The organism is Pantoea sp. F_5 (assembly GCF_008631595.1).
GTDB classification, from domain to species: domain Bacteria; phylum Pseudomonadota; class Gammaproteobacteria; order Enterobacterales; family Enterobacteriaceae; genus Pantoea; species Pantoea gossypiicola.
In genome coordinates, this window is sequence record NZ_VWUO01000003.1 from 1 (window position 1) to 230,686 (window position 230,686).

The 230,686-nt window shown below is 55.8% G+C and carries 212 protein-coding genes, 5 tRNA genes, 1 other RNA gene and 1 riboswitch (1 of these 219 cut by a window edge); of the genes, 129 read left to right on the forward strand and 89 right to left on the reverse strand.

What is annotated here, in order from left to right; genetic code table 11:
* A partial coding sequence (tnpA, locus tag F3I44_RS04675) for an IS200/IS605 family transposase (protein ID WP_150019317.1) occupies nt 1–236 on the forward strand: 236 nt, incomplete at its 5' end.
* A gap of 81 nt (nt 237–317) precedes the next feature.
* On the opposite strand, the gene mscM is transcribed toward tnpA, so the two are convergent.
* The 3 genes from mscM to rsgA form a co-directional block, all read right to left on the reverse strand.
* A complete protein-coding gene (gene mscM, locus F3I44_RS04680) occupies nt 318–3,647 on the reverse strand; it encodes a miniconductance mechanosensitive channel MscM (protein WP_150013625.1) in 3,330 nt (1,109 codons plus the stop codon).
* A gap of 14 nt (nt 3,648–3,661) precedes the next feature.
* Nucleotides 3,662–4,561 carry an archaetidylserine decarboxylase gene (gene asd, locus F3I44_RS04685; RefSeq protein ID WP_013359189.1) on the reverse strand — a complete coding sequence of 300 codons (900 nt, stop codon included), beginning with the start codon at nt 4,559–4,561 and terminating at the stop codon, nt 3,662–3,664.
* 170 nt (nt 4,562–4,731) lie between these two features.
* On the reverse strand, nt 4,732–5,781 hold the full coding sequence (gene rsgA / locus F3I44_RS04690; RefSeq protein ID WP_150013623.1) for a small ribosomal subunit biogenesis GTPase RsgA: 1,050 nt from the start codon (nt 5,779–5,781) through the stop codon (nt 4,732–4,734).
* A gap of 101 nt (nt 5,782–5,882) precedes the next feature.
* Between rsgA and orn the strand changes: the two genes are divergently transcribed.
* From orn to F3I44_RS04710, 4 genes are all read left to right on the forward strand, one after another.
* Nucleotides 5,883–6,431: an oligoribonuclease gene (orn, locus tag F3I44_RS04695; RefSeq protein WP_003855299.1), complete on the forward strand. Its 549-nt coding sequence runs from the start codon at nt 5,883–5,885 to the stop codon at nt 6,429–6,431.
* Nucleotides 6,432–6,585: 154 nt separating this feature from the next.
* A tRNA-Gly gene (locus tag F3I44_RS04700) sits at nt 6,586–6,661 on the forward strand.
* A gap of 28 nt (nt 6,662–6,689) precedes the next feature.
* A tRNA-Gly gene (locus F3I44_RS04705) sits at nt 6,690–6,765 on the forward strand.
* Nucleotides 6,766–6,790: 25 nt separating this feature from the next.
* Nucleotides 6,791–6,866: transfer RNA gene (locus F3I44_RS04710), tRNA-Gly, on the forward strand.
* Between the two features lie 348 nt (nt 6,867–7,214).
* Here F3I44_RS04710 and queG read toward each other — a convergent pair.
* Entirely contained in the window at nt 7,215–8,354 is a 1,140-nt protein-coding gene (queG, locus tag F3I44_RS04715) for a tRNA epoxyqueuosine(34) reductase QueG (RefSeq protein ID WP_150013621.1), read from the reverse strand.
* Here queG and nnr point away from each other — a divergent pair.
* The 15 genes from nnr to F3I44_RS04790 all read left to right on the forward strand — a co-directional run bounded on the left by nnr (nt 8,353) and on the right by F3I44_RS04790 (nt 26,668).
* Nucleotides 8,353–9,873: a bifunctional ADP-dependent NAD(P)H-hydrate dehydratase/NAD(P)H-hydrate epimerase gene (gene nnr / locus F3I44_RS04720; protein ID WP_150019318.1), complete on the forward strand. Its 1,521-nt coding sequence runs from the start codon at nt 8,353–8,355 to the stop codon at nt 9,871–9,873. The two genes, queG and nnr, sit on opposite strands and share 2 nt — an antisense overlap.
* On the forward strand, nt 9,870–10,346 hold the full coding sequence (gene tsaE / locus F3I44_RS04725; protein ID WP_150013617.1) for a tRNA (adenosine(37)-N6)-threonylcarbamoyltransferase complex ATPase subunit type 1 TsaE: 477 nt from the start codon (nt 9,870–9,872) through the stop codon (nt 10,344–10,346). The genes nnr and tsaE overlap by 4 nt, the downstream gene beginning before the upstream one ends.
* Nucleotides 10,343–12,013: an N-acetylmuramoyl-L-alanine amidase AmiB gene (amiB, locus tag F3I44_RS04730; protein ID WP_150013615.1), complete on the forward strand. Its 1,671-nt coding sequence runs from the start codon at nt 10,343–10,345 to the stop codon at nt 12,011–12,013. Before tsaE ends, amiB begins: the two co-directional genes overlap by 4 nt.
* A 46-nt stretch (nt 12,014–12,059) precedes the next feature.
* A complete protein-coding gene (mutL, locus tag F3I44_RS04735) occupies nt 12,060–13,919 on the forward strand; it encodes a DNA mismatch repair endonuclease MutL (RefSeq protein ID WP_150013613.1) in 1,860 nt (619 codons plus the stop codon).
* On the forward strand, nt 13,912–14,862 hold the full coding sequence (miaA, locus tag F3I44_RS04740) for a tRNA (adenosine(37)-N6)-dimethylallyltransferase MiaA (RefSeq protein WP_013359182.1): 951 nt from the start codon (nt 13,912–13,914) through the stop codon (nt 14,860–14,862). Before mutL ends, miaA begins: the two co-directional genes overlap by 8 nt.
* A 104-nt stretch (nt 14,863–14,966) precedes the next feature.
* Nucleotides 14,967–15,278 carry an RNA chaperone Hfq gene (gene hfq / locus F3I44_RS04745; RefSeq protein ID WP_009087468.1) on the forward strand — a complete coding sequence of 104 codons (312 nt, stop codon included), beginning with the start codon at nt 14,967–14,969 and terminating at the stop codon, nt 15,276–15,278.
* Nucleotides 15,279–15,350: 72 nt separating this feature from the next.
* Nucleotides 15,351–16,631, forward strand: coding sequence for a ribosome rescue GTPase HflX (hflX, locus tag F3I44_RS04750; RefSeq protein WP_150013611.1), 1,281 nt, complete (start codon nt 15,351–15,353; stop codon nt 16,629–16,631).
* 227 nt (nt 16,632–16,858) lie between these two features.
* The gene (gene hflK / locus F3I44_RS04755) at nt 16,859–18,097 is read left to right on the forward strand and encodes an FtsH protease activity modulator HflK (protein WP_150013609.1); all 1,239 of its coding nucleotides are present in this window, start codon (nt 16,859–16,861) and stop codon (nt 18,095–18,097) included.
* 3 nt (nt 18,098–18,100) lie between these two features.
* Nucleotides 18,101–19,105: a protease modulator HflC gene (hflC, locus tag F3I44_RS04760; protein ID WP_013359179.1), complete on the forward strand. Its 1,005-nt coding sequence runs from the start codon at nt 18,101–18,103 to the stop codon at nt 19,103–19,105.
* 59 nt (nt 19,106–19,164) lie between these two features.
* On the forward strand, nt 19,165–19,365 hold the full coding sequence (locus F3I44_RS04765; RefSeq protein ID WP_010256126.1) for a DUF2065 domain-containing protein: 201 nt from the start codon (nt 19,165–19,167) through the stop codon (nt 19,363–19,365).
* 165 nt (nt 19,366–19,530) lie between these two features.
* The gene (locus F3I44_RS04770) at nt 19,531–20,829 is read left to right on the forward strand and encodes an adenylosuccinate synthase (protein ID WP_031592738.1); all 1,299 of its coding nucleotides are present in this window, start codon (nt 19,531–19,533) and stop codon (nt 20,827–20,829) included.
* Between the two features lie 218 nt (nt 20,830–21,047).
* Complete coding sequence (nsrR, locus tag F3I44_RS04775; RefSeq protein WP_013359177.1) at nt 21,048–21,491, forward strand: nitric oxide-sensing transcriptional repressor NsrR; 444 nt, start codon at nt 21,048–21,050, stop codon at nt 21,489–21,491.
* Between the two features lie 16 nt (nt 21,492–21,507).
* Nucleotides 21,508–24,003, forward strand: a complete 2,496-nt coding sequence (gene rnr / locus F3I44_RS04780) for a ribonuclease R (RefSeq protein ID WP_150013607.1) — start codon at nt 21,508–21,510, stop codon at nt 24,001–24,003.
* An 81-nt stretch (nt 24,004–24,084) separates the two neighbouring features.
* A complete protein-coding gene (gene rlmB, locus F3I44_RS04785; protein ID WP_150013605.1) occupies nt 24,085–24,819 on the forward strand; it encodes a 23S rRNA (guanosine(2251)-2'-O)-methyltransferase RlmB in 735 nt (244 codons plus the stop codon).
* A 220-nt stretch (nt 24,820–25,039) separates the two neighbouring features.
* Nucleotides 25,040–26,668: an isovaleryl-CoA dehydrogenase gene (locus F3I44_RS04790; protein ID WP_150013603.1), complete on the forward strand. Its 1,629-nt coding sequence runs from the start codon at nt 25,040–25,042 to the stop codon at nt 26,666–26,668.
* Here F3I44_RS04790 and bsmA read toward each other — a convergent pair.
* Nucleotides 26,642–26,968 carry a biofilm peroxide resistance protein BsmA gene (gene bsmA / locus F3I44_RS04795; RefSeq protein WP_150013601.1) on the reverse strand — a complete coding sequence of 109 codons (327 nt, stop codon included), beginning with the start codon at nt 26,966–26,968 and terminating at the stop codon, nt 26,642–26,644. The genes F3I44_RS04790 and bsmA overlap by 27 nt on opposite strands.
* 56 nt (nt 26,969–27,024) lie before the next feature.
* Nucleotides 27,025–28,956: a methyl-accepting chemotaxis protein gene (locus F3I44_RS04800; RefSeq protein WP_150013599.1), complete on the reverse strand. Its 1,932-nt coding sequence runs from the start codon at nt 28,954–28,956 to the stop codon at nt 27,025–27,027.
* 159 nt (nt 28,957–29,115) lie between these two features.
* Here F3I44_RS04800 and yjfP point away from each other — a divergent pair, with 159 nt between their 5' ends.
* A complete protein-coding gene (gene yjfP, locus F3I44_RS04805) occupies nt 29,116–29,865 on the forward strand; it encodes an esterase (RefSeq protein ID WP_150019319.1) in 750 nt (249 codons plus the stop codon).
* A 49-nt stretch (nt 29,866–29,914) separates the two neighbouring features.
* Here yjfP and F3I44_RS04810 read toward each other — a convergent pair whose 3' ends face one another.
* Nucleotides 29,915–30,121, reverse strand: coding sequence for a hypothetical protein (locus F3I44_RS04810; protein ID WP_013359170.1), 207 nt, complete (start codon nt 30,119–30,121; stop codon nt 29,915–29,917).
* A 404-nt stretch (nt 30,122–30,525) separates the two neighbouring features.
* Between F3I44_RS04810 and rpsF the strand changes: the two genes are divergently transcribed.
* The 4 genes from rpsF to rplI are packed head-to-tail and all read left to right on the forward strand — an operon-like array spanning nt 30,526 to nt 31,966.
* The gene (rpsF, locus tag F3I44_RS04815) at nt 30,526–30,921 is read left to right on the forward strand and encodes a 30S ribosomal protein S6 (RefSeq protein WP_003855334.1); all 396 of its coding nucleotides are present in this window, start codon (nt 30,526–30,528) and stop codon (nt 30,919–30,921) included.
* A 6-nt stretch (nt 30,922–30,927) separates the two neighbouring features.
* Nucleotides 30,928–31,245 carry a primosomal replication protein N gene (gene priB, locus F3I44_RS04820; protein WP_013359169.1) on the forward strand — a complete coding sequence of 106 codons (318 nt, stop codon included), beginning with the start codon at nt 30,928–30,930 and terminating at the stop codon, nt 31,243–31,245.
* A 4-nt stretch (nt 31,246–31,249) separates the two neighbouring features.
* Complete coding sequence (gene rpsR / locus F3I44_RS04825) at nt 31,250–31,477, forward strand: 30S ribosomal protein S18 (RefSeq protein WP_002210155.1); 228 nt, start codon at nt 31,250–31,252, stop codon at nt 31,475–31,477.
* Between the two features lie 39 nt (nt 31,478–31,516).
* The gene (rplI, locus tag F3I44_RS04830) at nt 31,517–31,966 is read left to right on the forward strand and encodes a 50S ribosomal protein L9 (protein WP_150013595.1); all 450 of its coding nucleotides are present in this window, start codon (nt 31,517–31,519) and stop codon (nt 31,964–31,966) included.
* An 82-nt stretch (nt 31,967–32,048) separates the two neighbouring features.
* Here rplI and F3I44_RS04835 read toward each other — a convergent pair whose 3' ends face one another.
* Nucleotides 32,049–32,726 carry a LysM-like peptidoglycan-binding domain-containing protein gene (locus F3I44_RS04835; protein WP_150013593.1) on the reverse strand — a complete coding sequence of 226 codons (678 nt, stop codon included), beginning with the start codon at nt 32,724–32,726 and terminating at the stop codon, nt 32,049–32,051.
* A 220-nt stretch (nt 32,727–32,946) separates the two neighbouring features.
* On the opposite strand from F3I44_RS04835, the gene fklB reads away from it, so the two are divergent.
* Complete coding sequence (gene fklB, locus F3I44_RS04840) at nt 32,947–33,567, forward strand: FKBP-type peptidyl-prolyl cis-trans isomerase (RefSeq protein WP_010256433.1); 621 nt, start codon at nt 32,947–32,949, stop codon at nt 33,565–33,567.
* A 45-nt stretch (nt 33,568–33,612) separates the two neighbouring features.
* Here the strand turns inward: fklB and F3I44_RS04845 are convergent, their stop codons facing one another.
* Entirely contained in the window at nt 33,613–35,556 is a 1,944-nt protein-coding gene (locus tag F3I44_RS04845; protein WP_150013591.1) for a bifunctional 2',3'-cyclic-nucleotide 2'-phosphodiesterase/3'-nucleotidase, read from the reverse strand.
* Nucleotides 35,557–35,848: 292 nt separating this feature from the next.
* On the opposite strand from F3I44_RS04845, the gene cysQ reads away from it, so the two are divergent.
* Nucleotides 35,849–36,592 carry a 3'(2'),5'-bisphosphate nucleotidase CysQ gene (cysQ, locus tag F3I44_RS04850; RefSeq protein ID WP_150013589.1) on the forward strand — a complete coding sequence of 248 codons (744 nt, stop codon included), beginning with the start codon at nt 35,849–35,851 and terminating at the stop codon, nt 36,590–36,592.
* Between the two features lie 66 nt (nt 36,593–36,658).
* On the opposite strand, the gene F3I44_RS04855 is transcribed toward cysQ, so the two are convergent.
* Nucleotides 36,659–37,216, reverse strand: a complete 558-nt coding sequence (locus F3I44_RS04855) for a YtfJ family protein (protein ID WP_150013587.1) — start codon at nt 37,214–37,216, stop codon at nt 36,659–36,661.
* A gap of 315 nt (nt 37,217–37,531) precedes the next feature.
* Here F3I44_RS04855 and F3I44_RS04860 point away from each other — a divergent pair, with 315 nt between their 5' ends.
* Nucleotides 37,532–37,738: a DUF1107 domain-containing protein gene (locus tag F3I44_RS04860; RefSeq protein ID WP_003855513.1), complete on the forward strand. Its 207-nt coding sequence runs from the start codon at nt 37,532–37,534 to the stop codon at nt 37,736–37,738.
* Between the two features lie 82 nt (nt 37,739–37,820).
* Here the strand turns inward: F3I44_RS04860 and F3I44_RS04865 are convergent, their stop codons facing one another.
* Nucleotides 37,821–39,143: a hemolysin family protein gene (locus tag F3I44_RS04865; protein WP_013359164.1), complete on the reverse strand. Its 1,323-nt coding sequence runs from the start codon at nt 39,141–39,143 to the stop codon at nt 37,821–37,823.
* 516 nt (nt 39,144–39,659) lie between these two features.
* Between F3I44_RS04865 and F3I44_RS04870 the strand changes: the two genes are divergently transcribed.
* From F3I44_RS04870 to F3I44_RS04880, 3 genes are read left to right on the forward strand one after another with little or no spacing between them, the layout of a single operon-like run.
* A complete protein-coding gene (locus F3I44_RS04870; RefSeq protein ID WP_190285960.1) occupies nt 39,660–41,375 on the forward strand; it encodes an autotransporter assembly complex family protein in 1,716 nt (571 codons plus the stop codon).
* Nucleotides 41,372–45,139: a translocation/assembly module TamB domain-containing protein gene (locus tag F3I44_RS04875; RefSeq protein ID WP_150013583.1), complete on the forward strand. Its 3,768-nt coding sequence runs from the start codon at nt 41,372–41,374 to the stop codon at nt 45,137–45,139. Before F3I44_RS04870 ends, F3I44_RS04875 begins: the two co-directional genes overlap by 4 nt.
* Before the next feature lie 2 nt (nt 45,140–45,141).
* Nucleotides 45,142–45,495: a gamma-glutamylcyclotransferase gene (locus tag F3I44_RS04880; protein ID WP_150013581.1), complete on the forward strand. Its 354-nt coding sequence runs from the start codon at nt 45,142–45,144 to the stop codon at nt 45,493–45,495.
* A gap of 60 nt (nt 45,496–45,555) precedes the next feature.
* Here F3I44_RS04880 and ppa read toward each other — a convergent pair whose 3' ends face one another.
* From ppa to F3I44_RS04895, 3 genes are all read right to left on the reverse strand, one after another.
* Nucleotides 45,556–46,086: an inorganic diphosphatase gene (ppa, locus tag F3I44_RS04885; RefSeq protein ID WP_003855519.1), complete on the reverse strand. Its 531-nt coding sequence runs from the start codon at nt 46,084–46,086 to the stop codon at nt 45,556–45,558.
* 100 nt (nt 46,087–46,186) lie between these two features.
* Nucleotides 46,187–46,636: a DUF441 domain-containing protein gene (locus F3I44_RS04890; RefSeq protein ID WP_013359160.1), complete on the reverse strand. Its 450-nt coding sequence runs from the start codon at nt 46,634–46,636 to the stop codon at nt 46,187–46,189.
* A gap of 60 nt (nt 46,637–46,696) precedes the next feature.
* The gene (locus F3I44_RS04895) at nt 46,697–47,107 is read right to left on the reverse strand and encodes a lysozyme inhibitor LprI family protein (RefSeq protein ID WP_150013579.1); all 411 of its coding nucleotides are present in this window, start codon (nt 47,105–47,107) and stop codon (nt 46,697–46,699) included.
* A 169-nt stretch (nt 47,108–47,276) separates the two neighbouring features.
* On the opposite strand from F3I44_RS04895, the gene F3I44_RS04900 reads away from it, so the two are divergent.
* Nucleotides 47,277–48,836 carry a methyl-accepting chemotaxis protein gene (locus F3I44_RS04900; protein ID WP_150013577.1) on the forward strand — a complete coding sequence of 520 codons (1,560 nt, stop codon included), beginning with the start codon at nt 47,277–47,279 and terminating at the stop codon, nt 48,834–48,836.
* Nucleotides 48,837–48,897: 61 nt separating this feature from the next.
* Here the strand turns inward: F3I44_RS04900 and fbp are convergent, their stop codons facing one another.
* Entirely contained in the window at nt 48,898–49,905 is a 1,008-nt protein-coding gene (gene fbp / locus F3I44_RS04905) for a class 1 fructose-bisphosphatase (protein WP_150013575.1), read from the reverse strand.
* A 168-nt stretch (nt 49,906–50,073) separates the two neighbouring features.
* On the opposite strand from fbp, the gene mpl reads away from it, so the two are divergent.
* Entirely contained in the window at nt 50,074–51,426 is a 1,353-nt protein-coding gene (gene mpl, locus F3I44_RS04910) for a UDP-N-acetylmuramate:L-alanyl-gamma-D-glutamyl-meso-diaminopimelate ligase (protein ID WP_150013573.1), read from the forward strand.
* A gap of 346 nt (nt 51,427–51,772) precedes the next feature.
* A complete protein-coding gene (locus F3I44_RS04915) occupies nt 51,773–52,513 on the forward strand; it encodes an oligogalacturonate-specific porin KdgM family protein (RefSeq protein ID WP_150013571.1) in 741 nt (246 codons plus the stop codon).
* A gap of 38 nt (nt 52,514–52,551) precedes the next feature.
* Here F3I44_RS04915 and yjgA read toward each other — a convergent pair whose 3' ends face one another.
* On the reverse strand, nt 52,552–53,097 hold the full coding sequence (gene yjgA / locus F3I44_RS04920) for a ribosome biogenesis factor YjgA (protein WP_150013569.1): 546 nt from the start codon (nt 53,095–53,097) through the stop codon (nt 52,552–52,554).
* A 115-nt stretch (nt 53,098–53,212) separates the two neighbouring features.
* Between yjgA and pmbA the strand changes: the two genes are divergently transcribed.
* The 11 genes from pmbA to F3I44_RS04975 all read left to right on the forward strand — a co-directional run bounded on the left by pmbA (nt 53,213) and on the right by F3I44_RS04975 (nt 62,896).
* Nucleotides 53,213–54,553 (forward strand): metalloprotease PmbA, encoded by a 1,341-nt coding sequence (gene pmbA / locus F3I44_RS04925; RefSeq protein ID WP_150013567.1) that lies wholly within the window; start codon nt 53,213–53,215, stop codon nt 54,551–54,553.
* A gap of 63 nt (nt 54,554–54,616) precedes the next feature.
* Nucleotides 54,617–55,003 (forward strand): cytochrome b562, encoded by a 387-nt coding sequence (gene cybC, locus F3I44_RS04930; RefSeq protein WP_150013634.1) that lies wholly within the window; start codon nt 54,617–54,619, stop codon nt 55,001–55,003.
* 294 nt (nt 55,004–55,297) lie between these two features.
* Nucleotides 55,298–55,633: a glycine dehydrogenase gene (locus tag F3I44_RS04935; protein ID WP_150013565.1), complete on the forward strand. Its 336-nt coding sequence runs from the start codon at nt 55,298–55,300 to the stop codon at nt 55,631–55,633.
* Nucleotides 55,634–55,646: 13 nt separating this feature from the next.
* A complete protein-coding gene (locus F3I44_RS04940) occupies nt 55,647–56,003 on the forward strand; it encodes an SFCGS family glycine-rich protein (RefSeq protein ID WP_010256477.1) in 357 nt (118 codons plus the stop codon).
* Nucleotides 56,004–56,005: 2 nt separating this feature from the next.
* Complete coding sequence (locus F3I44_RS04945) at nt 56,006–56,305, forward strand: DUF4312 family protein (RefSeq protein WP_013359149.1); 300 nt, start codon at nt 56,006–56,008, stop codon at nt 56,303–56,305.
* Between the two features lie 127 nt (nt 56,306–56,432).
* Nucleotides 56,433–57,209, forward strand: coding sequence for a DUF4311 domain-containing protein (locus tag F3I44_RS04950; RefSeq protein WP_150013563.1), 777 nt, complete (start codon nt 56,433–56,435; stop codon nt 57,207–57,209).
* 11 nt (nt 57,210–57,220) lie between these two features.
* A complete protein-coding gene (locus F3I44_RS04955) occupies nt 57,221–57,862 on the forward strand; it encodes a DUF4310 family protein (protein WP_150013561.1) in 642 nt (213 codons plus the stop codon).
* Nucleotides 57,863–57,905: 43 nt separating this feature from the next.
* Nucleotides 57,906–59,036 (forward strand): amidohydrolase/deacetylase family metallohydrolase, encoded by a 1,131-nt coding sequence (locus F3I44_RS04960; protein WP_150013559.1) that lies wholly within the window; start codon nt 57,906–57,908, stop codon nt 59,034–59,036.
* Nucleotides 59,020–60,141, forward strand: a complete 1,122-nt coding sequence (locus F3I44_RS04965; protein WP_150013557.1) for a DgaE family pyridoxal phosphate-dependent ammonia lyase — start codon at nt 59,020–59,022, stop codon at nt 60,139–60,141. Before F3I44_RS04960 ends, F3I44_RS04965 begins: the two co-directional genes overlap by 17 nt.
* Nucleotides 60,138–60,878, forward strand: coding sequence for a KDGP aldolase family protein (locus tag F3I44_RS04970; protein ID WP_150013555.1), 741 nt, complete (start codon nt 60,138–60,140; stop codon nt 60,876–60,878). Before F3I44_RS04965 ends, F3I44_RS04970 begins: the two co-directional genes overlap by 4 nt.
* A gap of 107 nt (nt 60,879–60,985) precedes the next feature.
* Nucleotides 60,986–62,896: a transcription antiterminator gene (locus F3I44_RS04975; RefSeq protein ID WP_150013553.1), complete on the forward strand. Its 1,911-nt coding sequence runs from the start codon at nt 60,986–60,988 to the stop codon at nt 62,894–62,896.
* 22 nt (nt 62,897–62,918) lie between these two features.
* Here F3I44_RS04975 and F3I44_RS04980 read toward each other — a convergent pair whose 3' ends face one another.
* The gene (locus F3I44_RS04980; protein WP_013359142.1) at nt 62,919–63,818 is read right to left on the reverse strand and encodes a LysR family transcriptional regulator; all 900 of its coding nucleotides are present in this window, start codon (nt 63,816–63,818) and stop codon (nt 62,919–62,921) included.
* A gap of 129 nt (nt 63,819–63,947) precedes the next feature.
* Between F3I44_RS04980 and F3I44_RS04985 the strand changes: the two genes are divergently transcribed.
* Nucleotides 63,948–64,652, forward strand: coding sequence for a pirin family protein (locus tag F3I44_RS04985; protein ID WP_150013551.1), 705 nt, complete (start codon nt 63,948–63,950; stop codon nt 64,650–64,652).
* Between the two features lie 53 nt (nt 64,653–64,705).
* Here the strand turns inward: F3I44_RS04985 and dolP are convergent, their stop codons facing one another.
* The 4 genes from dolP to F3I44_RS05005 are packed head-to-tail and all read right to left on the reverse strand — an operon-like array spanning nt 64,706 to nt 68,278.
* Entirely contained in the window at nt 64,706–65,278 is a 573-nt protein-coding gene (gene dolP, locus F3I44_RS04990; RefSeq protein WP_150013549.1) for a division/outer membrane stress-associated lipid-binding lipoprotein, read from the reverse strand.
* Nucleotides 65,279–65,292: 14 nt separating this feature from the next.
* Nucleotides 65,293–65,880, reverse strand: coding sequence for a DnaA initiator-associating protein DiaA (gene diaA, locus F3I44_RS04995; RefSeq protein WP_003855538.1), 588 nt, complete (start codon nt 65,878–65,880; stop codon nt 65,293–65,295).
* A 14-nt stretch (nt 65,881–65,894) separates the two neighbouring features.
* On the reverse strand, nt 65,895–66,290 hold the full coding sequence (locus F3I44_RS05000; RefSeq protein WP_033784093.1) for a YraN family protein: 396 nt from the start codon (nt 66,288–66,290) through the stop codon (nt 65,895–65,897).
* Complete coding sequence (locus tag F3I44_RS05005) at nt 66,248–68,278, reverse strand: penicillin-binding protein activator (RefSeq protein ID WP_150013547.1); 2,031 nt, start codon at nt 68,276–68,278, stop codon at nt 66,248–66,250. Before F3I44_RS05005 ends, F3I44_RS05000 begins: the two co-directional genes overlap by 43 nt.
* 62 nt (nt 68,279–68,340) lie before the next feature.
* Between F3I44_RS05005 and rsmI the strand changes: the two genes are divergently transcribed.
* Both rsmI and rnpB read left to right on the forward strand, forming a co-directional pair.
* Nucleotides 68,341–69,207, forward strand: coding sequence for a 16S rRNA (cytidine(1402)-2'-O)-methyltransferase (gene rsmI, locus F3I44_RS05010; protein WP_150013545.1), 867 nt, complete (start codon nt 68,341–68,343; stop codon nt 69,205–69,207).
* 33 nt (nt 69,208–69,240) lie between these two features.
* An RNA gene (gene rnpB / locus F3I44_RS05015) (RNase P RNA component class A) lies at nt 69,241–69,619 on the forward strand.
* 295 nt (nt 69,620–69,914) lie between these two features.
* Here the strand turns inward: rnpB and F3I44_RS05020 are convergent.
* From F3I44_RS05020 to F3I44_RS05065, 10 genes are all read right to left on the reverse strand, one after another.
* Nucleotides 69,915–70,889 (reverse strand): glutathione S-transferase family protein, encoded by a 975-nt coding sequence (locus F3I44_RS05020; RefSeq protein ID WP_150013543.1) that lies wholly within the window; start codon nt 70,887–70,889, stop codon nt 69,915–69,917.
* A gap of 76 nt (nt 70,890–70,965) precedes the next feature.
* Entirely contained in the window at nt 70,966–71,379 is a 414-nt protein-coding gene (locus F3I44_RS05025) for a DoxX family protein (protein WP_150013632.1), read from the reverse strand.
* Nucleotides 71,380–71,581: 202 nt separating this feature from the next.
* Entirely contained in the window at nt 71,582–71,866 is a 285-nt protein-coding gene (locus F3I44_RS05030; protein WP_150013541.1) for a YqjK-like family protein, read from the reverse strand.
* A complete protein-coding gene (locus F3I44_RS05035; protein ID WP_150013539.1) occupies nt 71,866–72,261 on the reverse strand; it encodes a phage holin family protein in 396 nt (131 codons plus the stop codon). Before F3I44_RS05035 ends, F3I44_RS05030 begins: the two co-directional genes overlap by 1 nt.
* A 2-nt stretch (nt 72,262–72,263) precedes the next feature.
* On the reverse strand, nt 72,264–72,569 hold the full coding sequence (locus F3I44_RS05040) for a YqjD family protein (RefSeq protein ID WP_089414886.1): 306 nt from the start codon (nt 72,567–72,569) through the stop codon (nt 72,264–72,266).
* 35 nt (nt 72,570–72,604) lie between these two features.
* The gene (locus F3I44_RS05045) at nt 72,605–72,979 is read right to left on the reverse strand and encodes a DUF1090 domain-containing protein (RefSeq protein ID WP_150013537.1); all 375 of its coding nucleotides are present in this window, start codon (nt 72,977–72,979) and stop codon (nt 72,605–72,607) included.
* Between the two features lie 190 nt (nt 72,980–73,169).
* Nucleotides 73,170–73,517: an EnvZ/OmpR regulon moderator MzrA gene (gene mzrA, locus F3I44_RS05050; RefSeq protein WP_150013535.1), complete on the reverse strand. Its 348-nt coding sequence runs from the start codon at nt 73,515–73,517 to the stop codon at nt 73,170–73,172.
* Nucleotides 73,517–74,191 (reverse strand): DedA family protein, encoded by a 675-nt coding sequence (locus tag F3I44_RS05055; protein WP_098052313.1) that lies wholly within the window; start codon nt 74,189–74,191, stop codon nt 73,517–73,519. The genes mzrA and F3I44_RS05055 overlap by 1 nt, the downstream gene beginning before the upstream one ends.
* 322 nt (nt 74,192–74,513) lie before the next feature.
* Nucleotides 74,514–75,290 carry a transcriptional regulator ExuR gene (exuR, locus tag F3I44_RS05060; RefSeq protein WP_150013533.1) on the reverse strand — a complete coding sequence of 259 codons (777 nt, stop codon included), beginning with the start codon at nt 75,288–75,290 and terminating at the stop codon, nt 74,514–74,516.
* Nucleotides 75,291–75,376: 86 nt separating this feature from the next.
* On the reverse strand, nt 75,377–76,681 hold the full coding sequence (locus tag F3I44_RS05065; protein WP_150013531.1) for an MFS transporter: 1,305 nt from the start codon (nt 76,679–76,681) through the stop codon (nt 75,377–75,379).
* A gap of 399 nt (nt 76,682–77,080) precedes the next feature.
* On the opposite strand from F3I44_RS05065, the gene uxaC reads away from it, so the two are divergent.
* The 5 genes from uxaC (at nt 77,081) to F3I44_RS05090 (ending at nt 82,266) form a co-directional block, all read left to right on the forward strand.
* Nucleotides 77,081–78,496: a glucuronate isomerase gene (gene uxaC / locus F3I44_RS05070; protein WP_150013529.1), complete on the forward strand. Its 1,416-nt coding sequence runs from the start codon at nt 77,081–77,083 to the stop codon at nt 78,494–78,496.
* A 2-nt stretch (nt 78,497–78,498) separates the two neighbouring features.
* A complete protein-coding gene (locus tag F3I44_RS05075; protein ID WP_150013630.1) occupies nt 78,499–79,947 on the forward strand; it encodes a tagaturonate reductase in 1,449 nt (482 codons plus the stop codon).
* Nucleotides 79,948–79,951: 4 nt separating this feature from the next.
* Nucleotides 79,952–81,442, forward strand: coding sequence for a UxaA family hydrolase (locus F3I44_RS05080; RefSeq protein WP_150013527.1), 1,491 nt, complete (start codon nt 79,952–79,954; stop codon nt 81,440–81,442).
* Nucleotides 81,443–81,718: 276 nt separating this feature from the next.
* A complete protein-coding gene (locus tag F3I44_RS05085; protein ID WP_150013525.1) occupies nt 81,719–81,958 on the forward strand; it encodes a type II toxin-antitoxin system CcdA family antitoxin in 240 nt (79 codons plus the stop codon).
* A complete protein-coding gene (locus F3I44_RS05090) occupies nt 81,958–82,266 on the forward strand; it encodes a CcdB family protein (RefSeq protein WP_150013523.1) in 309 nt (102 codons plus the stop codon). Before F3I44_RS05085 ends, F3I44_RS05090 begins: the two co-directional genes overlap by 1 nt.
* Nucleotides 82,267–82,607: 341 nt before the next feature.
* Here F3I44_RS05090 and sstT read toward each other — a convergent pair whose 3' ends face one another.
* The 3 genes from sstT to F3I44_RS05105 all read right to left on the reverse strand — a co-directional run bounded on the left by sstT (nt 82,608) and on the right by F3I44_RS05105 (nt 86,287).
* A complete protein-coding gene (gene sstT, locus F3I44_RS05095; protein ID WP_033784084.1) occupies nt 82,608–83,840 on the reverse strand; it encodes a serine/threonine transporter SstT in 1,233 nt (410 codons plus the stop codon).
* Nucleotides 83,841–84,075: 235 nt separating this feature from the next.
* Nucleotides 84,076–85,044 (reverse strand): TerC family protein, encoded by a 969-nt coding sequence (locus tag F3I44_RS05100; RefSeq protein WP_150013521.1) that lies wholly within the window; start codon nt 85,042–85,044, stop codon nt 84,076–84,078.
* Nucleotides 85,045–85,300: 256 nt separating this feature from the next.
* Entirely contained in the window at nt 85,301–86,287 is a 987-nt protein-coding gene (locus tag F3I44_RS05105; RefSeq protein ID WP_150013519.1) for a Gfo/Idh/MocA family protein, read from the reverse strand.
* Between the two features lie 146 nt (nt 86,288–86,433).
* On the opposite strand from F3I44_RS05105, the gene F3I44_RS05110 reads away from it, so the two are divergent.
* Nucleotides 86,434–88,122 carry a chloride channel protein gene (locus tag F3I44_RS05110; protein WP_150013517.1) on the forward strand — a complete coding sequence of 563 codons (1,689 nt, stop codon included), beginning with the start codon at nt 86,434–86,436 and terminating at the stop codon, nt 88,120–88,122.
* On the opposite strand, the gene F3I44_RS05115 is transcribed toward F3I44_RS05110, so the two are convergent.
* Nucleotides 88,119–88,622, reverse strand: coding sequence for a M48 family metallopeptidase (locus tag F3I44_RS05115; RefSeq protein WP_013359120.1), 504 nt, complete (start codon nt 88,620–88,622; stop codon nt 88,119–88,121). The genes F3I44_RS05110 and F3I44_RS05115 overlap by 4 nt on opposite strands.
* Nucleotides 88,623–88,705: 83 nt before the next feature.
* Between F3I44_RS05115 and rlmG the strand changes: the two genes are divergently transcribed.
* Nucleotides 88,706–89,824 carry a 23S rRNA (guanine(1835)-N(2))-methyltransferase RlmG gene (gene rlmG, locus F3I44_RS05120; protein ID WP_150013515.1) on the forward strand — a complete coding sequence of 373 codons (1,119 nt, stop codon included), beginning with the start codon at nt 88,706–88,708 and terminating at the stop codon, nt 89,822–89,824.
* Here the strand turns inward: rlmG and F3I44_RS05125 are convergent, their stop codons facing one another.
* Together F3I44_RS05125 and F3I44_RS05130 are read right to left on the reverse strand one after the other, a co-directional pair.
* The gene (locus F3I44_RS05125; protein ID WP_150013513.1) at nt 89,825–91,843 is read right to left on the reverse strand and encodes an NADPH-dependent 2,4-dienoyl-CoA reductase; all 2,019 of its coding nucleotides are present in this window, start codon (nt 91,841–91,843) and stop codon (nt 89,825–89,827) included.
* A gap of 198 nt (nt 91,844–92,041) precedes the next feature.
* Complete coding sequence (locus F3I44_RS05130; protein ID WP_150013511.1) at nt 92,042–92,749, reverse strand: polyphenol oxidase family protein; 708 nt, start codon at nt 92,747–92,749, stop codon at nt 92,042–92,044.
* A gap of 106 nt (nt 92,750–92,855) precedes the next feature.
* Between F3I44_RS05130 and F3I44_RS05135 the strand changes: the two genes are divergently transcribed.
* From F3I44_RS05135 to F3I44_RS05150, 4 genes are all read left to right on the forward strand, one after another.
* Nucleotides 92,856–93,665, forward strand: a complete 810-nt coding sequence (locus F3I44_RS05135) for a 5'-nucleotidase, lipoprotein e(P4) family (protein ID WP_150013627.1) — start codon at nt 92,856–92,858, stop codon at nt 93,663–93,665.
* 579 nt (nt 93,666–94,244) lie between these two features.
* Nucleotides 94,245–94,880 carry a carbonic anhydrase gene (locus F3I44_RS05140; protein WP_150013509.1) on the forward strand — a complete coding sequence of 212 codons (636 nt, stop codon included), beginning with the start codon at nt 94,245–94,247 and terminating at the stop codon, nt 94,878–94,880.
* Entirely contained in the window at nt 94,877–96,352 is a 1,476-nt protein-coding gene (locus F3I44_RS05145; protein ID WP_150013507.1) for a SulP family inorganic anion transporter, read from the forward strand. Before F3I44_RS05140 ends, F3I44_RS05145 begins: the two co-directional genes overlap by 4 nt.
* A gap of 269 nt (nt 96,353–96,621) precedes the next feature.
* On the forward strand, nt 96,622–98,043 hold the full coding sequence (locus F3I44_RS05150) for a GGDEF domain-containing protein (protein ID WP_150013505.1): 1,422 nt from the start codon (nt 96,622–96,624) through the stop codon (nt 98,041–98,043).
* Nucleotides 98,044–98,063: 20 nt separating this feature from the next.
* Here F3I44_RS05150 and ddlA read toward each other — a convergent pair whose 3' ends face one another.
* The 8 genes from ddlA to F3I44_RS05190 all read right to left on the reverse strand — a co-directional run bounded on the left by ddlA (nt 98,064) and on the right by F3I44_RS05190 (nt 105,758).
* Entirely contained in the window at nt 98,064–99,161 is a 1,098-nt protein-coding gene (gene ddlA / locus F3I44_RS05155) for a D-alanine--D-alanine ligase (RefSeq protein WP_150013503.1), read from the reverse strand.
* Nucleotides 99,162–99,251: 90 nt separating this feature from the next.
* Nucleotides 99,252–99,803, reverse strand: a complete 552-nt coding sequence (locus F3I44_RS05160; RefSeq protein ID WP_150013501.1) for a hypothetical protein — start codon at nt 99,801–99,803, stop codon at nt 99,252–99,254.
* The gene (locus F3I44_RS05165; protein WP_150013499.1) at nt 99,800–102,163 is read right to left on the reverse strand and encodes a fimbria/pilus outer membrane usher protein; all 2,364 of its coding nucleotides are present in this window, start codon (nt 102,161–102,163) and stop codon (nt 99,800–99,802) included. The genes F3I44_RS05160 and F3I44_RS05165 overlap by 4 nt, the downstream gene beginning before the upstream one ends.
* 18 nt (nt 102,164–102,181) lie before the next feature.
* A complete protein-coding gene (locus F3I44_RS05170; protein WP_150013497.1) occupies nt 102,182–102,922 on the reverse strand; it encodes a fimbria/pilus chaperone family protein in 741 nt (246 codons plus the stop codon).
* A gap of 3 nt (nt 102,923–102,925) precedes the next feature.
* Nucleotides 102,926–103,612 (reverse strand): DUF1120 domain-containing protein, encoded by a 687-nt coding sequence (locus F3I44_RS05175; RefSeq protein ID WP_150013495.1) that lies wholly within the window; start codon nt 103,610–103,612, stop codon nt 102,926–102,928.
* Nucleotides 103,613–104,284: 672 nt separating this feature from the next.
* On the reverse strand, nt 104,285–104,611 hold the full coding sequence (locus F3I44_RS05180) for a hypothetical protein (protein ID WP_150013493.1): 327 nt from the start codon (nt 104,609–104,611) through the stop codon (nt 104,285–104,287).
* Between the two features lie 77 nt (nt 104,612–104,688).
* Nucleotides 104,689–104,764, reverse strand: a tRNA-Ile gene (locus tag F3I44_RS05185).
* 202 nt (nt 104,765–104,966) lie between these two features.
* Nucleotides 104,967–105,758 (reverse strand): SDR family oxidoreductase, encoded by a 792-nt coding sequence (locus tag F3I44_RS05190; RefSeq protein ID WP_150014804.1) that lies wholly within the window; start codon nt 105,756–105,758, stop codon nt 104,967–104,969.
* Nucleotides 105,759–105,896: 138 nt separating this feature from the next.
* On the opposite strand from F3I44_RS05190, the gene F3I44_RS05195 reads away from it, so the two are divergent.
* Together F3I44_RS05195 and mug are read left to right on the forward strand one after the other, a co-directional pair.
* Complete coding sequence (locus F3I44_RS05195; protein WP_150014802.1) at nt 105,897–106,481, forward strand: TetR/AcrR family transcriptional regulator; 585 nt, start codon at nt 105,897–105,899, stop codon at nt 106,479–106,481.
* Nucleotides 106,478–106,996, forward strand: coding sequence for a G/U mismatch-specific DNA glycosylase (gene mug, locus F3I44_RS05200; protein WP_150014800.1), 519 nt, complete (start codon nt 106,478–106,480; stop codon nt 106,994–106,996). The genes F3I44_RS05195 and mug overlap by 4 nt, the downstream gene beginning before the upstream one ends.
* Before the next feature lie 73 nt (nt 106,997–107,069).
* Here the strand turns inward: mug and rpoD are convergent, their stop codons facing one another.
* The 3 genes from rpoD to rpsU form a co-directional block, all read right to left on the reverse strand.
* Nucleotides 107,070–108,911, reverse strand: coding sequence for an RNA polymerase sigma factor RpoD (gene rpoD, locus F3I44_RS05205; protein WP_013359071.1), 1,842 nt, complete (start codon nt 108,909–108,911; stop codon nt 107,070–107,072).
* 485 nt (nt 108,912–109,396) lie between these two features.
* Nucleotides 109,397–111,142, reverse strand: coding sequence for a DNA primase (gene dnaG, locus F3I44_RS05210; protein ID WP_150014798.1), 1,746 nt, complete (start codon nt 111,140–111,142; stop codon nt 109,397–109,399).
* Nucleotides 111,143–111,260: 118 nt separating this feature from the next.
* Entirely contained in the window at nt 111,261–111,476 is a 216-nt protein-coding gene (gene rpsU / locus F3I44_RS05215; protein WP_001144069.1) for a 30S ribosomal protein S21, read from the reverse strand.
* A 277-nt stretch (nt 111,477–111,753) separates the two neighbouring features.
* On the opposite strand from rpsU, the gene tsaD reads away from it, so the two are divergent.
* Nucleotides 111,754–112,767, forward strand: a complete 1,014-nt coding sequence (gene tsaD / locus F3I44_RS05220) for a tRNA (adenosine(37)-N6)-threonylcarbamoyltransferase complex transferase subunit TsaD (protein ID WP_150014796.1) — start codon at nt 111,754–111,756, stop codon at nt 112,765–112,767.
* A gap of 35 nt (nt 112,768–112,802) precedes the next feature.
* On the opposite strand, the gene plsY is transcribed toward tsaD, so the two are convergent.
* Nucleotides 112,803–113,402: a glycerol-3-phosphate 1-O-acyltransferase PlsY gene (gene plsY / locus F3I44_RS05225; RefSeq protein WP_150014794.1), complete on the reverse strand. Its 600-nt coding sequence runs from the start codon at nt 113,400–113,402 to the stop codon at nt 112,803–112,805.
* A 108-nt stretch (nt 113,403–113,510) separates the two neighbouring features.
* Here plsY and folB point away from each other — a divergent pair, with 108 nt between their 5' ends.
* Both folB and bacA read left to right on the forward strand, forming a co-directional pair.
* Nucleotides 113,511–113,870 carry a bifunctional dihydroneopterin aldolase/7,8-dihydroneopterin epimerase gene (gene folB, locus F3I44_RS05230; RefSeq protein WP_150019320.1) on the forward strand — a complete coding sequence of 120 codons (360 nt, stop codon included), beginning with the start codon at nt 113,511–113,513 and terminating at the stop codon, nt 113,868–113,870.
* A 191-nt stretch (nt 113,871–114,061) separates the two neighbouring features.
* Nucleotides 114,062–114,880, forward strand: coding sequence for an undecaprenyl-diphosphate phosphatase (bacA, locus tag F3I44_RS05235; RefSeq protein ID WP_003848438.1), 819 nt, complete (start codon nt 114,062–114,064; stop codon nt 114,878–114,880).
* 15 nt (nt 114,881–114,895) lie between these two features.
* Here bacA and F3I44_RS05240 read toward each other — a convergent pair whose 3' ends face one another.
* Together F3I44_RS05240 and F3I44_RS05245 are read right to left on the reverse strand one after the other, a co-directional pair.
* On the reverse strand, nt 114,896–116,128 hold the full coding sequence (locus tag F3I44_RS05240; RefSeq protein ID WP_150014792.1) for a multifunctional CCA addition/repair protein: 1,233 nt from the start codon (nt 116,126–116,128) through the stop codon (nt 114,896–114,898).
* A gap of 158 nt (nt 116,129–116,286) precedes the next feature.
* Nucleotides 116,287–116,907 carry a TIGR04211 family SH3 domain-containing protein gene (locus F3I44_RS05245; protein ID WP_008925741.1) on the reverse strand — a complete coding sequence of 207 codons (621 nt, stop codon included), beginning with the start codon at nt 116,905–116,907 and terminating at the stop codon, nt 116,287–116,289.
* 271 nt (nt 116,908–117,178) lie between these two features.
* On the opposite strand from F3I44_RS05245, the gene F3I44_RS05250 reads away from it, so the two are divergent.
* From F3I44_RS05250 to hldE, 3 genes are all read left to right on the forward strand, one after another.
* Nucleotides 117,179–118,489 carry an inorganic triphosphatase gene (locus tag F3I44_RS05250; RefSeq protein ID WP_150014790.1) on the forward strand — a complete coding sequence of 437 codons (1,311 nt, stop codon included), beginning with the start codon at nt 117,179–117,181 and terminating at the stop codon, nt 118,487–118,489.
* Between the two features lie 33 nt (nt 118,490–118,522).
* Nucleotides 118,523–121,375: a bifunctional [glutamate--ammonia ligase]-adenylyl-L-tyrosine phosphorylase/[glutamate--ammonia-ligase] adenylyltransferase gene (gene glnE, locus F3I44_RS05255; protein WP_150014788.1), complete on the forward strand. Its 2,853-nt coding sequence runs from the start codon at nt 118,523–118,525 to the stop codon at nt 121,373–121,375.
* A gap of 70 nt (nt 121,376–121,445) precedes the next feature.
* Nucleotides 121,446–122,870: a bifunctional D-glycero-beta-D-manno-heptose-7-phosphate kinase/D-glycero-beta-D-manno-heptose 1-phosphate adenylyltransferase HldE gene (hldE, locus tag F3I44_RS05260; RefSeq protein WP_150014786.1), complete on the forward strand. Its 1,425-nt coding sequence runs from the start codon at nt 121,446–121,448 to the stop codon at nt 122,868–122,870.
* Nucleotides 122,871–122,907: 37 nt separating this feature from the next.
* Here hldE and F3I44_RS05265 read toward each other — a convergent pair whose 3' ends face one another.
* The gene (locus F3I44_RS05265) at nt 122,908–123,297 is read right to left on the reverse strand and encodes an accessory factor UbiK family protein (protein ID WP_150014784.1); all 390 of its coding nucleotides are present in this window, start codon (nt 123,295–123,297) and stop codon (nt 122,908–122,910) included.
* A gap of 171 nt (nt 123,298–123,468) precedes the next feature.
* A riboswitch (FMN riboswitch) is annotated at nt 123,469–123,626 on the forward strand.
* A gap of 110 nt (nt 123,627–123,736) precedes the next feature.
* Between F3I44_RS05265 and ribB the strand changes: the two genes are divergently transcribed.
* Nucleotides 123,737–124,393, forward strand: a complete 657-nt coding sequence (ribB, locus tag F3I44_RS05270) for a 3,4-dihydroxy-2-butanone-4-phosphate synthase (RefSeq protein WP_150014782.1) — start codon at nt 123,737–123,739, stop codon at nt 124,391–124,393.
* 234 nt (nt 124,394–124,627) lie between these two features.
* Nucleotides 124,628–125,413, forward strand: a complete 786-nt coding sequence (gene ygiD / locus F3I44_RS05275) for a 4,5-DOPA dioxygenase extradiol (RefSeq protein ID WP_150014780.1) — start codon at nt 124,628–124,630, stop codon at nt 125,411–125,413.
* A 52-nt stretch (nt 125,414–125,465) separates the two neighbouring features.
* Here ygiD and F3I44_RS05280 read toward each other — a convergent pair whose 3' ends face one another.
* The 3 genes from F3I44_RS05280 to tolC all read right to left on the reverse strand — a co-directional run bounded on the left by F3I44_RS05280 (nt 125,466) and on the right by tolC (nt 128,914).
* Nucleotides 125,466–126,626, reverse strand: coding sequence for a glutathionylspermidine synthase family protein (locus tag F3I44_RS05280; protein WP_150014778.1), 1,161 nt, complete (start codon nt 126,624–126,626; stop codon nt 125,466–125,468).
* A 7-nt stretch (nt 126,627–126,633) separates the two neighbouring features.
* Nucleotides 126,634–127,305 carry a DUF1190 family protein gene (locus F3I44_RS05285; protein ID WP_150014776.1) on the reverse strand — a complete coding sequence of 224 codons (672 nt, stop codon included), beginning with the start codon at nt 127,303–127,305 and terminating at the stop codon, nt 126,634–126,636.
* A gap of 142 nt (nt 127,306–127,447) precedes the next feature.
* A complete protein-coding gene (gene tolC, locus F3I44_RS05290) occupies nt 127,448–128,914 on the reverse strand; it encodes an outer membrane channel protein TolC (RefSeq protein ID WP_150014774.1) in 1,467 nt (488 codons plus the stop codon).
* A 213-nt stretch (nt 128,915–129,127) separates the two neighbouring features.
* Here tolC and nudF point away from each other — a divergent pair, with 213 nt between their 5' ends.
* From nudF to F3I44_RS05320, 6 genes are all read left to right on the forward strand, one after another.
* Nucleotides 129,128–129,763, forward strand: a complete 636-nt coding sequence (nudF, locus tag F3I44_RS05295; protein WP_033734725.1) for an ADP-ribose diphosphatase — start codon at nt 129,128–129,130, stop codon at nt 129,761–129,763.
* Entirely contained in the window at nt 129,760–130,185 is a 426-nt protein-coding gene (locus F3I44_RS05300; RefSeq protein WP_008925735.1) for a DUF1249 family protein, read from the forward strand. Before nudF ends, F3I44_RS05300 begins: the two co-directional genes overlap by 4 nt.
* A 42-nt stretch (nt 130,186–130,227) precedes the next feature.
* A complete protein-coding gene (gene cpdA, locus F3I44_RS05305) occupies nt 130,228–131,055 on the forward strand; it encodes a 3',5'-cyclic-AMP phosphodiesterase (RefSeq protein ID WP_150014772.1) in 828 nt (275 codons plus the stop codon).
* A 3-nt stretch (nt 131,056–131,058) separates the two neighbouring features.
* Nucleotides 131,059–131,640 (forward strand): esterase YqiA, encoded by a 582-nt coding sequence (gene yqiA, locus F3I44_RS05310; RefSeq protein ID WP_150014770.1) that lies wholly within the window; start codon nt 131,059–131,061, stop codon nt 131,638–131,640.
* Nucleotides 131,641–131,689: 49 nt separating this feature from the next.
* Complete coding sequence (gene parE, locus F3I44_RS05315) at nt 131,690–133,585, forward strand: DNA topoisomerase IV subunit B (RefSeq protein ID WP_033733909.1); 1,896 nt, start codon at nt 131,690–131,692, stop codon at nt 133,583–133,585.
* Between the two features lie 93 nt (nt 133,586–133,678).
* A complete protein-coding gene (locus tag F3I44_RS05320; RefSeq protein ID WP_150014768.1) occupies nt 133,679–134,578 on the forward strand; it encodes a LysR substrate-binding domain-containing protein in 900 nt (299 codons plus the stop codon).
* A gap of 379 nt (nt 134,579–134,957) precedes the next feature.
* Here the strand turns inward: F3I44_RS05320 and F3I44_RS05325 are convergent, their stop codons facing one another.
* Nucleotides 134,958–135,266 (reverse strand): putative quinol monooxygenase, encoded by a 309-nt coding sequence (locus F3I44_RS05325; protein WP_150014766.1) that lies wholly within the window; start codon nt 135,264–135,266, stop codon nt 134,958–134,960.
* 48 nt (nt 135,267–135,314) lie between these two features.
* Entirely contained in the window at nt 135,315–135,896 is a 582-nt protein-coding gene (locus F3I44_RS05330; RefSeq protein ID WP_150014764.1) for an NAD(P)H-dependent oxidoreductase, read from the reverse strand.
* A 166-nt stretch (nt 135,897–136,062) separates the two neighbouring features.
* On the opposite strand from F3I44_RS05330, the gene F3I44_RS05335 reads away from it, so the two are divergent.
* The 4 genes from F3I44_RS05335 to ftsP all read left to right on the forward strand — a co-directional run bounded on the left by F3I44_RS05335 (nt 136,063) and on the right by ftsP (nt 141,649).
* A complete protein-coding gene (locus F3I44_RS05335; RefSeq protein ID WP_150014762.1) occupies nt 136,063–136,827 on the forward strand; it encodes a transporter substrate-binding domain-containing protein in 765 nt (254 codons plus the stop codon).
* A 192-nt stretch (nt 136,828–137,019) separates the two neighbouring features.
* Entirely contained in the window at nt 137,020–139,293 is a 2,274-nt protein-coding gene (parC, locus tag F3I44_RS05340; RefSeq protein WP_150014760.1) for a DNA topoisomerase IV subunit A, read from the forward strand.
* Nucleotides 139,294–139,338: 45 nt separating this feature from the next.
* A complete protein-coding gene (locus tag F3I44_RS05345) occupies nt 139,339–140,076 on the forward strand; it encodes a 1-acylglycerol-3-phosphate O-acyltransferase (RefSeq protein ID WP_098052353.1) in 738 nt (245 codons plus the stop codon).
* 142 nt (nt 140,077–140,218) lie between these two features.
* Complete coding sequence (gene ftsP, locus F3I44_RS05350) at nt 140,219–141,649, forward strand: cell division protein FtsP (RefSeq protein WP_150014758.1); 1,431 nt, start codon at nt 140,219–140,221, stop codon at nt 141,647–141,649.
* Between the two features lie 94 nt (nt 141,650–141,743).
* Here ftsP and dkgA read toward each other — a convergent pair whose 3' ends face one another.
* A complete protein-coding gene (gene dkgA, locus F3I44_RS05355; protein WP_061063370.1) occupies nt 141,744–142,568 on the reverse strand; it encodes a 2,5-didehydrogluconate reductase DkgA in 825 nt (274 codons plus the stop codon).
* A 203-nt stretch (nt 142,569–142,771) separates the two neighbouring features.
* On the opposite strand from dkgA, the gene F3I44_RS05360 reads away from it, so the two are divergent.
* The gene (locus F3I44_RS05360) at nt 142,772–143,680 is read left to right on the forward strand and encodes an AraC family transcriptional regulator (RefSeq protein WP_150014756.1); all 909 of its coding nucleotides are present in this window, start codon (nt 142,772–142,774) and stop codon (nt 143,678–143,680) included.
* A gap of 30 nt (nt 143,681–143,710) precedes the next feature.
* Here the strand turns inward: F3I44_RS05360 and F3I44_RS05365 are convergent, their stop codons facing one another.
* The 5 genes from F3I44_RS05365 to F3I44_RS05385 form a co-directional block, all read right to left on the reverse strand.
* Nucleotides 143,711–144,373, reverse strand: coding sequence for a DedA family protein (locus tag F3I44_RS05365; RefSeq protein WP_033733897.1), 663 nt, complete (start codon nt 144,371–144,373; stop codon nt 143,711–143,713).
* Nucleotides 144,374–144,548: 175 nt separating this feature from the next.
* On the reverse strand, nt 144,549–145,739 hold the full coding sequence (gene metC, locus F3I44_RS05370) for a cystathionine beta-lyase (RefSeq protein ID WP_150014754.1): 1,191 nt from the start codon (nt 145,737–145,739) through the stop codon (nt 144,549–144,551).
* 420 nt (nt 145,740–146,159) lie between these two features.
* Nucleotides 146,160–147,446 carry a TRAP transporter large permease gene (locus F3I44_RS05375; RefSeq protein WP_150014752.1) on the reverse strand — a complete coding sequence of 429 codons (1,287 nt, stop codon included), beginning with the start codon at nt 147,444–147,446 and terminating at the stop codon, nt 146,160–146,162.
* Nucleotides 147,447–147,460: 14 nt separating this feature from the next.
* Nucleotides 147,461–147,967, reverse strand: a complete 507-nt coding sequence (locus F3I44_RS05380) for a TRAP transporter small permease (RefSeq protein WP_150014750.1) — start codon at nt 147,965–147,967, stop codon at nt 147,461–147,463.
* 49 nt (nt 147,968–148,016) lie between these two features.
* Nucleotides 148,017–148,988, reverse strand: a complete 972-nt coding sequence (locus tag F3I44_RS05385) for a TRAP transporter substrate-binding protein (RefSeq protein WP_150019321.1) — start codon at nt 148,986–148,988, stop codon at nt 148,017–148,019.
* Between the two features lie 349 nt (nt 148,989–149,337).
* On the opposite strand from F3I44_RS05385, the gene exbB reads away from it, so the two are divergent.
* From exbB to F3I44_RS05400, 3 genes are all read left to right on the forward strand, one after another.
* Nucleotides 149,338–150,060, forward strand: a complete 723-nt coding sequence (gene exbB, locus F3I44_RS05390) for a tol-pal system-associated acyl-CoA thioesterase (RefSeq protein ID WP_190285932.1) — start codon at nt 149,338–149,340, stop codon at nt 150,058–150,060.
* A 6-nt stretch (nt 150,061–150,066) separates the two neighbouring features.
* A complete protein-coding gene (gene exbD, locus F3I44_RS05395) occupies nt 150,067–150,489 on the forward strand; it encodes a TonB system transport protein ExbD (RefSeq protein ID WP_150014744.1) in 423 nt (140 codons plus the stop codon).
* A gap of 235 nt (nt 150,490–150,724) precedes the next feature.
* The gene (locus tag F3I44_RS05400) at nt 150,725–152,047 is read left to right on the forward strand and encodes an MFS transporter (RefSeq protein ID WP_150014742.1); all 1,323 of its coding nucleotides are present in this window, start codon (nt 150,725–150,727) and stop codon (nt 152,045–152,047) included.
* On the opposite strand, the gene F3I44_RS05405 is transcribed toward F3I44_RS05400, so the two are convergent.
* The 5 genes from F3I44_RS05405 to F3I44_RS05425 form a co-directional block, all read right to left on the reverse strand.
* A complete protein-coding gene (locus F3I44_RS05405) occupies nt 152,044–153,021 on the reverse strand; it encodes a spore coat U domain-containing protein (RefSeq protein WP_150014740.1) in 978 nt (325 codons plus the stop codon). The two genes, F3I44_RS05400 and F3I44_RS05405, sit on opposite strands and share 4 nt — an antisense overlap.
* Nucleotides 153,018–155,465, reverse strand: coding sequence for a fimbria/pilus outer membrane usher protein (locus tag F3I44_RS05410; RefSeq protein ID WP_150014738.1), 2,448 nt, complete (start codon nt 155,463–155,465; stop codon nt 153,018–153,020). The genes F3I44_RS05405 and F3I44_RS05410 overlap by 4 nt, the downstream gene beginning before the upstream one ends.
* Before the next feature lie 7 nt (nt 155,466–155,472).
* Nucleotides 155,473–156,171 (reverse strand): molecular chaperone, encoded by a 699-nt coding sequence (locus tag F3I44_RS05415; RefSeq protein ID WP_150014736.1) that lies wholly within the window; start codon nt 156,169–156,171, stop codon nt 155,473–155,475.
* A gap of 25 nt (nt 156,172–156,196) precedes the next feature.
* Nucleotides 156,197–156,664 carry a spore coat U domain-containing protein gene (locus F3I44_RS05420; protein ID WP_150014734.1) on the reverse strand — a complete coding sequence of 156 codons (468 nt, stop codon included), beginning with the start codon at nt 156,662–156,664 and terminating at the stop codon, nt 156,197–156,199.
* Nucleotides 156,665–156,734: 70 nt separating this feature from the next.
* Entirely contained in the window at nt 156,735–157,304 is a 570-nt protein-coding gene (locus F3I44_RS05425) for a spore coat protein U domain-containing protein (protein WP_150014732.1), read from the reverse strand.
* A gap of 544 nt (nt 157,305–157,848) precedes the next feature.
* Between F3I44_RS05425 and F3I44_RS05430 the strand changes: the two genes are divergently transcribed.
* The 3 genes from F3I44_RS05430 (at nt 157,849) to F3I44_RS05440 (ending at nt 163,747) form a co-directional block, all read left to right on the forward strand.
* Nucleotides 157,849–159,930 (forward strand): bifunctional diguanylate cyclase/phosphodiesterase, encoded by a 2,082-nt coding sequence (locus F3I44_RS05430; protein WP_150019322.1) that lies wholly within the window; start codon nt 157,849–157,851, stop codon nt 159,928–159,930.
* Nucleotides 159,931–160,072: 142 nt separating this feature from the next.
* Nucleotides 160,073–162,217, forward strand: a complete 2,145-nt coding sequence (locus tag F3I44_RS05435) for a bifunctional diguanylate cyclase/phosphodiesterase (RefSeq protein ID WP_150014728.1) — start codon at nt 160,073–160,075, stop codon at nt 162,215–162,217.
* A gap of 126 nt (nt 162,218–162,343) precedes the next feature.
* The gene (locus tag F3I44_RS05440; RefSeq protein ID WP_150014726.1) at nt 162,344–163,747 is read left to right on the forward strand and encodes a PLP-dependent aminotransferase family protein; all 1,404 of its coding nucleotides are present in this window, start codon (nt 162,344–162,346) and stop codon (nt 163,745–163,747) included.
* Here the strand turns inward: F3I44_RS05440 and F3I44_RS05445 are convergent.
* Nucleotides 163,744–164,226, reverse strand: coding sequence for a YlaC family protein (locus tag F3I44_RS05445; protein ID WP_013359026.1), 483 nt, complete (start codon nt 164,224–164,226; stop codon nt 163,744–163,746). The two genes, F3I44_RS05440 and F3I44_RS05445, sit on opposite strands and share 4 nt — an antisense overlap.
* Nucleotides 164,227–164,557: 331 nt before the next feature.
* On the opposite strand from F3I44_RS05445, the gene F3I44_RS05450 reads away from it, so the two are divergent.
* Both F3I44_RS05450 and F3I44_RS05455 read left to right on the forward strand, forming a co-directional pair.
* A complete protein-coding gene (locus tag F3I44_RS05450) occupies nt 164,558–165,169 on the forward strand; it encodes a cupin domain-containing protein (protein WP_150019323.1) in 612 nt (203 codons plus the stop codon).
* A gap of 272 nt (nt 165,170–165,441) precedes the next feature.
* Nucleotides 165,442–168,306, forward strand: coding sequence for a bifunctional diguanylate cyclase/phosphodiesterase (locus F3I44_RS05455; protein ID WP_150019324.1), 2,865 nt, complete (start codon nt 165,442–165,444; stop codon nt 168,304–168,306).
* Here F3I44_RS05455 and F3I44_RS05460 read toward each other — a convergent pair.
* A complete protein-coding gene (locus tag F3I44_RS05460) occupies nt 168,303–169,367 on the reverse strand; it encodes a LacI family DNA-binding transcriptional regulator (RefSeq protein WP_150019325.1) in 1,065 nt (354 codons plus the stop codon). The genes F3I44_RS05455 and F3I44_RS05460 overlap by 4 nt on opposite strands.
* Nucleotides 169,368–169,590: 223 nt before the next feature.
* Between F3I44_RS05460 and F3I44_RS05470 the strand changes: the two genes are divergently transcribed.
* Complete coding sequence (locus tag F3I44_RS05470; protein ID WP_150019326.1) at nt 169,591–170,901, forward strand: MFS transporter; 1,311 nt, start codon at nt 169,591–169,593, stop codon at nt 170,899–170,901.
* A gap of 10 nt (nt 170,902–170,911) precedes the next feature.
* Complete coding sequence (locus F3I44_RS05475; protein ID WP_150019327.1) at nt 170,912–173,275, forward strand: TIM-barrel domain-containing protein; 2,364 nt, start codon at nt 170,912–170,914, stop codon at nt 173,273–173,275.
* A 435-nt stretch (nt 173,276–173,710) separates the two neighbouring features.
* Here F3I44_RS05475 and ftnA read toward each other — a convergent pair whose 3' ends face one another.
* The gene (gene ftnA, locus F3I44_RS05485; protein WP_033733871.1) at nt 173,711–174,217 is read right to left on the reverse strand and encodes a non-heme ferritin; all 507 of its coding nucleotides are present in this window, start codon (nt 174,215–174,217) and stop codon (nt 173,711–173,713) included.
* Between the two features lie 491 nt (nt 174,218–174,708).
* On the opposite strand from ftnA, the gene F3I44_RS05490 reads away from it, so the two are divergent.
* From F3I44_RS05490 to mrdA, 13 genes are all read left to right on the forward strand, one after another.
* Entirely contained in the window at nt 174,709–175,377 is a 669-nt protein-coding gene (locus F3I44_RS05490) for a nucleoside recognition domain-containing protein (protein ID WP_150014714.1), read from the forward strand.
* Nucleotides 175,367–175,840, forward strand: a complete 474-nt coding sequence (locus F3I44_RS05495) for a YjiG family protein (protein ID WP_150014712.1) — start codon at nt 175,367–175,369, stop codon at nt 175,838–175,840. The genes F3I44_RS05490 and F3I44_RS05495 overlap by 11 nt, the downstream gene beginning before the upstream one ends.
* 4 nt (nt 175,841–175,844) lie before the next feature.
* Nucleotides 175,845–176,948: a M20 peptidase aminoacylase family protein gene (locus F3I44_RS05500; protein WP_150019329.1), complete on the forward strand. Its 1,104-nt coding sequence runs from the start codon at nt 175,845–175,847 to the stop codon at nt 176,946–176,948.
* 291 nt (nt 176,949–177,239) lie between these two features.
* A complete protein-coding gene (gene prfC / locus F3I44_RS05505; RefSeq protein WP_150014708.1) occupies nt 177,240–178,826 on the forward strand; it encodes a peptide chain release factor 3 in 1,587 nt (528 codons plus the stop codon).
* Nucleotides 178,827–179,083: 257 nt separating this feature from the next.
* Nucleotides 179,084–179,698 carry a molecular chaperone OsmY gene (gene osmY, locus F3I44_RS05510; RefSeq protein ID WP_150014706.1) on the forward strand — a complete coding sequence of 205 codons (615 nt, stop codon included), beginning with the start codon at nt 179,084–179,086 and terminating at the stop codon, nt 179,696–179,698.
* Nucleotides 179,699–179,794: 96 nt separating this feature from the next.
* Nucleotides 179,795–179,956 carry a DUF1328 domain-containing protein gene (locus F3I44_RS05515; protein ID WP_003848537.1) on the forward strand — a complete coding sequence of 54 codons (162 nt, stop codon included), beginning with the start codon at nt 179,795–179,797 and terminating at the stop codon, nt 179,954–179,956.
* A 221-nt stretch (nt 179,957–180,177) separates the two neighbouring features.
* On the forward strand, nt 180,178–181,230 hold the full coding sequence (locus tag F3I44_RS05520; protein ID WP_150014704.1) for a patatin family protein: 1,053 nt from the start codon (nt 180,178–180,180) through the stop codon (nt 181,228–181,230).
* Nucleotides 181,227–182,024, forward strand: a complete 798-nt coding sequence (locus F3I44_RS05525) for a TatD family hydrolase (protein ID WP_150019330.1) — start codon at nt 181,227–181,229, stop codon at nt 182,022–182,024. The genes F3I44_RS05520 and F3I44_RS05525 overlap by 4 nt, the downstream gene beginning before the upstream one ends.
* Nucleotides 182,025–182,258: 234 nt before the next feature.
* Nucleotides 182,259–183,038: a deoxyribose-phosphate aldolase gene (gene deoC, locus F3I44_RS05530; protein WP_150014700.1), complete on the forward strand. Its 780-nt coding sequence runs from the start codon at nt 182,259–182,261 to the stop codon at nt 183,036–183,038.
* 62 nt (nt 183,039–183,100) lie between these two features.
* Nucleotides 183,101–184,429: a thymidine phosphorylase gene (gene deoA / locus F3I44_RS05535; RefSeq protein ID WP_150019331.1), complete on the forward strand. Its 1,329-nt coding sequence runs from the start codon at nt 183,101–183,103 to the stop codon at nt 184,427–184,429.
* A 95-nt stretch (nt 184,430–184,524) separates the two neighbouring features.
* On the forward strand, nt 184,525–185,748 hold the full coding sequence (gene deoB / locus F3I44_RS05540) for a phosphopentomutase (RefSeq protein ID WP_033784036.1): 1,224 nt from the start codon (nt 184,525–184,527) through the stop codon (nt 185,746–185,748).
* Between the two features lie 26 nt (nt 185,749–185,774).
* Nucleotides 185,775–186,488 (forward strand): purine-nucleoside phosphorylase, encoded by a 714-nt coding sequence (deoD, locus tag F3I44_RS05545; RefSeq protein WP_150019332.1) that lies wholly within the window; start codon nt 185,775–185,777, stop codon nt 186,486–186,488.
* Between the two features lie 221 nt (nt 186,489–186,709).
* Nucleotides 186,710–188,581, forward strand: a complete 1,872-nt coding sequence (mrdA, locus tag F3I44_RS05550) for a penicillin-binding protein 2 (protein ID WP_150019333.1) — start codon at nt 186,710–186,712, stop codon at nt 188,579–188,581.
* A gap of 28 nt (nt 188,582–188,609) precedes the next feature.
* Here the strand turns inward: mrdA and F3I44_RS05555 are convergent, their stop codons facing one another.
* The gene (locus F3I44_RS05555; RefSeq protein WP_150019334.1) at nt 188,610–189,929 is read right to left on the reverse strand and encodes a PAS domain-containing methyl-accepting chemotaxis protein; all 1,320 of its coding nucleotides are present in this window, start codon (nt 189,927–189,929) and stop codon (nt 188,610–188,612) included.
* A 222-nt stretch (nt 189,930–190,151) separates the two neighbouring features.
* Between F3I44_RS05555 and F3I44_RS05560 the strand changes: the two genes are divergently transcribed.
* The 5 genes from F3I44_RS05560 to F3I44_RS05580 all read left to right on the forward strand — a co-directional run bounded on the left by F3I44_RS05560 (nt 190,152) and on the right by F3I44_RS05580 (nt 194,078).
* Nucleotides 190,152–190,227 (forward strand) — tRNA-Phe (locus F3I44_RS05560).
* Between the two features lie 471 nt (nt 190,228–190,698).
* Nucleotides 190,699–191,664 (forward strand): sensor domain-containing diguanylate cyclase, encoded by a 966-nt coding sequence (locus tag F3I44_RS05565; RefSeq protein ID WP_150019335.1) that lies wholly within the window; start codon nt 190,699–190,701, stop codon nt 191,662–191,664.
* A 745-nt stretch (nt 191,665–192,409) separates the two neighbouring features.
* Nucleotides 192,410–192,574, forward strand: coding sequence for a general stress protein (locus F3I44_RS05570; protein WP_004571242.1), 165 nt, complete (start codon nt 192,410–192,412; stop codon nt 192,572–192,574).
* A 504-nt stretch (nt 192,575–193,078) separates the two neighbouring features.
* Complete coding sequence (locus tag F3I44_RS05575; protein ID WP_150015696.1) at nt 193,079–193,561, forward strand: ferritin-like domain-containing protein; 483 nt, start codon at nt 193,079–193,081, stop codon at nt 193,559–193,561.
* Nucleotides 193,562–193,571: 10 nt separating this feature from the next.
* A complete protein-coding gene (locus tag F3I44_RS05580; RefSeq protein WP_150015695.1) occupies nt 193,572–194,078 on the forward strand; it encodes a ferritin-like domain-containing protein in 507 nt (168 codons plus the stop codon).
* A gap of 75 nt (nt 194,079–194,153) precedes the next feature.
* On the opposite strand, the gene treF is transcribed toward F3I44_RS05580, so the two are convergent.
* Nucleotides 194,154–195,812 (reverse strand): alpha,alpha-trehalase TreF, encoded by a 1,659-nt coding sequence (gene treF / locus F3I44_RS05585; RefSeq protein ID WP_150019336.1) that lies wholly within the window; start codon nt 195,810–195,812, stop codon nt 194,154–194,156.
* Between the two features lie 351 nt (nt 195,813–196,163).
* Entirely contained in the window at nt 196,164–197,021 is an 858-nt protein-coding gene (locus F3I44_RS05590; protein WP_150019337.1) for an SDR family oxidoreductase, read from the reverse strand.
* 98 nt (nt 197,022–197,119) lie between these two features.
* On the opposite strand from F3I44_RS05590, the gene F3I44_RS05595 reads away from it, so the two are divergent.
* From F3I44_RS05595 to F3I44_RS05630, 8 genes are all read left to right on the forward strand, one after another.
* The gene (locus F3I44_RS05595; RefSeq protein ID WP_033784031.1) at nt 197,120–197,500 is read left to right on the forward strand and encodes a helix-turn-helix domain-containing protein; all 381 of its coding nucleotides are present in this window, start codon (nt 197,120–197,122) and stop codon (nt 197,498–197,500) included.
* A gap of 779 nt (nt 197,501–198,279) precedes the next feature.
* Nucleotides 198,280–199,692 carry a cytochrome ubiquinol oxidase subunit I gene (locus F3I44_RS05600; protein WP_013359002.1) on the forward strand — a complete coding sequence of 471 codons (1,413 nt, stop codon included), beginning with the start codon at nt 198,280–198,282 and terminating at the stop codon, nt 199,690–199,692.
* Between the two features lies 1 nt (nt 199,693).
* Nucleotides 199,694–200,698: a cytochrome d ubiquinol oxidase subunit II gene (gene cydB, locus F3I44_RS05605; RefSeq protein WP_150019338.1), complete on the forward strand. Its 1,005-nt coding sequence runs from the start codon at nt 199,694–199,696 to the stop codon at nt 200,696–200,698.
* A 1-nt stretch (nt 200,699) separates the two neighbouring features.
* The gene (locus F3I44_RS05610; protein ID WP_150015691.1) at nt 200,700–200,873 is read left to right on the forward strand and encodes a DUF2474 domain-containing protein; all 174 of its coding nucleotides are present in this window, start codon (nt 200,700–200,702) and stop codon (nt 200,871–200,873) included.
* 408 nt (nt 200,874–201,281) lie between these two features.
* Nucleotides 201,282–202,151 carry a helix-turn-helix domain-containing protein gene (locus F3I44_RS05615; protein ID WP_150015690.1) on the forward strand — a complete coding sequence of 290 codons (870 nt, stop codon included), beginning with the start codon at nt 201,282–201,284 and terminating at the stop codon, nt 202,149–202,151.
* A gap of 230 nt (nt 202,152–202,381) precedes the next feature.
* Nucleotides 202,382–202,564, forward strand: coding sequence for a hypothetical protein (locus tag F3I44_RS05620; RefSeq protein WP_223811653.1), 183 nt, complete (start codon nt 202,382–202,384; stop codon nt 202,562–202,564).
* 340 nt (nt 202,565–202,904) lie between these two features.
* A complete protein-coding gene (locus F3I44_RS05625; RefSeq protein ID WP_370461291.1) occupies nt 202,905–203,732 on the forward strand; it encodes a siderophore-interacting protein in 828 nt (275 codons plus the stop codon).
* Nucleotides 203,733–203,803: 71 nt separating this feature from the next.
* A complete protein-coding gene (locus F3I44_RS05630; RefSeq protein WP_150019340.1) occupies nt 203,804–204,343 on the forward strand; it encodes a PadR family transcriptional regulator in 540 nt (179 codons plus the stop codon).
* Here F3I44_RS05630 and F3I44_RS05635 read toward each other — a convergent pair whose 3' ends face one another.
* A complete protein-coding gene (locus F3I44_RS05635) occupies nt 204,344–204,640 on the reverse strand; it encodes a SelT/SelW/SelH family protein (RefSeq protein WP_033733740.1) in 297 nt (98 codons plus the stop codon).
* A gap of 239 nt (nt 204,641–204,879) precedes the next feature.
* Here F3I44_RS05635 and F3I44_RS05640 point away from each other — a divergent pair, with 239 nt between their 5' ends.
* From F3I44_RS05640 to F3I44_RS05665, 6 genes are all read left to right on the forward strand, one after another.
* Nucleotides 204,880–207,252 (forward strand): TonB-dependent receptor domain-containing protein, encoded by a 2,373-nt coding sequence (locus F3I44_RS05640; protein WP_150015687.1) that lies wholly within the window; start codon nt 204,880–204,882, stop codon nt 207,250–207,252.
* Nucleotides 207,253–207,301: 49 nt separating this feature from the next.
* Nucleotides 207,302–208,333 carry a hemin-degrading factor gene (locus F3I44_RS05645; protein WP_150015686.1) on the forward strand — a complete coding sequence of 344 codons (1,032 nt, stop codon included), beginning with the start codon at nt 207,302–207,304 and terminating at the stop codon, nt 208,331–208,333.
* A complete protein-coding gene (locus tag F3I44_RS05650) occupies nt 208,330–209,151 on the forward strand; it encodes a hemin ABC transporter substrate-binding protein (RefSeq protein ID WP_150015685.1) in 822 nt (273 codons plus the stop codon). Before F3I44_RS05645 ends, F3I44_RS05650 begins: the two co-directional genes overlap by 4 nt.
* Nucleotides 209,144–210,142 carry an iron ABC transporter permease gene (locus F3I44_RS05655; RefSeq protein ID WP_150015684.1) on the forward strand — a complete coding sequence of 333 codons (999 nt, stop codon included), beginning with the start codon at nt 209,144–209,146 and terminating at the stop codon, nt 210,140–210,142. The genes F3I44_RS05650 and F3I44_RS05655 overlap by 8 nt, the downstream gene beginning before the upstream one ends.
* Complete coding sequence (locus F3I44_RS05660) at nt 210,142–210,918, forward strand: heme ABC transporter ATP-binding protein (protein ID WP_190285935.1); 777 nt, start codon at nt 210,142–210,144, stop codon at nt 210,916–210,918. Before F3I44_RS05655 ends, F3I44_RS05660 begins: the two co-directional genes overlap by 1 nt.
* A gap of 93 nt (nt 210,919–211,011) precedes the next feature.
* Nucleotides 211,012–211,509 (forward strand): CinA family protein, encoded by a 498-nt coding sequence (locus tag F3I44_RS05665; protein WP_150015682.1) that lies wholly within the window; start codon nt 211,012–211,014, stop codon nt 211,507–211,509.
* A gap of 30 nt (nt 211,510–211,539) precedes the next feature.
* Here the strand turns inward: F3I44_RS05665 and F3I44_RS05670 are convergent, their stop codons facing one another.
* On the reverse strand, nt 211,540–212,523 hold the full coding sequence (locus F3I44_RS05670) for an MDR family oxidoreductase (protein ID WP_150015681.1): 984 nt from the start codon (nt 212,521–212,523) through the stop codon (nt 211,540–211,542).
* Nucleotides 212,524–213,085: 562 nt separating this feature from the next.
* On the opposite strand from F3I44_RS05670, the gene F3I44_RS05675 reads away from it, so the two are divergent.
* Nucleotides 213,086–215,239 carry an ornithine decarboxylase gene (locus tag F3I44_RS05675; protein WP_150015680.1) on the forward strand — a complete coding sequence of 718 codons (2,154 nt, stop codon included), beginning with the start codon at nt 213,086–213,088 and terminating at the stop codon, nt 215,237–215,239.
* Nucleotides 215,240–216,136: 897 nt separating this feature from the next.
* Here F3I44_RS05675 and mltC read toward each other — a convergent pair.
* Genes mltC through mutY form a run of 3 tightly spaced genes read right to left on the reverse strand, consistent with a single transcriptional unit; the run spans nt 216,137 to nt 218,628 of the window.
* Nucleotides 216,137–217,216 carry a membrane-bound lytic murein transglycosylase MltC gene (gene mltC / locus F3I44_RS05680; RefSeq protein ID WP_150014226.1) on the reverse strand — a complete coding sequence of 360 codons (1,080 nt, stop codon included), beginning with the start codon at nt 217,214–217,216 and terminating at the stop codon, nt 216,137–216,139.
* A 54-nt stretch (nt 217,217–217,270) separates the two neighbouring features.
* Complete coding sequence (locus F3I44_RS05685; protein ID WP_003853409.1) at nt 217,271–217,543, reverse strand: oxidative damage protection protein; 273 nt, start codon at nt 217,541–217,543, stop codon at nt 217,271–217,273.
* Entirely contained in the window at nt 217,543–218,628 is a 1,086-nt protein-coding gene (gene mutY, locus F3I44_RS05690; RefSeq protein ID WP_150019341.1) for an A/G-specific adenine glycosylase, read from the reverse strand. The genes F3I44_RS05685 and mutY overlap by 1 nt, the downstream gene beginning before the upstream one ends.
* 154 nt (nt 218,629–218,782) lie before the next feature.
* Between mutY and trmB the strand changes: the two genes are divergently transcribed.
* From trmB to F3I44_RS05705, 3 genes are all read left to right on the forward strand, one after another.
* The gene (gene trmB, locus F3I44_RS05695) at nt 218,783–219,502 is read left to right on the forward strand and encodes a tRNA (guanosine(46)-N7)-methyltransferase TrmB (protein ID WP_150014222.1); all 720 of its coding nucleotides are present in this window, start codon (nt 218,783–218,785) and stop codon (nt 219,500–219,502) included.
* Complete coding sequence (locus F3I44_RS05700; RefSeq protein WP_150014220.1) at nt 219,502–219,828, forward strand: YggL family protein; 327 nt, start codon at nt 219,502–219,504, stop codon at nt 219,826–219,828. The genes trmB and F3I44_RS05700 overlap by 1 nt, the downstream gene beginning before the upstream one ends.
* 65 nt (nt 219,829–219,893) lie before the next feature.
* Entirely contained in the window at nt 219,894–220,610 is a 717-nt protein-coding gene (locus tag F3I44_RS05705) for a DUF2884 domain-containing protein (RefSeq protein ID WP_150014218.1), read from the forward strand.
* 36 nt (nt 220,611–220,646) lie between these two features.
* On the opposite strand, the gene hemW is transcribed toward F3I44_RS05705, so the two are convergent.
* From hemW to F3I44_RS05725, 4 genes are read right to left on the reverse strand one after another with little or no spacing between them, the layout of a single operon-like run.
* Entirely contained in the window at nt 220,647–221,786 is a 1,140-nt protein-coding gene (gene hemW / locus F3I44_RS05710; RefSeq protein WP_150014216.1) for a radical SAM family heme chaperone HemW, read from the reverse strand.
* Complete coding sequence (locus F3I44_RS05715) at nt 221,779–222,372, reverse strand: XTP/dITP diphosphatase (protein WP_150014214.1); 594 nt, start codon at nt 222,370–222,372, stop codon at nt 221,779–221,781. The genes hemW and F3I44_RS05715 overlap by 8 nt, the downstream gene beginning before the upstream one ends.
* A 21-nt stretch (nt 222,373–222,393) precedes the next feature.
* The gene (locus tag F3I44_RS05720) at nt 222,394–222,948 is read right to left on the reverse strand and encodes a YggT family protein (RefSeq protein WP_150014212.1); all 555 of its coding nucleotides are present in this window, start codon (nt 222,946–222,948) and stop codon (nt 222,394–222,396) included.
* Between the two features lie 12 nt (nt 222,949–222,960).
* Nucleotides 222,961–223,668, reverse strand: a complete 708-nt coding sequence (locus F3I44_RS05725) for a YggS family pyridoxal phosphate-dependent enzyme (protein WP_150014210.1) — start codon at nt 223,666–223,668, stop codon at nt 222,961–222,963.
* 14 nt (nt 223,669–223,682) lie between these two features.
* Here F3I44_RS05725 and F3I44_RS05730 point away from each other — a divergent pair, with 14 nt between their 5' ends.
* Nucleotides 223,683–224,678, forward strand: coding sequence for a type IV pilus twitching motility protein PilT (locus tag F3I44_RS05730; protein ID WP_150014208.1), 996 nt, complete (start codon nt 223,683–223,685; stop codon nt 224,676–224,678).
* Between the two features lie 5 nt (nt 224,679–224,683).
* On the opposite strand, the gene ruvX is transcribed toward F3I44_RS05730, so the two are convergent.
* The 6 genes from ruvX to F3I44_RS05760 all read right to left on the reverse strand — a co-directional run bounded on the left by ruvX (nt 224,684) and on the right by F3I44_RS05760 (nt 228,900).
* A complete protein-coding gene (gene ruvX / locus F3I44_RS05735) occupies nt 224,684–225,103 on the reverse strand; it encodes a Holliday junction resolvase RuvX (protein WP_150014206.1) in 420 nt (139 codons plus the stop codon).
* Nucleotides 225,103–225,666 carry a YqgE/AlgH family protein gene (locus F3I44_RS05740; protein WP_013358975.1) on the reverse strand — a complete coding sequence of 188 codons (564 nt, stop codon included), beginning with the start codon at nt 225,664–225,666 and terminating at the stop codon, nt 225,103–225,105. The genes ruvX and F3I44_RS05740 overlap by 1 nt, the downstream gene beginning before the upstream one ends.
* A gap of 87 nt (nt 225,667–225,753) precedes the next feature.
* On the reverse strand, nt 225,754–226,698 hold the full coding sequence (gshB, locus tag F3I44_RS05745; protein WP_150014204.1) for a glutathione synthase: 945 nt from the start codon (nt 226,696–226,698) through the stop codon (nt 225,754–225,756).
* A gap of 106 nt (nt 226,699–226,804) precedes the next feature.
* The gene (gene rsmE / locus F3I44_RS05750) at nt 226,805–227,536 is read right to left on the reverse strand and encodes a 16S rRNA (uracil(1498)-N(3))-methyltransferase (RefSeq protein ID WP_150014202.1); all 732 of its coding nucleotides are present in this window, start codon (nt 227,534–227,536) and stop codon (nt 226,805–226,807) included.
* 70 nt (nt 227,537–227,606) lie between these two features.
* Entirely contained in the window at nt 227,607–228,311 is a 705-nt protein-coding gene (gene endA, locus F3I44_RS05755) for a deoxyribonuclease I (RefSeq protein ID WP_150014200.1), read from the reverse strand.
* A gap of 76 nt (nt 228,312–228,387) precedes the next feature.
* Nucleotides 228,388–228,900: a SprT family zinc-dependent metalloprotease gene (locus tag F3I44_RS05760; RefSeq protein WP_150014234.1), complete on the reverse strand. Its 513-nt coding sequence runs from the start codon at nt 228,898–228,900 to the stop codon at nt 228,388–228,390.
* A 210-nt stretch (nt 228,901–229,110) separates the two neighbouring features.
* Between F3I44_RS05760 and F3I44_RS05765 the strand changes: the two genes are divergently transcribed.
* Nucleotides 229,111–230,256, forward strand: coding sequence for a glycosyltransferase (locus tag F3I44_RS05765; RefSeq protein WP_150014198.1), 1,146 nt, complete (start codon nt 229,111–229,113; stop codon nt 230,254–230,256).
* Nucleotides 230,246–230,686, forward strand: partial view of an O-antigen ligase gene (locus F3I44_RS05770; protein ID WP_223811654.1) — the beginning only. It continues 828 nt past the right edge of the window; only the first 441 of its 1,269 coding nucleotides appear in the window; it begins with the start codon at nt 230,246–230,248; its stop codon lies beyond the right edge, outside the window. Before F3I44_RS05765 ends, F3I44_RS05770 begins: the two co-directional genes overlap by 11 nt.

Sequence of the window (230,686 nt, forward strand, 5' to 3'; positions counted from 1 at the left end):
TCCCACCGAAGTTATCAGTGTCAGAAGTCATGGGCCATCTGAAAGGAAGAACAGCAATCAGGCTGTTCAACAAGTTCCCCTACCTGCGTAAGCACAAGTTATGGGGCAATCACTTTTGGGCCAAAGGGTACTGCGTGGATACAGTGGGCGTGAATGCTGAAATGATCCGTAAATATGTAAAATATCAAGAGAAGCATGAAGTTGAAGATAAACAACTGTCGCTTCATGAGGTGTAAAGAGAGGGCTCTAAGAGTCCGAACTTAGTACGCCCCCATGGGGCGGAAAACAAAGCCGCCTTCTATGAAGGCGGATTTTTACTACAGGCCGCCAGATTTATAGGCGCGGGCTGCGGGCGCACCGTTGCTGGCAGGCAGCTTCTTGCCCAGCGTTTCCATGCGCATCTGGAACGGCGGGAACGGCATCTCGATACCGTGTTGCTCAAATCCCAGCAGAATCAGCTGGTGCAGCTCATGACGCAGCGGCATACGGTGTCCCATCTCTGCGGCATGTACCCTGACCTCAAATAACTGAATCCCCTGCTGCAGATCGACGAGGAACGCCTCCGGCGGTGGCGTATCAAGCACATAACTGCAGCGCTCGGCCGCCTGTACCAGAATGGTGGTTACCTGTTCACTGCTGACTTTGGCCGGGGCCGGGATGGTGAGCACCACACGCGTTACGGAATCGGACAGCGACCAGTTAATAAACTGCTCGGTAATAAAGGCCTTGTTTGGCACGATGATCTCTTTGCGGTCCCAGTCGGTAATGGTGGTCGCACGGGTGTTAATCCGGGTAATACTGCCGGTCAGGTCGCGGATCGTCACGGTATCACCAATACGAATCGGCTTTTCGAACAGGATAATCAGGCCAGAGATAAAGTTGGCAAAAATCTCCTGCAAGCCAAATCCCAGTCCCACACCCAGCGCAGCAACCAGCCACTGCAGTTTCGACCATTCAATACCAATCATGGAGAAACCAATCAGCCCGCCAATCAGCAGCAGCAGATATTTGGTCAGTGTGGTTATGGCGTAACCGGTACCCGGCGTCAGATTAAGATGCTGCAACAGTGCCAGTTCAAGCAGCGCGGGCATATTGCGCACCAGCTGAGTGGTGATGATAAACACCAGAATAGCAATCAGTACTGAACCCAGGGTGATTGGCTGAATCGACTCCACGCCCTGTACGGACGTACTGACATCCCACAGCTGAATATTCTCCAGGAAGCCGAAGGCCGAGTGAATTTCTGACCACAGCACGATCACCGAGACCAGGGCAATCAGCGTCAGGATAGAACGTACCAGCCGCAGCGACTGCGCACTGATCGCATCCAGATCAATCACCGGCTCTTCGATTTCAATCGCGTCGGTATTCAGCGCGCTTTGCTCTTTCTCTTCTTCACTACGCGCCCGGTTAGCCAGCATATCGGCACGGCGCTGACGGGCGCGGTCAAAACCAAGACGGCGACGCTGAATCAGCATCCAGCGCCGGATAATGTGATAGATAACCAGCAGCAGGAACCAGATGGCGACTGAGGTTTCCAGTCGCGCCAGCAGCGCCTGCGCGGTCGCCAGATACCCCACGGCGGAGGCGAGGGCAGCCATCAGCGGCATGGCGATCATCAGGTTCCACAGCATCCGGTTCACCATATTCTCGCCATTCCCCTCTTTATCGAGATAGAGCGGAATACCGGAGCGTTTCAGGCTGACCGTAACAATGCTGATTGCTCCGCAGATCAGGATGAAACAGAGGCGACCCAGCGACGAGGAAAACTGCCGATCTTCCAGATTGCCAAAGGCGATCAGCAGCATAATCAGCGGCACAATCAGGCCGATGCTCAGTGAGTAGTAGCGCATGGCGCGCGCTACCCGGTTCTGCGGCCAGCGGAAATGCACAATGAACAGGCCATTCGGACGGGCAAAGGCGGCGCTGATCATAAATGCCCACAGCAGCGGCAGCGTGGCGGTAATGCCATCGCCAATCGCCACGGCGATAGGGTAGGGCCAGGCGTTCTGCAGGCCATAACCCAGCGCACCCCACAATACCGGCAGCGGCAGCGCTACCAGAATCGACCAGAACACGGTACGAATGGTCAGGCGGAAACGATCCTGGGTGACCTTGCCGACTTTGCTGGCGGAACGTTCAAGAAACGCATTGAAGTGGCGGCGCGAACTGATGCTGAAACCCACCAGCAGCAGGGCACCAATAATCGGCAGCACCGAATTGCGGCTGGTAAACATCATCGCCATCGCTTTGCCAAGCTGACCCAGCGTATCCAGCGATAGCAGACGGGAAAGATCTTTAGCCAGATCCAGCGGATAACTCAGACCGATCGGACTGACGTCAGCGGTCCAGAACAGATAGCGGTGCGTCGCGTCTTTGACTTCTGTCAGCGCATCCTGCAGCTGGGTGTTGCCGACTTTGAGCTTGGTGATCTCCAGAATCAGGGTGTCACAGCCGGAGATCAGGGAGTTGAGCAGTTCACGCTGGGTGCGTAGCTGCGCATCAAGAATACGCTTCTGTTCTGCGGTGAAGGGCTGGCCATCGGCCTGCCGTCCTTTACTCAGCGTCTCCTGACGCTCCAGCAGATCTTCATAATAGAGACGCTGTACGCGAAGCTGTGCCATCTCATTATCAATCTGCTGTGACTTAGGCATCTCTGGCAGACGTGCGACCTGCGCCCGAAGCGCTTCGCCCAGCAGATTAGACGCGCCCAGCCACTGCGACTGTTCTCTCAACGTAGAGAGCGCCTGACGGACCTGAATAATCTGGTTGGTGGCCAGCCGCTGCTGCGATGCCACCAGATCCATACGCTGCGCCTGCTGATTCAGCGCAACAGAGAGTTCGCGGTTAACCCGAAACTGATCGCTGATCGCCGGCGGCAGATCGCCGCTGTTTTCCGCCAGTTGCTCGGTGCGGGCGAGAGCGACTTCCGCTTCACGTTGCCGCTGATCATTGAGCTGGTTGCGCAGTGCCTGCAGATAGTTATCAAGCTGCGTCGCTTTACGCTGGTGAACTTCAGCCCGCATCCGCGCCAGTTCCTGACGGTTATTGGCGGAGAGCTGGGCCAGCTCAAGTTCATCAACGAGCGCTTTATTTGCGGCGCTTTCCGCCTGGCGAGCGGCCAGTTGCAGCTGGCCCTGTGGTGAACTGGTGCTGACGCCCTGCAGCCGGCGTTCACTCTCCGTCATCGCCCGGCGCGCTTCAGTCTGCTGCTGCGGCAGTTGCGACAACGAATCGCTGATTTCCCGCGCCCGATCCTGCTCCTGGCGAGCCTGACGACCCTCTTCCAGCAACTGGCTGCTGACCTGCAGAATCTCCTGATCCAGCTCGGCGCTGCTCATGTTGCTGCGTACGGTTTTTCCGCTGTCGCTTAGTGCGGCAATCTGCTGACGCAGTTCGCGCGCCAGACGCGGAAAGTCATCAATCACCTGCTGATATTGCGCCGCGCGCTCCAGCGAGTCATCGCGTTCAGAGAGGAAGTTTAAGGCAGCTTCAATCGTCTGGATCTGTTCCGCCTGGGATGGAGAACTTTTAGCCGATTTTATCTCTTCCAGCTGCTGTTTGAGCTGGCTGGCATCAGGAAGGCTGGCCGCGAAGGCCGGGCTGCTGAGCCACAGGCTCAGCAGCAGGAGGAGAATCGAACGCACAGAGGACACTCAATTTAGTCGACGATGACGTCGGAAATGTCTGTCGCTACCGGCAGCGCGATCGCCAGCGGTTGACCCAGACGGGTTTTGCTTTCTGCTTCCAGACTTTCAGCCAGTTTGACGCGACCAGGCGCAAACAGGTTGATAACCGTCGAACCGAGTTTAAAGCGTCCCATTTCCTGTCCTTTCAGCAGTACTACCGCCCCTTCATCATCCGCTGCCGGATAGTGCCAGCGTTTGATCACACCTTCACGCGGTGGGGTGATGGTGCCCGCCCAGACGGTTTCAATGCTGCCGACAATCGTCGCACCCACCAGAATCTGCACCATCGGTCCGATATCCGTTTCGAAATAGCAGATGACGCGCTCGTTACGGGCAAACAGGTTGGGAATATTACGCGCGGTCAGCGGGTTGACTGAATAGAGATCGCCAGGCACATAAATCATCTCACGCAGGATACCGTTGCATGGCATGTGGACGCGGTGATAATCGCGCGGTGCCAGATAGGTGGTGACGAACTCACCCTCCACAAATTGAGCGGCCATCCGCTCATCTCCCGCCAGCAGAGCATCGATGGTGTAATGATGACCTTTAGCCTGGAAAATCTGATCGCCATGAATATGGCCGAGCTGGCTGATAGCACCATCTGCGGGCAGGGCGATCAGGCTGGCATCAGCATCCACCGGACGCGCATCGTCTTTCAGCGGACGAACGAAAAAGTCATTAAACGTGCGATAACTGGCGGTATCGGGCTTGCGCGCCTCCGCCATGTCGACTTTGTAAAACCAGACAAAGATGTCAATGACCAGTTTGGTCAACCAACCACCGCGGCGACTGGCGCCCCAACCGGCAAGTTCAGTCAGCCATTTCTTCGGGAGAATATGATTCAAGCCGAGTTTTAAACGATCAAACACCTTAGCCTCCTGGCTATTTCAGGACATGGTAAAAAGGGGGCGGATTGTAGCAGTGCCCTGTTCAGATGGCGACTATACCTGATTTCCGGCACGCTGCACGGTCCGTACGCGTGATCGGAATCCACCTCGCAAAATGCAGCAGCTTATCCCTTCAGACGCGGTTATACCGATTAACTTTCACCATCAGGGAAATTTTTACGCGTTTTTACCTGCGCCATGCTCTCCAGGATACGGTGGTAGTTATCGAAACGGGAGATGTGGATTTTTCCCTGTTCGACCGCTTCACGAATCGCACAGCCGGGATCGCTGCCATGTTTACAGTCACGGAATTTGCAATAGCCCAGGAAGGGGCGGAATTCGACAAAGCCGCGCGTAACCTGTTCTGGTTCCAGATGCCACAAACCGAACTCACGCACACCGGGTGAATCAATCACATCACCGCCGTGCGGGAAGTGATACAGGCGGGATGCGGTAGTGGTGTGCTGGCCCAGGCCTGAACCGTCTGACACTTCGTTGGTCAGAATCGCGACCTGCTCATCTTTGTCAAAGCCGAGCAGGGCATTCAGCAGGCTCGATTTGCCGACGCCAGACTGACCAGCAAAGATACTCACGCGGTCGGTCAAGGCCGCTTTCAGATCGTCCAGACCGTTTTTCGCCCGGCTGGAGACCATCACCACGCGATAGCCAATATCGCGATAGATAGCCATCTGCTGATCAACAAAGACGCGCGCCTCGTCATCCAGCAGATCGGTCTTGTTCAGGACCAGTAAGGGTTCGATGTCCAGCGTTTCGCTGGCAACCAGATAGCGATCAATGATGTTTAGCGACAGTTCCGGCAGGATCGCAGAGACGATGATGATTTGATCGATATTCGCCGCCATCGGCTTCACGCCGTCGTAAAAATCGGGGCGGGTTAATACGCTGGTGCGTTCATGCACCGCTTCAACAATGCCTTTGCCGCCGCTGGTAGCCGGACGCCACAGCACACGGTCGCCCGTAACCAACGAACGAATAGTACGGCGGATGTTGCAACGGTGGGCGACGCCTGCGCTATCCTCAACATCAGCATGCATGCCAAAACGACTCACAACGACCCCGTCTGCAGCTTCACCAAACAGGTTATCATCCGCTTCCGGACGCTCTCTGCGCTGGTTGAGACGGCGATCGTGGTTAGCGCTTACGCGACGTTGTTGGCCCTTCGACAGTTTATTTTTACTCACTCACCCTCACAGCGTTAGCCAGATTTCGCCCGGCTGGGCAAAACGTCTATGATACACCTTATTCATCGTGAATGACGACTACAGCAACCGCAGGAAACAGCATGGCTACTGGAAATGAACAGAATCTGATCTGGATTGATCTTGAGATGACCGGACTTGATCCGACGCACGATCGTATTATTGAGATTGCAACCCTGGTGACTGACGCCAACCTGAACATTCTGGCGGAAGGGCCGGTCATGGCCGTCCATCAGTCCGATGCGCAGCTGGCGCTAATGGATGAATGGAATGTCCGCACCCACACCAACAGCGGTCTGGTTGCGCGAGTGAAGGAAAGTCAGATTGACGATCGCGCAGCCGAACTGGCGACCATTGAATTCCTGAAACAGTGGGTCCCGGCTAACACGTCGCCAATCTGTGGCAACAGCATCGGGCAGGATCGCCGCTTCCTGTTTAAGTATATGCCTGAGCTGGAAGCGTATTTCCACTATCGCTATCTGGATGTCAGTACCCTGAAAGAGCTGGCTCGCCGCTGGAAACCGGAAATCCTGCCTGGCTTTAAAAAAGGCGGTACGCACCAGGCGCTGGATGATATCCGCGAGTCGGTGGCGGAGCTGGCTTACTACCGCGAACACTTTTTGCAGCTTTAATCGACGACGGGTGCGCATGAAACCACCAGGTTGCTGATTTAATCAGCAAACGCGCTGAAAGCGAAAAATTTTGCTTTCAGACGCTTGCAGCAGCAACGATTTCTCGTATAATGCGCACCCCGTACCGGTGAAGAATTTAGTTTCGGTACAAGGCGCGGGAATAGCTCAGTTGGTAGAGCACGACCTTGCCAAGGTCGGGGTCGCGAGTTCGAGTCTCGTTTCCCGCTCCAGATTTAAAGTGTAAGCAGTAACCTCTTTGCGGGAATAGCTCAGTTGGTAGAGCACGACCTTGCCAAGGTCGGGGTCGCGAGTTCGAGTCTCGTTTCCCGCTCCAGTTTTATAAAGCAGTACCCTTCTATGCGGGAATAGCTCAGTTGGTAGAGCACGACCTTGCCAAGGTCGGGGTCGCGAGTTCGAGTCTCGTTTCCCGCTCCAGATTTTACATCACCCCCTGTTTCAGTTCGTTATACGGCTGTTTTTGGTCGGGTGATTTTAGTTGTCTTCTGAAGTTATCCACAGCACCACCCCCATCTTTCATGCCTGTCAGGGCGATCTGTAAATGTGTTCTGAACAGAGTTATCCACAGCCTTGTGATTTAACCGCAGCGGTAGTCTCATTATTAAATAAACACAAATTTTTTATAAGTTGTTGATATTTAAGTTTATGAAGATATTTCAATTTGTTATTCCACAGTGAAATCAGCGTTGTTGCAGTTGAATGACAACAGCTTTTTATTTTTATTCACAGCATGTGGAAAACGATATTCAGCGGCTCGCTGTTCAATCATGCATCACGCGGTAAACCCTTCTCAACTGCACGAACCAGCCGTTTCTGCTGAGCAGGCTGCACGTCCACGACGAGTTGCTGGCGTTTCTGCTGCTGACAGGCGACCGCCCACAGAATATGTTCATCCAGCAGTTCACTCTCTCCGAGCCGCTGTTCCAGTACTGGCACAATGTCCGCTGACCAGGGCGCATTACCCAGCGCCACGGCAATATTGCGGAGCCAGCGTAAATGGCCAATACGGCGAATTGCTGAGCCTTCCGTGATGCTTAAAAATTTCGCTTCATCCCACTGAAACAAATCGAGTAGCTCCGGTGCATGTAACGCCGCGCGCGGTGAAAAGTCGCTTTCGTCACTGAGTTGTCCATAGCGATTCCACGGACAGATCAGCTGGCAGTCATCGCAGCCATAAATCCGGTTGCCCATCAGGGGACGAAATTCTTCCGGGATAGCCCCTTCCAGCTCAATGGTGAGGTAGGAAATACAGCGCCGGGCATCCACGACGTAAGGCTCAACGATAGCGCTGGTGGGGCAGATGGTCATGCAGGCAACGCAGCGGCCACACTGCTCCGGCTGCGGGGTGTCCACGGGTAGCGGAATATCGATCAGCAGCTCGCCGAGGAAAAACCACGAGCCGGCTTCCCGATTCAGTATCAGCGAATGTTTGCCGGTCCAGCCGAGTCCGGCTTTGGCCGCCAGCGGGCGCTCAAGCAGCGGTGCCGAATCCACAAACGGCCGGAAATTCAGCTCGCCACAGTGCTGCTGGATCATTTCTCCAAGCTTTTTCAGTCGATTGCGCAATACTTTGTGGTAATCACGACCGAGTGCATAACGGCTGACATAGCCTAGTTGGGGATTTTTCAGCGTGCTGGCGAAGGCAGCTTTGGCCGGAAGGTAGTTCATACGAACGCTGATGACGCGCAGCGTGCCGGGCAGCAACTCATGAGGACGCGCCCGCATCATGCCGTGTCGCGCCATCCAGGCCATCTCACCATGATACTGCTTATCCAGCCATTCCTGCAGGCGCGGCTCTTCTGCACTGAGATCGGTATCGGTAATGCCGACCTGCTGAAAGCCGAGATCCAATCCCCACTGTTTAATCTGTTGTGCGAGTTCATGAAGATCGAGAGGGTATGACATGAGTGACCAGGATTCGAAGAAAAACAGCCGCAGTTTACCATATTCTGTCTGGCCTGCGCAGGCTGTGGCGCAGCTTGAGCAACAGGGAGCCGATGCGCTCGGGATTACTCTGTATGAGCTGATGCAGCGAGCCGGGCAGGCAGCTTACGAGCATCTGACAGCGCACTGGCCCGAAGCCAGCCACTGGCTTATCCTGTGCGGTCACGGCAATAACGGCGGTGATGGCTACGTGCTGGCGCGACTGGGCCAGGCGGCGGGGAAAACCATTACGGTGCTGGCGTGCGAAAGTGAAAAAGCGCTGCCGGAAGAGGCACAGCGCGCGCGGGACGCATGGCTGGATGCGGGCGGGGAAATCCATGCGGCCGATGCGACCTGGCCAGATCAGATTGATGTGATTGTCGATGCCCTGCTGGGAACCGGCAGCAATCGTGCGCCCGAAGAACCTTATGCCACGCTGATTCAGCGGGCAAACGCCCATGCGGCACCGATAGTCGCCATTGATATGCCTTCTGGCCTATCCGCGCGCAACGGCACCGCACCCGGCGAGGTGATGAATGCCAGTCATACGCTGAGTATGGTCGCACTGAAACCGGGCCAGATCACCGGCAAGGCGCGAGACTACATCGGAAAGCTCTGGTATGCCGATCTTGGTCTGGCTGCTTTTCTGGCCGGAGAAGAGGCACCCATCGCCCGTTATGATGCCAGCGCATTAACCCGCTGGCTTAAGCCACGTAAACCGACCTCGCACAAGGGTAGTCATGGCCGGCTGCTGGTCGTTGGAGGTGATGCGGGTACCGCTGGCGCAGTTCGAATGACGGCAGAAGCTGCGTTACGCAGCGGCAGTGGGTTGGTGCGAGTACTCACTCACAAAGATAATGTTATTCCGATTCTGACCGCACGGCCTGAAATTATGGTCGATGAACTTACGGATGAACGCCTGACGGAGGCGCTGGAGTGGGCTGATGTCATCGCGATTGGACCCGGTCTGGGTCAGCGCGAATGGGGAAAGCAGGCACTGAAGCGGGTAGCAGGCAGTGAAAAGCCGATGCTTTGGGACGCAGATGCACTTAACCTGCTGGCAATCAGTGCTGAGAAACGTCAGAATCGCATTATTACGCCGCATCCTGGCGAAGCGGCGCGTTTGCTGAATATCGAGACCAGTGAAATTGAGAGTGACCGCTTACATGCAGCCCAGACATTGGCGCAGCGTTATGGTGGCGTAGTGGTACTGAAAGGTGCTGGCACGCTGATTGCCAGCGAGCAGGGCGAAATGGCCTTTGCGGATGTGGGCAATGCTGGTATGGCGTCCGGCGGTATGGGCGATCTCCTCAGTGGAATTATCGCCTCGCTGGTGGGTCAGAAACTGACGCTGTTCGATGCAGCCTGCGCGGGCTGCGTTGCACATGGTGCAGCGGCCGATGCGGTTGCGGCAGAACGCGGTACGCGCGGTATGCTGGCCACTGATTTACTGGATCTGCTGTGGCAGTTTGTTAATCCTGAGATGAATAAAGAAGCATGAAGACCTGTGTTATTTCTTTGCCCGATGAGGCGGCTACGCTCAGTTTGGGCGCTCAGCTGGCGCGCGCCTGTGGCAGCGCGGCAGTGATTTATCTCTATGGCGATCTGGGGGCGGGTAAAACCACCTTCAGCCGCGGCTTTCTGCAGGCGCTGGGCCATCGGGGCAATGTCAAAAGTCCTACTTACACCCTCGTTGAACCTTACACGCTGGATGGCCGTACGCTCTACCACTTCGACCTCTATCGCCTTGCCGACCCCGAAGAGCTTGAGTTTATGGGCATCCGCGACTACTTCAGTGGTGATGCCATCTGTCTGGTGGAATGGCCGCAGCAGGGTGCCGGTTTTCTACCGCAGCCCGATCTCACCTTAACGCTGCGTTATGTGGGTGAGGCGCGTGAAGCGGAACTGACAGCACAATCCGCGTCCGGCCAGCAATGGCTTGAACACGTTGGTCAGGGCAGGGATCAGGCATGATGTCACGGATGAAAATAGCACTGGTATCACTGATGCTGCTGGTCTGTACGCCCCTGTTTGCCGCCACGCTGTCCGATATCAAAGTGGCCAATGGCGATAATCAGGCTACCATTACGCTGAACTTTGCCGGACAGCCGGTCTATGCCTTTTTCTCTCTGCACAACCCGAATCGTGTGGTACTGGATGTGCGCCAGAGTGGTGTAGTTCAGGGACTGCCGCTGAATTTCAGTGGCGAAAACATCGTAAAGCGAATTCGGACCAGCACCCCAAAAGACAAACAGAGCGTACGGCTGGTGTTTGAGCTGACGCAGGCGGGTAAAACCCGAGCAGTCACCCAACGCAATGGTAACAGCTACAGCGTGGTCTTCACGATTACCGGCAAGTCGCCCGCTGTCACGCGCAGTGTGCCTGCGCCCGTCACAGCACCGACGCGCGTACCTACGCAGAGTGCCGCAGCGGCTAACCCGTTCAATTCAAATCCGGTGACGTCCGTGACCAGCACCGCGAGTTCCGTACGTCCCGGCACTGCCGTCAGCCAGAATGACACGGTGATTGTGGCAATTGATGCCGGACATGGCGGCCAGGATCCCGGCGCAATCGGGCAGCGCGGACTGAAAGAGAAAAACGTCACTATCGCCATTGCCCGCAAACTGCGGGTGTTACTCAACAACGATCCGATGTTCAAAGGCGTCCTGACGCGCGATGGCGACTATTTTATCTCGGTCATGGGACGTTCCGACGTGGCGCGTAAAGCGAATGCCAACGTGCTGGTCTCTATTCACGCTGACGCCGCGCCAAGCCATGCGGCGACCGGTGCCTCGGTCTGGGTCCTGTCCAATCGTCGCGCCAACAACGAGATGGCAAACTGGCTGGAGCAGAAAGAAAAACAGTCTGAGCTGCTGGGCGGCGCGGGTGACCTGCTGGCTAACAGTCAGGCCGATCCCTACCTCAGTCAGGCAGTACTTGACCTGCAGTTCGGCCATTCGCAGCGCGTCGGTTATGACATCGCACAGAAAGTCTTGCAGCAGATGCGTAGCGTAACCTCACTGCATAAACGTCTGCCTGAGCATGCCAGTCTGGGCGTGCTGCGTTCACCCGATATTCCTTCTTTGCTGGTGGAAACCGGCTTTATCAGTAATTCCTCGGAGGAGCGACTGCTAGGCAGTAGCGCACACCAGGATAAGATTGCGCAGTCGATCTATAAGGGTCTGCGCACTTATTTCCTGGCGCACCCGCTGCAATCCATCCCAAAGGAGGAAAACCGGCCGCTGGGCTCGTCGCCAGCGGTTAGCGTCGCCAGCAACCCGGCGACCGGGGTGACGCAATATACCGGTGCAACGCAGCGCCATACGGTAACGCGCGGTGAGACGCTTTCCGGTATTGCCGCGAAGTATGGTGTCAGCATGGACACCCTGCGTGAGATGAACACCCTGAAGCGGGATGTGGTGTGGGTCGGACAGCGGCTGAAAGTGCCGGCCAGTGCAGTCGCCAGTCGCACCACGCGCGCTACGCCACGCGGCGTTGTGCGTCACAAAGTTGTGGTGGGCGATTCATTAACCGGCATTGCCGCACACTACGGCGTCAGTCCGAAAGCGATAATGCAGACCAATAATCTGAAGTCGACCAACGTCATGTTGGGGCAGAACCTGAAAATTCCTGCATCCTGATTGTTTGCCCGGCCAAGGTGCCGGGCTGCCAGCTAAAAGGAAAATCATGCCGATTCAAATTTTACCACCCCAGCTGGCTAACCAGATTGCGGCGGGTGAAGTGGTTGAGCGTCCTGCCTCCGTGGTTAAAGAGCTGGTGGAGAATAGCCTGGATGCCGGCGCGACGCGCATTGACGTTGATATTGAAAAGGGCGGCGCAAAGCTGATTCGCATTCGTGACAACGGCTGCGGAATCGTGAAAAGCGAGCTGTCGATGGCGCTCGCCCGACACGCTACCAGTAAAATAGCCTCACTGGATGACCTGGAAGCGATCATGAGCCTGGGTTTTCGCGGTGAAGCGCTGGCCAGTATCAGTTCTGTCTCCCGCCTGACACTCACCTCACGCACCGCCGATCAAACTGAAGCCTGGCAGGCCTATGCAGAAGGGCGTGATATGGCGGTAACGGTTAAACCGGCGGCGCATCCCTGCGGTACTACTTTGGAAGTGCTGGACCTGTTTTATAACACGCCGGCACGCCGCAAATTTATGCGGACCGAGAAAACCGAGTTCGGTCATATCGACGAGGTAATACGCCGTATTGCCCTGGCGCGTTTCGACGTGGCACTGTCGCTGAGCCACAACGGTAAAATGATGCGTCAGTATCGGGCCGTCAGCGAGGAGAGTCAGCGCGAACGGCGGCTGGCTTCTATCTGCGGCACCCCGTTTATGCAGCATGCGCTGCGCATCGACTGGCAGCATGACGATCTCTCGCTGCGCGGCTGGGTTGCCGACCCCGCCGGTTCGCGCCAGGTCACCGATCTGCAGTATTGCTATGTGAATGGCCGGATGATGCGCGATAAGCTGATTAACCACGCTATCCGCCAGGCGTTCCAGACTCAGCTGCAGGATGATCAGCAGCCCGCTTATGTGCTCTACCTGGAGATTGACCCGCATCAGGTTGATGTCAACGTCCATCCGGCCAAGCATGAAGTACGCTTTCATCAGTCACGCCTGGTACACGATTTTATCTATCAGGGGGTGGTCAGCGCATTACAGGCGACGGCGGCACCGGCCTTACCTGCGATCCACGCAGAAGAGCCCGCACCGCGCTGGCAGCCGGAAAACCGTCAGGCAGCAGGCGGTAATCATTTTGCGCAGCCTGCGCCGTCTGCCAGCGAGAGGAAATCAGCCGCATCCGGGCGCGAAACGCAGCCTGCACCGGCATGGCAGAACAAAGAGAATGGGTATCGTCAGCGTGAAGGTGCGGTTTATCAGCAGTTGCTGAAAACACCTGTCAGCACGTCATCACCGCCAAAAGCCCGCGAGCCGGCAGTGCGTCAGGCCGAAAAACCTTCGCCACTGGCTGCGCATGCTCAGAGTTTTGGCCGTGTACTGACCGTGTTGCACAATCACTTTGCACTGCTGGAGCGGGATCAGACATTAATGCTGATGGCGTTGCCGGTAGCGGCCCGCTGGCTGAAACAGGCGCAGCTTGAACCGGGCGAAGAGGGACTTAAACCGCAGCCACTGCTAATCCCGGTGCGCCTGAAAATCGCTCAGGAAGAACGACGGGCGGCAAAAGAAAACAGTAGCCTGCTCAATCAGATGGGCATTGAACTTCAGCCCGAAGGAGACCACGTGACGTTGCGCGCGGTGCCTTTACCGTTACGAACACAAAATTTACAAATCTTGATTCCTGAGCTGTTAGGCTATCTCGCCCGGCAGCAGGAGAACTCTGCGACGCAACTGGCCCAGTGGCTGGCGCGGCGTCATGAAACAGAGTCCTCTGACTGGAATCACTCACAGGCGATTAACCTGCTGGCAGAACTTGAACGGCTTTGTCCTCAGCTGCTGAAATCGCCGCCTTCAGGCTTATTACAGCCCATAGAGATTGAGAGCGCAGTCAACGCGTTGAAGCATGAGTGAACTAAACCAGGCTGGCCGGCCAAAGGCTATTTTTTTGATGGGACCCACGGCGTCTGGCAAAACGGCTTTAGCAATTGAATTGCGTAAGCAGTTACCAGTGGAACTAATCAGCGTAGATTCTGCCTTAATCTATCGTCAGATGGATATTGGCACGGCGAAACCGTCGGCTGAGGAGTTAGCAGTGGCACCCCATCGTCTGCTCGACATCCGCGACCCCGCAGAAGCCTATTCGGCAGCGGAGTTCCGGCGGGATGCTTTAGCAGAAATGGCGGATATCGTTGAAGCCGGACGAATACCGTTGCTTGTTGGTGGAACCATGCTCTACTTCAAGGCGTTACTTGAAGGATTGTCGCCGTTGCCCTCGGCCGATCCCGACGTTCGTCAGCGGATAGAGCAAACGGCGCGTGAAAAAGGCTGGGAAGCTTTACACCGCCAGCTGTGTGAAATCGACCCGGTTGCCGGTAGTCGTATTCATCCGAATGATCCGCAGAGACTTTCGCGAGCACTGGAAGTTTTTTTTATTTCGGGTAAAACTTTAACGGAACTGACAAAAACATCCGGTGAAGCGTTACCCTACGACGTGCAACAGTTTGCCATCGCCCCCGCGAGCCGCGAATTGCTGCACCAGCGCATCGCGTTGCGTTTTGAGCAGATGTTGGCGTCAGGATTTGAAGCGGAGTCTCGGGCCCTGTTTGCACGAGGTGATTTGCATACGGACATGCCTTCCATTCGTTGTGTTGGTTATCGTCAGATGTGGTCTTATTTGTCGGGCGAAATCGATTACAGCGAGATGGTTTATCGGGGAATTTGCGCAACCCGGCAGCTTGCTAAGCGACAGATGACCTGGTTACGCGGTTGGGAAAATGTTCACTGGCTTGACAGTGACGAGCCCCGGCTGGCGCGTGATACAGTCTTACAGGTTCTTAGTGCGAAGCATGGGTGATTGTGTACAATTGATGGGTTATCGTGCGCAAATTTTTACGCAGTTTTTTTCAGAACCATAGGTTCTACTAGCAACAAACAACAAGCATATAAGGAAAAGATAGAATGGCTAAGGGGCAATCATTACAAGACCCGTTTTTGAACGCACTGCGTCGTGAACGTGTTCCGGTTTCGATTTATCTGGTTAACGGTATTAAGCTGCAGGGTCAGATTGAGTCATTTGATCAGTTCGTCATTTTGTTGAAAAACACGGTAAGCCAGATGGTTTATAAGCACGCCATTTCTACCGTTGTTCCTTCGCGCCCGGTTTCTCACCATAGCAATAATACCGGTGGCGGCAGCAACAATTACCATCATGGTGGCAGCAACACATCTGCGCAGCCACAGCCACAACAAGACGGTGATAACGCAGAATAACGCGTCGCCGTACAGCCAGGAACGGAGAACAGAGGTTTTCCGTCCTGGTCTTTTATTTAGCGAGGTTATAGCTTGTTTGACCGTTATGATGCCGGTGAGCAGGCCGTACTGGTACACATCTGGTTCTCCCAAGACAAAGAAGTAGAAGATTTACAGGAGTTTGAAACCCTGGTCTCTTCTGCTGGCGTTGAGGCGCTGCAAGTGGTCACTGGCAGCCGTAAAGCGCCACACCCCAAGTATTTTGTCGGTGAAGGAAAAGCCGTTGAAATTGCCGATGCGGTAAAAACAACTGGAGCATCGGTCGTATTATTCGATCATGCCCTTACGCCCGCTCAGGAAAGAAACCTCGAGCGCCTGTGCGAATGTCGTGTCATTGATCGCACCGGTCTGATTCTGGATATTTTTGCCCAACGCGCACGTACCCACGAAGGTAAATTGCAGGTTGAGCTGGCGCAGCTGCGTCATCTTGCGACACGTCTGGTACGTGGCTGGACGCATCTTGAACGTCAGAAAGGCGGGATCGGCTTGCGTGGCCCGGGTGAAACACAGTTAGAAACCGACCGCCGTCTGCTGCGCGGACGTATCAGTCAGATCCTGTCTCGTCTTGAGCGGGTTGAAAAACAGCGTGAGCAGGGGCGACAGTCTCGTGCTAAAGCGGATGTGCCAACTGTTTCTCTGGTGGGTTACACCAACGCCGGCAAATCGACCCTCTTTAACGCCATGACCTCTGCCAACGTCTTTGCCGCAGACCAGCTGTTTGCGACACTTGACCCCACACTGCGCCGTCTGAATGTTGCCGATGTCGGAGACGTGGTTCTGGCGGACACGGTCGGCTTTATTCGCCATCTTCCTCACGATCTGGTTGCCGCATTTAAAGCCACGCTGCAGGAGACACGTCAGGCGACGCTGTTACTGCACGTGATTGATGGTGCCGATCTTCGCGTTACGGAAAATATCGCCGCCGTCGATACCGTACTGGAAGAGATTGAAGCGGACGAAATTCCGACCTTACTGGTCATGAATAAAATCGATATGCTGGACGGCTTCGAACCGCGTATCGATCGCAACGAAGAGAACCTGCCCATCCGCGTCTGGCTTTCCGCCCAGACCGGTGCAGGCATTCCGTTGCTGTGGCAGGCTCTTTCCGAGCGCCTGTCAGGGGAAATTGCCCAGCACGCGTTACGTCTGCCACCGGAGGCGGGGCGACTTCGCAGCCGTTTCTATCAGTTGCAGGCGATTGAGAAAGAGTGGAATGAAGAAGACGGCAGTGTAGGATTGCAGATACGTATGCCCATTATTGAGTGGATGCGTTTATGTAAGCAGGAACCGTCGCTGACCAGTTACATTGTTTGATATTGCCCAAACGCATTTACCTTTAAAATTGAAGATTGTCGCACTTTCGTTGCAGGCCTGAATACGCAGGATTTACCCGGGTATTTCGGATTTCAGCAAGGCGGCAACTGAGTGAATCCCCGGGCGCTTGCGCAGATGAGTGACCGGGGTGAACGCAGGCAGCCAGTACCGCTGCAATCCGAAAGATGAAGGGTAAAAACCGTAATTACAATAAATGGAGTAGAGACATGGCGTGGAATCAGCCCGGAAATAACGGACAGGACCGCGACCCGTGGGGAAGCAGCAATAATCAAGGCGGCAACTCTGGGGGAAATAAGGGAGGACGGGAATCCGGGCCTCCTGATCTGGATGATATCTTCCGTAAGCTGAGCAAGAAGCTTGGTGGACTGGGCGGTGGCAAACAGAGCGATAACGGTCAGCGCGGCTCCGGCAGCGGTGGCAAAATCGTTGGCATCGTGGCTGTTGCTGCTGTAGTCATCTGGGCTGCAAGCGGTTTCTACACCATCAAAGAAGCGGAACGTGGCGTGGTAACGCGCTTCGGTAAGTTCAGTCACCTGGTTGAACCCGGCCTGAACTGGAAACCGACATTTGTTGATCAGGTACGCGCGGTTAACGTTGAAGCAGTGCGTGAACTGGCGGCTTCTGGCGTGATGCTGACCTCAGATGAAAACGTCGTACGCGTGGAAATGAACGTGCAGTATCGCGTGACCGATCCGGAACGTTATCTTTATGCAGTGACCAGCGCGGATGACAGCCTGCGTCAGGCCACTGACAGTGCGCTGCGCGGCGTGATTGGTCGTTCTACCATGGACCGCATTCTGACCGAAGGCCGTACCGTGGTGCGTAGCGACACCCAGCGTGAAATCGATGAAACAATTCGCCCTTACAACATGGGGATCGCCGTGCTGGACGTCAACTTCCAGGCTGCCCGTCCGCCGGAAGAGGTGAAGTCTGCGTTTGATGATGCGATTGCCGCACGTGAAAACCGCGAACAGTATGTTCGTGAAGCAGAAGCTTACGCCAACGAAGTTCAGCCTCGTGCTAATGGCCAGGCGCAACGTATTCTGGAAGAGGCGCGCGCTTACAAAGAGCGTACCGTTCTGGAAGCGCAGGGTGAAGTGGCGCGTTTCGCCAAGATTCTGCCGGAGTATAAAGCCGCGCCTGAAATCACCAAAGAGCGTCTCTATATCGAGACCATGGAACGCGTGCTGAGCCATACCCGCAAAGTACTGGTTAACGATCGCGGTAACAACCTGATGATGCTGCCGCTGGATCAACTGATGCGTGGCGGTCAGGCTGCACCAGGCCAGAATGGTCAGAAAGGCGGTAACAGTTCTTCGCTGCCAGCCATCTCCGATCGCAACGCCAGCCGCAATGACACGTCGTCATACAGTCCGGACAATATCATGGATCAGCGTCGGGCGAATGCTCAGCGCAGCGACAGCCAGCGCGAAGGGAGAGAGTAATCGATGCGTAAGCCAATAGTATTTTTAATCATTGTCGTGCTGGTGGCGCTCTATGCGTCGCTGTTTGTGGTGCAGGAAGGGCAGCGAGGCATTGTTCTGCGCTTCGGTAAAGTCCTGCGCGACGGCGAAAACAAACCCCAGGTGTTTGAGCCGGGTCTGCATTTTAAGATCCCATTCCTGGAAACGGTTAAAACGCTGGATGCGCGAATTCAGACGATGGATAACCAGGCCGATCGCTTTGTTACCAAAGAGAAGAAAGATCTGATCGTGGACTCCTACATCAAATGGCGTATCAGCGATTTCAGTCGCTACTACCTGGCTACCGGTGGCGGGGATGTCTCTCAGGCGGAAGTGCTGCTGAAACGTAAGTTCAGTGACCGTTTGCGTTCTGAAATGGGTCGCCTTGATGTGAAAGATATCGTCACAGACTCCCGTGGTCGCCTGACCACCGATGTCCGTGACGCGCTGAATACCGGTTCTGCGGGCAGTGACGATGAAATCGCCACACCTGCGGCTGATGATGCAATTGCCAGCGCAGCAGCCCGTGTAGAGCGTGAAACCAACAGCAGCGAGCCAGCACCGAATCCAAACAGCATGGCAGCGCTGGGTATTCAGGTTGTGGATGTGCGCATCAAGCAGATCAACCTGCCGACCGAAGTTTCCGATGCAATCTTCAACCGTATGCGTGCTGAGCGTGAAGCCGTAGCGCGTAGTCAGCGTTCACAGGGTCAGGAAGAGGCAGAAAAACTGCGTGCTCAGGCCGATTACCAGGTGACGCGTACTCTGGCTGAAGCCCAGCGTGAAGCCCTGATCACGCGCGGTGACGGTGATGCGGAAACGGCACGGTTGTTTGCAGATTCGTTCAGCAAAGATCCTGACTTCTACGCCTTTATTCGTAGCCTGCGTGCCTATGAAAACAGCTTTAATGAAAATCAGGATGTCATGGTGTTAAGCCCGGATAGCGACTTCTTCCGATATATGAAGGCGCCCTCTAACGCGACACGTTAAGAACTGATATAACCTGTGGGCCGACAATGTTGTCGGCCTTTTTTTTTTCAGGATTGAGAATGAAAACAAGCATCTGGATGGCACTGGCGCTGGTATTAGTGCTGGAAGGGTTGGGACCGATGTTTATGCCACGCGCCTGGCGACGCATGATCCTGACGATGACCCGCTTACCCGATCGCCTGCTGCATCGCTTTGGTGGCGGGCTGGTGGTTGCAGGCATGGTGATTTACTGCATGCTCAGCCTGCACGGCAACCTCTGAATCGGGTTTCACACCGGCTAAATTGTGCCTCTTCGCGCCGTTATCCCCAACATGTTGTAGTGAGCAAAACTCAGACAAAAAAGCGCGCAATCGTATGCTAAAAGTGCTGAAAACCATAGGATCAGATGGTAGAATCCTTTTTTAAGCAATCGGTGATTTTGAGAAATGGGTAAGAACGTCGTCGTACTGGGCACCCAATGGGGTGACGAAGGTAAAGGTAAGATTGTAGACCTTCTGACTGAGCGCGCGAATTACGTTGTGCGTTATCAAGGCGGCCACAATGCGGGCCACACGCTTGTCATCAACGGTGAAAAAACCGTCCTCCACCTGATCCCTTCTGGCATTCTGCGCGATAACGTAACCAGCATTATTGGCAACGGCGTAGTGCTTTCTCCTGAAGCCTTAATGAAAGAGATGAAAGGCCTGGAAGCGCGCGGGATCCCGGTACGTGAACGTCTGCTGATTTCTGAAGCCTGTCCGCTGATCCTGCAATATCACGTTGCGATGGATATGGCGCGTGAACGTGCCCGTGGTGCCAAAGCGATTGGTACTACCGGCCGTGGCATCGGCCCTGCTTATGAAGATAAAGTTGCTCGCCGTGCACTGCGTGTCAGCGACCTGTTCAACAAAGAAACCTTTGCAGCCAAGCTGAAAGAAGTGGTCGATTTCTACAACTTCCAGCTGGTTGAGTACTATAAAGAACCGGCAGTGGACTTCGACAAAGTGCTGAGCGATGTGATGGAAGTCGCTGACATCCTCACGGGCATGGTAGTAGACGTCTCTGAACTGCTGGACGTTGCGCGTAAGCGTGGCGATCTGATTATGTTTGAAGGCGCGCAGGGTACGCTGCTGGATATCGATCACGGAACTTATCCGTACGTGACGTCGTCCAACACGACCGCAGGTGGCGTGGCAACCGGTTCAGGCATTGGTCCGCGTTATGTCGACTACGTGCTGGGTATCGTGAAAGCGTACTCAACCCGCGTGGGCGCAGGCCCGTTCCCGACCGAACTGTTCGATGAAACTGGCGAATTCCTCTGTGCGCAGGGCAATGAGTTTGGTGCCACCACCGGACGTCGTCGTCGTACCGGCTGGCTGGATGCGGTCGCGGTTCGCCGTGCGGTACAGATCAACTCCCTGTCAGGTTTCTGCATGACCAAGCTGGACGTGCTGGATGGCCTGAAAGAGGTGAAAATCTGTGTTGCTTACCGTATGCCTGATGGCCGCGAAGTGACCACTACGCCACTGGCAGCAGAGAACTGGGAAGGCATTGAGCCAATCTACGAAACCCTGCCAGGCTGGAGCGAGACCACGTTTGGCGTGAAGACGCTGGAAGGTTTGCCTCAGGCCGCACGCGATTACATTAAGCGTGTTGAAGAGGTAACAGGTGTGCCGATTGATATCATCTCCACTGGTCCAGATCGCAGTGAAACGATGATTCTGCGCGATCCATTTGACGCATAATCATTCAGGCCGGACGTTGTCCGGCCCTTGTTTTTCCATTCTTTGATGCCACTTTACCTCCCTTCGCTTGTCAAACCTTGTGCTGGCTTAAAAAAACGCACGGCAAATCAGACTCTGGTTTATCATCGTAGTTAATCGAATGGCAATCCGATTTAATCCTGACATCAATAACAGGGCGAATAATGCAATGCCACGCCTGAAGGTTCACTGAGGTTACTGTGCAGCTCACGAGTTTTACTGATTATGGCTTACGGGCGCTGATTTATCTGGCAGCGTTGCCTGAAGGTCAGCAGACCAATATTACGGAAGTGACAAACACCTATGGTTTGTCCCGAAATCATATGGTCAAAATCATCAATCAGCTGAGTCGTGCGGGCTACGTTGCCGCAACGCGTGGTAAAAATGGGGGCATTCGCCTGGGTATGCCGCCTCGTCAGATTGTCATTGGCGACGTGGTACGCAAGATGGAACCGCTACAATTAGTGGACTGCGCCTCCTGTTCCATCACACCAGCCTGCCGTCTGAAGCAGGCACTGCACGATGCAGTGCAGCGCTTTTTGCAGGAGCTGGATAGCTATACGCTGGCAGATTTAGTCGAAGGTAATACACCACTTTATGAAATCATCCTGTCCAAATCGCCGGCGGAAATAAATATTAAATGACATCGGAGGAACCGCTATGTCAAAAGATCCTTTTCAGGATAGAGAAGCTGAAAAATACGAAAACCCTATTCCAAGCCGTGAATTTATTCTGGCTCTGTTAGAAAAACGTGAAAAACCAGCCAGCCGTGAAGAGCTGGCTGAAGAGATGAATCTGCACGAAGAAGAGCACCTTGAGGCGCTGCGTCGCCGCCTTCGCGCCATGGAGCGTGATGGTCAGCTGGTGTTTACCCGCCGTCAATGCTATGCGCTGCCAGAACGTCTTGATCTCCTGCGCGGTAAAGTCATTGGCCATCGTGATGGCTACGGCTTCCTGCGGGCAGAAGGTCAGAAAGATGACCTCTACCTCTCCGCAGAGCAGATGAAATTCTGTATGCACGGTGACGTGATCCTGGCGCAGCCGCTGGGTGCCGATCGCAAAGGCCGCCGCGAAGCGCGCGTGGTCCGCGTGCAGGAACCGCGCAACAATCAGATCGTTGGCCGCTACTTTACCGATGCCGGTGCCGGCTTTGTAGTGCCGGACGACAGTCGCCTGAGTTTTGACATCCTCATCCCGCCTGAAGAGACGATGAATGCCCGCATGGGTTCCGTGGTGGTGGTTGAGCTGGTCCAGCGTCCGAACCGTCGCACCAAAGCGATCGGTAAAGTGGCTGAGATATTGGGCGATGATATGGGCACCAGTTTGGCCGTTGATATGGCGCTGCGTACCCATGAAATTCCGCACACCTGGCCGCCAGAAGTGGAAGCTCAGGTCAGCAAGCTGAAAGAGGAGGTCCCGGAAGAGGCCAAAAAAGGCCGCGTCGATCTGCGCAAACTACCGCTGGTCACCATTGATGGTGAAGATGCCCGTGACTTTGACGATGCGGTCTACTGTGAGAAAAAACGCGGTGGCGGATGGCGTCTGTGGGTCGCTATCGCCGATGTAAGCTATTACGTCCGTCCGGGTACGCCACTGGATGACGAAGCGCATCAGCGCGGCACCTCAGTCTACTTCCCGTCACAGGTTGTGCCGATGCTGCCGGAAGTCTTGTCGAATGGCTTATGCTCGCTTAACCCGCAGGTCGATCGACTCTGTATGGTGTGTGAGATGACCATTTCGACTAAAGGTAAGCTCACCGGCTTTAAGCATTACGAAGCGGTGATGAACTCCCATGCGCGTCTGACCTATAACAAAGTCTGGAACATCCTGCAGGGCGACAAAGAGTTGCGTCAGCAGTATGCACCGCTGGTCAAAGATCTTGAAGAGCTGCACAACCTCTACCAGGTACTGGATGCTGCACGTGAAGAGCGCGGCGGTATCTCGTTTGAAACGGAAGAGGCGAAATTCATCTTTAACGCCGAGCGCCGTATTGAACGGGTTGAGCGCGCGTCACGTAATGACGCCCACAAGCTGATCGAAGAGTGCATGATCCTGGCTAACATCGCCTCAGCACGCTTCGTTGAGAAAAATCAGGAACCGGCACTGTTCCGCGATCACGATCGCCCGACCGATGAGAGCATCAAGAGCTTCCGTACCGTGCTCAACGAGCTGGGACTGACTCTGCCAGGCGGCAACAAACCGCAGCCTGCCGACTATGCGGCGCTGCTGAAGCAGGTTGCCGATCGTCCTGATGCAGAGATGCTGCAAACGATGCTGCTGCGTTCGATGAAGCAGGCGGTTTACGATCCGGAAAACCGCGGTCACTTTGGTCTGGCACTCTCATCGTATGCGCACTTTACTTCGCCAATTCGTCGCTATCCGGATCTGACGCTGCACCGCGCCATCAAATATCTGCTGGCAAAAGAGCAGGATGAAGGTAAAGGCCTGGTACAACGCGCCATCAAATACCTGATGCCGAAGGAGCGCAGCGTCGCCAAAGATATGACGACAGCAACCGGTGGCTATCACTACGAGATGCCGGAGATGCTGCAACTGGGTCTGCACTGTTCCCTGACCGAACGTCGCGCCGATGAAGCAACCCGCGACGTCGCGGACTGGCTCAAGTGTGACTTCATGCAGGATCAGGTCGGCAACGTCTTCAACGGCGTCATCTCCAGCGTGACCGGATTTGGCTTCTTTGTCCGCCTGAGCGATCTGTTCATCGATGGTCTGGTGCACGTTTCAACCCTCGACAACGATTACTACCGTTTTGACCCGGTAGGTCAGCGTCTGATTGGTGAATCGGGCGGCCGCACCTATCGTCTGGGTGACACCGTTGAAGTGCGTGTCGAGGCGGTCCATATGGACGAGCGTAAAATCGACTTTGCTCTTATCTCCAGCCAGCGCCAGGTGCGTGGTGAAGGTAAAACCGCGCGTGATCGGGCGAAGCGTGAAGACAATGCGCCAGCGAAGCGTCGTCGTAACGTGAACAAAAAGTCCAACTTCGAGCCGGATGCTGCATTCCGGGGTGACAAGGGCAAACCTGCCACGGCGAATACCGAGAAAAAAAGTAAAAACGTCTCGGAAAAAACCCGTAAAATCGCCGCCGCCACCCGGGCGAAGCGCGCCAGAAAAAAAGCTGAGCCTGAAGGCTGAGTGTAATAGGGTGCGCGTACCCGCCCTTTCTCTCCGCAGAAAGGGCGGTCATTTATTCATTTCCAACCACTGAGCAGATCGATGAGCGAAATTATTTTTGGTATCCATGCCGTGCAGGCGCTGCTGGAACGTGATCCACAACGTTTTCAGGAAGTCTTTATCCTCAAAGGCCGCGACGATCGTCGCCTGCAACCCGTGGTCGCCGCGCTGGAAGCTCAGGGGATCGTGATTCAACTGGCCGAGCGTAAGTGGCTCGATAGCCAGGTTGAAGGCGGTGTGCATCAGGGAATCGTGGCACGGGTAAAACCGGGTCGTCAGTATCAGGAAGGCGACCTGCCGGATCTGCTGCAGGGCCTGGAGAAGCCTTTCCTGCTGGTGCTGGATGGGGTTACCGATCCGCACAACCTGGGTGCCTGCCTGCGTAGCGCCGATGCGGCCGGTGTTCACGCGATTATCGTGCCGAAAGATCGCTCTGCTCCACTGAATGCCACAGCAAAAAAAGTGGCCAGCGGTGCGGCAGAGAATGTGCCGTTGATTCGCGTCACTAATCTTGCGCGTACACTGCGCCTGCTGCAGGAGTACAACATCTGGGTGGTCGGCACCGCAGGTGAAGCGGACCATACCGTCTTCCAGAGCAAAATGACCGGTCCTATGGCGCTGGTAATGGGCGCGGAAGGCGAAGGCATGCGCCGTCTGACCCGCGAGCATTGCGATGAGCTGATCAGCATTCCGATGGCGGGCAGTGTTTCTTCACTCAACGTCTCGGTGGCAACCGGTGTCTGCCTGTTTGAAGCGGTGCGTCAGCGCAACGCCTGATCCCCGATGTGATCCTCGCCACAAATTAGTTTCTGTACCAGGCATAACTGCGCGTCATTCGTATATACCCAAAGGATTTCGGGTTGCATTGAGGCGGCAAGAGAACGAATCCCGATGAGCTTACATGAGTAAGTGATTCGGGTGAGTGAACGCAGCCAACAAAAATGCAGCTTGAAAGACGACGGGTATACTTACTGAGTGACATCCGTGAGGAGTCGTTATGACCTGGACAACACACACCGTTTTTAATCAGCCCCATCCACTGAGCAACAGTAACCTGTTCCTGTCTGACACGCCGCTTGGCGAGGCACTGTCACGCGAAGGCGCCGGATGGGATGGGGAATGGCTGGCGTCAGTCGGCCGCCAGCTAGGCAGCGCCGAGTCGCTGGAGCTGGGCCGGCTCGCCAATGCTGAACCGCCTGAACTGCTGCGCTACGATGCCCGTGGCGTGCGCCTGGATGAGGTTCGCTTTCATCCTGCCTGGCACCTGCTGATGCAGGGCGTCTGCGCCAGTCGTCTGCACAACCTCAGCTGGCAACCTACGGTGCGTGAACAGGCCAGCGTAGCGCGCGCTGCACGCTTTATCCTGCACGCGCAGGTAGATGCGGGTACGCTCTGCCCGGTGACCATGACGCACGCCGCCATTCCGCTGCTGCAGGCTTATCTGCCCGCCGCGTTTGAAAGCTGGCTCGATCCGCTGCTCAGCGACCGCTACGACACGCATGCACAGCCCGGCGACCAGAAACGCGGATTGCTGATCGGGATGGGCATGACAGAAAAGCAGGGCGGCAGCGATCTGCTTACCAGCACCACCCGTGCCGAGCCGCTGGGGGCGCGCGGCCCGGGAGAAGCCTGGCGGCTGACCGGCCACAAGTGGTTCTTCTCAGTGCCCCAGAGTGATGCGCATCTGGTCCTGGCACAGACGCCCGAGGGATTAAGCTGTTTTTTCCTGCCGCGTCTGTTGCCCGACGGGTCACGCAACGCCATCCAGCTTGAGCAGATCAAAGATAAGCTGGGCAATCGCTCAAATGCCAGCTGCGAAGTGGAATTTCGCGACGCGACCGGCTGGCTGCTGGGGGAAGAGGGCGAAGGCGTACGGCTGATCCTGAAAATGGCCGGTATGACGCGCTTTGACTGCGCGCTCGGCAGTCATGGCCAGATGCGGCGCGCCTTCTCGGTGGCGCTCTGGCATGCTCATCAGCGTCAGGTCATGGGAAAAAATCTGGTTGATCAGCCGCTGATGCGTCAGGTTCTGGCACAGCAGGCGCTGCAGCTTGAGGGGCAAACTGCTCTGCTGATGCGGCTGGCTCGTGCCTGGTCACAACCGGCCAAACCGCATGAGGTCGCCTTTGCCCGTTTATTTACGCCAGCGGCAAAATATGTGATTTGCAAAGCGGGTGCGCCGTTTGTGGCGGAATCGATGGAAGTGCTGGGAGGCATCGGTTACTGCGAAGCGAGTGAGCTGCCGCGGCTCTATCGTGACATGCCGGTCAACAGCATCTGGGAAGGATCGGGCAATGTGATGTGTCTTGACGTTCTGCGCGTACTCGGCCGTCACGCAGAGGTGACTGAGATGCTGAGTCAGGAGTTTGAGGCGGTAAAAGGGAGTAATCGGCATTTCGATACGCGCTGGCGTCAGCTGCGACTGAGGCTTAAGAACGTTCCCGAAGAGCAGGCGCGCGAGGTCACCCACGCGCTGCTGCAGCTGGCGACAGGCGCTCAGCTACTGAAATACAGTGAGCCACCCCTGGCGGATGCGTGGTGCCAGCAGTGGCTCGACCAGCGGGGTTCACACCCGTTTGAGGCCGCAGTGACTGACCGGTTACTGGCCCGCGCCTGTGGCCGGTGAGGTACCGTACAGAATTGCGCTGGCGTACCATAAACCGGGCATCACCGTTTCGCTCAGCATCACGATCTGATAGTAAGCCGCGCCAGCCTGATTAGACTGGGCGGCGATGGCCCGCTGGGCATCATCCGGTGAGCCATGCACGTTAACGGTAATGTTACCCAGCTTCGGCAAACCGCCACTCTGTGCCCGTGAAATTTCCTGCGCCTGTTGGGTTGGCGCAGGCGGGGCTTTTGGCGTGGTTTCAAATGCGGAACAGCCTGCCAGCAATAGACTGATTATCAGTAAGTAAGCGTAACGCATAGCAAAACCCCTGTTCAGGACGAAACAGTAAGTGTATGTCATCGTCCTGAATGACGTCAGGATTTAAGGCTGAAAACGCTGACCAGCTGAGTCAGGTGATGCCCTTTATCACTCAGGTTCTGTGCGCTGTTTTCTGCCTGCGCCACCAGTTCACTGTTCTGATGGGTCGCCTGGCTGATCTGGTTCATCGCCAGATTCACCTGGCCGATACCCGCCGCCTGCTCCTGCGCTGCCACGTTGATCTCGCCCATCAGCGCCTGCACCTGTTCGATGTGGGTCACAATGTCGGTCATCGCATCGCGCGTCTGCTCAGAGAGCTGGTGTCCCTCCGCCACGTTGCTGATAGAGGTGGCAATCAGTCCATCAATCTCTTTGGCGGCCTGCGCGGAACGCTGTGCCAGCGCACGCACCTCTGCAGCCACCACAGCAAAGCCACGGCCCTGTTCACCGGCTCGTGCCGCTTCAACGGCCGCATTCAGTGCCAGAATATTGGTCTGGAAGGCGATCGACTCAATCACATGGGTGATATCTGCAATGCTTTGCGATGACACCTTAATGGCCGACATGGTGTTAACCGAGCGCACCACCGTCTGGCTGCCATGACTGACGATATCGCTGGCTTCGGCCACCAGTGACATCGCCTGACGCAGGCTGTCAGCGGTGTGTTCGACCGTGGCACCAAACTGCTCCATGCTGGCTGAGGTCTGCTCCACGCTGCTGGCCTGACGCCCAATCTGCTCGCTGATGTTATGGCTGCTGGCCGCGATGGTGTCCGTGCCGTCGCTGATCTCCTGCGCCGCGCCGCGCACCTGGCCGACGATTTTTTCCAGCCCATCGCCAATGCCGTTAATCGCGATAATCAACTGACCGACTTCATCACGACGGCGGGTAACCATATGGACCTGCAGATTTCCGGCGGCATACTGCTCCGCCAGATGGATCACCTGCTGCAGGGGACGGGTAATCGCCCGACGGCTGTACCAGACAAACCCCAGCGCGAAGATCACCACCAGAATCAGTCCGGTAATCAGGAACAGGTTACGGCTGTGGGTAATCGGGGCAAGCAGGCTGGCACGGTTAACTTCACCGGTAATCACCCAGTTCCAGCCCGGCAGTTGCTGCCATGCCAGCATCTGCTGTTTACCGTTGATCTCCACCTGCTGCATACCCTGCGGCTGCGTCAGCAGGGGCTGTAGTGTCGCGTCATCCCAGTCTGGACGTTTCCCTTCATTGTGCAGATCGAACAGATACACGCCCTGATTCTTGCCTGGCGTACCGTTGAGCACATAGAAATGGCCGCTGTCGCCCAGCCGGCGCGCCAGGATTTTCTCGCGCATCAGGGCATACTGCTTATCAATGCCAACACCGACAAACAGGATGGCGACGACCTTGCCACTCTCATCTTTTACCGGCTGATACTGGGTGATGTAGCGATGGCCGAACAGCGTGGCCAGGCCGCGGTAGACTTCGCCCTGGTGAACACTCTTCCAGGCGGCGCCCGTGCGGTCAAGCTGCGTACCGATGGCGCGACTGCCATCCTCTTTTTTCAGCGAAGTTGAAACACGGACAAAATCATCACCATCGCGCACAAAAATGGTCGCCACGGCGGCGGTGCGGTCGGTGAAATCGTCAACCGCGGTCTGATCGAGGTTCAGCGTTTTTAACCCGGCACGCAGCACCGGTGTCGAAAAGGCACCCACCTGCACTCGCGAGCTTTCATCCAGGCTAAAGCGCCTGGGCAGGAAACTGGTAAACAGATCGGTATAGTGAGCCACCTCTTCGGTGAGGGTGGCGTTAAACATGGTAGTCATTTCATAGATGCCCTGCACCTGGTTGTGCATGTCATCGATGGCGAGATTTTCCAGCTGGCGGGAGGCGTTGTGGCTTTGAGTCAGGGTCAGTACCAGTAACAGCAGCGCTACGCTGAGAGACGTCAGTACAGACAGCTTAACTCCGAGACTCAGTCCGCTGAGAGAGAGACGCTTCATAAATTACCTTTGATCAAGTTAGGGGAATACACGATCAACGGCATACTGCGAAAAAAGTTTAGCGTGGAATAGCATAACTAAGCGCAGCGGGGAATTTCGCAAATTAACCCGCAGAACGTACACTTGAACGGCACGCCTTGCCCCCGCTCAGGAGAGACCATGATTGAACTCACCACAGAAACGCTGGCCGGTATCGAATGCCTGCACGCCACGCCTGCCGGACAGCGGAATCAGCCACTGCCGACCGTACTGTTTTATCACGGCTTCACCTCATCAAAAGAGGTCTACGCCTACTTCGCCGTTGCGCTGGCGCAGGCGGGATTTCGGGCAGTCATGCCGGATGCCGAGCTGCACGGCGCGCGTTATCACGGTGACGCCGAAGTACGCCTGGGCCGCTTCTGGGAAATACTGAAGCAGAACATTGATGAGCTGCCGCTGCTGGAAACTGCGCTGCGCAATGAGAATCTGATCGCTGACGGGCATTTCGCCGTGGCAGGCGCGTCGATGGGCGGGATGACGGCGCTGGGTGCGATGGCACGTTATCCGCAGATTCAGAGTGTCGCCTGTATGATGGGATCGGGCTATTTTATGCAGCTCAGCGAGTCGCTCTTTCCGCCGCTGGTGGCCAACACGCCGGAGCAGAAGGCGCAGTTTGCGGCCCGCATGGCACCGCTGGCGGACTACGATCCCTGCAATCATCTGCAGGCACTGGCAAACCGACCGCTGCTGTTGTGGCATGGTGAGGCGGATGAGGTGGTGCCCTGGGCGGAGAGCGTACGACTGGAGCGCGCACTGCGTGAAAACGGGCTGGCGCAGCATCTGACCTCACTTTCGGAGAAGCAGATTGGGCACAAGATCACCCCATCTGCCTTAACGGCGCTGGTCAGCTTTTTTAAACATCAGCTTTAAACAATGAACGGGCGGAGAATGACTCTGCCGCCCGTAAACCTACCGGCACTTACCAGTGTGCAGACGATTTTTCTGCTGTTCTGGCAGGCGCATTGACCGGGTTTCTTTCCGGCGTATCCAGCCGGTTAACGTAGACATAACCCGATGCCGCTTCGCTGCTGTGACTTCTCATCTGCTGCGCACAGTCAGCATAGCTGGCAAGAGCGGGTGGAGACAGGAAGAGACCCAGTAAAGTGGCGATGACGAACGTTTTCATGCCCGACTCCTCACTTCAGGGAACACACTCTGAATGACGCCACTAAGCGAACCGTCGCGTCTTTATTCAGTTTAGCGACTGAGCATATTATCGCCAGATCGTCTCTCTGAACCTCTCTGTCAGCGTTTTTGAACAAAGCGGCATTAACCCGCTGTATTCACGCCATTAGCACAAAAAGCCACGGTATCTGGCACGCTATCGGCAATTTGTTTAAATGTGCGCTTGAGTTCAGGGGCCGTCACCAGTATCATTACGCGTCAATTTTTCAGCCGCATTCTCAGGCTGTGTCCCACAAGCGCTCGTCACAGCGAACCTTTGTGGGACACAGCCTATAACGTTCCTTGCTTCCATGGGCCGCGGTTGACCCCGACAGGAGGCTGAATAATCCGTAAGGAGCAATTTCGATGCGTCATTACGAAATCGTATTTATGGTTCATCCTGACCAGAGCGAACAGGTTCCTGGCATGATCGAGCGTTACACTGGTGCTATCACTGGTGCAGAAGGCACGATTCACCGTCTGGAAGACTGGGGCCGCCGTCAGCTGGCTTACCCGATCAACAAACTGCACAAAGCGCATTACGTTCTGATGAACGTTGAAGCGCCGCAGGAAGCGATCGATGAGCTGGAAACGAACTTCCGCTTCAACGACGCCGTTATCCGTAGCATGGTTATGCGCGTTAAAAACGCGGTAACTGAAGCATCGCCGATGGTTAAAGCGAAAGATGAGCGTCGTGATCGTCGCGAAGATTTTGCTAACGAATCCGCTGATGAGTCAGATGCTGGGGATTCTGAAGAGTAATCCATCGTGACGGTCAATCGACTTCGCCTGTCAGGCACTGTGTGCAGGACACCGGTTCGAAGAGTTAGCCCGTCAGGAATTCCTCACTGTCAGTTCGTGCTTGAGCACCGCTCAGTGCAGGAGGAGGCCGGGTTTCACCGGCAAGCCTGGTGTCGTATGCCTGTTATTATTAGCGGCAGCGCCCATCAGGTGATTACTCAACATATAACGGTCGGCACGCAACTCACACTCGACGGTTTCATTAGTTGCCATCAGGCACGAAATGGCCAGAGCAAAGTGGTGTTCCATGCCGAGCAGATTGAATTGATAGATTCTGGAGACTAGCCTAATGGCACGTTATTTCCGTCGTCGCAAGTTCTGCCGTTTCACCGCGGAAGGCGTTGTTGAGATCGATTACAAAGACATCGCAACGTTGAAAAACTACATTACCGAAAGCGGTAAAATTGTCCCGAGCCGTATCACCGGTACTCGTGCAAAATACCAGCGTCAGTTGGCTCGCTGCATCAAGCGTGCGCGTTACCTGTCTCTGCTGCCGTACACTGATCGTCATCAGTAATCGGCAACTGTCCATTAACGACTTTAAGAGGATAAGGTAATGCAAGTTATTCTGCTTGATAAAGTAGCAAACCTTGGCACCCTGGGTGATCAGGTTAACGTTAAAGCGGGCTACGCTCGTAACTTCTTAGTACCACAGGGCAAAGCTGTTCCTGCTACTAAGAAAAACGTTGAGTTCTTCGAAGCACGCCGTGCTGAACTGGAAGCCAAACTGGCTGACGTTCAGTCTGCAGCAACTGCACGCGCTGAGAAAATCAATGCACTGGGCACGGTAACCATCACGTCTAAAGCAGGCGATGAAGGTAAACTGTTCGGTTCAATCGGTACCCGCGACATCGCTGATGCAGTGACTGCAGCAGGCGTTGAAGTTGCTAAGAGCGAAGTTCGTCTGCCGAACGGCGTTCTGCGCACTACCGGTGAGCATGAAGTAAGCTTCCAGGTTCATAGCGAAGTCTTCGCTAAACTGAACGTGCAAGTTGTTGCTGGTTAATCCTGATTAACTAAGCACGACATCAACGCCGGCCCTGTGCCGGCGTTTTTGTTTTTATACCTTTGTTTATCCGCTGTTCCCATTACTGCGCGCGAATAAAGCTGCCATCGGGCTGACGGGTAAACAGCACCGGGCCGTTAGCGCCATCCACCGTCAGACCTGTTACTGCACCCTGCGCATCCTGACGGATTTTAACCTGCTGACCACTTTTCAGTGTGCTGAGCGGCTGATCGCTGCCTTCCACCCGCGCCATCGCAAACACATCATTAACTGGCAGACTGTTGTCACGAAACAGCTGCGCCAGCGTCTGACCGGAAGCGATGGTGAGGTTACGCCATTCCCCCTGAGAATCGGCTTTTGGCGTCTGCTGAGATTGCGAGGATGAAGGCTGACGGGTACCGTTGTTTTCATAAATATCCGCCTGCATCGGCACCTCCTTCTCAGCCTGGGGTGCGACAGGCTGCTCAACCGGATAGCGCAATGTACTGGCGGGCCAGAGAAACGCCACCAGCATCACCAGCAGGGCAGCTACGATGCCCCGACGGTGCGGCGCTGGCAGCGGGTCCATCCAGCGAATGTGATCGGTAAAATGCCAGATACGCTGTAGCCAGCTCGGCAGGCGGGATGACGCGTCTGAAGCCATTCGGGGTTCCTCCTCTCCGGCAGGCTGCTGCGGCCTGCGTGCGGCCAGCCAGGTCTGTAGCCGGGATACGATATGTTGTGCACGCATCCTGCGGCGGCGTGGGGCAATCTGGCCCATGTTTGCTCTCTTATTCAGGTGCTACAGACGGGGTGATCCCCATCGATAGTTATAGTATGGGCAATACCGGCGCGAAGTGCCTGCCAGCATTGATAAATCTGACGGCTCTATTGTTTCTCTTTCATCCGTAAAAGTCATCTGCGACGCAGGGCATTTTACGCCAGCGGCCTGCACTGCTATGCTGCCGGTTCGAATTTATCCGAGAGTGAAAGGAACGAAGATGACTACCCCTTCTTTCGACAGCGTCGAAGCACAAGCAAGTTACGGTATTGGTTTACAGGTTGGCCAGCAGTTGCTGGAATCTGGTCTGCAGGGTCTGCAACCAGAAGCACTGCTCGCGGGTCTGCGCGACGCGCTGGAAGGGAACTCACCGGCCGTACCGGTTGACGTGGTTCATCGCGCACTGCGTGAAGTACACGAACGTGCGGAAGGCGTACGTCGTGAGCGCACCGAAGCTATGGCAGCAGAAGGTCAGGCGTTCCTGCAGGAACATGCGCAGCGTGAAGGCGTGAGCAGCACCGAATCAGGCCTGCAGTTCAGCGTGATTACTCAGGGCGAAGGTCCAATCCCATCACGTCAGGATCGGGTACGCGTTCACTACACCGGCAAACTGATCGACGGCAGCGTATTTGACAGCTCGGTTGCCCGTGGCGAACCGGCAGAATTCCCGGTAAGCGGTGTTATCCCTGGCTGGATCGAAGCACTGACCCTGATGCCGGTTGGCTCAAAATGGGAGCTGGTGATACCACAGAACCTCGCGTATGGCGAGCGCGGTGCGGGTGCCTCTATCCCACCATTCAGCACCCTGATCTTCGAAGTTGAGCTGCTGGAAATTCTGTAATACCCGGACGCTGCAACTAACCCGGTTGCAGCGTTTTCTCCCGTCTTATTTCTGCTGTAAATTCACCTGCCACAGCGCAAAGCCAATCGCATCTGTCCCTTTGGGCTGAAGCGGATATTGCGCATGCTGCTGAATAAAGCCGGTCGCCTTATCACCCGGTGCCGTTTCAAACTGAATATCGAGCGGGGTGGATGAGGTAATCGGTGCCAGACGCCAGTTATTGTCCGCCTTCGGCTGCACTTCACCGTGTGCTTTAGTTTCTGCGCTGATATAAGCCGCAACCACTGCCCGGTTCTCGTCCGGCGAAGCAAAAGCAATGTACTTATCCCCGGTGCCAGCAAACTTGCCGCCGTAAGCGCGATAGTTATTGGTCGCCACCAGGAAAGTGGCCTGCGGATCGACAGGCTTACCCTGCCAGGTAAGCTGGCGGATACGTGAAACATCCGGGTGGATCAGTTTACACTCCGCGTCGTAGCGCGCAGGCTGAGTCACATCGATCTGGTAATTTACCCCATCAATGACGTCGAAGTTATAGGTGCGGAAATCCCAGTTGATCAGCGACTGCGTTTTGCTGCTGTGTGGATCGATCTGGTTAAACTGGCCCGCAGAACACTCCAGCCACTCTTTGACCTGTGCGCCTGTGACTTTCATCACCACCAGCGTATTGGGATAGAGATAAAGGTCGGCGGCGTTACGGAAGGTCAGCGCGCCTTTCTCCACTTCGGTGTAACTCGATGGGTCGTTTTTACGTCCGCCCGCTTTAAACGGCGCAGCCGCAGAGAGTACCGGCAGTCGGCCCAGATCCGGATCGCCCTGAATAAAGTGCTCCACGTAGGCGCGCTGAGCATTATTGACGATCTGTACTGTTGGGTCATCCTGCACCAGCGACAGATAGCTATACATTACATTGGCGGACTTGCCGATGGGTTTCGCCACAAACTCCCGCGTCGCGCGGTGATCGTCAGCGAGCACTTTCACCAGTGCAGGATCTTCCGCCGCCAGCGATTTCTTCGCGGCGACGTCATAAATCGGCCGCGCCTGCGCTTTGCCGCTGCTTACCTGCCAGTGTCCATCTTCATTGCTCAGCACCAGATCGACCACGCCCAGATGATCGCCCCACATGCCTGGCATCACTGCCGGAATCCCGTTCAGCGTCCCGTTAACGATGTCTGCACCCTTAATGGCGGCGAATTCCTTACTGGGGAAGACCGCATGCGCATGACCAAACAGGATGGCGTTAATGCCTTTCACCTGGCTGAGATAGTAAACCGAGTTCTCCGCCATCGTGTGATACGGCTCGCTGCTCAGGCCGGAGTGGGGGATAGCGATAATCAGATCGGCACCCTGGGCGCGCATCTCAGGTATATAACGGCGTGCCGTTTCGGTGATGTCATCGACCCGCACTTTGCCCTGCAGATTGGCCTTATCCCACACCATGATCTGCGGCGGCACAAAGCCGATATAGCCAACCTTCAGAGTCTGTGTTTTCCCCTCGCGATCAACCACCGTGCTGGATTTGATGATATAGGGGGTAAACAGCGGCTTGCCGCTCTTCACATCAATCACGTTGGCGTTCACATAAGGAAAGCGTGCCCCTGCCAGCGCTTTTTTCAGGTAGGGCAGGCCATAATTAAATTCATGATTACCGAGGTTGCCAACGCTGTAATCCAGTGTGTTGAGCGCCTTATAAACCGGATGAATTTCGCCATCACGTAACCCTTTCGCCGCCATATAGTCACCCAGCGGGCTGCCCTGGATAATGTCACCGTTATCGACCAGCAGACTGTTCTTCACCTCCTGGCGCGCAGCGTGAATCAGCGTGGCGGTTCGCACCAGCCCAAACTTCTCGGTTGGCGTGTCTTTGTAATAGTCGAAATCCATCATATTGCTGTGCAGATCGGTGGTTTCCAGTATCCGCAGATCGACCGTTGCGGCCTGGGTGGCGGCGGAAACGCTCAGGGCCAGTAACATCATTCCGGGCTTAAACATGCTTGCTCCTGCTGCAAATTAAATTCAGGCTCTCAAAATAATGTAAAAGCATGACAGATAGTCATTTTAAATCGTGATGGATATAACGTTTTGGCGCATCAGCCAGCGGCGGATTCTTATACGCCGGAGGCGCAGCGGCACAGGCGTAGCGATAAGCGTGTAACTATGGTATTGATATATCTAAAAATTGATGGGCCAGCTGCCTGTGCATGAGCACCGCAGGCTGAACTGCTAAAATGTCACTAGCTGGGGTGAACCTATCCCGCAGCAGACAGACACAACGAGGTGAAAAATGTTAGAGCAAATCTGCCAACTGGCACGCGAAGCGGGCGACGCGATTATGCAGGTCTATAACGGTGCCGCGCCGCTTGACGTTTCTCACAAATCGGACGATTCACCGGTGACCGCTGCGGATATCGCGGCGCACAACGTCATCATGAAGGGCCTGAAGCAGTTATCGCCTGAGATACCGGTGCTGTCAGAAGAAGATCCTCCTGCCTGGGAGGTGCGTCAGCACTGGCAGCGTTACTGGCTGGTCGATCCGTTGGATGGCACCAAAGAGTTCATCAAGCGCAACGGCGAATTTACCGTCAATATTGCGCTAATCGAAGCGGGCAAGCCGGTGATGGGCGTGGTTTACGCGCCGGTGCTGGGCGTAATGTACTCCGCAGCAGACGGCAAAGCGTGGAAAGAGGAGGGCGGTCAGCGTGAGCAGATTCATGCCCGTGACGCGCGTCCTCCGCTGGTGGTGGTAAGCCGCTCACATGGCGATGACGCCGAGATGAAAGAGTACCTGAAACAGCTGGGTGAACATCAGACCGTCGCCACTGGATCTTCTCTGAAATTCTGCCTGGTGGCGGAAGGGAAAGCCCAGCTCTATCCTCGTTTCGGGCCAACCAACATCTGGGATACCGGCGCGGGTCATGCCGTGGCGATGGCCGCAGGTGCCCATGTGCATGACTGGCAGGGTAAAACCCTGGACTACGCGCCGCGCGAGTCCTTCCTTAATCCTGGCTTCCGCGTCTCACTGTTTTAATGCTGTCTGAATTTGCAGGCTTATGAAAACCCGACGGTCTCTCTGTGACCGCCGGGATTTCAGCGATTACTCTTTCAGCAGTGAGGCCAGCAGCGCCATCACTTTTGTCACTTCATCCTGTGTCAGCGATCCATCCTTCACAAATCTCACCTTGCCCTGTTTATCCAGTACCACAATGGCGGAACCGCCCGACTGTAGCTGCCAGGCATGCTGCACATTGCCCTTGCTGTCGATGACAAACTGCGACCACGGATATTGCTGCTTGTTGGTCTCAACGCTGCTGCGCACAAACATGCCGGTGCCGGGAATGGCGTCATCGGTATTCACGATAGTGGTAGTCTGATAGCGGTCATGCGGCAGCTTCGCGGCTTTGATCGCCTCTATCAGTGCCGCATTCATCTCTTTAGCAGAGGAGCGGCCAGCAATATGCTGGACTACGCGAACTTTTCCACTGAGCTGCGCGCTATTCCAGTTTTTGTAGCTAAACTTCTCCTGCTGTAATAACAGTTCGCCTTTATCGTTGACGCCAATGGCCGGGACTCGTGATCCCAGCCTGAGGTCATGGGCCATCACGCCTGCTGGTATCAGCAAAGACAACGCCACCGCGGTCAGAATGTTTCGCATTGCTATTTCCTTAAGTGATCGGACCAGTCAGTCATTTTACTGCAATAGTAAGCAGGGATGATGCGCCTGTCATAGAAAGGTGTCAGGTTTGCTATGGACACCACAATTCCTTAACCACTGAAGGTTTATACTGTCTTGTATGACCCTGATAACAGAGTGTTCTGTAATGATGTGTCAATTCAGTAAAAAAATTCACTTTTCGGAACACCAGTCGATTTTAGTGTTCTATAGTTATCGCGAATTCGCGCTTCATGGGCTGGAACCAAATTTGGAAACGGCGAAGCGTGCTTTAAAAATGTACAGGAGTTAGTCAGTATGAAGATCTTCCAGCGCTATAATCCGCTACAAATAGCGAAATATGTAAAAACGCTGTTCAAAGGAAGGTTGTATATCAAGGACGTTGGCGCGTTCGAGTTCGATAAAGGGAAAGTCTTAATCCCGCGCGTCAAAGACAAACAGCATCTGAGCGTGATGTCAGAAATTAACCGCCAGGTCGTTCGTCTCAAGCTTGAGTTCAACTAATATCAAGGGCGCCAATGGCGCCCTTAGTGTCTGGTCCGACAGACTCTTTTACTCGACAGTCAGAACCTGGCCCTGAGTCATCCTACTCTTCTTCGCTCTTCGTCATGCTCAGTACCGGCGGTCGTTCGTCGATGCGGGTAACCAGTAACTGGTCGATGCGATAGCTATCAATATCCACCACCTCGAACTTGTAGCCAGCAAACTTCACAAAATCAGTTCGCTTCGGAATCTTACGCAGCATATACATCATAAAGCCGCCGATGGTTTCATAGTTGCCTGACTGCGGGAAATCATCAATGTCCAGCACGCGCATCACGTCATCAATCGGCGTACCGCCCTCAACCAGCCATGAATTTTCATCGCGCGCCACAATCTGCTCTTCCATACCCTGGCCTACCAGGTCACCCATCAGCGTGGTCATCACGTCATTCAGGGTAATGATGCCCACGACCAGCGCATACTCGTTCATGATCACCGCAAAATCTTCACCAGCGGTTTTAAAACTTTCCAGCGCTTCGGAGAGGGTCAGCGTGTCCGGCACAATCAGCGCAGAGCGAATCTGCAGACCGCTGTTCAGCGCCATACTCTGATTGCCCAGCACACGCAGCAGCAGCTCTTTAGAGTCGACATAACCGACGATATGATCGATATCACCGCTGCAGACCAGAAACTTAGAATGTGGATGTTCAGCGATTTTGGTCTTGAGGCTGGTTTCATCTTCATGCAGATCAAACCAGACGATATTCTCACGTGAGGTCATGGAAGAGGGAACGGTACGCGATTCCAGCTCAAACACGTTTTCAATCAGCTCATGCTCCTGCTTACGCAGCACGCCCGCCAGCGCACCCGCTTCAACGACGGCATAGATGTCGTCAGAGGTGATGTCATCTTTACGCACCATCGGCAGTTTGAATATACGGAAGAAGACGTTGGCCAGGCCGTTAAACAGAAACACCAGCGGACGCATCACCAGCAGGCAAAAACGCATCGGGTTGATGATGCGCAGCGCGATGGTTTCCGGTGCGACCATGCCAACCCGCTTCGGCGTTAAGTCGGCGAACAGGATAAAGAGGCTGGTGACGATGGTGAAGGAGCAGATAAAGCTGAGCTGCTCTGCCAGTTCCGGCGAGACAAAACGGTTAAACAGGCCGCTGAAAACCGGTGAAAAGGCCGCGTCGCCGACAATACCGCCCAGGATGGCGACGGCGTTAAGGCCAATCTGCACCACGGTGAAGAACATGCCCGGCGTTTCCTGCATTTTAAGCACACGCTGCGCATTAACATTGCCTTCATCGGCCAGAAGTTTGAGTTTGATCTTACGAGCGGCCGCCAGCGATATCTCTGACAGAGAAAAAAAGGCACTGATTACGATCAGCAACAGAATGACAAGTAAGCTATCTAACATATGAGATCCAAAGGGTTATCCACTTGTCATTTTTGGCCTGGGCAGCGTGGGTAAGCGCAAACAGAGTTGGTTTATCCGTGAAACACAGCTATCCGTGCCAAAAATGTCTGCGCCTGTTCGACAGGAAAAAAGATGTCGGGGCAGAAATGAAAACAGGCGGAATGCCTGTGGTGGCAGATTATAGCAGGAGCGCTCATTGTGCCGCCAGAGGGCAAACCGCCGCATCAGACAGCATCTGCGTCCAGAGCGGCCGGTTATTGACTCGGATTTATCTGAGTGAGTCATCCGGATTTGATCATTCCACCCCTCAGGAGTTGTATCGCGATACCCATTTACCGACAATAGCCTGTTATTTGACTTAGATGTCAGCGTTGCGCCGCCGTTTACCATAAAGTGCGGCTATGATGAGGGTGTTGCCGTGCGGTAGTGCGGGCAAAGATGATTAATAAGTGCCCCGCGGAAAAGGGGCCGGCATGATTAACAGGAGTACAGGTGCCACGATTTTATGTTTATTGCATGGCTGGCCTGCTGCTTGCCGCGCCCGCCCTTGAGGCGGCGACAGTGCGATTACAGGTAGACGGCTTAACCGGGGATCTTCAGAGAAATGTCAGGGCGCGTCTGTCTACCATCGGCAGCGATGAGGTTTCTAACGATGGCCGTTTTCGCGCGCGTGTTTCTGTTGCGATAAAAGAGGGGCTACGCGCACTCGGTTATTATGAGCCCACCATCGATTTTGAATCCCGTCCCGCGCCTGCGCAGGGTGGTCGCCCGGTATTAGTGGCCCATGTCACCCCTGGCGAGCCTGTCAAAATCGGCGGCAGCACCATCGTCGTCGAAGGTGATGCGCGCAATGATCCTGATTACAAAGCCTGGGTGAAGCAGGGACGGCCCAAAGTAGGTACGCAGCTTAACCACGGGCAATATGACCGATTCAAAAGCGGTTTCTCAAATCTTGCGCTGCGTAACGGCTACTTCGACGGCACCTTTAAAAAAAGCCAGCTCGGCGTCTCGGTAGAGCGGCGTGAAGCCTTCTGGGATATTGACTACGACAGCGGCGAGCGCTATCGCTTTGGCGACGTCACGTTCCAGGGTTCGCAGATTCGCGAAGAGTACCTGCAGAATCTGGTGCCGTTCAAAGAGGGGGATTACTACAGCTCCCGCGATTTAGCCGAACTGAATCGTCGCCTTTCCGCCACCGGCTGGTTTAATTCGGTGGTGGTTGCGCCGGAATTCAGCAAGGGACGCCAGACCAAAGTCCTGCCGCTGAATGCCGTGATGTCGCCCCGCACCGAAAACACCATTGAAACCGGTGTCGGCTACTCTACAGATGTCGGTCCGCGCCTGAAAGGCACCTGGAAAAAACCGTGGATCAACGACAGCGGCCACAGCCTGGCGGCCAGCGCCTACGTTTCTGCGCCGGAACAGCAGGTCGATCTCAGCTACAAAGTACCGCTGCTTAAAAGCCCCCTGGAGCAGTACTACACCTTCTCTGGCGGTCTGAAGCGCACCGACCTCAACGACACGAAAGCCGATACCACGACGCTGGCGATGTCGCGCAACTGGGACAGCAGCAGCGGCTGGCAGAAGGCCGTAAACCTGCGCTGGAGCCTGGACCACTTTACGCAGGGCAGCGTGACCAACACCACGATGCTGCTCTATCCCGGCGTCAGCGTAAACCGCACCCGTTCGCGTGGCGGTCTGATGCCGACCTGGGGTGATTCACAGCGCTACTCGGTGGACGTCTCTGATACGACCTGGGGTTCGGACGTTGACTTCCTGATCCTGCAGGCGCAAAACGTCTGGATCCGCACGCTGGGCGACAGCCATCGCTTTGTGGCGCGTGGCAATCTTGGCTGGATCGAAACCAACGACTTTGACAAAGTGCCACCGGATCTGCGCTTCTTTGCCGGGGGCGACCGCAGTATTCGCGGCTACAAATATAAAAACATTTCACCGCGTGATGACGACGGCAAGCTCACCGGTGCATCCAAACTCGCCACCGGATCGCTGGAATATCAGTACAACGTCAGCGGAAAATGGTGGGGCGCGGTGTTCGTTGACTCAGGTGAAGCTGTTAACGACATTAAGCAGAGTAACGTGAAAACCGGCGCGGGCGTCGGTGTGCGCTGGTCGTCGCCTGTGGGGCCCATCAAATTAGACATCGCCAGGCCTATCGGGGATGACGAAGCACATGGACTGCAATTTTATATAGGACTGGGGCCAGAACTATGAAGCTGTGGAAAAAGGTCCTGATCGGTATTCTGATCTTTCTGGTATTGCTGTTGGGCGGCGTGGCATTTTTAATCGGTACCACGCCTGGGCTGCATTTAGTGCTGAAGGGCGCTTCACGCTGGGTGCCAGGTCTGTCGATCAAACAGGTCGATGGCGGCTGGCGTAATCTGACACTCAACGGTCTGCGTTTTGAGATGCCAGGCGTCAGCGTGGATGCCGGGCAGATCCATCTGGCGGTGGATCTCAACTGCCTGCTGCACTCCTCCGTGTGCGTTAACGATGTCTCCCTGCGTGATATCAGCGTGGTCGTCGACAGCAAGAAGATGACACCTGCTGCACCTGCGCCGGAAGAGGAGAGTGGCAGCACTAACCTCAGCACGCCATACCCGATTACGCTGCGTCATCTTGGCTTGCACAACATCAATGTCAAAGTGGATGATACGGCGATCTCGCTGCTCGACTTTACTACCGGCCTGCAATGGCAGGATCGCGCGCTGACGCTGAATCCGACCCATATTCAAAGCCTGCTGATTGCGCTGCCGAAAGCGGCGAAAGTCGTGAATGAAGAGGTGGTGGAGCCGAAAGTTCAGCAACCCCATCCTGCGGAGAAACCGCTGGGTGAAACGCTGCAGGCGATGTTTGCCCAACCGCTGCTGCCAGCGCTGCCTGATTTCCGTCTGCCACTGGATATTGAGGTGCAGCAGATTCTGGGAGAACAGCTGCGCATTACCGGCGACACCGATATCTCCGTCAGCCGGTTACTGCTGAAGGCCAAAACCGCCGATCGTCAGATGCAACTGACCACGCTGGAAGTGGACTCGAATCTTGGCAACCTCAACGGCAGCGGACAGGCGACGCTGGCGGATAACTGGCCGGTCGATTTCACACTGAACGGCACGGTTAACACCGACCCGATCAAAGGCGAAAAGCTGGCGCTGAAGCTTAATGGTGCAATGCGCGACGAACTGAAGCTGGGGCTGAACCTCTCAGGTCCGGTGAAAGCACAGCTGGATGCGACGACTCAACTGGCCGTGGCGGGATTGCCGCTGTCGCTGCAACTGACCAGTCCGCAGCTGCGCTGGCCGTTAACCGGCCCGGTACAGTACCAGGCGGATAACCTGGACTATCAGTTCAAAGGCAAAGCCACCGACTATGTGATGTCACTGCAAACAGCCGTGAAGGGCGAGTCCGTACCACCAGCCAATATCTCGCTGACGGGTAAAGGCAATGTTGAGCAGTTCAGCCTGGAACGTCTGCGCGTGGCCGCGCTGCAGGGCAACATTGACCTCACCGCGCTGGTGGACTGGAGCAAGGCGATCAGCTGGCGCAGTGAGCTGACGCTGGCCGGGATCAACACCGCGAAACAGTACCCTGACTGGCCAGCGCGGCTGGATGGAAAAATCACCACCCGCGGCAGTCTCTATGGTGGCAGCTGGCAGCTGAGTGTGCCGCAGCTTCAGCTGAAAGGAAACGTGAAGCAGAACGCCGTGACCGCAGACGGCTCACTGACCGGTAACAGCTACAACCAGTGGACGGTGCCGGGCATTAAGCTGGCGCTGGGACGCAACCATCTGGATGTTAAAGGGGCGCTGGGCGACAGTCTGGATCTTGATGCCAGCATCGACGCGCCACAGCTCGATAATGCGCTGCCCGGTCTGGGCGGTGTCGTCAACGGCACCCTCAAAGCGCGTGGCACCCTGAAGGCACCGCAACTGCTGGCCGATCTCAACGGTCGGGGTCTGCGCTGGCAGCAGATGCAGATTAATCGCGTTACGCTGAATGGCGACGTGCGTTCCGGCGAACAGGTGGCGGGTAAACTGCAACTGCGCGTCGAACAGCTGAAGCAGGATGCGCTGAACATCAGCCTGCTGACGCTGAATGCGGATGGCAACGAGCGTCAGCATCAGCTGAAGCTGAATGTGCAGGGCAAACCGGTCTCTGGCCAGCTGGCGCTGAACGGCAGTTTTGATCGCCAGACCGAACGCTGGAGAGGCTCGCTTAACGATACCCACTTTGATACGCCTGTCGGCGAGTGGCGTCTGACCCGCGCGATGGCCATCGACTATCTTAACAGCCGCCAGACGGCGACTATCGGGCCGCACTGCTGGCAGAACCCGAATGCACAGATTTGTGTACCAGAGCCGGTAGAAGCCGGGCCAGCAGGCAAGGCACATGTCGTGCTGAATCGCTTTGATCTGGCGATGGTGAAGCCGTTTATGCCGGATGCGACCCAGCTCAGCGGCCTGTTCAGCGGTGATGTGCGCGTCAACTGGACGGCCGACGGCGCGCTGCCGACAGGAACCGTGGCGCTGAAAGGCAACGGCGTGAAAGTGGTGCAGGATGTGCAGGGCAATAACCTGCCTGTCGCCTTTGATACGCTAAACCTCAATGCCGCGCTGCGTAACGGACGCGCCCAGCTCGACTGGCTGATCCGCATCGCCAATAACGGGCAGCTGGATGGCAATGTGCAGATCGACGATCCGCAAAATCGCCGCACGCTGGGCGGCAACGTTAACATCCGCAATGTCTCACTGGCGATGCTCAATCCGGCCCTGATGCAGGGTGAGAAGATCAAAGGCAGCCTGAACAGCAGCCTGCGTCTGGGTGGCAGCATCCAGCAGCCACAGGTGTTTGGTCAGCTTGGTCTGACGGGTGTCGATGTGGATGGCAACTTTATGCCGGTCGATCTGACCAATGCCAATCTGAATCTGCTGTTCAACGGAATGAGCTCGACCCTTAACGGGCTGGTGCAGACCGGCCAGGGCAACATCAACCTTAGCGGTAACGCGGACTGGAGCCAGCTTGATAACTGGCGTGCGCGCATTGCGGCGCAGGGCAGCCGGGTTCGCGTGACCGTGCCGCCAATGGTGCGCATGGACGTCTCGCCGGATCTGGTGTTTGAAGCGACGCCGGCCGCCTTTAACCTTGATGGCCGGGTCGACATTCCGTGGGCGCGCATCACGGTGCAGGAAGTGCCGGAAAGCGCTACTGGCGTCTCGTCGGATGAAGTGATGCTGGATGAACAGCTGAAGCCAATTGCACCGCAAACCGCCGCCATCCCGATTAACAGTAATCTGGTGATCCACGTCGGTAACGATGTGCGGCTCTCGGCATTTGGCCTGAAAGCGAAACTGAATGGCGATCTGAAGATGGTGCAGGATCGGTCAGGACTGGGCTTAAACGGTCAGATCAATATCCCATCGGGTCGTTTCCACGCCTACGGTCAGGATCTGATTGTGCGCAAAGGTGAACTGCAGTTTGCTGGCCCGCCGGATCAGCCTTATATCAACCTGGAAGCCATCCGTAACCCGGATGCGACTGAAGATGGCGTCACTGCCGGTCTGCGCGTCACCGGCCTTGCCGATGAGCCGAAAGCGGAGGTCTTCTCCGACCCGGCGATGTCGCAGCAGGAAGCGCTTTCCTACCTGCTGCGCGGTCAGGGACTGGGCAGTGACGGCGACAGTAACGCCCTTACTTCGGCCCTTGTTGGCTTAGGGGTTGCACAAAGTGGGCAGGTTGTGGGTAAAATCGGGGAGACATTCGGTGTCAGTAATCTGGCCGTTGATACTGCGGGTGTTGGCGACAGCCAGCAGGTGCAGGTCAGTGGCTATGTACTACCGGGTCTGCAGGTAAAATACGGTGTTGGCATATTTGATTCACTGGCGACGTTAACCTTGCGTTACCGCCTGATGCCTAAACTCTATCTGGAAGCCGTGTCCGGTGTGGATCAGGCTCTCGATTTGCTCTATCAGTTTGAGTTTTAGCAATGCGAATAATTGTCTACGGCAGTTTACGGCGCAAACAGGGAAACAGTCACTGGATGACGAATGCGCAGTGGCTGGGTGATCACCAGATTGAAGGCTTTGAGCTTTACAGTCTGGGGCATTATCCTGGCGTCATAGAGGGCAATGGAGCGGTACAGTGTGAAGTGTACCGCATTGATGCCTCAACCCTTGCGGAGCTGGATGCGCTTCGCACCAAAGGGGGAGAGTACAAACGTTATCTGACTCAGACGCCGTTTGGCAGTGCATGGCTTTATGTCTATCAACGCTCAGTGGCAGGACGCCAGCGCATTATGAGTGGTGACTGGCTGAAGCGCGATGCGGAGCCAGAGGCCTGAACAAAAACACCGTCCAGTTGGACGGTGTTTTTTTTTTCGACTCACAAACCGGCAGCAGAATTACTTCTTCTGTGCGCGCTCGTAAGAGGAGATGATTTCGGCTTTAGCGGCTTCGGCGTTATCCCAGCCATCCACTTTCACCCATTTGCCTTTTTCCAGATCTTTGTAGTGCTCAAAGAAGTGGGTGATCTGTGCACGCAGCAGTTCTGGCAGGTCGTTCACATCTTTAATGTGATCGTACTCTTTAGAAAGCTTGGTGTGCGGAACGGCAACCAGTTTGGCATCTTCGCCAGACTCGTCAGTCATTTTCAGCACGCCAACCGGACGGCAGCGGATCACTGAGCCTGGGACCAGTGGATACGGGGTCGGAACCAGTACGTCAACCGGATCACCATCCAGAGAAAGGGTGTGGTTGATGTAGCCGTAGTTGCACGGATAGAACATGGCGGTAGACATGAAACGGTCTACAAACAGGGCACCAGACTCTTTATCAACTTCATATTTGATCGGATCAGCATTCGCTGGGATCTCAATGACAACGTAGATATCTTCTGGCAGGTCTTTACCTGCTGGCACCTGGTTCAAACTCATCTGGCATTCCTTCAGTAGTCGTATGTTGAGTGTCGGCTATTATAGCCAACTGACTCTGAAAGTATGCCCTCTTTTTGGCGTTTCGGAATGCGCCCTAACGCTACTTAGCCGCCACAAACAGCGAAACAATGCCTGCGGCAATCAGTGGTCCTACCGGCACACCGCGGAAGAAGGCTACGCCAATCACTGTACCAATCAGCAGCCCCCCGATGACCGACGGCTGCACGCTCATAAAGTTCACACCACGACCGCCCAGCCAGGCGACAAAAATCCCCACCACAATCGCCACAATCGACTTCCAGTTGGCAAACGATTTGAGCAGTGCGGAGGCGGGCAGTGAGCCGCTGGCCAGGGGTGCCATTACCGCCACGGTAAGAATGATGATGCCTAAGGTAATGCCCTGTTTTTCTACGTAGGGGAAGAACTGCGCCAGCGGGGTAATTTTAATCGCCAGCAGCACCAGAATGGAGATAGTAACCGCGTTGTTGTGAACGAAATAGCTCAGTACAGCAAGGGCAATCAGAATCAATGTCGAGGCGTAAGCAGCCATGGTTTCTCCCTGAAGGGTAACAGCGCACTGACGTCAGCCAGCGCAAAAGCGGGTTATGGGTCAGCAGTCATCGGGGGTGGCACAACTGCCTTTACCGAGGGACTGCAACATCAATGCCTGATTGCGCACCAGGCTCAGACCCTGGGCGCTCAGGGCTACGCTGCCCAGCGTACCCTGAGCGTTAAGCTGACTGCGGCTCGCCTCAAGCCAGCTGTCGCGGTAGCTCAGCCAGGCGCGCTGTGCAATACGTAGTCTGTTTTTAGCGTCGCCTGTCAGGGTTTTCATCAGTGTGTTGTAGTGCTGATTCATCTGCTGATCCCAGAACGTTGTGGCCGCAGCATAGCACTGGTTCATCGCAAGGGTCGCAGAGGCGTTATTGAGGCAGCGATCCAGTGCGGCGTCGGAAGGCAGATGCTTTGCCATCGTCGCCGTACTGACGAACAGCAGCATCAGAAGTAATCCCGATTTCATTCTTTTCTCCGGATAGGGGGCAGGCGGCGATCAGATTGAGCGATGTTTACGTGATGATCAAGTTGTTAACTCTAATCAGGGTTAAAGTTTCGCAGCGTTACTGCCGATATCTCTTCCGTTTTAGGGCCGCTGGAAAATTCGCCTTTTCTCTTACATGGAAATCATCAGGATGAAACAGATATCACTTCGCACGGGGTTGCTGGCATTGCTGGCATTTATGACACTGCTGCTGTTGGCGGTGAGTTTTATGGGTATCGTGGCAATTAACAAAGGGAATCGCTCGCTGGATGTGATCAACCGCATTCAGGGGATCGAGCTGAACAGTCTTTACCAGAGTAATTCAGATCTGATGCGGGCCCGCGCGAATGCGGCGCTGGCGGTGCGTAAAATTGAAATCGGTATGCTGGAAGAGGGCGCGGCAGTCACAAAACTGTCGCAGGCGGATGTGGTGTCATCACAGCAAAATCTGAAGCGCTTTGTGGATGCCGGAACGGTGACGGCGCACGGGAAAATGCTGGCTGACGCGATTTCAGCCAGTTACAAAGCCTATCTCGACCAGGGCATCAAACCGATGATGGACGCGCTGGATAAGCAATACACTGACGAATATTACCAGTTGCTGGAAGGCAACCTGGCGACGCTGGCGGCAAGCTATAACAAAGCTGTTACAGACTTCAGCCAGTTCGCCGGACAGGTCACCGAGGCCCAGCTCGCACAGGCGGCCTACAACGAAACCAAAATGAAAATCCTGATCGCTGTGGCAGGCGTATTAACGCTGCTGCTGCTGGTGCTCGCCTGGCAACTGCTTCGCCGGATGCTGCTGCAGCCGCTGAACCTCGCGATTGTCCATCTGGAGCAGATCGCGGCAGGCGACCTGTCGCAGGTGCTGCCACCGTCCAGCAACAACGAGCTGGGACGGCTTAATCATGCACTGAGTGGGATGCAGCAGTCACTGCGTACCTCGGTCAGTCAGGTGCGTGAAGCGAGTATACAGATCGACATCGGCAGCCGTGAACTGGCGGCGGGTAACGTTAATCTGTCGCAGCGCACCGAAGAGTCCGCTGCCTCGCTGGAGCAGACGGCGGCCAGCATGGAGCAGCTTACGGCCACGGTCCGTCTTAACGCCAGCAACGCTCAGCAGGCGCATCAGCTGGCTAACGCGGTCTCTGATACCGCCGATCGCGGTGCTGAGGTGGTCTGCTACGTGATGGAAAAAATGCATGAGATTACCGACAGTGCCAACCGTATCGGCGACATTCTCAGCGTGATTGACGGCATCGCCTTCCAGACCAACATCCTGGCGCTTAACGCCGCCGTCGAAGCGGCACGCGCAGGCGAGCAGGGACGCGGCTTTGCGGTAGTGGCAAATGAGGTGCGTACGCTGGCACAGCGCAGTGCTAACGCGGCCAAAGAGATCCGTACGTTAATCAGTGATTCACAGTCACGGGTTAAAGAGGGTACGGAAATGGCGACGCGCGCCGGGGAAACCATGGATGAAATTTCTGGTGAAGTGATGCGCGTAACGGCACTGATGAAAGAGATCTCGATGGCCTCCGACGAGCAGAGCCGTGGCATTGAGCAGGTCAACCTGGCGGTCACTCAGATGGATGCAACAGCGCAGCAGAACGCGGCGCTGGTAGAGCAGGCCAGCGCCGCGACCCAGTCGCTGGAAGCACAGTCCGGTCAGCTTCAGGCAACGATGGCGCAGTTCAGATTGCAGACGGCGTAAAAAACACAGGGCGCGAAATCGCGCCCTGTTTCTTTATCTGTCAGCTGATACTCGCGCAGGATTAACCCTGACGGCAATCCGGGAACTCGGCCAGGAAACGCTCAACGTCGTTCACCATCGCCTCATTACCGCAGTAGAACGGGCAGCGCTGATGCAGCGTAACCGGTGGAATATCCAGAATACGTCTCTGTCCGTCGCTGGCTTTACCGCCTGCCTGCTCCGCCAGGAACGCCATCGGGTTGCACTCATACAGCAGACGCAGCTTGCCCTGAGGATGGCTGGCGGTGCTTGGGTAGAGATAAATGCCGCCCTTCAGCAGGTTGCGATGGAAGTCCGCCACCAGCGATCCGATGTAACGTGAGGTATAAGGACGGTGCGTTGGCAAATCCTCTTCCTGACAGAACTTCAGATATTTCTTCACACCCTGCGGGAAACGAATGTAGTTACCTTCGTTAATCGAGTAGGTGTAACCGGTGGGTGGATAGGTCATACGTTCGTGGCTGAGGCAGAACACACCCAGTGACGGATCGTAAGTAAACGCATGCACGCCTGCACCGGTGGTGTAAACCATCATGGTGGATGAGCCGTAGACCACGTAACCGGCAGCAACCTGCTTGTTGCCTGGCTGCATGAAGTCAGCTTCAACCACTGGCGTACCCGGCTCGCTGACGCGATGATAAATAGAGAAAATGGTGCCGACGGAAACGTTAACGTCGATGTTAGAAGAACCATCCAGAGGATCCATTAACACCACGTACTTACCGTTTTCCTCACCTTCAAAGATAACGAACTCGTCTTCTTCCTCAGAAGCGATGCCGGCGACGATGCCACGTGCTTTCAGTGCTGCTTTCAGTTTTTCGTTAGCGAACAGATCCAGTTTCATCTGCTGTTCACCCTGAACATTTTCCACACCACTGGCACCGAGAATATCCACTAAACCGGCTTTATTGATGTCGCGGTGGATAATTTTGGCACCCAGCTTGATAGCTGAAATCAGCGCCGTCAGTTCACCTGTGGCGTGCGGAAAGTCGTGCTGCTTCTCGACGATAAATTCGCCCAACGTTTTCATAACACATTCCCTGAATCTTCGATGGAGTGGCAGCACGCGTAACAGTCTGCCAACGGATGCGTACGCAGTTTAGCCGATTGAACTTCAAAAACCATAGTCCTAATCCGTTTCTTCCGTCTGCGAGCGGCGTTACACTGTGCGCCGAACTTTTGAGTAATGGATCATGTTATGCGCATTCACATCCTCGGGATTTGTGGCACTTTTATGGGTGGTCTGGCGGTGCTGGCTCGTTCACTGGGACATCAGGTGACCGGTTCAGATGCCAACGTTTACCCGCCAATGAGTACACTGCTCGAACAGCAAGGCATTGAATTAACAGAAGGTTACGATGCGAGCCAGCTCGACCCGGCCCCTGACCTGGTGATTATCGGTAATGCGATGACACGCGGTAATCCCTGTGTGGAAGCGGTGCTGGAACGCAACATTCCTTACCTCTCCGGCCCGCAGTGGCTGCACGATTTCGTGTTACGCGACCGCTGGGTGCTGGCGGTGGCGGGAACCCACGGAAAAACCACCACAGCCGGCATGGCAGCGTGGATTCTCGAGGCCTGCGGCCTGGAGCCAGGCTTCATTATTGGTGGGGTGCCAGGAAACTTCGATGTCTCGGCAAAATTAGGAAAAAGTCCATTCTTTGTCATTGAGGCGGATGAGTATGACTGCGCCTTTTTCGACAAGCGTTCCAAGTTTGTCCATTACTGCCCGCGTACCCTGATCCTCAACAACCTTGAGTTCGATCACGCCGATATCTTTGACGACCTGCGGGCGATCCAGAAGCAGTTCCACCATCTGGTCCGGATCGTGCCGGGCCAGGGCAAGATCCTGCTGCCGGAGCATGATCCTAACCTCAAACAGGTGATGGCGATGGGTTGCTGGAGCGAGCAGGAGAGCGTTGGTGAACACGGGCGCTGGCAGGCGAAGAAGCTGACGCCCGATGCCTCTCACTGGGAAATCTGGCTCGACGGCGAGAAAGTCGGTGAAGTGAACTGGGCGCTGGTCGGCGAACACAACATGCATAACGGCCTGATGGCGATTGCTGCCGCGCGGCATGTGGGTGTGAAGCCGGAAGATGCAGGCCAGGCGCTGAACACCTTTATCAATGCACGTCGCCGGCTGGAACTGCGTGGCGAAGTGAATAACATCAAAGTCTACGATGACTTCGCTCACCATCCGACGGCCATTCTGGCGACATTGTCTGCCCTGCGCAGCAAAGTGGGTGGCAGAGCACGCATTCTGGCTGTTCTGGAGCCGCGCTCGAATACCATGAAGATGGGCGTCAGCAAAAACGATCTTGCTCCGTCACTGGCGCGAGCGGATGAGGTCTTTCTGTTCCAGCCGCACCACATTCCGTGGCAGGTTTCTGATGTAGCAGAAGCGTGCATTCCGCCTGCGCACTGGAGCGCGGATATCGATACGCTGGTCGAGATGGTGGCGAAAGCCGCACAGCCAGGCGACTCGATTCTGGTGATGAGCAACGGCGGGTTTGGCGGCATTCACCAGAAGCTGCTGGACAGGCTGGCCTGAAAATCAGGCGCCCGTTTCGGGCGCTTTTTTTAAAGCGTATTGCCGTTAATATTATTTCCTGAATAAATCCCGCATAGTTTGAATCCGATCTGCTCACTCTTCCTTCAGTTGCCATATTTTCTTTATTAGTGTCTGAAACAGAAAGGCCACACCTGCCGGTTATTTTTAGCATCATCTCTGTTTTAGCTGAGAAATAAATAATAATCAGAAGAATTCAGGTTAAAAAATTAACAGGTTTTCTTTATGTGGCATTTTATATTAATACAGGTTTTAAATGTAAGTTAAATTTGGGTTAAATGAATTCGGATAATTCATTGCCCTTATTACTGAGAATAAGGACATTTTTATGGGAAAAAGTACAACACGATCATTTGCTCTGGGCGTCACGCTGTTATGCACTTCTGCAACAGCACTGGCAACGGCCACGGTGGATTACCGGCATGAGTACCGTCTTCGCGACCGCACGCACTATGACAAGCTGGGGCTGAGTACCACGCTGCCGGATAATATGTTTCTTGGTGTCGAAACCAAATTTAAAACCGGTGGCGCAGATCCAAAAGATAAATATTATAACGACACCGTGTTAAATGTGGTGGAAGTCACCTTTCTGAAGTCGTATTACTGGGGGAACTGGACGCTGTCGCCGTTTATTCAGCCGGAATTTAACTCCTCGCGTACCGAATGGAAGTTTGGTGTGGCACCCTGGTATAAAATTAATTATCGCTGGTCTGTTGGCGGATTATATCGTCTTGAACTGACCGATTATGCCCATGACGATCAATGCCGCACCGGGGGTATTGATTATTGCGATACTGACCGGCATCGCACGGCTAACCGTTTTGATCTCTATCTGCGGAATAAAACCGATCGCCTCACCACCACCTATAAGCTGGTGTATAAGCACGCGGATGCGAAACTGTTTGCTAATAAGCATGACGACTATGAACAGGAATTACAGTTCGATTATGCGCTTGGCAACGATCGCGTCTGGGTGCCTTACGTCACCTTTGGCGATATCGGACGTTCTGCTACATCGAGCGAACGCCAGTTGCGGTTGCGCACCGGTATTCTCTATATCTATCGGTAAGGGCTGCCGGGAGGCGGGCGAGACTGCCCGCCATGGCATTACTGCGATTCGGCCAGCTCGCGCAGATACTGGAAAATCTGACGGGCAGACTTCGGCGGCTTGTTGCCCGCTTTCTCTTTCTGCGCGTTACGGATCATGCTGCGTAACTGCTGACGATCGGCATCGGGATAAAGCGCAATCACGTCGCTCATCGCCTCATCACCTTGCTCAATCAGACGATCGCGCAGCATTTCCAGTTTGTGGAATAGCGCAACCTGCTGGTTGTGGCGATTCTTGAGCTTATCCAGCGCAATGCGGATCGGCTCCACATCAATGCTGCGCAGCAGTTTACCGATCAGCTGCAGCTGACGGCGGCGACCCTCTTTCCTGATGCGCTGTGCCAGTTCGATCTCGGTGCGCAGGCGCTCATCCAGCGGGATTTTATCCAGCGAGTTTTTACCCAGATCAACCAGTTCGGCTCCCAGGCGCTTTAACTCTTCTGCATCGCGTTTAATTTCACTCTTACTGACCCAGATAATCTCTTCATCTTCTTCTTCGTCATTATCTGGCACATCGTCGAGCCACTCATCGGGCTGTCTGGTCATTTCCGGGCTCCCAAAAAAAAGAGGCTAATCCTACCAGTTTATCGGGTGACTGCGAAATTGTTCTCTGACTCTGATAGACTCAAATCATTCACACATAAGATTAGACGGCAGGTCGATGAACGTATCTACTCAGGTTGCAGAACAGCGAAAAGTACTGGAGCAGGCCATTGCGCAGGCACTTGAACTGGCTAAAGCAAGCACTGACAGCGCGGAAGTGGCTGTCAGTAAGACCACCGGCATCGGGGTCAGCACCCGCTATGGCGAAGTGGAAAACGTTGAATTTAACAGCGACGGTGCGCTGGGCATCACCGTTTATCATCAGAATCGTAAAGGCAGTGCCTCATCGACCGACCTCAGCCCGGATGCGATCAAGCGTACCGTGCAGGCGGCGATTGATATTGCCCGCTATACCTCGCCCGACCCCTTTGCCGGTCTGGCCGACGCAGAGCTGCTGGCCTATGATGCGCCGGATCTGGATCTTTACCATCCGTGGGAAATTGACGCTGACCGCGCCATTGAACTGGCCGCGCAGGCGGAACAGGCGTCACTGCGTGCCGACAAGCGTATTACCAACACCGAAGGCGGTAGTTTTAACAGCCACGTCGGCATCAAAGTCTTTGGTAACAGCCACGGAATGCTGCAGAGCTACTGCTCCAGCCGCCATTCGCTCTCCAGCTGCGTTATCGCTGAGCAGGATGGCAACATGGAGCGCGATTACGCCTATACCATTGGCCGTGCATTTGAAGATTTGAAAAGCCCGGAGTGGGTGGGCGCAGAGTGCGCACGCCGTACACTCTCCCGTCTGGCTCCGCGTAAACTTCCGACCATGAAAGCCCCGGTGATTTTTGCCGCTGAAGTGGCGACCGGCTTGTTTGGTCATCTGGTTGGTGCGATCAGCGGCAGCAGCGTTTACCGTAAATCGACCTTCCTGCTGGATTCAATGGGCCAGCAGATTCTGCCGGAGTGGCTCACCATCAGTGAACAGCCACACCTGCTGAAAGGGCTCGCCTCTACGCCGTTCGACAGTGAAGGGGTGCGGACTCAGACGCGCGACATCATCAAAGATGGCATATTGCAGACCTGGCTGTTGACCAGCTATTCCGCCCGTAAACTGGGTCTGACCAGCACCGGTCATGCTGGTGGTATTCATAACTGGCGCATTGCGGGTCAGGGCCACAGCTTTGACGACCTGCTGAAGCAGATGGGAACCGGATTAGTGGTGACCGAGCTGATGGGTCAGGGCGTCAGCGCCATTACCGGTGACTACTCACGCGGTGCAGCCGGTTACTGGGTTGAGAATGGCGTCATTCAGTACCCGGTCAGCGAAGTCACTATTGCCGGTAATCTTAAAGAGATGTGGCACAACATGGTGACCATCGGTGACGATATTGAAACCCGCAGTAATATCCAGTGCGGTTCCGTGTTACTGCCTGAGATGAAGATAGCGGGACAATAAAGATGAATTCCTGAAGCAGCCTGTTGGCTGCTTTTTTTTCATCACAATAAAAAGGAAGTAATGATGCGTAAGCATGTGATTGCAATGTTGTCGGCTTCTCTGTTGTTCTCCAGCGTCAGCCTCTATGCGGCAGATCTGGAGCAGGATATGGACACGCTCAATGCGAATCTGAAAATCGTTAAGAAAACGGACAGTGCGCAGGAGATGCAGCAGGCGTTAAACAAAATGCGTGTCGCAGCGCAGGATGCCAAAAAGTCGACGCCCGATAAGCTGGAAGGTCAGCCTGCTGACAGTGCGCAGCTCAAAGACTATCACGCGGGCCTTGACTCACTCATCGCACAGATTGACGTGGTCAGCGCGCTGGCGAAAGCCAACAACGTGGACGGCGCAAAGCGCGAAGCCGCTAAATTTGATGACATCCGTAATACCAACCATAAGAAATTCCGCTAATCCGACCGCCGGTCAGCCTGACCGGCGGTTCTTACCATCACTTCTGCTTATCACCGCACCGTAAACCCCCGCCCGGCAGTCTGGCTGCCGCACAACATCACCGCCTTGCGAGGATAACGCCATCATTTTGCGCATTTTGCGACGCATATCGCACTAAGCGTGCAGCCTGCGATCCGACGCACGATCTTCACTGCAATTTCCACTTACTGCTGGAAATGTTGCCTCTCCACAGCCGGGGTGATGACCGCTAATTTATTTCTAACGCGAATTATCCGGTTTAACAGGAGTAGCAAGGTGAGCAATAACGGCGTCCCGGTGTATGAAGCGCCACCGGAGAAAGTGCAACAGCTGACTGATAGCGTAATGACGCAGATTGCGGCGATCTATCAGCAGCATGGCATTCAGCCCAATGCGGTCCAGCAGCAGATGCTGCAATCGCATGTCGGGGCCATGGCATCACGCTCGCTGAGCGGGGAGCCGCTGCCGGAAGTGGAAGCGGAGCTGTTTGAGGATATTCCGCCTGAAACGGTCGCGCTGGCGCAGCAGGTCGTCGACCTGTTCGGCAATCTCCCCCGCGAAGAGGCCTGGCTGCTGTCAGTGCATATTGAAGTCGCGCGATCAAACAATTAGAGAGGAACACAACATGGTAACAGTAGTGATTGGCGATCGTTTAGGTAAGGGCCAGAAAGTGGCAGCGGGCATTGAGAAAGCGGGTGGTCGTGCTGTCGTGGTGCCAGGCGTGGCCGCTGATATGAAGCTGGGTGACGTGATGAAGGCAGAAAACGCCGATTTCGGCATCTCGTTTTGCGGCAGCGGCGGCGCGGGTGCTATCACCGCGCAGAACAAATATGGCTACAAAGCCAAACACGGCATGCGTTCTGTCGACGAAGGCGTCACCGCCATCAATGAAGGTGCCACGGTGCTGGGCTTCGGCTTTATGGATAAAGAAGAGTTAGGCGAGCGGCTGGTGCAGGCCTGGAACAAGAAGCACGGCAGCTGATTATGAAAGAACACTACGTTACCCAGGTGACGGTTGAGGGCAAAGGCGACACCAAAGCGAAAGCCTTTGCCGATGCCCTGAGTCGTGTGCAGAACCAGGTTCTGCGCGCGACGCAAAAAATTCTGCTGCGCATCGAACCTCAGGATGTCCGGGTGCTGCGCGCGCAGGAGAGCGTCAGAACCGAGAAGTTTCTCTTTTTCTTTCTGGCGCGCCAACGGCGGAGCTTCAGCGTGACGCTGGAGATCACCGTCAGCGTCACCGTTTTCGACACCGAACAGGTGACGTTCACGGCGGCATCATAAAACAGAACCTGTTTACATCAGCCCGCCGTTTGCCCATTCCACTGCTGTAGCGATAGCGCGGCAGTCAGGCCGCGGCGATGCGGCGGCGCGGGTAGAGCGGGTAAAAACGACAACAAGGTACAACAACATGTTTTTAATCATTTTGTTTAAGTCGTTGATCATTGGGGGCCTGGTAGGCGTCGGCGTTGGCGCGGGGGCTGCACGTATGTTCCACGCGCCCACCACCCAGGGCATGGGGGCCTTTCGTACGCTGGGCGAGCTGAACTCGTGTGAAGGCGATCCGGCATCTCACTTCTCCTTTGGTCTTGGCTTCTTTTTCAATGCCTGGGCATCGTCTGTCGCAGCCGGTTCATTCACGCAGGATGTGGACCATCGCATCATTCCAAACTGGGGCGCGGCTGCCCTGATGGTGAAGAACCGTAATGTGGCGGAGACGCTGCACAATCCGAAAAAAATGGCTATCGCCTGCGGCATCATCGGCATGATCGTGGTCGCCTTCCTCAACTCCACTGCCTCTGCTGTGCCGGCTGCGCTGCAGGTGACAGCGGTCAAAGTACTGGTGCCCGCCGCCAACCTGCTGGTGAATACCGTCATGCCGGTCATCTTCTGGCTGGCGGCGATCGATGCAGGCAAAAAATCAGGCTTCTGGGCCACCATTTTTGGCGGTCTGGCGCAGCTGATCATGGGCAACGCCGTACCAGGTCTGGTGCTGGGTATCCTGATCGGTAAAGGCGTGGAAGAGAGCGGCTGGAACCGGGTCACCAAAGTAATGATGACCGCCATCGTGCTGCTGTTTGTGCTGAGCGGCTTCTTCCGCGGTTTCGACATGAAGCTGCTGCAGTCCTTCCAGCTCGGCATTCCAGACTGGCTCGACATGATCCACAACTCCGTCAGCGGCAAATAAGAGGCGATGCGATGAACGAAAATAAAGGCTTCTGGTACGCCGACTGGTCTTTCCCGATCTTTGTTGGCCTGCTCTCCTCGGGCGTTTTCGCCGGGACGCACATGTATTACCTCTATGGCATCGGCGCGTTTAACGAAGTGGCGTTTGTCTCGATGCTGCGCGCAGGGATGGAAACCGGCGTTTACGGTGCAGTCGCCGCCTTTGGTGCCAGCTTCCTGTTTGCCCGCATCATTGAAGGTTCGCTGGTAGGGATTCTGGATATCGGCGGCGCGATCCAGACCGGCGTCGGGCTGGGTGTGCCGGCACTACTGCTGGGGGCGGGCATCATCTTCCCCGTGGCGAACTTCGCAGCTTCGCTGGCGACGGGCCTGATGATTGGCGTGGCGATTGGCTACCTGATCATTCTGGCGCGTAAATTCACCATCAATCAGAGCGACTCCACCTACGGCGCAGACGTGATGATGGGGGCAGGTAATGCTTCAGGCCGCTTTCTGGGGCCGCTGATCATCCTGTCCGCCATGGCAGCCTCCATTCCGATTGGTCTGGGCTCGCTGCTGGGTGCGCTGCTGTTCTATCTCTGGAACAAGCCGATTACCGGCGGTGCCATCCTCGGCGCGATGATCCTGGGTGCACTGTTCCCGATTGCTCTCTGATCTCACCGGCAGCCCGGCAGCGGGCTGCCGTTAAGGAGAAACCATGTACGACTTGATTATCCGCAATGCGCGCCTCAGCGATGAGCAGGTGATCGACATTGCGTTGCAGGATGGCCGCATTGCTTCCATCGGCAAGGTGCAGGGCAGCGCACCGCGTGAGCGCGATCTGGCGGGCCGCTACTATCTCAGCGCCGGCTGGATCGACTCACACGTTCACTGTTATCCCAAATCACCTATTTATCATGATGAAGCGGACGCGATTGGCGTGGCGTATGGCGTCACCACAGTGGTTGATGCGGGCAGCACCGGCGCAGAACACATCGATGACTTCTACCAGCTGACGCGCGCAGCGCAGACCCAGGTCTATGCGCTGATCAATATCGCCCGTACCGGCATCGTCACTCAGAATGAGCTGGCCAATATGACGCAGATCGATGGCGAGGCGGTGCAGCAGGCCGTAGCGCGACTGCCCGATTTTATTGTCGGCCTCAAGGCGCGCATCAGCAGCAGCGTGGTCGGTCAGAACGGCGTCCAGCCGCTGATCAAAGCCAAAGCGATCCAGCAGGAGACCGGCGGTCTGCCGCTGATGGTTCACATCGGCAATAATCCACCCAATCTCGACCAGATTGCCGATCTGCTCACCACGGGCGATATCATCACGCACTGCTTTAATGGCAAACCCAACCGCATCCTGACGCCGCAGGGCGAACTCAAAGCGGCGGTAAAACATGCCATCGCACGTGGCGTCAAACTTGATGTCGGCCACGGCAGCGCCAGCTTCAGCTTCGAGGTCGCCCGCGTGGCGATTGCGCAGGGCATTCTGCCCGATACCATCAGCTCTGACATCTACTGCCGTAATCGCCTGACGGGGCCGGTTCATAGCCTGGCGCATGTGATGTCGAAATTTTTTAGCGTCGGCATGACGCTACCGCAGGTTATCGACTGCGTGACGGTCAATGCGGCTGCAGGACTGCACCTGCTGCGTAAGGGCCAGCTGAAAGTTGGCTACGACGCCGACCTGACTGTTTTTAGCGTCAAAGAGGAAACCCGGCCCTTTATCGATTCAGAAGGTGAACAGGTCGCCGGTGAGAAGCATCTGGTTCCGCTGGCGGCAGTCGTCGCGGGTCAGTGGATCGCGACTGAAGAAGGAAAAGCGCATGAACTCGGTATATGAAAAGTATGGCCTGAAGCCGGTAATTAACGCCTCTGGCCGTATGACGATCCTCGGCGTCTCGACGCCGTCGAATGACGTGATCGATACGGTGAAGTATGGTCTCGATCACTACTTCGAAATGAAAGATCTGGTGGATAAGACCGGGGCTTATATCGCCGATCTGTTAAAGGTGGAGAACGCGCTGGTGGTCTCCTGCGCCTCGGCCGGTATCGCTCAGAGCGTGGCGGCGGTGATTGTGAAAGACAATGACTGGCTGGTGGATAACCTGCACGCAGCACCACTGACCATCCCGCACCAGATTGTAGTGCCGAAAGGACACAACGTGAACTATGGCGCACCGGTCGGCAGCATGGTGGCACTGGGAGGCGGGCAACTGGTGGAAGCGGGGTACAGTAACGAGTGCTCACCTGCCCAGCTGGCGGCGGCGATCACGCCACAGACCGCGGCAATCCTCTATGTGAAATCGCACCACTGCGTGCAGAAAAGCCATCTCGATGTGGCGCAGGCCGCGGCGGTTGCGCGTGAACATGGTGTGCCGCTGATTGTTGATGCGGCAGCGGAAGAGGATCTGCAATGCTACTACCAGGCGGGTGCCGATCTGGTGATCTACAGCGGCGCAAAAGCGATTGAAGGGCCGACCAGCGGGCTGGTCATTGGCAGACACCACTACGTTGAGTGGGTCAAACGGCAGACCAACGGCATTGGCCGCGCGATGAAAGTGGGCAAAGAGGGAATTCTCGGCCTGACCCAGGCAATCGAAAACTATCTGACACAACCAAAAATCAGCGGCGCGCAGATGGTGGAAAAAATGACGCCGTTTATTGAGCAGCTCAATAGCCTGAATGGCGTGACGGCTCGGATCGTGTGGGATGCCGCCGGACGCGACATCGCCCGGGCTGAGATTAAGTTCGACGAAGCCACAATCCAGCAGCGCACCGGCGATCTGGTGCAGGCGCTGAAAAAGGGCGACGTCGCGATCTACTTCCGTGGCTACAAAGCCAACGAGGGAATCATTGAGGCGGACGTGCGCAGCGTCAGCGCCGAACAGCTGCACACTATTTTCACCCGCATTCAGGCACTGTTGAACGGAGAGAAACACGCATGACGCTGACCCCCAACTTTTATCAGGATCGCATCTGCCTTAACGTCCTGGCGGGATCAAAACAGAACGCTCGCGCCATCTGGCAGGCATCAGAAGGGCACGTGCTGGTCGGCGTGCTATCGAAAAACTACCCCAGCAATGACGCCGCTATCGCTGATATGCGTGAATATGCCGCGCTGATCGATAATGCACTCTCGATAGGCCTGGGCGCGGGCGATCCTGAACAGTCACAGATGGTGAGTGAGATCTCGGCGGTGCTGCAACCGCAGCATGTGAATCAGGTCTTTACCGGCGTGGCCACCAGCCGGGCGCTGCTGGGCCAGTCACAGACCATTGTGAACGGTCTGATCTCGCCCACCGGCATACCGGGCCGGGTGAAAATCTCCACCGGACCGCGAAGCGCAAAAGAGCAGGACGGGATCGTGCCCATCGAAACGGCGATTGCGATGCTGCAGGATATGGGCGGCAGCTCGGTGAAATATTTCCCGATGGGCGGCCTGCAGGCGGTGGATGAGTACCGCGCAGTGGCGGAAGCCTGTGCAAAACAGGATTTCTGGCTGGAGCCCACCGGCGGTATCGATCTGGACAATTTCGGCGAGATCGTGCGCATTGCGCTGGCGTCGGGCGTCAGCAAAGTGATCCCGCACGTCTATAGTTCGATCATCGACAAAGCCAGCGGAGAGACCCGCATTGAAGATGTGCAGCAGCTACTGGCCATCTGTAAAACGCTGCTGGCGTAGAGAACGACACGATCAGCCTGCAGCAGGCCGATCGCGCGACATGGACGTTGCGTGACGATCGCCGTAGGCTGCTCTTTCCACTTTCTGTCTGCAAACAGGTAACGCTTGTGAGATTTCCTAATCAGCGCCTTGCGCAACTGTTCGATGCCCTGCAAAACGAAACGCTGCCTCAGGATGAGCTGGCGCGGCGTTTTGCCGTCTCGACCCGCACTGTGCGCACCGATATCACGGCGCTGAATGCGCTGCTGGCAGAGCATGGCGCGCAGTTTATCCTGAGCCGTGGCGCGGGCTATCAGCTGAAGATTGAGGATGCTCAGCGCTTTCAGCATCTGCAGCAGCACACCGCGTCGCCGCTGCGGGTGCCACGCACCTCGCCAGACCGGGTTCGCTACCTGCTCACTCGCTTTCTCACTGCGGCTTATTCGCTGAAACTTGAAGAGCTGGCCGAAGAGTGGTTTGTCAGCCGCGCCACCCTGCAGAACGATATGGCAGAAGTACGCGAATGGCTGGGGCGCTATCACCTCACTATCGAGAGTAAGCCACACTACGGCATGAAACTGTTCGGCAGCGAAGTGGCGATTCGGACCTGTCTCACCGATCTGCTATGGCAAATCGATCAGGCGCAGCCAGAGAGTCCGCTGCTGACCATTGAAGCGCTCAACAGCGGCATGCTGGAAACCCTCCAGCCGCTGCTGCAACGCTGCTTTGCTGAACACACTATCCGCCTTAGCGATGAGGGTGAACGCTATCTGCAGCTTTACTGCGCAGTGGCGGTACGTCGCATCAGCGAAGGCTACCCGCTTAACGATTCGGGTGCCGAGGAGATTGGTGATGACGTTCGGGAAGCGGCGCATCAGCTGATTAATCTGATGCGCCCGCTGGTCAGCAAACCGATTTCACCGGCAGAAGAGAACTGGCTGCGGATCAACATTGCAGCCCGGCGCATTCAGGCGATCGCCCCCAGCGCTATTAATGCCGATGACGCCGACGCGCTGGTGGATTACCTGCTCAGCTTTATCAACACGCATTACAACTTCAATCTGCAAGCTGATCAGCAGCTACGTGCCGATCTGCTTACCCACATCAAAACCATGATTACCCGGGTGCGCTATCAGATCCACATTCCCAACCCGCTGCTCAGCAACATCAAGCAGCACTATCCGATGGCCTACGATGTCACCTTAGCGGCGGTAACCAGCTGGGGGAAATATACCCCATATGTTATCTCCGAAAATGAGATCGGCTTTCTGGTGCTGCATATTGGCGTCGGGCTGGAGCGCCACTATGACGTCGGCTATCAGCGTCATCCGCAGGTGCTGCTGGTGTGCGACAGCGGTAACTCTACGCTGCGCATGATTGAGGCAATGCTGCTGCGTAAATACCCGCAGTTACAGGTCACGGCACGCCTGTCACAGCGCGAATATGAGGCGCGCAGCCGTATTGACGAGGATTTTGTTATCTCGACCATCCGGCTCAGTGAAAAAGAGAAACCGGTGGTGGTGATGTCACCGTTTCCCACTGGTTTTCAGCTGGAGCAAATTGGCAAGCTGGTGCTGGTTGACCGGACCCGGCCCTACATGTTGGCGAAATTTTTTGATGCCCAGCACTTTCATATCGTCGACGGGCCGATGACCCAGTCTGAACTGTTCCGTCAGCTGTGCGATCAGCTGGAGACTGAGGGCTTTGTGGATGCGGCGTTCTATCCGTCGGTTGAAGAGCGTGAAGCGATTGTCAGCACCATGCTCGGCGAAGGGATTGCGCTGCCGCACTCACTGGGACTGCTGGCAAAGAAAACGGTGGTCTATACCGTACTGGCACCGCATGGCATCACGTGGGGAGACGATACCGCCTATGTCATCTTCCTGCTGGCGATCAGCAAAAGTGAATATGAAGAGGCGATGGCGATATACGATCTGTTTGTGACGTTCCTGCGTGAACGGGCGATGACCCGTCTCCGGGACAGCAGCGATTTTAACAGCTTCAGGGCGGTGGCGATGGATTGCCTGAGCCGGTCTTAACCTCGCCCTGAAACCATGAAAATTAGTTTTTCTTCGCCAGCAGGCGCGGGATCTCGCGCAGGCACCAGGATTTGGCTTCGCCCATGCTGTCACGTCGCCACGCCATAATAATATCGACCTCGCGGGTATACTCCGGACTCACTACCCGCAGACGACCTTCAGCAATATCCTGCTCGACTAATGAATAGGGCATGGTTGCCACGCCCAGACCTGCCAGCAGCGCACGGCGCTTATCGTCCATGCTGCTCACGGTCAGGCGCTGCTGCTTATCCAGCAACTGCACAGTCAGCACCGGACGCTCGCGCGCGGTATCCGCGACTGCAATGCCACGGTATTTCACCCGCGTCACTTCAGACTGCGGTTCCGGCTCGTTATGAATCGGGTGATCCGCACTGGCGACGTAGACGCTCATCATGGTGTAGAGCTTGCGGGTATTGATCTCGGTGGAGGCGCGGAAGTGCATATCGGGGGCAATCACGATATCGGCGCGACCCTGTTCCAGTCGTTCCCATGCGCCTGCCAGCACTTCCGTGACCAGCGAAAACTGCGTGTTGGCTTTGTCAGCCAGACGGGTCACCAGTGGAAACAGTGCATCAATGGGCACCAGCGCTTCGGTAACAATGGTCAGATGGGTTTCCCAGCCACGCGCCAACGCTTCCGCATCGGTGGTGAGCTTGTCGGCCGCTTCCAGCAGTACCCGGCCACGCTCCAGCAGCATGCGTCCCACGTTGGTAAATTTGGTGCGGTGGCCAGAGCGGTCAAACAGCACCACATCCAGCTCCTCTTCCAGCTTCTGCATGGTATAGCTGAGTGCGGAAGGCACGCGGCCCAGTTCATCGGCTGCCGCGGCAAAACTGCCACGGCGATCAATCGCATCCATCACGCGTAAAGATTCAAGGGTTAACGCACGCTCTTTAGCCATCCCGGTTCTCTGTCAGGAAATTTGAACATGCCGGGCAGATTAACTGGCTAACAATCCGGCGTCCAGACTTTTACCATGGGTGCATAAAGTCCGTGGCCGATCCTTGTCACCGGATGCCGGAGGTAAATAATGATAACGACACGCAGTGCGTCCGCCTGTGGTCAGGCCGATTTCGGCTGGTTGCAGGGCCGCTACAGTTTCTCTTTTGGCCACTATTTTGATCCCAAACTGATGGGTTACGCGTCGCTGCGCGTACTGAACCAGGAAGTGCTGGCACCGGGTGCCGCTTTTCAGCCGCGCACTTATCCTCAGGTCGATGTGCTGAACATCGTGCTGCAGGGTGAAGCTGAATACCGCGACAGCGAAGGCAACACCATCAGCGTGCGTGAAGGGGAAGCGCTGCTGCTCTCTGCTCAGCCCGGAGTGAGTTACACCGAAATTAATCTGAGCAAAGAGCGCCCGCTGACACGCATGCAGCTCTGGCTGGCCGCCTGTCCGGAGCGTGAAAATCTGCGGATGCAGAAAATAGCCCTGACGGAAGGCCGCGTGTCTCAGCTAATCGCCTCGCCGGATGGCGTGGACGACAGTCTGCAACTGCGTCAGCAGGTGTGGATCCACCAGATCGAGCTGGCACCGGGCGAACATTACTCGCTGCCGATACAGGGGCCACGAGCCTATCTGCAGTCGATTCATGGTTCGCTGGAGGCGATGTCCGGCACGGATCATCAGGAGAAGCTGGGCTGTGGCGATGGTGCCTTTTTACAGGAAGAGAAGCAGTTGCAGCTGACCGCAAAAACCGCGACCCGCGCGCTGGTTATCGACATTCCGGTCTGAAAATCGGGCAATAAAAAAGGCGGCCAGGGCCGCCTTTTTTGCGTTATTACCGGTTACTTCAGCATGGTGAAGGCCGTAGTGACGTGCTTCACGCCACTAACACGGCTGGCAACATCCGCCGCGGCCTGCGCTTCCTGTTGCGTTACCAGACCCAGCAGGAACACTTCGCCATTCTCGGTCGTCACTTTCACGTTGGAGGATTTCACCTGATCGCTGCCCAGCAGCTGCGAGCGGATTTTAGTGGTAATCCAGGTGTCGGACGACGTGGTGCCCAGCGTCACTTTCTGGCCGATACGGATCTCGTTATAAACTTCGGTTGCGCCATCGACGCCCATGGTGATCTGTTTGGCACGATTGGCGATCTCCTGCGAAGGTGCCTGACCGGTCAGCAGCACTTTGCCCTGATAAGCCGTGGCGATGACGCGTGCATCGGTTTTAATCTGCTGATCTTTCGCCAGCGCGTTAGTGACGCGCAGCTCCAGGGTGCCGTCATCAACCTGCGTACCTACCGAGCGGGGGTCGGTCGCCGTTTTGGTGGCAACGGCTGCGCCGCCAGCCACAACCGCAACACAGCCCTGCAGCAGCATGGCGGTTAACAGAATAGCTACAGCATTCAATGCTTTCATTCGTGCTCCTTCGGTCATTCCTGATGGGGAAAGAGAGTGTTATCGATCAGATCGCATAAGCAATTTACGGTGAGCATATGCATCTCCTGAATACGGGCGCTGCGGTGCGACGGAATGCGGATTTCCACATCCTGCGGCCCCAGCAGTCCGGCGAGCTCTCCGCCATCATACCCGGTCAGCGCAACGATAGTCATATCGCGTGTTACCGCCGCTTCGACGGCCTTAACGATATCGCGGGTGTTGCCCCGGGTTGAGATAGCCAGTAATACATCGCCTGCGTGTCCCAGTGCGCGCACCTGCTTGGCATAAATTTCGTCATGCAGACGGTCGTTACCAATCGCGGTCAGCATCACGTTGTCTGCACTTAAGGCCAGCGCCGGTAAGCTGGGGCGTTCGGTCTCAAAACGGTTGATCATGCTGGCGGCGAAGTGCTGGGCATTGGCGGATGAAGCGCCGTTACCACAGCTCAGGATTTTATTGCCATTCAGTAGCGACTGCACCAGCGTCATGGCCGCGCGTGAGATAGCATCGGGCAACGCCTCGGCTGCGGCAATCTGGGTTTGAATACTTTCGGTAAAACACGCTTTAATTCTTTCCTGCACACGACCACCTGGTTCTAAACGTCTGCATTAAAGGCATTCGGCAGCCACTCGAGCGCCGTGCCGGTAATGGCGATGATGTCGAAACGGCAATTCACTGTTTCAAAACTGCCGCCGCGTTGCGCCAGCCAGAGAGCGGCAGCGCGCAGCAGCTTTTGTTGTTTATTCCGGGTAACGCTGGCGAGTGCGCCACCATAACGCGCATCGCGCCGGTAGCGAACTTCAACAAACACCCAACAGTGCCCGTCACGCATAATCAGGTCAAGTTCACCATTACGAAAGTGAACATTGCTGGCGACCCATATCAGGCCTGCCTGCTCCAGATAGCGCCGGGCATCTTCTTCATGCCCGGCACCAATCTGACGGCGATTTAGTTGGCCGGTGCGATTTCGCCCCGACGATACTGGTTCCATGTCAACTTCCTGTTGATCACACAATCCGTGTCGGCGCTGAGCTTGCCGGTATTGCCATCCAGCGTGAAGCCAGGAGACTGACGCATCTGGTTGAAGTGATTCGCCAGCGTCCAGGCATCCATACCCATGGCATAGAGACGCACCAGTGAGTAGTCATTATTGAATGACTTCGACGTCTGCTGCATCAGGCCAGGGTTGCTGCCGGAGAGCAGCGGAATATCGCTGAACTGCAGGCCATCCATTTCCAGGCGGAAGTCCGGGCCGGCACCGGCCTGCGCGCTGCGCGAGCTGGCATAGAGCGAAATGTTGCTGCGACTGCCGGTGCGCATGGCGATCATAGGTTTGATCAGCTGCAGTTCATCCTGCGTAGAGACGATGTAGACCGCATCGACGCCGCCACCGCTGCTGGTGCTGACCACATCTGGCGTGCTCTGTTGTGGTGCCGGAATGGTCAGGCCTGCAATCGAAACACCCTGCGGTTCGGCAGGTGCTGTGTTCACAGGCGTACCCGATAAGCTGATGCCCGCACCGCTGTTGATGCCCTGTTTCAGCTCAGATGTCGAGCCAAAGCGTTGCTGCATGACGGTGCTGCCACCCAGCGTCTGCCACTCCTGAGCAAAAGCGTTGGTCACGCGATCGCCCAGTCCGCTGCGCGGCACCAGCAACAGCGGCTGGCGTTTGCCCTGATCCCAGATATGGTGCGCGGCATCGCGCGCTTCGTCTTCAGGAGAAAGCGCAAAGTAGCAGATATTCGGATGGTTCTGGATCTTCTCCGGCTCATTAAGCGCCAGCACGTTCAGTGGCGTCTGGCTGTTAGCGACCTTCTCAACGTTGCTCTTCAGCAGCGGGCCGACCACGATAGTCGCGCCATCCTGCTGAGCCTGTTGCATGACCTGCTCAATTGGCTGGCTGCTGGTGTCATAGACTTTGATCTGGGCGTTGCTGTCCGGTGCGGCTGCAGCTGGCTGGGACTCGGGCTGTGACTGAGGTTGGTTTGTGGTGTCAGCAGACTGCTGCGGCGCGCTGATGGGATCGGCCGCCGATCCCGCGGTGGCGGTAGGTTGCGTGCTGGCCGTCGCATCTGCAGCGGCTGGCTGGGCAGCAGCAGGCTGCGCGACCGGTGCGGAGACACCGTTCTTCGCATCGTTAAAACCTTTCTGAATCGCATTAGCGAATACCTGCGCCTGGCCGTTCAGCGGCAGCAACAGCGCGATGATGCTGGTAGAGGCTTTGGTGTAGTTCTGCATCTGGCTCAGCTGCGTCGGCAGCGTTTTGGCCGCCGGGTTCTGTGGATAGCGGGTCTGCCAGTCTTTGATGCCTGACTTCAGCATCTCCGCATCCTGGGCATTGGCACGCCAGACCGCGAGCAGATCGAGCCAGCCCTGCAGCACATTTTCGTCGGCATTAATCACCAGGTTGCTGGCCTCCTGTGGCGACATCTGCGTCAGTGTCTGCCAGGTGGCGTCAATGTTGGCCTGATGATCGGTGCCTTTCAGCAGCGGCTCCTGCGCAATATAGGTGCGCAGCAGTGAGAGTGAAGGGCGACCCTGGGCGCTGGCGATCTGCAGGCTGTAATAACGTGCCAGCTGATCCTGCGACAGCGAACCGGTTTTCACCTGTGCTAACAGGGGTTCAGCCTCTTTGGTTTTCTGCTGTGAAATCAGTAATTGCGCTTTCAGCAGCAGGGATTCCTGTTGCTGCGTCTCTGAGAGCTGCTGCGGTAACTGACTCAGTTGCTGAGTCGCTTCAGGATACTTTCCTTCCTTCAACAGGGCGCGGATTGCGAGTAATTGCCAGTCGGTCTTGCTATCATCGCTGCTTTGCTGCGCTTGCTGCAGATAGTAAGCGGAGCTGGCGGTGACTGGCCCCTGAATATTGACGGTTGAGGTTTGCGGCCCCTGACCGCTACATGCGGCTAAAATCAGCCCAGCAAGAATGACAGGCAGAAAGCGTCCTGCTTTATGACGAACGACTTTTGAAGGAAGCATACTGTATCCAGTGATGTTTTTTTCAAGATGCTCAATATTAAATCGGCAATTCGGATGAAACAATGAAACAACTCGATCGGGCAGAGATTTCTGCCAGCACGCTCTACATCGTTCCAACCCCGATTGGTAATTTGGGTGATATCACCCAGCGGGCGCTGACGGTGCTTTCGAGCGTCGATCTGGTCGCTGCGGAAGATACACGTCATACCGGGCTGTTGCTACAACATTTCGCCATCAATGCGCGACTCTTCTCACTTCATGACCACAACGAGCAGCACAAGGCTGAACTGCTGTTAACGAAGCTGAAGGAGGGTCAAAGCATAGCCTTAGTTTCTGATGCTGGCACGCCGCTAATCAACGATCCGGGCTACCATCTGGTGCGTCGCTGCCGTGAAGCGGGCATCCGCGTCGTGCCGCTGCCCGGTGCCTGTGCCGCCATTGCCGCGTTAAGTGCTGCAGGACTGCCATCCGATCGTTTCTGTTACGAAGGGTTTCTGCCCGCTAAAACCAAAGGCCGCTGCGATGCGCTGCGGGCACTGGTGCAGGAGCCACGCACGCTGATTTTCTATGAGTCGACCCATCGTCTGATCGACAGTCTGCAGGATATGGTGAGTGAACTGGGTGCTGAACGCTACGTTGTGCTGGCGCGCGAGCTGACCAAGACCTGGGAGTCAATTTATGGTGCTCCGGTTGGCGAACTGCTGGCCTGGGTTAAAGAAGATGAGAATCGCCGTAAAGGCGAAATGGTGCTGATTGTTGAAGGGCACAAGGTCGATGACGAAGACGCGTTACCGGCCGATGCGCTGCGTACGCTGGCGCTGCTGCAAAAAGAGCTGCCACTGAAGCGCGCGGCTGCGCTGACCGCTGAGATCCACAGCGTGAAGAAAAACGCCCTTTATAAGTATGCGCTGGAGCAGCAAGAGGCGTGACAAACGCTGGCGAATCGCCTATTATCCTGCGCCGAAGCTGACCAGACAGTCGCCGCTTTGTCGTCGTCCTCACTTGTGGGGAGACGGGCAGAGGGGAGGAAAGTCCGGGCTCCATAGGGCAGGGTGCCAGGTAACGCCTGGGAGGCGCAAGCCTACGACCAGTGCAACAGAGAGCAAACCGCCGATGGCCCAGAAATGGGATCAGGTAAGGGTGAAAGGGTGCGGTAAGAGCGCACCGCGCGACTGGCAACAGTTCGTGGCACGGTAAACTCCACCCGGAGCAAGGCCAAATAGGGGTTCACAAGGTACGGCCCGTACTGAACCCGGGTAGGCTGCTTGAGCCAGTGAGCGATTGCTGGCCTAGATGAATGACTGTCCACGACAGAACCCGGCTTAACGGTCAGCTTCGACTTTTTACTAAAAACCCCGCTTCGGCGGGGTTTTTGCTTTTTGGGCTCTGTGCGGGCAGCGATGAATGACTGTCCACGACACATATTCTTATATAAGAGTGCGATGGATGATTAGCTTTGAGATCGCGCACGCGCAGGAAACAGGGTCAGATCGGAAAGTCGCTTAAGCCAATCCCTGGCCGCTCGGCCCGCGCCGTCCATGGCGCGGGACGCTTTCCTCTTCTGACCCTGTTCCCAGCGTGTTGAGTTGGTTATTGCGACCAGATTCAGGTTGAGGAAGCTAACAACAGAGAGGCTTTAGCCGCGGCCGTGCGGCTCATCCCAGTCAAACGCCGGGCCCAGCGAAATCACGCCATTCGGGTTGATGGTCTTGTGGCTGCAGTAGTAGTGATGGCGGATATGCGGCAGGTTGACCGTCTCAGCAATGCCCGGCATCTGATAGATATCACGCAGGAAACCGCTGAGGTTTCTGTAGTCACCGATCCGGTGACGATCGCATTTGAAGTGGGTCACATAGACCGGATCAAAGCGCACCAGCGTGGTCCACAAGCGAAGATCCGCTTCGGTCAGCTGATCGCCAGTGAGGTAGCGATGCTGGCCCAGGATCTGCTCCAGCCGCGACAACGAATGGAACAGCGCCGTGACGGACTCATCGTACGCGGATTGCGACGTGGCGAAGCCTGACTTATAGACGCCGTTGTTCACGGTGTCGTAGATCCAGCCATTCAGCTCATCAATCTTTTTGCGCAGCGCTTCGGGATAGTAGTCACCGGCACGGGCACCCACTGCATCAAACGCACTGTTGAACATGCGGATGATATCCGCCGACTCATTGCTGACGATAGTATTCTGCTGTTTGTCCCACAATACCGGCACGGTCACGCGACCACTGTATTGCGGATCGGCGTGCAGATAGAGCTGATAGAGGAACTCATTCTGGTAGAGCTTATCGCCAGTGGCATCCTGAAAAGTATCATCGAAGGTCCAGCCGTTCTCCAGCATCAGCGGATGCACCACGGAGACGTCGATCATGTTATCCAGACCTTTCAACTGACGCATCAGCAGCGTGCGGTGCGCCCAGGGGCAGGCCAGCGACACATAGAGATGATAGCGATCGCGCTCAGCGGCAAATCCCGCTTTACCTACCGGACCGGCGCTGCCATCCGGCGTTACCCAGTTGCGAAAAGCCGATTCTGAACGTTTGAAACGTCCGCCGGTAGATTTGGTGTCGTACCAGGTGTCATGCCAGACACCGTCAATTAACTGTCCCATAATGGCTCCAATGCAAACAGGGCGGGGAAATGTCCCCGCCCTGTTAAGTATATGTGTCAATACGCTTTATGTGAGACTAGCGCGCAATTGCTGCCTGTGGTTTTCTTTTGCTGATCAGGCGATCAAGGCTGTATGCACCTGGGCCCACCAGACCTAACACCAGGAAACCACCGGCGATAGAGAGGTTCTTCATGAACATCAGCTGGTTTACGCCTTCTGCGAAGTTACTGTGAAACAGAAACGCGGTCAGGATAGTAAAGCCGGCGGTGAACAGGGCAGTAAAACGGGTCAGGAAACCGAACAGAATCGCCAGACCGCCGCCAAACTCCAGCAGGATAACCAGCGGCAGCATAAAGCCAGGGACGCCCATCGCTTCCATATATTGCTGAGTACCTGCATAACCGGTGATTTTGCCCCAGCCAGCCGTAATGAACAGGATTGGCATCAGGATGCGAGCCACTAATAAACCAACGTCTTCGAATTTTTTCATCATTTACTCCAGCGCTATCAGGGATGCAGGGCAAGCTGCCCGCAGGGTTTATGCCCGCTGAAAGCAGTTCTGCATTCATTGGGTTGATAGCTGGAGATGATAATCGCGGCGTGGAAAGGTTGTAAGCGAGATATACTGTCAGTGTTCTTCAGAAATTCTGAAGAAGAAAAGCCGGCCTTTTCAGGACCGGCTTTAAGCAGGATTAACGCGGGGGCAGAGCAGACTTGATCATGCGCCAGGTGCTCCAGGCACCGAATCCCCGCTTAGCCCAGCGCAACAGCTTGTTGGGACTGCGAATGGAGTAAACAGCCAGGGCGCTGCTGCCGATGGCCAGATAGCGACGTAAGCTGAGGAAAGTAAACCAGCCGCGATCGTAGTGGGCGGTGCCTTCCAGCCAGTCACGCCGCGCAGCGCTTAAATCCAGCCGCTGCTGCTGCACATGCTTAAGCAGTTCATGGATGCGTTCTTCACGCTCGCGGCGGCTCATCAGCGCTGGTCCTCAAGCAAATTCCGATCTGTTTCCAGCTCTTTGCGCGTGTGGCGCAACAGCGTGGACTGACGTGATTTGTGAAGCGTCCAGAGCCCGAAAATAACCGCCAGCAAAAACAGCGTACCGGTCGTGATGCCAATCGCCATCAGACGATATTGTGCATCCACTGCCCAGATAATCAGAACCATCAGGCTCATCAGACCAAATGCAGTGAACAACATGGTCAGGCCAATCATCAACAGCATCTGTATCAGATTCGCTTTCTCATGCTCCAGTTCCACCACTGCCAGACGAACGCGTGTCTCAACCATGCCAACCAGGGTGGTAACGATACGCTGGCCGATGTTAATGGCCCCTCTAGCCGGGCCGTGGTTCTGCTGTGAGTCAGCCATGGTTAGCGACGCGAAATGAGCATGCCGAGTGCGACGCCAATCGCTGCACCGATACCCACACCATGCCATGGATTTTCACGCACGTAGCCTTCGGCTTTCTGCGCGGCTTCGCGCGTAGTTGCAGCGATGCGTTCGCCTGATTCGCCCAGACGCTCACGAGAGCTATCCAGCGCCACACGCGCTTTATTGCGAAGTTTATCCAGCTCGCCTTTGGATTTTTCGGTGCTGCTGCTCAGCACTTCTTCCAGGGTATCGGCAAGGTTTTTCAGTTCAGCACGCAAATGTTCCGATGATGTGTCTTTTGACATAAAATACTCCTTTAACATCAGTTGGTTAATTCCGATTAATAGGGCTCCGCCTGTAACTTTTTCAGCTCCCGGCGCGCTTCATCCAGTTTTTGTTGTCGCCTGGCAGTCTTCTCCCTGTCATGGCCCTCTTCACGCTCTTTCCTGAGTGCGTGCTCACGCTCCGCCACTTTCTGCTTCTGAGCATTAATTCTTTCCAGATGGGCCGCTTCCAGCTTTTTATCACTGCAATCAGCCCGGACTTCGGTCAGGGCGCGCTCCAGGCCGTTAACCCGGCGCTGGTTGTTATGCTTCTGTGCCATCCCGATTTCACGCTGAATATCCTGCTCTTTTTGTTCACAAAGCGATTCTGCCGCCAGCAGCGAACCAGACAGCGAAAGCAGCGCGACGCCCAGTAATACTTGATATTTCATCGGTCCTGAACCTTCCATTGCGACCTGATTGCTCATCATACGCGTAATGTTATGCCTGCGGATGCTAAGAATCGATTCTCAGTTAAGCATAGACATCGATAGTAAAAAGTTCAAAGAAGACCGGGAGATAGAGCGCCTTTCAGACCGCCACATCCTGTCGCGGCGGCCTGAAAGCAAAGAGAGGGGCTGATTACGCCAGAGAGAGGTGCTGAGCGTGATCGTGCTGGGCCACGATAAAGCCCTGCGGCAACAGGCGGCGCAATACCTTTTGTGCGGCCAGACTCTGCTCTTCGCTGTCAAAATGGATAATCAGTGCGTCACCCGCAGGAGTAATGCTTTTGATACGAATACCCTGCGCGCTTAATTGCTGATAGAGATAAAAGCCATCAGGCAGCGTTGCGCCAGCATGAGAAACCCGAATCTGCACGACTGTCTCGTGCTGCATCAGAGGAGGAACCACAGAAAGCGCGGTCAGCGCAAGCGCGCCAGCAATCAACCACGGTATCCACCGTTTAGGAATAGCCTGCAGCAGTTTCATTACTCGGCTTTCCCGTTCTGATTCGCCTGACGCTTACGCCATAACACGACCAGCGATCCCACCAGACCAAAGACCAGCAACGCCAGTGGCAGCATCATCAGGAAGAACATCATCTCATCTTCGTAACGACGGAAAATGGGGGTTTTACCCAGCGCAAAGCCGATAACGGTCAGAATGACCACCCAGAGGAAAGCACTCACCCAGTTGAAGAACTGAAAGCGGGCATTACTGAGGCCTGATAACCCGGCGATGGTCGGCAGTAGCGTTCGCACAAAGGCGATAAAGCGGCCTATCAACAGGGCAGACAGACCATGGCGATGGAACAGACTGTGCGCGCGTAGATGATACTGGGCGGGAAGGTGAGAGAGCCATTTCTGTACCGTGGGCGTATTGCCCAGCCAGCGGCCCTGAATGTAGCTCACCCAGCAGCCAAGGCTGGCTCCGGTGGTTAAAACCAGAATCGTTAACGGGAAACTCATGGTGCCTTTGGCAATCAGAACGCCGACCAGAATCAGCAGACTGTCACCTGGCAGAAATGCGGCAGGAAGAAGACCATTTTCTAAAAACAAAATCATAAACAGCACGCCGTAAATGGCCCATACCAGCGTGGGGTCAGAGAGAGTTTCGTAGTCCTGTTGCCACAGGGCATGCAGCAACGCTTGCAAAATATCCATCAATCATTCCTGAACATCATTGTTAAACATGTCCCACAGGGACTTAAACGCAGACTGGCATGTCGTTATAAATTTTAGGAGCGCAGCCTGGCGGGGTTTTCCGGATCCTTCCAGAATTGATTGTTAAATCAGCGACTTTATAAAACCCTGTCGCAAAGGGTAATAAAAGGGCGATAACTGTAACAAAAATCGCCTGTCTGAGACAGGAAAACTCTCTGGCAAACAGGAGTTTTACCTTGTGAAACGGCGTGTAAAAAGGAGCTTTACATGACCTGACACTATTGCAGATTAACTGACCATCTCAGGGTCTTTTCAGGCATTTTTAGCGGGCGTTATTGGACCCATCAGGCAGGATGACCGGATTTTCACCAAACATGTAACGATCCACGTTAAATTCAAAATCATCCGCCGTCGCGTTAAACAGCATCTGCTTAGTATTTTCCAGATGTTGCCACATTGCCAGTTTGCTGGCGGCAGGATCTTTACGCATCAGGGCTTTAAGAATCTGATCGTGGTCGTCGCACCAGCTGAGAATGCTGCGCTGGTCGATATGTTCGTGAAGTTTAAGCCAGTAGGGATTGTGCAGACGATGCAGCCACATTTTTTCAACGATGGCGGCTAAGGCACTGTTCTGGGTGGATTGTGCAATTCGCACATGAAACTGCATGTCCCATTCGGAGTCGCGGAAGTGATCCTCCTGGCGGGCTTTTTCCTGGATCGCCATCAGATCGATAATGTCCTGACGCGTTACCTGGGTGGCAGCGAATTCCGCCACGTTACTCTCAATCAGCTGGCGCGCCTGCAGTAATTCAAACGGACCAAAAGTGGCAAACTCAAGCTGGCTGCTGGTGGCGGCGATGCGGTTCTGCTGCTGGCTGGCGATAACATGAATGCCCGATCCTTTGCGAACCTCAACATAGCCTTCAACTTCCAGCATGATGATCGCTTCGCGGACGACGGTGCGGCTCACTTCCATCTCTTCGGCAATCAGGCGCTCTGCAGGCAATTTTTCACCCACCGGGTAGATCCCGGTTTCAATGCGGCTTTTCAGCTCGCTGGCAAGCTGTTGATAGAGTCGACGGGATTCAGTGATGTCCATTGCACAATCCTGGTAGCAGACAGATAAGTTGTTATACCACTTCAGGGCGTGCGAGGAAATGGGCTGGTGTAAGCCAGCCCGGCGGGTTAACTGCGAACGGCGCTGGCTGGCGTAATAACCGCTTCAGTATTCAGCTCTGCAACAGGTTTATTTTTCAGGACCGTCCAGATAACGACAGCACCCAGCAGATCGAACACTGCCAGCGCGGCAAAGAGCGGGCTGAAGCCCAGCTTATCGGCCAGGGCACCGACAACCAGCGCAAACATAGTACTGGCGGTCCAGGCGGCCATGCCGGTTAAGCCGTTAGCGGTCGCAACTTCATTGCGGCCGAAAACGTCTGACGACAGGGTGATGAGCGCGCCAGAGAGAGCCTGATGCGCAAAGCCGCCGATGCAAAGCAGACCGATGGCAACATAGGGACTGGTAAACAGCCCGATGGTGCCTGGCGCGATCATTAATACCGCACCCATTGTCACCACCATCTTGCGGGAGACGATCAGATTAACACCAAACCAGCGCTGAAACAGCGGCGGCAGATAACCACCCAGGATGCAGCCAAAATCCGCAAACAGCATCGGCATCCAGGCAAACATCGCAATCTCTTTCAGATTGAAGCCGTACACCTTGAACATAAACAGCGGAATCCAGGCGTTGAAGGTTCCCCACGCCGGTTCTGCCAGAAAACGCGGCAGCGCAATGCCCCAGAACTGGCGGTTGCGGATAATCTGCAGGGCCGACATTTTGCGGGTGTTGCCGGTCTGATGCTGCGCTTCCTGACCGGAGATAATATAGTCGCGCTCTTCATCGCTCAGCTTCTTCTGCTGTTTCGGGTGCTTATAGAACACCAGCCAGCAGAGTGCCCACGCCATGCTCAGCACACCGGTCATGATAAAGGCCATCTGCCAGCTATGCGCCACGATTGCCCAGACGACCAGCGGTGGAGCCAGCATCGCACCGATAGACGAACCGACGTTAAAGTAGCCTACCGCGACCGAACGCTCTTTGGCCGGAAACCACTCACTGCTCGCCTTCAGTCCGGCCGGGATCATCGCCGCTTCAGCCGCACCGACGGCACCCCGCGCCAGAGCCAGGCCGCCCCAGCTGCCCGCCATCGCCGTGGCAGCACAGAAGATCGCCCACAGTACGGCAAATACCGCGTAGCCGACTTTAGTGCCGAGCAGATCCAGCACATAGCCTGCTACCGGCTGCATCAGCGTGTAGCAGGCTGAATAGGCCGCAATGATGTAGGAGTACTGCTGCGTGGTGATATGCAGCTCTGACATTAATGTCGGGGCCGCCACAGCAATAGTGTTTCGGGTCAGATACCCTAACACCGTGCCGAGCGTCACCAGTCCAATCATGTACCAGCGTAACCCTTTGATCTTACGCATCCTCTACCTCTTCCAGTTCTGTATGCGGTTTTGCCGCTGTTGTTATCTGGAGCGGGACAGCACGTGATGCAGCTCTGCTCACGCCCGCAGGTTCTGTCTGAGCAACCCTGTTATGACCTTGCCATTATCTGAGTCACTAACGATCTCATGATGGAGCGAGAGCCTAACTTGTTATACAACTTTAAAAGTTGAGAGCCATCACAAAAACCCTTTCTGCGCTGTGGGATACTGGAAAACTGCGTAATGACAGCCATTTAGCGTGCTGCGGGCGACAGAAACGTCCATAACGGCAGTCAGTTACCGCCGTTTATGTGAACAGGCTCGCAAATAAATCCGTTATGTATCAAAATTGGTATGATAACTTTGAGCCTTCAGGGTTCAGTTGAAGAGGAAGCAGGTATGTCACGTTTCATGACCGAGGATTTTTTACTTGATAGCGAATTCGCCCGTCGTCTCTATCACGACTATGCAAAGGATCAGCCGATTTTCGACTATCACTGCCACTTACCACCGCAGCAGATTGCCGAAAATTATCGTTTCGCTAACCTTTATGACATCTGGCTGAAGGGGGATCACTACAAATGGCGGGCAATGCGCGCCAACGGTGTGGCTGAGGCGTTCTGTACCGGTAACGCCAGCGATCGTGAAAAATTTGACTCCTGGGCTCGCACCGTGCCGCACACCATCGGCAACCCGCTCTATCACTGGACCCACCTGGAATTACGCCGGCCTTTCGGCATCACCGATACGCTGCTTTCTGAGAAAACCGCCGACAGCATCTGGCATCGCTGCAATGAACTGCTGGCACAGGATAGCTTTACCACGCGCGGCATCATGCAGCAGATGAAGGTGAAAATGGTCGGCACCACCGACGATCCCCTGGATGATCTGCGCCATCACCGCGCGCTGGCAGACGATGCCAGCTTCAGTGTCAAGGTGCTGCCGAGCTGGCGTCCGGATAAGGCCTTTAATATCGAAGCCGAAACCTTCCTGCCGTGGATCGCGACGCTGGAGCAGCTGACCGACATCAGCGTGCAGCGTTTTGACGATCTGCGCCGTGCACTGCATCAGCGGCTGGATCACTTTGCGGATCACGGCTGTAAAGTCTCCGATCACGCGCTGGATGTCGTCTGTTATGCCGAGGCGGATGACGCCACGCTGGATGCAATCCTGGCGCGTCGTCGCAGTGGTGCCGCGCCAAACCCGCAGGAAACGGCCCAGTTTAAAACGGCAGTACTGGTCTGGCTGGGTAGCGAATATGCCCGCCGTGGCTGGGTGCAGCAGTATCATATTGGCGCACTTCGCAACACTAATCCGCGCCTGTATCAGCTGCTGGGGCCGGATGTGGGCTTTGATTCCATCAACGATCAGCCGCTGGCGGAACCGCTGGCACGGCTGCTGGGTGCGCAGAATCTCAATAACGCGCTGCCAAAAACCATTCTCTACTGCCTGAATCCGCGCGACAACGAAGTGCTGGCGACGATGGCGGGTAACTTCCAGGGCGAAGGCCAGGCGGGCAAAATGCAGTTCGGTTCAGCCTGGTGGTTCAACGATCAGCTGGATGGCATGCAGCGACAGATGACGCAGCTGGCGCAGATTGGCCTGCTCAGCCGCTTCGTCGGAATGCTGACCGACAGCCGCAGCTTCCTCTCCTACACCCGCCACGAATATTTCCGTCGGCTGCTGTGTCAGATGATTGGCCGCTGGGTGGAGCAGGGCGAAGCGCCAGCCGATGAAGCGCTGTTAGGCCAGATGGTACAGAACATCTGCTTCAACAATGCCCGCGATTACTTCGGCATCGAGCTGGGAGCCTGATGATGAAAAGGCTAAACCGCCACGACTTTCCGGGGGCACTCTATCGTGACCGGGTGATCCAGTTCGGCGAAGGCAACTTTTTGCGCGCCTTTATCGACTGGCAGATTGACTGGCTGAATGAACATCAGGGCACCGATGCCGGGATCGTGGTGGTGCGGCCACGCAACCGTGAAGTCAGCGACAGCCTGAATCAGCAGGATGGTCTCTACACCACGCTGATCCGCGGACTAAACGATCAGGGCGAGCAGGTCAGCGAAACACGGCTGATCCGCAGCGTTAACCGTGAAATCCAGCCTTGGCAGCAGTTCGGCGAATTTATGGCGCTGGCCCGTAATCCCGATCTGCGTATGGTCTTTTCCAACACCACTGAAGCGGGAATCGCCTTTGTCGGCACGGACCAGCTCACCGATCAGCCCGCCAGCAGCTTTCCCGGCAAACTGACGCAGCTGCTGTGGGGGCGCTATTCACACTTCAATGGGGCCAGCGATCGGGGCTGGCTGGTGGTGCCGTGCGAGCTGATTGACCATAACGGCGACACGCTGCGCGAGCTGGTGCTGCGCTATGCCGACCACTGGCATCTGCCATCCGAATTTAAAACCTGGATCCATCAGCACTGTGCATTTTACAACACGTTAGTGGACCGCATTGTCACCGGCTTCCCGGCGGAAAGTGAGCAGCTGCAACGTGAGCTGGGTTATGAAGATCGCTATCTGGTGGCGGGCGAAGTCTACTACCAGTTTGTGATTCAAGGGCCTTCGGCGCTGTTCAGCGAACTGAAGCTGGCGGCGCTGTCGCCACAGATCCGGCATGTGGATGATATTGCGCCCTATAAAGCGCAGAAAGTGGCCATCCTCAATGGTGCGCATACCGCGATGGTGCCGGTGGCGTATCTTGCCGGGATTGAAAGCGTCGGCGAGGCAATGGCCGATCCGATCATTGCCGGATTTGTCGATAACCTGCTGCGTCACGACGTGATCCCGACGCTGGATCTGCCCGCAAACGAACTGCACGCCTTTGCCGATGCGGTTCAGCGCCGCTTCCGCAATCCGTTTATCCGTCATGCGCTGCTATCGATTGCTCTCAACGGCATGACCAAGTTCCGCACCCGTCTGCTGACGCCACTGCTTGCCGCGCATCAGCAAACCGGCGAATGGCCGACACACATCACCTTTGCGCTGGCGGCGCTGATTGCTTTTTACCGCGGTGAGTCAGCCGGAAAAAACTGGCCATTACAGGATGAGCCGCGGTGGTTACAGCGCTACGCTGATGCCTGGAAAGCAGTTGATGCGGACCAGATGTCGCCGCAACAGCTGGTGCATGCTGTGCTCAGCGACGCGCAACACTGGGGCGAAGATTTAACCCGTCAGCCCGGACTGGCTGCGGTGCTCACCCAACACCTGCAAAATATCATCGCCTACGGAATGCGTGAGGCGCTGAGCCAACTGAGATAACGCTATGCAAGACGCAATTAAAATTGATCCCCGCGACAACGTCGCCGTGGCGTTACGTGACCTGGACGCGGGCACCACGATTGAGCTGCCGCCATTAAGCGTGGCGCTGCAACAGGCCGTGGGACGCGGGCATAAATTTGCCCTGCAGCCTATCGCGCAGGATGAGCTGGTGATCAAATATGGGCTGCCGATTGCCCATGCCACACAGCCTGTAGCCGCCGGTGAGGTCATCCATTCGCAGAACGCCCGTACTAATCTCAGCGATCTGGATCAGTATGCGTATCAGCCCGATTTTGCGACGCTGCCACCGCAGCCGGGTGATCGGGAGGTGCAGATCTACCGTCGTGCCAGTGGCGAAGTCGGCATCCGCAATGAGCTGTGGATCCTGCCGACCGTTGGCTGCGTCAACGGGATTGCACGTCAGATTCTGCAGCGTTTTCTGAAAGAGACCCAGGACGCAGAAGGCATTGACGGTGCATTCCTGTTCAGCCACACCTTCGGCTGCTCGCAGCTGGGGCAGGACCACGAAAACACCCGCACCATGCTGCAGAATATGGTGCGTCATCCCAACGCGGGCGCAGTGCTGGTGATTGGTCTTGGCTGTGAAAACAATCAGGTCGATGCCTTCAGGGACACCCTCGGCGCGTTTGAAAGCGACCGGGTCGACTTTATGGTCTGCCAGCAGCATGACGACGAAGTGGAAGCCGGGCTGGAACGTCTGCATGCGTTGTATGAAAAAATGCGGCATGACCGGCGTGAGCCGGGCAAGCTCAGCGAGCTGAAGTTTGGTCTGGAGTGCGGCGGTTCGGATGGTTTGTCTGGTATCACCGCCAACCCGTTGCTGGGGCGTTTCTCAGACCAGATGATCGCCAATGGCGGCACCACCGTGCTGACCGAGGTGCCGGAGATGTTTGGCGCAGAACGCATCCTGATGAGCCGCTGTCGCGACGAAGAGACCTTCGGCAAAACGGTGGCGATGATCAACGACTTTAAACAGTACTTTATCGATCATCAGCAGCCGATCTATGAGAACCCCTCACCGGGCAACAAAGCGGGCGGTATCACCACGCTGGAGGAGAAGTCGCTGGGCTGTACGCAGAAAGCGGGGCAGAGCCAGGTGGTCGATGTGCTGAAGTATGGCGAGCGGTTAAAAACGCCGGGGCTGAATCTGCTGAGTGCGCCGGGCAATGATGCGGTCGCTACGAGTGCGCTGGCCGGAGCCGGTTGCCACATGGTGCTGTTCAGTACCGGACGCGGCACGCCCTATGGAGGTTTTGTGCCGACGGTGAAGCTGGCGACCAACACGCCGCTGGCGGAGAAGAAACCGCACTGGATCGACTTTAATGCCGGACGGTTGATCGAGGGGATGAGCATGGAGGCGATGCTGGAAGATTTTGTCGACAGTATTGTGGCGATTGCCAGCGGTCAGCCGACCAACAACGAAAAGAACGATTTCCGCGAGCTGGCGATTTTCAAAAGCGGTGTAACGCTCTAAACAAAAACCACCCGCCAGAGTGCGGGTCGTTTCAAATCGTTGATAAAATCTGGCCGGTTGCAGGACCCATGCTTTGCGTTGTTCAAAAAATACTCATAGCGTTTTATCCGGGGGGCGGGCCGCTTTCCTGCTCTGCCCGTATTCCCTGCGCTTTAAGGCGAAGAGAATGTCAGACACAAAGGAACATCTTTTCGATCGCCTGGGCTCAATTTTCCTTGTTTGCGAGCTATTGATGTGCGTAGTCTACCCACATCAATACGCACGCTGGAGGTTTATATGGGTAAAGTATCCACAAAACCAACGAAAAACATCAACGTCACTATCGACACGAAACTGGCCCTGGAAGCGCGTGAAGCAGGGATTAACTTCTCTCAGACACTTGCTAAAGCGGTGCGCGCAGAGCTGAAATCTCTCGCAGCAGAACGCTGGAAACATGAAAACGCGGCAGCTATCGACTATCTGAACCAGCTCAGTGACGAGCATGGCCTTTTCTCTGACGAACACAGGACGTTCTGATGCAGTTTGACGTTTACAGGAACACCGGGAAGGCGGAGATATACCCATTAGTTTTGGACGTTCAGAGCGACATCATTGGCCGGCGGAAAACCCGGATGGCTATTCCTCTGTTCCCGCATGAGAACTACAAAGGGCCACGTGCTGACCGGCTAACGCCAATTCTGATCATAGAGGGTCAAAAATACGTGATGATGACCCACGAAATGGCGAGTGTACCGGAAAAGGCGCTACGAGAAGACGTGGAGAACATCAGCGGTCAGGCGGTGGTGATAAAATCTGCCCTCGATTTTCTGTTTGATGGTATCTGAAAACCTGACTGAAAGGGCTGGTTTTAAGACACATGTTAAACCATGTCGCGTTTATAACACCCTGAGGTGTCCGCCATTTGAAATCCTGCCCGCTTTAAAGGACGGGCAGTATACCAAAAACGTCAGGTCGCGCCCGGCTCCCCATTGCCGGTTGATTCAGGTATTTAAGCGACCTTCTTGTTATCGGCTTATCAGGCTGAAACAGGCGTAAGACCCAAATCAGAATTCAAAAATGTCATCAGTTATCGAATTCAGTCGGTACTGGTTCAGGCAAGGCGCAAAGGTTTACTGTGAGCCGTCCAGGGCTATATACCGACTAATCGTCTTTTTGTATTACTGAATCAGGCCCGACTGGTTTCGCGCTCCGCTTCTGCCTGACAGACGGCGGCGGTAAACAGAATATCGGTTGAGGAGTTCAGCGCGGTTTCCGCTGAATCCTGCAGAACGCCGATAATAAAGCCCACGGCCACCACCTGCATCGCCAGATCATTTGGAATACCAAACATGTTGCAGGCCACCGGGATCAGCAGCAGCGAACCGCCCGCCACGCCCGATGCGCCACAGGCACAGAGTGACGCCACCAGACTCAGCAGAATCGCGGTCGGCACATCAATGCTGATCCCCAGCGTATGCACCGCTGCCAGCGTCAGCACGGTAATGGTGATCGACGCACCCGCCATACTGATGGTCGCGCCCAGCGGAATCGACACCGAATAGGTATCCTCATCCAGATCCAGACGTTTCGCCAGTGCCATATTCACTGGAATGTTGGCGGCAGAACTGCGGGTAAAGAAGGCGGTCACGCCGCTTTCACGCAGGCAGGTGAAGACCAGCGGATAGGGGTTACGACGGATTTTCCAGAAGACCAGCAGCGGGTTCACCACCAGCGCCATCAGCACCATACAGCCCAGCAGCAGCGCCAGCAGATGGGCATATTGCCACAGCGCGCCAAAGCCGGTTGAGGCCAGAATCGACGCCACCAGACCAAAAATACCGACAGGCGCACAGCGGATGACGCAGCGCACCAGCCAGGTTACCGCCTCAGAGGCATCATTGAGAAAGGCACGGGTGCTGTCACTGCTGTGACGAAACGCCAGACCCAGGCCAATCGCCCACACCAGAATGCCGATATAATTAGCCTGCATCAGGGCCGTGATCGGATTCGACACCATGCTCATCAGCAGTCCGCGTAACACCTCAGTAATGCCGGAAGGGGGAACGATTTCCGTGCTGCCCACCGCCAGCGTCAGCGTCTGCGGGATCAGATGGCTGAAGACCACCGCGACGACCGCCGCGAAAAAGGTGCTCAGCAGATAGAGCATAATAATTGGCCGGATATTAGTCTTCTGGCCCTGCTGATGGTTAGCGATTGAGGCAATAACCAGTACCAGAACCAGCAATGGCGCAACCGCTTTCAGCGCACTGACAAACAGTTCACCCAGCAGACCGACCGCCAGCGCGGCATCGTGTGAAATCCAGGCGAGCGCCACACCGGCGATCAGCCCAATCATGATTTGCTTCACCAGGCTTCCGGCGAGCAGCGTGCCCAGACGTGCGGAGAGAGTTTTCTGCATAATATTTTCTATATTTTGTCGCGGATGTAGTTTCAGACGCGATGTTTTGCATCGGCTAAAACGGTTTGCCCGGCGGAGTATAAGGAAATGACAGGCTGAGAAAAGAGAAAGTTCTGTCGCTGTGGCACAGGTCAGGTTTTTATTATGCTGAATAGTGGAAGTGTGACAGAGAGATGAAATGGCGTGGCAGGCTGTCGCAAAATAAAACAGGGGCATCCGCTGCCCCTGCAGGTAATTATGGTGTGAGCTTTTTCTGGTCTCTTTTGCGGTTAACCCAGGCATTAATCAGCAGGGTAGACGCCAGAATGGCACCGACTACGCTCAGTGAGATTCCAACCGGGATATGGTAGAAGTCGACAATCAGCATCTTAAAGCCGATAAACACCAGCACAATCGCCAGGCCATACTTCAGCATAGAGAAGCGCTCTGCCACGTTCGCCAGCAGGAAGTACATGGCACGTAAACCCAGAATCGCGAACAGGTTTGAAGTCAGCACGATAAACGGGTCGGTCGTGACGGCGAAAATCGCCGGGATACTGTCGACGGCAAAGATCACGTCGCTGAGTTCCACCATGATCAGCACCAGCAGCAGCGGCGTTGCAAACAGCACGCCGTTTTTGCGGGTAAAGAACTTCTCGCCATCAAGGTCATCGGTCATGCGTAAATGCTTACGCAGCCAGCGCACCACCGGCTTATCACCTACCGCGCCGTCATCCTCTTTCGCCAGCGCCATTTTCACCCCGGTAAACAGCAGGAAGGCACCGAACACATAGAGGATCCAGCTGAACTGCGTGACCAGCCAGCTACCTGCGAAGATCATGATGGTACGCAGTACGATAGCGCCTAGTACGCCGTAGATCAGCACACGTCGCTGCAGGTTGGCCGGAATAGAGAAGTAGCTGAACAGCATCAGCCAGACGAAGACGTTATCCACCGCCAGCGCTTTTTCCAGCACGTAACCGGTCAGAAAGGCGAGCGTCTGCGTATTAGCCACTTCACGTCCTGCGCTGCCCTCGAGATACCACCAGAAGGCGGCGCTGAACAGCAGTGAGACGGAAACCCAGATCAGCGACCAGACAGCCGCCTGCTTGAAAGACATGGTCTGTGCGCCACGGCGTCCCTGCAACAGCAGGTCGATAGCCAGCATGATCAGCACCACAACCGCAAAGCTGCCCCACAGTAAAGGCGTACCCACAGTTTGCATATTCGTATCCTGTCTTAAAAAATAAAAAAACGGCTGAAGTCAGAAGACGTCAGCCGCTTATTTTTGTGTAAGCAAACCTCGCCTTCCGGCAAGGTCTCACTTACAACTCAGAAATGGATTCCGGGTTGCCTGATGACCGGATGCCTGTGCATCGTAGTGACGATCAATCAGCTTACAAGTTACTCCCCTTTGCAGGAAGGTAAGTTACGGTTTAGCCGCACAGGAAGCAACTCCTCGCAGACATATTTAGAAATATTTACACAGCAGTCTGATCGGCCGGGAAGATCACGCCGGTCTGACGGCGGATTTCGGTCAGCAGCGCGGCGGTAATGCGCGAAACCTCAAGTCCCGGATGGTCCACCTGGCGCTGCTCAACCAGCCGGGCAAACGCGGCCGCTTCGTACAGCATGGTGTTGATATGCTGCGGCTGACTCAGCGCCTGCTTTTCCGCACCGCGAGGGATAAAGGTCAGCTGCTGGCACTCCGATAGCTTTTCAATCACCAGTGCGCCCGCCTCACCCTGAATCTCGCTGGGCAGGCTGGAGTTACTCACTTTTGAATGCAGAATCGTTACGTCGAAATCGCCGTAGCTCAGCACGACGACGCCATGCGCATCCACGCCGCTCGCCAGCAATGTCGCGGTGGCCTGCACACTATCTGGCTCGCCCCACAGCGCCACCGCCGAGGCCAGGCAGTAATACCCGATATCCATCACCGAGCCATTCGACCAGCGCGGATCAAAGGTATTGGGGTTCTCGCCGTTGAGATAGCGCGGGTAACGTGAGGAGTACTGGCAGTAATTCAGCAGCGCTTTTCGCAGTTTACCCACGTCAGGCAGTGCCTGCTGTAGCCGCAGAAAATTCGGCAGGCTGGCGGTTTTAAATGCCTCAAACAGCACCACCTGATGCTCACGAGCGCAGGCGATCATCTTCTCTGCTTCGGCCAGATTCGAGGCCAGCGGTTTTTCGCAAATGACATGCTTGCCGTGCGACATAAACAGCAGCGCCTGCTCGCAGTGCAGGGCATTGGGACTGGCAAGATAGACCGCATCGATCGTTGGGCTGGCGGCCAGGGTGTCCAGTGACGTGAAGGTCTGTTTGCAGGGATAATCGGCGATAAAGGCGTCAGCCTGCTGCTGACTGCGTGAATAGACCGCGCAGAGCTTCATCGCCCCGGTTTCATGAGCGGCATCAATAAACTGGCGTGTAATCCAGTTTGTTCCCACAATGGCAAAACGAATCACGTCATCTCTCCGGCAGCGGTAAAGCGGCAGAGTAACATCTCACCGACGCGGTGCAAGCGCGCCGGGCAGGCAGGGATTGATCCTGCGATCCGCATTCCAATACTATGCGGAAGCGAGAATAAACAGGCATCAACCAGGGAGCACAGGTGAAAGCAAGTAAGCACGCATTAAACTGGACCACATTGCTGATTGCTATTCCGGTCGGGTGTGCGGCGTCGCTGGTGACGCTGGCTTTTCGTGGCGTCATTGAACTGATCAACCATCTGCTGTTTGCCCGCAGTGGCGACATTACCGAATCCCTGCATCTCTGGCCGTGGATCTTCTGGCCGCTGCTGGTGGGCGCGGGCGGCGTGCTGGCGGGCTTTTTCCTGCGTTATGCGGTTGCCATTGAGCAGCAGCAGACGGTGAAAACGGATTACCTTGAAGTGATCAACGCCCGGCTCGATGCGGTGCCGACCAAAACCTCGCTGTTCCGTGCCTTATCGTCGATTGCCAGTATCGGCAGCGGCGCGTCGATCGGTAAAGAGGGGCCGATGGTGCAGCTCTCAGCACTGTGCGGCAGCGCGATTGGCCGCCTGTTACCGTCCTCGCTTAACCTGAAAAACAGTGACGTCGTGGCGATGGCGGCCGCGGCGGGACTCTCGTCGGTCTACCATGCGCCGCTGGCCTCGACGATTTTCGTCGCGGAGATCGCCTTCGGTATTTCCGCGTTGCAGCGGCTGATCCCTCTTATTATCGCCTCGGCGACGGCGGTGATGACTATGTGGACGCTGGGCTTCCGCAGCGCGCTCTATCCGCTGGCGGACGCGAGCTTCGCCATGGATCTCAGCAGCCTGCTGATGACGGTGGTGATCGGTCTGAGCGCCGGTCTGGCGGGCTGGATGCTGATTAAGTGCATTGCCCGCAGCAAAATGCTGTTCAGCCGGGTCGCCTCGCTGCCCATGCGTCTGGGCGTGGGCGGATTCGCCGTAGGCTTACTGGCGCTGATCTCCACCGATATCCTCGGCAACGGCTACGAAGTCATCGTCAAAGTCATGGCAGGCGACTATCTGCTGCCAGGTCTGCTGCTGCTGCTGGTGCTGAAAACCCTTGCCACCAGCCTGTCGGTAGGGTCGAACGCGGTCGGCGGACTCTTTACGCCTTCGCTGCTGATTGGCGCACTGCTTGGCGTCATCATCGCAACGGTGGGGGCAGCACTGCATCTGCCGCTGGGTAATGTGCTGCTTTATGCCGCGATTGGCATGGCGGCAGTGCTGGCAGCGGTCAGTCAGGCGCCGTTGATGGCGATGCTGATGGTGCTGGAGATGACGCTCAACAGCAGCCTGCTGTTCCCGCTGATGATTGCTACCGTGCTGGCGTCGATGGTGGTCTATCGCCTGCAATCGGCCAGCACTTACCCGGTTGTGAGTCATCACTTCAGCCGTTCAGAGGCGAAATATGATTTCGATAATATGCGCATTGCCGAGCTGATCATTCCCGGTGCGGCCCTCCAGCCGGCGGAGTCCGTGGGGCAGGCGCTGGCGGTCAGCTCGCTGAAGCGTGAACGCTATGTTTACGTGATCAACGCTGCGGGTGCCTTCCTCGGCGTGGTCTCGATTCATGAGATTTCGCGCCGGGTGCTGGCGCAGGAGATCACACTCGATTCACCGGTACAGTGCGTGATGGATCAGGACTTCCCGGTGGTGTTTGAGAATCAGAGTATGCGTGAAGGCTGGGAAGCCTTTGCGGCGGTTACGCTGGAGCGACTGCCGGTGCTGAACAATCCCCAGGAGCGACGCTTTCTGGGCGCGCTGACTAAAACCAGTCTGATTCAGAAAGCGCAGGAGTTTCTTTAAGCCGCGTTGCCGCGCATCGCCTGGTCAGTCATCCAGAGTCGCGCATCAAATTCGAGCTGGTGGTAATCCGGCTCCATATGGCAGCAGAGCTGGTAAAACGCCTTATCGTGATCTTTCTCTTTCAGGTGCGCCAGTTCGTGCACCACAATCATGCGCAGAAACGGCTCCGGCGCGAGGCGGAAAAAGGTCGAGATGCGGATCTCTGCTTTCGCCTTGAGTTTGCCGCCCTGAATCCGTGAGATGGCCGTGTGCAGGCCAAGTGCGTGCTTCATCACCTTAATCTTGTTATCCCACATCACTTTGCTGATCGGTGGTGCGTTGCGCATGTAGCGGTTTTTCAGCGCCTGAGTGTAGTCATACAGCGCTTTATCACTCATCACGTCGTGAGTGTCGGGATAACGCTCCTGCAAAAACGCACCTAAGCGCTGGTGGGTAATCAGCGTCTGCACCTGCTCAAGAAGGGGGGCAGGATAACCCTGAAGGTAGATCAGTGAGGACATTAGGGATTCCAGGCGAAAGACAGTATACTGCGCCCCCGTTTTTGGGGCGAAAATCAACCAAAGTGTACCACGCCGGAGAATTCATGAGCCAACTTGAACTGAACGATCGCACACTGATCCTGCATCGCTTCCCGCAGATGCGTGACGAAAGTCCATTACAAGCCTGGGATGCGGCTGATGAATATCTGTTACAGCAGGCGCTGCCGGAAGGGCCGGTGCTGGTCTTCAACGACAGTTTCGGGGCATTAACCTGCGCCCTGAGTCCACGCACCGTCTGGCACGTCAGCGACTCCTGGCTCAGCCAGCAGGCCGCGCGTCAGAACCTTTCCTTTAATGGGCTGGATGACAGCGACGTACACTTTGTTGATAGCCTGGCGGAACTGCCGGCGGCTCCGGCGGCGGTGCTGATTAAGGTACCGAAAACGCTGGCGCTGCTGGAGCATCAGCTGCGTGCCATTCGCGACGTGGTCACTCCCGATACGGTGATTCTGGCGGCGGCGCGCGCAAAAGAGATCCATACCTCTACCCTTCAGCTGTTCGAACAGATTATCGGTGAAACCAAAACCTCACTGGCGTGGAAAAAAGCGCGTCTGATCTTCAGCCAGTTCAGCAAACCTGCACTGCGTGAGGCCACGCCAACACTGGTCTGGCCGCTGGATGGCACCCCTTATCAGATTCACAACTACGCCAACGTCTTCTCGCGCTCTTCGCTGGATATCGGCGCACGGCTGTTTGTGCAGCATCTGCCGGAAAATATTGAGGGTGAGATTGTCGATCTGGGCTGTGGCAACGGTGTGGTAGGGCTGGTGGCGCTGGAGCAGAATTCGCAGGCCGAGGTGCATTTTCTTGATGAGTCTTATATGGCGGTCGCCTCCAGCCAGCTTAACGTGGAAGTGAACCGTCCTGACGATCTGTCGCGCTGTCAGTTCCTGGTGAACAACGTGCTGAGCGGCTATCCGTCAGATCGGCTACACGCGGTGCTGTGTAATCCGCCGTTCCATCAGCAGCACGCCGTCACCGATCATCTGGCATGGCAGATGTTCCGCGATGCCAAACGCTGCCTTCAGTATGGTGGCGAGTTGCGCATTGTCGGCAACCGCCACCTCGATTATCACCACAAGCTGAAGAAGCTGTTCGGCAACTGTACGCTGATCGCCTCTAACCAGAAGTTTGTGGTGCTGCGCGCGGTGAAAATGCGCTAGTCAGACCGTTAAAGCCAGCTGCGTCGCCTGCGCAATCGCGCGGCGCGCATCCAGCTCCTGCGCTACATCTGCGCCGCCTATTACCGTCACTACCTGTCCTTTTGCACGCAGCGCGGCTTCCAGTTCGCGCTGCGGCTCCTGTCCGGCACAGATAATCACGTTATCGATCGCCAGCAGCAGCATTTCGCCATTACGCCGCAGATGCAGGCCGCTGTCATCAATCGCCAGATACTCCACGCCGCCCCACATATCCACGCCGCGTGCCTGCAGACTGGCGCGATGGATCCAGCCAGTGGTTTTTGCCAGCCCGGCACCGGGTTTTCCCGCCCGGCGCTGCAGCAGCCAGATTTGCCGTAACGCGACAGGCGGCTCAGGTTTCACGATGCCGCCGCGCTGCGTCAGACTATGGTCGATGCCCCACTCGGTGTAAAAAGCTGCCCGATCCTCGTCATGTGAAGGCTGTGACAGATACTCCGCTACATCAAAGCCAATGCCGCCCGCGCCGATAATCGCCACCCGTTTACCCACCGGACGCTTATCGCGCAGCACCTCAAGATAGCTGAGCACGCTGGGATGATCGATGCCCGGAATATCGGGCGTACGTGGCTGAATGCCGGTCGCCAGCACCACTTCCTCGGCGTCACTCAGTTGATCTGCCGTGACCCGACAGCCGGTTTTAACCGTCACGCCCGCAGCCGCCAGCTGATTGCGGAAATAGCGCAGGGTTTCGCTGAATTCTGATTTTCCGGGGATCTGCCGGGCAATATTGAACTGACCGCCAATATCGGGCTCAGCCTCATAAAGCGTCACCTGATGGCCGCGCTGCGCCGCCTGCAGCGCAAACGCCATTCCGGCGGGACCGGCTCCCACCACCGCCAGCCTGCGCGGTGCGGTGCTGGCGATGACCGGCATCAGCGACTCATGACAGGCGCGCGGATTAACAAGACAGGAGGTGATCTTACCGGCAAACACCTGGTCGAGGCAGGCCTGATTACAGGCAATGCAGGTGTTGATGCTGTCCGGTTCGCCGCGCTGTGCTTTGCTGACAAAAGCAGGATCGGCGAGGAAAGGGCGCGCCATCGAGACCATATCGGCGCAGCCCGACTGCAACAGCTCTTCGGCAACGGCGGGGTGGTTGATGCGATTGGTGGCGATCACCGGCACTGACACATGCGCGCGCAGGCGCTGCGTCACCCAGGCAAAGGCCGCGCGTGGCACACAGGTAGCGATGGTCGGGATGCGCGCTTCGTGCCAGCCAATCCCGGTATTGAACAGCGTGACGCCACACTGCTCCAGCTCGCCCGCCAGCAGCAGCGTCTCCTCCAGCGTGCTGCCCTCTTCGATCAGGTCAAGCATCGACAGCCGGAAGATGATGATAAAGGCGTCGCCGGTTGCGGCACGTACCGCGTGGGTAATCGCCAGCGCGAACTGCATCCGCTGGCGGAAGTCGCCGCCCCAGCGGTCACTGCGTTGATTGGTGTGCTTCACCAGAAACTGATTAATCAGGTAGCCTTCGGAACCCATAATCTCCACACCATCGTAGCCCGCCTGCTGCGCCAGACGGGCGCAGCGGGCAAAGTCATCAATGGTCTGTTCAATCGCCGCCTCGCTCATCGCCTGTGGCGTAAACGGGTTAATCGGGGCCTGACGTGCCGAAGGTGCAACCAGATCGGGCTGATAGCTGTAACGGCCGGTATGCAGGATCTGCAGGGCGATTTTGCCCTGATGCTGATGCACCGCCGCCGTGATCTGCCGATGCCAGCTGCACTGCGCCTCGTCGATGAGCATCGCGCCATGCGCGGTGGTGACACCCTGAGCATTAGGCGCAATGCCGCCGGTGACGATCAATGCGACGCCTTCACGCGCCCGCTCGCCGTAGAACGCCGCCAGCCGCGCTGCGCCATCCGGATGCTCCTCCAGACCAGTGTGCATCGACCCCATCAGAAAGCGGTTTTTCAATTGGGTAAAGCCAAGATCCAGCGGCGTAAACAGCGCAGGATAAGCAGGATTGACGGACATGATAGTCACTCACAGTTAAGTGGTCGGATGAGTTCACTCTAGCTACTTCTGCGTTAAAAAAAAGTGAAAGAATGTCAGGGTGTGAGTGAAATCATAAACATCTGCGGGGAAGTGCTGATGAGCGGGAGCAGGGAGGTTGTGCCTTACGCAGCACAACTATCCTATCCTTGTCCTTTCATGTTTCTGGCTCTGAAACGCTTAACGCCGTCGGATCCACGAATAGCGTGAGCGATAGCCGCTGCCATGGTGAGTATTAAAGCGGTAGCTTGATCCGCTCTCAGCCATGCAGTAGGTACAGACTTTCACGTTATCGATCTGTGCGGCCGGCACACCCGCGTTCACCAGCAACTGCGTCGCCAGCGCAGGCAAATCGAACCAGACGCCCTGCTGGTGGGCAGAGGCCTGAGTACGCTGCGCCAGCGGGTTAACTGGCTGCTTGCGGTGCCAGCGCAGCCCGCGGGCAAACGCCGGGTTCTGCGCTATCTCCCCCAGTTGCGGTTCGGCCAGTTCATAGCAGCAGGGCCCCATTGCCGGACCGATGGCCACCACCAGATCCTGCGGCTTACAGCCCTGCTCGCCCAGTTTTTCCACGGCACGGGTCAGCACGCCCGCCAGTGTCCCTTTGAGTCCCGCATGAACTGCCGCCACGATTCGCTTATTGCGGTCGGCGAACAACACTGGCAGGCAGTCAGCGGTGTAGACCGCCACCGGACGCGTCCCGCTGCCGATCACGCCATCCGATTCGCAGCTTTTCGGCGGGATGTTCTCAATGTCGGTGACCACGATCGCGCTGTGGCGCTGATGTCCCCAGGCGGCATCGGCGGGAGGCGGCTCACCGGCGGGCTGAAACGCATAATCGAGCCACTCCAGCGAATCGAGCAACGGCGAGCGCGGAATCACGGCCATAAGAATCTCCTGTTATAACAGCGTGCGTTGGGCTGCCCACAGCTTACGTTAACTGCTACATTTTTGAAGCTTCTCCTCAGACCTTTATCACCTTAAGGATGAAATGATGAATACCTCCGTAAAACTCGCTGCATCCGGACTGGTCGCGCTGCTGCTGACCGGCTGCGCCTCGTCGTCACATCAGACTGCGCAACAGCAACTTGGCCAGCAATCGGTACTGGCGCTGAACTGGTTCCAGCAGTCAGGCGAATATCAGGCGCTGACCTGGCAGGCGTTTAACACCGCGCGTATGGCGTATGATCAGGCACCCTCGCTGACCGGCAAACCTAAAGCGGTGATTGTCGATCTGGATGAAACCATGCTGGATAACAGCGCCTACAGTGCATGGCAGGCGAAGAACGGCCAGCCGTTCAGCAGTAAAACCTGGTCAGCCTGGACGCAGGCGCGTCAGGCGAAAGCAGTGCCGGGTGCAGTAGAGTTCGCACGTCACGTCACGCAGAACGGCGGCACGCTGTTCTATGTGTCGAACCGCGATCAGAAAGATTACGCCGCCACGGTTGCCAATATGCAGCAGCTCGGCTTCCCTGACGTCAGCGATAAAACGGTACGTCTGAATACCGACAGCTCCAACAAGCAGGCGCGTTTCGATGCCATCAAAAACGCGGGCTACAACGTGGTGCTTTATGTCGGCGACAACCTCAACGATTTCGGTGGCTCGACCTGGCATAAGGGTAATCAGACGCGTCGCGATTTTGTGAATCTTAATCACCAGCAGTTTGGTACGCAGTTCATCGTGCTGCCGAATCCGCTCTACGGCGACTGGGAGAGCGGAATGGCGGAAAACTACAATAAACTGACACCGGAACAGCAGTTGTCGGTGCGGGAATCACGGCTGCAAAGCTGGAACGGTAAATAATTCGTCAAGAAAAAGAGCCTGCTCGTTCAGGCTCTGTTCAGAAATGGTCCTGATTTACTTACTGCCGTCACTATTCTGCTGCAAATCAATTTAATCATCTCTTGCTTCATTCCTCTCGTATTACAGGCATATTTAACTGGCTGTCAGCAATTAAGCCGGTGGATTGTGCTAATGGTTAATTTTTTAATTAAGAGTATTCCTGGTAAAAGGCCCGCCGGTTGGTATGGCAGTAAATATCCCCTCATTTATTAATTGTATTTATTTGTCAGCGTTAATTTTGGTTTATTTTCCTTTTTATTTTAGATTATTGATTTTAATGGAATAATAAGGCGGTTTATTTATTTGTCCTCATTTCTGTTGCTGAATTAAATTTACTTAACCCTGACCTTTACTGACTGTTGGCTGACAATAACGGCGTTGTTAAATCGCTGTGAAATATTACGCGTGCATTGAAATTGGTTAACGTCTATAACCTTTTTCTGTGACTCAGTTCTTATTAACCTGGCGGCTCACGCTTTATTTGTGAGCCGATACACTTTGTGGTTAGCCAGGATGCGACATCCCGGTAGTAGAGAGAAGATGATTGTGACGACACTTAAACCCTTATTAGCGAAAAATCGCAGTTGGGCCTTACAGCGCCGCCAGCGTAATCCGGATTATTTTAATAAATTTCTTCATCAGCAAAAGCCGCACTCACTCTGGATTGGCTGTTCTGATAGTCGCGTTCCGGCAGAAGTCTTAACCGGCTCCCATCCTGGCGAACTCTTTGTGCATCGCAATATCGCCAACATGGTGATTGAGGACGATGACAATTTACTGAGCGTACTGCAATACGCACTCTTCTTTCTCGGCGTTAAACGCATTGTATTAAGCGGTCACTATGGCTGCGGCGGTGTAGAAGCCGCGCAAAATCTGCCGGGCAGCGTGCTGGACGGGCAGGTGAGCGCGCTGGCGAGACGCATTCAGACCCTGCGTGATGATATACAGGCGGGTCTGACAGAAAATTCCCTCTCAGACGCGCCGCCGGGTGAACAGCTCGATCGGCTGGTTGAGGCCAATGTTAAGGCGCAATTCGCCCGGCTGGTGAAATCTGAACCGGTCAGGCAAATCTGGCAATCGGGCCAGGAACTGGAGGTGTTTGGTTGCGTTTATGACCTGCGCTCCGGCCATCTCAAAGAGCTGATTCATCAATCTGCAGAGGAGCCTTCATTATGAACCTCGATACCCTGCGTCGCGATATTCCTGCGGGTCTGGTGGTTTTCCTGGTCGCCTTGCCGCTCTGCCTTGGCATCGCACAGGCCAGCGGATTACCTCCGTTTGCCGGTCTGCTGACCGGTGTGATTGGCGGTCTGGTGGTGACGTCGCTAAGCCCATCCCGGTTTGCTGTGAGTGGGCCGGCGGCGGGACTCGTCACCATCGTTGTCGCCTCAATGGCATCATTGGGCAGCTTCTCTGCTTTTCTCACTGCGCTGATTATCGCTGGGGCACTGCAATGCCTGTTCGGCCTGCTGCGCGCCGGGCGGTTTATTTCGCTGGTGCCAGGTAGCGTAATAAAAGGAATGCTGGCGGCGATTGGCCTGCTGCTGATTATGCAGCAGATTCCGGTAGCGCTGGGTGCCGCTGGCGATGCGGAGCTGGTGTCCCTGGTGACCGGCCAGATGACCTTCTCGCTGCCCGCAATCCTGGTGGCGGGTGTCGGCCTGGCCATTCTCTGTCTCTGGACGACCGCGCCAGTAAAACGGATCAAAGCGCTGGCCTGGATCCCTGGCCCGCTGATTGCGGTGCTGATCGGCTGTCTGGCGACGGTAGCAGGAGGGCGGCTCTTCCCTGAAATGACGCAGGGGCTGGCGCGCATTTCGTTGCCTGCATTTGACAGCGTTTCCGCACTGGTGGCTGAACTGGAAACGCCCGACTGGATGGCCTGGCAGAATCCACAGGTCTGGGTAGTGGCGGTGACTTTAGCACTGGTTGCCAGTCTGGAAACGCTGCTGAGTCAGGAGGCGCTGAAAAAATTGCGCCCTCAGACGCCCGCGCCGTCGCCCAACAAAGAGATGTTCGCGCAGGGTATCGGTAACCTGGCGGCCGGTTTTTTTGGGGCGATGCCGATCACGGCAGTGATTGTGCGTAGCTCGGTTAACGTCAGTGCAGGCGCGCAGACGAAGCTCTCAATCTTCATCCACGGCGTGCTGCTGCTGATTTGCGGCATGTGGTTCAGCGAGATGCTGAATGCCATTCCGCTGGCCAGCCTGGCTGCCGTGCTGCTCTATACGGGCTATAAGCTGGCGACACCCAAACTCTTTGTTGAGCAGTTCCGGATGGGGGCACAGCAGTACGTGCCGTTTCTGGCCACCATCGTCGGGATTATCACGCTGGGTATGCTGGTTGGTATTGGCATCGGCATCGCCACGCAAATCCTCTACAGCATCTATAAGAGCCATCGCAACGCACTGCAGCTTACCCGCTATGATGACCATTACGTGCTGCGTTTCCAGCAGAACCTGACCTTTATGCACAATCCAAAGTTGCAGGGATTGCTGGACGAGATTCCGGAGAACAGCGTGGTCATCGTGGATAACGACAATGCGGAATATATCGATCCGGACGTTAAAGCGGTGCTGAAAGATTTTGGTGATAACGCCGATAAACGCGGCATTCGCCTGAGTCAGTGGCCGGTTGCGGTAAAATAGCGCTTAGCGCAACGGTAAAGTCGTTTAAAAGGCAAGAATCGGATATCTCGGATATCCGATTTTTTTATTTGCGAGGCATAATAAGTTCCCAATTTCTGCTGTCATCTGATGGGTTTAGCCTCTGCAGGATAACTTTCCTGAATCAGCCCGTGAAATGAGGTTTTATCGCCGGATGACATTGAGGGTATGCAGGATTTAATCATTCTGACACCACGCGCCTGTTCAGGCTGGCGTGGACAGCCAGCCTCTCTGCGACAAGGTCCGGATGTATGCGCATACAGCTGTTTGAAGAGCACAACGCTAAGACGAACGCATTTTTGCTGTTTTTGATCACGCTGCTGTTTTGCTTTATCGGCGGACACCTCCGTTTCCCTCAGGAGCTGTCTCTGTTCTGGCCAGTCAACGCGATCGTCACTGGCGTTATCGTCCGTAATCCTTTTCTGCATCAGACCCGCTCTTATCTGGCCATCTTTGCCGCAATGGTGTTTAACGACACCGTATTTTCCGGCTGGGCACTCTCTGCATTTACCCTCAACCTGGCAAATCTTCTGTTTGTGCTGGTGGCCGCCACGCTGCTGGTAAAGCATCTTCAGCACGACTCCGGCAGCGAGCGTATTACCAGTGTGCTGCGTATTTTTCCTGCCTGTCTGCTGGCTGCGCTAGCCTGTGCCAGCTGGGGAGCGCTGGCACAGCAGGCTGATTTTGATTCCAGACTGGCGGTAGCATGGGGTGACTGGTTCAGCGAGCAGTTCTCAACCGGGCTGATGCTGCTGCCCTTTTTGCTGACGCGTGACTGGTCGTCACTGTCGCCCCGCCAGTTTCTGCAAATCCGCAAGCTGGCACCGGTCATCGCCGTGGTGGTTTCGCTGATGATCGGTGCGATGATGGGCGGCGCGGGCAGCCTGACGCTGCCGGTTCCGGCGCTGGTCTGGTGCGCCATTGTGTTGCCGATGCCGCTGACCAGCCTGGTGATCCTGCTGACCGGCATTACCGAAATCATTCTGGTTTCTCATGGTGTGATGAACATTCAGGGCGATGACAATCTGCTGCCGCTTAGCCATCTGACCTCTGCGCGGCTGGGCGTGGCGACCATCGCGATCAGTCCGCTGATCGTGGCCGCAAGTATGGATGCAATCCGCCAGCTTAATCAGCGTCTGGCATTGCGCGCGAATTATGATTTCCTGACCCGCCTGCTGTCACGTTCCGGTTTATATGAAAGCCTGCGTGCTGAGCCGATTTTCCCGGATCGTAAAGTGGGCGTGATCCTGCTGGATGTCGATTACTTCAAAGCCATTAATGACAATTTTGGTCACGATGCAGGTGATAGCGTTCTGGAAGAGATCGCCCGCCGGATGCAGCGGGTGGTGGGTAAAGCGGGGCGCATCTGTCGCTTTGGCGGAGAGGAGTTTGTGGTGGTGCTGTTCGACCAGAACGCGGAAAAGCTCTATTTTCTGGCGGAGGCGATTCGGCAGAAGATGGCGAAAGAGAAGTTCTGGTTGCAGGGTAGCACGGCTACGGTGACCGTCAGCCTGGGGCTGGCCCATGGCAGTGCCGATGAGGTGACGGAATGGCATCGCGTGATCAACCGGCTAATCTCTGCGGCGGATAAAAATCTCTATCTGTCGAAGCGCAATGGCCGTAATCAGACTTCGCCGGTTAACTACCGCACGATTACCAGCGACGTGGCATAACACCACGTCACCGGGTTCGGTCAGCTGACGCTGCTTTTCAGGGTGCTGGCCTGCTGATGGCGTTCAATCGCCAGGTCGATCAGACGGCTGATCAAACCCTGATAACTGAGTCCGGCCGCCTGCCACAGCTTCGGGTACATGCTGATATTGGTGAAGCCGGGCAGAGTATTCACTTCATTGACGATAATCTTGCCGTCATCGGTCAGGAACACATCGACGCGCGCCATGCCAAAGCACTCCAGCGCGGAGAAGGCTTTGATAGCGACGTCACGGATTGCATCGCTGGTTTCCGCTGCAATGGCTGCCGGCACTACCGTCTGTGCACCGCTTTCAGAGATATATTTGGTGTCATAAGAGTAGAAGGCGTCATGCACCACCACTTCGCCGCAGGGACTGGCTTCGGGCGCATCGTTGCCGAGCACTGCGCACTCAATCTCCCGGCCTTTGATACCCTGCTCAATCAGCACTTTGCGGTCAAAGGAGAAGGCCAGTGTCAGCGCAGCATCAAATTCTTCAATGCTATCCACTTTGCTGACGCCAACTGATGAACCCTGGTTGGCAGGTTTGATAAACAGCGGCAGGCCAAAGCGGGCTATCACGGCTTCGGCGTCCAGGTGGGCACGTTGTGCCTGAGTGACGCTCAGCCATGGCGCGACGTTAAGACCAGCATCGCGTAACAGACGTTTGGTGAAATCCTTATCCATGCTGACTGCAGAACCCAGCACGTCGGAACCGACGAAGGGTAGCGAGGCCATGCGCAGCAGACCCTGCAGGGAACCATCTTCACCCAGCGTACCGTGCACGATAGGGAAGATAACGTCGATCTGCGACAGCGGATGGGCGTTGTGGCGGGTGATGATTTGCTGCTGCGTGTTACCCGGCACCAGTGCCACATCTTCAGCGGCGTGATTCAGCGCGATCAGCGCCGGATTTTCAGCGTTCAGTAAGAAGTTCGACGCATCATGCAGACGCCAGTGTCCCTGTTTGTCGATGCCCAGCAACACCACGTCAAACCTGGTTTTGTCGATCGCCTCAAGGATATTTTTGGCCGACTGCAACGACACCTCATGCTCAGCCGATTTGCCGCCAAATACGATCCCTACCCGCAACTTTGTCATCTGTTTTGCCCACTGAAAAAATCAAAACCACAAGATAGCATGGGGCCTGCGCGGGGGAATAGGGTGGGGTGGGGATTGTGGGCGGGAAGATTATCCGTCGCTGCTGACCAGAAAGCTGCCGTTCAGCTGCCAGTGCTGACGATCGCTAACGCGGGTGGCGCTGGAGGGCAGCCATGTCGCAATCGTCACCTTCGCACGTAAAGTACTGCCCGAGACAATCTGGCCCTCTTTCCGGAACCGCATCGGATTGCTGGCCGTAAACGCCATTTTCGCAGCCTCATTTCCTGCGCTTTCGATCATTACCGGGCGATCGTCAATCGTTACATTATGTAAGGTCAGCGTTGCCCGACCCTGCTCACCAAATTGATAGTTCTGGTTATCTTTAGGCGGTCCGGTAAATGTCAGAGTCAGCGGTGTCGGACGGTCACAGATAACGGTGATCTCTGATTCACGTTCGTCACCCATGCGCAGCTCTGCGGCGGAAAGTGCATTTCCGGGACGTGAGAGCAATTCGCCGCGAGTCATTTCGCCATAATTTATGTGAGGCTCACTGAGCTGAACCTCGCATTCTGCATGAAGGATTGTGGCAGTAAAAAGGCCGCTGATAGCCAGCAGCAGTGACAGAATGGATTGCTGTTTCATAGGACGCATCTCGCAGAAAGTGAAGCATAAAGGGTGCCAGGCTCGTCATACCAGGGCGTGGTAAGTTTCAGTTCACATTGGGAGCCATTGTGGCGCAGGCTAAACAGCGGCTCGTCCGGCAGGTCGTCGAAAAACAGCGTGCCATCTTCATTAACAAAAGCGATCAGCGTTCCTTTGCCATTTTTTACCGGTGCGCCCGGCGTCGGGCCTTCATTAGCCGGGAAGCTCACCAGTGCACGGCGTACGGTGAAGGCTGGCAGAATAACCGGCACCACTGCACCGCGGTAAGGCGTGATGTCGGCAATGCCGCTAATAATCTGAACGTTTTTTGGCAGGCTCTGGTTTTCAATCTGCACCGTATTCTTCTGCCACGGGGTCCATGAGGCGATGGCATGGCCGCTGCGATCGCTCCACACCGTGCCGCCAGGGGTGCGAATCTTCACATCCGACTGCGGACTGTGGAGTGAAATAATGCCAAAAGTATCGCCTACTTTATGGGGCGTAAAGGTCAGCCCCTCGCCGTGCAAGACGGCACCGCCGCGCGCACCCAGGTTATAGCTGGTGGTGTTTTCAGTGCGTGACGCGCCACCGCTGAACTGGCTATATTTGGTGGTCCAGGTCGCGGAACCGGCAATCGACGCATCTTCCTGCTGACTTTTCTCTCCCGACAGGCTCCAGGCAAATTTGTCATTCAGGGTACTGTCAAAGCCGATTCCCGCCCGGGTTTTATGATGAGTCTCGCTGACCCAACTGCGCATGCTGCTGCTGTTACCCAGTGGAACAGAGAGGTTGAGGTAAACGTAACGGTCATCGGTACGACGCTGATCCAGCGTCAGCCGGTTTTTCTGGATGCCGAGGTTAACGTTCACTTTCCCGAAGGCGCGGCCCCAGCTGAAGATATAGCCTACGTTTTCTGATCCCTGCCAGTTCTGCGACAGGCTGCCGGAAAATGAGAGCACGCCAAGCTGCGGCTGACTGTAGCTCAGCCCGACAGCATATTGAGATTTGGTCTGGCCATTCTGCTCACTGGTTTTTTTTGAACTCCATGAACTGCCCGGGTCCATATAGTCCCGGCTGCGAAAGCCAGCAGAAGAGGTCACTGACAAACGGGGCGTCACGCCTGCGCTGACGCTGATCTGATGATTTAATCCCTGTTTTTTATCTTCACTCTCCGCCGCATCCTGCGCGCGCGATGCGGTCTGTGTCACAGAGACCATCAGACGTTCGGTAAGCCGCAGCGTGGTGCGCCAGGAAGCGGCCTGATAATTCTCGCTAACCAGTCCGCCCGCCATTACCGCCATAAAGTGATTCTGATAAACACTGGTGGAACCGACCACCAGAGGGAACTGCTCATCGGTTAAACGCAATCGTCCAACAGCCAGAGAGGTTCCGGCATCTGCCAGTGTAAGATTGGCTTTCGCCTGAATGTAGGGAATAGTCTGTTGCTGACGATTGCCGGACTGATCGTGGCTGATGATCTCAAAATCGTCTGACTGATTGATGGCTGGGATGTCCGCGAGTGTATTCATACCGGCTTTGACCTGAAAGGTCTTCAGCAAAATGCCAGCCTGCCAGACTTCAGCGTTACCCGCTTGTGACACCAGCAGATCCAGCGAAACACCACCGTTTCCGCCATTCTGTAACCCGCGCTCCGGCACCATTTGTGCGCCCAGCAGATTGATACCTGAGAACAATGAATCACCCGCGGTGATCTCACCAATCTGTATCACCGAAGCCCAGCCGGGAACGGAACGCTGGCCATAGCTGTAGAGCCGGGTCAGCTGATGCTTTTCATCCTGGCTGGCGTAACTCTGCCCGCTGCGGAAAATCCAGTTATTGATGTTGGCACCGATCTCAGAGGTCAGCGTCTGGGAGTCGTGGTTCTCTCCGGCGCGCGTCTGATACTGATAGCGTCGGCCATCGTAGTTAACAATCAGGGCGTTACCCCCGCTGGAATAGTGCTGTTCATTTAACAGATCGCTGGCCGGAACCCTGAGCAAAAGGCTGCTGCGATCGACCTGTTGTTCCATCAGGATCGGGCTTTCTATCGACAGTTGCAGACAGGCAGCGTGATTCACGCGACGAAAGCGTTCAGGATTAACACCCAGCGTTTGCAACAGTTCGACTGACCAGCAGGGATTGCCAGCCTGATCGAACGTCAGGATATGTACGCCTTTACTCTGATCATTAACGACAATATTGACGGGTTGTTCGCCCGGAAGAAAATGCGTGCCTGCATCAAGCAGTTCTGCGGCACTGGCGTCGTAGCCGAGTGCTTTCAGCATCTCCTGGTCATAACCGTTTGCCGCCAGCGCATTGGCTGAAGTGATAAAAAGGCCGAATAGTAAAAATGGTTTCATGGCTGACAGCAGTCGTACTTATAACTTCGCATCGAACGGCGTGGTCAATATTCCGTACCGGGTAACAGGGTGGAGACGAACTGATGTCACGTTGTCTGCTGCACTTGCAGGCAGGGCCACAGTAAATTTCTCGCCGGGCAGAATGTAGGTGTTTTTCAGCTCAACCGACTGCTTACCGGGCAGCAGGTCCACCAGTTTGGTCAGTCTGACAATATAAGGCGTAGGGTTCTCAACGCTCAGGGATGAACCTGTGCGATGGAAAGTCAGACCAGTCCAGGGAGAAGTATTTAAAGGCAGATCAGCGGGAGAAATAATGACCGGAATATTCTGGCCAATCAGAATACGGGCGCGATTTTTCTTGCCATCATCCTGGGGGATAGAAACAAAATCAATGCGCTGCATTTTTTGCTTATCAAGCTTCACGCCATCTTTTAATACCACACGGATCTGCTGTTTTTTTCCACCATCAACACGCACCAGTTGTGGCGTAATAATCAGCTTATTTTCCGGATCTTCAGGAATGGTCTGCAGGCTACTGTGCAGCAGTGCGGTACTGTTATCGGTATTCAGCACATTGATGGTGACTTCACGATTTTGATCGTCGAGGAATAATACCGGTACCTCGGGTTTCATTCCGGCTGCGTATACCGCAGAGGCAGCTAATGAAAACAGAACGGTGAGAGAGAATGCTTTGATCAATGTATTCATATCCGAAGCTCTAATAAGCGAAGGCCCGATAGCCTTCGCTGAAATAATCAAAAATTACAGATAAACAACGGAGAAAGTTACGTTGCCGTCGATGGGTACTTCTTCACCAGTCGGATAGAGGCTGGCGTTCTTCAGAATGATTTGTGGAGAAAGGGTGTAGGTTGATTTGGTCAGTGCAACGGGTGCAGCTGTGTCAGCATCAGAAGCCAGAGCAAAATAGCCATTTTTTTCCAGAACTGCAGTGCTCGTCGCTGAAAGTGTGGTTGCGGTCCAGGTCGCCTTGTCGGTGCTGGTTAGCACATGGGTGTTAGCCGTACCATCAGCCGTTGCAGCCGTAATACCTATAGCCATCAGACCCACTTTGCCCTGCGCACTGTCGGTACCCAGACCAAACAGGTTGGTGCTGAGGAAGCTAGAAGAGAACTTCATCTGCTCTTCGACCTCAGCCAGCGTCATTGCGCTGGCTGTGCGGTTGTCAGTGGTCTGGATTGCGGTTGCGGCAGCAGCGTCGCAATCCACATTCAGGGTCACATCATTACCCGCTTTGATATTATAAGCTGTGGTCAGCGTAGACGCGGCGATGTTACCGAATTCAACAGTTGCTGAACTCAGCGACACATCACAGGTGGCTGGGGTAATCGTACCGGTGATTGCAAGTGTCGCGGATTCAGCAGCCTGACCCGCAAAGCTGACAGAAGCCATCGCGGCGACAACGGCTGTGCTTAACAGTAATTTACGCATAATAGTTCTCTGTTTAGTGATTTAAGTAAAGAGCCGAACTAAACATACCGATTTGGCTCTTCGGTTAGTTTCATTAATTCGAACGCAATGCCAGTATGAATAACAGACGTGAGGCGCAATGCATCTTTACTCATTAAGATGAGACATTGATTTCAAATAATGATTTCCCTGATTTGTGGGATTTATTTCAGGATGGGTAGGCTAACATATTCGTTTATTAATGGTTCAGGTTAGTAATAAGTAAATTTATCATCATTTGGTGATTGTTGTTGATAGGAGGTTTTGTTTTTTTGAAATGCAGTAATGAGTAACCTGGCCATTAAGCGATAAAGTAGAGAGGTAACAGAAAGGGCGGTGCCATATGATTTAATAATTAACAAACGATGTTATGTGCGTGTTATGGGAGGTAATGCTATTCACATAAACGGAAAGGATCAAATTATTTTCTATCACAGGCTTATTTAAAGTTATTTTATCATCATTTGATGACTTATTTTTCGAGGTTGTTGCTGGAAAAACAGGGCGACGCTGTTGTTGAGTTTCAGGATGTACTGTTAAAACGGGCAAAATAAATAATCTCGATAAGAGATCTTATTTTCAAAGCAGCGTTTCGGTAAGAACCGGCTTGTCCGTTTTTTCATTCAGATGAAAAGGCTCTCAGTGCGTGATGCATTACTGGCGGCATGCCAGCGCCTGGCTCAGAAGAGATATGTGGCAGAACTCGCTTCTATGTTTGCGCCCATCTTCTTCATTCAAATGAGGGATCAGATGTGTTTCATGCCTGACGCCAACGCTCATGGGCTGTGTCATCGGCAGCGGATAATTGTATTCAGGAAGCTGTAAAGTCAGTACCGTGTCACGGGGCAGTATTACGGCGCGTTCAATCACCTTCTCCAGTTCATACACACGCTGGCCCACGCATAAGGGCTTACTGCTGTCTGACAATATAATCAGCTGGCTGCATGAACCTGGCAGCACCTTTGATATATTGCGCGCCATGGATCTGAATCCAGGCTGCTCCCATGTTTCGCGGAAAACAAAAAGGACCTACGCTGTTAACGTAAGTCCTTAAAATTTGGTGGCCCCTGCTGGGTTTGAACCAGCGACCAAGCGATTATGAGTCGCCTGCTCTAACCACTGAGCTAAGGGGCCAGCGGAGCGGGGATTATAAAGTATCTCTTCAGGGCAATCCAGCACTCCGCCACTGGTTGCTGAAATAAGCAGCAGCGATTTAGCTGCTGATTTCTATAACAAATCTGGCAACGTCTGAAGCTGCAGTCGCAAAACGGCACGGACAATGCTTCTCCGTGCCGTGAACGAAACCGCACTTCAGCCGCGATAAGTTAACGCTGGCTTAGTTCTGACGATAGCGGGATGCCGATTTGTCCCGTGAAAGGTGAGGAACCATTGCACCACGCGCCTGATCGTAATCGTGCCACATCAGAAGATCTTCCAGTGCCGGAATGGTTACCGCCTCTTTGCTGTCGAGACCGGCAAGCGCGGCGTCGACCATCTCATCAACGTCCATCAGCATCTCAGCCGGGATTTCATTAATTGACTGACCTGCACGGTCAAAGATTTCGGTGCGCGTCGCGCCGGGTAAGACGGCCTGTACCTGCACGCCGCTCCCGGCGAGTTCTCGCTGCATGCCGCGCGTCAGAGTCAGCACATAAGACCTGGTGGCGTTATAGGCACCATTGAACATTTCGTGCATTAGCGACAGCACCGAGGCGATATTGATAATGATGCCGTGACCGCGTGCTTTGAATGCCCGACCAGCCGCCTGTGCCAGACGGGTTGGGGCCAGAATATTTAACACCAGCATGCTGTTGATGCGCGTGATGTCCGCCTCCAGAAACTCGCCTTCCACGCTCATGCCCGCGTTGTTCAGCAGCAGTGTAATCTCTGAGTTGTTTGCCAGCTCCGACTCCACGCGCTTCAGGTTCTGCTCCTCCGTTAAGTCAGCCTTCATGACTGTCACCCGGATAGCGTGCTGTTGTGCCAGTGCATCCGCCAGGGTGGTGAGTCGCGCCTGATCACGGGCGACCAGGATCAGATCATAACCGCGTGCTGCCAGTCGTTTTGCATAAGTCGCGCCGATACCGCTGGATGCGCCGGTGATTAATGCTGTGCCTGATTGTGACATCTTTTCTTCCTCGTATGATGATCGTCATAATAGCTACAAATATGACGACCATCATATCAGCCGTCAAGCTGGAATATGATGACCGTAATAATTACTATAATAGCCAGACGCTACCGGGCAGAAATCGAAGGAAATAAGATGGAGAAGCAGAGCAGCAAAGCACAAACGCGGCAGCGTATCCTTGATGAGGCGGCACGAGTGATGCGTGAAACTGGCACCGAAGGAATCGGTGTGGCGGCGCTGATGAAGCGGGCAGGGCTGACACACGGTGGTTTTTATGCGCATTTTGCGTCACGTGAGGAGCTGGTTGAGGAGGTGCTGAAGCATATGTTTGCTGAAACCGATATCGTTAAGCCCGCTCAGTCCGTGACTCAGCCAGCGCAGCAGCTGGCAGACTTTATTGATAGCTACCTATCCGAGGCGCATCGTAATGCACCGGCACAGGGCTGTCCGCTGGCAGCGCTGGTGAGCGAAGTGGCGCATCTTCCCCAACCGACGCGGCAGATCTTCGCCCAGGGTTTCAATACGATGCATGCCAGTCTGACGCAGTTGCTGAGTGAGCTGGGGTGGGCAGAAGCGGATGCGCTGGCTTCAAGCATGATGGCAGAGATGATTGGTGCGCTGGCGCTGGCGCGAGCCTGTCCGGATGCGGAGCAGGCCAGCCTGATGCTGCAACGCAGTCGTGCAGCGCTGAAGCAGCGTACGCTGGAGGTCGCAGCATGAGTGAACACGCTATCCGCGACATCATCAGTTCCGGTCTTGATGTGCTGTTCTGCGGTATTAATCCAGGCCAGTCAACGGCCCATCATGGGTTCCACTTTGCGCATCCTGGTAATCGTTTCTGGAAAGTGATCCATCTGGCGGGATTCACCCGGGAACAGCTGAAACCCGAAGAGGAGCTGCGCCTGACAGAAACCGGCTGCGGCATCACGATGCTGGTCGAGCGGCCCACGGTGCAGGCGAATGAGTTAGCCCCTGATGAGCTGAGGGACGGCGGTAAACGCCTGATGCAGAAGGTGCTGGATTACCAGCCCGCCGCGCTGGCGATTCTGGGTAAAGATGCGTTTCGTCGCGCCTTTAAGCAGAGCAAAGTCGAATGGGGAAAACAGCCGATCTGTATGGGGAAAACGCAGGTGTGGGTGTTGCCGAATCCCAGCGGCCTGAATCGCGCATCACTGGACGAAATGGTTGAGGCGTATCGTCAGCTCTGGCTGGCACTGCATCCGGAGAGCAGTTGAACCTGCGAAGGGCAGGGGAAAGGCGCTAACAGGCAGGCATAAAAAACCCCGGCGAACCGGGGTCTTGTCGGACTTAATCGTCGAGGAAGCTACGCAGCACTTCCGAACGGCTCGGATGGCGCAGTTTACGCAGGGCTTTCGCTTCAATCTGACGAATACGCTCACGCGTAACGTCAAACTGTTTGCCCACTTCTTCCAGCGTATGGTCCGTGTTCATATCGATACCGAAACGCATGCGCAGTACTTTCGCTTCACGCGCGGTCAGGCCAGCCAGCACATCGTGGGTAGCAGAACGCAGGCTCTCTGAGGTAGCAGAATCCAGCGGCAGCTCCAGCGTGGTGTCTTCGATAAAATCGCCCAGATGTGAATCTTCATCATCACCAATCGGCGTCTCCATCGAGATCGGCTCTTTAGCGATTTTCAGCACTTTGCGGATTTTATCTTCCGGCATCAGCATACGCTCAGCCAGCTCTTCCGGCGTGGGTTCACGGCCCATCTCCTGCAGCATCTGGCGCGAAATACGATTGAGCTTGTTGATGGTCTCAATCATATGCACCGGAATACGGATGGTACGCGCCTGGTCAGCGATAGAGCGGGTGATCGCCTGACGGATCCACCAGGTCGCATAGGTCGAGAACTTGTAACCACGGCGATATTCAAACTTATCTACCGCTTTCATCAGGCCGATATTACCTTCCTGAATCAGGTCGAGGAACTGCAGACCGCGGTTGGTATATTTCTTGGCAATCGAAATAACCAGACGAAGGTTCGCTTCCACCATCTCTTTCTTGGCGCGACGGGCTTTGGCTTCACCGATCGACATGCGACGGTTAATGTCTTTAACCTGTTCAATGGTCAGGCCGGTCTCTTCTTCAACCTGTGCCAGTTTCTGCAGGGAACGCATCACGTCATCCTGCACTTCCAGCAGCTTCTCAGACCAGGGCTTGTTCATTGCCAATGCGGCTTTGAACCAGCTTTCGTTGGTTTCGTTGCCGGTAAACAGCGTGATGAAGTTTTTCTTCGGCATTTTGCACAGCTCAATACAGAGCTTCATGATCAGACGTTCCTGGGTACGGACACGTTCCATCATGGTGCGCATACTGCCTACCAGGTAATCGAACTGCTTCGGTACCAGGCGGAACTGCTTGAAGACGTCGGAGAGGTTCTGGATTTCGGCAACGGCGGCAGCATGACTGCGACCTTTGCTTTTAATCACGTCGCGGGTGGTTTCATACTGCTTACGCAGGTCAGAAAACTTCTCGCGTGCCAGTTCCGGGTCGATAGAATTATCGTCGTCGGAGCTGTCATCATCTTCTTCATCTTCTTCATCGTCGTCGTTACGATCGGCTTCAGAAAGTTCGGAACCCACGTGCGTTGCCGTCGGGGCCAGATCTTCTTCTGCGTTAGGATCGACGAAACCCGTGATCAGATCGGAGAGGCGTGATTCACCTGCTTCAACTTTGTCGTACTGATCGAGAAGATAAGTAATCGCTTCAGGGTATTCGGCTACAGAACACTGAACCTGGTTGATACCGTCTTCAATACGCTTGGCGATGTCGATTTCGCCTTCGCGCGTCAGCAGTTCAACGGTACCCATTTCACGCATATACATGCGAACCGGGTCAGTGGTACGCCCGATTTCAGATTCAACGCTGGATAACACCTGAGCGGCAGCTTCCGCGGCATCTTCGTCAGTATCGGAGCTGTTTTCATTCAGCATCAGATCGTCGGCATCGGGGGCTTCTTCAACCACCTGAATACCCATGTCGTTAATCATCTGGATGATGTCTTCGATCTGATCGGAGTCGACGATATCTTCCGGCAGATGGTCATTGACCTCAGCATAGGTCAGATAGCCTTGCTCCTTACCACGGGTGACAAGAAGCTTGAGCTGTGACTGCGGGTTTTGCTCCATAAGACGGTATCCACACTTCTGTTAAATTAGATTGGTGTCGGTCGGCAGCGCGCCAACAATAGCAGTGAAGGCGTTCAATTCTTGCCGCTGCCTTCGTCGCGGCGTGGGCTTTGCCCAACAGTAATCGGCACTTAAGCCGCTTGTATAAATTTTTGGTGGTACAGGCCTGGCTTACTCGCCATTCTGCTTCCCGGCAGTGCTCGCTTCCTCACGTACTTTAGTACGCTGCGGGAGCTGTGCGCTGGCGGTAACCAGACTGGCTTCGACGCCAACGGCCCTTAATTCCTGTGCTGACGGCCTGGCTTACTCGCCATTCTGCTTCCCGGCAGTGCTCGCTCTCCTCACGTACTTTAGTACGCTGCGGGAGCTGTGCGCTGGTGGTAACCAGACCAACGGCCTTTGATTCCTGTGCTGATGGCCTGGCTTAACGCTCCCGGCCTTAAAACAGCCACGCTGCCCTTCGTCAGAACGGGCAGCGTGATAAATTACTTCCTGGCAAACGCCTGACTGAGTGTCCAGAGTTCACGACGCTCATCGGCGCTCAGTCCCTGGGTGCGCTCACGCGCAATCAAAAATTCCAGGCGCTCTTCAAGAGCAGAGTCGTAGATGCTGGCCAGCGAGTCCTGAAACACCGCTTCGGCTTCTTCATCTACTATCATGTGGTTCCAGATCGCCAGCGTTTCAAGCGTCTGACTAAAATTTGTTCCGCGATATAACTCTAGTAGCTGTCCGGTGGTCAATCCAGGATTCTCAGTACAACGACCCACTAACTCAATAAATAGCGGTAAACCCGGCATTTTTGACTCAGACAGCCCATCAAGCGAAGGTACCATAGTAGCCAGCTGCGGGTTCTGAATCAGAAGGGCGATCAGCACACGCATGGTGGTCCGTTTCAGCGGTGGCGCAACTGGTGCCGTTCCGCTTGAAGCCTGCTTCGGCATCAGCTTTTCAAGCTGATTGTCGTCAAGAATACCGAGCTTGTTCCCCAGTTCCTGACGCATATAAATACGTAAGGTCTCACCAGGGATCTGGGTAATCAGCGGTAAAGCCAGTGTGCTCAGACGCGCTTTTCCGTCGCGTGAGCTCAGATCTACCTGCGGCAACAGGCTATCAAACAAAAACGAAGAGAGCGGCATCGCCTGCTCCATCCTCGCTTCGAAAGCGGCTTTACCCTCTTTACGTACCAGCGTATCCGGGTCTTCGCCATCGGGTAAAAACATAAAGCGTAGCTGACGACCATCATTCATGTAAGGCAATGCGGTCTCAAGCGCACGCCATGCCGCTTCACGACCCGCCCTGTCGCCGTCGTAACAGCAGATCACGGTGTCGGTACTGCGAAACAGCAACTGAATGTGTTCAGCCGTGGTGGAGGTGCCCAGCGACGCAACGGCATAATCGATGCCATACTGCGCCAGCGCAACCACGTCCATGTATCCCTCGACCACTAACAGGCGGGCGGGTTCAGGATGATTTTTTACTGCTTCATACAGGCCATAGAGCTGGCGGCCTTTATGGAAAATCGGTGTTTCCGGCGAATTCAGGTATTTCGGCGTTTCGTTACTCAGGACACGTCCGCCAAAACCGATGACGCGGCCACGCTTATCGCGGATCGGAAACATGACGCGGTCGCGAAACCGGTCATAGGTACGGCCTTTGTCATTGCTGACCAGCATGCCCGCTTCCATCAACGATTCACGGTCTTCCGATTGCTTACCAAAACGCTTGAGAACGTTATCCCAGCCGGCTGGCGCATAACCTATGGCGAAATGATTGATGATGTCGGCGCTCAGACCACGACGATCAAGATAGTCGCGTGCTGGCTGCGCACTGGATTGCTGCAGACCCTGCTGATAAAAACCGTTCAGGCTCTCCATCAGCTGATACAGGCTCTGGCGCTGATGGCGTTCCATCTGGCTTGGCCCGCTGCCTGCTTCGTAAGGCACGTCTAAACCGTGGGAAGTGGCTAACTCTTCAATACTTTCAACAAACTCCAGACGATCAAAGTTCATTAAAAAGTCGATAGCGTTGCCATGTGCACCACAGCCAAAACAGTGATAGAACTGCTTTTCGCCGTTTACGGTGAAAGAGGGCGTTTTTTCATTATGGAAAGGACAACACGCATGGAAATTCTTACCCTGCTTTTTCAGCTTAACGCGGGCATCGATAAGATCCACGATATCCGTGCGGGCAAGTAAATCGTTGATAAATACGCGTGGAATTCGTCCAGCCATACGCCCCAGATTTTCAGCTCATAAACGGCAACAAGCCGCGCTTCCTTTCGGAAAGCACGGCCTTTTACTTGACTCTGTCTGCGTGAATCACGCGGTGGAGGCGGACCTCCGGAACGACTTAGTACAGACGAGTGCGGCGTGCGTTTTCGCGAGCCAGTTTCTTGGCGTGACGCTTAACTGCTGACGCTTTAGCGCGCTTACGTTCGGTAGTCGGTTTTTCATAGAACTCACGACGACGAACTTCAGCCAGAACGCCTGCTTTCTCGCATGAACGCTTGAAGCGACGCAGTGCTACGTCAAATGGCTCGTTTTCACGTACTTTAATTACCGGCATGTAACTCTCACCTCGATAAAATTCGGTTTTGCTGCTGACTGCGGCGCCAGCACATTTCAAAATGGTGCAGCATTTTACTCCAACTCATGTTGGTTTGTAAAGCACCATGGATAATTTGAAACCAACAGGAGCGTTTGCCTGTGCGGCTGCCGGTTTTTCCAGGGGCGGGAGTATAGCGCACTCTTTAGCCGACAGAAAATGACTTTTTACGCGGGATGTCCGCGCTGCACCTCCCATTGCTGTGATAAACTGCGCGCCGCAAGAATGAGGTGATGCAATGCGAATTCTGGGTATTGAAACGTCGTGCGATGAAACCGGCATCGCAATCTATGATGACGAGGCTGGATTACTGGCTAACCAGCTCTACAGCCAGGTAAAACTGCACGCTGATTATGGTGGGGTGGTGCCGGAACTGGCCTCACGCGATCACGTGCGTAAAACCGTGCCGCTGATTCAGGCGGCGCTGAAAGAAGCGGGGCTTGAGCCGCAGCAGATTGATGCCGTCGCTTACACTGCCGGTCCCGGACTGGTCGGCGCGCTACTGGTCGGTGCCACCATTGGTCGCGCGCTGGCGTTTGCATGGAAAGTGCCTGCCGTGCCGGTTCATCATATGGAAGGCCACCTGCTGGCACCAATGCTCGAAGAGAATCCACCGGAGTTTCCGTTTGTCGCACTGCTGGTCTCCGGCGGACACACCCAGCTGATTAGCGTCACCGGCGTCGGTGAATATGAATTGCTGGGTGAATCGATCGATGATGCTGCGGGCGAAGCCTTTGATAAGACGGCGAAGCTGCTCGGTCTGGATTATCCGGGCGGGCCGATGCTGTCGAAGATGGCGCAGCAGGGCACGGCGGGGCGTTTTACCTTCCCGCGGCCGATGACCGATCGTCCGGGCCTGGACTTCAGCTTCTCCGGCCTGAAAACCTTTGCCGCTAATACCATTCGTGCCAACCCTGATGATGCGCAGACCCGTGCTGATATCGCCCGCGCCTTTGAAGATGCGGTGGTGGATACACTGTCGATCAAATGCAAGCGCGCGCTGGATCAGACCGGCTTTAAGCGTCTGGTGATTGCCGGTGGCGTCAGCGCTAACCGCACATTGCGCGAGCAGATGGCGATCATGATGCAAAAGCGCGGCGGGGAAGTGTTTTACGCCCGTCCAGAGTTCTGTACTGACAACGGTGCGATGATCGCGTACGCGGGCATGGTGCGGTTAAAAGGCGGAACACGGGGCGAGTTAAGCGTCAGCGTGCGACCGCGCTGGCCGCTGGCGGAGTTGCCCGCCATCTGAAATAAAAAAAGCCGGCTTGCCGGCTTTTTTTATGGCTAAGATTTCTTTTTGCGCTTCCAGATCTTGCCTTCCTGACCGCGCCACAGCCGCTGAATATTATCGTGATGACGCAGCAGGATCAGACAGGAGAGCATGGAAACCGGAAAGGTGAACTGCGGTTTGAACCACCAGACATAAAATGGCGCGATCAGTGCACTGACAATCGCCCCCAGCGAGGAATAGCCGCTGAGTAGAACTGTGAGCAGCCAGGTGCCGGTGACCAGCCCGGTTAAGTCCCAGCCAATCGGCGCAATCGCGCCAAATGCCGTTGCGACGCCTTTGCCACCGCGAAAGTGAAAGAACACCGGATAAATATGACCGAGACAGGCGGCAATGGCGGTCAGGCCAAGATAGAGCGGCGTCACGTGCATCAGATAAGCCAGCCAGACCGGTACCATCCCTTTCAGCACATCAAACACCAATACGCTGGCTGCTGCGGCTTTACCGCCCAGACGCAGTACGTTGGTGGCACCCGGATTACCGGAACCGTGTGTGCGGGGATCGGGCAGGCCAGCGAGTTTGCAAACCAGAATCGCACTGGAAATCGAACCGCAAAGATACGCGAAAATAATCATACCAAGCGCGAAAGCACTCATAACACCGTACCGTTCCCTTTAGGGTCGTTTTGATCTCATCAACCGTGGATAATACGCATAATCCGCCGGAAGTGGTATCCGGCTTAGCCAAAAACAGAGACCCTCATCATGGATATCGTATTTATAGAACAACTCACGGTGTTCACCACCATTGGCGTTTACGACTGGGAACAGGGTATACAGCAGAAGCTGGTGCTCGATGTCGAAATGGCCTGGGATAACCGCCTGGCAGCCAGCAGCGACGATGTGAAAGATTGTCTCAGCTATGCCGATGTCTCCTCGGCGATTCTTACCCATCTGAACGGGGGGCGTTTTGCCCTGGTTGAGCGGGTGGCTGAAGAAATCGCGGATCTGTTGATGAACCGTTTCAATTCGCCTGGCGTACGCATAAAGGTAAGCAAACCGGGCGCTGTAGCCCAGGCTGCGCAGGTTGGCGTGCGAATTAAGCGCGGGACTATTCCTAAATAAATACGATGTGATTGCCATCACAATGAAACCAAACCAAATTACTGTCTGTCATAGCGTGGACCGTTTCGTTACAGCAGGCGAAACGGAGCGGAACTTAAGGTTTAATTCAGGCTAATTGCGGCATGATTTCAGGCGATAGCAACGCGCTACCGCCTTTTTAATGGTTTTGAAACGGATAGAGGAAACATTTGATGGCAGATATTCATCAGCTTTGGGTAGCTGCAATCCTGGGCGTTGTGGAAGGGCTGACCGAATTTTTACCGGTCTCATCCACAGGGCACATGATTATAGTGGGTCACCTGCTGGGCTTTGAAGGTGAAAAAGCCGAGACCTTTGAAGTTGTGATCCAGTTAGGATCGATTCTGGCTGTAGTAGTGATGTTCTGGCGTCGTCTGTTTGGCCTGATCGGCATTCACTTTGGCGAAGTCAAACATGAAGGTGTCGGCACCGGTCGTCTGTCGCTGATCCATATCCTGCTGGGCATGGTTCCGGCTGTGGTAGTGGGCCTGGTGCTGCACGATCAGATCAAAACGCTGTTCAATCCGATCAACGTGATGTACGCGCTGGTCGTGGGAGGGGTTCTGCTGCTGGCCGCAGAGTATCTCAAGCCAAAACAGCCGAAAGCCGTAGGCGTCGATGATATTACCTATCGCCAGGCGTTTATGATTGGCTGTTTCCAGTGCTTAGCGCTGTGGCCGGGCTTCTCACGTTCCGGTGCAACCATCTCCGGCGGGATGCTGATGGGGGTGAGCCGCTATGCCGCGTCAGAGTTCTCCTTCATCCTGGCTGTGCCAATGATGATGGGTGCGACCGTACTGGACATGTACAAGAGCATCGGCTTCCTGACCATGGCAGACTTTCCGATGTTCGCCGTGGGCTTTGTCACGGCGTTTATCGTGGCGCTGATTGCGATTAAAGCCTTCCTTGAGCTGATCAAACGCATCTCTTTTGTCTCGTTCGCCATTTACCGCTTCATCGTGGCGGCAGCGGTTTACATGGTCTTCATGTAAACCCGTGGCAGCCTGCTAGTCAGGCTGCCCGATCGCCAGACCCTGCGCGACGGCGGCGATTCGCCGTCGCGTCATCTCTTCCCGCACTTCCATCCCTTTAAAGCCCGCTTCGACAACAGCTTTAGTTGGCACCGCCTGTGCCAGCGCAAAAGCACGACGCAAATAGTCGCCCTGCGGATAAGGCATACTCTCCAGCCCGGCACGCCCACGCGCATCTGCTTCGCTGGTCAGCGCCATCTGCTCAACACGCTGTGGCTTACGCCAGGCATCGATGCGGTCAAACAGCGCCACCAGCGACGCCGCAGATTGCCGTTCAATGGTGTGCACCATGTCGTGAAATTCGGTCACGATCAGCGCCAGATCGCGAATTGCGTTGGGCACCCGCAGCCGCTGACACAGCGCCTCGACCAGTGGAACGCCTGCCAGGCCATGACCGTGATGGCTTGGCCACAGCTCAGGGGGTGTCAGCGCTTTACCGACGTCATGGAACAGCGTAGCAAAGCGCACATCGATTTCGCTGGAAAGCGCGGCGGCCATCGCCAGCGTCATCAGCGTATGCACACCGGTGTCGATCTCCGGGTGCCATTTAATCGGTGCAGGAATACCAAACAGATTATCCAGCTCAGGAAACAGCACCTGCAACGCACCGCAGTCGCGCAGCACCTGAAAATAGACCTGCGGATTACGTGAATTCAGCGCTTTTTCCGTCTCTTTCCACACCCGTTCGGCAGTGAGATTCGACAGCTCACCGCTTGCGGCCATCTGCTGCATCAGTCGCTGAGTTTCGGGGGCAATACGAAAGTTGAGATGGGCAAAACGCGCAGCAAAGCGCGCGACGCGCAATACCCGCAGCGGATCTTCACTGAAGGCTTCCGAGACGTGACGCAGCAGGCGCTGGGCAATATCGCGCTGGCCGTTGTAGGGATCAACCAGTTCGCCGTTTTCATCCCGGGCGATGGCATTGATGGTCAGATCGCGGCGCTGTAAGTCCTGCTCCAGCGTCACGTCGGGTGCGGACCAGGTGACAAAGCCGGTGTAGCCTTTCCCGTTTTTCCGCTCAGTCCTGGCCAGCGCATACTCTTCGCGACTGACGGGATGCAGGAAAACGGGAAAATCGCGACCGACCTGTTGATAACCCTGCTCAAGCATGGCTTCGGGCGTGGAACCTGTCACCACCCAATCTTTGTCTGTAACCGGCAGATTCAGCAGCGCATCACGCACCGCACCGCCAACAAGAAACGTCTTCACGCAAAACTCCAGAGAAAAAGAAATAACCTGCACGCCGGGCATATCCCGCGCCTGAAATCAGCAGTGCATCTCACTTTATTGTTGCACAGATTCTTCGGATTGCAGACATGCCAAAGGGGGGATCCTGCGATCCCCTGCTCAAACCCGACAGAAGGGAGTCAGTTCATCCAGCGATCGCTTTTCTTACGGCGCGGCAGCATGTGCGGCAGTAAGAGTCCCAGTAGCAGGCCAACACCCAGCACGCCGCCGCCATACATAAACCACTGCATGATGATGGTGCGCTGCTTGTCATCCAGCTGAACGTTAGCGGCGCTGACTTTCTTCTGGGCGACGATCAGCTCATTTTTCAGCTTCTGGTTCTCGCCTTTCAGCCCGTTGATCACGCCATCGCTGCTGGCGACTTTGTTCTGCATCTCGGCGGTACGCTGGTTCCAGCTGTTGTCGATGTTATCCAGCTTGGCTGTCAGATCTTTTACCTGCTGCTCAAGCTGCGGCACCCGGGTGCGCAGGCTCGGATTGGCGCTGAGTTGCGACAGGGGGATCCAGGTGGTGCGGCCTTCCGAATCACGGATCTGGCCATAATGGGTGTCATTGTTGGTCTGTAACAGCTGTACCTCTTCCCCGGCGTTCAGCTTACCGAGCAGGCGGAACTGATCGCCTGGCCCGCTGCGTACCCAGGTTGAGAGTTCATCAGAAACATAGCGTTTTTCGTCGGCGTGGGCAGGTGCAAGGGTGCTGAGGGCCAGCAAAGTGAGTCCAGCGAGTGTGATTTTTTTCATTCGATTTCGTTTGGCTTAGTCTGACTAAAATTTACCGGCACAGTCTGGAGAGGCCTCGCATAAATCTGAATGAGAACTATCCTGGTCTCATGAGAGTGCGAAAAGGTCTGCGAAAGAGCAAAGAAAGCAGAGACAGCGCGGCTTCTGTGCATTAATCTTCGCCTGATAACCCCTTGCCCTCCAGGCGACAGCGTGAGTAACCTGCTGATAATCGCCTGAAATATGCAGGAAAACCCCTCTTAAGTGCCAGCGGCGTAGTGAATAAAAAATTATGACCATCGAAATCGAACTAAAGTTCATTGCAACTCCACAGGCGGCCGGGAAACTGGCTGAACTGCTCTCCACTCTGCCGCATCAGCATCAGGCTGCTCGCGAGCTGACCAACATCTACTTCGAAACCGACGACAACCAGCTTCGGCGCTGGGACATGGGATTGCGTATCCGTGGCGTCGATCAGCGGTATGAAATGACACTGAAAGCGGCGGGCCAGACGCTTGGCGGGCTGCATCAGCGTCCGGAATACAACGTTGAACTCAGCGAGCCGGTGCTGGATATTGCTCGCCTTCCTGCAGACATCTGGCCGCAGGGTACCGATGTCGCGGCGCTGCAACAGCGGTTACAGCCGTTATTCACCACCCATTTCCAGCGTGAAATCTGGCTCGTCACGACGGGCAACAGTGAAATTGAAGTGGCGTTTGATCAGGGCGAGGTTACGGCGGGTGATCTCAGCGAACCGCTATGCGAGATCGAACTCGAGCTGAAGCGCGGCGAACGCCAGGATCTGCTGGCTTTTGCGCAGCAGCTGGCGGCGCTGGATGGCCTGCGTATGGGCAGCCTGAGCAAAGCCGCTCGCGGTTATCAACTGGCGCAGGGTAATCCGCCACGCCAGATTGAGGCTTTCCCGCTGCTGAAAGCCGGCGCTAAAGCGACGGTAGAGCAGGGCATGGTCGCTGCGATGTCGGCTGGCTTGCGTCACTGGCAATATCATGAAGAAGTCTGGCTGCGAGGCAACGCGGCGGCGCAGGATGCGGTGCGCGAAGCGCTGGATCTGCTGCGCCAGGCGTTCAGCCTGTTTGGTGCGCTGGTGCCACGCAAAGCCAGCAGCGCCCTGCGTCAGCAACTGACCACGCTGGAAGAGACGCTGGTGAACGAAGAGCAGGTGGCGGCGACGTTCTGCTTATCTTCACTCTCGGTTGAAACGCAGCTTGCGCTGACCCACTGGCTGGCTGAGTCTCAGTGGCGTCAGTGGATCGATGCCAAAGGGGAGGCCAAGCTGCAGGGTTCATTTAAGCGCTTCAGCGACATCATGCTGAGCCGCGTCAATGCTGACCTGAGAGAGACGTTCGTCACGGTCAGGCAGCCCAACGAATATCAGGACAAAGCCACTCGTCTGGCGCGTCAGCTGCTCACGGTGCATCTGCTGGCCGGATCCTATCCTGCAGAAACGGTGATGAGCTGGCTGGAACCGTGGCAGCAACTGCTGTCGGCGATTCATGAAAAGCAGTCATCCGGCTTAGCCTGGCTGACGTCGCAGGCTCTGAAACAGCAGCCATTCTGGCTCACCAGCGGCGCTGGCCGCTAACGAGTAATTCGTACCGCCATCAAGGAGGGAGTTATGTTGGCAGCACTTCCCGCGTTGCTACGCGATCAGGCTGAAGAGGCCGCCCGACAGCTTGGCGTTCCACTGGCTTCGCTCAGCCCGGAGCAGGCCGCCGGGCTGGCTTTCAGCGACTTTGTGCTGGAAAACCTGCAACAGCATCCCGACTGGTGGCAGACGATGCGCGATCAGCCGCCGCAGCCTGATGAGTGGCAGCACTACGCTGTGTGGCTAAATGAGGTGCTCAGCAGCATCGACAGTGAAGCGAGCCTGATGCGCGAACTGCGGCTGTTTCGCCGCCGTATGCTGGTGCGTATTGCCTGGATGCAGGCGCTGCAACACGCCACGACCGAACAGAGCCTGCAACAGCTCAGCGTCTTAGCTGAAGTGCTGATCAGCAGGGCGCGTGACTGGGTATATCAGGATTGCTGCCGTGATTTTGGTACGCCCTGTAATGCCGACGGCGACGCGCAGCCGCTGCTGATTCTGGGCATGGGCAAGCTGGGCGGCGGCGAACTCAATTTCTCGTCTGACATCGACCTTATTTTCGCCTGGCCGGAAAACGGCACCACGCGCGGCGGACGGCGTGAGCTCGACAATGCTCAGTTCTTTACCCGTATGGGCCAGCGGCTGATCAAAGTACTGGATCAACCCACCATGGATGGCTTTGTCTATCGTGTGGATATGCGGCTGCGGCCGTTTGGCGACAGCGGTCCGCTGGTGATGAGCTTCGCTGCGCTGGAGGATTACTACCAGGAGCAGGGACGCGACTGGGAGCGTTACGCTATGGTCAAGGCGCGACTGATGGGCGATGACCACGACCGCTGGAGCCTGGAGCTGCAGCAGATGCTGCGGCCCTTCGTTTACCGGCGTTACATCGATTTCAGCGTAATCCAGTCGCTGCGTAACATGAAAGGGATGATCAGCCGCGAGGTACGGCGTCGCGGGCTGAAAAACAATATCAAACTGGGCGCGGGCGGTATCCGTGAAACTGAGTTTATCGTACAGGTGTTCCAGCTGATTCGCGGCGGGCGTGAGCGCTCGCTTCAGTTACGTGCCCTGCTGCCGACGCTGGAGGCAATAAAAATACTGGCCCTGCTGCCAACTGAGCAGGTGGATGCGCTGCGTGATGCCTATCTGTTCCTGCGGCGGCTGGAGAATCTGCTGCAAAGCCTGGGCGACGAGCAGACCCAGACGCTGCCAGAAGATGAGCTGCATCGTGTCCGGCTGGCGTGGGCGATGAATTGTATCGACTGGCCTGCGCTGATGACCCAACTCGATGCTCAGATGGCAGCGGTACGGACAATCTTTGACGAGCTGATTGGGGAAGATACGCCTGAGATTGGCGATCAGCGTGAGCTGGGGGAGTTTCAGGTGCTGTGGCAGGACCAGCTGGAGGATAACGAGCTGGCACCGCTGGTGCCGCAGCTCAGTGACGATCATCGGCTTAGGCTGCATCAGACGCTGGAGGCGTTTCGTCAGGACATCAGCCGGCGTACCATCGGCCCACGTGGCCGTCAGGCGTTGGATCAACTGATGCCGCGTCTGCTGAGCGAAGTCTGCCCGCGTGAAGATGCGGCGGTGACGCTGAGCCGTCTGACGCCGCTGCTGCTCGGCGTGCTGACCCGCAGCACCTATCTGGAGCTGCTGACCGAATATCACGGTGCCCTGCGTCACCTGATTCGCCTGTGCGCGGCCTCACCAATGGTAGCCAGCCAGCTGGCGCGTCACCCCCTGTTGCTGGATGAACTTCTCGATCCCGCCACGCTCTATCAGCCAACCGCCACCGACGCTTATCGCGATGAGCTGCGACAGTATCTGCTGCGCATACCCACTGAGGATGAGGAGCAGCAGCTGGAAGCGGTGCGGCAGTTTAAGCAGGCGCAGCATCTGCGTATTGCCGCCGCTGATATCGCGGGCACACTGCCGGTGATGAAAGTCAGCGATCATCTCACCTGGCTGGCTGAAGCAATCATCGACTCTGTGGTGCGTCAGGCGTGGAACATGATGGTGCAGCGCTATGGTCGTCCCTCTCACCTGAGCAATGAACATGAACGCGGTTTTGCCGTACTGGGTTACGGCAAGCTGGGTGGCTGGGAGCTGGGGTATAGTTCTGACCTCGATTTAGTCTTCCTGCATGACTGTCCGGCAGACGCCATGACAGAAGGGGAGCGTAGCATTGATGGTCGTCAGTTCTATCTGCGTCTTGCTCAGCGCATTATGCATCTCTTCAGTACCCGTACCGCCTCCGGCATTCTCTACGAAGTAGATGCGCGGCTGCGTCCTTCCGGTGCGGCGGGCATGCTGGTCAGTACTTTTGACGCGTTTGAAGAGTATCAGCGCAGTGAGGCCTGGACCTGGGAGCATCAGGCGCTGGTCCGGGCGCGCGTGGTATTTGGCGAAGCAGCGCTGGGTGATCGTTTCAACGCGATTCGTCAAACGATTCTGTCGCTGCCACGTCCTGCAGATGTGCTGCAAACCGAAGTGCGTGAGATGCGTGAAAAGATGCGTGTTCACCTCAGCAACAAGCATAAAGGTCGCTGGGATATCAAAGCCGATGCGGGCGGCATCACCGATATTGAATTCATCGCCCAATATCTTGTCTTACGCTACGCCGCTGAGCAGCCCGAACTGACACGCTGGTCTGACAATGTGCGCATTTTTGAGCTGATGGCGAAGTACCATAAAATGCCCGCCGATGAAGCGCAGGCGCTGACGCAGGCTTATGTCACGCTGCGCGACGCTCTGCATCATCGCGCCCTGCAGGCGCTGCCGGGCCACGTTGAGCCAGAGGCTTACACAGCGGAGCGGCAGACGGTTCTGAACAGCTGGCAGCGCTGGCTGATAACGCCTGCGTCTATCCTGGCGTGATGCTGATAGCATAAATCGCAACTGTGCTATCATCCGCGCACTATTTTTAATGCAGTCTGGAGTGTCTGGAATGAAAGTGACTCTGCCCGCGTTCGGCCAAGCCGCAGTGCTGGTTGTTGGCGATGTAATGTTGGATCGTTACTGGTATGGCCCAACCAGCCGTATCTCCCCTGAAGCCCCGGTTCCGGTGGTGAAAGTGGACACGGTTGAAGAGCGCCCTGGCGGCGCGGCAAACGTGGCGATGAACATTGCAGCACTCGGTGCCGCGTCCCGGCTAATCGGCCTGACCGGTGAAGATGATGCGGCGCGCGTGTTAAGTAACACGCTGAAAGACGTCAACGTTCATTGTGACTTCGTGGCTGTCAAAAGCCATCCCACCATTACCAAACTGCGCGTGCTTTCCCGCAATCAGCAGCTGATCCGCCTCGACTTTGAAGAGGGCTTTGAACAGGTCGATCCGGAGCCGATTCATCAGAAGATGCGTGAGTCACTGGCTGCTGCGGGTGCGCTGGTGCTGTCCGATTATGCCAAAGGCGCGCTCTCCAGCGTGCAGACCATGATTACCCTTGCGCGCGAAGCGGGCGTGCCGGTCTTGATCGATCCAAAAGGCACCGATTTTGCGCGCTACCGTGGCGCAACGCTGCTGACGCCGAATCTCTCCGAATTTGAAGCCGTGGTCGGCAAATGCAAAAACGAAGAGGAGATCGTGGCGCGCGGCACGCAACTGATCGCGGATTTTGACCTCTCCGCACTGCTGGTGACCCGTTCAGAAAATGGCATGACGCTGCTGCAGCCAGGCAAAGCGCCGCTGCATCTGCCGACTCAGGCGCAGGAGGTCTATGACGTGACCGGTGCCGGTGACACGGTGATTGGCGTGCTGGCAGCAGCACTGGCTGCGGGCGACTCGCTGGAAGAAGCCTGTTTCCTGGCTAACGCGGCGGCGGGCGTCGTGGTGGGTAAACTCGGTACCTCGACCGTCAGCACCGTTGAGCTGGAAAATGCGATTCATGCCCGCCCGGAACAGGGTTTTGGCATCATGACGGAAGCGCAGTTAAAAGCCGCCGTTGAGATGGCCCGCCGTCGTGGCGAAAAAGTGGTGATGACTAACGGCGTGTTCGATATTCTGCACGCCGGTCATGTCTCTTACCTGGCGAACGCCCGCAAACTCGGCGATCGGCTGATTGTCGCGGTTAACAGCGATGCGTCCACTAAGCGTCTGAAAGGGGAGAGCCGTCCGGTCAATCCGCAGGAAAACCGCATGATCGTGCTGGGTGCGCTGGAAGCGGTCGACTGGGTGGTCGTCTTTGAAGAGGATACGCCGCAGCGGCTGATTGCGGGCATTCTGCCAGACCTGCTGGTCAAAGGCGGCGATTATAAGCCGGAAGATATTGCGGGTAGCAAAGAAGTCTGGGCAAATGGCGGCGACGTGCAGGTGCTGAACTTCGAAGATGGTATCTCCACCACCAACATCATCAAAACCATTCGCGGCAGCTAAGCAGAAAGTAAGCGGGAGTCTGGCTCCCGCTTAACGCTTATTCTGACTTGTTGTCCGGAACAGGTTTCACGACATCAGCAACCGGTGGCGGTGAAACGGCGGGTGAGGTGGCTACTGCAGCGGATGGTGTAGCCGCTGCAACAGGTGTTGTCGGTGCGGTTGCCGTTGGAGGCGTACCCGCTGATGAACCCTGACTTTCCAGCTGGGCCAGACGCTGCTCCAGCGCCGCCAGTTTCTCCCGCGTACGCAGTAATACCTGCGTCTGCACATCAAACTCTTCACGGTTGACCAGATCCATCCGGGTCAGCTGCGCCTGAAGGACCTGACGAATTTTCTTTTCGACATCATCACCAAACTCACGAACACCTTTAGGCATCGCTTCGTGAACCTGACGGGCAAGTTGTTCAATTTTTTTCGTGTCGATCATGATGATTTCCTGGTTACGGGGAGCTGTGTCAGCGTGTTTACCAACGTAATAAGTGTTAAGTGTAATGCCAGAAATGAAAAGGATAAACCTCAAATCGGTAACGCAGTAAATGCAAAAGCAATTGCGCTATTGATGATTGCCGCCTCAAACGATCGGCGTTATAGTTGAAAGGCTTATTCTCAGGGCGGGGCGCAATTCCCCACCGGCGGTAAATCAGCTTCGGCTGAAAGCCCGCGAGCGCTTTACCTTAATGAAAAGAGAGGTAAAGGTCAGCAGATCCGGTGTAATTCCGGGGCCGACGGTTACAGTCCGGATGGGAGAGGGTAACGACATCTGTCGGACAATTGTGTCTGCATCACGTTATTGCCACGTCTTTTTGACGTCACTCCTAAGCACGCCCTGATTCTGGTAACCCATACATTTTAAGGTTTTTATTACCATGAATCAGACGCTACTTTCTGAATTTGGCACGCCTGAACAGCGTGTAGAACGTGCTATCGCTGCCCTGCGTGAGGGACGCGGTGTGATGGTACTCGACGATGAAAATCGTGAAAACGAAGGCGATATGATCTTCGCCGCAGAAACCATGACCGTTGAACAGATGGCGCTGACTATTCGTCACGGCAGCGGCATTGTCTGCCTCTGCCTGACCGAAGCGCGTCGCCAGCAGCTTGACCTTCCCATGATGGTGGAAAACAACACCAGCTCCTTTGGCACCGGCTTCACCGTGACTATTGAAGCGGCTGAAGGCGTCACTACCGGCGTCTCCGCGCAGGATCGCATCACTACCATTCGCGCGGCCATTGCCGATGATGCTAAACCTGCCGATCTGCATCGCCCTGGTCATGTCTTCCCGTTGCGTGCCAGCGAAGGGGGTGTATTGACCCGTGGCGGACATACTGAAGCGACTATCGATTTAGTCACTCTGGCCGGCTTCAAGCCTGCCGGTGTGCTGTGTGAACTGACCAATGACGACGGCACAATGGCTCATGCGCCTGAAGCGATTACGTTTGCGCGTCAGCACAACATGCCGGTAGTCACCATCGAAGATCTGATCGCCTGGCGTCGCGAACACGAAACGCGCCACGCCAGCTAATCTCTGCTGCAATAAACAGGCCCCGATCAGGGCCTGTTTCATTTATGTCTCACCCCCATGACGCGGGCTCAACTCTCGCTTTTCCTCACTTCTCTCTGCTGAATGCCTGTGCCATCTGCCATGTCGAATTTCATTCAAATTTCCTGGTGATGATCATCATACTTATCCGCGTGCTAACCTGGCGAATGCGCGTATCGTAGTGGCTATTAAACAACCGGATGCCGGAGAGTACGAATGAGCCAGTTACGCATGCCAGCCCTGTTTTTAGGCCATGGCAGCCCGATGAATGCCCTTGAAGAGAACCGCTATACCGCCGCATGGCGTCACGCAGGCGACACGCTGCCACGTCCACGCGCCATTATTGCGGTTTCGGCGCACTGGTATACGCGTGGCACCGCCGTGACGGCAATGGCACAGCCGAAGACGATTCATGATTTTGGTGGCTTCCCACAGGCGTTATTTGATACGCGCTACCCGGCACCGGGATCGCCTGAACTGGCTCGGCAGCTGGCAGAGCAGTTAGCGCCCGTTGAGGTGAAGCTGGATCAGGATTGGGGACTGGACCATGGATCCTGGGGCGTCCTGATTAAGATGTACCCGGATGCCGATATTCCAGTGGTACAGCTCAGCATTGATGGCACTAAACCTGCGGCATGGCACTTTGAGATGGGCCAGAAACTTTCAGCACTGCGCGATCAGGGCGTAATGATTGTCGCCAGCGGCAACGTGGTGCATAACCTGCGTAAAGTGCGGTGGGATGGCAAAAGTGAAGTCTATCCGTGGGCCAGCAGTTTTGAACAGTTCGTCCGCGATAACCTGGCGGTACAGAGCGATGCGGCTTCTCATCCGCTGGTCAACTTTATGGATCATCCTGGCGCGGCGCTTTCTAACCCGACGCCTGAGCACTATCTGCCGCTGCTCTATGTGCTTGGCGCACGTCAGCCAGATGACGCCATCACTATTCCGGTTGATGGCATGGAGATGGGTGCCATCAGCATGTTATCGGTTCAGGTGGGTTAGGGCGGAGCTGAGAGAAAACAGGCCAGAAGCTGGCCTGTTATTATCGCGTCCGTTAACCGATAAAGGCATGCGGATAGAAACGGGAAAGATCCTGAGTGATCAGGTCGCGATCTTCACGCAGGCCGATCCCGGCTGGTTGATCGTCGATCAGCCAGCTACCAATCAGCGTATAACTGTCGCCAAATTTTGGCAGCGGATGGAACTGCTGGACGATCATTCCCTCTTCGCCGTACGGCCCATCAACGCGGGCAATCTCCTGACCATTCTCTACGATGCGGATGTTAGCGCCTTCACGTGAAAACAGCGGCTTCACCACATATTTGTCCATGTGCGGAACGTCATCTTCCGCGAACCAGGCGGGCAGCAGGTTAGGATGATTCGGGAACATCTCCCACAGCAGCGGCAGCAGAGCTTTGTTCGAGATGATGCTTTTCCATGCCGGTTCCAGCCAGCGCACGCCAGCATCGCCCAGCTTGGTTGAAAACATTTCACGCAGCATGAACTCCCATGGATAGAGCTTGAACAGGTTACTAATCACCTGATCATGGGCGTCGGTGAATTCACCTTTTTCGCCCAGGCCAATCTCATCAATATAGAGAAATTCACTCGGCAGGCCCGCTTCGGTGGCGCAATCCTGAAGATACTGCACGGTGCCACGATCTTCGTCGGTGTCGCGGCAGCAGGCGAAGTGCAGCCAGTTAAAGCCGTGCTGCTGATGCAATGCGGCAAAGCGTTCAATCAGCTTTTCCTGCAGGCTATTAAACTGATCGCTGCCAGCGGGGAGCTGACCGGCGTTAAGCTGGTCTTCCAGCCAGAGCCACTGGAAAAATGCCGCTTCATACAGCGAGGTCGGCGTATCAGCATTGTTCTCCAGCAGCTTTACATCACCCTTGCCATCCCAGGCGAGATCCAGACGAGAGTAAAGCGATGGCTGACGCTGATGCCAGGAATCGCGCACGAAATCCCAGGTGTGCTTAGGGATGCGGAATTTAGTCAGCAGCGCTTCGCTGTTGACCACTTTTTCCACCACCTGCAGGCACATCTGATGCAACTCAGCGGTAACCTCTTCCAGATGCTCGATTTGCGCCAGCGTGAACTGGTAATAAGCATCCTCACACCAGTAGGGCTCGCCATGCATGGTGTGAAATCGAAAACCGAACTCGGTGGCTTTTTCGCGCCAGCCCGGGCGCTCTGAAATGGCAATGCGTTCCATCGGGGCGTTAGCCTCCCATTGAGCGGCTGGAGGTGCCGGTGGCGCTGCTGCGCTGCATGCTGTTCTGCTTCGCGACGGTTTCACCGAAGCCACCACGGGTAATGGTCGATGTGGTCGCCGGTTTTGGTGCCAGCGCCGTTTTCGGCACGGTCATGGTTTTGCCAGAGGTCGCTGCGCCATAGTTACGGCCTGATGCATCAACAAACTGACCATTGGCCGGACTGCGCGGGTTTTTCGACGAGAAGAGCGGTTGCTGTGCGAAACCTGCGCCACCGCCCATCATGCGGCCCATCATGTAACCCGCCATCAGCGGCATCCAGAAGCTGCCGCCGCTCTGCTGTGATTCCGCATTGGTGGTGCCCACGCCTGCCTGAGCCGGTGTCTGCTGACACTGGTTTTCGCCGAATTCAGCGACACAATCTTCACGGGTGGCATATTTTGGCGCGGTGCGTTCCGCCTCTTTTTTGGCCTCATTGAATGCGGTGGTACATTGCGCACTCTGGCCCGGATTGGCTTTCGAACAGTCATCGGCGTTCTGGTACATCGAAACCGTTTCATCGTTCTGTTCACAGCCAGCCAGCATAAATACCGCCGAAACGGCGATAGCTACGGGCGTTAAATGGCGTGCCTGCCAGCTCTTACGAAAAGCGGCATAGCGAATAGATTTTGTGCGTTTCATTATGATTATCCTGTGCCCAAAGGTAGCGCATAGAATAGGGGATGGGGGGGTAAAATTGAAGCTGGAGGCCTGATGCAACAGGGATCTTTACTTAGTTATACGTTCAACAGAGAGGCGGGCCGCAAAGCAGCCCGCCTGCTGATTAATTACCGAATGGATTACCGCTGCTGTGGCGAGCCGCAGGACGCGCTGCCTCAGAAGAGCCGGTTGCCACCGGACCGCTATCCACACGTGCGGTCTGCTGGGCATTTTCCGGTGCCACGGTTTCCGGTGACGTCGGGATCTCTTTACCCAGCTGGCTGTTCAGTTTCTGCAGGCTCTGCTCATTGAGCGTACCCAGCGCATAGCTGATATTCAGCTGGTTAATCAGGTAGCTATAGCGTGCATCAGAGAGTTGCTGCTTCGCGTTGTAGAGCACGGTAGTCGCATCGAGCACATCGACGATAGTACGTGTACCCACCTGATAACCGGCTTCTGACGCATCGAGAGAGCTTTGCGCAGAAACGACGGCCTGTTTGTAGGCGTTGATGCTGCTGATAGACGCATTCACGTTGTTAAACGATGAACGCACGGTCTGAACCGCTGAGCGATGTGCACTTTCCAGCTGTTCGCTGGCGCTGACGAAGCTGTACTGCGCCTGCTTCACCTGAGAGGTGACGCTGCCGCCGCTATAGAGTGGCAGAGAGAAGCTCAGGCCAACCTGATTTGAACCGGTGATAGAGTCGGTAGAGCCTGCGCTCTGGTTCGCACGGCTGCCGCCATACTTGCTGTTTGACAGGCCGGTAGAGGCAGTCAGACCAAGAGTAGGCATATGACCCGCTTCCATCTGGCGGATCTGCTCACGGGCTAAATCCTGGTTCAGACGTGCGGAGAGCAGCGACAGGTTGCGGGCTTCCGCCTGTTTAAGCAGCGCACTGACCGGTTCAGGCTTATCGGTTCTGAAACGATCAATGCTCAGCGAAGCCAGCGACATGTAATCCATGCCGGTAATCTGACGCAGCGTTTCTACGTTATTATCAAGGTTGTTACGCGCGGTGACTTCGTTGGCCAGCACGCTGTCATACTGGGCGCGGGCGTTCTGTACGTCAGTGATGGCAACCAGGCCAACGTTAAAGCGCTGGGTGGTCTGATCCAGCTCGCGATAGATCGACTGTTTCTGCGCTTCGGTGTAAGAAAGCGTATCAATCGCTTTCAGCACATTGAAGTAGGCTGTGGCGGTGTTCAGAATCAGATCCTGCTGTGCGACCTGATAGGTGACATCCTGAATACCGGCCGCTTTTTCCTGCAGGGTCAGCGCACGCCATTTCGACATGTCGAAAATAGTCTGGGTTAATTGCAGCGAGCCACTGGTCGTGTTGGAATGAAGTCCGCTATTGTCGCGATACCCGCTGTTGTAGGTGTAGTCTGCACCCAGGCCGAGCTGGGGTAATAATGGGCTGCGCGCTTCGTTGATTTTCTCAAAAGCAGAATCGCGATCGGCAGCGGCGCTGCGCAGATCCGGGTTGCTCAGACGCGCTTGCTGGTAAACCTGAAGCAGGTCTTCGGCCTGGCTGGCGAAGCTGAAACCGCCCAGGCTCAGCCCAATAAAAAATGGGAGCAGTTTTTTCATTTGCATTCCTTTTGTTGCAGCAAATTGCAGTGGGTGCGCTGCCGGGTAAGCCAAAAAATTATCGCCGATTCTAGCAGAGGGCAACTGTGAGATAAGTTGGCTGAACGTGCCTTCTCCCCCTAATTTACGTAAATAATTCAGAAAGAACTACTTACATGGAGCACAGTTACTGGCTTTTTTCGCTCCACCCCAATCTGCACAAGGAACCTGATGATGCCGGAAGAAAAAAAATCCCCTGTGACTTTCACAAAAAACGATGTAGAAATTATTGCACGCGAAACCGTCTATGATGGTTTTTTTTCCGTCGAACGTTACCGCTTCCGCCACCGCCAGTTTAATGGCGAAATGAGTGGGGAAGTGCAGCGTGAAGTTTTTGAGCGCGGACATGCCGCCGTGCTGCTACCTTATGATCCCTTACGCGATGAAGTGGTGCTGATTGAACAGATCCGCATCCCGGCTTATGACAGCAGTGCTTCACCCTGGCTGCTCGAGATGGTCGCCGGCATTATCGAACCCGGCGAATCGGTTGAGCAGGTTGCGCGCCGTGAAGCCGTTGAAGAAGCAGGATTAGACGTTGGTCGGGTTAAGCCTGTGCTTAGCTATCTGGCCAGTCCTGGTGGCACCAGCGAACGTCTGTCGGTGCTGATTGGGGAAGTGGATGCCAGCCAGGCAGAGGGATGCCATGGTCTGGAGGAAGAGAATGAGGATATTCTTGTACATGTGGTGAGCCGCGAACAGGCTTATCGCTGGGTGGAAGAGGGGATAATTGACAATGCGGCGTCTGTCATCGCCCTGCAATGGCTGGCGTTGCACCATGAAAAACTACGCGAAGAGTGGATACAAAAATGAAACAGCGCTATACCCCTGACTTTCCCGAAATGATGCGGCTCTGCGAAACCAACTTCGCCCAGTTACGCCGCCTGCTGCCGCGCAACGATGAGGCGGGCGAATCGGTGATTTATCAGGTGAGTGGTGCCCGTTATCAGTTGACGATTCAGGAGTCGACGCGCTACACCACGCTGGTGGAGATCCGCCAGGTCGCGCCTGCCGTGAGTTACTGGAGCCTGCCTTCAATGTCGGTCCGGCTCTATCACGATGCGATGGTCGCCGAAGTGTGTTCAACTCAACAGATCTATCGCTTCAAAGCGCGCTATGATTATCCTAATAAAAAATTGCATCAGCGCGATGAAAAGCATCAGATAAACCAGTTTCTTGCAGACTGGCTGCGCTACTGCCTGGCGCATGGCGCAATGGCAGTTCCGGTCTGCTGATGCGTATAATGCAGTAAATGGCGTGGAGACGAAGGAAACGCTTTGGATAGCCTGCTAACTCTTCCTGCAGCGAACAGTTCCGAAATCAGGATTTTGCAAATCACGGATACCCACCTGTTCGCGGGAAAACATGAATCACTGCTGGGGGTGAACACCTGGTCGAGCTATGACGCGGTGCTGGATGCGATTATTGCGCAACAGCGCGACTATGACCTGATCATCGCCACCGGCGATCTCGCCCAGGATCACTCTGTTGAAGCCTATCAGCATTTTGCTGAGGGTATTTCACGTTTACCGCGACCCTGTGTCTGGCTGCCTGGTAATCACGATTTTCAGCCCGCGATGGTCGACACGCTGGCGGCAGCGCACATCAATGCCCACAAACAGGTGCTGATGGGCGAGCAGTGGCAGATTGTGTTGCTCGACAGCCAGGTCTACGGTGTCCCACATGGGATGCTGAGCGATTATCAGCTGGAGTGGCTCGACAACGCGCTGGCTCGCTTTCCGCAACGCCATACGCTGATCCTGCTGCATCACCATCCGCTGGCCTCGGGCTGTACCTGGCTCGATCAGCACAGCCTGCGCAATTCCCATCAGCTCGATGCAGTGTTACAGCGCTACCCGTTAGCCCGGACGCTGGTTTGTGGTCATATTCATCAGGAGCTGGATCTGGAGTGGCATGGCCGTCGCGTACTGGCGACGCCGTCAACCTGCGTCCAGTTCAAACCGCACTGCACCAGCTTTACGATTGACACCGTGGCACCTGGCTGGCGCTGGTTTACCCTGCATCCGGATGGCGGCCTTGAGACCGAGGTCAACCGGCTCGACACCGACGCTTTTCGTCCCGATTTAGACTCAGAAGGATACTGACGCGTGGCGGCATTGCTTTATCTGCACGGTTTTAACAGCTCGCCGCAGTCGGCGAAGGCAACGCAGTTCCGGCAATGGTTAGAGGCGCAGCACCCCGGGATCGAGATGCTGGTGCCTCAGTTGCCGACTTTTCCGGCCGATGCCGCAGCCATGCTGGAAGATCTGGTGATGAGCCGCAGTGGCGAAACGCTGGGGCTGGTGGGCTCTTCACTGGGCGGTTATTACGCCACCTGGCTGTCGCAATGCTTTATGCTGCCCGCCGTGGTCGTCAATCCTGCGGTGCGACCTTTTGAACTGCTGGCGGATTTCCTGGGCGAAAATCAGAATCCCTACACCGGCCAGCAATATGTGTTAGAGTCACGCCACATTTACGATCTCAAAGTGATGCAGATTGAACCGCTGGAAGCGCCCGATTTACTCTGGCTGCTGCAACAGACCGGCGATGAAGTTCTCGATTACCGTCAGGCGCTCGACTATTACAGCGCGTGCCGTCATACGGTAGAAGAGGGCGGAAATCATACATTTACTGGATTCGAGCGCCATTTCCCGCAGATTCTGGACTTTCTCGGTCTGAATCATCCCTGAGTAATGCGGAAATCGCACCCCATTTCACACTTCTAATCAGACATTTACGATGAGTCAATCTAACTATAACGCGGATGCCATTGAGGTCCTGACTGGCCTTGAGCCTGTTCGCCGTCGTCCCGGCATGTACACCGATACGACGCGGCCCAACCATTTGGGTCAGGAAGTGATTGATAACAGCGTCGATGAGGCGTTGGGCGGCCATGCTAAGCGGGTTGAAGTGATTCTGCACGCTGACCAGTCGCTGGAAGTTATTGATGATGGCCGCGGCATGCCGGTGGATATCCATCCGGAAGAGGGCGTGCCAGCCGTCGAGCTGATCCTGTGTCGTCTGCATGCGGGCGGCAAGTTCTCCAACAAAAACTATCAGTTCTCGGGCGGCCTGCACGGCGTCGGTATCTCGGTCGTTAACGCCCTGTCAAAACGTGTCGAAGTCACGGTGCGCCGTAATGGCGAAATCTATGACATGGCGTTTGAAAATGGCGACAAAGTGCAGGATCTTACCGTCACCGGCACGGTGGCGAAACGTAACACCGGCACGCGCGTCCATTTCTGGCCCGATGAAAGCTTCTTCGACAGTCCGCGTTTCTCGGTATCGCGTCTTTCCCATCTGCTGAAAGCCAAAGCGGTGCTCTGCCCGGGTGTTGAGATTGTCTTCAAAGACAAGCTGAATAATACCGAGCAGCGCTGGTGCTACGAAGATGGCCTGACCGACTACCTGTGTGAAGCGGTGAATGGCCTGCCGACGCTGCCGGAAAAACCGTTTGTCGGCAGCTTTGCCGGTGATGTGGAAGCGGTGGACTGGGCGCTGTTGTGGCTGCCGGAAGGCGGTGAGCTGTTAACGGAAAGCTACGTTAACCTGATCCCGACCATGCAGGGCGGAACGCACGTCAACGGCCTGCGTCAGGGGCTGCTGGATGCCATGCGCGAGTTCTGCGAATACCGCAATATCCTGCCGCGTGGCGTAAAACTCTCTGCGGAAGATATCTGGGATCGCTGTGCCTATGTGCTGTCGGTCAAAATGCAGGATCCGCAGTTCGCCGGACAGACCAAAGAGCGTCTCTCTTCCCGTCAGTGTGCTGCCTTTGTCTCTGGCGTCGTAAAAGATGCCTTCAGCCTGTGGCTGAACCAGAATATTCAGACGGCGGAAATGCTGGCTGAGCTGGCAATCTCCAGCGCCCAGCGTCGTATGCGGGCAGCCAAAAAAGTGGTGCGTAAAAAGCTCACCAGCGGACCGGCTTTGCCGGGCAAACTGGCGGACTGCACCGCGCAGGATCTGAATAAAACAGAACTGTTCCTGGTCGAAGGGGACTCGGCGGGTGGATCGGCAAAGCAGGCGCGCGATCGTGAATATCAGGCGATCATGCCGCTGAAAGGCAAGATCCTGAACACCTGGGAAGTCTCTTCCGATGAGGTGCTGGCGTCGCAGGAAGTGCATGATATTTCCGTGGCGATCGGCATCGATCCTGATAGCGAGGATCTGTCGCAGCTGCGCTACGGTAAAATCTGCATTCTGGCGGATGCGGACTCCGATGGTCTGCACATTGCCACGCTGCTCTGTGCGCTGTTCGTGAAACATTTCCGCTCACTGGTCAGAAATGGCCACGTATACGTTGCCATGCCGCCGCTCTATCGTATCGATCTCGGTAAAGAGGTCTACTACGCGCTGGACGAAGATGAGAAAGAGGGCGTGCTGGAACAGCTGAAACGCAAGAAGGGCAAACCGAACGTTCAGCGCTTTAAAGGGCTGGGTGAGATGAACCCGTTACAGCTGCGCGAAACAACGCTGGATCCGAATACCCGTCGCCTGGTACAGCTGACGATCAGTGAAGAGGATGTAGACCAGACGCTGCGCATGATGGATATGCTGCTGGCGAAAAAACGTTCCGAAGACCGGCGTAACTGGTTGCAGGAAAAAGGCGATATGGCCGATATTGAAGTATAAAAAACAGGACGCGAAAGCGTCCTGTTCTCTTTGTGCTTCAGCCTGCACATCCTCAGAGAACCCGGCAGATTCAGAGCAGAGACAGTAACCATTGTGAAAATTACCCTGGAAGAGCTACGCGCCTGGGTGGCGGTGGTGGACAGCGGTTCCATTACTGCGGCGGCATCCCAGCTGGCGCAGACCAGTTCGGGCATCAGCCGGGCGCTGTCGCGGCTGGAGAGCAAGCTGCAGACCACGCTGTTGCATCGGACTACCCGACGGCTGGCGCTGACCGAAGAGGGGCAGGTTTTTCTGGAGCATGCGCGCCAGATCCTGGCCTCGGTTGAGCAGGCGGAAGAGCAGATTGCACTGCGACGTGAGATACCGTCAGGACGGCTGCGGGTAAATGCCGCCACGCCCTTTATGCTGCATGTGATTGTGCCGCTGGTTGAAGATTTTCGCGCCCGTTATCCGCTAATCCAGCTCGAACTGAATACCGACGATATCATGATCGATCTGCTGGAGCAGCAGACCGACGTTGCCATTCGTATTGGCGAACTGCGTGACTCCACGCTGCGTGCCCGGCTGCTTGGCAGTAGTGCTATCCGGCTGATGGCAAGCCCGGCCTATCTGGCGAAAGCCGGCACGCCACAGAGCGTTGCCGACCTCGCGCAGCATCAGACAATCGGCTTCAGCTATCCTGACACCCTCAACGTCTGGCCGATCTGGCAGCCCGATGGTGATTTTATGCGCGTCAAGCCAACACTCTCGGCTTCCAGCGGTGAAACCATCCGGCAGCTGGCGCTGGCAGGACAGGGTATCGCACGGCTCTCCGACTTTGTCAGTCGGGAAGATTGCGCCGCTGGCCGGCTGGTGCAGGTGTTAACCACGGAAACCCGCGATCTGCGCCTGCCGGTGCATGCGGTCTATTACCGTAACACCACGCTCTCTTCGCGTATCGGCTGCTTTCTCGATTTTCTCCGCACCGAGATTGATCGGCGTCAGATGCTCTGAACCGGGCTGTCAGAAAGAAGAAATCGCTATTGCAGAGCGGAGGTTAAGATGGGTGAAAATTTCGCACTCGGGCACGTCTGGCAGCAATGCATTAGCTCAGCGCGCAGGGACCAGGGTCAGAGGAGGAAAACGTCCCGCGGCCTGGGACAAAAACGCCGGGAGCGTTTTTGAACAACGCAACGCGTTGGCCCGGTAACGGGCGCACCTCAGGGATGAGGTGCGTAATCGCGCGGGCCGAGCATGTCATGGATGACAGCTTTTGCGTTTTTCCGATCTGACCCTGATCCCTGTGCCGGCTCGATCTCACAGCGACTCAGTCCGGAATTTATCACCAGCCTTAACCCCAGCTACACAACCGGCGTTAAGGCTTCAGCAATAATCAGGTACTCGGCTCCAGCACCAGAATCTTCACATCCACCACATCATCTTTAATGATGGCGCGATGCGCATCCATGTGCGGCATCTGCTGATGCTGCTCCAGATGGCGCAGCGTTTCCCACTGCTCCAGCATGAAAATAGAGTCTGGCGAGTTTTGCTTCCATGGCACCTGCGCCTGATGATCAAGCAGCGCGTCATACTGATGGCAGCCATCTTCTTCTAAGACCTGCGGGATCAGCTTTTTCACTGCATCCAGCACAGCCTGACGGCGACCGGGTTTAACACAAATTTCAGCAACGACTGTTAACATTCGCGAATTCCTCTTTCGTGGGAAAATAGGGGATAGCCCCCAATCATCTTACGCAAAAACGCGGCTAAGATGGGTCCGATAAGCGGCAATATCGCGTGGCACGTCCGGTGCTTTAATCACGTCGTTGCAGATAAAGGTCGGCAGCGCTTCCATTCCCAGGAACTGGTTAGCCTTGTGGAAGTGCAGATAGAGACCATCGACGCCGACGCCTTCAAAGAACTGTTCCGGGTCGGTAAAGGCCTGGAGCGGCGCATTCCAGGTCAGCGACAGCATATATTTTTTGCCCTGCAGCAGACCGCCGGAACCATACTTTTTCGCGGCATCGGAGCGGGTACGACCATCGCTGGCGTAGAGTGAACCGTGGCCTTCGGTAAAGACTTCATCGATGTAACGCTTCACGGTCCAGGGTTCGCCCATCCACCAGCCTGGCATCTGATAAATCACCACATCGCTGTCGACATATTTCTGCACTTCATCGGCGATCACGTAATCGCTGTCAGCCACGGTGACTGACACCTCATGTCCCATGTCACGCAGCTGGCTGGCCGCAACATCGGTCAGGGTGTGGTTCAGTTCGCCTTTAGAGTGGGCAAACGTTTTGCCGCCATCGATAATTAAAATCTTGCTCATGAATAGGTTGCCTCGTTTCCTGAATATGGTGCTCAGCTTACGCGCGCCGCAGCCGCAGAAAAATGCGAGGTTGATCACAACACTTTTGCTGCAGCAGCAACAATATGCCGGTTTATGGCACCATCGGTGGGCAAACTCACCATAAAAAATCATAGAAAAAATCAGAATGAAAAAATTAGTCCTCGCTTTGCTGCTGGCCAGCGGTGCTGTCCATGCGCAATCTCATCTCGACACCGTTCTCAGTTCTAAGACGCTCAAAGTCTGCACCACCGGCGATTACAAACCTTACAGCTATCTGCGACCCGATGGTCAGTATGAAGGGCTGGATATCAGCATGGCGAACGCGCTGGCTACCTCGCTCGGCGCAAAAGTGGAGTGGGTACAGACCAGCTGGAAAAATCTGATGTCAGACTTTCTGGCAAAGCAGTGTGACATCGCCGTCGGCGGCGTCTCCGTCACGCTGAAACGCCAGCAGACGGCCTGGTTCGCGCAGCCGCTGGACGTGGATGGCAAAATCCCGCTGGTGCGCTGCAGCGATAAAGATCGTTTCCAGACCATCGAACAGCTCAACCGGCCTGACGTACGGCTGATTGAACCGGCAGGTGGGACTAACGAAGCCTTTGTACACAGCCATCTGCCAGAGGCCTCGCTGACGCTGTTTCACGATAATGTCACCATCTTCCAGCAACTGGTCGATAACAAAGCAGATGTGATGATCACCGATGCCTCTGAAGCGCGTTTTCAGCAGCAGCATTACCCGACGCTCTGCGCGATCAATCCCGACAAACCGCTGCAGTATGGCGAGAAGGCTTACATGATCCCGCGTGACGACATCAGCTGGAAACTCTATGTCGATCAGTGGGTGCATCTCAGCACCGCCACGGGTGAATATCGTGATATTGCCCGTCAGTGGATAGGGGCAAAGTCCTGATTCACTTCCGCAGAGAGGTCAGGTACTTGCCGATCTGAATCCGGCGTGCCTCTGGTATATGAAGTTGCGCGGCGGGACGCCTCTTGTCCCGCGCTTCCCCTGTGACTAACACCAGGGAATAAGGTACTATCCTCGCCAAACCACCGCCGGGTGTCCCGCCGTTGTGGGCCACGATGTGAGGATGAGAAATTAATGAGTGAACTGACTCAGGATGGAGCAGAGCGTCTTGCCCTGCACACATTCACCGAGAATGCGTACTTAAACTATTCGATGTACGTCATCATGGACCGCGCACTGCCTTACATTGGCGACGGATTAAAGCCGGTTCAGCGACGTATCGTTTACGCCATGTCCGAGCTGGGCCTTAACGCCAGCGCAAAATTCAAAAAATCGGCACGTACCGTGGGTGACGTGCTGGGTAAATACCATCCGCATGGCGACAGCGCCTGCTATGAAGCGATGGTGCTGATGGCCCAGCCGTTCTCCTACCGTTATCCGCTGGTCGACGGCCAGGGTAACTGGGGTGCGCCGGATGATCCCAAGTCGTTCGCGGCGATGCGTTACACCGAATCCCGTCTGTCAAAATATGCCGAGCTGCTGCTGGGCGAGTTGGGTCAGGGCACGGTCGACTATCAGCCGAACTTTGATGGCACGCTGCAGGAGCCGAAGATGTTACCGGCGCGCCTGCCCAATATTCTGCTGAACGGCACCACCGGTATCGCCGTGGGCATGGCGACCGATATTCCGCCACACAACCTGCGCGAAGTGGCTCAGGCGGCGATCGCACTGATCGACGCGCCGAAAACCACGCTGGAGCAATTACTGGACATTGTTCAGGGACCTGATTATCCGACCGAGGCGGAGATCATTACGCCGCGTGACGAAATCCGCAAAATTTATCAGACCGGGCGTGGTTCTATCCGCCAGCGTGCGGTATGGAAGAAAGAAGAGGGCGAGGTGGTCATCACCGCGCTGCCACATCAGGTGTCAGGCGCGCGCGTGCTGGAGCAGATTGCTAACCAGATGCGCAATAAAAAACTGCCGATGGTGGAGGATCTGCGTGATGAATCGGATCACGAGAACCCGACGCGCCTGGTGATTGTGCCGCGCTCCAACCGTGTCGATCTCGATCAGGTGATGAACCATCTGTTCGCCACCACCGATCTGGAGAAGAGTTACCGCGTTAACCTCAATATGATCGGCCTGGATAACCGTCCGGCGGTGAAAAACCTGCACGAGATCCTGACCGAATGGCTGGTGTTCCGCCGCGACACGGTCAAACGTCGTCTGAACTACCGACTGGATCGCGTACTGCGCCGCCTGCATATCCTGGAAGGTTTGCTGGTCGCGTTCCTGAACATTGATGAAGTGATTGAGATCATCCGTACTGAGGATGAGCCGAAGCCGGTCCTGATGTCGCGTTTTGGCATCAGTGAAACGCAGGCCGAATCGATCCTCGAACTGAAGTTGCGCCACCTGGCAAAACTGGAAGAGATGAAGATCCGTGGCGAGCAGGCTGATCTGGAAAAAGAGCGCGATCAGCTGCAGGCAACGCTGGCCTCTGAACGCAAGATGAACACCCTGCTGAAAAAAGAGTTACAGGCTGACAGCGCCAGCTACGGCGACGATCGTCGTTCGCCGCTGTGTGAGCGTGAAGAAGCCAAAGCTCTGAGCGAAACCGAGCTGGTGCCGTCTGAACCGGTCACTATTGTGCTGTCGCAGATGGGCTGGGTGCGCAGCGCGAAAGGTCACGATATCGATCCTGCCGGACTGAGCTATAAAGCGGGCGACAGCTATCTGGCTGCTGCACGCGGCAAGAGCAATCAGCCGGTGGCCTTTATCGACTCCACGGGCCGCAGCTATACGCTGGATCCGACATCGCTGCCTTCCGCACGCGGACAGGGCGAGCCGCTGACCGGCAAGCTGACGCCACCGCCGGGTGCGGTAGTTGAACAGGTGCTGATGGAGCCGGATGACCAGCGTCTGCTGATGGCTTCTGATGCGGGCTACGGCTTTATCTGTACCTTCAGCGATCTGATATCGCGCAACCGCGCCGGTAAAGCACTGCTGACGCTGCCCGACAATGCACGCGTGATGACGCCAATGGCGGTCCATCATGAAGATGACATGCTGCTGGCGATCACCCAGGCGGGACGGATGCTGATGTTCCCGGTCGGCGAACTGCCGCAGATGTCGAAAGGCAAGGGCAACAAAATCATCTCCATTCCGTCAGCAGAAGCCGCTGCCGGTCAGGACAAACTGGCCTGGCTGATGATCCTGCCGCCGGGCAGCGCGATCACGCTGCACGTGGGCAAGCGTAAAATGCTGCTGCGCAGTGAAGAGCTAGAGAAATTCCGCGCCGATCGCGGACGTCGCGGCACGCTGTTACCGCGCGGCCTGCAAAAAATTGATCGAGTTGAACTGGATGCCCCTGCGCGTCCGGCGAGCCCGGATAGCGAAGCGTAAACAACCCGGCTGACCCTGCGTCAGCCGTGGCTCTATGAGGGAACTATGTTACTGATTCTGCGTGCCATTATCGTCGTCATTTATTCGATCCTAATCTGTATCTTTGGCAGTATCTGGTGTCTTTTTTCACCACGCGATCCGCGCCACGTCGCCACTTTTGGCCATCTGTTCGGCAAATTATCGACGGTGTTTGGTCTCAAAGTCGATCTGCGCAAACCGGAAGGTGCGGAGAATTATGGTAATGCGATCTATATTGCCAACCATCAGAACAACTACGACATGGTCACCGCGGCCAAAATGGTGCAGCCCTATACGGTAACCGTGGGCAAGAAGAGCCTGCTGTGGGTGCCGTTTTTTGGCCTGCTCTACTGGCTGACCGGCAACCTGCTGATTGACCGCGATGACCGGGCGAAAGCGCGCGGCACCATCGGTGAGCTGGTGGACCAGTTTAACCGCAAGCGCATCTCTATCTGGATGTTCCCGGAAGGGACGCGCAGCCGTGGCCGTGGCCTGCTACCGTTTAAGACCGGTGCCTTCCACGCTGCCGTAGCGGCGGGCGTGCCGATCATTCCGATTGTGGTCTCCAATACCCATGGCAAGATCGATCTCAATCGCTGGAACAACGGGCTGGTCATTGTTGAGATGCTGCCGCCAGTTGATGTAAAAGCATTCGAATCTTCGTCGGTGCGTAAGCTGGCGACTCACTGTCGCGAACTGATGGCGGCGAAGCTGGAAGAGCTCAACGCCGAAGTCGCAGAACGCGAAAAAAACGGAAAAATCTGACCGGCGAGTCATTCGCCGAACTATCCTGCATGGATGCCGCGCGGCGAGCCTTATCCGGCTCACCGTGAACGCAGCACAGCAAAAACAGATCAATAAAAACAGGGCCGGCGCTTAGCGCCACGCGTAAAGGGTCAGAAGTTTTATGTCTTTCAGCAGACGTCAGTTCATCCAGCTTTCTGCCGGAGCGGCGCTTAGCGCCAGTTTACTCCCTCACGCGGCACATGCCGCTTCTTCAGCCAATGGCGATACGCCACTTCCGGTTCCGCCGTTGCTGGAATCCCGTCGCGGCCAGCCGCTGTTCCTGACGATGCAGCGCAGCCACTGGTCATTTAATGGCGACAATAACAAAGTGCCGGTGTGGGGCATCAATGGCCTCTACCTTGGCCCGACCGTCCGGGTTTACAGCGGTGATGACGTTAAGCTGATCTACAGCAATCGGCTGAATGAGTCCGTCTCCATGACCGTCAGCGGTTTGCAGCTGCCGGGTGCATTAATGGGTGGCGCGCCACGTATGATGTCGGCCGGTGTCGACTGGTCGCCGGTACTGCCGATTCGTCAGGCAGCTTCAACCTGCTGGTATCACGCCAATACCCCAAACCGCATGGCACCGCATATCTATAACGGTCTGGCGGGCATGTGGCTGGTGGAAGATGACATCGGCAAACAGCTGCCGCTGCCGAAACATTATGGCGTCGATGACTTCCCCATCATCATTCAGGACAAGCGGCTCGATAACTTTGCCACGCCGGTCTATGACCCGCCGCAGGATGGGGGTTTCCTGGGTGATACGCTGCTGGTGAATGGGGTACGCAATCCTTATGTTGAGGTGTCACGCGGCTGGGTGCGCCTGCGCCTGCTGAACGCCTCGAATGCGCGACGCTATGAGATGGTGCTCAGCGACAATCGTCCGTTTATGGTCATTGCCAGCGATCAGGGCTATCTGCCTGCGCCGGTTGCGGTGCAGCGTCTGTCACTGGCACCGGGCGAACGTCGCGAAGTGCTGGTGGATATGTCGCAGGGCGATGAAGTGTCGATTACGGCGGGAACGGCGGCAGGTATTATGGATCGGCTGCGCGGTTTCTTTGAGCCATCCTCTATTCTGACCTCGACCCTGATCCTGACGCTACGCCCAACCGGCTTACTGCCGCTGGTGACGGATAACCTCCCGATGCGGCTGCTGGCCGACCAGATTCTGGATGGCGTGGCGGTGCGCACCCGCGAATTCCGCATCGGTGACAGCATGCCGGGCATCAACGGCGCGCTCTGGGATATGAACCGCATTGACACCACTGCGCAGCAGGGCACCTTTGAGCGCTGGATCCTGCACGCCGATCGGCCGCAGTCGCTGCATATTCAGGGCGTCATGTTCCTGATCAAAAGTGTCAATGGCGCACAGCCGATGGGCGAAGATCGTGGCTGGAAAGATACGGTGTGGGTTGATGGCAGCGTGGAACTGATGGTCAGCTTCCCGCAAAGTTCGTCAGATCACTTCCCATTCGTCTATTACAGTCAGACGCTGGAACTGGCCGATCGCGGTACTGCCGGGCAGCTGGTGGTGCAGCCCACCGCATAACAGCGCGGTCAGGCAGGGATAACCCGTCTGACCGCGTTAAGTCTTCTCTGCCCGGCAGCCGCAGGGCAGAGTATATGAGAAGGCAGGGAAACGCTTAGTTAAAGGTTTCCGGATCCGGCCCCAGACGATTTCCGCTGTCCAGTTTCGCAATATCACTCACTTCATGCTTATCCAGACGGAAGTCAAACACCTTAAAGTTCTCTTCAATACGCGCTGGCGTCACCGACTTCGGAATCACCACCAGACCGCTGTCCAGATGCCAGCGGATCACAATCTGTGCCGGTGTCTTACCATATTTCTTCGCCAGCGACTTGATGATCTCCTGATCAAAAACGCCTTTACCGCCCTGCGCCAGCGGACTCCAGGATTCGGTCTGGATCTGGTGCAGCGCGTTCCACGCATGCAACGTGCGCTGTTGTAGCATCGGGTGCAGCTCAATCTGGTTCACGACCGGCGTGACACCGGTTTCATCCAGCAGACGCTTCAGGTGCGCTTCATGGAAGTTACAGACGCCGATGCTTTTGGTCAGCCCCTGCTGCTGCAGTTCGATCATCTTCTTCCAGGCATCAACGTAGTGGTCTTTCTCCGGGCACGGCCAGTGCATCAGATAGAGATCGACCTGCTCCAGCTTTAGCTTCTCCAGGCTGGTTTCCATCGCCTGCTGAACATTCTGCTGATCGTCGTTCCACAGTTTGGTGGTGACGAAAATCTCTTCGCGCGGCACGTCGGTTTCCTGCAGAGCCTGGCCAATCGCCTCTTCATTCTTATAGGCGGCGGCGGTATCGATTGAGCGATAGCCGACCTCAAGCGCTTTCAGCACCGCATGACGCGCATCTTCGATGCTGGCCTGCCACACACCGAGTCCGAGTTGCGGCATCATATTGCCATCGCGCAGTTTGATAATGGGTTGGTCTGCCATAGTTGCTCCTTTCCGTTGCGGTTAACCCGTGAGAATTCACTGTGCTTAAGTCTAGCCAACAATTTTCAGCCTGCTCAGCGTCAGCAACAACAGTGGGTCTGCTCTTCTGCCCAATCCGGTAAATTTCTTGCCTGATTCTCCAGGCTGCTGGCGGTTCAGGCAGTAGCACGGCACACTGGATTTTTGCCCGAAAAGGAGTCGCTATGGCGCACGATGCACTATGTCACCGGCTGGCACAGCAGGTAGTCACCTTAATGACCCATGGTCGTGACCGTCTTTGCCCGGTCGAAAATGTGTCGCTGATTTATGCCAGCCAATATCGTCCCCGTACGCCGATGATGTATCAGCCCGGCATTGTCATCCTGTTTCAGGGCAGCAAAACCGGCTATCTCGGCAGCACCGTGTTTCAGTATGACGCCAGCAAATATCTGATGCTGACCGTGCCGCTGCCGGTGGAGTGCGAAACCTGGGCCTCTCCGGAGATCCCGATTGCCGGGCTGTGTCTCAGGGTTGATACCGCCAGCCTGCAGGATCTGCTGATTGAAATCGGCGACGACGATCAGTTTCAGCCGCAGCCGCAGACTTCGGGTATTCACTCGGCATGGCTGACGGAACCCATGCTGTGCGCCGCGGAGCGGCTGCTGGATGTGATGACCCAGCCGCGCGATGCGCGCGTACTGGGGCCGCATATCGTGCGGGAAATTATCTACTATGTGCTGACCGGCCCGATTGGCGGCGCGCTGCTTTCGCTGGTGAGTCGACAGACGCAGTTCAGCCTGATCGCGCGCGCCCTGCGACGGATTGAGAATCACTATGCGGAAAATCTCAGCGTTGATGCGCTGGCAGCGGAAGTGAACATGAGCGTCTCAGCCTTTCACCACAACTTTAAAGCGGTAACGCAGACCTCGCCGTTGCAGTATCTCAAGCGCTATCGCCTGCATCAGGCGCGACTGCTGATGCTGCACGATGGACTGAAGGCGAGTGCGGCGGCGGTGCGGGTGGGCTATGAAAGCCCCTCACAGTTTTCGCGGGAGTTTAAACGCTATTTCGGCGTGACGCCTGGGGAAGAGGTGAGTCGTGTCAGGCAGACGGTAGCGGATCCGTCAGCCTGAGTGGCGGCGGATCCGAAAGCCAGATGCGCGTCAGGCGCGTTTCTGGCGACGCTTTTTCCAGATGACCACAATGCTGCCGGACAGGCCGAGCACCAGCAGCACCATCGGCAGTATCATCAGAATCGCCATTACCTGATCTTCATGACGCTTGATAAACGGCACCTGGCTGATGCCATAGCCAAAGGCAACTACAATGCCGACCCACAGCACGCCGCTGAGCCAGTTAAACAGCTGAAAGCGGCCATTCTGCAGGCCTGCAATGCCCGCCATGGTCGGCAGGATAGTGCGGATAAAGGCGAGAAAACGGCCGACCAGCAGCGCCATCAGCCCGTGACGGTTAAACATATTCCAGGCGCGCTGGTGATATTGTGCCGGTAGATGCATCAGCCAGCTCTTCACCAGTCGGGTATTCCCCAGCCAGCGGCCCTGCAGATAGCTCAGCCAGCAGCCGAGGCTGGCGGCGGTCGTCAGGATCACCATCGTCGGCACAAAATCCATCACCCCTTTAGCCACCATCGCCCCGGCCAGCAGCAGAAGGCTGTCGCCCGGCAGGAAAGAGGCGGGCAGCAGACCATTTTCCAGAAACAGCGTCAGGAACATCACGCCGTATACCACCCACACTACATCCGGATTTGCCAGCGCGGCAAAATCCTGATGCCAGAGCGCCTGGACAATCTCGTGTAAAACACCCATTAGCGATTCCATCACGTCACAAGGAACAATCCGTCTGCGTTCAGGCAGCACGGCAATCTCACCGGTAAGCTGAACGATGCGGGATAAATTTTAACAACAAATGAGCCTGTGCCCGGTAAACTCTGCGGGCCGCTGCTACGTGGTTTATCTTCTGTTTACTTTCCGTTTATCTGACTTAGCGCGTCAGGCGCGCAAAACCGGCCTCCAGGTCAGCCAGCAGATCATCAACGTGCTCCAGACCAATATGCAGCCGCACCAGCGTGCCGGTGAAATCCACCCCGCCCGCCGGACGAATCTCTGCCAGCTCTTCTGGCTGATTTGCCAGGATCAGCGATTCATAACCACCCCAGGAGTAAGCCATGCTGAAATGATGGAAGTGATCGAGATATTCCGCCAGTTGGGGCGCGCTTAATTTTTCCTGCAGGATGAACGAGAAGAGGCCGCTGCTGCCGTTAAAGTCCCGCTGCCAGAACGCATGACCTTTGCTTTGCGCCAGTGCCGGATGATTCACCCGAGCCACTTCCGGGCGCGCCGCCAACCACTCTGCCACCTGAATCGCACTCTCTTCATGCTGACGCAGACGGGTACCCAGCGTACGCAGACCGCGACTCGCCATGTAGGCGGTATCGGCATCCACCATCTGACCCATCAGATAAGAGTTCTCACGCAGCTGGTCGATACAGCGCGCATTGGCAACCGCCGTGCCGATCATCGCATCGCTGTGACCAATCAGATATTTGGTGCCAGCCTGAATCGAAATGTCGATACCGTGCGCCAGCGCGTTAAACAGAATACCGGCCGCCCAGGTGTTGTCGATCATGATGATCGCCTCGGGCGCTTTCGCGCGTACCGCTGCCACAATCGCCGGAATATCCTGCACTTCCATCGTGATTGAGGCAGGCGATTCCAGGAAGACAACCCGGGTGTCAGGCTGCACCAGCTCACCGATTTCACTGCCGATGCAGTGATCGAACCAGCCGATGGAAACCTGCAGCTTAGCGAGAATTTTAGTACAGAAGTCCTGCGTCGGTTCATAGACCGCGCCGCTCATCAGTACGTGGTCGCCCGCCTCGACAAAAGCCAGGATCGCGTTCGCCACGGCAGCCGCGCCGCAGGGATAAAGCACACAGCCTGCGCCGCCTTCCAGCTCGGTCATCGCATCCTGCAATGCAAAGTGCGTCAGGGTGCCACGACGGCCATAAAAGAGTTCGCCTTTTGCCCGACCGGCGGTGGCGCGTTTTTTCTCCGCAACCGTATCAAAAACCAGCGAAGAGGCGCGCTGAATGACGCTGTTCACCGAGCCCTGGGTATAACGCTTGCTGCGTCCTGCACTGACGAGCGTGGTATCAATTTTTCTGGTGGTCATGAGTCGCCTTTACCGCTTCAGACTAAGTCCTCACGTTATCACGAAACGGCAAGCAGGGTTGAGACTCAATGGTGATTATCAGAGTGCGCCGCAGGAAAAAAACCGGCCCGCGAGCGGGCCTGAAATTGATGACAAAGTGTGGCCCGGTTAGCGGTGAGACCGAGCCAGTTCAGGAAACCCGGTCAGAACGGAAAGGCGCTTATGCCAATCTCTGGCTCGCTCGGCCCACGCGATTACGCACCTCATCCCTGAGGTGCGCCCGTTGCCAGGCCAACGCTTCGCGTTTTTTTCCGGGCGGCGGGACGCTTTCCTCCTCTGACCGTGTTCCCTGCGTGTTGAGCTAAACCCTCGCTGCCAGTTGCACCCTGATTCGAGTTTGCCAGCAGTCCGGGACCCGCAAGCGAGCTGGTTTCCATTGCCTTACATGACGCCCATCAGGCGCGGCAACCAGAGTGAAATAGCGGGAATATAGGTAATCAGCATCAGGACAATGAACAGCATGCCGTAGAAGGGCAGCATCGCCCCGACGACCTGCTCAATCTTCTGTTTACTGACCGCGCTGGCAACAAACAAGACGGTGCCGACCGGTGGCGTAATCAGCCCGATGCCCAGGTTCGTCAGCATGATCATGCCAAAGTGAACGGGATCGACCCCCAGCGCGGTCGCTACCGGCAGCAGCACCGGCGTCAGGATCAGAATCAGCGGTGCCATATCCATCAGCGTGCCCACCACCAGCAGCAGGATATTGATACACATCAGGATCACATATTTGTTATCGGAGAGGCTGGTGAACGCTTCGGTAATAAGGGTCGGCAACTGCATAAAGGTCATCACCGCGCCAAACCCGGCCGCGAAAGCGATTAGCACCATCACGATGGTGACGGTTTTAATGGTGCGGAACAGCAGTATATGCAACTGGCTCCATTTAAAGTCGCGATAGATAAACATGGTGACGAAGAACGCCCAGATACAGGCAATCGCAGCGGATTCCGAGGCGGTAAAAATGCCAGAGAGGATCCCGCCCATAATGATCACGACGGTAAACAGACCCCAGAAGGCATCGAAGAAAATCTTCAGCGCCTGACGAAACGGAATACGCTCGCCTTTGGGATAGCCGCGTTTATGGGCAAAGCCCAGACACATTACCATCAGGCAACCGCCGAGCAGCAGGCCAGGGAAGATCCCGGCAACAAACAGCGAAGAGATGGTTACCATGCCGCCGGTCGCCAGCGAGTAGATGACGGAGTTGTGGCTGGGGGGCGTCAGCACCGCCTGTACCGAACCGCTGGCGGTCACCGCCGCGGCGAAGTCACGTGGATAGCCTTTCTCCTCCATCTGCGGAATCATTACCGAACCAATCGAGGCGGTATCGGCTACCGACGAACCAGAGATAGCGCCAAAAAAGGTTGAAGCGACGATATTAACCAGCGACAGCCCGCCGCGAATAAAGCCAACAAAGATATAGGCGAAGTTGACCAGGCGACGGGCAATGCCGCCCTCGGCCATAATCGCGCCTGCGAGGATGAAGAACGGAATGGTCAGCAGCGAAAATTTGTTAATCCCGTTAGTCACCTGAATTACCACCGCTTCCAGCGGCAGATCGATCCACCAGGCACCGATAAAGGCGCTCAGTCCCACCGCAAAGGCGACCGGAAAACCCACCATCAGCAACACCAGCAAACTGCCTATCAAGATCAATGCATCCATTTTTCTGCTCCGCGTTAGTGGGTACCGCCCAGCGTGACAATCGGCCGCTGGCTCTGATCGCCGCTCAGCAGGCGCTCAATAACAAACAGCAGGGTGAAGATCGCGCCAATCGGGATTGGCAGATACATCTCGCCGTAGGTCACTGCCGGAAGTGAGGCGAGGGTCTGCATCCACATCGCTTCACACAGGCTGTAACTGGCCTGGAAGATCACCAGGCAGGTGATAATCATCAGCAGATCGCTGACGCGCAGCATCAGGCGCTGCCGGGCAGGTGACAGGCGGTCAGTGACCATCGATACGCAGATATGGGTTCCGGCGCGCAGACCCACCGGTGCGCCGATAAAGGTAAAAATGATCATACAGATAATGGCAACCGGCTCCGGCCAGGAGAGCGCACCGTTCATCACGTAACGAGCGAAGATCCCAATCGGGATCACCGTTACCATGATTAACAGCGCAACGGCAGCCACCAGCATGCAGAGCAGATAAAGCCCATCCATCAGACGCGTATAAGCAGACATAATTGATACCTGATTAAGTACGCCACACGGCAGCGTGGCGCGGGAAGGGTTATTTCACCTCAGCGATCCGGGTCATCAGATCCTGATATTTGCCGCCAAACTGATCGCGCACTGGCTGAGTCGCTTTGACGAAATAGTCACGGTCAGTTTGCTGGAAGGTGACGCCTCCCGCCTTCATTTTGGCGATCGACTCTTCGGTATAGGTCGCCCAGAGCTGGCGCTCTTCATCCTGTGCTTCTTTGCCGAGCTTTTTCAGCAAGGCCTGATCCTCGGGTTTCAGGCGATCCCAGGCGCGTTTTGAAAACAGGATCATCTCTGGCTGGATAAAGTGGCCGCTGAGGGTGTAATACTTCGCGACCGGCATGTAGTTATGGGCGACAAAGGTCGGTGGATTGTTCTCGGTGCCATCGACCACGCCGGTCTGCATCGCACTGAACACTTCACTGACGCCCATTGCCACCGGATTCGCGCCCATCGCTTTCAGCGTCGCCAGCGAGATGGCGCTGTTCTGTACCCGGATCTTCATGCCCTTGAGATCGCCCGGCTTTGCCAGCGGCTTCTTGGTGATCATGTTGCGCTCACCGGCATCGGTCCAGCCCAGGAACACCATGCGGGCGTTGGGATCGTTGTCGAATTTGTTGGCAATCTCGCGGCCTATCTCGCCATCCAGCACTTTGTGCATGTGGTCAACGTCGCGGAAAACGTAGGGCAGGGTCAGCACGCTGGTTTCCGGGGCAATTGAGGTAACCGGGGCCAGCGAGACGCGGATCATATCAATGGCACCCAGCTGCACCTGTTGCAGTGTCTGATCTTCATCGCCCAGCACGCCACCGGCGTAGAGCTTCATCTCCAGCCGTCCATCGGTGGCCTGTTTCAGTTTGTCGCCCATGTGTTGCAGGGCAACCACAGTGGGATAACCGGCAGGCTGCACTTCAGCCACTTTGATCACCTGTGCCGTGGCGCAGGCGCTCGCTATCATCGCCGCCAGGGCACTGGCTACACATGTTTTCATCATTCTCATTATATTTTCTCCCGCAGAGGTAAGACGGCCTGCGGTCAGGGCTAACCGCAGAGGGCCGTGAGGAGCCAGCATAGTGAAAACGCGTCTGAGTAAAATGCAGCAATGCTGATTGAATGAATCTCATCACATTTTGAAACGTTGTTTTAATAAATTTTCATGCGGCTTCACATTTTCGAAACATCCTCACAAACCGTGCCTGAACCCGCTCAACAACAGGTCAATAGCGCGGCTCAGCTTTGTAAATACTAATGAGAACTACTATCAATTCGCCGCCATTTTGCTATTATTTGCGCTTGTTTCGCATCCCTGAATCAGAAGTTGGAGAAGCAGCGTGGTAGCCAGTGATTTGATGCAAACGGACCTCTCCGTTTGGGGCATGTATCAACATGCCGATATCGTGGTAAAGGTGGTCATGATTGGCCTGTTAGTGGCCTCAGTGGTGACCTGGGCGATCTTCTTCGGCAAATATGCCGAACTCAGCGCGGCTAAGCGTCGCCTGAAGCGTGAGCAACTGGCCCTGGGCGAAGCCCGCAATCTGAATGACGCCGCCCGCATTGCCCAGTCGTTTACCGGGCACAGCCACTCTGTGGTGCTATTGAACGATGCGCAGAATGAACTTGAACTGTCGGCTGGCGTGGAAGATACCAACGGTATTAAAGATCGCACCAGTTTCCGCCTTGAGCGCCGCGTAGCCGCCTTCAGCCGCCATGCTGGGCGTGGCAACGGTTTCCTGGCGACCATTGGGTCTGTTGCACCCTTTATCGGCCTGTTCGGCACCGTCTGGGGCATCATGAACAGCTTTATCGGCATCGCGAAAACCCAGACCACCAACCTTGCGGTGGTGGCACCGGGTATTGCCGAAGCGCTGCTGGCGACCGCGATTGGTCTGGTTGCTGCGATCCCGGCCGTCGTCATCTATAACGTTTTTGCCCGCATGATTGCCAACTATAAAGCCTCGCTGGGTGATGTCGCCGCGCAGGTGATGCTGCTGCAGAGTCGTGATATCGATCTGGGCACCGTCGCCACAGAGGTTCCGCGTCCTGCGACCGCCCAGAAACTGCGCTTAGGGTAAGTTGTTATGGCCATGCGATTAAACGACGATCTGGAAACCGAGGGTGAAATGCATGAGATCAACGTGACGCCGTTTATCGACGTCATGCTGGTGCTGCTGATCATCTTTATGGTGGCCGCGCCACTGGCCACGGTCGATGTGCGCGTTAATCTGCCCGCGTCCACCAGCGCGCCGCAACCGCGTCCGGAAAAGCCGGTCTATCTGTCGATTAAAGCGGATAAGCAGCTTTACGTCGGTAACGATCAGGTCACGCCCGACTCGCTGGTTAACGTGCTGACCAGCCAGACCCAGGGCAACAAAGAGACCACCATTTTCTTCCAGGCAGACAAGTCGGTAGATTATGAAACGCTGATGAGCGTGATGGATAAGCTGCGCACGGCGGGCTACCTGAAAATCGGTCTGATGGGTATGGAAACCGTGAAGAAATAGCGGGTTATCCGGCAACATGAAAAGGCGACTGTGAAGGTCGCCTTTTTTTATGGCGGCGCTTAGCCAGATAAAATCAGGCAGATCCGCGCCACAACTGCTCACTTATGCTGGCTGATTTGAATTGTTAATTTTTTGTTACTTATGTACACAGAATTGTAAAGTGCAATGGTGAGTCAGGTCACATTAATCTCGCCTCAGGCAGGCTAAAACGGCTAAAAAACAACAGGAAGCCGTTATGAGTCACGCCCCATCTTTACAAAAGCCGCCGAAAAGTGCTGCCCGAACCATCTTCAACGTCACCAGTGGTAACTTCCTGGAGATGTACGATTTTATGGTGTTTGGCTACTACGCCACCGCCATTGCCAAAACCTTCTTCCCCGGCGATGACCCGTTCGCTTCCCTGATGCTGACCCTGATGACCTTTGGTGCCGGTTTCCTGATGCGCCCGCTGGGGGCGATTATTCTGGGTGCCTACATCGACCATCATGGTCGTCGTAAAGGCTTGTTGCTGACGCTGGGCCTGATGGCAATTGGCACCCTGACTATCGCGCTGGTGCCAGGCTACGCCACGCTGGGCGCAGCGGCACCGATTCTAATCCTGCTGGGACGCCTGTTGCAGGGCTTCTCGGCGGGCGTTGAGCTGGGGGGCGTGTCGGTCTATCTGGCCGAAGTCGCGCCGAAAGGTCGCAAAGGCTTTTTCGTCAGCTGGCAGTCGGGCAGTCAGCAGATTGCAGTGATTTTTGCCGCCATGCTGGGGCTGATGCTGAATCATCTGCTGGCGAAAGAGGCGGTGACGGAGTGGGGCTGGCGTATCCCGTTTGTGGTCGGCTGCCTGATTGTGCCGTTCCTGTTCTACATCCGCCGGATGCTGGAAGAGACCGAAGCGTTCAGCAAACGTAAACACCATCCGAGCATGACGGAAATTATGCGGTCGGTGGCCAGCAACTGGGCGCTGGTACTGGCGGGCATGCTGATGGTGGTCACCACCACGGTGATGTTCTACATGATCACCGCCTTTACCCCGACCTTTGGTAAAACCGTGCTGATGATGAGCGACAAACAGGCGTTTCTGGTCACCCTCTGCGTAGGTGTCTCAAACCTGTTCTGGCTGCCACTGATGGGCGCGCTGTCGGACCGCGTCGGTCGCCGTCCGCTGCTGATCATCTTTACCCTGCTGATGATTGTGACGACCTGGCCGGTGCTGCACTGGCTGGTGGGATCGGCCAGTTTTGCCCACCTGCTGGAAGCGGAACTGTGGCTGTCGTTTCTTTATGCCAGCTACAACGGGGCGATGGTGGTCTATCTGGCAGAGATTATGCCTGCTGAGGTGCGAGCCGCGGGTTTCTCTATGGCCTACAGCCTGGCGACGGCGCTGTTTGGCGGCTTCACGCCTGCCATCTCCAGCTATCTGATCCACGCCACCGGTGATAAGGCGATGCCGGGCGTCTGGCTGACCTTTGCTGCCGTCTGCGGGCTGATCGGGACGCTGTTGATTGGCCGGATGGTGAAACAGTATCAGTTGCGCCACAGCGCGACGCCAGCCAGCGCTTCTCTCTAAAAGGACAAATCGACCACCACGCTGTCGCTGTAGTTTCCCGCAGGCGGCGTGTTCTGCGTGGTCAGGATACGCGCGGTGTAGTTAAAGCCGCGCGTCAGTCCATCTGTTGATACCGCCGTCGAGGTGGTACTGCTCCAGCGTTCCGTGCCTGCCGATCCCCAGCGATTGCTGGTCGTGCCTTTATAGATCTCATAGCTCAGTCGGTTTGCGCCGCTAGCCATATTCCTGACGCTACCCGCCGCATAGCTGCCATTGCTCAGCCCGACGGTATAGGTGCTGCCTTTGCTGCACAATACGTTAATGGTCTGCGAGACGGCGGAGAAGCTGCCCACCAGCGGCGCGCTGCCAAAGCTGATATTGGGCGAGGTGATCGTCGTACAGTCATTGGTCAGGATAGCGGTGATGTTAATCGGTATCACGCCGCTGCCATTCTGCTCGCTCAGGCAAATATTACCGACACTGACGCTGGTGCAGACGCGCCAGGTCACCGCCATGTTCAGCGTCACCTGATAGGTTCCGGCGGCCACCACCTGACCGGGAACGGTGCGCAGATAAATCGGAATGGCGAAGTTGAGGCTGCCCAGCAATCCCGCCAGGTTGATCAGTGTCTGCGATCCATAGACAAACGGCGTGCCGCCGATAGTCAGTTCAGTGGCGCAGGCACTGTCGGTGCAGAGCCGCACAGGCACATTATCGCTGCCGGTGTCACCGCTGCGCTTCAGGATGCCGCGCGTGCCGCTGACCGTAGTTGCGCCGGTCAACTGGAAGGTTATCTGGTTATTGCCGAGCAGCGACAGCGACGAGCCGGAGCCACAGTTGACGTTGGCATTGGTGGTGACCGAGCTGACGGTGGTATTCGCCACAAAGGTGGTGACCGAACCAAAGCTTGCTGTGGAGGCGGGCAGGGTACAGGCGGCGTAGCTCAGTGACGGCAGTAGCAGCAACAGGCCAGCCAGTAACAGCGATCTCATCATAGTGGATTTCCGGACATAAAAGGTTCAGCAGGGGCGGCGGCGCTACCTGCAACAGGAGCCGGCAGCGCGCAGGTCAGGGGACCATAGGTTTTCAGCGCCTGCGGCTGACCGCTGGCGATATGCAGCTCGGTTTCGCAGCGGCGACCATCGGGCGTCACCACCTCGATCGGATTGCTGGTGGTAAGATCTTCCATCCAGACGATGCCATCCCAGCCGACATATCCGGTGGGATGGCCAGGCCGCTGCACCCGGCTTGAAACCGGCAGCGGCTGGCCCTGCGCATCAACCAGGATCACGCTGGCAGCGCGCAGTTTCTCCACCGGGAAGTTGAGCAGGTAGCCGCTCTGGCGTTTCACCGCAAAGCGCTGTTCAACCCGTGGCGTGGTCATATCGGCGGGCAGGTCGAGGGTATCGATATCATATTTGGCCGGGTAGTAGCTGCTGATGGCAGGCACCAGCAGATAGCCCTGTTGATTGGTACGTCCCATCGACTGATTTTCATAGCGCACGTTCACGTCGGGATAGCTTGTTTTCACCAGCACAAAGGCGTCGTTGATGGCGTTAGCGGCAAAGACGCTGTTATCCATTAACACCAGCGCGCCAGAGAGATCGGCCCATTGCGTGAGGTTGCCATCATCGCCATAGAAGCCCCCCGACGTGTCGATCTGGTTGTTGCGATAGCGCAGACTGCCCTGACGATAATCGCCGCTGTCACCGCTCTGATTCGCCCAGGAGGCATCCCAGGCAAATCCGCCGTCGCTGGGCATGGCGCTGGAGGCGTAAATGCGCTGACTGTCGCGGCCACGCTGATCGCGTTCGGTGCTGATAGCCGCGCTGCCCTGTTCGCCAAACGGGATGACCAGCGAGATAGCACCGGTCCAGCTCTTCTCCTCCTGATCGCGGCTGGCGGAGACATAGAGGCTGCTGTTGCCCCACAGGTTTTTACTCCATGAGAGGTTCCACAGGCGAGTGCGGTCGCCCTGGCCATCAGTGATATCGATGAAAGCGGCACCGACGCTGCCAAACTGGTTCAGCGAGACGCTGGCGCTGTACTGCGCACTGCGGCGCGACAGTGCGTAGCGGCTATCCGCCTGGCTTCCGGCACGGCTGCCGACCAGCGCCAGATTGCCGAAGTCGCTGCTGCGCTGGGTCTGCTGCGTGCCGATGTTGAACCAGCTGTTGTTGTACTGATAACCCCAGCTGTATTGCCTGCCGCTCTCGCCATCGAGCTGACTTTGCGCCACCGCGCCGTTGACCACTCCCCAGCTGCCGACGCGCAGCTGTCCGCCCAGCCCGCCCATCGCCAGGCTTTCGCTGCCTTCAGCGTGACTCTCCAGCGTCAGCCAGTCGGTCATGCCATATCGGTAAGAACCGCTGGCGGCGGCCTGCCCATAATCGAAGTTTTTGATGCCGTAGTTCTCGCGGATCGCGCCAGCAGAGAAGGCATAATCTGACAGGCCAGATTTCAGCAGATTACTGGAGACGTAAAACGGCATGGTGGTAGTGACGCGACGGCCCACCGCATCGGTGGTGGTGATCACCGCATCACCCGCGCCGTTAACAAACGGCACATTGGTCATCGACCAGGGGCCAGGCTGCACGTTTGCCTGGCTGGAACGATAGCCGTTGATAAAGAGATCGACGGTGGAAGGAACGGCTGCCTGACCGGAAAAAGCGGGCAGCGGATAGGTCACCAGATCGGGACGGACGCTGAAGTCGCGGCCGACGCGGATGCCGCCGAGCCGCACGCTGCTGCTCCAGGCTAGCGAATCGGTGACAAGATCCCCGACCCGCCAGCTTACCGCCGTGTTCTCATCTTCATTGCTCCACCAGCTGTCGTAGCGGATATAGCCGTTGTCCTGATAAGTCGTACTGCCTTCCAGCTGCTGCTGCCAGACGCCGTTAGTTGAGACGTGCCCGGCATCACCAAACAGCCGCAGTTCGTTCCAGGCGGAAAGTCTGGTACCGGTGGTATCAGTGCGGCTGGCGTACAGGTCGTAATTAATCAGCGCACCGCTGCTGGTACGGCCTGGATAGCGCGGTCCATTCTTCGCCTCACCAATGATCTGGCCGGGCAGCCAGTCAGGTGGCACGGTCAGTAGCAGGCGCTGCCGCGCAGCGTCATACTCCACGCTGATGGATTGCAGGCCGCTGACATCAACCTGCGGCTGCTGGCCCAGCTTATCCGGTGACAGCCCGGCACGCTGCAGATCGCTGCTGCGCAGCCAGAAATGACCGTCGCGCTGCTCCACTGCCACAATATTGCCGTTTGCCTGCTGGTTAATCACCAGCTCCAGCATGTATTGCTGACCCGCGCCGCTGCTCTGCAGGCTGGGCGGCGGGGGCAGGGATGAGTAAGTCTCCGCCAGCACAGGATCCGGCGTAAGCGCGTAAATCACGCTGACCACCGCCAGCGCGCAGGGGGGCAGGGAAAAAGGTCTCATTCAGCGCTTACTTCCGGGCAGCGCTGCGCCACTGGCTTTTATTAACCTCTGCGGTGAGTTCGCCGCTGACCGGCACCGTGAGCGGCCAGCGATGCGTGCTGTCCGCCAGCACATAGCCGTATAAGCCTTCGCCCAGCTTGCGACCACCAATCGCCACATTGCTGAGCCGGGCGTGGCCGTTGCCGCTGTTGGTCAGCTGGAGCCAGCGCTTACCGCCCTCGCTGACCTGTTGCCAGTGCAGAGCGGGACGGACGCTGTCGGTGGAGAGCCCGGAACCATACACAAACAGCGGCACCGAATAGCGCATCTGAAAGGTCAGTCCGGCCTGATTTTCGCCGGGATTGTTCGGCGTCGGGATTTCATCCAGCACCACCCGGTAGGCCAGCTCTTTACCGGCCGCAGGCGGCGTCTGTTTAATCAGCCTGACCAGCTGTTTCTGGCCCGGCTCCATCCGCACCATCGGCGGGCTGGCAACAACCTGCTGCTGGGTCTGATACTGCTCCTGACTGTTAATCTGCTGCCAGCTGAAAACCCGGATCTGCATCATGGTCGTGCTGTTACCGCGATTTTCCAGCCAGAGCTCGCTGGCTTTCTCTTCAGGATTAATGGCGGGATCAATGGGCCAGATCATCACCGAGTTGGCGGCGAAGGCCGGAGAGAGCAGAGTGGAACTCAGCAGGAGCAGCAGGGCGCGCAGTGGCTTCATGATCATATCCTTGTTTTCAATCACCTCACCAGGTCAGGGTGACGGTCAGCGTATCGGTATAAACGCCGGCGCGCGCAGTGCCGGGCAGTTGTAGCTGACCATAGATCGGCAGCGTAATGTTATTGGCATTGCTATAGCTCAGCGACACCGCCTGGTTCACCGGGATGACCGTGGTGCGGCTGGCGTTACTAAAGAGCGTATAGGGAACGGTATTGCTGAAATTGGGCAGCTTGAGATTACGGGTAGTGGTGAAGTTGCTGCCCTGGTTAATGCTCATGCTCAGCGTGGTGCCTGGCGTACAGGCAAGGTTAATGGCGGTGCTCTGCACGAAGCTGGCATTGACGGTACTGGCCGCCACGCCAGACTGCGTGCCGAAATTGAGCGTGCCAAAAACGCCGGTATTAGTACCGGATATCACGCAGCCTGCTACCACCGAGGCGGTCACCTGAAAGGTGCTGGTGGGCAGACTCCAGGCGCTGACACTTACTATCATCAGGAGCAGGCTGCGTGCGATCGTCAGGCAGGGTCGCCAGAGAACCAACCTTATTTACCTGCGGCAGCAGTTAGTAGTTCACGGCCACGTTAATGGTATCGGTATAGGTTCCGGCAGGGATCAGGGGGTTAAAGCCACCACCGACCACCCGGCCATAGATGGCGTAGTTGGTACCCAATGTCGGGTCAGTGGTGCCACTGGCCGCGATAGGCGTATTGTTGGCGATCGCCGTGGTGAAGGAGGCGTCACTATAGAGGGTATAGGCGATACCCTGCGCATTATTCGATCCCAGAATCAGATAACGCGGTGACGCAGAAGCGGTGCCATAGATAGTGGCTGGCGCAGCATTGCTGCTGGTCACCACCACGTTGTAATCCTGACCGGTAGTGCAGCGCACAAAAATACCGTTACCGGCGGCACCGACCAGGGTGGCATTCAGGGTATCAAAGGTGGCGGCGCTGCTACCAAAGTTCAGGGTACCGAAGTTAACGCCCGCCGTGGCTGACTGTCCATTTACCAGACAACCAGTGGTCAGCGTCAACGTGGCATTGATGGTTCCCGAGGTCGTAGCCGCCTGGGTTAATGATGGAACAGCAACAGTTAATCCTGCAGCGGCAAACAGAAAAAGCTTGAGTTTCATAATATTTCCTTACGGATTATCGAGAGTCAGTGCTTTTTCACCCGGTGTTTATTAACGATTCAACCCAAAGTAAGGAAATAAAAACAATAAGGCGGGCAGTGCCGCAGTCTTAAGAAAAATCTTAGACTTAAGAATGATGATTTATATCAGTTTTACTTACTATAGATCAGTTAAAGCGTTACGCGAAGTGCTGCCGTTTAATTTTCATTAATCAAAAGGTCTCTCTGGCCGATAACCCAGTTACAGCAAGGCACGAAAGCGAGACGGTAAAACAAAACCCCTTGTTTTATCGGTTTCTGGAATGCTTTCTGCTTCGGTGATATGTTCCTGTACCAATCAGACATAATAACGATTTAGCGCCAGATTCATCAGGCGGTTAATAAAATGCAGGTCACAAATGCCTTGCGTTTGTGGACCTGTTTTGCCCGGTCTTCAGGGCCAGGAAATAGTGAAGTTTATTAACTTTCACCCATTGGGTGTTTTTAAAATGACTTTTCTGACTTTACACAGCACCTGCTTTTCTGCGGGCGTTGAGGAGTTGCACATGTTGCTTGTCACCTGTGATAGCGTTCTGATTTGCGTTTCGCTGATCGTGGCGTTTATTGCCTCTTTTACAGCGCTGGACACCGCCGGACGGGTGGCGGTCTCCCATGGCTGGAGCGCGCGGTTCTGGCTGCTGGTTGGCGGCACGGCAATGGGGATTGGCATCTGGGCCATGCATTTTATCGGGATGCTGGCGATGATGATGCCGATGACGATGCGCTATGACACGCAGCTGACGATCCTCTCGCTGCTGGTGGCGATCCTGGCGTCAATATTCGCCTTCGGCCAGACGGTGGGCGGCCTGCATCTCACCCGTCAGCGGCTACTGCGCGGCACGCTGATTCTGGGTGGGGGCGTGGTGGTGATGCACTATCTCGGTATGTCAGCCCTGCTGATTGATCCGCAACCTGAGTGGAATACGCTGCTGGTGACGCTCTCTGTGCTGATTGCGTTTGTGGCCTCAGGCGTGGCGCTGTGGATGGCGTTTCATCTGCGGCAGGGTGACCATCATCTGCTGCTGATGCGTGGGCTGGCCTCAATAGTGATGGGGATCGCGATTGCAGGCATGCACTATGTGGGTATGGCGGCGGCGGCGTTCCGCCACGGCAGTACAATGCAGTCGCATGGCGTCAGTAGTCCGGGACTGGCGGTATGGGTTTCGCTGATTACGCTGAGTATTCTGGGGATCACCCTGCTGAGTTCGATGCTGGACGCTCAGGTGCGCGCCGCACGGCTGGCAACCCGGCTCAATCGCGCTAACCAGGAGCTGCGTCAGCTGGCGATGCATGACAACCTGACCGCGCTGCCCAACCGGGTGATGCTGGAGCAGCAGCTCGATCTTGCCATCAAACAGGCGATGCTAAAGGAAGATCGCTTTGCCGTGATCTATATGGATCTCGATGGCTTCAAAGCGGTCAATGACACCTGGGGACATCATGTCGGCGACCGGTTACTGGTGGCGGTGGCGGAACGGCTGCGCAGTCAGCTCAGTAACACGATGCTGCTGGTGCGGCTGGGCGGGGATGAGTTTGTGCTGATGGCAGAGTGTGATATCAATCCGGCCCGGCAGCTGGCGCAAAAACTGGTTAAAGTGATCAGTACGCCATTTGAACTTGACCGCTATGTACTGCACGTTTCACTCAGTGCGGGAATTGCGATCTTTCCACTGCATGGACGTAACCGGCAGGAGCTGCTGTTTAATGCCGACGCGGCGATGTATCACACCAAACACAGTGGACGAAACGGCTGGTGCCTGTTTGAACCCGCCATGAGCGCGGCAACGCAGCATCAGCTTGAGCTGGCCAACGATTTGTGGGAGGCCATTGATCGCCAGCAGATGCGGCTTTTCTATCAGCCCAAATTCTGTTCCGGTGGCACCCGGTTAATGGGATTTGAAGCGCTCCTGCGCTGGCAGCATCCGCAGCGCGGTTTGCTGACCCCTGAGCTGTTTTTGCCGCGCGCAGAAAAAACCGGTCAGATTGTAACACTGGGCAACTGGGTGATCGAGGAGGCGTGCCGTCAGTTAAGGGTCTGGCACAGCCAGGGACACAGCGACTGGACGGTTTCGGTTAATCTCTCTGCGCTGCAGTTCCATCAGCGTGATTTGCTGAGCACACTGACGCAGACACTGACGCGTTATCAGCTGTCAGGCAGCGCGCTGATGCTGGAGATCACCGAAACGATTGCCATGCGCGATCCCGCTTTCAGTCAGCAGCGGATTCATGAGTTGCAGCAGGCAGGCGTCAGCGTCGCCATTGATAACTTCGGTATCGGCTATGCCAACCTGTTGCATCTTAAACATCTGGATGCCAGTGAACTTAAGATTGATCGCAGCTTTATCAACTGCCTGCGACCAGGCAGTGAAGATGCGACCGTGGTCAGCGCCATGCTAACGCTGGCACAGAGTCTCAACCTGCGCATGGTAGCGGAAGGCGTCGAGACTGAAGAGCAGCAGCATCTGCTCACAAGCTTAGGCTTTGATGCATTGCAGGGATATCTGCTTGGCAAGCCAACGCCTCCGGAGCGGGTTGACGCGTTCAGTTTTCCCGCACGGCGGCAGCCAGTGGCGTCGGTATCTGGCTGAGACCGACGATAGATTTCATCACTCAGAATGAGTGGAAAGGATGCAGGGTGCGCGGCTCAGTAACCCGCGGTCTATGCCGATAACTAATACAAATTTTAACAACCTCTGCCCAACACCGGCACGGCTTTCGCGGGAATGCACTATGTTAGCGACCTCATACGACACTTTTATCGTCATCGTCTCAGTTCTTGTCGCGATGCTGGCCTCGTTTACCGCCTTAGATATGGCGGGACGGGTGGTACATTCTACCGGCAAAGTGGCGCTGGTCTGGCTGTTCGGCGGCGGTTTCTCCATGGGTATTGGCATCTGGGCGATGCACTTTATCGGCATGCTGTCGATGAGCATGGAGATGGTCATGAGCTACAACGCCGGACTCACCGCATTCTCCGCCGCCATCGCCGTCTGCGCGTCGATATTTGCACTGTGGCTGGTCTGCAGTGGCGATCTGCCTTTGCCGCGTCTGGCGGGCGGCGCGCTGATCCTCGGCAGTGGTGTCGCAGCGATGCACTACACCGGCATGGCGGCGCTGATGTTTTCGCCCGGTATCGTCTGGCAATGGGGTTGGGTGGCGCTGTCGGTGGCGATTGCTCTGGCCGCGTCTGGCGCGGCGCTGTGGCTGGCGTTTAACCTGCGTGAGGGTCAGACCGGCCGGGTCACGCTGCTGCGTATTGGTGCCTCGGTGGTCATGGGCTGTGCGATTGCAGGTATGCACTATACCGGCATGATGGCGGCAGAGTTTCCCGTCCACAGCCATCCGGTCGGGCAGGGCGTTAACAGCAACTGGCTGGCGATTCTGGTCACCGTGGTCACCCTCTCAATTCTGGGCATAACCCTGCTGGTCTCGATGCTGGATGCACGGATGCAGGCGCGAACCTCGATTCTCGCCAGTTCGCTCGCTGAAGCGAATCGCGAGCTGGCTCAGCTGGCGCTGCACGATAACCTGACCCGGCTGCCGAACCGTATCCTGCTGGAGGATCGACTGGAGCAGGCGATCAACAAAGCGAACCGTGAGCAGACGCAGTTTGCCCTGTTGTTTATGGATCTCGATGGGTTTAAGGCGGTTAACGACGCCTTTGGACATCACATTGGCGACAGTCTGCTGGTCGGTGTGACCGAGCGGATGAGTCAGCAGATGACCGGCTACTACACGCTGGCGCGGCTGGGTGGGGATGAGTTTGTGCTGCTGGTTGAGATCGACGATCCAAATGATGCCGCAGCCATCGCCGATAAGCTGGTTAAAGCGGTGGATCGTCCATTTGATATCTCACGCTATGAGCTGATGGTCTCGCTGAGTATTGGTATCGCGGTGTATCCCGGCGATGGCGTGGATGAGCGCGAACTGATGTTCAACGCCGATGCGGCGATGTATCACACCAAAAATAATGGCCGTAACGGCTATACCTTCTTCCAGCCCTCAATGAACCTTCAGGCGCAGAGTCAGCTTCAGCTGAATAACGATCTCTGGCAGGCACTGGATAACGATGAACTGCGCCTGTTCTATCAGCCAAAATATTGTGCGCCGGGCGGCCCGATCCTCGGCTTTGAGGCGTTACTGCGCTGGCAGCACCCGAAGCGTGGCCTGCTGTCGCCTGATAAATTCCTGCCGATGGCGGAGAAGACCGGCATGATTGTCAACATTGGCAACTGGGTAATCCATGAAGCCTGTGGTCAGCTGCGCCAGTGGCATCTGCAGGGCCACCCGGACTGGTCGGTGGCGGTGAACCTGTCGGCGTTGCAGTTTGAGCAATCGAATCTGGTGGAGACGGTAGTGGATGCGCTGACAAAACATCAGATTCCGGCCGAACAGCTGACGCTGGAAGTGACCGAGACCACTGCGATGCGCGATCCCGATGAGAGCGTGCGTATTCTCACCGAGCTGACTCAGCTCGGCGTCAAAGCTTCAATTGATGACTTTGGCACCGGTTACTCCAGCCTGCTCTATCTGAAACGTCTGCCGGCCAGTGAGCTTAAGATCGATCGGGCCTTTGTTAATGAGCTGCAGGATCAGAAAGAAGATGCCACCATCGTATCGGCGATTGTGGCGCTGGCACAGTCGCTGCAGCTGAAAGTGGTGGCTGAAGGCGTTGAAACCGCTGAGCAGCAAGCCTTTCTGACCAGCCTGGGTTGCAATACGCTGCAGGGCTATCTGCTGGGCAAGCCGGTTCCCCCTGAGCGGGTACCGGATCTGGCTAACTTTGTGGTGGGGGAAACGGAAGAGGTGATGGCAAACGTGAGTCCGATTGTTGAAGCCGATCAGCCACTGACGCCCCAGGTAGCGGTGATCTGACGCACCTGATCAGAGCTGAATCAGCGTAATCAGTACGATAAGCGATTCGCACCGCCTGTCATTGGTCGCCTGCCGTGGTAAAGTCTCGCGGTCAGACTACTCGCGGTAAACAAGGAGAGGCGACCCGTGGCGAAATACCAGCGCTTGATGGATGAGATTCAGCAGCAGATCGAGGCCGGCATCTGGCTGCCCGGCACCCGTTTACCGTCGCTGCGTCAGCAGGTCGCGCAGCAGGGTGTCAGCCTGATGACGGTGCTACATGCCTATGAGCTGCTGGAGAGTCAGGGCTGGATCGTCTCGCGTCCACAGTCAGGTTACTACGTGGCACCGCGTGCCTTAGCGCCCGCACCGCTGAGTGTGGCGATCAGCGAGCAGGTCGATATCAACGACTTTGTGTTTGATGTACTGCAGGCCACGCGCGATCCCGCCATCGTGCCGTTTGGCTCTGCGTTCCCCGATCCGGCACTCTTTCCGCAGCGTCAGCTGATGCGCTCGCTGGCGAACGTCTCTCATCATCTGACGCCAACCGATGCGCTGCATAATCTGCCGCCCGGCAACGCCACGCTGCGACAGCTGCTGGCGCAGCGCTATGCGCGTCAGGGCATCACCCTGTCGCCGGATGAAATTGTCATCACCAGCGGGGCGCTGGAGGCGCTGAACCTCAGCCTGCAATCCCTGACCGAGCCGGGCGACTATGTGGTGATTGAGCAACCGAGTTTTTATGGCGCGCTGCAGGCGATTGAGCGGCTTAAACTCAAGGCGCTGGCGATTCCGGTGGATGCAAATCAGGGCATCGATCTCGTTCAGCTGGAAGAGGCGCTGCAACGCTGGCCGGTAAAAGCCTGCTGGCTGATGACGACATTGCAGAATCCGCTGAGCGTGACATTAACGCCGGAGCGCAAACAGCAACTGGTGGCGCTGCTGGCACGTTATCAGGTGCCGATAATTGAAGATGATGTCTATGCCGAACTCTGGACGGGTGAGGCTGCGCCGCTGCCCGCGAAGGCCTGGGATCGGCAGGGAAACGTGCTGCACTGTGGCTCGTTTTCCAAGTCGCTGGTGGCCGGTTTTCGCGTCGGCTGGGTGGCGGCGGGACAGCATGCGCAGCGCATTCAGCGCCTGCAGCTGATGAGCACGCTCTCGACCAGCGCACCGATGCAGCTGGCGCTGGCCGATTTTCTTGCCACGCGGCGTTACGACACCCATCTGAAGCGGTTGCGACAGATACTGGCGAAGCGACAGCAGATGGTGCGTCAGGCGTTGCTCAAGGTGCTGCCGCCGCAGGCTACGCTCAGCGAAGCGCGCGGCGGCTATTTTCTCTGGGTGACGTTGCCGGAGAGCATCAACACTACCCGGCTCTACCAGCAGGCGCTGGCTCAGGGGATCAGTATTGCACCGGGACAGTTATTTTCGGCAGGAGAGCAGTTCAGTCACTGTTTCAGACTGAATACCGCCTGGCCGTGGGATAGCCGGGCCGAGGCGGCAATAGCGACGCTGGGTCAGTTAATGGCGGAACCGCAGGCGGATTAGACGCGCGCTGCTTCCTGGTGGCCCCAGGTCAGGTAGTAGACATCATAAAAGTCCACTTCCCCTTTTTGCGTCAGCAGACGCTGGATACCGCTTTTAACCCGTTCCGGTGTTTCAGGCAGTGACAGAATGCGTGAGATAGCCTGTTCGCGCACCGGCTGAACGTAATACCACTCACCGTTGTAGCAGACACGCAGATCGAGCGCATCGATATCTTCAAAGCGATATTTCGGGTTGATATCAAGCAGCATCAGCACGCTCATTACCAGCACAAATGCGGTGGCAAACCAGAAGGCGGGCCAGCCGAGCATCTCGGTGGTAAATATCAGCGCCACGCACAGGCCGTAGCAGAGATACATCACAGCCCACAGACCGGGATGGTTCTTCAGAAACGAGAGGCTAAAGCGCGGCAAGTTGTCGCGACGTTCTTCGCGGTTAAGCGTGGCGATCTCGTCAATCAGGATTTGTTTAATAGCGTCCATTGGTTACCTCACTGTCATCTGTTAGCTATTACAACAGATAACAGTCAAGCATATCAGAAACAGATCTGTGCGATTTTTGTATAACAGTTTATCAAAAGAGTGCCCTGGCATCGGGCTGCCGTACCTGCGTGCCGGCTCGCCTGACATTTTGCAACACTTTGCCGCAGTAAGAACCGCTATCCGCCGCCGTACGGGGGCGGTCTCGCCCTATTGTTAACGACACATTTGGCTTTAGTCAGCAATATCAGTCAATTATCTCAATTGTGTCGTCCGGCGCACATTGCATTGTGCCGCGGGTTTGCCACACTTAGAAAAAAACCGGAGAACCTGTATGCGTGCCTCATCCTCCAGTCTGATGTTAATGATGTCCTTTGCCGCAGGCACCTTCGCGGCCGGGGCTTCTGATAATCCTCAGCATCTGATGCTCGCCATTCCGTCGGGCGGCGTACCTAATAACCCGTTACCTCTGATTATCTGGCCGCGCGTAGTGCCGGAAGAGGAAGAGATCGCAGCGTGGTTTGAGAAAACTTTCGACGAAAACGGCTGGCCACCCGCCTGGCGCTATCCGATTTTCCCCTATACCCACTATCATCCCAACACCCATGAGCTGCTTGGCGTTGCGGAAGGCTGGGCAGAAGTGCTGTTTGGCGGCGACAGTGGCCGGATGGTCACCCTGCGCGCAGGCGATGCGGTGCTGATCCCGGCGGGTGTCGGTCATCGCCAGGTCAGCGCCAGCGAAGATTTTATGGTGATCGGTGCCTATCCGCGCGGCATGTCGCCTGAGACGCTGCGCGACGAACCCGCGAAGCTGAAAATGGCGCAGCAGCAGGTGAAAAAAGTGCTGTTGCCGACCCAGGACCCGTTTACCGGCAAAGAGGGCGCGTTAACCGAAATCTGGCAGCCGATTGCCGCGATGCATTTACAGCAACAGATGGACCTGTAAACGCCGTTTCTGTCGCGAAATGATTAAGCGCGAGCCAGCCTCGCGCTCTGACCATGCTGGCTGTAAAACCTGCCTTAACGCCTGACCTCAGGCGCTTATCCCGATCATTACGCCATTGAACATTTGCTCGCCGCTGCCGATAACTCCCCTGTTAAGATTAGTTATTCTTCTTAATACGCTTGTCTTCGCAGACCTTTTCCGCTTTAGTCTCGGCTCGCGTTTAAGAACATTCCTAAGCCTTTACCGGGCTACCGAGCAGCAGGCAAATAACAATGGATAATAACTCTGATGTCATGTATCGCATGCTGGTACAAGTCGTGATCGACTACGCGATCACCATGCTTAAACCGGACGGAACTGTCGCCAGCTGGAATGACGGGGGTCTGCACGTCCTTGGTTACAGGCCAGACGAAATTATTGGACAGCACGCCGCCCTGTTTTACAACGAAGAGGATCGCCGACGCGGTCAGCCGCAGCGCGAACTTGATATCGCCACCACCACCGGACGTTACGAAAACGAAGGCTGGCGCTGCCGTAAAGATGGCAGCAGCTTCTGGGCACACGTGGTCATCTATCCGATCCGCGACGAGACCGCTCAGCTGATTGGGTTTGCTGCGGTCTGCCGCGACTGCACCCGGCTGCAGGAGCAGCAACGCAAAGAGCGGGAGCAGGAGATGCGCTTCCGCCTGCTGGTTGAGGGCGTCACCGATTACGCCATCTATATGCTCGATCAGGATGGAAACGTAGTGAACTGGAACGCCGGCGCACAGCGCGCCAAAGGCTATGTGGCGGAAGAGATTGTCGGCCAGCATTTTTCCCGGTTCTACAGCGCGCAGGATCGACTCAATCATATCCCCAGCCAGAACCTGCAAACGGCTTATCGCACCGGCCGTTTTGAAGATGAGGGCTGGCGCTACCGCAAAGATGGCAGTGCGTTCTGGGCACATGTGGTGATCGACACGATCCGCGACGATCAGGGCAAACTGCTGGGCTATGCCAAAATCACCCGTGACTGCACCGAACAGCAGCGCGTCCGCAGCGAGCAGCGCGAGCAGGAGCAGCGTTTTCGCCTGCTGGTAGAGGGCGTCACGGATTACGCCATCTATATGCTTGATACCGACGGCGTGGTGGTGAACTGGAATGCTGGCGCACAGCGCGCCAAAGGCTATAAAGCGGATGAAGTAGTGGGTCAGCACTTCTCGCTGTTTTACAGCGCTCAGGAGCGGCTGAACAGGATACCGGAAGCGAATCTCGGTATTGCGCTGAAAACCGGTCGTTTTGAAGATGAGGGCTGGCGCTACCGTAAAGATGGCAGCGCGTTCTGGGCGCATGTGGTTATCGACGCGATCCATGATGATGACGGTAAGCTGATCGGTTTCGCCAAGATCACCCGCGATCGCACGGAAGGCCGTGAGCAGGAGCAGCAGATCCTGCGCGCCCGGGATCTGGCCGAAGCCCAGAGCACGCAGAAAACCGCCTTGTCTAAATTCCTGGACAACATCATTGCCAACATTCCCTCCTGCGTGATTGTTGAAGATGCGATCACCCGCGAGATCCTGCTGGTGAATGACCGCACCCAGCAGCTGTTTGGCCTGGCGAAATCGCTGATCGTTAACAAGCGGCCGCACGAATGTATGTCGCCTGAGCTTAGTGACTATTTTAACAATCTGGCGGACGTTGCACTGCGCAGTGAGGGCATACATGAGCGTGAGCAGTTGCTGATGACTGCCAGCGGCGAACGCATTCTGCATACCCGCGCTACCGCAATTAATGGCCAGGATGCGCGCCGCAACTACCTGATGCTGCTGGTGGAAGATGTTACCGACCAGCGCGCCGCCGATGCCCGTATTCACCATATGGCGCACCACGACAACCTGACCAGCCTGCCGAATCGCATGCTGTTCCGCCAGCGTCTGAGTGAGGCGTTGCGCACCGCGAGCCAGACGCAGCGCCAGACCGCCGCGCTGTGCCTTGATCTTGATAACTTCAAAAATGTGAACGATGCGCTTGGCCATCAGATTGGCGATGAGCTGCTGCGCAGCGTGGCTAAACGTCTGCGAAACACGCTGCGCGATCAGGATACGCTGGCGCGCATTGGTGGCGATGAGTTCGCTATCGTGCTGCCCTCGGTAGCAAACAGTGAGGAGGCGAGCATTGTGGCTCAGCGTCTGATCGAGGCGATTCGTCCGCCGGTCAACGTTGAAGGTCATAATCTGTCGGTCGGGCTGAGCGTGGGTATTGCACTCAGCACCACCATCACCAATACGCCGGAGCAGTTGCTGCGCTGTGCGGATATGGCGCTGTATGAAGCCAAACGTAATGGCCGCAACCGCTATGAGCACTTTACGCTGGAGATGGATGATGTGGCACGCAGCCGACGCCTGATTGAAAACGATCTGCGCGATGCGATCAGCGGCGGGCATTTACGGCTCTACTATCAGCCTATTACCAATGGCGATCACCGCACAATTATTGGCTATGAAGCGCTGATGCGCTGGCATCATCCGATCCGCGGGCTGATTATGCCCAACGACTTCATCCCGATTGCGGAAGAGACCGGCCTGATTCATATGCTGGGAGCCTTTGCCCTTTATGAAGCCTGTCGTGAAGCGGCGAGCTGGGAAGGGGAGCAGTCGGTCTCAGTCAACCTCTCACCGCTGCAGTTTAAAAACAGCTCGCTGGTGCCGGTGGTTGAAGGTGCGCTGAAGGAGTCAGGTCTCGATCCGGCGCGACTGGAAGTCGAGATCACCGAATCGGTGCTGCTGGATGACTCGCTGGGGAATATCCGTACCCTGCAGAATCTCAAGGCGCTGGGCGTGCAGATTGCGCTGGATGATTTCGGCACCGGCTATTCGTCGCTGAGCTATCTGCGATCCTTCCCGTTCGACAAAATCAAAATCGACAAGTCGTTTATCAACGATATGGGCGACAGCCGCGAGGCGCTGGCGATAATCCGCGCGATTACCGGCATGAGCCGCAGTCTGGATATCCAGATTACCGCTGAAGGCGTGGAGAGCGATGAGCAGTTCGCGAAGCTGCGGGATGAGGGCTGTACGTTGTTCCAGGGCTTCCTGTTCGGACGGCCTCAGCCGTCAGAGCTGCGGCTGAAAACGCTGGGTGAATCCGCGCCGGGTTAATCATAAAGGCCATGCTGCTGAACCGGCGCATGGCTGAGATTATCGCGGATGCGGCGCACCGACTCGCGCACCACCAGCCTGCCATTCAGCAACAGGCTGCCGGTGGGTGTGCCAGGGTTCAGCCGCATCTCCTGCAGCATTCTGACTGCCGCTGCGCCCAGCTCATCACGTGGCACCTGCACCGAGGTCAGCGGAATATCGTGGATAGCGGCCAGGTTAAACCCATCCATGCTCATTACCGAGATATCCTGCGGCACCCGCAGGCCGGCCTGCTCCAGCGCCGTGACGGCACCTGCGGCTATGTAATCCCCGCTGGCGAGAATCGCCGTCGGACGCAGCGCGTCAGGGCAGTGGCACAGATATTCACCCAGCCGTTCCGCCGCCTCATTGCTGCTGAAGCTGTTCAGGGTTAGCAGATGCTGGCGACTGTCAAAGCGCAGATTCATGGCGTGCCAGGCGTCGCGCACCCCCTGTAAGCGTTGCTCCATGGTATAGCGGCGCAGGCAGTGCAGGGACAGGATCTGCCGATGTCCCTGCTCAAACAGGTAGCGCGCGGAGAATTCACCAATCAGCTGATGATGCGGCGAGACTGACGGCAGCCGCATACGGCGATCGCGGGCGTTGATCAGCACGCAGGGCTTGTTCATCTCCGCCGCCAGCTGATGAATATGCTCATCATCAATGCCGATCAGCAGGGCGGCTTCGGTCTGCTGCATCTTATCGATAAACAGCGCGGCATTACTCTCCACCTCTTCCAGCGGGCAGTAGCGCAGCCGCACCTCATGTGGCTCTACCGCCTGGCTGATTCCCTGAATCACCTTGTAGTAGAAAATGTCGCTGCGTACGTCAAAGGCGCGCGGTGGAGCAAAGACCATCAGGTTATTCAGCAGCAGGCGACCGCTGTGCAGATTATCCAGCACGCCCTGCTGCTGCGCCACGGCCAGCACTTTGTCCCGCGTCGCGGGACGGGTATTCGCTTTTCCGGCCAGTACCCGCGATACCGTACTGATCGAGACTCCGCTCAGCGCCGCAATCTCACTGATTTTCAGCCTTTGTTTCATTCTGTGATCGCCTTCAAATCTGCCAGTGAAAAATTTTTCATAGTCTGCTGAATCGCGTCAGATAAGCGTTTCAGTGCCATTTTTTATCGCGATTCAGCCTGCCATGAAAAGCGTTGCAAAAAAGTGGCTGTACCCACGTTTCCCACTTTTCTAAGTTCGATAAAAGGACACGCGGTACGCCAGCAGGCGGTGTGCGTCATCAATCGCAATCAGGAGTGGCACAATGAGCCTCGAATCAACAACCAAACCCATCAGTGCGTCACGCACGGTGCGCGTGATTAAAAATTTACGCTGGTGGATGCTGGGAATGTTTTTGCTGGGTGTAACCGTCAACTACATCACCCGTAACTCCCTCGGCATTCTGGCACCGGAACTGAAAACCAGTCTGAACATGACCACCGAACAGTATTCGTGGGTTGTAGCAGCATTTCAGCTCGCCTATACCCTGTTCCAGCCGATTTGCGGCTGGCTGATCGATGTGATCGGACTGAAGATGGGCTTCCTGATCTGCGCGCTGATCTGGTCGGTCACCTGTCTGCTGCACGCCGGTGCGGGAAGCTGGCTGCATCTGGCGCTGCTGCGTTTTGTGATGGGTGCTTCCGAAGCGGCGGCCACGCCCGCTAATGCCAAAGCGATCGGTGACTGGTTTCCGAAAAAGGAGCGTCCGGTCGCGGCCGGCTGGGCGGGCGTCGGCTTTTCGATTGGTGCGATGCTGGCACCACCGATTATCTACGTTGCCCACGTTACTTTTGGCTGGCAGGGCGCATTTCTGCTGACCGGCGGCCTGGGCCTGCTGTGGGTGGGACTCTGGTGGTGGGGCTATCACTCGCCGGAAAGCCATCCTCGTCTGTCTGATGATGAACGCGCCTTTATTAATCAGGACAACGAGGCGATCGGTGAAAAGCTGACGTTCTTCACCGCGTTGAAAGTGATTGGTAAAGAGAAAAAATTCTACGGCATCGCCATTCCGGCTTTTCTGGCTGAACCCGCCTGGGCGGTGCTGAGCTTCTGGGTGCCGCTCTATCTTGCCAACGAGCGCGGCATGGATCTTAAGCAGATCGTGATGTTCGCCTGGCTGCCATTTCTGGCCGCCGACCTCGGCAGCGTCGCCAGTGGCTATCTCACCAGAATCTATGTGCGCTGGTTTGGTATGACCCGCGTGAATTCCATTGTTGCCAGTTCAGTCACCGGCGCGCTGCTGATGGTCTCGCTGGCGCTGATGACGCTGGTGAAAGATCCATGGCTGGCTATTGCCCTGATCTCCGTCGGCGGCTTCGGTCACCAGGTGATCTCCTGCATGCTGAGTGCGCTGGTGGTGGAACGCTTTGATCGCCGCCAGATGGCCACCGTTAACGGTATGCGTGGCTCCTGCGCCTGGATCGCCAGCTTTATCTTCTCGCTGATTATCGGTATTACCGCCGATACCATCGGCTTTAATCCGCTGTTTGTAGCGATGGGCTTCTTTGACCTGATTGGTGCCGTTTTCCTGGTGATGCTGATCGCCGAACGCCGCCAGCGCCCTGCTAACCCATAAGGATATCGCGATGAAAACCCTGAAGAACTGGACGCTGCATCAGCAGGCCGATCATTTTGTTGAACTCAAGGTCGACGATCGACATTTCCTGAGGCTTTACGTTCTTGAAGAGAAACTGATGCGCGTGCTGCTGAAGCGCGACGGTGAGCTGGCGCTGAACCGCACCTGGAGCATTGCGCCTGAGCATGATGTGCCGTGGCAGGGACGCGATCGCGAGGCGCTGGATGGCTTTACGCTGCCCGCATTTCAGGTGGAGCACGATGCGCAGCAGTTGCGCATCAGCACATCACAGCTGCGGGTGACGGTGCATCAGCCGCTCTGCCTGAGCTGGGAGCAGTTTGAGGGTGCCAGCTGGCAGCCGCTGACCGCCGATCGTCACACCGGTGCCTATCTGCTCAATGCTCACGGCGACGGAGTGGAGCACTATCAGCGTCGTCAGCCGCAGGATAGGGTGTATGGCCTGGGCGAGAAGACCGGCGACCTGAACCGCGTTAACCGGCGTTTTGAGATGCGTAATCTCGACGCGATGGGCTACAACGCCGCCAGCACCGATCCGCTCTATAAACATATTCCGTTTACCCTGACGCAGCGTGATGGCGTCAGCTTTGGCCTGTTTTATGACAACCTCAGCAGCAGCTGGCTCGATCTGGGGAATGAGCTGGATAACTACCATCTGCCTTATCGCCGTTACCGCGCCGAGGCGGGCGATCTCGATTACTACATGATGCTCGGTCCGACGTTGCTCGATGTCACCAAAGCCTTTGTGCGCCTGACCGGGCGCACGCTGTTTCAGCCGAAGTGGAGCCTGGGCTACAGCGGTTCGACCATGCACTACACCGATGCGCCGGACGCGCAGCAGCAGCTGCAATCCTTTATCCGCCTGTGTCGCGAACATGAAATTCCCTGCGACTCGTTCCAGCTCTCTTCCGGTTACACCTCGATCAATAACAAACGCTATGTCTTCAACTGGAACTACGACAAAGTCCCGAATCCCAACGCGCTGAGTGATGCGTTTCATCGTGCCGGAATGAAGCTGGCAGCCAACATTAAGCCCTGTCTGCTGCAGGATCATCCGCGCTACCAGGAAGTGGCGGCGCAGGGGCTATTTATTCGTGACTCGGAACAGGATCGCCCTGAGCGTTCGGTGTTCTGGGATGATGAGGGCTCGCACCTCGATTTCACCCATCCGCAGGCGGTGCGCTGGTGGCAGGAGAATGTGACGCAACAGCTGCTGGAAAAGGGCATCGATTCCACCTGGAATGACAACAACGAATATGAAGTATGGGATGGCGAAGCGCGCTGTCACGGGTTTGGTCAGCCGATCGCGATCAAGCATATCCGCCCGGTGATGCCGTTGCTGATGATGCGCGCCTCGATGGAAGCCCAGCAGCAGTTTGCACCAGACAAACGACCCTATCTGATCTCACGGTCCGGCTGTGCCGGGATGCAGCGCTATGTACAGACCTGGAGCGGTGATAACCGTACCAGCTGGCAGACCCTGCGCTACAACATCCGCATGGGACTGGGAATGAGCCTGTCCGGGCTGTTTAACGTCGGACACGATGTCGGCGGCTTCTCGGGCGACAAGCCGGATGCCGAGCTGTTTGTGCGCTGGGTTCAGAATGGCGTAATGCATCCGCGCTTTACCATCCATTCGTGGAATGACGATCACACCGTGAACGAGCCGTGGATGTACCCGGATGTCACACCGATGATCCGCGAGGCGATCCGGCTGCGCTATCGTCTGATGCCTTACCTCTATAACCTCGCGTGGCAGGCCAGCGCGGAAGATGAGCCGATGCTGCGTCCGACCTTCCTCGACCACGAGCAGGACCCGCAAACCTATGAGGAGTGTGATGATTTTATGCTGGGGCGCGATCTGCTGGTCGCCAGCGTCGTGGAGCAGGGCGCGCGTTGTCGTGAAGTCTATCTGCCACGCAACCAGGGCGGCTGGTATGACTGGCACAGCGGCAGGGCGTTTGCGGGCGGCGAAACGATTACACTGGATGCGCCGCTGGATCGACTGCCGTTGCTGGTGCGTGCCGGTGCAGTGATCCCGCTGGGCGAGTGCGAGACCACGACGGATGCGCGCCGCGACACCGTGCGGCAGTGGCAGCTATGGCCGGCACCGGAAGGTGTAACCACTCAGGGCGAAATGTTTGATGACGATGGTGAGAGTCATGGCTGGCAGCAGGGCAATGCGCTGTGGCTGCGCTGGACATTGTGCAGCAGCGCCAGCCGTATCGATCTGACGGTGGAAAAACGCGGCGACTATCAGCCCGCCTGGCGGGAGATCGCGCTGTTACTGCCTCCGGGGGAACGTCGTGAGCTGTGGGTGAATGGCGAGAAAGCGGCGAGTTACCGGCTGGGATAGCTGTGTTGAGGAGGCAGTGAAGAAAAGTCCGGCCCCGAAGCGGGGGCCGTTAAGGGCAACAGCAAAACCGGACCTGCTTCGCTGTGAGATCGTGCTTGAGCAGGAAATACGGTCAGTTCGGAAAGACGCTAAGGCCAGTTCGTGACATGCTCGACCCGCGCGATTACGCACCTCATCCCTGAGGTGCGCCCGTTGCCGGGCCAACGCTTTGCGCTGTTCAAAAACGCTCCCGGCGTTTTTAGTACGCACCTCATCCCTGAGGTGCGCCCGTTGCCGGGCCAACGCTTTGCGCTGTTCAAAAACGCTCCCGGCGTTTTTGTCCAGGGCGCGGGACGCTTTCCTCCTCTGACCGTATTCCCTGCTACTTAAGCTTTATCATTGCTTCCTGAAAGCGCACCAGGGAATTGTCAGCAGTCTGAACCGACCTGAAAGATATTATTCTGCGTGGTTCTCGGTGCTCATACGGCCCAGATCTTTATCAACCAGAAACAGACCGTTGCCGCTGTTGCTGACCAGCGCCAGTTTATCCAGCACAGTTTTGAACAGCTTCTCTTCTTCATGCTGTTCGGCAACATACCACTGCAGGAAGTTGAAGGTAGAGTAATCCTGTGACGTCATAGCGGCATGTGCCAGCTCATTGATTTTGCTGGTGATCAGCTGCTCATGTTCCAGCGCTTGCTGCAGGATTTCATTCAGTGAGGTGAAAGAAACCGGTGGCGCAGCGATGGTGCCCAGCACCGGCATCGCGCCGGTATCGCTCAGATAATCAAACAGACGCTGCATATGCTGCATCTCTTCGCGTGAATGCATCTTCAGGAAGGAAGCGGCACCCTCAAAGCCTTTGTCGCTGCACCAGGCACTCATTTGCAGATAAAGATTGGCAGAGAAAAATTCCAGGTTCAGCTGGTCGTTTAAACGCCCAGTCATTTCAGCAGTCAGCATGGCCGAGTCCTTTTAAGAAGATGTTAAATAAACAGGTAGATGCGGTGAATTATGCATCATACATGTTAGTAAAGTGAAGCCTTTTACGCAAAATAAGTCAATTTATCTGGTTGATTTAAATAGAATTATTTCGGAAATTGAATGCGACCAATTCTCATTCTGTATCGCGCAACATCAGGCAATAACGTCAGGGGGATCAGCACCATGATAGTGCGGACAATGGTTATTCTGCTGGTGCAACAAGTTGCTTAAGCAGACGAAATATCGCCAATCTGATGCCGTCCCGGAAATATCACGTTGTGGTCTGAAAAATAATTTTCAGAGACTGATAAGAGTCATGGCGTTGATTAAACGTGCTGTGTCGGGAAATAAAGCGTTAACAACCTTTCTCTTAGCGGCTCTGGCATAAATCCTGCTTAGAACTGAGTTCCATATATTGAAACTTGTCACGGCAGGGAACGGGCGGCAGGCCATGTTATCAGGAGAAAATAATGTCAGAAGAGAGTGTGGTTAATCCGGTAAAAATGACGGCGACTAAAGGCAGTTATATCGCATTAATTTTTGCCATTCTGTTTTTTTCAGGGCTGTTTTATAACGTCGAGGGCCTTAAATGGCTGGGTGCGTTTGACTTCACTACGCTGGGCGGCAGCTTCGGCACCATGAAAGATCCCGCCAGCAATACCTTTCTCGGTGCAGGCGGACTCAGCGCCAAAGCGGGCTTCCTGTTTGCCCTGTCGCTGACCCCCACGGTAATGCTGGCGCTGGGTGTGCTGGAAATCTTTACGCATTACGGCGCGATTCGCGCGGCACATCGCTTGCTGACGCCGCTGCTTAAGCCGCTGATGGGGTTGCCGGGTCGTTGCGGTCTGGCGTTAATCACTGATCTGCAAAGCACCGACGCGGGCGCAGCATTAACCAAAGAGATGGCTGACCAGAAACAGATTGGTAAAAAAGAGCTGGTGGTGATGAGTGCCTGGCAATATTCCGGTGCCGGATTAATCAATAATTACTTCGCCATCGGTTCAGCGCTGTTCGCCTCCATGACGCTGCCAATTATTATTCCGCTGCTATTAATGTTCGTGCTGAAATTTGTCGGTGCGGCGATAACGCGCGCTGTGTTAAACAGTGTTTATAAAAAGGATTTCGTCGATGGAAAATAAAGTTGCAACCCGTGCAAATCCCTTTGATGTCTTTGTGACCGGCGCGCGCAAAGGCTTTCACATTGCCATTCACAACCTGATGCCGAATGTGGTGATGGCCTATGTGCTGGCAGAAGTACTGAATCTGCTCGGCATCATGCAGTTTCTCGGGCATGTCTTTGCGCCGGTGATGGGGCTGTTCGGCCTGCCGGGCGAGGCGATTACAGTATTGCTCACCGCCTGGCTCTCCTCGTCGGCGGGCACGGGCGTGGCGGTAAGCCTGCTGACCAAAGGACTGCTGACCGGCGCGGATATCACCATTCTGGCGCCGGCGATTTTCCTGATGGGATCGCAGCTGCAATATATGGGACGGCTGCTGGGCGTGGCCGATGTGCCCAAAAAATACTGGCCGCTGCTGATGCTGGTGAGCATCATCAACGCGCTGATCGCAATGTCTGTTATGCGTCTGTTTATTCAGGAGTAACGCTGTGACTAAGGTATTAGAGCATTATCACTATTTGCACGAAATTCCGGAGCTGGGTTTTCAGGAGGTAAAGACCTCGGCCTACATCGCCGATCAGCTCGAGAAAGCGGGCCTGAAGGTGACGCGCAACATCAATAACACCACCGGCATTGTGGCGGAGATCGACAGCGGGGTACCGGGGCCGGTACTGGCGCTGCGCGCGGATATGGATGCGCTGGGGCATATCATTGATGGCGTGCCGTGTGCGCGCCACACCTGTGGCCACGACGGTCACTCTTCAGTGGTGCTGACAGCGGCATCGGCGCTGCTGCAGGAGGGCACGGTGAAACGTGGCCGGCTGAAGATTCTGTTCCAGCCCGCCGAGGAGCTGGGTGCCGGTGCGCTCTCAATGATCGAAGGTGGCGCACTGGATGATGTGGAGATGATTCTGGGCTTCCATCTGCGTCCGCTGGAAGAGTGTGTGGTTGGCCAGGCGGTGCCTGCGGTGCTCTACTCCGCCTGCAGCACGCTGGAAGCGACCATTAAGGGCCAGCCCGCCCATGCGGCGCGTCCGCATCTTGGCGTGAATGCACTGGATGCCGCTGTACAGGCGGTTCAGGCCGTCAATGCCCTCCATCTGTCACCGGGCCTGACCTGGAGCGTCAAAGCGACCCGCTTCCTGTGCGATGCCGGTGACACCAACTCGGTGCCGGATGAAGCCCGCGTGGTGTGGGATCTGCGTTCGCAGGAGAACGGGCCGATGACGCAGCTGAAAGAGCAGGTCACGCGCGCCATTACCCACAGCGTGGCGGCACTGGGAGCCAGCGCCGAGGTTCGCGTGCTGAAAGAGATGCCGGCTGCCGAGATTGATGATGAGGCGACGGCGGTGATCCGCGCCGCCATCGTTGAGGTGCTGGGCGAAGAGGGTGCACTGCCGACCCGAACCACGCCAGGCAGCGAGGACTTTTTCTACTATCCGGTGAAGCGTCCGGGAGTGAAAGCGGGCTTCTGGGGGCTGGGCACCAACCTGACGCCAGGACTGCATCATCCCGATATGCATTTTGATCTCAGCTCGCTGGAGATTGGTGTGCAGATCTTCAAAGCCTGTGTCAGAAAGGTACTGGGATAACAGAGTGGGGCGGGTGCAGACCCGCCCGACTCTGTTGCCGCATCCGCTGTTCTCCGATTCCTGGCCTGCGAAATCACGCCCCCTTCCCTGTAGGCCGCGCGCGCAAAATATTGTATGCTATGCCGCCTTAAAGCTGACCAGGTAACCGGACTTCACGCCAATGTAACTTCGCGCTGACCCGCCAACGATGAAAGGTCGTTTTGGCACCGTTTACCCGCCGGTAAGGTTCTGCCGGCCACCATGATTTATCAGCAGCGCCAGTACGTTGCGCTGCCTATTGAGAAGAATTCCATGTCTAATCCCTTTTTAGAAGAGGTGGCACGCCGCCGCACCTTCGCGATCATTTCGCACCCGGATGCCGGTAAAACCACCATTACCGAAAAAGTGTTGCTGTTCGGACAGGCTATCCAGACCGCCGGTACCGTAAAAGGCCGTGGCTCTAACCAGCACGCCAAGTCGGACTGGATGGAGATGGAGAAACAGCGTGGTATCTCTATCACTACCTCGGTGATGCAGTTTCCTTACCGCGATAGCCTGGTAAACCTGCTGGATACCCCAGGTCACGAAGATTTCTCGGAAGATACCTACCGTACGCTGACCGCAGTAGACTGCTGTCTGATGGTGATCGATGCCGCGAAAGGCGTCGAGGATCGTACCCGCAAGCTGATGGAAGTGACCCGTCTGCGCGATACGCCAATCCTGACCTTTATGAACAAACTTGACCGTGACATCCGCGATCCGATGGAGCTGCTGGATGAGGTAGAGAGCGAGCTGAAAATCGCCTGCGCACCGATCACCTGGCCTATCGGCTGCGGCAAGCTGTTCAAAGGGGTTTACCACCTCTACAAAGATGAGACCTACCTCTACCAGAGCGGTAAAGGCCACACCATCCAGGAAGTGCGCATCGTGAAGGGGCTGAACAACCCGGATCTCGACGCCGCAGTGGGTGACGATCTGGCGGCACAGCTGCGTGAAGAGCTGGAGCTGGTGCAGGGTGCCTCGCACGAGTTCGAGCAGGAAGCGTTCCTGAGCGGCGAACTCTCGCCGGTCTTCTTCGGCACCGCGCTGGGTAACTTTGGCGTGGATCATATGCTGGATGGCCTGGTTTCCTGGGCACCGCGTCCGATGCCACGTCAGACCGACACCCGCACCGTGGAAGCGCAGGAAGAGAAGTTCACCGGCTTCGTGTTTAAGATCCAGGCAAACATGGACCCGAAACACCGTGACCGCGTCGCCTTTATGCGTGTGGTTTCCGGTAAGTATGAAAAAGGGATGAAGCTGCGTCAGGTGCGCACCGGCAAAGATGTGATCATCTCCGATGCGCTGACCTTTATGGCGGGCGACCGTTCCCATGTGGAAGAAGCCTATCCTGGCGACATCATCGGCCTGCATAACCACGGTACCATTCAGATCGGCGACACCTTTACGCAGGGTGAAAATATGAAGTTCACCGGTATTCCGAACTTCGCGCCAGAGCTGTTCCGCCGTATTCGTCTGCGCGATCCGCTGAAGCAGAAACAGCTGCTGAAAGGGCTGGTTCAGCTGTCGGAAGAGGGTGCAGTGCAGGTGTTCCGTCCGGTGCATAATAACGATCTGATCGTGGGCGCGGTCGGGGTACTGCAGTTCGATGTGGTGGTGGCACGTCTGAAAAGCGAATATAACGTCGAAGCGATCTACGAAGCGATTAACGTCTCAACGGCGCGCTGGGTTGAATGTGACGATGCTAAAAAGTTTGAGGACTTCCAGCGTAAAAACGAAGTTAACCTGGCACTCGATGGCGGTGATAATTTGACTTATATCGCGCCAACCATGGTGAATCTGAATATTACGCAGGAACGTTATCCCGACGTCCGTTTCCGTAAAACACGCGAGCACTAATCGCCTGTTTCCGGGCCATTCCAGCAGGGAATGGCCCTGATTTTCCCACTCCAGACTCCTCCTAAAAACCCCGTTTTTCTTCTGTTTTGACGTGTGATCAACCAGTTAGCCAGGCAAATCGCAAAATGCCGTCTATGATTATTTTATCGGACGGCGGAAGAGACTTCTCTTGTCCTTACGTCCTGTAACGCAGCGGCACCTGTGCCTCTGTTTCGCCCACAGTTTTGGGTGAGTTAACTGATAGAAGGAAGATATCGATGAACAAGACTAAGATTGCTAAAACCCTGATGGCCGCCATGATTGGTTCAGCACTGATCAGTGGTAGCGCACTGGCCGACGAATCGCTTTCTCAGAAAGCGTCACAGACAGCCGACAGCGCGGGTTCGAAAATCGATAGTTCTATGAAAAAAGTCGATGGTTATATGGATGACAGCGGCATCACCGCTAAAGCCAAAGCGGCATTGGTGGATGACGACGCAATTAAAAGTACGGATATCTCGGTAAAAACGCATAGCGGCGTCGTGACCTTAAGTGGTTTCGTCACCTCACAGGATCAGGCTGAAAAGGCTGTGGCTGTGGTGCAGAAAATCGAAGGTGTTAAATCCGTCAGCGACAAACTACACGTCAGAGACAGCAAAACCTCTTCAGTGAAAGGTTATGCCGGCGATGCTGCTACAACCAGCGAAATTAAAGCTAAGCTATTAGCAGATGACATTGTTCCGTCGCGCAACGTAAAAGTTGAGACTACCGACGGTGTTGTTCAGCTTTCAGGGCATGTTGCTACTCAGGCACAGTCAGATCGTGCAGAAAGCATCGCTAAAGCCATTGAAGGCGTAAAAAGCGTTAAGAATGACCTGACGGTTAAATCTTAAGCTTGCGTGCGGTCACGGTTGTGGCCGCACAAATAAAAGAGACCCATCCGGGGATGAAATAAGCAGTTCGAATTTAAATAGGGTAAGGAGAGGCTTATGTTTCGTTGGGGCATTATTTTTCTGGTGATCGCACTGATCGCTGCAGCGTTAGGTTTTGGCGGTTTAGCGGGCACAGCAGCATGGGCAGCTAAAGTTGTCTTCGTCGTTGGTATTATCCTGTTCCTCATCAGCCTGTTTACCGGCCGTAAAAAGCTTTAGCCGATGAGTCCTGCAGTGTAATGCAACGCAAAGCATAGAGCGGAGACCAGTCATCTGCAGCGACTGACGTGAAGAGAGGGACACCTTCACATCGCTGCGATGGCAGGCCAGTTTAGCTGGCCTGCCGGTTAAAGGAATAGATGACTGGTTCTCCGGAATGCTGCTGTTTTTAACGGACCCATCCTCCAGCATACCCGGAACCCTTTGATGAGGTTCGCACAGTGGGTATACGCATTCCCGTCACACTCGGCGTCATTGAACCTCTGGCCCTGACACCCTTCAAAGCTCAGAAAATAGCCCTGGTCTGTGAAGGCGGCGGTCAGCGCGGTATTTTCACCGCAGGCGTATTAGACGAATTTCAGCGTGCCCGATTCAACCCTTTTCAACTGATGCTCGGCACCTCTGCCGGTGCACAAAATCTCTCTGCCTTTGTCTGTGGTCAGCCCGGCTACGCCCGTCGCGTGATTACCCGCTATACCACCAGTAAACTCTTTTTTGATCCGCTGCGTTTTGTGCGCGGAGGTAATCTGATCGATCTCGACTGGTTGATCGATATTACCCGCAGTGAATTTCCGCTGGCGATGAGCAGCGCGGAACAGCTGTTCTCCAGCGGCCGGGAGTTTTATATGTGCGCCTGCCGTAGCGACGACTATACGCCCGGTTATTTTACTCCCACCGCCGACAACTGGCTGGATCTGATTAAAGCCTCCAGTGCCATTCCCGGTTTTTACCGGCTGGGCGTCAATCTGGAAGGGATAAGCTATCTCGATGGCGGCATCAGCGATGCCATTCCGGTGCGTGAAGCCGCCCGTCGCGGGGCCGATACCATTGTAGTGATCCGCACCGTGCCGTCGCAGATGTTCTATACCCCGAAATGGTTTAAGCGGATGGAGCGCTGGCTCAGCACCGGGGCACTACAGCCGATGATCAACGTGCTGAATAAGCATGAGCAGAGCTATCGCGAAATTCAGCAGTTTATCGAGAATCCGCCCGACGATTTGCGCATTATCGAAATCTTCCCGCCGCATGTGCTGGCCAGCAGTGCCCTTGGCAGCCGTGTTGCCGCGCTGAATCAGGATTATCATCTGGGACGGCGCTGTGGCCGCTATTTCCTCGCCACGCTGGGCCAGTGGCTGAGCGATGCGGAACCGATGAGCTCAACGCGCATCGTTACGCCACCTGCGCCGGTCGCCAATGCACCGGATACCCGATTGATTATCACGCCGCCGTTGGCGGACAATGATGCAGATTATGACAAAGGATCGCTGGCATGATGTTTATCGACACGCACTGTCATTTCGACTTTCCGCCTTTCGAAGGGGATGCTGCCGACAGCCTGGCGCGCGCCGCGGAAGCGGGTGTAGAGAAGATTATCATTCCGGCAATCGATGCCAGCCGGTTTGAGCGCGTCTGCGCGCTGGCTGCTGACCACTCGCCGCTTTACGCGGCGCTGGGCCTGCACCCCATCGTCATTGAAAATCACGTTGAGGCGCATCTTGGGCAACTGGAAACCTTACTGCAACAGCGGCCACGTAAGCTGGTGGCGATCGGTGAGATCGGACTGGATCTCTATCGCGACAATCCGCAGTTTGATAAGCAGCAACGCTTTCTTGAAGCGCAGCTTAAGCTGGCAAAGCGTTATGCGTTGCCGGTGATCCTTCATTCACGCCGTACACATGACAAGCTGGCACAGATTCTGCGTCGTCACGATCTGCCGCGCTGTGGCGTGGTGCACGGTTTCGCGGGCAGCCTGCAACAAGCGCAGGCCTTTATTAAGCTGGGTTATGCGATTGGCGTTGGCGGGACCATTACCTATGAACGCGCCAGCAAAACCCGTCAGACCGTGGCGCAACTGCCGCTCTCGTCGCTGCTACTGGAAACCGATGCACCCGATATGCCGCTGCAGGGCTTTCAGGGCCAGCCAAACCGCCCTGAACGGGCGCGTCAGGTGTGGGAGGTGCTCTGCAGCCTGCGAGAGGAGTCACCCGAAGAGATTGCCGATGCGTTGTGGCACAACAGCCAGCAACTCTTCCAGCTCGATCCCGCTTTCCCGGCGCTGCATAACTGACCGGATCTGCCTCATCTGCGCTTAAATGTGATAATAGTAACATTGGGCCGACTGGCGTATAATGGCCACTAAACGCTGTTATCTGCGATTTTTGTCACAGGGAGTGTGGCACGATTGCACTAATTTCTTATCCCTATGTGACTGCTGGCACATATCAGGCCGCTTCTGAGTGTTATTATTATAACATTCCGCCGGCAAGCCGGTGGGTTGCACCCCGATCCTTTGGAGAGCCTCATGACCGATATTAAACCTCTTGCCCTGCGCGCCCTGAAACTGATGGATTTAACCACCCTGAATGACGACGACACCGACGCAAAAGTGATCGCCCTGTGTCATCAGGCTAAATCCCCGGCAGGCAATACCGCCGCCATCTGTATCTATCCGCGCTTTATTCCGATTGCGCGTAAAACGTTGCGGGAGCAGGGTACGCCGGAGATCCGCATCGCTACGGTGACCAACTTCCCGCACGGTAATGACGACATCGATATTGCACTGGCAGAGACCCGCGCCGCCATCGCCTACGGTGCGGATGAAGTGGATGTGGTCTTCCCGTACCGCGCGCTGATCGCCGGTAACAGCCAGATTGGTTTCGATCTGGTAAAAGCCTGTAAAACCGCCTGCGCTGAAGCGGACGTGCTGCTGAAAGTCATCATCGAAACCGGTGAGCTGAAAGAAGAAGCGCTGATCCGTCAGGCTTCTGAGATTGCCATTGATGCGGGTGCCGACTTCATTAAAACCTCCACCGGTAAAGTACCGGTTAACGCCACGCCGGAAGTGGCGCAGATCATGATGAATGTGATCCGTGACAAAGGCGTCAGCCAGCAGGTTGGTTTCAAACCGGCGGGCGGCGTGCGCACTGCTGAAGATGCTGCGATCTATCTGCAGATGGCCGAAGAGACGCTGGGTGCCGACTGGGCCGATGCGCGCCATTTCCGTTTTGGTGCATCAAGCCTGCTGGCGAGCCTGCTCAACACCCTGGGTCATGACAGCGACACCAGTAAAGCGGGTTACTGATCCTTCAGGCGGTCGCTGACCGCCTGTTCTCCATCCTGATTTCCCTGAACCAGGGGGCTACTTTGTTCCTGCCACAAGAAATTATTCGCAAAAAACGTGACGGCCAGGCGCTGACTGAAGAGGAGATTCGCTTCTTCATTAACGGCGTGCGTGATAACACCGTCTCTGAAGGTCAGATTGCCGCGCTGGCAATGACTATCTGGTTCCATGATATGACACTGCCGGAGCGGGTTGCGCTGACGATGGCGATGCGTGATTCCGGTACGGTACTTAACTGGAAATCACTCAACCTTAACGGGCCGGTGGTGGATAAGCACTCGACCGGCGGCGTCGGCGATGTGACGTCGCTGATGTTAGGGCCGATGGTCGCCGCCTGCGGCGGATATGTGCCGATGATCTCCGGTCGTGGTCTGGGGCATACCGGCGGCACGCTGGATAAACTGGAAGCGATTCCGGGCTTCGATATTTTCCCCAGTGATGATCGTTTCCGCGAGATCATTAAGCAGGTCGGTGTGGCGATTATCGGCCAGACCAGCTGGCTGGCCCCGGCGGACAAGCGCTTCTACGCGACGCGTGACATCACCGCCACCGTCGATTCCATTCCGCTGATCACCGCCTCGATTCTGGCGAAGAAGCTGGCCGAGGGACTGGATGCGCTGGTGATGGATGTCAAAGTGGGTTCCGGCGCATTTATGCCAACCTATGAAGCCTCAGAAAATCTGGCGCAGTCGATTGTGGGCGTTGCCAACGGCGCAGGCTGCCAGACCACCGCGCTGCTGACGGACATGAATCAGGTGCTTGCCTCGTCAGCCGGTAACGCGCTGGAAGTGCGCGAAGCGGTGCGCTTCCTGACCGGTGAACAGCGCAATCCGCGCCTGCTGGAAGTGACGCTGGCGCTCTGCAGCGAAATGCTGATCTCCGGCAAACTGGCCGCCAGCGACGCCGACGCGCGTCAGAAGCTAATGACGGTGCTGGATAACGGCAAGGCGGCTGAGGTGTTTGGCCGCATGATCGCTGCCCAGCAGGGACCGGCTGATTTCGTCGAACGCTATGACACTTATCTGCCCGCGGCAATGCTGAGTAAACCGGTTTATGCCGACCAGCCAGGCATCGTCAGCAGCATGGATACCCGTGCGCTGGGCCTGGCGGTGGTGGCGATGGGCGGCGGACGTCAGCGTGCCAGCGACAGCATCGACTACAGCGTCGGCCTGAGCGACATGATTACCCTGGGCGAACGTGCCGATGCACAGCGTCCGCTGGCGATGATTCACGCCAGCAGCGAAGACAAATGGCAGCAGGCCGCCGCAGCGGTTAAAGCTGCGCTGGTGCTCGGGGATTCAGCACCGGCAGAGACGCCAGTTGTCTATCGCCGTGTGAGCAATCTCAGCTAACTGACCAGTAACCGATGCCAGCCGCGATGCATTCGGGTATACTGATCTGATCGCTTTTTTTTGACTTGTCACGCGCCAATGCGCAGGAGACTTGCATGAAACGTGCTTTTATTATGGTTCTCGATTCCTTTGGAATTGGCTCCAGTAAAGATGCCGATAAATTCGGCGACGCAGGTTCAGATACCCTGGGTCATATCGCCGAAGCCTGTTTTAACGGTGAGGCAGACAAGGGACGTAAAGGTCCCTTACATCTGCCTAATCTCACCGCGCTGGGGCTGGGTAAAGCCGCCGAGCTGTCGACCGGCCGCTTCCCGGCGGGTCTGGATCCTGAGGCAAAAATCACCGGCGCGTACGCATACGCCAGCGAGCTTTCGTCAGGTAAAGATACGCCGTCAGGCCATTGGGAGATCGCCGGTGTACCGGTGCTGTTTGACTGGGGCTACTTCAGTGACAAAGAGAACAGCTTCCCGCAGGAACTGCTGGACAAGCTGGTAGCACGCGCCGACCTGCCGGGCTATCTCGGTAACTGCCACTCTTCAGGTACGGTGATCCTTGATCAGCTGGGCGAAGAGCATATGAAAACCGGCAAGCCGATTTTCTATACCTCTGCGGACTCCGTATTCCAGATCGCCTGTCACGAAGAGACCTTTGGTCTTGAGCGGCTCTATGCGCTGTGCGAAATCGCCCGCGAAGAGCTGACCGAAGGGGGCTACAACATTGGCCGCGTGATCGCCCGTCCGTTTGTGGGTGACAAAGCGGGTCAGTTCGAGCGTACCGGTAACCGTCACGATCTGGCGGTCGAGCCGCCATCCGCCACCATGCTGAAAAAGCTGGTGGATGAGAAGGGCGGTCACGTGATCTCCGTGGGTAAAATCGCCGATATCTATGCTGAGCAGGGCATTACCAAAAAGGTCAAAGCGACCGGTCTGGATGCGCTGTTTGACGCGACGATTCAGGAGATGAAAACCGCGCCGGATCAGGCGATTGTTTTCACCAACTTCGTTGATTTCGACTCCACCTGGGGACATCGTCGCGATGTCGCCGGTTATGCGGGCGGGCTGGAGCTGTTTGACCGTCGTCTGCCTGAGTTGATGGCGCTGGTTGGCGAAGATGACATTCTGATCCTGACCGCTGACCACGGCTGTGATCCGACCTGGGAAGGCACGGAGCACACGCGTGAGCACATTCCGATTCTGATCTACGGACCGAAAGTGGAGCCGGGTTCACTCGGATACCGCGAGACTTTCGCCGATATTGGTCAGACAATTGCACACTATTTTGGCCTGTCCGAGATGGACTATGGCAAGAACATGCTGTAAATCAGCAATTTAATAAGGATTAAACAATGGCAACCCCACATATTAATGCTGAAATGGGCGATTTCGCAGACGTCGTACTGATGCCTGGCGATCCGCTGCGCGCAAAACACATCGCAGAAACCTTCCTGGAAAACGCGGTTGAAGTAAATAACGTGCGCGGCATGCTGGGCTACACCGGTACTTACAAAGGCCGTAAAGTCTCTGTAATGGGGCACGGAATGGGTATCCCTTCCTGCTCCATCTACACCAAAGAGCTGATCACGGACTTCGGCGTGAAAAAGATCATTCGTGTCGGCTCCTGTGGTGCCGTACGTGCTGACGTAAAACTGCGTGATATCGTGATCGGGATGGGTGCCTGCACCGATTCCAAAGTGAACCGTATGCGTTTCAAAGATCACGACTTCGCGGCGATTGCTGACTTCGACATGGTGCGTAACGCGGTTGATGCGGCAAAAAATCTGGGTGTTGAAGTGCGGGTCGGTAACATCTTCTCTGCCGATCTCTTCTACACGCCAGATCCGCAGATGTTCGACGTAATGGAAAAATATGGCATCCTCGGCGTTGAGATGGAAGCTGCGGGTATCTACGGTGTGGCCGCTGAGTTTGGCGCTAAAGCGCTGACCATCTGCACCGTATCAGACCATATCCGTACACACGAGCAGACGACGGCTGCTGAGCGTCAGACAACCTTCAACGACATGATCAGGATTGCGCTGGAGTCTGTCCTGCTGGGTGATTAATGCATGCGGCGGGTGACGATTCCCGCCTGCTGCCCGATCGCCTGTTCAGATCCTCCTTAGCCGGAGGATCTGAGTTTCCCGCCTCGCTTTCCCGGTAACATTCACATTAAATGACACACTTTTGCCGAGGCTTGTGCATCTTCGCGCTGGCACGCCTGCGATCGCGCTTTATCATGGTGCCCAACAACAGATAATAATTAATCTCCTGATAATGCCCCCTGATGAACTTTCGTAACTTCGACGCTGAAGAGAAGCTGTTTGCCCGTCGCGCCGCAATCGCCTTTGCTCTGGTCTGTTTCTGTTTCACCCTTCTTGGCGTAAACCTTTTTCGCTTGCAGGTGCGCGACCATGCCTACTACCAGACGCGCTCCAACCAGAATGACATCAAAATGATCCCCATTGCCCCAACGCGTGGGCTGATTTATGACCGCAATGGGATTCCGCTGGTGCGCAACGTCAGCTGGTACGCCATCACGCTGACGCCCTATAAAATCACCGATATGGACGCCACGCTGCGGGCGCTGACGCCGATCGTAAATCTGACACCCGATGAAATCGACACCTTTCGCCGAGCGCTGAAGCAGACCAGTCGTTACAAACCGGTCGTGTTGAAAGAAGAGCTGACCGAAGAGCAGGTCGCCCGCTTTGCGGTGAATCAGTTCCGCTTTACCGGTGCCAGCATTGAGACCTACCAGGATCGTGAATATCCCTATGGGGCCGATCTCGCTCATGTGATCGGTTATGTGTCGAAAATCAACGATAACGACTACAAGCGGCTGAATGCGGAAGGTATTGCCGAAAACTATGCGGCGGACCACAACATCGGCAAGCAGGGGATTGAGGGCTATTACGAAGCGCAGCTGCATGGCAAGCCGGGTTATCAGGAAGTGGAAGTGGATAACCATGGCCGCATTGTGCGCGTGCTGAAAGAGGTGCCGCCGGTCGCGGGTAAAAACCTGACGCTGACGCTGGATCTGCATCTGCAACAGTATGTGGAGAGCCTGCTGGCGGGGCAGCGTGCGGCGCTGCTGATTGAGGATCCGCACGACGGCTCTGTGCTGGCGATGGTTTCCAGTCCCAGCTACGACCCGAATCCGTTTGTGAAAGGCATCAGCTATCAGGCCTACAAAAAGCTGCTGCAGGATAAAGACCTGCCGCTGATCAACCGCGTCACACAGGGACTCTATCCGCCCGCCTCGACGGTGAAGCCTTATATGGCGATGTCGGCGCTGCTGACCCATGTGATTACGCCACAGACGCAGTTCTTTGGTGCGCCGACCTGGACGCTGCCGGGGACGGACCGGCGCTATCGCGACTGGAAGAAAACCGGGCACGGCATGCTGGATGTCACTCGCGCGATAGAAGAGTCTGCCGACACCTTCTTCTATCAGGTGGCGTTTATGATGGGCATTGACCGGATTCACACCATGCTCAGCCAGTTTGGCTATGGTAAATCGACCGGCATCGACCTGAATGAGGAGTATAACGGCCTGCTGCCGAGCCGCGAGTGGAAACAGAAGGTGCATAAAAAGGCCTGGTATCAGGGCGATACGGTCTCCGTCGGTATTGGTCAGGGCTACTGGATTGCGACGCCGATTCAGATGGTGAAAGCGATGGTCGCGCTGATTAACAACGGTCGGGTTATCGCACCACATCTGCTGGAGAAAACCCAGCGCGGCACGCTGGTTGAAAACTACCATCCGCAGCTGCGCGAAGCACAGATTGGCGATCCTCACTCACCTTACTGGTCACTGGTGCGTCACGCGATGTTTGGCATGGCTAACGCGCCTGACGGCACCGGTTATAAATATTTCCATACGGCACCTTATGGCATCGCCGCAAAAAGCGGGACGTCGCAGGTTTTCAGCCTGCGTCAGAACCAGACTTATAACGCGAAGATGATTCCGGTGCGGCTGCGTGACCATATCTTCTATACCGCCTTTGCGCCGTTTAATGATCCGAAAGTGGCGGTGGCGTTAATTCTGGAAAATGGTGGCGGGGAAGGGGTAACGGCTGCGCCCGTGATGCGGGATATTCTGGACCATATCTTTATTCCGCCGGTGCCAGAAGCACCCGCTCAGGCCACACCGTAAAAAAGGGGGCGAAGGCCCCCGCAGAGCATCAGACTTTAAGCGTTTTGGTGACCTGTCCGATGGCGCGCACCACGTCCGTTGCGCCTTCACGGATTTCTGCAATCACGCCGCCCGCCTCCTGAGCCAGCTGTACGCCCTGGTCGGCACGTTTCAGGTTGGACTCAATACCTTTCAGCGCCCGGCTGGCCAGCAGATGATTTTGCTGAATCCGGTTTTCAATGTCGGTAGTGGCGCGGTTAATGTTGGCTGCCAGCGTGCGGACTTCGTTAGCCACCACCGCAAAGCTGCGGCCATGGGTGCCGGCCCGCGCCGCTTCAATGGCGGCATTCAGCGCCAGCAGGTTAGTCTGATCGGCTATCCGACGGATGCCTTCCACAATCGCGCCGATACGATCGGAGGACTCACTGAGGCCGGTAATATCACCGGAGATCCCCTGCAGTTCACCCGCCAGCGCATTCATGGTCTGCACGCTGCTGGCGATGACATCGGCACCCAGCTTTGTGCTTTCATCCGTTTGCATTGCGGTGTGATAAGCCCGCTGCGCCGCATCATGCTCCTGCTGATTCTTTTCCACCTGTGCCGTCACATCCGTGGCGAATTTGACGATTTTGTAGAGCCGGCCCTGCTCGTCGAATACCGGATTGTAGGTGGCGCGCAGCCAGACCGTCTCGCCCTGTTTATTCACCCGGGGAAACTGACCCGAGACAAATTCACCCCGGTTGAGTTGCTGCCAGAACGCGCTATATTCGCGGCTGTCGCGTACAGCCTGCGAACAGAAGCGACTGTGGTGGATTCCTTCTACTTCCTCACGACGGTAGCCCATGGTTTTAAGAAAGTTGTCGTTGGCTTTGAGCACTTCACCTTTGAGGTTAAAGGCGATCACCGCCATCGACCGTTCAATGGCGGTGGTGATGGCGCGCTGCTCCTGTGCATCGTTGATATGACCTGTAATGTCGGTGGCCAGTTTGACGATTTTAATCACCCGGCCATGGCGGTTTTGCACCGGCACATAGTTGGCTTCGAGCCAGATTGGGCGACTGTTTTTCGCCATGCGCAGAAATTTATCGCTGAAGCTTTCGCCCCGATTCAACCGCAGCCAGAAATCCTGGTAGTCCCGAGACTGAAGCTGTTCCGGCGTACAAAACAGACTGTGGTGCTGGCCTTCAATCTCCGTCAGCGTGTAGCCCATGCGCGCCAGAAACAGCGCATTGGCGCTGAGAATGGTGCCATCGGGGGAGAACTCAACCATGGCAATGGAGCCGTTGAGCGAACTCAGCGTGGCCGCTGAGTGTGCCCGCTTCTGCCAGCCGTGGCGAGAAGCGATACCTGATGTAATGGTGGAAAACATGGCGATCCTTATTATTAGTGTGGGTCTCGCATGCTATATCGGCAAAATCGCGGCACAATGCAGCTTTTACCGCTCCGCTGAGTGAAATTTATTCATCCGACCGCGAGATTTTTGCGCCGGGTCAAACCCGATATTTAAGTTGATGGAAAAGCCGCCAGTCGATGTGATTTTGGTGAAAAGCGTTTGACGCTGCCGGGCCGCTTTGGTTTAATGCGCCCCGTTGCCCGAATAGCTCAGTCGGTAGAGCAGGGGATTGAAAATCCCCGTGTCCCTGGTTCGATTCCGGGTTCGGGCACCAAATTTAAAGAACCCGCCTCTGGCGGGTTTTTGCATTCTGGAGCGAACCCGTTATCGAAGGTTCGATACACTCGCCACATCCAGTGGCTCGCCCTCCGGGTCGCGCTGACGCGCGATGCAAAAATGCTCCCGACATTTTTGTCCGGGTTCGGGCACCAAATTTAAAGAACCCGCCTCTGGCGGGTTTTTGCGTTCTGAGGCGAACCCGTTATCGAAAGGTTCGCCAGACTCCCTGACATTCCCGAAATTCACTTCTGTCCGGCGCATTTCGTTTCCCAACGCTGGAGCAAAGCAAACAGATTTCACGGCGAAACCAATTTGGCGCTTCGCCTCTGTGCTGTGTTGCCAGATCCGCACCGCCTGATGTGCTGTCCAGCCTGCAATTGACCGCGGCTAATCGTCTTTTATTCGCCACTCTTTACAGAATCACCCTGACAGGCACAATAGCCCTTTTTACAGTTCTCTCACGGTCATGTCAGAAGAAGCGCTGCGTCTGCAGATACAGAACCTGAAAAAGCATAATGCGCGTCTGAAGCGTATAGCACATGACGCCCGAACAAAACTCAACGCGGCGCTGGATGGCACCGGACTGTTCCTGTGGCAGCTCGATATTCCCAGCGGCAAACTGGTGATCTTTAACCGGCGCTGGGGTGCGATGCTGGGCTTCCAGCCGAAAGAGACAGATGCCACGTTTGAGTCCTGGAAAGAGAGCCTTCATCCCGACGATGCCGCCGAAGTTTTGCGGGCGTTTAACGATCACATCGCCGGAAGAGCGCCTTACTACGAAGCGCTGCATCGCATGATTGCCAAAAATGGCAGTATCACGTGGGTGCTGGATCGGGGGCGGGTCAGTGAGTGGAACGCGCACGGCGAGCCGGTTAAAGTCATTGGCACTCACATTGACATGACTAAAGAGAAGCAATATGAAGAACAGCTTGCCCTGCTGGCGCTGCACGATCCCCTCACATTGCTTAACAACCGCCATGCCCTGCAAAATGATTTCTGTGAAATGAAAGCGCAGGGTCCACTCTGCGTGGCCTTTATTGATTTGGATAACTTCAAACACGTTAACGACACGCTGGGGCATCGCAGCGGTGATGAAGTGTTAATTCAGTTAAGTCAGCGATTAACTGAGCTTTCTCCAGCAGAAGTGACCATTGGCCGGCTCGGCGGCGATGAGTTCATCCTGCTATTGCCGTTTGCGCTAAACCATCCGCAGGTCAGACAGCTGGCGCATGCCTGCCTCGACGCGGTACTTACTCCTTTTGATTTGGCTAACGGGCATGCGCATATAGGCGCTTCAGTGGGCGTATCCCAGGTCGAGGTAAAAGATGACTTTGATACCGCCCTGGCACGTGCTGATGAAGCAATGTATCGCATCAAGAAAAAGGGGAAACGGGGTGTCGCCTTTGATGCCGCCATATCTGATCCTCTCTGATTCTGCCAGACATCTGCCCTGCACGGCCACGGATATACACTCTTACCTGACTGACTCTGCCTGATTCCCTCCATTATGTTTCACAACAGATCGTCTACAGGACATCCAAACCTATGCGTTTTCCCACAGAAAACACTTTTTAGTACTATTCCGAAAACCGAATGTTCATCTGCGGATTAACCGCAAACTATCGATTCGCTTGCGCCTGAATATTTGCATCTGTCATGGCGTGTCATTCAGCTCAAAATTTTCATTAAATCAGTACAATTGATCATTTATCGATCGAAATCAGCTATTTTCAGCAGGTAAGCTCAAAGCCTTGCGTCTCGCTTAATTTTGAGCGCTAAACAAAAGAGGTAAATTGTATTTAGCGCTTCGCTTAGGGAAATTGATCGTTTATTGATCATCTTCACTAACTATTATTGGTGAAGCTATCCTGGTGCCGCTTCGGTTACTATTTTTTCAATTGGACATTTTTCGAAAATGATCGATTAATAGGGCGCGGCGATTTTTGTAAGCAATCTTTTTTTACGCCGTAGCCCTTTTTTAAATAGTACTGAGCGATAGTTGAAATGCGTTACCATTGCGAGTGAGGGTTGTGCTACCAATAATGGGGTAGTGTGAAGGATTTTTTATTTTTCTCGCTTGATCGGTCCGATTTTCTGTCTACATTTATGTTGCTGAATCGGCCTGATGAAGCATTAACTGTGCACATTCTGATTTTAATTTCAAAGAGGAACACAGAATGACTCAATATCGTGGTGGGGCCGGAAATTTTGCAGCCGACAAAGAGCGTGCTGCGGAAGCAGGGCGAAAAGGCGGCCAGAAAAGCGGCGGGAACTTTAAAAACGATCCCGAACGTGCCATTGAAGCCGGGCGTAAGGGAGGTAAGGTAAGCCGCAGAAGCTAAACGCTTTTCATACTGCCTTAACGGCAGTTTGGTGCGTTTACCAGGCTGTACAGATTCTCTTTTTATTTGCCTGCAAGATAATTACCTCCTGAATTATGTCGCTGATTTATCATCGGCACAGAGAGACACCGTTAATTAAACCGGTTAGGTTTTCCCTGCCGGTTTTTTTATTTTCTATCGTTTAAACTTATACCGATTAATAAAATCCTGTACAACTAAGTTTTGAATGGCGCTTTTTTTATGCACACAATCTGAAAAAATTTATACATAGATTTATCGATTTGTACAAATTCCACCTGACTAGCGAAGCCGTAGCTATAAAAACTTTTATCCGCTAAATGACTGCTGTGAAAAGGAAAATGCATTTTACATGCCACTTCTGTCTTAAATTCAGACTGATGAAACGTGCGATATTAATAATCTCCACTAGACTTTTCAGGTGTCAACGACATGACTGCCGTTGCGTTATTAACGACGCAGCTTTTTAATCAATGAGGCTATCTTATGACAGTGAAAACGTTAAACGATCTGTTCATCCACGACCTATCCGATGTATACAGCGCTGAGAAACAGATAACCCGTGCATTGCCTAAAATGGCGCGCGCAGCCAGTGACGAAAACCTTATTGCTGCGTTCAATCAGCACCTGGAAGAGACCCGTGCTCAGATTGAACGACTGGATGAACTGGTAGAGGTGACACCCGAAGTCAAAATCAAAAGAATGAAATGCCATGCGCTTGAAGGTCTGGTTGAAGAGGCCCAGGAAATTATTGACTCGGTCGAAAAGGGCGAAATCCGCGATCAGGGCCTGATCGGTGCAGCGCAGAAAGTAGAGCACTATGAGATTGCTACTTACGGTACGCTGCATGCGCTGGCGCTGAAGCTGGGTTATACCAAAGCGGCAGAGCTGCTGGCCGCGACCCTGGATGAAGAGAAACAAACGGATGAGAAACTCACCTCGGTAGCCGAAGCTATTACTGTCTCTTAAGGAGTAACACATGACTGCGATTGAACACTATCATGACTGGCTGCGCGATGCGCATGCGATGGAAAAGCAGGCAGAAAGCATGCTGAGCAAGATGTCAGGCCGTCTTGAACACTATCCGTCGCTGGAACAGCGTCTGGCACAACATCTGGAAGAGACTAAGCACCAGCTGACCCTGCTGGAACAGTTGCTCGACAGCCACGGTATCGATCACTCTGTGATGAAAGATGCGATGGGTAAAATGGCGGCGACCGGCCAGGCGGTTGGCGGTATGTTTAACTCAGATGAAGTGGTGAAGGGTGCCATCAGTGGTTACGTTTTTGAGAACGCTGAAATCGCCAGCTACACCAGCCTGATCGCCGCGGCGGAGCAGGTAGGCGATACGCAGGGCGTGCGCATCCTCAACGAGATCCGCGATCAGGAAGTGGCCATGGCGGAGTGGCTGCTGCAGCATCTGCCGGAAGTGACTCAGCAGTTCCTGCAACGTGCGTCACAGCCGGGCGCTGAAGCGAAGAAGTAGTGTCAGAAAGCCTGCACGAAAAAAGCCGGGGATTGCCCGGCTTTTTGCGTTTTAGTGATTTGCAGGCTGCAACACTCAGTCAGCCATTAAATGCCCATACATCGTCATCAGCTTACGCGTGACGCCGTTCGTCCAGCCGAAGCCATCCTGTAATGGGTATTCGCCGCCGCCGCCGGGGCGCGCACGTTCGCCGCTGATGTCATACTTTTCGACCAGCTTGTGATGCAGCTGATAGAAGTTATTAACCGTATTAAGCCAGTTTACCGCGACTTCACTTGCCAGCGTCTCTTCACCATAGTTATTCAGGCCAACAACGGCCATCCACTGCATCGGTGCCCAGCCGTTAGGACGATCCCACTGCTCACCACTTTCCACCATTGAAGTCAGCAGGCCACCGTTACTCAGCAGCAGATGACGCAGTGAGATTGCCTGCAGGTGCGCCTGATGCGGCGTCGCCAGACCCACAAACAGCGGAACCACCGAGGCAACGGTAAAAGCACCAAAACGCTCACGACGCCAGTCGTAATCGCGGAATACACCAGCGGTGCTGTCCCATAGGTAACGAGTGATAGCACGTTTCCGCGTTTCCGCTTTTTTCTGCCACGCCAGCGCCGTCAGCTCTTCGCCTTTGGCGTGCGATAGGGTGGCAATCATCAGTTCCAGCTTGTACAGGAACGCGTTCAGATCGATAGGGATAAACTGTGTGGTACGGATACTCGACAGACGTTTCGGATTACGCAGCCAGCGTGAGGAGTAATCCCAGCCCGACTCCGCACCAGCACGCAGGTCACGATAGACTTCGCTGGCCGGACGTTTAGATTCGCGGGCGGTTTCGACATCTTCCATCCATGACTCATCACGTGGCGTATCGCGGTCATCCCAGTAACGATTCAGCAGTGAGCCATTTGGCATCCGCACGACGTGGCGATAGGCCTGGTTTGGCATCAGTGAGCCGGCACCATCCATCCAGAACTGATATTCCTTCATCAGCTGTTCCTGATAGCGCTTCGCACCGCGCACGCCATCCTCTTCAAACAGCTCGACCATCAGCGCAAACACCGGTGGCTGAGAACGGCTGAGATAATAAGTACGGTTGCCGTTTGGCACATGGCCATAGTTATCAATTAGCCAGGCGAAGTTATCTGCCATGTGACGCAGCAGGTCATCACGGCCCGATTCCGCCAGCCCCAGCATGGTGAAGTAGGAATCCCAGTAATAGGTTTCGCCAAAGCGTCCGCCTGGTACCACATAGGGTTTAGGTAAGGGCAGCAGCGAGGAGTGCGGCATATGTTGCTGCGGCATTTTGGTCAGAACCGGCCACAGGTCATCGATATGCTCGTTGAGCGATTTATCCGGGTTGGAGACATAAAAACTTTCGTTTACGCCAGGCAGATAAAAGTGATCGGCAACAAAACGTGACAGGTCGAAATCACTGCTGCGTTTCTGTCGACGATAGCGCATCAGCACATCCAGCGGATCGTACTTAGGCGAACAGTCAGGGAAGGTTTTGCTGTCCTCGAAAATCCGCGACATCTGGACATGTTCAAACAGTTCCAGATAACGATCGGCAGGGGTGAGCGCATCCGGCGCCGGTAAGCCTTCAATCAGCTCCGGTTCCGGTTCAGAATCCTGCATGCGATCCAGTTTCAGTTCATGGGGATCGTATTGATACTCAACTTCCGCCCCGGCACGAACCTCTTCAAGTGCATTTTGTTGCTGGCGATGGGTATTAATAACGGCCTCCTGAGCGGTCGTGGTTGCACAAAGGAGAAATTATAGACCTCTCATCCTGCGGAACAACAATGCAGAATATCTATGAACGTAATAAAAATTGTCGATTAATCGAGCTTTTTTAATAAATTCCAGTCAATTCAACCAAATATAGCGAATTTCACAAAAAACGCATTTCGGATGAATCTCTTAGCGACACGAATAAAAAAATTTAAGCTGAAGAAAACTGGCATTTATTCACATTTTGTAAAAAAAACCGCAACCGCAAAGGGTGCAGAAAATGGCATACGCAACGTAAATCAGGGCAGGAGTGAGAACTGAGCGGGCCAGGTTGCCCGCTCAGAGAGAGCTGGATTAATGGTTCGCCAGTGCTGTGCGGATCACCGACTGCCAGCTTGTGGTCGGGCGACCAATCAGTTTGCTCAACTGACGCGAATCATCAAACAGGCCACCTTTTTCTGCACCGGCATCGGAATCTGCCAGCATCTCTGCCAGACCTTCTGGCAGGCCAGCGCCTGTCAGCGCGGCGGCAAAGTCAGCCTGAGACAGATTGACATAATCGACTTTCTCACCACTCTGTGCGGCAATCTCCGCAGCAAACTGCGCCAGCGTATAGCTGTCGTCGCCGGACAGTTCATAGACTTTTCCCGCCTGATCGTCACGGGTCATCACTTCAGCCGCCGCTTCAGCGTAATCCTGACGGGCAGCAGAGGCGATGCGGCCTTCACCCGCCGCGCCGATAAACGCATGATGTGCCAGCGCCGGTGGAATGCTGGCGGCGTAGTTCTCGGTGTACCAGCCGTTACGCAGCAGCGCGAACGGAATGCCAGAGGCTTTCAGCAGCGCTTCTGTCGCGCGATGTTCAACACCTAAACCCAGTGGTGAGGTATCTGCATGCAGCAGGCTGGTGTAGGCGATAAAGCTCACGCCTGCAACCTTTGCAGCGTCGATGACAGCTTTATGCTGCGCCTCACGCTGACCCACTTCACTGCCCGAAATCAGCAGCAGCTTATCCACGCCTGCAAAAGCAGCCTCCAGCGTCATTGGCTGGCCATAATCGGCCTGGCGCACAATCACGCCATGCGCAGCAAGATCGGCCGCTTTAGCGGGCGTACGCACAGCGGCAACGATTTCTGCTGCCGGAACTTTTTTCAGTAATGCATCGATAACGATTCGGCCCAGCTGGCCGGTGGCACCTGTGACTGCAATCATGGGATGACTCCTGTGGCTGTTGGTGAAATCCAGACTAGGATATAAACTAATTTTTAGTAAGTACTTACAGAATTGTTAGTTTGAGGTGCGCAGCTTAAATGTCTGAAAAATTGAGTGAAAAATTTAGTCGTGGTGAACTGCTCAACGTTAACTGTCCGTCGCGCGACGTACTGAAACGGGTGACCAGCCGCTGGAGCGTACTGATTCTGCTGGCTCTCCAGGACCAGACGCTGCGCTTCAGTGCATTGCGCCGGGCGGTCGGTGGCGTCAGTGAACGGATGCTGGCGCAGAATCTGCGCTATCTGGAGGAAGATGGTTTCGTGCAGCGCATCGCTTACGATGTCGTACCGCCGCACGTGGAATATCGTCTGACCCCGCTTGGTCGTGAAGTCAGTGAACAGGTTGTGGGGCTGGCAGACTGGCTGGAGCTGAACCTGAGCCGGATTCTGGCACAGCGCGAAAAATCTGCAGCTGAGTAAAACCCTCGCCTGTCAGCCATCTCGTCGTGAAAGTGTGGAGATGCTGGCAGGCGATTTATGATCTGTTCTTCTTTCCTTTCACTCCCTGAAACCGGAATAACCTAACGGCAGCGAAAATAACCCAAGCGGGTTTCTCGCCTTTTTGCTGGTTATTAAATCATTTCATCAGGCACTGGCCCGGAATAACTGGCTGCTTCGGAAGCGCTGTTAATTCATTACGGCATTTTGACCCATTTTATTAACATCTCCGGTGGCGCTTAAATGCGCCGCTCTGGCTATTTTTCACCTGGATTTAGGTCTGGATTAGCCAGGGTAATGCAAAAAAATAAACAAAGCGGCGCGGGTAGCGAATTACTGATATAACTCATTAATAAGTAAGATTATTTAAATTTTCCACTGCCGGGTTTGACCTTTTTTAAATCAGGGTTTATAACAAAATAACGTCTGAAAACAGCCGGTTGAGGCTTTTTTTGAGTCAGGATTTGCTTTGCCGATGTGAAATTTTAAAGTGACAAATACCGTAACATTAACGACACATAAATACGCTCTGATTAACCTTTAGGCCTTATTTTTAAATAAATAATTCCCACTAAAAACAATGATCAAAATCAACAAAGACTGTTATAGTTTTCATTAACCCCACTGTTTCTGTTTCCTCGTCGCGAATAGTTCTAAATTTGCGGCGGGAATTTCAATAAGCGCAGAGAAGTCAGCGCATCAGGCATAAGTTGTTAATAATAAGTAAATACATGGTGTTCTATGTGGCAAAGAGGTAAGCAATGTTCGGATTAGATGCCTTTCATCTGGCCAGGATTCAGTTCGCATTTACTGTTTCCTTCCATATTATCTTTCCCGCCATCACCATCGGTCTCGCCAGTTTCCTGGCTGTACTCGAAGGTATGTGGCTCAAAACCCGCGATCAAACCTATCGCGATCTCTACCATTTCTGGTCCAAAATCTTTGCCGTTAACTTCGGTATGGGTGTGGTGTCAGGGCTGGTGATGGCTTATCAGTTCGGGACGAACTGGAGCGGCTTCTCAGAGTTTGCCGGCAGTATCACCGGTCCGCTGCTGACCTATGAAGTGCTGACGGCGTTCTTCCTGGAAGCGGGCTTCCTGGGTGTGATGCTGTTTGGCTGGAATCGCGTAGGTCCGGGTCTGCACTTCTTTGCCACCTGCATGGTCGCCCTGGGAACACTGATTTCGACTTTCTGGATCCTGGCCTCTAACAGCTGGATGCATACGCCGCAGGGCTACATCATCCAGAATGGCATCGTGGTTCCGCAGGACTGGTTCAAAATCGTCTTTAACCCCTCTTTCCCTTACCGGTTGTTCCATATGTCGGTGGCAGCGTTTCTGGCGAGTGCCTTCTTTGTCGGCTCGTCGGCGGCCTGGCATCTGCTGAAGGGCAACAACAATCCTGCCATCCGCAGGATGTTCTCCATGGCATTGTGGATGGCGCTGATCGTCGCGCCGATTCAGGCAATGATTGGTGATGCTCACGGTCTGAACACGCTGGAACATCAGCCTGCCAAGATCGCGGCGATTGAAGGTCACTGGGAAAACCCGCCGGGTGAAGCCACACCGCTTATTCTGTTTGGTATTCCTGACATGGAGCAGGAGCGCACCAAATATGCGCTGGAAGTGCCTTATCTTGGCAGTCTGATTCTGACGCACAGTCTGGACAAGCAGGTTCCGGCGCTGAAGTCGTTCCCGAAAGAGGATCGACCTAATTCAACGGTGATTTTCTGGTCCTTCCGTGTGATGGTGGCGCTGGGCCTGCTGATGATCACGCTGGGCGTGGTCAGCCTCTGGCTGCGTTTCAAAGGACGTCTCTATGAGTCGCGTCCGTTCCTGTGGTTTGCGCTGCTGATGGGACCCTCGGGTCTGATTGCGATTCTGGCTGGTTGGTTTACCACCGAAATCGGTCGTCAGCCGTGGGTGGTTTATGGCGTGCAGCGCACTATTGATGCGGTCTCCGCACATGGCGATATGCACATGAGCATCAGCCTGCTGGCCTTTATTCTGGTCTACAGCTCGGTGTTTGGCGTGGGGTATCACTACATGATGCGTCTGATTAAGCAGGGACCGGTTGTCGGCGAAGGTCATATCACCGAAGAGGGTGGACCGGGTCAGAAGAAAACGCCAGCGCGTCCACTTTCCGCTGCCACCTTTAAGGATGGAGACCACTAAGATGATCGATTTTTCTGTTATCTGGTTTGTGATTATCGTCTTCGCAACCCTGATGTATATCGTGATGGATGGTTTCGACCTGGGCATTGGTCTGCTGTTCCCGTTCAATAAAGATGCTGGCGAGCGCGACATGATGGTGAATACCGTTGCGCCGGTCTGGGATGGTAATGAGACCTGGCTGGTGCTGGGGGGCGCAGGCCTGTTCGGTGCGTTCCCGCTGGCCTATGCAGTCATCGCTGATGCACTGTCGATTCCGCTGACCGCCATGCTGATTGGTCTGATTTTCCGCGGCGTCGCCTTTGAGTTCCGCTTTAAAGCGGTGGAAGGCCATCGTGCATTCTGGGACAAGTCGTTCATTGCCGGTTCGATCATCGCCACCTTCAGTCAGGGTGTGGCGGTCGGTGCATTGCTGGATGGCATTCCGGTTGAGGGACGCCGCTTTGCCGGTTCCGCAATGGACTGGCTTGCGCCGTTCCCGCTGTTCTGCGGTGTGGGTCTGGTAGTGGCCTATGCGCTGCTGGGCTGTACCTGGCTCATCATGAAGACCGAGAATGAACTGCACCGTAAGATGTCCGCGCTGGCGACGCCGCTGGTGATTGCGTTGTTAGTGATTATTGGCATCGTCAGCCTGTGGACGCCGTTTGCGCATGCGGACATCTCTCATCGCTGGTTCAGCACGCCAAATCTGTTCCTGTTCCTGCCGGTTCCGGTGCTGGTACTGCTCTGTTCGTGGGGCATTGTTCGCGCCATCAAACGCGAGGCACACTATTCACCGTTCCTGCTGACGCTGGCGCTGATTTTCCTGGGCTTCTCCGGACTGGGCATCAGTATCTGGCCAAACATTATTCCGCCATCCGTGACCATCTGGGCGGCTGCGGCACCTCCGCAGAGTCAGGCCTTTATGCTGGTGGGTAGCCTGCTGATTATCCCGATGATCCTGGGCTATACCTTCTGGAGCTACTACGTGTTCCGTGGAAAAATCAAAGCAGACGCAGGATATCATTGATATGAAAAGCCTCAGCAGCATGAAAGACCACAATGAAAACGCAGAGACGAAAGCACCGTGGTGGAAGCGTGTAATGTGGCTGGTGTTTATCTACGCTGCCAGCGTGCTGGCGCTGGGCGTTGTCGCCTCGCTGTTCCGCATGATGATGACTGCAGCGGGAATGCGTAGTCATTAATTGTCGTGACGACTGCGAGTATTGATAACGAGCAAGCTCAGGGAGCATACGCCCTCCGCAAAGACGCAAAAACGCTATCCCTGGCATGCTCAGCGCGGGCGATTACGCACCTCATCCGTGAGGTGCGCCCGTAGCCGGGCCAACGCGTTGCGTTGTTCAAAAACGCTCCCGGCATTTTTGTCCATGGCCCGCGCTGCTTTGCTCCTGGCGTATGCTCCCATCGCTTTACATTCTGAGTTGTCCGAGGCTGACGTCAGTCAGCCTTTTTTAGTTAGTAACCTAAGCAATTAATGCGGAATCGCCCCGAACGGGCGCGTGCGTCTTACCCTTTCCTTACACCGATTCGCAATTTTTGTTATTCTTTTGTAACGAAAATTTCAGTCCTAACCCGCGTCGTAAATCGCCATCATGCTCAGTCAGGCCATTAAAAAACAGCACATCAACGATCTGGTCGAGTGGATAGAAGCCAACCTCACCGACGATCTCAATATCGATCAAATCACCCTGAAATCAGGTTATTCCAAATGGCACATGCAGCGCATGTTCAAGGAGATGACCGGACAGACGCTGGCGGCGTATACCCGCAAACGGCGTCTGACGATGGCGGCCATGGCGCTGCGTCTGACGCGCATGACGCTGATCGATATCGCCGTACGTTTTGGCTTTGATAACCAGCAAAACTTCACGCGGGTGTTCAAAGGCCACTTTTCGCTGACGCCTGGCGCGTTTCGCCGTATTCCTCATTTGCCGGTTAAAAACTTCCATGGTCGCATTCTGGTGCGCTCGCTGGCAGAGCGTGCGACGCTGGTGGCACGTGAGGAAGAACTGCACCTGTGCGGAGAGACACTGGAGTGGGAGTGCAGGTTTGGTGAGTATATTGCCGACCACGACCATCGTGTGGCAGAGCAGGCACGGCATCTGGTCGCGCTGGCGGGCAGCCATGCGACGCACGGCTGGTTAGGTTTTCAGTATGGTCCTGGCCATAGCTCTGCAGACCAGCAGAATATCAGCCTGTTTCAGGCGCTGGCACCACAACATGCCGGATTGCTGGGTGACAATACCGCCAGCTGGAGCGAGGTATGTGGTCTTTATGCGTCGATTCGCTGGAGCGGCAGGCCGGAGCAGCTGACGCGCTTTATCGAGGATATCTACTATCAGCATTTGCCCATGCTGGGTGTCTCACGCCGTCCGGGCAAAGACCTGTTGCGTCTCGATTTTGCGCACTGTAAGCCCGACTGGCTCAGCGGCGTTTTTTCAATTCCGGTGATGCAGGCGTAGTCGACAGGGCAGGGCAAATCGCTTCTGGCCCTGCCAATGCATCTTTCGTGCGATAAACCGTGACAAACCGCACGATTTTATAAAATAAGTCGCCATTCTGGCGTAAAATTCTCCCCCGAAACCCTGTCATATCTGAATCATCGTGCTTCTGTGGCAGGGATGGAACATTCATCTGCATTTCTGGCCTTTTCTGGTCAAAACGACAATCGAAGACAACTATGCGACGCTTAATGATTTCCCTGATCCTGGCATTGCCTGCAATGGCGATGGCGCAGCAGGCTGAGCCTTTCTCACCGCCTGCCGGACTGCATCCGCACTCTCAGGTTACCCAGCATGAAATCCTGGGTGATGGTGAACTGCCGGATCACACCAGCAGTAATGCCTCCCTTTCCGGATTCAACGACACGCTGTAAGGGTTGATGCGCTGCCAGAACCGGCGGCGCGAGATGATGCCCGGCTCTTCAGGAGTCGGACAGCTTCCGCCTGATTACCCTGCACACACTCTGCATCTGCGGCGTCCTCTCTGAGGCCCATTCGCCTGCCTTTTAAAACACTCTTTACCTGCCTGCTGCATCGCATGCTTCTCACTCATGCCACTTTCCGTCCGCATTACTTCTCTTACGACGCTGTTTAAAATATATCTTAAGTCGCAGAATCGCATTTTTCGTTCTTGTGCCGAAGATATATCATAGCTAATCTTGTGGCTTCAGATGAGAATGATTGTTATTACATTATTGTTTAATCACGGCGGGTATGCCCCTGACTATCGGGCATAGACCCTGTTTCAGGAGAGAGATTTTGACTACAACAGCCGAAAAGCGTACGCCGCAGCGCATCCGCAATGAACTGCGTTTCCGTCATATTCAGGTCGCCAGTAAAACCAGGATTGCCGGAAAATTCTGGCGCATCCGGTTCAGCGGCAGCGATCTGGCAGGCTTTACGTCACCAGGCTTTGATGACCACATCAAGGTGTTTTTCCCTTCTTCTGAAGGTGAGACACTGGCTCTGCCACAGATTAGCGACGCAGGCATTGTCTGGCCTGAAGGTTTACGTCCGCAGGCACGTGATTACACGCCGCTGGAATTCGATGGTGAGTCTTCACTGACCCTCGACTTCTATATTCATCAGCAGGGCGTAGCCAGTGACTGGGCCGCGCAGGCGCAGGTGGGCGATCAACTGATTGTTGGTGGGCCACGTGGCTCGCTGGTAGTGCCGACCGGCTACGCATTCCAGCTTTACGTCTGCGACGAAACCGGACTGCCCGCTTTTGCCCGCCGTCAGCGTGACGCCCGCGCCCAGGCGCTGCATCTCTATGCCTTTACCGATGAAGCGACCGGTCGCGACTATTTATCGGATACAGCAGGCGTAACGGCAAACTGGCTGGGCAGCGGTAAGATGCAAAAAGCGCAGCTCAGCCAGCTGATTACCCGGCTGGATCAGCTCACGTTCCCGACGGAAGATTACTTTATCTGGCTGACCGGCGAGGGGGAGTTTGTTAAAGCGCTGTCTGACTACTTTACATCGCAGCGTGGTCTCGACAGCGACTTCGTGCGGGCGGTGGCCTACTGGCATCAGAAGTAAGCCGCGCTGACAATTGAGTTTTGCCAGATGGCGGACTACCATCACTCTCCTTTTTTTCAGCAGGGCAGGTCATGAAACAGCATCCGACTTTCACTTCATCTGACGAACAGACTTCGCGCGCAGGCGGCTGCAGCGGACGACGTAAACGACGTGAAAAGATGCTGGAAGCGAGTGAGATTCGCCTGCTGATGCTCCATTTCCTGGCGCAGAATGCGGCGCACGGCTATGAGCTGATCAAGTCCGTTGAGGAGCTGTCAAAGGGAGAGTATTCGCCCAGTCCGGGGATCATCTATCCCAACCTGACGCTGCTGGAAGAGATGGAGGCGATTCAGGTGGTGGATGCGCAGGCAGCGCGTAAAGCTTACCGTTTGACGGCGGCTGGTGAGGCGCAGCTGGCGGATAACCGCGAAACGGTAGCCAGCCTGATTACGCGTCTCTCTACGCTGGCAATCGTGGTCAATAACCGCAGCATTCCTGCTGTGGAGCAGGCAATTCACGGGCTGAAGGTGGCTCTGAATCAACGACTGGCGCAGGAAGATATTTCAGAAGCCGCGCTGCAGACGCTGATTAGGGCGCTGCACGACGCGGCTGATAAAGTCACCCACAGTTAATCAGCTGATTTCACTCTTATTCTTATCGATGTGACCCAGGGTACGATCCGGGAAACAGATGTCGCGCACGCGCTGTTTCAGGGTAGTCGCATCCGGGAAACCGCCGTCCCGCTTACGTTCCCACAGCAGATGACCATCCAGCGTAATCTCAAAAATACCGCCGGTGCCGGGTTTCAGCGTGACCTCAGCCAGATCCTCGGCGAAGGTATGCAGAAGTTCCTGTGCCATCCACGCTGACCGCATCAGCCAGTTGCATTGCATACAGTAGTGAATAACAACCACAGGTTTTTGCGCCATAACTCTCTTCCTTTACGTATTGATAAATGCAGATGCATTCGGGTTAACAATTTGTGCGCTGTGGTTTAAGCCTTAATGTAAATAATATTGATAATGATTATCAGTTGCATTAAATTCCCGGCGATAATGATTACACCCGCATGATGTTCTGATTTTTTACGGCTTTTATGCAGAGCCGTTTTTTATGTTGCAGCAAGCAAGTGAGCGAATACTAACAATTAATCAGGTAATTCGCGCCTATGTCACCACGTTTTCGGAGATTGACGCAACCGCGTCTGTCTGAGCTGGCGTTGCTCGCCACCTTTATCAATGCCACCTGCACCTACGCTGTGGGCAGTGAACCTGCCACGCTGACCCTTTCCGACCGCTATGGCAGCAGTGCTGAACCGGTAATGACGGTGACTGCACCGGAGATCAAACAAACGGCGGGCAGCAAAACCACGCTCTCCGCCAGCGATTTGCAGCAACGTGGTGCCACTGATTTTGGATCGATCATGCGCTATGAACCGCTGATCAGCGCCACCGGCACCAGTGGCGGCTCCTCAGCCGGTAAGAGCGGCTTTGACCGGGCCGGTTACACTGGCTACAACATTCGTGGTTTAGAGAGCAACCGCGTTGGTCTCGATGTGGATGGCATTCCGTTACCGCAGGCCACCGGCCGCAGCTATGTGGGACGTGCCGGTCTCGACAGCTTTGGGATTGGCCGCGATTACATCGATCCCTATATGTTTGGCCACATCGGCATTGAGAAGGGTGCCACGGCAGTGGATCAGCCGAATAACGCGATTGGCGGCAATGTCTCGTTCCGTAACAAATCCCCGGATGACTATCTGAATCCCGGTAAACGCAACTATTTTGGTTTTCAAAGCGACTACGACTCCGCCAGCCGCAGCTGGCACAACGGCATTACGGCAGCAGCAGGCGATGATACGCTGCGGGGAATCTTTGTTTACAGTCGTCGCGACGGACAACAGACCCGCAATAACAGCGGCACGGTTGATGCCTATCCGGCTAACTGGCATTCCGATGCCTTTATGACCTCGGGCATCTGGCAGCCCAATGATCTTCACAAGCTCAGCGCGACTTTCGATTACTATCACAAAACGCACCATAGCCATTACGACAGCTGGAGCACATCCGGCAATACGGTCTGGGGAACGGCGCAGCAGCAGAGCGATACCCGACGCTGGGGCATCAGCCTGGCGGATGAGTACACCCCTTACAATGATCTGATCGACACTCTGACGACCCGCGTTTACTGGCAGCAAACCCAGGCACATGACAACACCCTGATGCCGTCGAACGCCACCGCCTGGCAAACCGTTTACTCCGACTACAACAGCGACAGCTACGGCTTTGACACCCGCGCGCTTAAAAGCGTCGGGCGGCATGAGCTGAGTGCCGGGTTAAATGCGCGTCTGGTCGATACTGAACGGCCTTTTCGTCAGGCACCGCCAGCCAGTGCTTATACTGAGATCATGCAGCCGCAGGCTAACAGTCGCAGCTACACCGTTGGCGGTTATCTGCAGGATACTATTAGCTTCGATGCTGCCGGACACCGAGCGGCTATCGTGCCGGGCGTGCGTGTGGCGTACCAGAACACCCGCCCACGTGATGTGACGACACTGACGACGAATAGCAGTGTGCTTGACGCCAGCGAAGTCTCCGCACTCTACGGTTCGCCAAACAGCGACACCCAGGTGTTGCCGTCGATCGCCTTCCAGTACGATCTGACCCCGGCATTGATGACTTATCTGCAATATACCCGTGGCGCGCAGTTCCCCAACGACTCCCAGCTCTATGGCTCATGGAACCTTGGCTCCAGCTATGCCGGCACCGCGCAATATGCGCTGATTGGCAATGCCGATCTGAAGACCGAAACCAGCAACAACTACGAATGGGGTATAAAAGGCGAGGTTGCGGAGGGCGTGACGCTTAATGCCGCCGCGTTTTATAACGACTACAAAAACTTCATCGCCTTTACCCGCTACAGCCGGGCGGCCAATCCGGGTAAGTTCGTCAATGTACCCAGCAACATCTATACCACCTATCAGGCGGAGAACCGCGACAAAGCCTACATCTATGGGGCTGAAATCAGCAGCAAGTTGAACTTCGGCAGCTGGTTCAGCAAGGTCGAGGGGCTAAGTGCCAATCTGGCGTTTGGCTACACCCAGGGCGCGGCGAAGTCATCTTACGCTGGCGACCGCTACGTCGATCTGGAAAGCGTCGCCCCGATGAAAGCGATTGTCGGACTCGCCTGGGATGATGAGGCGCGCGGCTACGGTGCTGCCGTCACCGCCACGTTTGTTAAGGGCAAGAAAGCCAGCGCCACAAACCGCAACAGCTATGCCAACACCGGTAATAGCCTGACCGATTCCAGTACCGATTACATGCGGGTGCCGGGCTATGGCATGGTGGACATGACCGCCTACTGGCGCGTCACGCCAAACGTCAGGCTGAGCGGTGGGCTTTACAACCTGACCGATCGCAAATACTGGGATTACCTCAGCAGCCGTGAACTGACCAGCGGCACCCAACAGGATCGTAACGATCAGGCACTGGCCGTAATGCCGGGTCGTACTTTCCAGTTAGGTGTTAATGTCGATTTTTAACTATCGTCGCCCTGCGCTGGTGCAGGGCATTACCAGGAGAATCATAACCATGGACTCGATTTATCAGCACTATCTCGCTCTTAAAGGTGAACACCCGAAAAAATATGCCCGCGACCTGGCCACGCTGATGGGTATCAGCGAAGCGGAACTGTGTGAAGCGCGTATCGGCGTTGATGCCGTGGCGCTGAAACACGATTTCCCGGCGCTGCTGAGGGCACTGGGCGCGGTCGGCGAGACCAAAAGCATTACCCGTAACGCATATGCGGTGCATGAGCATCTGGGCGAATATCAGAATGTGCAGATCGGCGCACATGGCGGCCTGGTGCTGAATCCCCGTGCGCTCGACCTGCGTCTGTTTGTCGGACAGTGGTTCAGCGCCTTTGCCCTGCAGGAGTCGGGTGCGCAGGGCGTACGTCACAGCATTCAGATCTTTGATCGTCACGGCGATGCGGTGCTGAAAATCTATGTGACGGAGCAGACCCATATGGCGGCATGGCACGCGCTGATCGCCGACTTCACTGACGCCGCTGCGATGCCGCTGGAAGTTGAGCCGGTAGCTGCAGCCACCCTGTCGGAAGGGATTGATGCCATCGCGATTGACCGTGAATGGCGTGCCATGACCGATGTTCATCAGTTTTTTGCCCTGCTAAAGCGTCATCAGGCCTCACGACCGCAGGCGTTCCGCGCAGTGGGTGAGGATCTCGCCTGGCAGACCGGCAACGATGCACTCAGGCGTGTCTTGCAGATGGCACAGCAGGCGGGCAACGAGATTATGATTTTTGTCGGCAACCGTGGCTGTACCCAGATTTTCACCGGCAAAGTAGAGAAGCTGGTACCCATGGATAACTGGCTCAACATCTTCAATCCCCGCTTCACGCTGCACCTGATGGCGGACCAGATCAGCGAAAGCTGGGTCACACGCAAACCCACCGGCGATGGCTTTGTGACCAGCCTGGAACTGTTCGCCGCTGACGGCACGCAGATCGCCCAGCTCTACGGACAGCGCACGGAAGGCATGCCAGAACAGGCCTGCTGGCGTGAGCAGGTGAACGCACTTCGCACACCAGGAGCGGCGGCATGAAACGCCTGAGTCTGTTATGGCTGCTGCTGACGCTGCCCTCACTGGCCGCGGAGCGGGTGGTGTCGATTGGGGGTGACGTCACCCGGATTATCTACGCGCTGGATGCTCAGTCACAGCTGGTGGCGCGCGACAGCACCAGCCTGCATCCGGCGCAGGCTGCCCGGCTGCCGGATGTGGGCTACATGCGCCAGCTGAATGCCGAAGGTATCCTGGCGCTGAAGCCGACGCTGGTGCTCGCCAGCGCACAGGCAAAGCCGTCGCTGGTACTGCAACAAATTGCCCGCGCGGGCGTCAGGGTGGTGACGGTCAGCGGCGACAACAGTCTGCAGGCGATCCCGCAGAAAATTATCACGGTGGGCCAGGCGCTGCAGCGTGAAAGCGAAGCGCAGACACTGGCGCAGCAAATAACGCAGCAGATTCGCCAGTTGCCGCAGCAATCGCTGCCGGTAAAGGTGCTCTACATCATGGCAAACAGCGGCATGAAAACGATGGCGGCCGGAAATCAGACCGCAGCCGACGGTGCTATTCGCAGCGCCGGGCTGGAGAATGCCATGGGTTCGGTGCCGCACTATCAGGCGCTGTCGCAGGAAGGCGTGATCGCCGCCGCGCCGGATCTGGTAGTGATCGGCGAGGATGGCCTGAAAACCCTGGGCGGTGAAGCGCAGCTGTGGCAGTTACCGGGCCTGGCGCTGACGCCAGCCGGACAGCAGCACCGTCTGCTGATCGTTGATACCCAGGCGCTGCTGGGATTTGGCCTTGATACGCCGCAGGCAATAGTGAAATTGCGTCAGGCTGCGGAATCGCTGAACCATGATTAATGGCAATGCGCTGCGGGGTCTGACGCTGATGCTAAGTTTTCTGCTGGTGGCGATGGTAGTGGCGGCGAATCTGGGGGCGATGTCGCTGTCGGTGCAGGCGCTGTGGCAGGCACCGCTCAGCGATCTCATCTGGCAGATCTGGCTGAATATCCGCCTGCCGCGCGTGCTGCTGGCGGTGGCGCTTGGTATGGCGCTGGCGGTCTCTGGCGCGGTGATGCAGGGTGTTTTCCGTAATCCGCTGGCCGATCCCGGCCTGCTGGGTATCAGCAGCGGAGCGGGGCTGGCGGTCGCGCTGGCAATCGTTATTCCGCTGGCGTTGCCACCCCAGCTGGCATTGTGGCTACCGATGATCGCCGCCTTTATCGGCAGCCTGCTGGTTACGCTGCTGATCTTCAGTTTCAGTCGGCTGGCATACGGCAATCTCTCCCGGCTGTTGCTGGTGGGTATTGCAATTAATGCGCTGTGCGGTGCGGCGGTCGGCGTGTTGTCGTGGCTGAGCGATGACCAGCAGCTGCGTCAGCTATCACTGTGGGGGATGGGTAGCCTCAGCCAGGCGCAGTGGCCTGCGCTGCTCATCTGCCTGCTGCTGATTCTGCCTGCGTTGCTGCTGTTACAGAGCCGTGCCCGCCATCTCAACCTGCTGCAGGCAGGTGAAGAGGATGCGCACTATATGGGGATTGATGTGAAGCGTACTCAGCATCAGCTGCTGATCCTCAGTGCGCTACTGGTCGGCACGGCTGTCTCGGTCAGTGGCATAATCGGCTTCGTTGGATTAGTGGTGCCGCATGTGATGCGCTTTTGTCTTGGCAGCGATCATCGCTGGCTGCTGCCCGGTTCAGCGCTGGCGGGCGCGATTCTGCTGCTGCTGGCCGATACGCTGGCGCGCACCCTTGTGGTTCCGGCAGAGATGCCGGTCGGACTGCTGACCAGCCTGATTGGCGGCCCCTGGTTTCTCTGGCTGATCCTGCGTCAGCAGCGAGGATTTGAATGATGGAAAGGTTAGAGGCGAGGGGACTCTGTCTGGCGCGCAACGGCAGAACTGTTATCGATAATCTTGACGTTACACTGTCAGGTGGAGAGCGGGTGGCGCTCATCGGGCCTAACGGCGCAGGTAAATCAACACTGTTGCGGATGCTGACCGGATTTTTAACGCCCGATCGGGGTGAGTGCCGGCTGGGCGATCGTGTGATGTCCGCATGGCCGCGTGAGCAGCTGGCGCGACGTCGGGCCGTGATGCGGCAGCAGAACAACCTGACTTTTGCCCAGTCGGCGCAATCGGTGGTGGCGATGGGCCGTGCGCCCTGGCCTGAGACGCAGACGTCGCAGATTGTGGCAGACGTCATGCAACTGACGGGCTGTGATTCGCTGGCGCAGCGCGATTACCGCCAGCTCTCCGGCGGTGAACAGCAGCGGGTGCAGCTGGCGCGGGTGCTGGCGCAGCTCTGGCAGGAGGGAAGACCGCGCGGCTGGCTGTTTCTGGATGAGCCGACCTCGGCGCTGGATCTTTTCTGGCAGCAGCAGACTCTGCGTTTATTACGCCAGCTGACGTACACGGGTGATCTTACCGTCTGCACCGTGTTACATGACCTTAATCTGGCGTCTTTATGGGCCGATCGCATACTGCTGCTGCACGCGGGCAGACTGGTGGCTCAGGGTTCACCGCAGACGGTTATGACTGAAAAGACGCTGACACGCTGGTATCAGGCTGATTTGCAGGTGGTGGCACATGCAGAGAGTGGGAAGCCACATATTCAGCTACGGATTTAGACCGTTTCGCTTTAAAAACATTGCCTTGCGTGCTTTTAATTACTGATTTTGCGCTATACCTGGTGTTCAGGACAGAAGACTTAGGAGACCATAATGGCAAAATCATTAGATCAAACCGCTGAGCAACTGGGTAACATTTTACTCTCCTCCGGACTTCATCTGACGACCGCCGAATCCTGTACCGCCGGGCTGATCAGCATGACACTGGCCGCGGTGGAAAGCAGCGGCGACTTTTATACCAGCGGCTTCGTCACCTACAGCGAAAATGCCAAAATTCGTCTGCTGGGCGTGCATCCTGATACGCTCAAACAGCACACGGCGGTGAGCGAGCAGACGGCACGTGAAATGGTACAGGGAGCCTGCGCCCGCTCAGGCGAACCGGTGGGATTATCGATTACCGGCTATGCCGGACCCGATGGTGGCGAAGATGGCACGCCTGCGGGCACTATCTGGTTTGGCTGGGTATTACCCGACGGCAGGGACGATGCGGAGTGCCATCAGTTCAGCGGTGATCCGAAATCCGTGATGGAGCAGGGCACGCAGTTCGCGCTGGAAGGGTTGATCAAACGACTGCAGCGAACCAGTCAATAAAGGCGCGCGGTACGCGCCTTTAAACGCGGGTCAGCGGCAGTCGACAATCAGACGACCCTGTACGCTGCCTTCCAGCAAGGCCTTCGCACCTTCTCTGGCTTCACTCAGCGGGATCACCCGGCTCAGTTTGCTGAGCCGATCGCTATCCAGCAGCTCGCCAAGCCGCTGCCACGCCTGCTGACGAAGCGGCTTCGGACACATCACGCTGTCGACACCCGCCAGCGTGATGCCACGCAAAATAAAAGGTGCGACGCTGGCTGGCAGGTCGAGTCCCTGCGCCATACCGCAGGCAGCCACCACGCCGTCACGCTGAATGCCGGCCAGCACGTTCGCCAGAGTGTGACTGCCGACGCTGTCTATTGCGGCGGCCCAGCGCTCTTTTGCCAGCGGTTTACCGGGATGGGAAAGCTCTTCGCGATCAATCACCGATGCCGCACCCAGCGTATCGATAAGATACGCATGGTCGCTGGCGCGACCGCTGGAGGCGATCACCTGATAGCCCAGACGCGCCAGCAGGCTGACGCTATAGCTGCCGACGCCGCCACTGGCACCGGTTACCAGCACGGGGCCATGTTCGGGCGTGATACCCTGTTTTTCCAGCGCCATGACGCAGAGCATTGCGGTCAATCCTGCTGTGCCAATGGCCATGGTTTGCAGCGGGCTAAGAGAAGCGGGCACGCGCACCAGCCAGTCGCCGCTGACGCTGGCTTTCTGCGCCAGGCCGCCCCACTGTTTTTCGCCTGCGCCCCAGCCCGTCAGCAGTGCCACATCATCCTCTTTCCAGTCGGGATGGCGGCTGGCCGTCACGCGGCCGACAAAATCGATACCTGGCACCATCGGAAACTGGCGCACAATCGGGCCTTTGTTGCAGATAGCCAGGGCATCTTTATAGTTCAGGGATGAGTAGCTGACGTCGAGTGTGACATCGTAGTCGGGCAGTTGAGATTCGGGGAGATCTTTCAGCAGGGAACGGTAACCTTGTTCGTCATTTTCAATGACCAGTGCCTTGAACATGCAGCCTCCGGCAGAGTGGGAATGAGAGGGTAAGTTTACGCCCGCGAGTGGCAATGCGGTAGGGCAATGGCCGCCTCTTCGGGTTAAGGAGGCAGCAGGCAGGGGAAAGTGCGCTGACAGCGCTAGCGAGTCACATGCATAAATCTGCATATAATTCATATAATTAGTCGTATTATTAATTTTTATGATAAATAGGCTATAAAAATCATGATGTTATGTTTTTATGGCGTGACTGAATAATTGTTTGGGGCGGGTTGTTCGTGCAGAAAAAAGATGACATTATGACCGCCACTTTTTGACCCTGTTTGTTCACCACAGAGGACGTCGCCATGTCCGGTTCACCGCGCACCTGCCCGGATTACCGTTCGCGTTTTCCGGCGCTCACCGGGTTTTCCTCTTTTCCGCACTCTCCGTTATCCACCATGCGGTGAGGCCAGCCAGGCAGCGGCTGTGGATCTGCTCTCTACACTGCAATATGCCTTCTGACGGTTAATTATTCGCCGGGGCGCTGTCCCCATAATTGTGCTTCTGGCACGTCCTCCCTGACGTTAGGGATCCTGTTATGACTCCACTGAAAATTGCTGCCAGCGCCGCTGTTGCGCCCAGCCTGACCCTGAACACCGCGCGTGACGTAGTGACGCTGGATAATACCGACTTTACGGATGTGGCGGCGGTCGTCGTCTCGCTGGCAGATACCCGCAGCGGCGTGCTGGCGCTGCTGCGTCACACCGGCTTTAATCTGCCGGTGTTTGTCGCGAATGCGTTTGAAGAAGAGGTGATGCACCTGCCCGGCGTCAGCGGTGAGCTGAATGGCGAGCCGCAAGAGTGGCTTGCGCTGGAAGCCGCTGCGCAGGCGTATGAAGCGGCGCTGCTGCCACCTTTCTTCGGGACGCTGACCCGCTATGTCGATATGCAAAACAGCACCTTTGCCTGTCCCGGACATCAGGGCGGCGCGTTCTTCAAAAAGCATCCGGCGGGCAAACAGTTCTATGACTTCTATGGCGAGAATGTTTTCCGCTCTGACATGTGCAACGCCGACGTCAAACTGGGCGATCTGCTGATCCACGAAGGCTCGGCTAAAGATGCGCAAAAGTATGCGGCAAAAGTGTTTAACGCCGACAAAACCTACTTTGTGCTCAACGGCACCTCAAGCGCTAATAAAGTGGTGACCAATGCGCTGCTGACCCGCGGCGATCTGGTGCTGTTTGACCGCAACAACCACAAATCTAACCATCATGGCGCGCTGATTCAGGCGGGCGCGACCCCGGTCTATCTGGAAGCCGCCCGTAACCCCTTCGGCTTTATTGGCGGCATTGACGCGCACTGCTTTGATGAGGCTTATCTGCGTGAGCAGATCGCGGCGGTTGCGCCCCAGCGCGCAGAAGAGGCGCGGCCTTTCCGTCTGGCGATTATCCAGCTCGGCACCTACGACGGCACGGTCTACAACGCCCGCCAGGTGGTGGATCGCATCGGTCATCTGTGTGATTACATCCTGTTTGATTCCGCGTGGCTCGGCTATGAGCAGTTCATCCCCCTGATGGAAGGCTGCTCGCCGCTGACCCTGGAGCTGAATGAAAACGATCCTGGCATTTTTGTCACGCAGTCCGTACATAAGCAGCTGGCAGGTTTTTCGCAGACTTCGCAGATTCATAAAAAAGATAACCACATTCGCGGACAGCGGCGTTTCTGCCCGCACAAGCGTCTGAATAATGCCTTTATGCTGCATGCTTCCACCAGTCCGTTTTATCCGCTGTTTGCCGCGCTGGATATCAACGCCAGAATGCATCAGGGTGAAGCAGGGCGTCGCATGTGGGATGAGTGCGTCACGCTGGGCATTCAGGCGCGTAAAGCAATCCTGGACCGCTGCGAAATGATCCTGCCGTTTGTGCCGGAGATCGTTGATGGACAGCGCTGGCAGGATGCGCCCACGGAAACGATCGCCCGCGATCTGCGCTACTTCAGCTTTGAACCGCAGGCGAAGTGGCACGGTTTTGTGGGGTACGCGCGCGATCAGTATCGGGTCGATCCCTGCAAGCTGTTGCTGACCACGGCAGGCATTGATGCGGCCAGCGGGGAATACAGTGATTTCGGGATCCCGGCAACCATTCTGGCGAATTACCTGCGTGAGAATGGCATTGTGCCGGAGAAGTGCGATCTCAATTCGATCCTGTTCCTGCTGACCCCGGCTGAAAGTCCGGAGAAGATGGCTAATCTGGTGGCGATGCTGGCGCAGTTTGAGCAGCACGTAAAAGAAGATGCGCCGCTGGCCGAAGTGCTGCCGACGATTTACCGCAAAAACGCGCAACGTTATGCCGGCTATACCCTGCGTCGCCTCTGTCAGGAGATGCACGACCTTTACGTCAGTCATAACGTCAAAGATCTGCAGCGCCTGATGTTCCGCGCCGCAGAGTTCCCGCCAATCAGCGTGAATCCGCAGGATGCGCATCAGGCGTATATTCGCGGCGAAGTGGAGCTGGTGCCTATCGCCGATGCCGCAGGCCGGGTCGCTGCGGAAGGCGCGCTGCCTTATCCACCGGGCGTGCTGTGCGTCGTGCCAGGCGAAGTCTGGGGCGGCGCAGTGCAGCGTTACTTCCTGGCACTGGAAGAGGGGCTTAATCTGCTGCCCGGCTTCTCGCCGGAGCTGCAGGGCGTTTACACCGAAGAGGATGAGCAGGGACGTAAGTGTCTGGTGGCCAATATGATGGTGGGGCGCTGATCTGAGCGGGGGCAGAGGCGGGTAGCGGCCCGCCAGGCCTTTTGTTCGCTGCGTGAACGGGCTATGAGAGGGGTTCCGTTCGCCTGGCGGCGGGGCACGCTTTGCAGCGGGCTGGCTTTGAGCAGGTTACGCCCGCCAGGCGGTCGGGAGTTTCAGGTTGTCCGTGCAGGCGGACGCGTCAAGGGGCGGACGCCCGCCCCTTAACAATCCCGGCGTCCGGCAGCCTGCGCGCCCCGCTATGCGGGGTGCCCTCGTCACGCCCTGCGGCCAGCGGACCGTCCGGACGCGCCATCCCTGGCGCGAACCGTCCTTTCGCCGACGTCCTGTCGGCTCATCCTTGCCTCCGGTTGTTCCTCAGCGCTCCGGATGCCTCTGAGAAACCCCCGCCTGTGATTTCTTTGTGTTAACTGTGGTGTTGTGTTGTCTGCTGTCCTGTAAAGCCAAAGCCAAAGCCAAAGCCAAAGCCAAAGCCAAAGCCAATCCCGGAAACGTAAAGCGATAAAGTACCCAACATAGAAATAAGAGATAACAGCAGGGGGGTGGGGAGGCCGTCAGAACCGCTGAGCGGATGAGGGATTTCAGGACGAGCGACAGGGATGTCGCGAAGAGGCGGGTTCGCGCCAGGGATGGCGCGTCCCGCTGGTCCGTGAGAAATCCGGAAGAAGCGAAGGGACCGCGAAGCGGCGGTGAAGCAGGCCGGAGCCGGGGGTCAAGGGGCGCGGCGACTGGCGCCCCTTGTCGGTCGCCAGCAGAGGCGTGTCTGAAACTGCCCAGCTGATCAGGCGAACGAAACCCTTCTCAGTGCCACCCTGCTGCAAGCGAAACCTTTTCATAGCAAGGCCGCTGCGAAGCGTGCCCCGTTCGCGCAGCGAACACCCCCCGCTTCAGCGGCTCCGATCAAAATCCCCGATAACTCTTCTGAGCCGTACTCACCTTATAAAGATAACGACGCGACTCCGCCGACGGATGCTGGTTCGCCAGGGTCGAATAAACCTTGCTGGGTGACATGCCGTTAATCATTGAGAACGCGCGATCTTTATCGCTGGAGAAAACGCGCAGTACGCTGCCTGCACCACCGTTATAGGCGGTGATCACTGCGTAGCGGCGTGACAGCGGATCCTGAATGCCGCCCAGATAGCTGCGCTGCAACAGCGACAGATAAGCTGTACCGGCATCGATGTTGTTCTCCGGATCCAGCAGATAGCTGCGGCTCGGCTTGCCCCATTTGCCCTTCATGCGGAACACGTCAACACCGGCGGTGTGCTGCACCACCTGCATCAGACCCAGCGCATCAGAGTGGCTCACGGCGTAGGGGTTGAAACTCGACTCGGTCTGCATAATCGCCAGGATCAACGAAGCGTCGACACCATACTGCTCGGCGGCTTTACGCACCATCGGCAGGTATTTGTGTGCACGCTTGTCAAGGTGGTTCGGCACCATCGGAATCGAAATGCTGTAAATCACATGCAGACCCGAGGTGCGGCGCATTAATTTATTCTGAATCAGATAGTCAGCAAAGGCTTCCGCGCGCCCCTGCCAGCGAATCGGCTGACCGGTGTTATCCAGCACCTGACCATAGAGCAGTGGCTCTTTACTGATCTCGATGTCGTTGGCGTCAGAATAGAGATCGACATTACCCGGATCTTCACCAATCAACAGGGTCGTCACGATCGCCTGACGCAGACTGGCCATCGGATCGGTGCCAGAAATTGTCTCAATGGTCAGCTTACCGCTTTCAAAGTTAATGTGGCTGCGGGTGTAATAGTTGTCGCTATATTTGACGTAATCTTTAGGTCCGGCGATCAGGACCTCATTGATACCCCAGATATTCTCAATATTGTGAGCAAACTGGCCCATCAGAATATCAAAGCCGTTGGTGTCTTTAACCCACTCCTCGTGGGATTGCTGATTCTTTGACCCGGAACAGGAAACCAAAAGTGGGGCTATCACCAGCAGGGCGATTAATTTTTTATTCATTGGGAATGCAAGCCTGACCTGGATAACCGGCCTCAGCGATGAGGCCCGGAATGTTTACGCTTCTGGCGGTGTATAGCCTTCGATATGAACGTCTTTACCTTCGAACAGGAAATTGATCATCTCCTTCTCCAGCACCTTACGATCTTCGGGATTCATCATGTTGAGCTTCTTCTCGTTGATCAACATGGTCTGTTTCGCCATCCACTTCTGCCAGGCTTCTTTGGAGATGTCGTTGTAAATGCGCTTACCCAGGTCGCCCGGATAGAGCTGAAAATCCTGACCTTCCGCGTCGCGCTGTAAAAAAGTACAAAAAATGGTGCGGCTCATTATTCTTCCTCATTAATCTCACAACTGTCCAAAGCCAGTTGTCGGGGATGGCGCAACTCGTGTAACAGGCGCTCAACGGGTGCAGCTAATCCCACAGATGGTGGCAGCGCTAAGTTATACCAGAGACCGCCTGCTTCATCCATCGCCGCCCCGGCAGAAGGCCACGACAGCCACATCGGCACGATATCAAGATGGAAATGGCTGAAGGTGTGACGAAACGCAGTAAGCTGCTGCGGTTTTGCATGGATGCCACGCGCTGCCAGCCAGTCATTCAGCGCCGCTTCGGTGGTGAACTGCGGGAAGCAGAACAGACCGCCCCACAAGCCCACAGGCGGGCGCTGCTCCAGCCAGACATCATCGCCATCCTGCATCATCAGGAACCAGCCGCTGCGCTCTGGCAGCACCTGCTTAGGCTTCTTGCCGGGATAGCTCGCCCAGTTGCTGGTGGCATAGGCCTCACATCCGCTGTTCAGCGGACAGATTTCACACTTTGGCTTCGAGCGGGTACAGACGATAGCCCCCAGATCCATCATCGCCTGATTAAACTGGCTGACGCCCTCGGCAGGCGTGACCTCTTCGCTGATCTGCCAGAGCCGTTTTTCGACCTCTTTTTTACCCGGCCAGCCGCTGACGGCATAGCAGCGGGCCAGCACGCGCTTGACGTTGCCATCCAGAATCGGGAAGTGCTGACCCAGCGACAGCGACAGGATCGCACCCGCCGTGGAGCGGCCAACGCCGGGCAGGGCAGAAACATCATCAAAATTACGCGGGAATTCGCCCTGATGAACGTCGACAATCTGCTTTGCCGCTTTATGCAGATTACGCGCACGGGCGTAGTAGCCGAGGCCGGTCCAGAGATGCAGCACCTCATCCAGCGGTGCCGCAGCGAGATCGGTGACCGTGGGGAAGCGCGCCATGAAGCGTTCAAAATAGGGAATAACCGTGGCAACCTGGGTTTGCTGTAGCATCACTTCGGAGAGCCACACCTTATAAGGTGTTTTCTCCAGCTGCCACGGCAGGGTTTTGCGACCAAAGCGCTGATACCAGTCCAGCACCTGTTGCGCGAACTGCGGCGCTTGCATCATAAGAAGGAAATTTTCCGTGTTTACTCTACACTCAGGCAGGAATTCCAGCACATGCGCACCTGGGTGTAAACCGGAAGATTGCAAAGGCTTGCTTCTGCTTATGAACTTTGCATAATGCCCGTTTCCCGGAACAGGCTAACCAGCAGGCTTTTACATGATTAATGACGTCATCACCCCAGAATTTGATGAGAACGGGCGGCCATTGCGCCGGATCCGCAGCTTTGTGCGCCGCCAGGGTCGCTTAACGAAAGGCCAGCAGCAGGCGCTGGATACCCTGTGGCCGGTCATGGGGGTGGAATATCAGCCTGAGCCTGTCGATCTGCCCGCGCTGTTTGGCCGCGAAGCTCCGGTTACGCTGGAGATTGGCTTTGGCATGGGCGCATCGCTGGTGACCATGGCGCAGAACACGCCGCATCAGAACTTCCTGGGTATTGAAGTGCATGCGCCGGGTGTAGGTGCCTGTCTCGCCGCCGCCAAAGAAGCCGATGTACAGAACCTGCGGGTGATGTGCCACGACGCCGTGGAAGTGCTGGAGAAAATGATTCCGGATAACTCGCTGCGCATGGTTCAGCTCTTCTTCCCCGACCCGTGGCATAAAGCGCGTCACAATAAACGCCGTATCGTTCAGGTGCCGTTTGCCGAACTGGTGATGCGTAAACTGAAGCCGGGCGGCGTTTTCCACATGGCGACTGACTGGGAAGCCTACGCGGAACATATGCTTGAAGTGATGAACAGCATCGATGGCTATCGCAACCAGTCAGAGCAACAGAATTACGTGCCGCGTCCTGAGACGCGTCCACTGACCAAGTTTGAGCAGCGCGGGCAGCGTTTAGGCCACGGCGTATGGGATTTAATGTTTGAGAGGGTGAAATAATGGCCACGCAACGCAGCCGCCGTTTACGTAAAAAACTGCACATTGACGAGTTTCAGGAACTGGGCTTTTCCGTTGCCTGGCGCTTCCCGGAAGGCACCAGCGAAAGCGAAATTGATGAGACGCTGAACCAGTTCATCAATGAAGCGATCGATCCTAACGGCCTGGCCTTTGATGGCAGCGGCTACCTGGTGTGGGAAGGGCTGGTTTGCCTGCAGAAAACCGGCAAATGCACCGATGAGCATCGTGCGCTGGTACGCATTTGGCTGGAAGACCGCAAGCTGCAGGATGTGCAGATGACGGAACTCTTTGACGTCTGGTGGGACTAAGTCGTCACACAGTGTCGGGCTGCGGCCCGATCGGCGGGTTTCAGACCCGATCTTAGGGAGTAGATATGATGCGTAAAGCGCTTCTTGCTGTGCTGCTGGTGGCAGCAACTCAGGCTCAGGCAGCCTACGAATGCAGCGTTAAGCCACAGGACGATGTGGTGATTAAGCCGCAGAGCGTGCAGGTGGTCGGTGCTAACGGCAATATAGAAATCTCGCCGCAGGGCGATGTACAGTTCAATGGCCAGAAAGTTTCGCTGGATATCGCTGAACGGCAGAAAGCGATCGACTATCAGAACGCGCTGCGTCGGGATCTGCCGTGGATCGACAGCGGAGCGACATCCCGTCTGGAGAAAGGACGTGCGGCACTGGATCGGGTCATCGTTGAAAAACTGGGCACTGACAGCAACGTGCGTAATCGCCTGACCACGCTGAATGGCCAGCTGAAACAGCAGATGAACCGCATCATTGAACACCGGGAAGACGGTCTGACGTTCCACCATCAGGCGATTGATCAGGTGCGCGCCGAAGGCGAAAGGCTGGTGCAGTCAACGCTGGGCGGCGTGATGCAGGATAGTCTGAATGAGATGGGCAGTAAGCAGGGCAGTGGCGGCAGTAATCCGCTGCAGGCGATTATGGGCAATCTGGGCGGTCTGCAACAGTCGATTCAGGCTGAGTGGAGTAAGCAGGAGCAGGATTTCCAGAACTTCGGACACGAAGTGTGTAATCGCGTTATTTCGCTGGAAGATCAGCGTAAACAGCTCACCCGCGCACTGAAAAAATAAGTTAACGCCTCAGCCTGCCGGGCTGAGGCGCTTTTGCTACTCTTCTGCTAAAAACAGCTCCAGCAGCGAATTCAGGAACAGCTTCCCTTTCTCCGTAATCTGCCACTGATCAGCGGTTTCAGTCACGTAACCGGCGGCAATCGCGGCATCCATTTGCGGACGGATCACCTCTTCTGATAAACCGGTGTAGCGGCTGAACTCGTCGCGCGGCGCGGCCTCCAGCAGGCGAAAGCGGTTCATGAAATATTCAAACGGCTTGTCGCTATCGGCAACCTCATACTGCTTTTCGCAGTAGTTACCCTGCATAAATCCACGCGGATGACGGGTTTTCACCGTGCGGACAATGCGACCATCCGGCTGCGTCAGCTTGCCGTGTGCGCCACAGCCAATCCCCAGATAGTCGCCAAAGCGCCAGTAATTCAGGTTGTGTTCGCAGCGATAACCCGGCTTCGCGTAGGCGGAGGTCTCATACTGCTGATAACCGGCCGCCTGCAGCAGCCGATCGCCCTGTTCGAAAATATCCCACAGTGCATCATCATCTGGCAGCACCGGCGGACGGGAACCAAACAGGGTGTTGGGTTCGATGGTGAGCTGGTACCAGGAGAGATGCGGCGGATTCAGCGCAATCGCCTGACGTAAATCATCGAGTGCCTCTTCCAGCGACTGATCGGGCAGGCCATGCATCAGGTCGAGGTTAAAGCTGCGCAGCGACAGCGACTCCGCCAGTTCGGCGGCGCGGACGGCCTCTTCCGGGCCATGAATGCGGCCCAGACGCTGCAGCTTTTGCGGACTGAAACTCTGTACACCAATCGAAATACGGTTGATACCGGCACGCTGATAAGCGCTGAACCGGTCCGCTTCCACGGTGCCAGGATTGGCTTCCATGGTCACTTCCGCATCAGGGGAGAGCGTCAGACGCGCCCGCACGCCATCCATCAGCATCTGCATCGCGCTGCTGCTCAGCAGGCTGGGCGTGCCGCCACCAATGAAAATCGTGCGCACTTCCCGGCCATTGATCAGCGGCAGGTCGATCTCCAGATCGCGCAGCAGGTGCTGCACATATTCAACGTGCGGCACCTCATCTTTCAGCGCATGGGAGTTAAAATCACAGTAGGGGCACTTCTGAACGCACCACGGAATGTGGATGTAAAGACTTAACGGCGGCAGATTAGGCATTACGCATCGCTTCCAGCAACAGCGTCAATGCTTTACCCCGGTGAGAAACCGCACCTTTTTCCGCTTTGCTCAGCCCGGCCGCGGTTTTACCCAGCGCCGGGACAAAGAAAATCGGGTCGTAACCAAAGCCGCCGTCGCCAGAGGCGGAGCGAGCGATCTCGCCCTGCCAGCTGCCGTGGAACACCAGTGGCGTCGGGTCTTCTGCATGACGCAGATAGACCAGCACGCAGTGGAACTGCGCCTGGCGCTGACCGTCAGGGACGTTCTCCAGCGCCTGCAATAGCTTCTCCAGGTTCTGCTGATCGCTCGCCTCTTCACCGGCGTAGCGCGCCGAATAGATGCCAGGCGCGCCGCCCAGCGCATCCACGGCCAGGCCGGAGTCATCGGCGATGGCCGGTAATCCGGTGATCTGTGCCGCGTGACGCGCTTTGAGAATGGCGTTCTCAATAAAGGTCAGGCCGGTCTCTTCTGCCGATTCAACCCCAAGGTCAGTCTGTGCGACGATATCCAGACCAAAGGCGGAGAGTAACTCCGCCAGTTCACGCACTTTGCCGGGATTGCCGGTTGCGAGCACAACTTTTTGCATAACAGTTCCAGTTTGATTCATTTACAGCAGATACCAGAGACCCGGGAACAGGTCCATGCCGAGAAAGTTCAGGGCATACAGCACCAGGATGACGATCATCGCAGAAAAATCGATGCCGCCCATCGCAGGCAGAATACGGCGAACAGGGGCCATCATCGGCTCGGTTAACTGCACCAGCAGATAATCGACCGGGCCACGTCCCTGGCTGATCCAGCTCATCAGAGAGCGTACGATAATGACCCAGAAGACCAGATAGCCGGCGGATTTCACCAGCGACAGCAGACCGACCAGGAGATTGGTTGGGTCAACCGAGAACACGCCCACCTGAATCAGCAGCAGAATCGGGTATTTCAGCGTGGTCAGCACAAAGGCCAGCAGCAGCGAGGCGGTATCAATTGGCCCCAGAGCCGGCAGTATGCGACGCAGCGGCTTAACAATCGGCTGTGTCACTTTTACGACAAACTGCGCCACTGGATTGTAAAAATCGCAGCGGGACCACTGCATCCAGATGCGTAACAGCAGCACCATGACGTAGAGATCGATCAGCGTTTTTACTAAAAACGTCAGTGTTAACATGAAGTTCCTCTGTTATTGTTGTGAGTTGTGCGCATAATCCCGTGCGCCAAAAATGGCGGTGCCGATACGCACCATCGTACTGCCTGCGGCGATTGCCGCCTCCATGTCATCGCTCATTCCCAGCGAAAGCGTGTCAATGCCAGCATACTGCTGTTGCAGCTGTAGGAAGGCTTCCGCCATCTGCTGACACACCGCCAGCTGCCGCTGGTAATCACTCTCCGCTGCCGGAATTGCCATCAATCCCCGCAGCCGCAGTTGCGGCAGGGCAGCGATCTGCTCCGCCAGCCCGGAAACGGCCTCCAGCATGATGCCAGATTTGCTGTTCTCGTCACTGATATTTACCTGAATTAACACATTCAGCGGTGGCAGCGAGGCGGGCCGCTGATCGTTAAGCCGCTGCGCAATGCGCTGGCGGTCAATGGTGTGACACCAGGCGAAATTTTCCGCCACCAGACGGCTTTTGTTAGACTGCAACGGGCCGATGAAGTGCCACTCCAGCTCAGGATGTGCGGCCAGTGCCTGAACCTTTTCAACCCCTTCCTGAACGTAATTTTCACCAAAGGCAATCTGGCCAGCGGTATAGGCTTCTTCGACCGCGCTCGCAGGTTTGGTTTTACTGACTGCAAGCAGGGTAATTTCTTCTGGTGCGCGGCCGCAACGCGCGGCAGCGGCGGCGATTCGCTGCCGCACTTGCTGTAGGTTTTGCTGGATTGAAGTCATAGTCAGGAGAAATTATGAATCTGGATGAAATGGTGGGGCTTAGTGTAAAGCATAATGCCGCCGATCTGCACCTTTGCAGCGGACATTTGCCCTACTGGCGGCGGCAGGGAAGGCTGGAGGCGATTCCGCAGCAGGGTCCGCTTTCTGTCGCCTGGATGGCAGAGTTTATGACCCGCTGGCTCAGTGACCCGCAGCGTCAGCAGCTGGAGCGTGCAGGGCAGCTTGATTTCGCCCTGAGCCTGAGCTGCGGCCAGCGTCTGCGTGCAAATCTGTTTATGCAGCGCAATGGCCTGTCACTGGCGCTGCGCATCATCGCCACGGCGTGCCCGACGCTGGAGAGTCTGAAACTGCCTGCCATTGTACCGACGCTGCTGGAGCAGCAGGATGGCCTGATTCTGGTGACCGGTGCGACCGGCAGCGGTAAATCAACCACGCTGGCGGCGCTGGTCGATGCGCTGAACCGTCAGCAGGCGCGTCATATCATTACGCTGGAAGATCCGATTGAATTTATTCATCACAGCCAGCAGTCGCTGATTCAGCAGCGGGAAATCGGCCTGCACTGCGATTCGTTCTCGCTGGGGATAAAGGCGGCACTGCGTGAAGATCCCGACGTCATCCTGCTGGGTGAGCTGCGCGACAGCGACACCATCCGTCAGGCGCTGACGGCAGCGGAGACTGGCCATCTGGTACTGGCGACGCTGCATACCCGTGGCGCGGCGCAGGCGGTGGATCGGCTGGTGGATGTTTTTCCGGCGGAGGAGAAGCAACTGGTGCGTACGCAACTCGCGGGCAGCCTGAAAGCAGTGATTGCGCAGCGGCTGGTGCCTTCAATTACCGGATCGCGGATCGGACTGTTTGAGGTATTGATCGCCACACCGGGTATCACGAATCTGATCCGGGAGGGCAAGATGCACCAGATCCCTGCGCTGCTGCAGACCGGCGCACAGGCCGGTATGCAGACGTTTGAGCAGAGCCGGCTGGCGCGTCAGGCAGCCGGTCTGATTGAGTAAGCAGATCAGTAATGGTTTTCGAACCAGTCCTGCAAAATGATGGCAGCAGACTGTGAATCGACCGACCCTTTGTTGAGCGCGCGATAGCCGCCGCGCTCAAACAGGCCAGCACGTGCTTCTACCGTGCTGAGTCGTTCATCCTGCAGCTCTACCCGGATGCCAAAGCGACCGTGCAGGCGGTTGGCAAATTTACGTGCGCGGTCAGTCAGCGGCTGCTCGGTGCCATCCATATTCAGTGGCAGGCCGACGACCACGAAATCGGGCTGCCACTCTTTCAGCAGCTTTTCGATCACCAGCCAGTCCGGGATGCCATCCTGCGCTTTAATTGCGGCCAGCGGACGGGCGCTGCCCGTGAGTTCCTGACCGACGGCGACACCAATACTTTTGGTGCCGAAGTCGAAACCTAACAGTGTTTGCGTTGACATCAGGCGTGTCCCGCGTCGCTGGCCATGTTGTGAATATCGACGCCAATACTGCGCGCCGCTTCGCGCCAGCGCTCTGAAATCGGCGTCTGGAACAGGATATTGCTGTTGGCTGGTGTGGTCAGCCAGGCATTTTCCATCAGCTCATTTTCCAGCTGATCTTTTTCCCATGCGCAATAGCCCAGCGCGACCAGCACATTGGTGGGCTGAGACGCAGTGCCAATGGACTCCAGCACGTCCCGGGATGTGGTGATAATGGTGTTATCTGAGACACGAATGCTGGAGGTAAAAGTGCGTTGTGCTGAGTGCAGGATAAAGCCACGATCTTCCGCCAGCGGGCCACCGGTGAAAACCGGCTTATCCAGCCTGATGGCCGGGTCGCGATCGTCAGCAGAAATTTTCAGCTTCTTCAGAATGCCTTCAACCGTCAGGTTTTCCATGGGTTTATTGATGATCAGTCCCATTGCGCCCTCTTCGTTATGTTCGCAGAGATAGACCACGGAACGTTTGAAGAAAGGATCCTGCAATGAAGGCATGGCAATCAAAAAGTGATGTTGTAAATTCATTCTCACACGATGTACCAAAAAAATAACCGGCACGCGACGACCGCACCGGTATTGGGTTGATCACGGAGCCACGCCCCGGCTTCTTGCTCAGCCCAGGCGCTTCTCAATGGCATCCATCAACATGCCGGTGATGGAGATCGGGAACGCAGCCTCAATTTCACGAATGCAGGTCGGGCTGGTCACGTTAACTTCAGTCAGTTTATCACCGATGATGTCGAGACCGACAAAAATCAGTCCTTTTGCTTTCAGCGTCGGGCCTACACGGCGTGCAATTTCCCAGTCGCTTTCGCTCAGCGGACGCGCTTCACCGCGACCACCGGCGGCAAGGTTACCACGCGTTTCACCGCCCTGCGGGATACGCGCCAGGCAGTAAGGCACCGGTTCGCCATCCACAACCAGCACGCGTTTGTCGCCTTCTTTAATCGCCGTAATGTAGTTCTGTGCCATGCAGAAGCGGCTCTCATGCTCGGTCAGGGTTTCGGTAATTACACCAAAGTTAGGATCGTCTTTCTTCACGCGGAAGATAGAGGCACCACCCATGCCATCCAGCGGCTTCATGATAATGTCGCCATGCTCCTGCCAGAATTCACGCAGCTGCGCTTTGCTGCGGGTCACCAGGGTGTCAGGCGTAAACTCGGCAAACCAGGCGGTGTAGAGCTTTTCGTTACAGTCACGCAGGCTCTGCGGTTTGTTCACGATCAGCGTACCCAGCTCTTCTGCGCGCTCCAGAATGTAGGTCGCATAGATGAACTCGGTATCGAATGGCGGATCTTTACGCATCAGTACCACGTTCAGATCAGCCAGCGGGATCACCTGCTCACTGCCGAACTGATACCAGTTGTCAGGATTCTGCTCGACGGTCAGCAGACGGGTGCGGGCAGAGGCCACGCCACCGCGCATGGAGAGATCGTGCATCTCCATGTAATGAATTTCGTAACCACGGCGCTGCGCTTCCAGCAGCATAGCGAAGCTGGAGTCTTTTTTAATATTGATGGACGAAATAGGGTCCATCACGATGCCAAGTTTAATCATTATTATCTCCTCGGTGAGGCGGTGTTTACCGCCTCGTCTGGTTCGGTCTGCAGTGGGCCGATCGGTCAGGACATCATGCCTGCGCTCTTTCCGCTGAAAGTATCGCTTAACCCAGGTCGCCAAACCTCACCTGAAGTGCCGTAATGGCCGTCAGCGCGGTGGTTTCGGTACGCAATACCCGTGGACCAAGCAGAATGTCAGTAAAGTCGTACTGGGCCGTCATCGCAATTTCGTCCGCAGACAAACCGCCTTCAGGGCCAATCAGCAGTCGTACCCGCTCAACAGGCTGTGGCAGCGTATTGATGCTGTGACTGGCGCGCGGATGCAGGTTGAGCTTCAAACCGCTGTCAGTCTCTGCACACCAGGCTTCCAGCGTCATCGCTTCCCGAATCTCCGGCACGCGATTACGGCCACATTGCTCGCAGGCGGCAATAGCAATTTTCTGCCACTGCTGGATCTTCTTCGCCAGACGTTCAGCATCAAGCTTTACGCCACAGCGCTCGGAAAACAAGGGTGTAATGACATTCACGCCCAGTTCGATCGATTTCTGGATAGTGAATTCCATTTTTTCACCGCGCGACATCACCTGACCTAAATGCAGATGTAAAGGCGACTCGCGATCGTCCGGCTGGCTCTCTGTGAGCGATACTTTTACACGCTTTTTATCAACATGCGTGATCTCTGCTGCAAAAGTCAGATTAGTGCCATCAAAGAGTTCCAGACGCTGACCTGCCGTCATCCGGAGTACCCGGCCTACATGATTGGATGCATCTTCATCCAGGGTAATTTCACTGCCGATCTCTAATGGCCCGGCGTGATAGATGCGAGGTATGCGCATAAGGTTCCTGAAACCGGACGCCGCATTGCGGCGGCGTCATGGGGAAAAAAGCTAGTGTAGGGCAGGGATTTTAGCGCTGGCAAGCCTGCTGCACATAAGGATTGTGATTACCCTGAACCTTTGCAATGCGCTGGTCGCGTTCGCACTCCCATTTTGTGACAGGATAGAGCCTGTCCCAGGCGGTAAACAGCTGCGTCTGCTGTCGCGAAATGCGCAGATGATACTGATCGCGCATGTAGAAATAGGTTCGGGCAATAGCTCCTCGTGCTCGCGCGGGTGGCTCCGCCTGTTTGAGTTTGAAATCGATCTTCATCTCACACTGGCCGTACTGCTTCTCGCTGCCATTCCACTGACTGTAGGCGAAGTTGCCGCGGTCACCATTCACTTCACCCACTGCAGGCTGCAGGTTGTGCAGATCGGTTTCGATGCGGCGATAGTCGGGGTCCTTGCTGCAGTTTTTGCGGCCACCGTCCTGCCAGCACTGGCGCTGATGTCCAAACTCCCACGCCGGCATCACATGTTCCCACTCTATGCGCCCGGCGCGATTGGCATTCCTGCGCACCTGATAACCACAGCTGTTGAGATCGGGAATGCCCTTTTTGCCCTGCCACTGAATCTTGCAGCCACAGTAGAATGAACCCGGTGCATCAGCGTTAATCGCCGCCGCAAAGGTTTTAGCCTGCTGGAAGTTATTCTGATGATAGTTATTCAGATTAAGGGCGTCAGCGGCAGGTGCAAACAGCAGCGCAATCGCCAGACTTAGTATGCGAGACATATTCCGGATTTCTTCCTGGTACAAAAAAGGGCGGCAGGTTAACAGAATGTGGAATAGGGCGGAATGGGGATTGTTCTCAGGACGCGACAAACTCGCCTGCGACCAGCAGGCTGCCACAGTGAACGCAACGATATTCACTCTCTTTGCGCAGAACACGATTGTGGCGGCGAACCGTCAGTTGATGCTGCTGGCACTGGCAGCGGTAAGCAAAGGTGTTACTGCGCACGGAGGCGATCTCAAACTGATGGGTACGGCGTGCCGGAACGCCCAGAACCTGCTCCATCATCCACTTCCACTCTTTGCCGTGTGGTGCGACGCGGCCATACTGTTTCCACACCAGCAGATGCGCCAGCTCGTGCGGCACCACTTCATCGATAAATGCCTGCTGGTTTTCCAGCAGCAGCACCGGATTGATGCGGATTTCCCAGGCGGCCAGCCAGGCGGTGCCCGCCGCCGTACCGCGCTGCTGGTAAAGCAGCTTCGGTTCCGGATAATGGGTTTTCAGGGCCTGATTTGCACGCTCAAGCGACTGGCGCAATGAGCGCATCACGGCCTGCTGCAGGGCAATGGGGAGACGAGGTGTTTTCATGGCGCTCAGAATAATCGCCGTCGCCCAGGAACTCAACGTTACCCGCGAAAACGACAGCGCAGCGACTATACTCATCCGCCAGTTTCGAGCCATAGGATCCACCGCGGGCGAGTGGCCCGGCGCGCCTCTGCTATTGGCTGAAATTTCTGGATTAAATATGGTTACGATGTTTTTTAGAATATCCTGTTGCTAATGTTCACTGCAGAGTGAATGGATCAGAAGCGGAAGGCACAGTGTACGGACAACGCAATGAAAAATAATAACATCAGGAAACAGCGTATTGTGCTGGTTACCGATCTCATGGCTGGCCGCGGCGGTATGGAGAATGTGACCTGCCAGCTGATTACCGCTCTGAATGCGGAACCCGGAACGGAAGCGGGGCTGTTTATTATCAACAGCGGAGAGGAGAGCCTTTCCCGCGCCTGGACCGCCAACGCCGTTCTGGCAGAGAGCGTCTGCACGCTGCGGAATAAGAAAATTAAAAATCTTATTCACACGCTGAGAATAGCCGCCTTCTTTCGTCGTTATCAGCCCGATCATGTCCTGACCCTCAACACCATTCCCTGTCTGATGACACGCCGGGCCATTACGCTCTCAGGACGTAAAATCGTTCTTTCGAGCTGGATGCACCTGCCACCGCGGGAGCGCTACCGTCCCCATTATCTGCTGCGGGCCGATCACCATTTTGCCATCAGTAAACAGATCAAAGAGCAGCTGGTGGAGTTGGGTGCACGCGCTACTGACGTTGACGTTATCTACAACCCGATCAGGCGTAATGAGGTGGTTATCGGCAGGCCGCAGGGGCTGAAGTTTCTCTATATCGGTCGCGTCCATTTTCAGCGGCAGAAGCAGCTTAAAGATCTGTTTGATGCGTTGAAGCATCTGGATGCGCCGTGGACGCTGGAGATCGTAGGTGACGGAGAAGATCTGACGCAGTGTCAGCACTACGTGACGCAACTCGGCATTCAGGATCGTATTACCTGGCATGGCTGGCAGGAGAACGCCTGGGAGTACGTCATTCGCCATATCAGACAGGTCACCTGTCTGCTCATGACCTCGAACTTTGAAGGCTTCCCGCTGATACTGCTGGAGGCGATGTCACGGGGCGTCTACTGCGTCTCATCCGACTGCATCAGCGGCCCGTCAGAAATTATTCAGAACGGTCTCAATGGTCAGCTCTACCCCACCAATGACAGCATGGCGCTTGCCGCTATTCTCAACGGCATGAGCCGGGATTTCCACTTTCCCGATCATCAGGTTATTAAAGCGAGCATCACCGGTTTTTATGAGGAAAATTATATGAAGCACCTGATGAGTGTGTTTAACCGTCTGACTGAGGTTAAGCATGACGAATAAAAGCAGCCGTAATGGATTAACGTTAATGGTTAATGCTTCAGTTATTGCGCTCTGTCTGGCACTGGCACTGAATATGTTTGTATCCGGCCTGCCGCAAAAAATATTTTATCTGGTCTCTTATCTCTCCGTCGCGTCTGTGCTGTATGGCGTGGTGCGCAGACGAGTGGCGTTTAAAGAGAACGGTTTTTATATCGTCCTGTTTGCTGTGCTGATTATCTTCGCTCTGCTCCGTCTGTTCTGGGCGATACACACAAAGGGGATTGAGACCGCGCCCTCAAACGATGCCATCACCAATATCGGCAACTATTTGCTGGGGGCGAAGCGGCTGTTGCTGGGAGCCTTTGTGCTGCTTAGTCTGGCGATTTATGGCAATCGGGTCTCAACAACCACGCTGCGCATTGGAAAGGTGTTAATTCTGGTCGGTCTGCTG

Bases quoted from the DNA above. Each gene is read 5' to 3' on its own strand.
- deoC (WP_150014700.1), top strand. From the start codon at position 182,259: ATGACCGATATTAAACCTCTTGCCCTGCGCGCCCTGAAACTGATGGAT.
- F3I44_RS05365 (WP_033733897.1), bottom strand. From the start codon at position 144,373: ATGGGTGTTTTACACGAGATTGTCCAGGCGCTCTGGCATCAGGATTTT.
- F3I44_RS04810 (WP_013359170.1), bottom strand. From the start codon at position 30,121: ATGAAAACGTTCGTCATCGCCACTTTACTGGGTCTCTTCCTGTCTCCA.
- F3I44_RS04960 (WP_150013559.1), top strand. From the start codon at position 57,906: ATGTACGACTTGATTATCCGCAATGCGCGCCTCAGCGATGAGCAGGTG.
- F3I44_RS05045 (WP_150013537.1), bottom strand. From the start codon at position 72,979: ATGAAATATCAAGTATTACTGGGCGTCGCGCTGCTTTCGCTGTCTGGT.
- mpl (WP_150013573.1), top strand. From the start codon at position 50,074: ATGCGCATTCACATCCTCGGGATTTGTGGCACTTTTATGGGTGGTCTG.
- hemW (WP_150014216.1), bottom strand. From the start codon at position 221,786: ATGCCTAATCTGCCGCCGTTAAGTCTTTACATCCACATTCCGTGGTGC.
- F3I44_RS05085 (WP_150013525.1), top strand. From the start codon at position 81,719: ATGGGTAAAGTATCCACAAAACCAACGAAAAACATCAACGTCACTATC.
- dnaG (WP_150014798.1), bottom strand. From the start codon at position 111,142: ATGGCTGGACGAATTCCACGCGTATTTATCAACGATTTACTTGCCCGC.
- F3I44_RS05765 (WP_150014198.1), top strand. From the start codon at position 229,111: ATGGATCAGAAGCGGAAGGCACAGTGTACGGACAACGCAATGAAAAAT.
- metC (WP_150014754.1), bottom strand. From the start codon at position 145,739: ATGACCACCAGAAAAATTGATACCACGCTCGTCAGTGCAGGACGCAGC.
- F3I44_RS05515 (WP_003848537.1), top strand. From the start codon at position 179,795: ATGTTTCGTTGGGGCATTATTTTTCTGGTGATCGCACTGATCGCTGCA.
- F3I44_RS05190 (WP_150014804.1), bottom strand. From the start codon at position 105,758: ATGTCACAATCAGGCACAGCATTAATCACCGGCGCATCCAGCGGTATC.
- ribB (WP_150014782.1), top strand. From the start codon at position 123,737: ATGAATCAGACGCTACTTTCTGAATTTGGCACGCCTGAACAGCGTGTA.
- F3I44_RS05335 (WP_150014762.1), top strand. From the start codon at position 136,063: ATGAAAAAATTAGTCCTCGCTTTGCTGCTGGCCAGCGGTGCTGTCCAT.
- F3I44_RS04790 (WP_150013603.1), top strand. From the start codon at position 25,040: ATGACCTGGACAACACACACCGTTTTTAATCAGCCCCATCCACTGAGC.
- mzrA (WP_150013535.1), bottom strand. From the start codon at position 73,517: ATGAAACTGCTGCAGGCTATTCCTAAACGGTGGATACCGTGGTTGATT.
- F3I44_RS05705 (WP_150014218.1), top strand. From the start codon at position 219,894: ATGATGCGTAAAGCGCTTCTTGCTGTGCTGCTGGTGGCAGCAACTCAG.
- rpsU (WP_001144069.1), bottom strand. From the start codon at position 111,476: ATGCCGGTAATTAAAGTACGTGAAAACGAGCCATTTGACGTAGCACTG.
- F3I44_RS05000 (WP_033784093.1), bottom strand. From the start codon at position 66,290: ATGGAACCAGTATCGTCGGGGCGAAATCGCACCGGCCAACTAAATCGC.
- F3I44_RS05005 (WP_150013547.1), bottom strand. From the start codon at position 68,278: ATGCTTCCTTCAAAAGTCGTTCGTCATAAAGCAGGACGCTTTCTGCCT.
- hldE (WP_150014786.1), top strand. From the start codon at position 121,446: ATGAAAGTGACTCTGCCCGCGTTCGGCCAAGCCGCAGTGCTGGTTGTT.
- F3I44_RS04945 (WP_013359149.1), top strand. From the start codon at position 56,006: ATGAAAGAACACTACGTTACCCAGGTGACGGTTGAGGGCAAAGGCGAC.
- F3I44_RS04870 (WP_190285960.1), top strand. From the start codon at position 39,660: ATGGCTGGCCTGCTGCTTGCCGCGCCCGCCCTTGAGGCGGCGACAGTG.
- F3I44_RS05460 (WP_150019325.1), bottom strand. From the start codon at position 169,367: ATGAAACAAAGGCTGAAAATCAGTGAGATTGCGGCGCTGAGCGGAGTC.
- F3I44_RS05630 (WP_150019340.1), top strand. From the start codon at position 203,804: ATGAAACAGCATCCGACTTTCACTTCATCTGACGAACAGACTTCGCGC.
- glnE (WP_150014788.1), top strand. From the start codon at position 118,523: ATGTTGGCAGCACTTCCCGCGTTGCTACGCGATCAGGCTGAAGAGGCC.
- F3I44_RS05040 (WP_089414886.1), bottom strand. From the start codon at position 72,569: ATGTCAAAAGACACATCATCGGAACATTTGCGTGCTGAACTGAAAAAC.
- F3I44_RS05555 (WP_150019334.1), bottom strand. From the start codon at position 189,929: ATGTTTTCCACCATTACATCAGGTATCGCTTCTCGCCACGGCTGGCAG.
- F3I44_RS04955 (WP_150013561.1), top strand. From the start codon at position 57,221: ATGAACGAAAATAAAGGCTTCTGGTACGCCGACTGGTCTTTCCCGATC.
- F3I44_RS05115 (WP_013359120.1), bottom strand. From the start codon at position 88,622: ATGTCCTCACTGATCTACCTTCAGGGTTATCCTGCCCCCCTTCTTGAG.
- F3I44_RS04860 (WP_003855513.1), top strand. From the start codon at position 37,532: ATGAAGATCTTCCAGCGCTATAATCCGCTACAAATAGCGAAATATGTA.
- F3I44_RS05580 (WP_150015695.1), top strand. From the start codon at position 193,572: ATGACTGCGATTGAACACTATCATGACTGGCTGCGCGATGCGCATGCG.
- F3I44_RS05475 (WP_150019327.1), top strand. From the start codon at position 170,912: ATGAAAACCCTGAAGAACTGGACGCTGCATCAGCAGGCCGATCATTTT.
- plsY (WP_150014794.1), bottom strand. From the start codon at position 113,402: ATGAGTGCTTTCGCGCTTGGTATGATTATTTTCGCGTATCTTTGCGGT.
- sstT (WP_033784084.1), bottom strand. From the start codon at position 83,840: ATGCAGAAAACTCTCTCCGCACGTCTGGGCACGCTGCTCGCCGGAAGC.
- rpoD (WP_013359071.1), bottom strand. From the start codon at position 108,911: ATGGAGCAAAACCCGCAGTCACAGCTCAAGCTTCTTGTCACCCGTGGT.
- F3I44_RS05090 (WP_150013523.1), top strand. From the start codon at position 81,958: ATGCAGTTTGACGTTTACAGGAACACCGGGAAGGCGGAGATATACCCA.
- ppa (WP_003855519.1), bottom strand. From the start codon at position 46,086: ATGAGTTTGAACCAGGTGCCAGCAGGTAAAGACCTGCCAGAAGATATC.
- F3I44_RS05740 (WP_013358975.1), bottom strand. From the start codon at position 225,666: ATGAATTTACAACATCACTTTTTGATTGCCATGCCTTCATTGCAGGAT.
- hfq (WP_009087468.1), top strand. From the start codon at position 14,967: ATGGCTAAGGGGCAATCATTACAAGACCCGTTTTTGAACGCACTGCGT.
- F3I44_RS05065 (WP_150013531.1), bottom strand. From the start codon at position 76,681: ATGCGTAAGATCAAAGGGTTACGCTGGTACATGATTGGACTGGTGACG.
- rsmI (WP_150013545.1), top strand. From the start codon at position 68,341: ATGAAACAACTCGATCGGGCAGAGATTTCTGCCAGCACGCTCTACATC.
- F3I44_RS05760 (WP_150014234.1), bottom strand. From the start codon at position 228,900: ATGAAAACACCTCGTCTCCCCATTGCCCTGCAGCAGGCCGTGATGCGC.
- F3I44_RS05150 (WP_150013505.1), top strand. From the start codon at position 96,622: ATGCGCATACAGCTGTTTGAAGAGCACAACGCTAAGACGAACGCATTT.
- F3I44_RS04890 (WP_013359160.1), bottom strand. From the start codon at position 46,636: ATGGCTGCTTACGCCTCGACATTGATTCTGATTGCCCTTGCTGTACTG.
- F3I44_RS05360 (WP_150014756.1), top strand. From the start codon at position 142,772: ATGGCGCACGATGCACTATGTCACCGGCTGGCACAGCAGGTAGTCACC.
- F3I44_RS05385 (WP_150019321.1), bottom strand. From the start codon at position 148,988: ATGAGAATGATGAAAACATGTGTAGCCAGTGCCCTGGCGGCGATGATA.
- prfC (WP_150014708.1), top strand. From the start codon at position 177,240: ATGTCTAATCCCTTTTTAGAAGAGGTGGCACGCCGCCGCACCTTCGCG.
- F3I44_RS05455 (WP_150019324.1), top strand. From the start codon at position 165,442: ATGGATAATAACTCTGATGTCATGTATCGCATGCTGGTACAAGTCGTG.
- deoB (WP_033784036.1), top strand. From the start codon at position 184,525: ATGAAACGTGCTTTTATTATGGTTCTCGATTCCTTTGGAATTGGCTCC.
- fbp (WP_150013575.1), bottom strand. From the start codon at position 49,905: ATGAAAACGTTGGGCGAATTTATCGTCGAGAAGCAGCACGACTTTCCG.
- F3I44_RS05470 (WP_150019326.1), top strand. From the start codon at position 169,591: ATGAGCCTCGAATCAACAACCAAACCCATCAGTGCGTCACGCACGGTG.
- F3I44_RS05670 (WP_150015681.1), bottom strand. From the start codon at position 212,523: ATGTTCAAGGCACTGGTCATTGAAAATGACGAACAAGGTTACCGTTCC.
- F3I44_RS05600 (WP_013359002.1), top strand. From the start codon at position 198,280: ATGTTCGGATTAGATGCCTTTCATCTGGCCAGGATTCAGTTCGCATTT.
- F3I44_RS05160 (WP_150013501.1), bottom strand. From the start codon at position 99,803: ATGAAACAGCAATCCATTCTGTCACTGCTGCTGGCTATCAGCGGCCTT.
- F3I44_RS05495 (WP_150014712.1), top strand. From the start codon at position 175,367: ATGGAAAATAAAGTTGCAACCCGTGCAAATCCCTTTGATGTCTTTGTG.
- exbD (WP_150014744.1), top strand. From the start codon at position 150,067: ATGGCCATGCGATTAAACGACGATCTGGAAACCGAGGGTGAAATGCAT.
- F3I44_RS05280 (WP_150014778.1), bottom strand. From the start codon at position 126,626: ATGGAACGCATTGCCATTTCAGAGCGCCCGGGCTGGCGCGAAAAAGCC.
- rlmB (WP_150013605.1), top strand. From the start codon at position 24,085: ATGAGCGAAATTATTTTTGGTATCCATGCCGTGCAGGCGCTGCTGGAA.
- F3I44_RS05250 (WP_150014790.1), top strand. From the start codon at position 117,179: ATGACCATCGAAATCGAACTAAAGTTCATTGCAACTCCACAGGCGGCC.
- rplI (WP_150013595.1), top strand. From the start codon at position 31,517: ATGCAAGTTATTCTGCTTGATAAAGTAGCAAACCTTGGCACCCTGGGT.
- F3I44_RS05720 (WP_150014212.1), bottom strand. From the start codon at position 222,948: ATGTTAACACTGACGTTTTTAGTAAAAACGCTGATCGATCTCTACGTC.
- F3I44_RS05035 (WP_150013539.1), bottom strand. From the start codon at position 72,261: ATGGCTGACTCACAGCAGAACCACGGCCCGGCTAGAGGGGCCATTAAC.
- F3I44_RS04800 (WP_150013599.1), bottom strand. From the start codon at position 28,956: ATGAAGCGTCTCTCTCTCAGCGGACTGAGTCTCGGAGTTAAGCTGTCT.
- F3I44_RS05435 (WP_150014728.1), top strand. From the start codon at position 160,073: ATGTTAGCGACCTCATACGACACTTTTATCGTCATCGTCTCAGTTCTT.
- cybC (WP_150013634.1), top strand. From the start codon at position 54,617: ATGCGTAAGCATGTGATTGCAATGTTGTCGGCTTCTCTGTTGTTCTCC.
- F3I44_RS05345 (WP_098052353.1), top strand. From the start codon at position 139,339: ATGTTACTGATTCTGCGTGCCATTATCGTCGTCATTTATTCGATCCTA.
- F3I44_RS05300 (WP_008925735.1), top strand. From the start codon at position 129,760: ATGAAACAGCGCTATACCCCTGACTTTCCCGAAATGATGCGGCTCTGC.
- nnr (WP_150019318.1), top strand. From the start codon at position 8,353: ATGAGTGACCAGGATTCGAAGAAAAACAGCCGCAGTTTACCATATTCT.
- bacA (WP_003848438.1), top strand. From the start codon at position 114,062: ATGGCAGATATTCATCAGCTTTGGGTAGCTGCAATCCTGGGCGTTGTG.
- F3I44_RS05730 (WP_150014208.1), top strand. From the start codon at position 223,683: ATGAATCTGGATGAAATGGTGGGGCTTAGTGTAAAGCATAATGCCGCC.
- F3I44_RS05575 (WP_150015696.1), top strand. From the start codon at position 193,079: ATGACAGTGAAAACGTTAAACGATCTGTTCATCCACGACCTATCCGAT.
- F3I44_RS04845 (WP_150013591.1), bottom strand. From the start codon at position 35,556: ATGTTTAAGCCCGGAATGATGTTACTGGCCCTGAGCGTTTCCGCCGCC.
- cydB (WP_150019338.1), top strand. From the start codon at position 199,694: ATGATCGATTTTTCTGTTATCTGGTTTGTGATTATCGTCTTCGCAACC.
- F3I44_RS05265 (WP_150014784.1), bottom strand. From the start codon at position 123,297: ATGATCGACACGAAAAAAATTGAACAACTTGCCCGTCAGGTTCACGAA.
- F3I44_RS05700 (WP_150014220.1), top strand. From the start codon at position 219,502: ATGGCCACGCAACGCAGCCGCCGTTTACGTAAAAAACTGCACATTGAC.
- amiB (WP_150013615.1), top strand. From the start codon at position 10,343: ATGATGTCACGGATGAAAATAGCACTGGTATCACTGATGCTGCTGGTC.
- F3I44_RS04980 (WP_013359142.1), bottom strand. From the start codon at position 63,818: ATGGCTAAAGAGCGTGCGTTAACCCTTGAATCTTTACGCGTGATGGAT.
- fklB (WP_010256433.1), top strand. From the start codon at position 32,947: ATGACTACCCCTTCTTTCGACAGCGTCGAAGCACAAGCAAGTTACGGT.
- parE (WP_033733909.1), top strand. From the start codon at position 131,690: ATGAGTCAATCTAACTATAACGCGGATGCCATTGAGGTCCTGACTGGC.
- F3I44_RS04895 (WP_150013579.1), bottom strand. From the start codon at position 47,107: ATGAAATCGGGATTACTTCTGATGCTGCTGTTCGTCAGTACGGCGACG.
- exbB (WP_190285932.1), top strand. From the start codon at position 149,338: ATGCAAACGGACCTCTCCGTTTGGGGCATGTATCAACATGCCGATATC.
- F3I44_RS05650 (WP_150015685.1), top strand. From the start codon at position 208,330: ATGAAACGCCTGAGTCTGTTATGGCTGCTGCTGACGCTGCCCTCACTG.
- F3I44_RS05685 (WP_003853409.1), bottom strand. From the start codon at position 217,543: ATGAGCCGCACCATTTTTTGTACTTTTTTACAGCGCGACGCGGAAGGT.
- F3I44_RS05375 (WP_150014752.1), bottom strand. From the start codon at position 147,446: ATGGATGCATTGATCTTGATAGGCAGTTTGCTGGTGTTGCTGATGGTG.
- F3I44_RS05620 (WP_223811653.1), top strand. From the start codon at position 202,382: ATGATTTCCCTGATCCTGGCATTGCCTGCAATGGCGATGGCGCAGCAG.
- F3I44_RS04770 (WP_031592738.1), top strand. From the start codon at position 19,531: ATGGGTAAGAACGTCGTCGTACTGGGCACCCAATGGGGTGACGAAGGT.
- F3I44_RS04875 (WP_150013583.1), top strand. From the start codon at position 41,372: ATGAAGCTGTGGAAAAAGGTCCTGATCGGTATTCTGATCTTTCTGGTA.
- F3I44_RS05245 (WP_008925741.1), bottom strand. From the start codon at position 116,907: ATGAAAAAAATCACACTCGCTGGACTCACTTTGCTGGCCCTCAGCACC.
- F3I44_RS05430 (WP_150019322.1), top strand. From the start codon at position 157,849: ATGTTGCTTGTCACCTGTGATAGCGTTCTGATTTGCGTTTCGCTGATC.
- rnr (WP_150013607.1), top strand. From the start codon at position 21,508: ATGTCAAAAGATCCTTTTCAGGATAGAGAAGCTGAAAAATACGAAAAC.
- orn (WP_003855299.1), top strand. From the start codon at position 5,883: ATGGCTACTGGAAATGAACAGAATCTGATCTGGATTGATCTTGAGATG.
- hflC (WP_013359179.1), top strand. From the start codon at position 18,101: ATGCGTAAGCCAATAGTATTTTTAATCATTGTCGTGCTGGTGGCGCTC.
- tolC (WP_150014774.1), bottom strand. From the start codon at position 128,914: ATGAAAAAACTGCTCCCATTTTTTATTGGGCTGAGCCTGGGCGGTTTC.
- bsmA (WP_150013601.1), bottom strand. From the start codon at position 26,968: ATGCGTTACGCTTACTTACTGATAATCAGTCTATTGCTGGCAGGCTGT.
- F3I44_RS05400 (WP_150014742.1), top strand. From the start codon at position 150,725: ATGAGTCACGCCCCATCTTTACAAAAGCCGCCGAAAAGTGCTGCCCGA.
- F3I44_RS05145 (WP_150013507.1), top strand. From the start codon at position 94,877: ATGAACCTCGATACCCTGCGTCGCGATATTCCTGCGGGTCTGGTGGTT.
- ygiD (WP_150014780.1), top strand. From the start codon at position 124,628: ATGAGCCAGTTACGCATGCCAGCCCTGTTTTTAGGCCATGGCAGCCCG.
- queG (WP_150013621.1), bottom strand. From the start codon at position 8,354: ATGTCATACCCTCTCGATCTTCATGAACTCGCACAACAGATTAAACAG.
- F3I44_RS05025 (WP_150013632.1), bottom strand. From the start codon at position 71,379: ATGAAAAAATTCGAAGACGTTGGTTTATTAGTGGCTCGCATCCTGATG.
- mrdA (WP_150019333.1), top strand. From the start codon at position 186,710: ATGAACTTTCGTAACTTCGACGCTGAAGAGAAGCTGTTTGCCCGTCGC.
- F3I44_RS04900 (WP_150013577.1), top strand. From the start codon at position 47,277: ATGAAACAGATATCACTTCGCACGGGGTTGCTGGCATTGCTGGCATTT.
- cysQ (WP_150013589.1), top strand. From the start codon at position 35,849: ATGTTAGAGCAAATCTGCCAACTGGCACGCGAAGCGGGCGACGCGATT.
- F3I44_RS05380 (WP_150014750.1), bottom strand. From the start codon at position 147,967: ATGTCTGCTTATACGCGTCTGATGGATGGGCTTTATCTGCTCTGCATG.
- F3I44_RS05615 (WP_150015690.1), top strand. From the start codon at position 201,282: ATGCTCAGTCAGGCCATTAAAAAACAGCACATCAACGATCTGGTCGAG.
- ruvX (WP_150014206.1), bottom strand. From the start codon at position 225,103: ATGTCAACGCAAACACTGTTAGGTTTCGACTTCGGCACCAAAAGTATT.
- F3I44_RS05635 (WP_033733740.1), bottom strand. From the start codon at position 204,640: ATGGCGCAAAAACCTGTGGTTGTTATTCACTACTGTATGCAATGCAAC.
- tsaD (WP_150014796.1), top strand. From the start codon at position 111,754: ATGCGAATTCTGGGTATTGAAACGTCGTGCGATGAAACCGGCATCGCA.
- F3I44_RS04765 (WP_010256126.1), top strand. From the start codon at position 19,165: ATGAAAACAAGCATCTGGATGGCACTGGCGCTGGTATTAGTGCTGGAA.
- F3I44_RS05175 (WP_150013495.1), bottom strand. From the start codon at position 103,612: ATGCGTAAATTACTGTTAAGCACAGCCGTTGTCGCCGCGATGGCTTCT.
- F3I44_RS05655 (WP_150015684.1), top strand. From the start codon at position 209,144: ATGATTAATGGCAATGCGCTGCGGGGTCTGACGCTGATGCTAAGTTTT.
- yjgA (WP_150013569.1), bottom strand. From the start codon at position 53,097: ATGACCAGACAGCCCGATGAGTGGCTCGACGATGTGCCAGATAATGAC.
- F3I44_RS05610 (WP_150015691.1), top strand. From the start codon at position 200,700: ATGAAAAGCCTCAGCAGCATGAAAGACCACAATGAAAACGCAGAGACG.
- F3I44_RS05570 (WP_004571242.1), top strand. From the start codon at position 192,410: ATGACTCAATATCGTGGTGGGGCCGGAAATTTTGCAGCCGACAAAGAG.
- tsaE (WP_150013617.1), top strand. From the start codon at position 9,870: ATGAAGACCTGTGTTATTTCTTTGCCCGATGAGGCGGCTACGCTCAGT.
- F3I44_RS04865 (WP_013359164.1), bottom strand. From the start codon at position 39,143: ATGTTAGATAGCTTACTTGTCATTCTGTTGCTGATCGTAATCAGTGCC.
- F3I44_RS05075 (WP_150013630.1), top strand. From the start codon at position 78,499: ATGAAAAGGCTAAACCGCCACGACTTTCCGGGGGCACTCTATCGTGAC.
- F3I44_RS04985 (WP_150013551.1), top strand. From the start codon at position 63,948: ATGATAACGACACGCAGTGCGTCCGCCTGTGGTCAGGCCGATTTCGGC.
- F3I44_RS05100 (WP_150013521.1), bottom strand. From the start codon at position 85,044: ATGCAAACTGTGGGTACGCCTTTACTGTGGGGCAGCTTTGCGGTTGTG.
- pmbA (WP_150013567.1), top strand. From the start codon at position 53,213: ATGAACGTATCTACTCAGGTTGCAGAACAGCGAAAAGTACTGGAGCAG.
- F3I44_RS05665 (WP_150015682.1), top strand. From the start codon at position 211,012: ATGGCAAAATCATTAGATCAAACCGCTGAGCAACTGGGTAACATTTTA.
- F3I44_RS05675 (WP_150015680.1), top strand. From the start codon at position 213,086: ATGACTCCACTGAAAATTGCTGCCAGCGCCGCTGTTGCGCCCAGCCTG.
- gshB (WP_150014204.1), bottom strand. From the start codon at position 226,698: ATGATTAAACTTGGCATCGTGATGGACCCTATTTCGTCCATCAATATT.
- F3I44_RS05425 (WP_150014732.1), bottom strand. From the start codon at position 157,304: ATGAAACTCAAGCTTTTTCTGTTTGCCGCTGCAGGATTAACTGTTGCT.
- F3I44_RS04965 (WP_150013557.1), top strand. From the start codon at position 59,020: ATGAACTCGGTATATGAAAAGTATGGCCTGAAGCCGGTAATTAACGCC.
- F3I44_RS05715 (WP_150014214.1), bottom strand. From the start codon at position 222,372: ATGCAAAAAGTTGTGCTCGCAACCGGCAATCCCGGCAAAGTGCGTGAA.
- F3I44_RS05405 (WP_150014740.1), bottom strand. From the start codon at position 153,021: ATGATGAGATCGCTGTTACTGGCTGGCCTGTTGCTGCTACTGCCGTCA.
- F3I44_RS05165 (WP_150013499.1), bottom strand. From the start codon at position 102,163: ATGAAACCATTTTTACTATTCGGCCTTTTTATCACTTCAGCCAATGCG.
- F3I44_RS05660 (WP_190285935.1), top strand. From the start codon at position 210,142: ATGGAAAGGTTAGAGGCGAGGGGACTCTGTCTGGCGCGCAACGGCAGA.
- F3I44_RS05415 (WP_150014736.1), bottom strand. From the start codon at position 156,171: ATGAAGCCACTGCGCGCCCTGCTGCTCCTGCTGAGTTCCACTCTGCTC.
- rlmG (WP_150013515.1), top strand. From the start codon at position 88,706: ATGAGCCAACTTGAACTGAACGATCGCACACTGATCCTGCATCGCTTC.
- F3I44_RS04915 (WP_150013571.1), top strand. From the start codon at position 51,773: ATGGGAAAAAGTACAACACGATCATTTGCTCTGGGCGTCACGCTGTTA.
- rpsF (WP_003855334.1), top strand. From the start codon at position 30,526: ATGCGTCATTACGAAATCGTATTTATGGTTCATCCTGACCAGAGCGAA.
- mutL (WP_150013613.1), top strand. From the start codon at position 12,060: ATGCCGATTCAAATTTTACCACCCCAGCTGGCTAACCAGATTGCGGCG.
- F3I44_RS05565 (WP_150019335.1), top strand. From the start codon at position 190,699: ATGTCAGAAGAAGCGCTGCGTCTGCAGATACAGAACCTGAAAAAGCAT.
- F3I44_RS05180 (WP_150013493.1), bottom strand. From the start codon at position 104,611: ATGGCGCGCAATATATCAAAGGTGCTGCCAGGTTCATGCAGCCAGCTG.
- F3I44_RS05020 (WP_150013543.1), bottom strand. From the start codon at position 70,889: ATGGGACAGTTAATTGACGGTGTCTGGCATGACACCTGGTACGACACC.
- F3I44_RS05490 (WP_150014714.1), top strand. From the start codon at position 174,709: ATGTCAGAAGAGAGTGTGGTTAATCCGGTAAAAATGACGGCGACTAAA.
- F3I44_RS05590 (WP_150019337.1), bottom strand. From the start codon at position 197,021: ATGATTGCAGTCACAGGTGCCACCGGCCAGCTGGGCCGAATCGTTATC.
- F3I44_RS04835 (WP_150013593.1), bottom strand. From the start codon at position 32,726: ATGGGCCAGATTGCCCCACGCCGCCGCAGGATGCGTGCACAACATATC.
- ftsP (WP_150014758.1), top strand. From the start codon at position 140,219: ATGTCTTTCAGCAGACGTCAGTTCATCCAGCTTTCTGCCGGAGCGGCG.
- F3I44_RS05640 (WP_150015687.1), top strand. From the start codon at position 204,880: ATGTCACCACGTTTTCGGAGATTGACGCAACCGCGTCTGTCTGAGCTG.
- mutY (WP_150019341.1), bottom strand. From the start codon at position 218,628: ATGATGCAAGCGCCGCAGTTCGCGCAACAGGTGCTGGACTGGTATCAG.
- F3I44_RS04940 (WP_010256477.1), top strand. From the start codon at position 55,647: ATGGTAACAGTAGTGATTGGCGATCGTTTAGGTAAGGGCCAGAAAGTG.
- F3I44_RS05525 (WP_150019330.1), top strand. From the start codon at position 181,227: ATGATGTTTATCGACACGCACTGTCATTTCGACTTTCCGCCTTTCGAA.
- deoD (WP_150019332.1), top strand. From the start codon at position 185,775: ATGGCAACCCCACATATTAATGCTGAAATGGGCGATTTCGCAGACGTC.
- F3I44_RS05410 (WP_150014738.1), bottom strand. From the start codon at position 155,465: ATGAGACCTTTTTCCCTGCCCCCCTGCGCGCTGGCGGTGGTCAGCGTG.
- F3I44_RS05420 (WP_150014734.1), bottom strand. From the start codon at position 156,664: ATGATAGTAAGTGTCAGCGCCTGGAGTCTGCCCACCAGCACCTTTCAG.
- F3I44_RS05645 (WP_150015686.1), top strand. From the start codon at position 207,302: ATGGACTCGATTTATCAGCACTATCTCGCTCTTAAAGGTGAACACCCG.
- uxaC (WP_150013529.1), top strand. From the start codon at position 77,081: ATGTCACGTTTCATGACCGAGGATTTTTTACTTGATAGCGAATTCGCC.
- dkgA (WP_061063370.1), bottom strand. From the start codon at position 142,568: ATGGCAGACCAACCCATTATCAAACTGCGCGATGGCAATATGATGCCG.
- F3I44_RS05130 (WP_150013511.1), bottom strand. From the start codon at position 92,749: ATGGCCGTGATTCCGCGCTCGCCGTTGCTCGATTCGCTGGAGTGGCTC.
- F3I44_RS04970 (WP_150013555.1), top strand. From the start codon at position 60,138: ATGACGCTGACCCCCAACTTTTATCAGGATCGCATCTGCCTTAACGTC.
- F3I44_RS05125 (WP_150013513.1), bottom strand. From the start codon at position 91,843: ATGTCCGTCAATCCTGCTTATCCTGCGCTGTTTACGCCGCTGGATCTT.
- rsmE (WP_150014202.1), bottom strand. From the start codon at position 227,536: ATGCGCATACCTCGCATCTATCACGCCGGGCCATTAGAGATCGGCAGT.
- folB (WP_150019320.1), top strand. From the start codon at position 113,511: ATGGATATCGTATTTATAGAACAACTCACGGTGTTCACCACCATTGGC.
- F3I44_RS05625 (WP_370461291.1), top strand. From the start codon at position 202,905: ATGCCCCTGACTATCGGGCATAGACCCTGTTTCAGGAGAGAGATTTTG.
- parC (WP_150014760.1), top strand. From the start codon at position 137,020: ATGAGTGAACTGACTCAGGATGGAGCAGAGCGTCTTGCCCTGCACACA.
- mug (WP_150014800.1), top strand. From the start codon at position 106,478: ATGAGTGAACACGCTATCCGCGACATCATCAGTTCCGGTCTTGATGTG.
- mltC (WP_150014226.1), bottom strand. From the start codon at position 217,216: ATGAATAAAAAATTAATCGCCCTGCTGGTGATAGCCCCACTTTTGGTT.
- F3I44_RS05330 (WP_150014764.1), bottom strand. From the start codon at position 135,896: ATGAGCAAGATTTTAATTATCGATGGCGGCAAAACGTTTGCCCACTCT.
- miaA (WP_013359182.1), top strand. From the start codon at position 13,912: ATGAGTGAACTAAACCAGGCTGGCCGGCCAAAGGCTATTTTTTTGATG.
- F3I44_RS05030 (WP_150013541.1), bottom strand. From the start codon at position 71,866: ATGAGCCGCCGCGAGCGTGAAGAACGCATCCATGAACTGCTTAAGCAT.
- rpsR (WP_002210155.1), top strand. From the start codon at position 31,250: ATGGCACGTTATTTCCGTCGTCGCAAGTTCTGCCGTTTCACCGCGGAA.
- endA (WP_150014200.1), bottom strand. From the start codon at position 228,311: ATGTCTCGCATACTAAGTCTGGCGATTGCGCTGCTGTTTGCACCTGCC.
- exuR (WP_150013533.1), bottom strand. From the start codon at position 75,290: ATGGACATCACTGAATCCCGTCGACTCTATCAACAGCTTGCCAGCGAG.
- F3I44_RS04950 (WP_150013563.1), top strand. From the start codon at position 56,433: ATGTTTTTAATCATTTTGTTTAAGTCGTTGATCATTGGGGGCCTGGTA.
- F3I44_RS05055 (WP_098052313.1), bottom strand. From the start codon at position 74,191: ATGGATATTTTGCAAGCGTTGCTGCATGCCCTGTGGCAACAGGACTAC.
- F3I44_RS05450 (WP_150019323.1), top strand. From the start codon at position 164,558: ATGCGTGCCTCATCCTCCAGTCTGATGTTAATGATGTCCTTTGCCGCA.
- ddlA (WP_150013503.1), bottom strand. From the start codon at position 99,161: ATGACAAAGTTGCGGGTAGGGATCGTATTTGGCGGCAAATCGGCTGAG.
- F3I44_RS05325 (WP_150014766.1), bottom strand. From the start codon at position 135,266: ATGTTAACAGTCGTTGCTGAAATTTGTGTTAAACCCGGTCGCCGTCAG.
- F3I44_RS05445 (WP_013359026.1), bottom strand. From the start codon at position 164,226: ATGGACGCTATTAAACAAATCCTGATTGACGAGATCGCCACGCTTAAC.
- F3I44_RS05195 (WP_150014802.1), top strand. From the start codon at position 105,897: ATGGAGAAGCAGAGCAGCAAAGCACAAACGCGGCAGCGTATCCTTGAT.
- nudF (WP_033734725.1), top strand. From the start codon at position 129,128: ATGCCGGAAGAAAAAAAATCCCCTGTGACTTTCACAAAAAACGATGTA.
- F3I44_RS05135 (WP_150013627.1), top strand. From the start codon at position 92,856: ATGAATACCTCCGTAAAACTCGCTGCATCCGGACTGGTCGCGCTGCTG.
- yjfP (WP_150019319.1), top strand. From the start codon at position 29,116: ATGATTGAACTCACCACAGAAACGCTGGCCGGTATCGAATGCCTGCAC.
- ftnA (WP_033733871.1), bottom strand. From the start codon at position 174,217: ATGCTGACTGCTGAAATGACTGGGCGTTTAAACGACCAGCTGAACCTG.
- F3I44_RS04880 (WP_150013581.1), top strand. From the start codon at position 45,142: ATGCGAATAATTGTCTACGGCAGTTTACGGCGCAAACAGGGAAACAGT.
- F3I44_RS05725 (WP_150014210.1), bottom strand. From the start codon at position 223,668: ATGACTTCAATCCAGCAAAACCTACAGCAAGTGCGGCAGCGAATCGCC.
- F3I44_RS05595 (WP_033784031.1), top strand. From the start codon at position 197,120: ATGTCTGAAAAATTGAGTGAAAAATTTAGTCGTGGTGAACTGCTCAAC.
- trmB (WP_150014222.1), top strand. From the start codon at position 218,783: ATGATTAATGACGTCATCACCCCAGAATTTGATGAGAACGGGCGGCCA.
- F3I44_RS05080 (WP_150013527.1), top strand. From the start codon at position 79,952: ATGCAAGACGCAATTAAAATTGATCCCCGCGACAACGTCGCCGTGGCG.
- F3I44_RS05140 (WP_150013509.1), top strand. From the start codon at position 94,245: ATGATTGTGACGACACTTAAACCCTTATTAGCGAAAAATCGCAGTTGG.
- F3I44_RS04855 (WP_150013587.1), bottom strand. From the start codon at position 37,216: ATGCGAAACATTCTGACCGCGGTGGCGTTGTCTTTGCTGATACCAGCA.
- F3I44_RS05285 (WP_150014776.1), bottom strand. From the start codon at position 127,305: ATGAAACGCACAAAATCTATTCGCTATGCCGCTTTTCGTAAGAGCTGG.
- osmY (WP_150014706.1), top strand. From the start codon at position 179,084: ATGAACAAGACTAAGATTGCTAAAACCCTGATGGCCGCCATGATTGGT.
- hflK (WP_150013609.1), top strand. From the start codon at position 16,859: ATGGCGTGGAATCAGCCCGGAAATAACGGACAGGACCGCGACCCGTGG.
- dolP (WP_150013549.1), bottom strand. From the start codon at position 65,278: ATGAAAGCATTGAATGCTGTAGCTATTCTGTTAACCGCCATGCTGCTG.